A 230,686-nucleotide genomic window follows, 5' to 3' on the forward strand; every position below is an offset into this window, starting at 1 on the left:
TTCTCGCTGATGCCTAACGAGTCGGTTATACTTTTAATCATATCGTTTTTTTCTTTGGCCGATTTACCTTTTACATCGAGTATGCGCTCGAATTTTACAGGCTTATCGTTGAGAGTGCCTTTAAATTTGATGTACATGCTTTCGCCGTCGTCATTTATGCTCGATTTAATATCGCGGTGCTCATAAATTTTAGTTCCACGAGTTTTCGGTGCGTCCGGGGCATCAGGTGCCGAAAAGGCATAAACGGTGCGGTTTGTGGCCGGAGGGGTTGGAGGGGTTGTAGGTGTTGGTTGATGACTGCTTTTAATGCCTAACGAATCTGTAATACGTTTGGTTAGGGCATCTTTTTCGGCAGTGCTCATCCCTTTTACATTGAATTTATTGCTGTAATTAACCGAACGGCCATTAACATCGCCGGATATTTTTACACTCATGGTTTTACCATCGTCGTGTACGCTCTCGCTCAAGCTTTCTTTGCTGCTCTTTTGAGCCATTGCAGTAAGGCAGACTGTTGAAAAAAGAATAGTGATCAGGGTTTTCATAATTTTAAAATGTTAAGAGTAAAACTTTTTACAAGACACCATAAAATGGAGATCGTTGCGGGGAGTGACATTTTTACATCATGATATTTTCCATAACTGTATGCCCATCCAACAAGCGAATAATGCGATGGCTGTAACGGGCATCGTGCTCAGAGTGGGTCACCATAATAATGGTAGTGCCTTGCTCATTTAAATCGGTTAGCAGTTCCATTACCTCATTACCATTGCTGCTATCAAGATTACCGGTAGGCTCATCGGCCAGTATCAATTTGGGTTTGTTTACTACCGCACGTGCAATAGCTACACGCTGCTGCTGGCCGCCCGATAGCTGTTGCGGATAGTGGTTACGGCGATGCATGATCTGCATTTTAGTTAACACCTCTTCTACCCTTGTTTTGCGCTCGGCTGTGCTTACGCCCGTGTATATTAAAGGGAGTTCCACGTTTTCAAAAACCGTGAGCTCATCAATAAGATTAAAGCTCTGAAACACGAAACCAATGTTGTGCTTACGCAAATCGGCACGTTTACGCTCATTAAAATGGGCCACCTCAGTACCATTAAACAGGTAACTTCCGCCATCCGGGTCATCCAACAAACCCAAAATATTTAACAAAGTTGATTTACCACAGCCCGATGGTCCCATAATGGCCACAAACTCGCCCGTATTAATTTCAATGTTAAGCTTGTTAAGCGCAACGGTTTCTACCTCTTCAGTACGGTAAAATTTTTCCAGATTTGTAATTTTTATCATAGATCTCCCCTGTTTTAATTGTGATACCTCCCCAACCCCTCCAAAGGAGGGGCTTTAAAAGCCGATTATTTTTATGTTCTTAATATCTGTTTTATCTAATACCAAACTCTTGTCTTGATTCTTGGTTCTTGACTCTCGCCCCTCTCTATTTTAAAACCAATTCCTGCATATCGCCATAAGTATCGTAGCTGGATGTTACCACCTTGTCACCCGGTTTTAAGCCCTGCATCACTTCATAGTAATCTGGATTTTGGCGACCAAGTTGTATATCAATTTTATAGGCGGTTTTGCCATCTTCGCTCAGTTTAAATATCCAGTTGCCACCGGTTTGCTGGTAAAATCCACCTTTGGGCACCATTACGGCTTGTGTTTCATCGCTCAGGGCAAGGCGTATCTGTAAGCTTTGTCCGCGGCGAATATCTTTAGGCATAGCGCCCACAAACTGCATATCAACCTGGAAACGGCCATTAGCCACCTGCGTAAATACTTTTTTAATTTTCAACTTGTATGTTTTATCACCCAGGGTAAACTCACCGGTTTGGCCGTTAAACACACGGGTAATGTAATGCTCATCAACATCAACCCTAACTTTAAAGCCCGATAATACATCTATTTGGCCCAAACGGCCTCCTTTTTGTTTGCTTTGGCCAATCTCGGCATCCAATGAGGTTAACTGACCATCAACCGGTGCACGTACAATTAAATCGCCTACCTTTTTGCGCATCAGCTCTAAAGTACCTTTCATGTGCGCATATGAGTCTTTTGATTGCTTGGTTTGCTGATTTACCGCGGTTGAGTCCTGATTTAATATTTGCGTGGTTAAGCGTTTGCGGCGTACAGCGTACAAGTAGTCATTTTCCGATTTCTGGTATTCCTGTAAACCTATAGCTTTTTGATCGTACAGTTTTTTGTTAAGTTTATATATACGGTCAGCTTCTTTAAGGCTGCTTTCTACCTCGGCCATTTGGTTCAGTTTACTGATGGTATTTTGACGGGCATTATCATGCGAAATTTGCATTTGGGTAAGCACGTTAAACACGGCAGTTTCTTCATTAGCCAGGCTAAGTTCCAAATCGGTATTGGCCAGTTTTAAAATGGGCTCACCTTTTTTCATGGTGGCACCATCTTCCACAAAAAGCTTTTCAACGCGGCCACCTTCTACGGCATCTAAATATATAGTAGTGATAGGCATCACAATACCGTTTAAAGGTATAATTTCCTGAAACGAGCCTTTACTAACCTCGCTTATAGTAATGCGCTCGGTATCTACATTAAGCTTGCTCTTGCCCGATGTAAAATATATGCTTCCGGCAACCAATGCAACTATGGCGGTTATGCCCGCAATGGTCATCACCCGTTTACTGTTCCACGTTTTTTTCTCAATTATTCTGTCCACGTAAAGTATAATGTTTTACTGATAATATATAAACCTTGTGCCATTATAAAAAACACTGATTTTCAACACATTAAACAATTTGTTAAGCAATTTGCGTACGCTTGTGTTACAACAAGTGTGCGGTTATGATACAATGTAAAAAACATGAACAAATAGAATGGCTTTGATTAACAAATAGTTATATTTTTGGATACTGAATTGCCTATTTTGATGCGTTAACGCACTTTTACAGTGTATGCATTACATTAAAGCTAAATTGGTTAATATTACAAACTTGATCCTTAACATTATTTCCGCTCATGATATTAAAAAAAGCAACAGTATTGGTTGTTGACGATGATACCGACGTGCTAACCGCAGTTAAGCTTTTGCTTAAAACCGAGGTGCATGAAATTATTACCGAAAAGAATCCTGAAAACATAAACTCCATATTAACCCGTAACCAAATTGACTTGGTGCTGCTGGATATGAATTTTAACAGTACCATGAATACCGGTAACGAGGGTATTTACTGGCTGCGTAAAATTAAAGAGTGGAAACCTAATGTTTGCGTAATAATGATCACGGCCTACGGTCATATTGATTTGGCCGTACGCTCGCTTAAAGAAGGTGCTAACGATTTTGTAGTAAAACCATGGCACAACGAACGCCTGATAGAAACCATAACCGACCTGTTAGACAAGCAGGAAGGCCCTAAAAAACCAAAAATAGTAAAAAACAATGCAGGAGGCACCGAGATATTGGGCGAATCGGAAGCCATGCAGGATATATTTTACAAAGTAAATAAGATCGCCCCTACCGATGCTAATATTTTGATTTTGGGCGAAAACGGAACGGGTAAAGACTTGATGGCAAAAGCTATTCACGAGCGTTCGTTACGGGCAAATAAGCCTTTTATTAAGGTTGACGTTGGTGCCCTTACCGATACGCTGTTTGAGAGCGAACTCTTCGGCCATAAAAAAGGTGCCTTTACCGATGCGCGCGAAGATCGCATGGGCCGCTTTGAAGAAGCCGAGGGTGGAACACTGTTTTTAGATGAGATTGGAAATATCTCCCTTCAGCAACAGGCCAAGCTGCTTACCGTACTGCAAAACCGGCAGGTAACCCGTTTGGGAAACAATAAACCGGTAGATATAAATATCCGCCTAATTTGTGCTACCAACGTGCCGTTGCAGGAATTGGCCAACGAAAACAAATTTCGTAAGGATTTGATATATCGCATTAATACCGTTGAAATAACCATGCCTGCACTGCGCCGCCGCATTACCGATGTGCCTGTACTTGCCCGTCATTTTGCTAAAATGTATGCGGCCAAGTATATGAAACCATCGGTTGATTTTAGTGCGCAGGCTATTAATAGATTGCAATCATATAGTTTTCCGGGTAATGTGCGCGAGTTACAGTATACCATTGAGCGCGCCGTAATTATGGCCGATGATACCACCCTGCAACCCGACGACCTTATATTTTCTTCGCTCGAAACGAACATACCGGCAGTTGCCGAATCGGAAGATAATGTGCCTTTGAGCGAAATGGAAAAGAATGCCATTCTACGCGTTATCGAAAAACATAATGGTAATATAACCCGTGCCGCCAAAGAACTCGGGCTAACCCGTACCGCCCTATACCGCCGATTAAATAAGTATGATATTTAAACGCTACGAGTGGCAGCTATTGCTGCGCGTGTTCATCTTGTTTGCCTTTTTATGCGGCGCTGCTTATGCTTTGGCCAATAAGCAATATGTCTATGCCATTGCATCTGCTCCTTTTATAATTTATGTAATTGCGAGCATTTTAAAGCAATATACTAAAGTGCAGCAAGAGGTTCAGGAGTTTGCCGAGGCTGCCCAATACCGCGATTTTTCGCGGCATTACGCTATTCAAAGTGCACCGGCCAACGTACAGGTACTGCGCAAAGGATTTAACGAGATTAATACCACCTTTAAAACCATCAATCGCGAACGCGAGACACAATACCACTACCTGCAAAAAATACTTGAACTGGTGGGTACCGGTATACTATCCTACGAACAAGAAACCGGCGATGTTGGCTGGATCAATGAGTCATTTAAAAACATCATTAATGTTCCGTATTTAAAAAGCATCCATTCGCTCGAAAAACGAAATGATGAACTTTATCAAGAGATCATTCGCCTTAAATCGGGCGGTAGTAAGGTAATCACTATTATTAAAGACCAGCAAAGGGTTAAACTTCAATTAATGGCGAGTGTGCTGCGCAGCGAGGACAAAATATATAAATTGGTTGCTTTTCAAAACGTGAGCGATGCCATGGACGAGTCGGAGTCAAACGCATGGTCGAAGCTTTTGAACGTAATGACGCATGAGATCATGAACTCTGTTGCTCCAATTTCATCACTGGCCGATACGTTGAAAAATCGCCTCAAACGCCCCGATATTGCCAATAGTACCGCCGGCCATGATTTGGAGGATTTGGAACTTGGCATTGATACCATTAAACGCCGCAGCGAAGGCTTGCTCAAATTCACTGAGAGTTATCGCAGTTTAAATAAAATCACCAAGTTAGAGTTGCAAAGTGTGATGGTATATGATTTATTCGAGAACCTGAACACACTGATGTTGCCCACGCTCGACAAAAAGAACATTGAGCTTGATATCATATTGCGCGATTTGGGGATGACCATTGATGTGGACGTTAACCTGCTCGATCAGGTGCTCATCAACCTGCTGGTAAATGCTATTGAAGCCGTAAAAGACCAGGCCGAACCTATGATTTCTCTTTCTGCAGAGATAGTTAATAACAAAGCTGTATTAAAAGTTAGCGATAACGGATTGGGTATGTCTCCAGAGGTAATGGAGAAAATTTTCATCCCGTTTTTTAGCACCCGCAAAACAGGTAGCGGTATAGGTTTGAGCTTGTGTAAGCAAATTATGCTGATGCACAAGGGTAACATTCAGGTACAGAGTACCGAGGGCGTGGGTACGGTGTTTATACTGCAATTCAACTAAAGGTCAAATAAAAATAAGGTAAGGCATTTTGCATTTAATCCCCTACTTTTGGCGCAAAATCACACTAAAACATGAGCGAACAAAATTTCACTACCATAGCCGAAAACATTAAAACCCGCCGCACTATTAAGCCGGGTATGATGAACGGACAGAAGATACCGAACGGACAAGTTGCTGCCTTATTAGAACTTGCAGATTGGGCTCCTACCCACGCATTTACCGAGCCATGGCGCTTTGTAGTTTACGAAGATCCTAAAGTTTTTTGCGCACAACACGCCGAAATTTATAAAGACGGCGCCGGTGAAAACTTTAATCCTGCTACTTATAACAACCTTGCAAACATGGGTGCCAATGTATCGCACGTGGTAATAGCTTACATGCACCGCAGCGAATTATCGAAAATACCTGTTGTTGAAGAAGTTGCCGCAGCATCATGTGCTATTCAAAACATTTTGTTAGGAGCCCATTCCTTAAACATAGGTTCATTTTGGAGCACCGGTGGCGCTACCTTGAAGCCGGGCATGAAAGAGTTTTTAGGCTTGGGAGCAGAGGACCAGGTACTGGGCCTGCTTTACCTCGGTTACAGCGATGCCAAACCAGATGGTGTGCGTAAAACACCGCTTGAAGAGAAAGTTAAATGGGTGCAATAAGCATCCATTTTTACTTTTTAGCATTTTTCTTTGAAAAACCAAAGGTATATCCTATGCCTATATGTGTATTTAGCACATCATCACCTTTTAAAAACATATTTTGATAAGTATCGGCATGAGAGTATATCCCATACTGTATCTCAAACATCAATTTTTTATACCCCGCCCGCAATCCTACAAAAGGCTCGATAGTGCCTGTATTTCCAGGATTGATTCTGTAGTATTCTTCATTTGTGTAAAAGTTGCTTGTTGTAATTAACGAAGTCCTCAATCCGCCATATAAATTAAAACCACGAGAAATAAGGACGTTGAAATAAGGTTGTAAATATATACTCCTGTAGTCAATCTGCGTGGAGTTATAATTTGTTACTTGGCCATCAGTAGTAGTGCTGTTATCTCGGCTTTTCCCCCATTTATAGCCACCAGCAATAGCCCACTGCGTTTTTCGGTGTTTATAAATGTATCCGGCTCCTATTGAAGTTTGATGATGAACATGCCCATTAGTTTCATGTTTTTCCAGATTTGTGCTATATGTAGAACTGATAAAAATCCGATCAGATGCCATGTAAGCACCTTGTGCATTAAACGCCGACATACCCGTTAAAACATTTAAATGTAAATCACCCTTATCCTGTACAGCAGGCACATGATAGGGCGTTGGTACAATTAAAGGCGAACATGCTGAAAAGACGAAAAGTAAGGCAACATTATAAAATGCAAAGGGAAATAGACGGCGTATTCTTTTATTCATGTAATAAGTGCTATCGGCAATAATAAAAAATTATTACTGTTTACTAAGTAGCTTACATGTTATGTTTCTGTTAAAACAAATGATAGACGAATGACGTATAAATGAGTGTGCTATATTTAAATTTGTGATACTAATCACAAGAGAGTAATAAAAAACTTTAACTTAAGCCTGTTGACCTTTTGAACGTATTAAAAACATGATTAAAACAATCAACGGACATATGAAAAGAAAATTCTGGTTAGCAGCTACACTGTTGGTAATACTTAGCGGAGCTATTATTAGTTCGCGCTCGGCTACCGTAAAAAAAGCAAGTGTTGCTATTAAAAAAGAAACTGTAGCTCCGGTTGCGTCTGCTTTTGCAGGTTATGTAACTAATATTTACCAATTGGCCGGTTTAAAAACATCAGGTTTAGATTATGAGGTGTTTGAAAAAGCCCTCACCGGATATTACAATTTAAAGGAGAACAATAAACTGGCTAAAAACAGCCAAATTGTTACCGTGGTTGATTTTAATAAGGCCAGCACTGTAAAACGTATGTGGATTGTAGATTTGGCAAAAAAGCAATTATTGCTGAATACCTGGGTAGCACACGGACAAGGCAGTGGCGAATTGATGGCCACGCAGTTCTCTGATAAAAATGAATCACACCAAAGCAGTCTTGGTTTTTATGTAACTGATGATGTATATTACGGTAAACATGGTCGTTCATTAAAATTAGACGGCATGGACGCCGGCTTTAACAGCAATGCCCGTGCCCGTGCGGTAGTATTGCATGCTGCCGATTACGTATGCGAAAACACAATCAAACAATTAGGCCGTTTAGGTCGTAGCTATGGTTGCCCAGCAGTTTCTCCCGAGGTGTCAAACAAAATTATTGATTTGATAAAGGGCAAAAACATGATCTACATTAATGCTGATGTAAATGGCTACACCTCCAAGTATCTTAACGAAGATTTTCTTACAGAGTTTAATGCTCCCGCAGATAGCTCTGTGAGTTTGACTAAAAATACTCAATAACTGATAAAACATTAATTTATGCCCTTGCAAATCAATTGCAAGGGCTTTTTTACATTTATATTTGTGTGTAAACAGCAATAATGATGTTACATAAGGTATTATTGCTTTTTCGGTATCTAAACTGCTATATTAGCATTTCATGCCGTTGCAATCCCCTATTTATAGTCAAGCCCTCAGCGTTTATTACTTGAGCGAGCAGGCCGTTACCGTAGAGTTTGGCAATGAGATTAGCGATGTGCTTTTACATCGTATCAGTAGCTTTAATGAGCGACTGCAACAAAACCCATTTCCCGGCTTGCAAACCACCGTACCGGCTTATACAACCTTGAGTGTTTTTTATGATGCGCTAACCGTTTTACAAGCAACACATATGCCGGGGAGATCGTGTTTTGAAAAAGTACAACATTACCTTTTGAATTTGGGTGAGAAAAACCTTAGCCAAACATCATCAGAAACTCCTCCTATTAATATTCCCGTATGTTACGGTGATGATTTTGGACCCGATATTGCCGACCTTGCAAGCCAGCATAATCTCACTACGCAGCAAGTAATTAACCTGCATACCCAAGCCATTTACACAGTGTACATGATAGGTTTTGTACCAGGTTTTGCCTATATGGGCGGATTAAATGAGCAACTGGCTACACCACGTAAAGCTACGCCAAGGCAAACAATTCCATTTGGGTCGGTAGGTATAGCGGACAAGCAAACCGGCATTTACCCTTTAGATACTCCTGGAGGATGGCAAATTATTGGCCGTACCCCATTAAAGTTATTTGACGCCACCCGCAGCCAACCATCATTACTAAAAGCAGGAAATTTGGTAAACTTTAAATCGATCTCTCCACAGGAGTTTGACATGTATAGTGCTTAATAATATGCGGATACGAATTACCAAACCAGGCGTATTAAGTACAGTACAAGATATGGGACGCAGGCTACATCTGTCGCAGGCTGTTCCGGTTTCGGGCGCTATGGATACCCTTTCGACTCGAATTGCCAATATTGCGGTAGGTAACGCACATGATGAAGCTGTTATTGAATTTACTTACGCGGCAGCCGAATTTGTGACCGAAACTGATATATTGATCGCATATGCGGGTGATGGGGCTACATTAAAATCGGGCGAAGTAACCATACCAACCGAGCGCCCCGTTTTTATTCCGCAAGGAAGCGTTGTACGTTTAGTAAATAATCCGGCAGGAAGTCGTACTTACTTAGCCATTGCCTGCGGCTGGGATGTGCCCGATGTGATGAGTAGTAAAAGCACATATACAACTGCAGGCATAGGCGGCCATGAAGGCCGCGCATTACAGGCTGGCGATATTTTGCAAAACACTAAAAAATGCTCGCCAACAACTGATGATCTTTTGTTAAAGCTACAGGGTACCGGCATCAATTACCCCAAATGGAATATTACCAGGCAAGCCCTCTTACCTATGGATAAAAAAAGCATCCGTGTTGTACCCGCCAACGAGTTTACCTGGTTTGATGGTTGCTCTATTTACGATTTTCTGTCATCGCCATATACCTTAAATATGCGCAGTAACCGCATGGGTTATCATTTAGATGGTGTGCCCATACAACGGCTTATGCATAAAGAGTTATTGTCAACCGCAGTTACACCGGGTACTATACAAATTACGGGCAGCGGAACACCCGTGCTCCTAATGGCCGATTGCCAAACCACCGGCGGCTACCCTCGAATTGCCCAGGTGGCTGCAGTCGACCTGCCGCTGTGCGGCCAGCTTAAACCCGGCGACATTATAATTTTTAAGGAAACAAGCCGCCAGGAAGCCGAAATGCTGTATATTGAACGGGAAGAGCATTTGCAAAAGCTGGCCTTAGCCGTACGAAGTCATTTTTAAAAAGTATTATCTTATTTAAAGCCATGCAAACTATTGATTTAAACTGCGATATGGGCGAAGCATTTGGTAATTACCCCATGCCTAATGATGAAACCTTAATGGATTATATTACATCGGCCAACATAGCTTGCGGCTATCACGCGGGCGACCCCGAAGTAATGCAGCGAACCGTGAGCATGGCCATTAAAAAAGGTGTTGCCATAGGAGCACATCCCGGCCTGCCCGATTTGCAGGGCTTTGGTCGTCGCGAAATGAAAATTACAGCTAATGAGGCATACCAATTTACCTTGTATCAAATTGGCGCTTTATACGGCTTTGTAAAAGCGGCCGGTGGCAAGCTACATCACGTAAAGGCACATGGGGCATTATACAACATGGCAGCTAAAGATGTGGCTTTAGCGCGGGCAATTGTTCAGGCAGTTCATGATTTTGATCCAACTTTAATTTTATACGGATTGGCCGGCAGCGAAATGATCAAAGCGGCGCAGAAATCAGGCTTAACATCAGCCTCCGAAGTTTTTGCCGACCGTACTTACCAAGATGATGGATCGCTAACTCCACGAAGTCAAAGCAATGCTTTAATTACCAATGAGCAAGATTCTGTAAAACAGGTATTAATAATGGTAAAAGAACAAAAGGTAGTATCGGCCAATAATAAAACTATTGCGCTTAAAGCCGATACCTTGTGCCTGCATGGCGATGGTGCTCATGCGGTAGATTTTGCCAAACTCATTAACCAAAAACTAAAGCAGGAAGGCATCATCCTTAAAGCCCCCGCATCGGCATGAAAAAGGTAAACTGGAGCATACTCATAGGTGCGGCTTTTTTAATGGCAAGTTCGGCCATTGGTCCGGGTTTTTTAACGCAAACCGCCGTTTTTACGCAGGAACTCGGGGCAAGCTTTGGTTTTGTGATATTGCTTTCAGTAGTATTGGATGCCATTGCCCAGCTCAACATATGGCGCATAATAGCCGTGGCCGACCAGCCCGCGCAGAATATTGCCAATAAGGTATTCCCAGGTTTGGGTTATCTCCTATCCTTTTTGGTTTTTTTAGGCGGAATGGCTTTTAATATTGGCAACGTAGCCGGTGCTGGTTTGGGTTTAAATGTATTGCTGGGTGTTAGCGTTGGGCAAGGCGCGGTTATGAGCGCCATAATTGCAATAGGTATATTTATTTACCGCGAAGCCGGTAAAGTGATGGACACCTTTGCCAAATGCATGGGTTTGCTCAAAATATGTCTGGCTTTGTACATAGCCTACAGCAGTAGTCCTCCATTGGCCGAGGCGGTAGTACGCTCGGTAAATCCATCAAAATTTAGCTTTGGCGCTGTTTTAACCATTGTGGGCGGAACGGTTGGCGGCTACATAACCTTTGCCGGTGCGCACCGTTTGCTGGATGCCCGACAAACCGGTATCGATAATCTTCCGGCTATTAATAAGGGTGCATTGAGTGCTATTGGTTTGGCTTCGGTGATGCGTATATTATTGTTTATAGCAGCATTGGGCGTTATAAGTGCGGGCAACAAGTTAGATCCTGCCAATCCGGCGGCATCGGTTTTCCAGTTAGCAAGCGGACAGTTGGGCTATAAAATTTTTGGCCTGGTGATGTGGTCGGCGGGTATATCTTCTGTGGTGGGATCGGCTTATACCTCGGTATCATTCACCAAAAGCTTTCACCCGGTTATACTTAAACTCAATCGCGAAATAATTATAGGCTTCATTGTTATAGCTTGCATCATATTTTTACTAATCGGCAAACCTGTTAACATACTTATAGCGGTGGGTGCCATTAACGGGTTAATATTACCGCTGGCCCTGGGCGTAATGCTTATTGGCGCTTATCGCCACAACATTGTGGCCAACTACAAACAGCCGCTGTGGCTAACTATTTTGGGCATTACTGTTGTAGGCGTAATGACCTGGATGAGCTACGGGGCAATTATACAATTAATAGGATTATAAGAATATTTCAATCATCAATGATGAAAAAATACATTATATCATCAGTTTTATTTATTTTATATACAGCCGCTTATGCACAAAACAGTAACAAGCCTGTAAAGGTTGAACCCGGAGTTTCGCTCCAACTTGCTACTTACCGTGCACAGGTGATAAGCGATATACAATACAAGCTATCTTTTAACGTTACTAATAGCTCAAAGGTTGCAGTTAACGGGATTGAAGATATTGATTTCAACCTTAAAGTTATCGACCAGCCCCTGCAATTAGATTTTAAGCAAACGACCGAAAATCTGCACAAAGTAACAGTTAACGGTAAATTAGCTGTAGTAGACTTTAAAGACGAACACATTGTTATACCTGTTAAATACCTGCATGCCGGTCGAAATATCGCTCATCTCGAATTTACGCCCGCCCCGGCATCATTAAACATCAATACCGAATACCTGTACGCACTCTTTGTGCCCGATCATGCCCGTACCGTCTTCCCCTGTTTTGATCAGCCCGATTTAAAAGGGAAGTTTGAATTGAGTATGAATGTCCCCACCGGATGGAAAGTGTTAAGCAATGGCTTAAAGCGCGATTCGGTTGTGAACAAAATAGGAGTGACGTACAATTTTGCCAATTCGGATAAACTACCTACCTACTTATTCTCTTTCACGGCCGGTGAATATAAATCAGTAAAACAGAAGCTGGGTAAGCGTGAAGCTGAATTTTTGCATCGCGAAACCGATGAGAAGAAAATCAAATTCAGCACCGATTCGATTTTCATCGCCCATCAAAATGCTATTAGCTTTTTAGAAGAATGGACTGGCATCCCCTTCCCGTTTCAAAAAATAGGTTTTGTGGCTATTCCCGATTTTCAGTTTGGAGGCATGGAACATCCCGGCGAGGTACAATACAAGGCATCGAGCTTGTTTTTGGATGAAGGTGCTACTAAAGACCAATTTATTGGTCGCGCTAACCTTATATCGCACGAAACGGCACACATGTGGTTTGGCGATTTGGTAACCATGCGGTGGTTTAACGATGTTTGGATGAAAGAGGTGTTTGCCAACTTTATGGCCGATAAGGTAACCGAAAAAATGATGGGCACCGAAACCTTCAATCTCAAATTTTTGCAAGACCACTACCCTGCCGCCTATGGTGTTGACCGCACCCAGGGCACTAATCCTATACGCCAGCAACTGGATAATTTACAGGAAGCAGGCTCCATGTACGGTAATATTATCTACCACAAAGCGCCCATTATGATGCGCCAACTTGAGCTGCTGATGGGTAAGGAAAACTTTCAGGCCGGCATACGCGAGTATCTTAAAAAGTACGCTTACAGCAATGCCACCTGGCCCGATTTAATTGCCATTCTGAGCAAGCACACCAAATTTAACCTGTATGAGTGGAATAAGGTTTGGGTTAATCAGCCCGGCAGGCCGGTATTTAATTACGCGGTAAAATATAACGGAAGCAAGATAAGCAACCTTACTATTACGCAAACGCCCGAATATGGCGAAAACCGCCTGTGGCCACAGGCATTTGAAATTACTTTGGTTTATTCCAACCACAACCAATTTGTGCAAGTAAATATGAACAATGAGAAAGTGGTGTTAAAACAGGTTGAGGGTATGGAAAAACCATTGTACATCCTGTTTAATACTAATGGCATGGGTTACGGCTTATTCCCTACCGATAAAGAAGCCACGCTTCAATGGTATAATATTGAAAAACCCTTGCAACGGGCATCAACCTATATTGCAGCTTACGAAAATATGTTGGCCGGGCGCTATTTTAAACCCGATGAACTGCTAAACCTATTTAGTAAAGGCTTAACTTTGGAAACCAATGAAATGAACCTGCGGTTGATAAACGGCTACATAAGCAACATTTACTGGAATTTTACCGCGCCAGCCACGCGCTCATCTATAGCTACCAAATTAGAACAAATGTTGTGGGATGCCATGCAACAACAATTTGCTGCTAATAACAAGAAAATAATGTTTAAAACCTACCAGGATATTGCCTTATCGCCTGAGGCAAAAGCCAATATTTACAGCATCTGGCAAAAGCAACAAGCCCCCACAGGCGTAAAACTGGCCGAAGATGATTACACCTCCATGGCATTATCTATTGCACTCAAAAGCGATACGGTAACATCGGTAATTAAGCAACAACAGGCCCGCATTACCAACGCCGACCGCAAAAAGCGTTTAGATTTTTTAATGCCTGCCCTTTCGTTAGATGTAAAGGAGCGTGACGCATTCTTCAACAGCCTGCACGAGCGCAGCAACCGCCAAAAAGAAGCATGGGTAACAACAGGATTGTCTTATTTAAACCATCCTTTAAGACAATCGACATCCATTAAACACCTGCCTGAAAGTTTAAACATGTTGGAGGAAATACAAAAGACCGGCGATATTTTCTTCCCGCAATCATGGTTGGGAAGCATATTTGGCAATTATCAAAGCAAAGATGCTGCACAAATAGTGCGTGACTTTATAAAAGCACATCCAAACTATAATCCAAAACTCAAAGGCAAAATTTTGCAGGCGGCCGATAATGTGTTCAGAGCGGAGAAGCTGGTGAATTAAGTTTTAAACTTTTTACTTAAAAGTTTGAGATGAAAGAGCAATTTAAAACACATCCCATTGCCTCCGCTTGCTTTGTTATTTACTTAACAATTTGGTTATGGATGTTTTACGTTTGTTATAAAGATTATGCGGGTAATGGAGATGGCGAAATATCGGGAATGTCCATATTGGGAACTGTTGTGCTTGCATTTATTCCTTACTTTGCAGCAATGGAACTTTTGGGATATTTGAAAAAGCAATACAAGAAGTTTTATTACCGCGTTGCTTTAATAAGTACAACCCCTATTCCATTAATAATTCTGTGGATAATTGCACTTAAACTAATATTTCAATAATAACAACTATCTAAGCCTTATTTTAATACAGGAGATGTATTTTTAAATTAAAACATCAGTCCTAAAACAATACCAATAATTATTACCACAGGCGCCTTAATCCGTGTAAAATAAAGTAGGCAAAATGCGTCGGCCATAATGAGGTACGACATCCAATCGGTGCCAAAGGGAGCAACCAATAAAATTAGCGCAGTGGCCATAAAACCTACGGCCACTGCATTTATTCCGCTTAGTGAGTTTTTAATGCGGGTTATCTTTTTCAGATCTTCCCAAAAAGGTATAATAAAAAGAATAAGTATTAATCCCGGAAGATTGACACCTATAACCGCCACTATACTACCTACTATTTGGCCTGTAAGCCCATAGCCCTGGTTACCCAAGGTTATTGCGCCTACAAATGAGGTAAACGAAAATGTTGGCCCGGGTATAGCCTGCTGCAATGCATAGCCTGATAAAAACTCAGCATTGGTTAAGTAATGTTTAAGTTCCACAAACTCGGTGTACATGAGCGGAACCAGCACTTGTCCGCCGCCAAAAATCAGGATACCGTTGCGGTAAAAGTTCTCAAACAAGCGTATGGGCAAACTAAAAGGCGATGTGCGGTTAATTAGTGCACCCAATGCCGCAAAAAACAGCAGGATACCTATAAAATATCCCACCTTTTTAGGGTTTACGTTCGAGAATAATTTCACACGGATGGCATCCTCTGTAGGTTGGGTTTCCAAAGCAGATGAAATGATGCCACCCAATAATATCAACAATGGAAACGCATACGGATTTTGTAAGATAAGCGTGGCCACTAATGAGCCTGTAGCCAAATAAGCGCTTACGCGGCTTTTGATGAACTTTTGCGCAAAAGTAACTGCTGCATAAGCCACAATACCCACTGCTACGGGCTTAATAAAATGCAGTACCGAATCTATTTTACCTGTTGAAGCAAATGTTTTATAACTGATAGCCGCCGCACACATGATGGCAGCTGATGGCAAAACCCATATCAGGAAGGAAAGCAGCGCAAGCCGTAGCCCCCCCACCTTCCAGGCCACACCAATTAATGTTTGGGTGGATGATGGTCCGGGTAATATTTGCGACAAGGCGCTCAGCTCCATCAACTCACTCTCGGTAATGTAACCCCGTTTTTCTACAAACTCGCGCAGCAAAATAGCCACATGCGCCTGCGGCCCTCCAAATGTGGTGAAGGTATACACCAGCGTGTCGCGTAAAAAAAGGAGTTGACGGTTTTTCAAGTTTAGTGAGTAGTTAAGTGGTTGATTGGTGAATAGTTGATATAAAGCAGCTATTTTAAAAACCACTTAACTTAATCAACCAACCACCAATCAACTAAAATTAATAATCATCGTCATCATCATATAAACCTGCTGCCTGGTTATAGGCCGATTGCAGCTCTGATAAAGCATGGTTATCACGTTTTTGGCGGGTAATAAGCATTCCCTGCTGGTATATTTTTATGGCATCTTCCTTACGGTCAAGCTGTTCGTACAGCTTACCCAAGTGGTAGTATGTGCCTGTGTAATTAGGATGATTAGCAACCAGTTTTTCGTAATACTCCAGGGCCTTTGCAGTGTCATTAAGTTTGAGGTATTCGGTAGCCAAAGCATATTGTACAAACTCATCGTTGGGTTCGCTCTCTAAAAATTCGAGCAGTTTTTGTAAGCGGTTGGCCTGCATTGTAAACTGTTTGTTTTTTGTGTATTTTTGCGTGAGAAGCGCATTTGATAATGTGCATCTGCTGTGCAAATGTAACGTTTGGCAGCTATTGCATCAACCTTGTATTAGTTATCACGTTTGTTTGAGGTGATTAATTTTTAAACACCTTAAATTCTACAAACTCACACCAATCAGGTTTATTGCTATAAATTATTATATAACACTCAAGTACGGCATAAAAAATGCTATGTAACCGGTAAAGGTTTAGTTGTGATGGGTAATAACATGAAAAAAATTAAGCTCGATATTGTTGGTTTATCTTACAGCCAAACACAATCGGGCGCATATGCTTTGGTTTTAGGAGAAGTAAACGGCCGCCGTCGCCTTCCTATTATCATTGGTAGTTTTGAAGCTCAGGCCATTGCTATTGAAATAGAAAAAATGACACCAAGCCGCCCTCTTACCCATGATCTATTTAAAAGCTTTGCCCAAGCTTATGATATTACCATTCAGGAAGTAATTATTTATAACCTGGTAGATGGTATTTTTTATGCCAAATTGATCTGTTCCGACGGTAAAAAAACTACCGAAATTGATGCCCGCACCTCTGATGCCATTGCCATGGCTGTACGTTTTGAATGCCCTATTTACACCCATGAATTTATCCTCTCAACCGCAGGTATTGTAATTGAAGGTAACGACTTTGTTTACCTGGAAAATTTAAGCGAAACTGCTGAAGAAAAACCAGCATCTACTGCAGTTGTAACCAACTATGCATCATTAAGTACAGACGAGCTAAAAAGTATGCTTAAAGACGCCCTGAATGAAGAAGCCTACGAAAAAGCCGCTAAAGTGCGTGATGAATTAAACAAACGAAAAGCATCTTAAGCAACCTTCTATCTTCACTAACAAACAGCTTATTAATCATGAGGTCGCATGAAATCACCTAATTATCATGCTATTGCACCTTTGTTGCGCAAATACTTTTCCCATATCGCAATATTTCGCTAATTTTCGTTTTTAATTAACTATTGACAATTACCCGTTAAACAAAGGCTCCGTGTATGAATATTAAGTTCCGCTTAATACTAATGAACTTTATGCAATTTTTTATATGGGGAGCATGGCTGCTCACCGTAGGTGCATATTGGTTTCAAAATAAGCAATGGTCGGGTGCACAGTTTGGTGCCATATTTTCTACAATGGGTATTTCGGCCATATTTATGCCGGCTCTAACAGGCATCATCTCCGATCGTTTTGTAAATGCCGAAAAATTGTACGGCATCATGCACATTTTAGGTTCGGTAGCGTTGTTTTGCTTACCCATGGTAACTGATCCATCAACCTTTTTCTGGGTGATGCTTATCAACATGATATTTTATATGCCCACACTGTCGTTATCTATCACAGTAGCATATTCGGCGCTTAAAGGGAGTGACCTTGATGTGGTAAAAGACTATCCCCCTATACGCATCTGGGGAACTATAGGCTTTATTGCTGCTTTGTGGGCCGTTAGCTTAACCCATAACGAAACCTCTTCAAACCAATTTTATATTTCATCGGCGGTAGCTTTGGCTTTGGGTATCTATTCATTTACATTGCCAAAATGCCCCCCACAATTAAGGTTTGGCGAAAAAAGGTCATTAACCGAGCGTTTGGGATTGAATGCCTTTGCACTATTCAAAACGCCCCGTTTCGCCATCTTCTTTGCATTCTCGATGTTATTGGGTGCAGCCTTGCAGCTAACTAATGCCTATGGCGATACTTACCTGCACGATTTTGATAAGATTGCAGCTTATAAAGACACCATAGCGGTAAAATATCCTGCCATCATTATGTCTATTTCGCAAATCTCTGAAACGCTGTTTATTCTGGCTATACCTTTCTTTTTGCGCAAGTTTGGAATAAAGTACGTGATGCTGTTTAGTATGCTGGCCTGGGTACTGCGCTTTGGCTTGTTTGCGTTTGGCAACCCTGCCGATGGCTTGTGGATGATCGTGCTATCATGCATTGTTTATGGAATGGCTTTCGATTTCTTCAACATATCCGGATCGTTGTTTGTAGAAACACAAACCACCCCGGCCATCCGTGGCAGCGCACAAGGTTTGTTTATGATGATGGTTAACGGCTTTGGCGCACTGTTTGGCAGCTTTGCCAGTGGTTTTTTAATAGACCATTACTTTACTCTTGCCGATAAAACTAAAGACTGGCAAAACATATGGCTAACCTTTGCAGCGTATGCGCTGGTTATTGCCATTATATTTCCATTTATTTTCAGATACAAGCACAATGCGGCTTTGGAACATGCTATCAAACACGCTTAAATAATTTAGCTTAAACAAAAGTGGCCTCGGCAAATTTATTGCCGAGGCCACTTTTGTTTACTGTGTTCTTTAGAATATTACAGCGCAAATAAGCGGTAAGCTAAGGTAAGGTTAAACATATTTGGCCTAACATCAACAGTACCGTTGCCGTTACGTAGTTTGTTTATACCAGCTTCGTAACGAAGGTCGAGAGAAACTTTATACACATCTAAACCGGCACCAAATACCCACGCATAATTCTGGTCTTTTACCCTTAAACGACTTGCATTACTAAAGGCATCGCCTACACTTTGATCGTGACTTACGGCAAATGATACCAGCGGACCTGTATTAATGCGGGCACCTACTCCAAACATTCCAAATTTTTTACCTACTAATAAAGGCAAATCAATACTTCTGAATTTAGCTGTATTTACCGACTTCGTTTGCGAATCTTCAACCCTTACTTCTTTTGAATTATAATATAATTCTGGCTGAAAATGTAATCCTCCCATACCAATTCTTGCCCATGCACCTGCAAGGAAACCGGCCCTGTTATCGCTGCTCAGGGTCTTCTCGGTAGAGAAATTAGATAAGTTAACACCTGCTTTTATACCTATATTTACGTTAGGTAACAAAGGGACAGTTTGGGCGCTTGCGGATGCTATTATGCCCAAAGCGCATATGATTAAATAAAGATGTTTTTTCATATTAAGTAGTGTGTAAATATAGCTGTAACAACGTTTGTTAACTTTTGTGCTATATTTTTTTCAACTACTTAATAGTTAGCTTAAAAAGTTAAATTCCCTTGGTAATAAGCTAATATTTTGGTACGTATATAGTAATCATAACGGGCATTAATTAAATTGGTATTTGCCCTGTCGAGGTTGTTTTTAGCTACAATATAATCAACAGAATTAAGCACACCGGCATTGAAACGAATTTCGGCCGTACGAAAAGACTCTTTAAAGGCATCAACCTGTTCGGTATATATCTGGTAACGGTCATAAGCCGAGGTCATGTTAATATAAGCTTGCTCCACATTTTGCTTTAGCTGCACACGGGTGTTTTCCTCAATATAACGAGCCTCCGATAAATCAATTTTAGCTAAAGCAACCCTGTTACGGTTTTGAAAAGCATTGAGGATAGGTATTTGCAAACCAATTCCCACCTGGGTGGAATAGTTGTTCTTAAACTGGTTATAATAGCCCACTTTCTCGCTGCCATAGTTTTGTGTATATCCGTACACAGATTGGTTGCCGGCTGGTGTTTTAATAAACATGCCGGTGTTAACTTCTGTTGAATCAAGAAACACCGATCGCCTTGCCGCACTCGAATAACGTGTACCTACCCCACCAAAAAGTGAAATAGTTGGGTATAACAGTCCTTTAGCGGCCTGCACTTTCTTCTCGGTGCTTTGACGACGCAAAGTTGCGGCTTTTACCAGGGGCAAACTGGCCAATGCCTGGTCGTACACCTGGTTGGCCGATTGGTTAAACTTCCCTGCAGGAAGTTCAGCTGCATTAAGGCGTTGTAAGCTAATACTGCGCGAATAGGGAACATTCATCAGCAATAATAAATTCAGTTTGGAGGCCTCCAAGGCATTCCTGGTATTAATAACCGATAACTGATCGGTTGACTGCTGGCCTTTTACATCGTAATAATCTGAGGGCTTTACGGCTCCATTGCTGTTCATTACCTGTAAGCGTTGTACTTGCTGTTTAGATACCTCTAACTGGTTATTGGCCAATACCAGCAAGTCGGCATTATTAATAGCCTGAAAATAGGTAGTAATTACATTTAATGTAATATCATTTTTAGCCTGCTCAAAATCCATTTTACCGGCCTGGTAGGCTAATGATGTTTGCCGGATGCTGTTCTGAATCGTCATGCCGTTAAAAAGGATGAGGTTTGCATTCGCGCCGTAATCGGCCGAAGTAATTTGCTGATTAAGGTAAGTATTGGTAAATGGGTCAATACTGCGCCCGGTGCTTATTCCATGATTAACATTGCCGCTAAAGGTTGGCAGCAGGTTGGCACGTTGCTGTTGCCAGTAAATACGGCTACGCTCCATGTCCAGTTCACTGCGTTTAACGGTAAGGTTATTTTTAATAGCAATATCAATGCACTGCTGCAGTTTATAAACCGAATCGGCAGTTTGGCAGTAGCTGCTGTTAAGCCCGCCCAATAAAATTATCAGTATATAAAGATAACGCATTACAGTTTTTACAATATTACGGATGAATCAATTTTACCATCAAGCAGGTTGATGATGCGCGAACCGTATTGGGCATTTTTTTCGGAGTGGGTTACCTGTATAATGGTTACATCGTCTTCCTTATTTAGCTTCTGGAACAGTTCCATTATTTCCTCACCTTGTTTTGAGTTGAGATTACCGGTAGGCTCATCGGCCAAAAGCAATTTAGGTTTAGCTATCAGTGCTCGCGCAATACCCACCAGCTGCTGCTGTCCGCCCGATAGTTGCGCCGGGAACAGATCTTTTTTGCCTACAATGTTAAAACGGTCTAAGCTATCGGCCACTAAGGCTTTTCGCTCGGCACTTTTTACATCCTGGTACAATAGCGGGGTTTCAATGTTTTCGTAAACGGTAAGCTCATCAATTAAATGGTAAGCCTGAAATACAAAGCCTATATTTTGTTTATACAATGCCGAACGCTGTTTTTCTTTAAGCTGATGCACAGGCTCGTTCATGAAATAATGATATCCTTCGGATGGCTGATCTAACATGCCGATAATATTCAGCAAAGTTGATTTACCCGAACCTGATGGCCCCATGATCGAAATAAACTCTCCCTGGTCAACATCAAGGTCTACCTTGTTTAGCACATAAGTTTTATTGCCGCCGCTGGTATAGTATTTTGATATTTGTTTAAGTGATAACATCTTAATGTGAATTGACAGTGTGAACAGATAATGATTTATTAGCTGTTAATATAGGGCTTAAACCTCAATTTCGTACCAAAACATTAAAACGCTTATTTTAAAGCAATTAGGCACATTTAGCACAATATTGATGTTCGCTTGTGCAACAAACATTGTTCGGTTGTGATACAGTTTTGTTGGGGAGTTCATGATAATAGTCCATAGTCCATAGTCCATAGTCCATAGTCCATAGTCCATAGTCCATAGTCCATAGTCTGAATTTTTCTTGGGGCTTGTTGTTTATTTGTTTTTTAAATATATTTTTCTTTTCTATGGTCTGTAGACTATAGACCATGGACTAAAAAACTTCCTACCTTTGCCTCATGCTTACCCTTCGCCAACTTTTCCTTGCTAATAATGCCCAAACTACCGATTTTCCTTTATGCCTGGAATTTGAACGAGCCGAAGGCGTGTACATGTATAATGCCGAGGGAAAGGCTTGGATAGACTTGATTTCGGGCATTGGCGTTAGCAATATTGGTCATGGCAACCCTAAAGTTATTGAGGCCATAAAGCAGCAACTGGATAAGTATATGCACCTGATGGTGTATGGCGAATACGTGCAAACCCCACAAGTGCGCTTTGCCGAAAAGTTAACCTCGCTCCTGCCCCAAAACCTGGAATCGGTTTATTTTACCAATTCGGGTGCTGAGGCTATTGAAGGAGCTTTAAAATTAGCTAAGCGTTATACAGGGCGCAGCGGAATGATTTCCTGCTATCATTCATACCATGGCAGTACGCATGGTGCACTTAGTTTAATGGGGAACGAGGAATTTAAACAAGCCTACCGCCCGTTATTACCTGATGTACATTTCATCAGCTTTAATAATACTGATGATTTGGACTATATAACCAAAGAAACTGCATGTGTAATTATTGAAACCGTACAGGGTGAAGCCGGAATACGCGTACCCGATATGGAATATATGCAGTTACTGCGCAAGCGTTGCACCCAAACCGGAACATTGCTTATTTTAGATGAAAATCAAACCGCATTTGGGCGCACCGGTAAGCTGTTTGCTTTTGAACATTTTGGCATTGTAGCCGATATATTGGTTTTAGGTAAGGCTTTAGGCGGAGGTATGCCGTTAGGGGCTTTTATTGCATCAACAGAAATCATGAGCGCCTTAAAAAACAATCCTATTTTAGGGCATATCACTACGTTTGGAGGCCACCCGGTTTGTTGCGCATCGGGCATGGCATCGTTGGAGGTATTATTGAATGAAGACCTTATTAACACGGTACCAGAAAAAGAAGCCCTGTTTAGAAAGCTACTTACCCAACCCGCTATAAAACAGGTGCGTGGCAAAGGACTGATGCTGGCTGCTGAATTTGATAGCTTCGAACTCAATAAGAAAATAATAGATACCTGTATTGAACAAGGCGTAGTTACCGATTGGTTTTTACATTGCAGCAACTCTATGCGTATAGCCCCACCGCTTATTATTACTAAAGAACAGATAGAGCACGCTTGTTCGGTAATTTTGAATGCTGTAAATCAGCATGTTTAAAGCATTTATTTGTATTTTTATAAGTTTGTCAGCTAAGTCGTCGTCACTACCATTTACATCAAAAATTATCAATTTCATAAAAAACAAGCCTTAGTGTACTATCAACACCATTTTTAGGTATTTCTTGGTATAGTTTATGCAATGTTAAGGGTGAAAATAAACGTTTAAAGGGTTTAGCTTAGATACCATAGGTTCTAATATTCAAATTGCCCTTTTTTTTAGTCAGAAGTGTATATTTCTAACTATAAGTTCATTCTCAAATAACATACAACTATCTATCTATAAAAATGAAAATTGCCTACATCTCCACCTATCCACCGCGCGAATGCGGAATAGCTACGTTCAACCAAAACTTAATGCGTGCTATCAGTGCTAATTTTCCCGAACGAAAGTCATTGTCACAGGGTGGTTTTGTTGTAGCTGTAAACGATTCGGAAAATTTACAGGAATACGAATATCCACAAGAGGTAAAATACGTTATACGCCAAAACCATCAAAAAGACTACATACGCGCTGCTAACTACATAAACACCAGCATTGCAGATGTTTGTATTATGGAGCATGAGTTTGGCATATATGGCGGCGAAAGTGGCATATATATACTGCCGTTACTTAATCGTCTTGAGAAACCATTAATATCTATTCTGCACACTGTATTGCGCGAGCCAAGTTATGTTCAGCGCATTATTGTGCGTGAAATTGCCGAGCAGTCTTCAAAAATTATAGTGATGAGCCATCGTGCAGTTGAGTTCCTCACTACCATTTACGAAATCCCTGCAGAGAAAATACAAATTATTGAGCACGGTGTTCCTGATTTGGAAGCCCCTGAAGATAATCCGGTGAATGCTATTAGTGCGTTTAAAAATAAGAAAGTTATGTTAACCTTTGGCTTAATAAGCCGTAACAAAGGTTTAGAGGTAGTGGTTAAAGCATTGCCTAAAATTGTTGCCAAACATCCCGATGTGATGTACGTGGTATTGGGCAACACCCACCCTGGCGTGGTAAAACATTCGGGCGAAGAATATCGCGATTATTTGAAAAGCCTGGCAGCACAACTCAAGGTATCAAACCACCTTACCTTTATAAATAAGTTTGTAGCCGAAGAAGAGCTGATAAACTACCTTACTGCTGCCACAGTTTACGTTACACCTTACCATAACGAAGCGCAAATTACCAGTGGTACATTATCATACGCTGTTGGTGCGGGTGCTGCAGTGGTATCAACCCCATACTGGCATGCCACCGAACTTTTAGCTGATAACCGTGGCCGTTTATTTGATTTTAAAGATGCCGATGCTTTAGCCGATACTGTAAATGGTTTGCTGGATAATGAAGCGGCACTAAATGAAGTAAAACAAAATGCTTATGAATATGGCTTGCACCTGCGTTGGCCGGTAATTGGCGCCGAATATATACGTGTTGCACAGGAATCGGCTAACCGTCATGATTTCAGGGACAAAATTTTGCGTAACAGTATTGTTGATCCGGAAGTTATGCCAGCCTTTAATCTGGCACACATACTGCGTTTAACAGATGATACCGGTATCGTTCAGCATGCTAAATATGGCATTCCTAACCTTAAAGAAGGTTATTGCTTAGATGATAACGCGCGCGCATTAATTATGGCCTTGATGGCATACCAGCGTAACAAAAGTCCCGAGGCTTTAAACCTGTTGCCTATTTACCTGAGCTATATACACTATATGCAAACCGATGATGGCAACTTCCGCAACTTCCTGAGTTTCGACCGCCGTTATTTAGATGAGGTTGGTTCCGAGGATTCATTCGGCCGTACAATCTGGGCATTAGGTCATTTAATTGGCTGCGCAGCTCACAACTCATACCGCGAGTTTGCCATGGAGTTATTCCACCGCTCGTATCCACACTTCCAAAAACTGGAGCATATACGCGGTATGGCTAACACCATCATCGGTATATCATTATACCTCAAAGCTATACCAACTGATGAGGGTATGATAAATGAGTTAATGCGTTTAACCACACCATTGGTAGAGGCTTACAAACGCACCTCAACTCCTGAATGGCAATGGTTTGAAGATGTAATGACATATGATAACGCTATACTTCCTTTAGCATTATTGCATTCATGCGAAATCACAGGTAATGAAGAAGTAAGAAAAATTGCCATGGAATCAATGGGCTTCCTTGATAAACTAACCTTATCAAATGGTTATTTAAGCCCTATTGGTAATGATGGCTGGTATTATCGTGGTGGTACTTTCCCAACATTCGATCAGCAGGCTATTGAAACTATGGCTATGGTATTGATGTACTTCCAGGCTTATGAAACTTTGCGCGAACCGGAGTATATTGAAAAGATGTTCCTCAGCTACAAATGGTTCCTGGGCGAAAACACACTACGTGCACCTCTTTATGATCATGAAACCAAAGGTTGCTGTGATGGCCTGATGCCTACCGGTATTAACCGCAACCAAGGTGCCGAAAGTACTTTAGCCTACATGATATCGCACCTTACCGTACTCAAAGCATTTGAACTTGAGTATGAGTATAACAAATACGGACAGAAGATAGAGGTTTGTTAATGAAGGTTGCCGTACTATCTCCCGTTGCCTGGCGCACACCGCCCAGACATTACGGACCGTGGGAACAAGTAGCATCAAATATTGCCGAAGGTATGGTTAAAAAGGGTGTTGAAGTCACCCTTTTTGCCACCGGCGACTCATTGACTGCCGGAAAACTCGAATCTATTTGTGAAATCGGATATGAAGAAGACCGCTCGCAAGATGCCAAAGTGCTGGAATGCCTACACATCAGTAACCTGATGGAAAATGCAGGTGAGTTTGACCTCATCCATAATAATTTCGATTTCCTGCCCCTTACCTATTCAGGGGTTATAAAAACACCTGTAATAACTACTATCCACGGTTTTTCCTCTCAGCGCATTATTCCCGTTTATAAAAAGTATAACGCTACTTCGCACTACGTTTCTATTAGTAATGCTGACCGCAGTACTGAACTGGAATACCTTGCTACAGTATACAATGGTTTAGATGCTAAAGATTTCACCTTTAATGCCGATGCAGAAGATTATCTTTTATATTTTGGCCGTATACATCATGATAAGGGTACCGCTGAAGCCATAGAGATTGCGAAGAAAAGCGGGCGCAAACTTTTAATTGCAGGTATTATACAAGATGCCAACTATTATCGAGAACGTGTAGAACCGTTTATTGATAACGAGCAGATTGTATATGTTGGCCATGCCGGACCCGAAAAACGACAAGAGCTTTTGAGTAAAGCTTCTACCCTACTTCATCCTATTAACTTTAACGAGCCTTTTGGCATGAGCGTAGCCGAATCAATGCTTTGCGGCACGCCGGTTATTGCTTTCAATAAAGGCTCGATGCCTGAGTTAATCAAACATCAGGAAACCGGTTTTTTGGTCAAAAATATTGATGAGGCGGTTGAAGCTGTTAAGCAGTTAAATACTATAGAGCGTAACACCTGCCGCGAATGGGCATTGGCTCAATTCAGCAGCGAAAAAATGGTTGATGATTACTACAAACTTTATCAGCAGATTTTAGGGCTTTGAAAAGTCTATAAAACAAAAAAGCTTGCCGATTGGCAAGCTTTTTTTATGCGTTGTATTTTCATTCTCCTTCTCGCTTTGCCATTTCGATCATAGGGGAGGATTTTTCAAAGTGATTATCTTATAAATTTAAAAAGCCTTATTCCTATGGTCGAGATGAAATAAGTGTGGATTTCATTTGAGCAATCCTTACACTCCATCTTCTTTTAATCTCTTTAACAATAACGACATATCAACCTCGGCAAACGATGAAGAATAGTCGGATAAGCCGTATGGTAAAATAAGTTTGTTGTTATGTACAATTGAACCACATGAATAAATAACGTTAGGTACATAACCCTCGCGCTCGTCACTGTTTGGAATAAGCAGGGGCTCCTTTAAGCGGCCTATTTCCACAGTAGGGTCGTCTAACTTTAACAAGCTGGCACCTAATACGTATTTACGCATAGGACCCACGCCGTGACTTATAATTAACCAGCCGTCTTCGGTTTCAATGGGTGAACCACAGTTACCTATTTGTACAAACTCCCATGCAAACTTAGGTTTTTGCAATAATTGAGGATTTTCCCATATATTAATCTTGTCAGAGTACATGATGTAGTTATTACATCCGTCTATACGTGACAGCATAGCGTATTTGCCATTAATCTTGCGTGGAAACAATGCCAGGTTTTTGTTTTGCGAACCTGCACCATACAATGGCATAATTCTAAAATTCACAAAATCATTGGTTTGTAACAGCTTAGGCATAATTAAAGAGCCGTCATAAGCGGTGTAGGTAGCGTAGTATGATGAACTGCCATCTTCGTTATAAAATTTAACAAAGCGTGCATCTTCAATTCCTTTGCGTTCGTACTCTGATATAGGGAAGATAACCCGGTCAGATATATCCGTATCCAGCGAAAATACAATCTCGTAATACGAGTCGGCCAGCCAAAGAACTTTATCGTACTCTAAACGGCGCGAATCGTTTTGCTGTAGTTTTTGCGAGTCGAGAATTAAACGGCGAAGGTTAGAATACTCAAAATGATGATCAAGTTTGTCTTCGAGCTCTTTTAATACATCAACGCTAATTTGCGTGGTAACAGCTTTATCAAAAAATAATTTTTTATTGTAAACGGCATTACGCACAATTTCGGCTTCATCAATATAATCGCCGGCAGGCAGTACTGTAATATTGTTGTTTTTATCGAATAAAGCCCTGCGGAACGTAATAGATGATATGTGGCCTTCGCCAACAGCTCTAAAACTCATAATTACCCGGCGTTCGCCTTCTTCCAAATCACTTTGGTCGGGATCGTCAACAATTGATGGGTTAAAAAATGCAGCCGATTCAATAGAATACTCGTGAGTAAAGTATGAGCCAATAAGCAACTTACGATAAACACTTAGCGCATCAAAGTCAATCCCTAATTCGGTAAAAAGGTTTTTGAGTTTTGCGCAATGACGATTAAGTACCCTGGTAATATTACGGTGACGGCGGGAATATTCCTGTAATAACGGAGAAATGAGACCGAATACATCTTCTTCCGGTACATTCATAACCCGCTGTATTACTTCTTTTGAACGTTCGTTACCGTTAAAAAAGAAACGGGCAATAACACGCTTAGAATCGGGGTTTACTTTTACAGCCTTACGCTCGATAGAAAGTCTCATATGAGGGATATAAATTTTGTAATTATCATAGCAATTAAGCCTTTTTCTAAATAAATAAAGGCTTTAATATTTTGCTCTATTTACACAATTTATATTACGTATAGTTTTATGTTTTTTACAATTTTAAAAATGCTGTTTTAAAATAAAACTACGGTTCAATAAAATTTCTAAGTAATTAAATAACTTTATTACGTTTTACAAGATAGGTTTTCAGTAAATGGTTATATCCCTCATTTATATTAGCATCCACAATATCAATTTTGTACTGGGCACATTTAAGTTCCAGTTCATGGCGGTATTCATTTAAGGCGTTACGGTAGCTGTCGCGCACACGGCTGGGGTGTACTTTAACTTCTTCTCCGCTTTCCATATCCACAAAATGATGCGGGCGGTTATCAAACTTAAAATCAATCTCGTGGCAATAATCGCTTACATTAAAAATGATCACCTCGTGCTTATTATACTTGAGGTGCTGAAGTGCTGCAAACAGTGATTGCGATCTTTCGGCATTCATGCTATTTTCCAGCATATCGCTAAAAATAATGATCATGGAGCGCTGGTGCACTTCCTCTGCTATATGATGTATTACGTTTGAGAGGTTAGTTTGAGTATTAACCCGGGGTTGATTATATGCCTTCTCTAATTCGGCAAATAAGTAAAACAAGTGCGTTGAAGTAGAACGTACAGGGCTCAGCCAATCGATCTGGTCTGAAAACAAACCCAGCCCAAAAGCATCGCGTTGCTTTTTAAACAGGTACATGAGCGAAGCTATAGCATATACCGAAAATTGTAACTTGCTTAATCCCTTTTGCGGATAGTTCATAGATGATGAAGTATCAAGCAGTAAATAGCTGCGCAGATTGGTTTCCTCTTCATACTGCTTTACAAACAGCTTATCTGTTTTGGCAAATAGTTTCCAATCGATGTTTTTTACCGATTCGCCATTGTTATATAGCCTGTGCTCAGCAAACTCTACCGAAAAACCATGGAAAGGGCTTTGGTGCAAGCCGGTTATAAAACCTTCAACCACCTGCCGGGCAAGCAACTCAAGGTTGGCTAACTGACGTATTTCCTGATTGGTATTTAACTCGGCCATTGCAACTAAAGTAAATAAAAAAAGCGTTACTGTTTAAGGTAACGCTTTTTTTATATAGTTTATTGGCCGCTGCTTATGCAAGCTGTTTGCCTAATTTTTCGGTTAGTACCGATTTTGGCACAGCACCAATTTGTTTGTCAACAATTTCGCCGTTTTTAAAGAATAATAAGGCAGGGATATTACGGATACCGAATTTCATTGAAATACCGGGGTTATTATCTACGTTAACTTTGCCTACAACTGCCTGGCCGTCATATTCTTTGGCAATTTCCTCTACAACCGGACCTACCATACGACACGGACCACACCATTCTGCCCAAAAGTCAACTAATACCGGTTTATCTGATTTTAATACTAACTCATCAAAGTTAGCATCGGTAATTTCTAAAGCCATGTTTTTAAATGTTTATGTTTTAACAAATATAGAATAATCAAATTGCTTGCCACAAATACCAACTGACAAACTGACAAATAAATTACTTCTTAATTAGTTCATGGATCATAGTCGATAGGTGATAGCAAAAATGGTAATTCAAGGCCTGCTATGAACTATGAACCATCAACCATGAACTAATTCAACTTACGTATCACTCTTGCCGGATTACCCACTGCTAATGAATCATCAGGTATATCTTTAGTTACCACAGCCCCTGCCCCTATTACACAACGGTTGCCAACGGTTACTCCGGGACAGATAATGGCTCCGCCCCCTATCCAGCAATCATGGCCAATGGTTACGGGTTCGGCATTTTCCTGGCTGCGGCGTTGTTCGGCATTAAGCGGATGGGTTGCCGTATATATTTGTACACCGGGAGCACAAAACACGTTACTGCCAATATTTACTGCCATTACGTCGAGCACCACACAGTTTACGTTGAAGTACACATTATCGCCACAGGTTATGTTGTAGCCATAATCGCAGTGAAACGGTGGCTCAATGTATAAGTTAGCCGGTGCGTTGGGTATGAGCTTATCCAGTATAGCTTTAGTTTTATCGCTCGCCACATACTCGGTCACGTTGAGTTGATGTAACAGGCGTTTACAATCGGTACGATCCTTAACCAGTTCAGGATCATTGGCGAGGTAGTATTCGCCGCTGAGCATTTTTTGCTTTTCGGTTTTCATAGGTGAGATAGGTAGTAGCAATTATAAAACTATCCGGGCTTATAAGATTTCTCCTAAAGTCGAAATGACAACAATAGAAGTATTTTTCATCTGCACATCATCAATCTGCACATCCACACATTTTTATGCTTTCTTCTGCTCAATCACTTTAGCCACCAAAAAGTGCTTACCATCCTGCTCGGGTGCGTTGGATAGTGCTTCCTCGTGGGTAATTTCCTGCCTAACCGCATCTTCGCGCAATACATTTACATCGCTGGTCATGTAAATGAGGGGTTCCACATTCTCAGTATCAACCTCGTTTAGCTTGGCCATAAAGTCGAGTATCTTATTCATGTCGCCAACCAATTCGGTGGTTTCCTGCTCGGTAACTTCCAGGCGGGCAAGGTGGGCAACTTTGGCAACGGTATCTTTATCTATTTGCATAGCTTTCAAATTTATGGTTTATTATCGCAAAAACCTCATCGCGCAGGGCATCGGCATCGGCCACGGTGAGGTGTGCGGTCTCAATAGGTTTGTGTACATGTATTTTGCAAAGGCCTGGTCTGCTTCCGCGCTCAAGGCCGGTATCCCACAATACCTCCCAGTTGTTTAACTGCGTAACAGGTATAATAGGCACTTTATGCTCAATAGCCAACCGGAACGGACCGTTCTTAAATTCATGCAATTTAGGCGGAAAATCGTCTGGTATTTTTCCTTCGGGAAAGATCACCAGTGTCATGCCTTGCTGTAAACGTTCGGCGGCCGTTTTAAATGCCCGGAACGACGACATCTTGCTGTTGCGGTTTACGGGTATATCAACCGTTTGGAATGATAAACGGGTAACAAAATTATTCAACAGTTCTTCTTTACCAATAAAGCAATAGTTGTTTTTAACCATAATGCTCATGGCCGAAATATCGAGGTTGGAAGTATGGTTGGGGCATATAATGTAAGCACGGCTCCAGTCTATGGCCTGCTCATATTCAAAGCTGTAAAATATGCCCGATATGGTCGAACTCAATATCCCCCATATTCTCCTGAAAGCATTCATAGTAGGATAACGCTCCGGCTTTTGGGAAAAATAATATAGGAAAGGCCATAATATAATGAAGAAAGCGGCCACGCTGTAACGGTAAAAATAAGCGTGTACTTTCTTCAATAGTATTTTCATCGATGCCAAAAATATAAAAAATCCTTACTTTCGCCCCATTATGGAAACTGTTGTAAGTGGTATTCGTTCAACCGGTAAATTGCATTTAGGTAATTATTATGGTGCTATCCAGAATTTTATCAAAATGCAGCACGAATACAATTGTTACTTTTTTATTGCCGACCTGCACTCGCTCACCACTCACCCCACCCCCGGCGACCTTCATGGTAACGTGAAACAAGTGCTGGTAGAGTATCTGGCAGCAGGCATCGATCCTGAGCAAGCCACCATCTACATACAAAGTGATGTACCCGAAGTAGCCGAACTTTATTTATACTTAAATATGAACGCCTATTTGGGCGAACTGGAACGTGCCACCTCTTTTAAAGATAAGGTACGCGCCAACCCCGATAACGTGAACGCCGGCCTGTTAACCTACCCGGTTTTAATGGCTGCCGACATCATCATTCACAAAGCTACTAAAGTGCCTGTAGGTAAAGACCAGGAACAGCATTTAGAAATGGCCCGCACATTTGGTAACCGTTTTAACCGCTTATATAACAACGAGTATTTCCCGGAGCCTTACGCGTTTAGCTATGGCGATAAACTGGTAAAAATTCCGGGATTGGATGGTAAGGGTAAAATGGGTAAATCGGAAGGCGAAAGCAACGCGGTATACCTGAGCGATAGCCCGGAGGTGATACGCAAAAAAGTAATGAAAGCCGTAACCGATGGCGGCCCTACTGTTGAGAACCAGCAAAAACCTGATGAGATACAGAACTTGTTCGATTTGATGAAAGTAGTATCGACACAAGATACTTACCATCATTTTGACAACCTGTACAACACCATGCAAATGCGTTACGGCGACTTTAAAAAGCAACTGGCCGAGGATATGGTATTGGCAACAGCCCCCATACGCGAAAAAATAAACGATATAGCTAATGATAGCGAATACCTGAGTCGCGTTGCCCGTTTAGGAGCCGACAAAGCCCGCGAAAGCGCCCAAAGAACCATTAAGGAAGTACGCGAAATAATAGGGTTCAGAGGCTTTTAATTTGGGTTCATAGTTGATGGTTCAGGGTTCGTAGTGTATCTTAGCAATAAGAGCTAACTTAAACCTACCTTTTTACTATGAACTATCAACTAATAACTATCAACTAAAATATGCACATTGCAATTGTTGGAAATATAGGCGCAGGCAAGACCACTTTAACCACCTTGCTGGCCAAAAATTACGGTTGGGAACCACAGTTTGAAGCGGTAGATAACAACCCTTACCTGGAAGATTTTTACAAGGACATGAAGCGCTGGAGCTTCAACCTGCAGATCTATTTCCTCAATAGCCGTTTCCGCCAGATTAGTGAGATACAGAATGGCGAGCGCGACGTGATACAAGACCGTACCATTTACGAGGATGCCTACATATTTGCTGAGAACCTGCACGATATGGATTTGATGGATACGCGCGATTACGAGAACTATCAATCTATATTCGAGAACATTACCTCATTCATCAAACCACCCGATCTGTTGGTTTACTTAAAAGCTTCTATACCTAAGTTGGTCAATAACATACATCGCCGCGGTCGGGAGTACGAAATTGGCATTAGGCTTGATTATCTGTCAAAGCTGAACGAGAAGTACGAAAAATGGATAGACAACTATAAACTGGGCAAATTGCTTATTGTAGACATGGACAACCTCGATTTTGCCAACAACACCGAAGACTTAGGCACCATTATAAACCTGATAGAACGCGATATACACGGTCTATTTTAGTTTTGTGTTGTGTGTTGTCAGTTGTTAGATTTTTATTGCAACAGTTACACACAACTCACAACCGACAACACACAACTCAAAAATGAAAATACTCGGCGTTATACCTGCCCGTTATGCTTCTACCCGTTTTCCGGGTAAACCGCTTGTTGATATTACCGGGAAGGTAATGATACGGCGTACCTATGAGCAGTGTGTAAAGTGTTTAAGTTTAGATGAGGTAATTGTAGCCACCGATGATGAGCGCATACTGAACCACATAAACGACTTTGGCGGCAAAGCAGTAATGACCTCGGTTGACCATCAAAGTGGTACCGACCGCTGTGCCGAAGTTGCAGCCAGTTATCCTGAATATGATGTGGTAATTAATATTCAGGGCGATGAACCGTACATTGATCCGGTGCAAATTAGCAAGGTAGCCGCTTGTTTTAATGCGCCTGATACGCAGATAGCAACGCTGATTAAGAAAATTACCAGGGCTGAAGATTTACACAATATCAACTCGCCCAAGGTAATTATCAATAAACTGGCCGAAGCTATCTATTTTTCGCGCGCTGCTATACCCTACATACGCGGACAAGAGCCGGAACAATGGCTACAACACTTTACATATTTTAAACACATCGGCATTTATGGTTTCCGTTCTGAAGTACTGCAGCAGGTAACCAAGCTCCCCATATCACCATTAGAAAAAGCCGAAAGTTTAGAGCAGCTCCGCTGGATAGAAAACGGTTATCGCATTAAAGTTGCCGAGACGGACTTAGAAACCCAGGCCGTTGATACACCCGAGGATTTAAAGAAATTGCCGGTTTAATTTTTCAATAAATTACGCCACCTATCGTTTCGAGGAACGAGAAATTCTTTTAAGGCGACCGACTAATAATACAATAATTTCGGGAGCCCAATAACCAAGTTCGAGATGATATTTTACTAAAATCGCGAAATATTATTCATCCTAACTCCTCGGGTGAAACTGAATAATTGTACTTTTCAGGTAGTCCCTATCCAAATGCGTGTAAATTTCGGTGGTGGTTATACTCTCATGGCCTAACATCTCCTGCACGGCACGCAAATCGGCCCCACCTTCAATTAAATGAGTAGCAAACGAATGCCTGAATGTATGCGGACTGATCTTCTTTTTTAACCCAATACTTTCAGCCAGCTTTTTAATCAGCATAAAAATAAATACGCGTGTAAGCCTGCTTCCCCTGCGGTTAAGAAAAACTAAATCCTCCTCTCCCTTTTTAATGTTCACATGTACCCGGCTAAATTCAAGCCATTGTTTTAAAGCATTGATAGCTGTGCTACTGATAGGTACCAGGCGTTCTTTGTTGCCTTTACCGGTTACTTTAATAAATTCAATATCGAGATACAGGTTTGATATTTTTAGTTCGGTTAGTTCTGACACACGCAGTCCGCAGCTGTACAGCATTTCGAGCATCGCTTTATTGCGTGATCCATCAGGTTTTGACAAGTCGATAGCGGCAATGAGCTTGTTTATTTCATCGTAGCTTAGCGTATCGGGCAGCTTACGCTGTATTTTGGGTGATTCCAGCAGCTCAGACGGGTCGCTCAATATAATATCTTCAATGAGCATATATTTGTAAAACGCTTTAATGCCCGAGAGGATACGTGCTTGAGTTGAAGGTATCATTCCCAGCTCATTCACCCACTGTAAAAAACTTCTCAAATCGTTAAGTACAATAACATCGGGCTTCAGTACTGGCAATAACGTTTCGGCATATTGCTTTAGCTTATCTATATCGCGGGTATATGCCTCAATAGAGTTTTCCGAAAGCGATTTTTCGAGTTTAAGATAGTTCCTGAAACCTTTTATTGCCGACTGCCAATCCACCCTGTTTTACTTTTAACGTTTTTAATATTATGTTTGACCTGCAATGAAAATACAAATCATCAACGGCCCAAATTTAAACCTGCTTGGCGTAAGAGAGAAATCTATTTACGGTGACAGCAGTTTCGAAACTTATTTTGCTACTCTAAAAGAACTTTTTGTGGGTCATGAGCTATATTATTTTCAAAGTAATAAAGAGGGTGAAATTATTGATAAACTCCATGAGGTAGGCTTCGAATTTGACGGCGTAGTACTGAATGCCGGAGCATACACCCACACCTCTATTGCCATTGCCGATGCTATTGCAGCCATTAATACCCCGGTTATTGAAGTGCATATATCTAATGTACACAAACGCGAAGAATTTCGCCATAAATCAATGCTGGCTGCCAGTTGCCGTGGGGTAATTGCCGGTTTTGGCATGGATTCGTACAGGTTAGCGTTAGAAAATATTGTAGCTGGATAACTAATTAATCTTACCATCCGCAACGGTTTATTTACCAGTAAGCTTTTCCAACCACGATTTTACCTGTACATAAATACCGTCTGCTCTATTTTCAACCGGGTAAATACGTACATAATCGTTTTGACCGGGCGCTCCCCTTCCTGTTTTTAAATCATAAGCGTAACGGTGAAATGGGCAAATAAGTCTTCCGTTTTCGCACCAGCCCTGGCTTAAATCAGCTCCGGCATGGGGGCATTTAGCAGCGGTTACAGATAACTCTCCATCAGCATTTACTAAACAAAGTGATTTGCCTCCGGCTGAAATTTTTTTTAAAAATGGTTTTGATAAATCAGATGGCTCGGCAATCTTATACCAGGCCATTATTCAAAATCAATTCTTAAGTTCATTAATGTTGGGTTTTTTATCAGTTCATCCATATTGGTTTGAATAATTACCTGCTTACGGTCGGCCGAAACCATGGCACGTTTATTATCAATTTTTTTAACCGGTTTGGCAAAGTTGATCACAACCTTATAAGGCGTTTCAATTAATAATGATTTAGCCGCGGCAAAGGCCGAACCTGTTTTTTTGAGAAAGTTGTTAAACTTATCTTTATCAATAATGCGGCAAAACTTGCTCGAGGTAACCTGGTATGAATAACACTCCTGCCCGGCTATCAATTGCTGGGCATTAAACATGCTCATACTTGTTTTTTGTTTACTTTGACTGCCGTAGTTAGCCAGTTTAGACATTTGTTGCAAGTAGTACTCCAAATCGGCCGGACTTTCTGCCTGGTGCTTAATGCTCACCTTCATTAAATCACGTTTCAGGTTCATATTAATAGCCAGGTTGCTACTTTGCGCCAGTTTTGCCTCATCGCGGCTCATTTTGTGTTGGGTACTATCGGGCAGGGCGCTATACAGGTTCATTACCGTATCTTTAGTCATGGCAAATTGCGGGGTAGCCGTTATAGAATCAGATAGCAGGTTGTGTAGTATGGAAACGGCCTTGCTCATATCAAAATCGTAAATAACTTCGCATGTGCCGTTTGCTTTAAAGTTATACCGCTCTACAATATCAACGCATGAGGTAAACGTGCAGGCTAAAAAAATAGTGATAATAAGGTAAAGTCTTTTCATATAACTTATTTTCAGGTAATTATAATAAAAATATTTAGTTGTATCAATTTTAAAGCAAAACACGTATTAACCAAAAGTTCATATCAGCTTATCTTAACAAGCCAACTATCGTACAAGTTAACTAAACTGCTTGTTTTATATTCTAAACTTTAAATATTAACCCCAGAAACAAAATCTGTTTATAATACGTAAAAAGTTTATTTTAGTGCTTAATAATACTATGTTTAGAAGGATTAGCATCTTTTGGATTATTATGGTGTTTGTTGTACTCAACACAAGTGCACAATTAAAATATAGCACCACCAATGCAGCTGCTATTACTTATTACAAAAAAGCTGGCGCATTTTTAGATCGCCAGGATAAGGCTAATGCCATCCAGCAGCTACAAAGCGCCCTTGCTGCCGATGAAAACTTTGCCGAGGCGCATGTTCAGTTAGCCGATCTGCAGAAAAGTTTACAACAAAACAAGGACGCCATAACCCACTACCGCAAGGCTCTCGATTTGTCACCCGAATTAAGTCGCAGCATCTATTTAAAATTAGGTGAGTTGGAGGTTAATAACGGCGAATATGATCAAGCTAAAATCCATCTCGAAAAGTATATTACTTACGCTAACCTTACGCCCGAAAACCGCTTTTATGCCCGCAAACTTATTGCCGATGCCGATTTTAGCATTGTGGCCATCAAAAATCCGGTATCATTCAAACCCATTAACCTTGGGCCCGAAATAAACTCTGCTAATGACGAATATATGCCCGTTTCGGCGGCTGATGATAATACACTCATTTTCACCCGTAAAATTCAAAACAATGAAGACTTTTACAAAAGCGTCAGGTTTAATAATCAATGGGGGGCAGCAACTTACCTAAGCAAATTCATCAATACTTCCGAATATAATGAAGGAGCACAGTCGCTTTCGCAAGATGGTAAATACCTGTTTTTTACCGGTTGTAATCGACCTGATGGTATGGGCCGATGCGATATTTATGTAACGCAGCGCAAGGGTGATGACTGGGGCAAACCTTTCAACTTAGGCGCACCGGTAAATAGTTCAGGCTGGGAATCGCAGCCATCTATATCTGCCGATGGACATACGCTGTATTTTGTGAGCAACCGCAAAGGTGGTTATGGTGGTTATGATATTTGGAAGTGCCGCCTAACAGACAAAGGATGGGCCGAACCCGAAAACCTCGGGCCCAACATTAATACACCGTACGATGAACAATCGCCCTACATTCATCCAGATGATAGCACCCTGTATTTTTGCTCTAATGGATGGCCGGGATTGGGTAATAAAGATTTATTTGTAAGTCGCATTAACAAGGCTGGCAAATGGCAAAAGCCCGAAAATTTGGGTTACCCCGTTAACACTTGCGGTGATGAAAACGGCATGAGTATAAGTACCAGTGGAGGGTTTGCTTATTTTGCATCAAACACATTAAACGGCTACGGTGGCTTTGATATTTACATGTTCGAGCTTCCTGAAAAATCGAAGCCACACTCGGTCACATATGTTAAGGGTTCAATTGTTGACGCTACAACCAAGAAGCCAATTGAAGCTAATGTGGAGATAGTGGATTTAGTAACCAACACACCTGTTTACCAAAACACAAGTTCGGCTACGAGTGGCGACTTTTTGGTTCCGCTGGTTACCGGCCGTAATTACGGATTAACCATTATCAAAAACGGTTATTTGTTTGCGTCCGAAAATTTCTCGCTGACCAAGGGTGAAGCCCATAAGCCATTTCATATTGAAGTGCCTTTAAACACCATTGAAATAGGCAGATCGGCCATTCTCAAAAATATATTTTTTGATGTTAACCGCTATGATTTGCGTCCCGAGTCACAATCTGCCTTGCAATACCTGATAGATTTTATGGCCATGAACCCAACAGTGTCTATTGAAATTGCGGGTTACACTGATAATTCTGGAAATGATGCCATGAATCAAATGCTATCGGCTAACCGGGCAAAATCGGTTTACCAGTACTTAATTAATCACGGCGTAAAAACAGATAAGCTGCAGTTTAAAGGTTATGGTAAAAACGATCCGGTTGCGCCAAACACCACCGAAGATGGCAAGGCCAAAAACCGGCGTACGGAATTTAGAATTACGGCTAAGTAGGCTTTAAAGGTTGTAGAAAACCTGGTTGCCAGTTTCAAGGTGCTTCAAATCGGGCTGTTTATCAAATATCCCGAATACCGATGCCCCGCTCCCGCTCATGCAAGCATACAATGCACCTGCATCATATAAAGCTGTTTTTACCTCTCCAATGATTGGGAATGCTTCGAAAATATGTTTCTCAAAATCGTTTTTGATATGGTGCTTCCATTCGGCAACAGGTAGCTTAACCAGTTCTTTTAAAGAGGTGGTAGAAAGTTGAGGTTTGATTCCTCCATAAGCCTGGGCGGTTGACACGTGTGCCGGCGGCATTACCAATGCCAGTTGGTACGCTGATAAATCAAGTTCTGCAGGTTCAAACTCATCGCCCTTATTAAAGGCATATACAGGTTTGTTGTTAATGAAGAATGCACAGTCGGCCCCTAAGCGGCGAGCATAGTCCATCATATCTTCCGCATCAAGGCCCAACTTAAATAGGTCGTTCATCAACCTGATAAAAAATGCCGCGTCACTCGAGCCTCCCCCCAAACCCGCGCCAATAGGTGTGTGCTTATGCAAATGAATACTAACAGCTGGCAAATCCGTAAAATCCTGCTTAAGCAGATGATAGGCTTTAAGGCAAAGATTGCTTTCAGTGCTGCCGGGTATTTCTATGCCTGATGATTGGAACTTGAGTTTATCGCTTTCTACAACTTCAAGCGCATCTTTAATCATCAGCGGATAAAAAATGGTTTCGAGATTGTGATAGCCATCGGGTCGGCGTTCGGTAATGTTAAGTCCGATATTAATTTTGGCGTTGGGGAAAACAATCATAGCAGCGTTAAAAACCTACCCTATTTTTGCACATTAATAGGAAAGCCAAAATAGATTAATTTTATTTGTATCCGCAAGCATTTTTGATGATGTGTAACGCGCTTGCAAACACGCTTATATGAAACAATATCTCGACCTGATGCGCCACGTGCTCGAAAACGGCGCCCAAAAACACGATCGTACCGGAACAGGAACTATCAGTGTTTTTGGTTACCAGATGCGCTTTAACTTAAAGGAAGGCTTTCCGTTGGTGACTACCAAAAAGCTTCACCTCAAGTCGATTATACATGAGCTTATATGGTTTTTAAGCGGCGATACCAACATCAAGTACCTTAAAGATAACGGTGTGCGTATATGGGACGAGTGGGCCGATGCCGATGGTAATTTAGGTCCGGTTTATGGTTACCAGTGGCGCTCATGGCCAACGCCCGATGGCCGCCATATTGACCAGATCAGCCAGGTAATTAATCAACTGAAAAACAACCCGGATTCGCGCCGCATCATGGTTTCGGCCTGGAATGTTGCCGATGTGGATAATATGGCGTTGCCACCCTGCCACAGCTTGTTCCAGTTTTATGTTGAGCCCCCTAACCCCCTAAAGGGGGAACTAAAAGGCAAGTTGTCTTGTCAGTTGTACCAGCGCAGTGCCGATATATTTTTGGGCGTACCTTTCAATATAGCCTCATACGCCCTGCTTACCATGATGATGGCACAGGTATGCGATTTGGACTATGGCGATTTCATCCACACATTTGGCGATGCCCACCTGTACAATAATCACCTGGAGCAAACCCAATTACAATTGAGCCGTGAGCCACGACCGCTGCCTAAAATGAAAATTAACCCCGAGGTTAAGGATATTTTTGGCTTTAAGTTTGAAGATTTTAGCCTGGAAAATTACGAGCCATGGCCGCATATTAAAGGCGCAGTAGCGGTTTAACCCCCCGGCCCCCCTGAAGGGAGAGTTTTAACTTTGCTTAATTACTTTAGACACAAGACAAAATAATCATATCGAAAAGATTTTTGAAGAAGATAAAGAACTTCTTCATAGATTGGCTCACTATGATTCTATCCCATTCATGAATATCAACATCGTAGTAGCCATAGCTGCCAACAACGCCATCGGCAAAAATAATGAGTTGCTTTGGCATCTGCCTAACGACCTTAAACACTTTAAGCAAATGACTACCGGCCACAGTGTTATCATGGGCCGTAAAACTTTCGATTCTGTGGGCAGGCCTTTGCCCAAACGACGCAATATTGTGGTTACGAGGCATCAAATGAGTATTGAAGGGTGCGAAGTAGTACATTCATTGCAAGACGCTTTGGCATTATGCCAGGGTGAGGCGGAAGTTGATATAATTGGCGGTGCAGAAATTTATAAACTGGCTATGCCTGTTGTTAACCGCATACATTTAACCATTGTGCATCAAGCTTTTGAGGCTGATACTTATTTTCCGGAAATAAACATGGAGGAATGGCAGGAAACCAGCCGTGAGGATTATCAGGCTGATGACAAGCATACCTACCCCTACTCCTTCATCACTCTTGAGCGGCGCTAACAGCTATCAACTTTATTTTGTTTTAATTAAACTGTTTCGCTTACGAAATTTTATTAGATTTGCCTCCTTATTTTAAAAAGCTTATAAATTAATTTTACACATAGATTACACCATGCAAGGTAAAGGGGTTATTAAATTTTTTGCCATTATTGTGGCAGTTGTTTGCTTATACCAGCTTTCGTTCACGTGGGTTACCAACAGCGTGGAAGACGACGCGAGAGCTTATGCCAAAGGAAACCTGGACAAAGAAAAAGCTTATCTCGACTCAATAGCGTCGCAACCGGTATATCCGTTATTCGGTCACAATTATCAATACTGTAAAGAACGCGAACTTGCATTAGGTTTGGATCTTAAAGGTGGTATGAACGTAACCATGCAGGTTTCGTTAAGCGAGTTAATCAAATCGTTATCAAGCGATAATAACGATGTAACTTTTAACCAGGCACTGCACAATGCCGATGTTGTGGCTAAAACCAGCCCCGATAACTACATCGACATTTTTATGCGTGAGTATAAAAAGTTAAGCCCTAATGGTAAACTGGCTCCTATTTTTTCAACCCAGTCAAATCAAAGCAACTTAAAGTTTGATGCCAGCAACAGCGATGTTGAAAAATACCTGCGCGATCAATCATCTACAGCAGTTACCCAATCATTCAACATTCTGCGTAACCGTATCGATAAGTTTGGCGTAACCTCTCCTAACATTCAGTTACAGGCAGGCAACCGCATCCAAATCGAGCTTCCGGGTGTTTCTGAAGCCAGCAAAGAGCGTGTGCGTAAACTGTTACAGGGTTCGGCTAAATTGGAGTTCTATGCAACGTTTGATAACTCAGAGGTTTTCCAGCTATTGAGTAACATCAACGGTATATTAGCTGCAAAAAACAAAGGCGCTAAAAAAGATACTGCTGCTGCACCAGTTGCCGCTTCAACCGACTCTGCTAAAAAAGGAGGTTCGTTATTAAGCAAGGTTAAACAAAATGCCGCTAAAGACACTTCGGCATCTGCCCTTAAAAATAAAAACCAACTGGCCGAAACCATGCCATTATTTGCTGTGTTAACACCTGCATTTGGTCAGGGTCCTAACGGCCCACAGGCCTATCCGGGTCCGGTTGTTGGTTATTCGGCAATAAAAGATACTGCTAAAGTTAACAACTACCTTAACAGCGCAGATATACAAGCAGTATTGCCTAAAAACCTGCGTTTACTTTGGGCTGCTAAACCAAATGATTTAGCCGACAAACGTTTATCATTATACGCTATCAAACTTTCGGGTGCCGAAAACGGTCCGGTTTTAAGTGGCGAAGTTATTACCGATGCTAAAGACGATATTGACCAAAGCAACGGTGGCCGTGAAGTGAGCATGGAAATGAACTCGGAAGGTGCTAAAACCTGGAGAAGAGTTACTGCCGAAGCCGCCGGTAACCCAAGTGACGAAAATGATAATCGTTGCATCGCTATCGTACTTGACGATAACGTAGTATCAGCTCCACGTGTAAGTAACGAAATTTCGGGTGGCCGTTCATCAATCAGCGGTAACTTTACCCAGGATGAAACTAAAGATTTGGCCAACGTATTAAAGGCCGGTCGTTTACCTGCTCCGGCACGTATCGTGTCTGAAGACATCGTAGGTCCGTCATTAGGTCAGGAAGCCATTAACGATGGTTTAATGTCATGTGCCGTTGGTTTAGTGATCGTGTTAGTGTTCATGATACTGTACTACAACAGCGCTGGTGCCGTGGCTGATGCTGCTGTATTTGTTAACGTATTCTTTTTGATGGGTGTACTTACAAGTATTGGTGCGGTATTAACGCTGCCGGGTATTGCGGGTATCGTGCTCATCTTAGGTATATCGGTTGATGCCAACGTGTTAATTTACGAACGTGTGCGTGAAGAGCTTGCCTTAGGCAAATCAAAACGTATTGCCATTGCCGATGGTTACAAACATGCTTTATCTTCTATTCTCGATTCGCAGATAAGTAGCTTCTTAACCGGTGTTATCCTGTTCATCTTCGGTTCAGGTCCTATCCAGGGCTTTGCTACCACGTTGATGATCGGTATTATAACTTCGTTGTTCTGTTCGTTACTAATAACACGCGTTATTTTTGAATGGATGTTAGACAAAAACATGGATATTAAGTTCTCTAATCCATGGAGCTCTAAACTGTTCAAAAACGCAAACTTTGCATTCGTTAAAAACCGCTATAAATTCTATGCATTCTCTGCGATCTTCATTTTGGCAGGTATAGTATCAATGGCTACCCGTGGTTTTAGCTACGGTGTAGATTTCCAGGGCGGTCGTAGCTATGTGGTTCGTTTTGAAGAAAACACAAGCACAGAAACTGTACGTGATGCCATTGAAAAAACGTTAGGAGTAGGTAAAGCCGAAGTAAAATCTTTTGGCGGCGAGAAACAAGTTCGTGTTACCACCAACTTTATGCTCGACGAAAACACCACTGCTGCAGATAATAAAGTAGAATCAACCCTGCGCAGCGGTTTATCTCAAATTTCGCCTAAATACACCATTCTTAGCTCACAAAAAGTAGGTCCAACCATTGCCAATGATATTAAAACATCGGCTGTATGGACGGTTATCTTTGCTATTGTTGCCATCTCGGTTTATATCTTGATCCGTTTCCGCAAGTGGCAATATAGCTTGGGAGCTATGGTGGCCACCGCTCACGATGCGCTGCTGGTATTATCGTTCTTCTCACTGTTTAATGGTATTATGCCGTTTTCATTAGATATCGATCAGGCGTTCATTGCAGCTATCCTTACCGTAATTGGTTACTCCATTAATGATACTGTGGTAGTGTTTGACCGTATCCGCGAGTTCCTGAACCATAGCCATGCTAAAACTGATGATACTGCTGTAGTAGTTAACCAGGCAATTAACAGCACTTTGAGCCGTACAATTATTACTGCATTAACCGTAGTGTTTGTGTTAATTGTATTGTTTATCTTTGGTGGCGATGTTATCCGCGGATTCTCGTTTGCCTTATTAGTGGGTGTGTGCTTCGGTACTTACTCGTCTATCTGTGTTGCAACCCCGGTTATGCTCGATTTTGGCAAGAAGCTTAACGCATAAAATTTCAACATAAATTTTTTTCTAAAAGGCTTCAAAGAACATTTGAGGCCTTTTTTGTTATTATAATACAAGAATCACCCTACACACAAACTGTGAATACAAACATGGATTCAAAACAAAACACAAAATTTCCGCTCGTTGTAATTGTTGGCGGCGGATTTGGCGGTGTTGAATTAGCCAGCCGACTTGCAAAAGAACCGGTTGAAATTCTGCTACTTGATAAACATAACTATCATTCATTTCCTCCCCTGCTGTACCAGGTAGCTACCGGAAGCCTGGAGTGTGAATCAATTGCCTTCTCGCTTCGCAAAAACTTTCAGGGACAAAAAAACCTGCGTTTCCGTGTAGCCGAAGTAAACGGTGTGAATACTGCACAAAATACTATTGATACCACCATTGGTGAAATTGCATATGATTACCTTGTAATTGCTACCGGCTCTACCACCAACTTTTTTGGCAACAAGGATATTGAGCAATATGCCATGCCAATGAAAACTATACCCGAGGCACTTAACCTGAGGTATATGTTTTTGCAAAATTTAGAGCAGGCCGTTATTGCTAAAACCAAAGAGGAACGCGACCCTTACCTTACCTTTGTAATGGTGGGTGCCGGACCTACCGGTGTGGAGCTTGCAGGATCGTTTGCCGAATTACGTAACCACGTGCTTTCTAAAGATTATCCTGAACTCAAAAAAGAAGACATGAAAGTTTACCTTGTCGACTTTTTGCCAAGGGTATTAGGTCCTATGTCTGAAGAGGCTTCGGCTAAGGCCAAAGAAGCGCTGTTGGGCATGGGCGTTGAAGTTTTGCTGAATGTAAAAGTACAAAGTTACGATGGTACAGAGCTTAAATTTGAAGACGGACGGGTAATACCAACGCGCAACGTGGTATGGTCGGCAGGTGTTATGGGTATTGTACCTAAAGGCATTGCCAAAGACAATATTGTGCGTGGCAACCGTATTAAAACCGATGAAATTAACCGCGTGGTAGGTACTGATAACGTTTTTGCCATAGGCGACGTTGGCGCTATTATTACCGAAGCTACGCCAAACGGTTACCCTGGTGTGGCACAGGTGGCCATACAACAAGGTAAAAAATTGGCCGAAAATATTGCAAACCTTGTTCAAGGTAAACCTACCGAACCCTTTAAATATAAAGACTTAGGCTCTATGGCTACCATTGGCCGTAACAAAGCGGTAGCCGATTTAGGAAAGATCAAATTAAGCGGGTTCATAGCCTGGTTAATATGGATGTTTATCCACTTAATATCGCTTTTGGGCTTCCGTAATAAAGTGGTAACCTTTATTAACTGGTTAGGCAGCTATATTACTTATAATGGCGGTACACGCTTAATTATCCGTCGTTACGTACGCGAAGCCATACCTGAGGCCGATGAAGCCGTACAGTTGCCTAAAACGGACTGAGCTAAGCTAAAAGGATAAAGGCTCCATTTAGGATGAAAGGTAAAAGGCCAAAGGTGAAGGGTTTGAAAAACGCTTGCCTTTGGCCTTTTGTTTGGGAAATAGACAAAAACCTTTCGCCCTTATCCTTTATCCATTGCCTTATTCAGAATCATCTTGTAATGTTGTATTCCGGCTTCTTCAAACATAGGGCCGGTTTTTTCAAAGCCAAATTTCTCATATAAAGATACGGCCTGAACCTGGGCATGCAGGTATACATAAACGGCATCATCAGGTAAATCATTCAGCACGGCTTGTACCAGTGCCTGCCCCACTCCTTGTCCACGGTATTCTTTTGATACAGCAAACCGCTCTAACTTATAGCCCCTCTCGGTTTTGCGCCAACGTGCGGCTCCAGCCGGTTCACCATTAACTTCGCCTAAAAAGTGGTTCGATTCATCTTCAAATTCCCATTCCAACTCGGGTGGACAGTTTTGTTCATCAACAAACACAACCCGGCGTACGGCAAATACCTTATCGAGGTCAAGCTGCTCAGTTACTTTTCTTACGTTTACTATGGTATTCATGTATTCTTTGTGAAGTGCTTTTTGATCGTTGAGACTTTTCTTCATGATTTAGCTCTGCTGCATCAATAGTATGCGTACATCCTAAATCATCTTCGGTTTTAGCCAATGCAGCCAGGCGCACATAAAAATTATGTATTTGCTCCAGCTCTTTTTCACTTAATTCCTCAATATTCACCATTTGGTTACTGGCACCCTGCATAGCGGCAATTAACTCATTCAGTTTCATATGCACGGCTCTCGAATCTTTATTTTGAGCTTTTTGAATAAGGAACACCATTAAAAATGTAATGATGGTTGTACCGGTATTAATCACCAACTGCCAGGTTTCTGAGTAATTAAAAATGGGGCCGCTGGCTGCCCATACAACAACAACTAAAGCTGCTCCAATAAATGCCGCCGAACTACCGGTGGCTGCGGTAGCCCAATTGGCAAAGCGCTCAAAAATACCACTCTTTTTATCAGCCATGTTTTAAAAAATTTGTGCTTGTAATATGATAAAAAAACGCCGATACCTCGGGGTACCGGCGTTATGTTTAAACACAAAAACTTTGTTACAGTTTGCTGTTTACATCTAAGCAATTTAAATCGGCAAAAGCCTGTGTTAAACGCTTAACAAATTGTTCTTCGCCTTTGCGTAACCAAACGCGCGGGTCGTAATATTTTTTGTTTGGTGAGTCTTCACCTTCAGGGTTGCCAATTTGCGATTGCAGGTAACCTTCTTTTGATTGATAGAAATCTTTAATACCTTCCCAAAATGCCCACTGCATATCGGTATCTATATTCATTTTGATAGCACCGTATGAGATTGCCTCACGAATTTCCTCCTGGCTCGAGCCCGAACCACCGTGGAATACGAAGTTGATCGGCTTCTCAGCAGCAATACCATGTTTTTGTTTCAGGAACTCCTGTGAATTATGCAATATTACTGGCTGTAGTTTTACGTTACCCGGTTTGTACACACCGTGTACGTTACCAAAGGCAGCAGCTACAGTAAAGCGATGGCTAACAGCCGATAAATGCTCATAAGCATAAGCAACTTCTTCAGGCTGGGTATATAAACGTGAGCTGTCTACGTCGCTGTTGTCTACACCATCTTCTTCGCCACCGGTTACACCTAACTCAATTTCAATGGTCATGCCCATTTTAGCCATACGCTCCAGGTACTTGGCCGAAATTTCGATATTTTCTTCGATCGGCTCTTCTGATAGATCGAGCATGTGCGATGAGAATAATGGTTTTCCGGTTTCGGCAAAATGTTTTTCACCGTGCTCTAACAGGCCATCAATCCATGGTAATAATTTTTTGGCAGCATGGTCGGTATGTAAAATAACCGCAACGCCATAATGCTCGGCTAACAAGTGTACGTGTTTAGCGGCTGATACACCACCTAAAATACAAGCCTGTAGTTTAGAGTTATCTAATGATTTACCTGCATAAAACTGCGCACCACCGTTTGACAGCTGAATGATAACCGGAGAGTTTACGGCTTTGGCTGTTTCCATAACTGCGTTTACAGTGTTGGTGCCAATTACGTTTACAGCCGGTAAAGCAAACTGGTGCTTTTTGGCTGCTTCAAACATTTCCTGCACCTGATCGCCGTGCAGTACGCCTTTATAATTTTTTAAATCCATAGTACTTGGTTGGTTTACTGCACGAATGTATAAAATTTATGCGTTGGTGTGATAAATACACTGTTAAATTGATGAAAATTGTTCAATTATTAATCTTCATATAATAAACGTAATTTGGCTTTAACGGTTTAAATAAGATAATTTTTGTTTCTTTGCACCTTTATTATAATCATTGATGGAATTACCAATGGCGTGGTTTAAGAGAGAATCGAAGGGGATCACCACCTCTACCGAAGATAAAAAGGAAGCACCTGACGGCGTTTGGAATAAATGCCCAGACTGTAAACGTCCGCTGCATTACACTGAACAAGTTGAAAACCAATACGTTTGCCATTACTGCGGTTATCACCTGCGTATAGGCTCTAAAGAATATTTTTCGGTACTGTTTGATAATAATGAGTTTACCGAATTGTTTGCAAACCTGCGCTCGGGCGACCCGCTGGAGTTTGTGGATACCAAAAAATACAGTGACCGCCTGAAAGAAACAATGGCCAAAACCGGCTTAAAGGATGCCATTCGCGCCGCTCATGGACTCGTTGACGGTATGCCGCTAATGGTGGCCTGTATGGATTTTAACTTCATAGGCGGCTCAATGGGTTCAGTAGTAGGCGAAAAAATTGCCCGCTCTATTGATTACAGCATTCAAAACAAAGTGCCTTTCCTGATGATCTCAAAATCGGGTGGTGCACGTATGATGGAAGCTGCATTTTCATTGATGCAAATGGCCAAAACATCGGCTAAACTGGCTTTATTGGGCCAGGCTGGGGTACCTTACATCTCCTTGCTTACCGACCCAACCACAGGCGGTGTAACCGCATCATACGCTATGCTGGGCGATATTAATATTGCCGAACCAGGTGCGTTGATAGGCTTTGCCGGTCCGCGGGTTATTAAAGAAACCATTAAGAAAGACCTGCCTAAAGGTTTCCAAACTGCAGAGTTTTTACAAGAACACGGTTTCCTTGACTTTATAGTTGACCGCCGTGAAATGAAAGAGAAACTGGCTTCGTTCCTTAAAATGATGGCTAATTAAGCATATTATATTCATAAAAATGCCCTGTATATCAGGGCATTTTTTGTTGAGTGCTACTCTCCCATTTTTACTTTTGAAAACCGCGAAATTGCGCGATTTTACCCCGGTGTTTCACTGACACAATCCCTGTCAGTAGTTTAATTTTAAAATTGGTTGAGCAATTTGAAGTTGCGTGATTAATATGTGGTAGTTCCCATTAGGCAAACGGGGATTACTGCCCTTTGCCTTTGGCTAAACTTGAAAGAAGTACCGAGTAACCGAACTGAAATTGCACAAACTGGTTTGAAGAATCAACATGATCGGTTGCTACAAAATAGTTAAAGCGGGCAAATAACCGGTTAGCTTTATTTTCAAATGCATTCCAATATAATTCAGCACCCAACTTCCAGAAATTCTTTTTTAAATTTTGGATTTCACCGGCTGCATTTGTAAAATTTGTTTGTGCACTATACTGTTTAATAAACCTTGCATAAAGGTCGGCACCAATATTATCACTTGTTTTAAGATTAGCTCCTGCCTCAAAAAACAGGTTTGGAGTGGTTACCGATACGGTATCAACCTTTTTTGCAAGGTAGCCCATGTTTAAGCCCACTCCTGCATCAAGATATAATGAACTAAGTGATTTTTTTCCTGCCCAACCGCTAATTAAATTTACAGCTACCTCAGCTGAGATATAACTTTTTTGTAGAAGTTTGCTTCTCGAAAATTTAGCCGAATCAGCGTATTTCAATTGGCTGTCAAATTTTGCAGCATTAAAATTCACCTTAACATAGTGCCCCGGAATAAACACTCCGGAATTACGATAATTGTATTTATAAATAATATGCTTAAACCTTGCATCTGTTTGTGCTATGGCATTAGGCTTCCCGCCAAACAAGCCTAACGCATCACTATATAATCGCAAATCCAACACGTTGTTAATTCCTACATTTCTTTTCAACACAATTTCTTTATTTGTTGGAGTAAGCCAGTATAAGCCATCATCTACCGCAAAATTGTTATAAAATTTCCACTGAAAAACATCTTTAATACCTATGTATTCATCGCGGTTTAGAAGCCCTTGCAGCCTGTCATTTTTAGAAAAACGGCGGGACGTAATATCAATAGGAGAATTTGAATTACTAAAACTGTTGTCGGCCGAGTAAACATTAATGTCAATGATGTATCCATCTTTAACTAAAAATGAAATACTATCAACTCTTATCGTAATATTTGATTTAATACCTCCGTAGTTTAAATTAATTTTTTTGTTAGGATCGTACCTTAATGATGCAACCGGCTGATGTTTATCATTATTATCTTTAATATACTCCTCAAATTTGGCACGATAAACAGAATCCTGCGCATTAGTTACACTACAAAATGACGTGATGAAGCATAACAATATCACTAACCTTTGTGAGGTTACACTTATTAAATGTTTCATATGATTATTTATTTATGCTTAATGTAGACCGCTTTTTGGACGTAGTTAGCAGTACCGGGGTAGATTTTACGTTATCGTCATCATTTATAGGGATAAAACCTAAAACATCTGAAAGCTTTAAATTACGTTCGGGATTATTAGAGACTAATAAAATTGGAGAATTGGTGGCATTGAGGTCTTTGAAATCAAATTCCTTATCAACCCAAAAAAGCTCTTTTCCGGTCATTAATATTAAGCGGGTTATTTTGTTCTTTTTAATTACAGCTCTTACACTATCAACACTGGCAAAAACATACTTTGCGTTTTCGTTCTTCAACTTTAATTTTTCAGTAGCACTTAGTTTTGCAAATTGTGGGTTTTCAACCGGTTTACCTTTATCATCATAAACCTTAATGTTTATGTTTTTTAAATCAAGATAACCAAATACATCATCGGCTTTTACTTTATTGGCTGCGTTTACAGAGTCGATAACCTGTTGTTTAAACTCTTTAAGATTTTGTGCTGCTTCCAAGATCTGCTTCTGCAACTCAGAAAGTGTGGGCTTTTTTTCGGCCGGTTTTGTGCTGGTTTGCGCGCATACAATAATGGGCAGTAACAGCAACAGTAAGGTATAGATTTTTTTCATGTGTGTTTGAGATTAAAGTGTTTGGTAACAACTGGTAGAAGTATATATTAAAGTTCGGGGTATATATTAAGCTCTAACATGTGTTATTAACTTATTTACACTTAGTGTTTTAACGGTAATAAGCTTTAATAAACAGCTATTGCCATTTGTTAGTTAAAACTTCGTGGGGTAACTCTCCACTTCCTAAAACTGAAAAAGCCCTGCAAGTAATTTACCTGCAAGACTTTTTTATATCCCTTTTCTTTTCAATTTCACCTCATCTCATCCCTAAAAAATCGCTAAAATAACTGCATTCATTTATAGCAGTTTTATAAAATCTGGTCTTGCTATAGCTGGCTTTTAATTGAGCAAAGTATGTGTTTTGTCTTATGGTACGGCTGTACAGGTTCTCTGCTTTATTGTATCTATCACTATTATCATAACCGTAATAAGCATATGATGGCATTACCATTTGCTTTTGCTGGCACTTGGCAGCCATGAAAGTACATTTAGCTTTAAATTCAGGGTCGCGACTTAATTCGCGCGCTTTCAGGTAATACTTTTCGGCATTAGTGCTTTGTATATAATCGTCGTCGTAATAGTTTTCCTTTTCACGGCCTGCATCGCTTGCAGCCCAACTGTAGCTTATAAAACACCACGAATTGCCATGCATGCCAGTATTATACAGAGCCGTTGCGTACTTGAAATAATCTGCCGCATTAGGCAAAGTTTTCATTCTTTGCTGCAAACGGTTCATAGTCTGGGCAAATTCCAGTTTATTATAACTGCGCGATTTTGGTGTGAGCCATACCTTAGGATAATCGGCCAGGCGGCTTATAAAAGGGTCGCTCCCCTGCCCGGTGTCGTAAAAATTACTTCTTAACGAATCGAGCTTTGTTTTACTCACATTTTTAAAAGCAGTAGCGGCTTTATCATATTCATGGTGGCGCAAGTAAGTAGTACCCAGTAATTCATAAAGTTCATCAGCCGGATGCTTGCGCAAGTTTTGGGTTAGCAATTTTAAATAAGCGTCTTTAGACGGATTGTTGCGCCAACTGATAAGTTTAGCTACCGATGAGGGGTGAAGGCTGTTTTGCCAAAAGCTCAGGGTTACCGGGGCCGTGTACACATCAGTATTTCCAGTACCATCGCCTTTTGATAATGCCACCGCAGCTTTGCTTACTGCACCTTGTTTATAATACGCAGGAGCCAGTATAGTTTGGTAAAAATTCCGTGCCGATGTAGCAAACGGCCGCTGGCTATAATGGCTCCACGAGTACATATTTTCTATGCTTACTTTGACTTTGGCCTCGGCCTCAACCTTTTTATCAAGCCATTGCAAAGATGGTAACAAGGATTGCTCGTTAACCGCATTTAACTGCCGTATGCTTTGAGAAGTAAGTAACAGGTTAATGAGTTGCTTTTGGTCGTTAAGTTTATCACGTAGGTTTACCCCTTTTAAAGCAGCTAAATGGTTCCAACCTGCTTTGGTAGCATTTTGCATCCAGGCTAAATAGGCCGGCACCAGCTTACCAAGGCCGTAATCAGGACTTTTACGATCATTAAATAATTGGCTGCAAAAATTATTGAGCGCAATAATGTGGTTGACTGATGACCGGCGAACGCTATCATAGTTTGAATCGTACCCCCAATAATTGTAAGAATATACCGGGCTGGCAATAGATGTTCGTTGCCTACTTAACTTACGGTCAAGAAAAGTTTCTTCTAACTTGTTAACCTCGCGTGCCAGCAATATGCTAATAACAGGCGATTGGGGTTCGCAACTGTAAATTTCTTTCAGGTACTGTGTGTTATAAACAGGGTCGCCAAATCCTTTAATGCCATATAAAACTGCTCGCTCATGATTGTTTTTGGCTATAGCTAACACTTGCCCAAACGGAGCATGCGTCCAATTGTAGCATCGGTAAGCCTGTATGCGCCGCTCAGGATATTGTTCAAATACACGTGAAAACAAGTATGCCGATTTTACACTGTCTGGTTCGGTACCAGCCTGTTGGGCAAGCGCCCATCCCTTCACATGGCTTTTAGAGTTGTTGTTTTGAATAAATTGGGCGTAAACTTTGCGGGCTGCATCGTGCTCGCCGGCATATCGTAGTAAACGCTGCGCCTGATAGGCGTAACGCAGTTTTAAAAAGCTGCTTTTGGCTGATTTCGCTTCCAAGATAGCCTCATTGCCCAGTCGCGATAATTCAGCAGTATCGCGCGGAGCGGGGTCCCAACTGCTTTCAACCGTTGCATAGGGCTCGGCACGTTTGGCAAAGCGGTAATACGTTAAAGCATCGTTATGTTGCTTTTGATGTAAGGCCAGCAAAAACGTGTTCATCTTCAGGCTGTCGGCCAATTGAGTTTTTCCGGTTAAGTAACCTGCCTGTAGTACAGAATCGGTCTTATCATTAAGCCCGTACATGGCTTCTTCAACGTGAGTAGCTTTTACATTTTTTCCTAAATATTCTGCCCATTCAGCGCTATTAATGGCCTGTTCGTTTGCAGGTTCCTGCTCATCATACAAAAATGCCATGCCGGTGAAATTGAACGGCTTATATTCATCAGTAACCGACAGGTTATTATGAAAAAAGGAAATATAATAATCATACGGGTCAACATCGGGTCCACAGGCTATATTTACGGCAACGTCGGCAAAAAATATAATGATAAAGCTAACGCAATATATCCGCAGTTTCCTGTAATTGCCGGGGCGTGTAGTTTTTAATGATGTTTTCATCCAGGTGGAAATAAATCAGCTTGAGGTTATCATTTTTAAACAAAGGCGAAAGATACCTGGCGAGTGTATTGATGTTGTTTATGCCTGTATCTTCCCACCGTATTTCATCATTTTTAAGCAGGTAAAATTGTGGCAAATTGGCAATAGCCCGGTACCTGTTATCTCCTATAAATATAAACTGATTTTTGTTCTGCAGCTGCGCTAATTTTATAGTTCTTGAAATACCCGCATACTGTTTATTACGAAACACAACTGCCCAGTTAAACAACGGAAAGCCCACATCTAAAGGCAGCGGATATTGGGTAACGTTGTTATGGGCATACTTCTTAAACTCCTCAATATCCAGTATAGAGTTTTGGTTGCCATGTTTACGCAAATTGCCCATGTTATAGCACATGAGCATTGCCTTATTTACCGGCAGTATACCGTTTCTTTTCAAGTTTTTAAGCTGGTGCAGGCGTAATGTGGCCGATAGTGCCTTCCCTTTTAAAGCAGGATGCTCCAATAGCTTATGAAGCAGATAAAAATAGTTATTCTTTGTGGTTACTGTCCAATCGCAGTCTATTTGCAGTTCGGGGTAACTGGTTTTACCCGCTTGTTTTACCTTACCATTTACAAAAGAGGTTATATGTTGCGCCAAGGCATCTAACTCAATTTTAGTTAAATTTCGTAAAGCATCATTAACAATAAAAACCACGGGGATGATTTGAACACTATCGGGCAGTTTAACTTTAAATATGATGGGTGATACAGGTATTAGCCGGCCGCTTACCTTATCAATATCCACATCCATTATACGCGTGTATAGCGCAGAAGCATGCAAACTTTTGATGTAGTTTGTTTCGGTATTGTTGTCCTTATAAACGGTTTTCCAATAATAAAAAGCAGTGTCTATCTTTCTTTCGTGCCGGCACGAGGTAAATACAAATAACAACAGTAATAGCAGGCGGTAATTCATTACGAATTTAAGCTAACTGCATTAGTGAGATCATCCCACCAACCCCCATCAACACAGCCCAGTACCTCATATCAATCCACAAAACTGTGTTTTTGCCACTTTGTATCTTTCCGGTAAGCTGAATTAAGCCGGTGTTAACGTTTTCGCGCTTGTAATCTAAATAGAACAGTATAATAGCCGAGGTAATAAGCGTAGTTCCGGCAACACAATTGTCGTTAATATTTAATGCATTAAAAATTATGAACAATACAAATGCAATTAGCATGGGCAGCACAATTACTAACGCACCTTTACCTTTAAAATGAATAAAATGCCCTAACATGCAGTGGGGTTTATGTTTACCGAAATTAATAAAATAGCTCATAAATCTTACTATCAAATACCTTCAATAGCTTTTATTTAGATTAATTATAAATAATTTGATTATTATAGATTTTTCATGTTACTTCGGCCTTTATTTAGAATGATTAAAAATAACATGAAAAAAATCTTACTTATCTTAATTTTATTCACCTCGCTTACGGCAGTTTATGCCCAGCAAGCGGGCAGCATGAGTGGCGTAGTAACAGCTACCGATGGTAGCCCCGTAGCTTTTGTAAGTATTGTATTAAAAGGAACTTCGCATGGCACCTCAACTAATGATAAGGGCCATTTTCGTATTGGCCGTATTAAGCCGGGTACTTACACGGTAACTGTTGCTGCCATCAATATTGTTTCGCAGGAGAAAGAGGTAAGCATAGCTGCCGGGCAAAATACCATAATAAACTTCAACCTTGATCTTAATACCTCTCAATTGCAAGAAGTTAGGGTAAACGCCCGCACCAACAGCGTAAAGATGGATAACCCTTCACAATCTTTACGTTTGCAAGAGCCCTTGTTACAGGTACCCCAAAACGTGCAGGTTATCTCCAATCAATCACTTCGCGAGCAGCAAATCATCAGCATGAGCGATGGCTTGATACGTAACGTGAGCGGTGCTGTACGCTTAGAGCACTGGGGCGATTTATATACTAATATTACCATGCGTGGTTCGCAGGTTCAGGCTTTTCGTAACGGCTTTAATGTAGTTAGCTCGTACTGGGGGCCGCTAACCGAAGATATGAGCTTTGTTGATCATATTGAGTTTGTAAAAGGTCCGGCAGGTTTCATGCTGTCAAACGGCGATCCAAGCGGCCTGTACAACGTGGTGACCAAGAAGCCAACCGGCCAAACCAAGGGTGAGGTGAGCTTTACCACCGGCAGTTTTAACTTAAACCGTGCCACTTTAGACCTTGATGGCAAACTAAACAAAGATGGCCGCTTACTATACCGTTTAAATGTTTCGGCACAAAACAAGGGCTCGTTTCGCCCAAATGAGTTTAACGACCGTTATGCTATTGCCCCGGTAATTTCGTACCAGGTTGATGACAAAACCAAGGTTACTTTCGAGTACAATTATCAACGTGCAAAAATGTCTGACGTTGGCTCGTACTATCTTTTCAGCAAAAAAGGTTATGCTTCCTTGCCGCAAAATGCTACGCAGCTGCCGTCGGGTTTGCAGCCAACCATAATTAACGATCATAGTTTTACCATTAACTTACAGCACCAATTGAGTAATAACTGGCGCTTAACCGCACAGGCTGCCCGTTACATATATTCGCAAAATGGTACCTCTATGTGGGCCGATACCGTATTTGCTGATGGCCGCTATGTGCGTACCGCCGGCATTTGGGAAGCCGAAAGTAATTTATCATTAGCCCAGGCATTCATTAATGGTAAAGTGGTAACCGGAAGCGTGGTACATAAAATTTTAGGTGGGATTGACATGGCCGACAAAAAATACGTGGCCGATTATGCTCAAACCAAATCGTTAGATACCAAGGCCAATCCATTTAACCCTAACGACCCTGCTCAATTCAGCCTTAATAATCCGGCAAACGGGTACCCAACTTTTGATCGCACTTTGAACCTGGAAGCACGTGCTGCCGCCGGGTTTGGTTTAATAAATTCGCGCTATACCAGTTTATATATACAGGATGAACTGGGCTTTTTTGAAAACAAAATAAGGTTAACCCTTGCCGGCAGATATACCTATGTGCAAAATTCGGATTTTGGAGCTACCGTAAGCGCCAAACACTTTACCCCGCGTGTAGGTTTAAGCGTATCTGTTGATGATCAAACCTCTTTTTACGGTTTGTACGACCAGGCCTTTACGCCGCAGGCTGGTGCCCGTTTAATTAATGGCGGCACTGTAAAACCATTAACCGGCAACAACCTGGAGTTTGGCTTAAAACGTGATTGGGCTGATGGAAAGTGGAACACCACATTTGCAGTATACCGCATACTCAAAAACAACGAAGCCGCTGCCGATGTAAGTAGCACACCACAAAACCCGGTAAGCTTTTTATTGGGTCAAAAACGCGCTCAAGGCTTGGAGTTTGATTTACGCGGCGAAATTTTACCCGGCTTAAACCTCACCGCTAACTATGCCTTAACCGATTCGAAAGTAACCAAGGTTGGCGATGCGCCTTCAACCATTGAGGTTGGTGCCGTAGTACCGGGTTATGCCAAACACGTGGCTAATGCCTGGTTAACTTATAAATTGCAGGGCGGCGTATTAAGAGGTACAGGTATATCGGCAGGTACAACTTACCTGGCCGGCCGCCAAACCGATACCTGGAGTGTAGGCTTGCAACGTTTGCCTGATTATGCCAAACTCGACGGTGGGTTATTTTGGGAAGGCAGCAAAATGCGCATAACCGCAAATGCCTTTAACATTCTAAACAAGTTTACTTACAGTGGTTCGTATTACGCTTATTTGCAAGCCTACTACTGGCAGGCCGATGCCCCACGCAATTATCGCCTTTCAATAGCCTACAGATTTTAATCACACCAAAATAGCTTTTAAAAGCCGCCTTTTTAATAATGAGGCGGCTTTTTAAGTTGTATAAAATACCGTTTACTTTAAAATACTTTTACAAACCGTATGTTTTAACACCTGATAATTTTGGTAGTAAGAAAATGATTTTATTTTTGCTGTTTGTTTACGCTTCTACCTCTTGATGACTGACATTACCCGTTCTACAATTACAGATAGCGCACTTATTGATGTGCTGATACAATCAAATCAGGCTACTGCCATTTATGATAGCGAAGATCTGCATATACGCTTTGTAAATGATGCCATGCTAAATATTTGGGGTAAAGACCGAAGCGTTATTGGTAAAACCTTTGAACAAGCTATTCCCGAAATTATTGGCCAGCCCTTTACTGAATTACTTAAAAACGTATGGTGCACCGGCGAAACCTATATAGCAAAAAGCACTGCTGCACAATTAGTTATTAACGGCCAGCTTACTACTTCTTATTTTGATTTTGAATATAGAGCGATAATAAATACAGAGGGTAAAACCTATTGTTTACTGCACACGGCAACAGATGTTACCCAAAAGCTAAAAGATTGGAACAAAATTCAGGAACGCTTTGAAAACGAGCAGCAGTTAACTGAAGAATTAACGGCAGGTAATGAAGAGCTTCGCTCGCTGAATGAAGAGCTATCGGTTATCACTCAAGAAAACAAAACTGCGTTAGAGCAGTTGGCCATGGCCAAACAAGCTGGTGGCGTAGGTTTATTTGACCTTGATGTACCCAACGATCATTTGGTTTGGGATGAACGTTGTAAGGAGCTATTTGGCGTTTCGGCCAAGCAGTTGGTTACTTACTCATCAGATTTTGTAAACGGACTACATCCAGATGATCGCGAGCAAACCGTGCAAGCGGTAAACAATGCTTTTAATAAAGCGCTTACAGGTGGCCGTTACAACGTAAAATACCGTACTGTTGGTGTTGATGACGGACTTATACGCTGGGTGCATGCCGTTGGGCAGGTACATTTTGATGAGCAGGATAAGCCAAAGCGTTTTATAGGCACTGTTACTGATTTAACTGATGAAATAACAGCACGCATTGAGCTTGAGGAAAGCGAAATCAAATTACAGGATGCTAACGAAGAGCTTTCGGCCATAAACGAAGAGCAGGCATCAATTAACGAAGAGTTACGTGCTACCAACGAAGAATTGGCCGATACCCAGGCACAACTACTCAACTCTAATAGTTTATTATTAGAAAGCCAGAACCGCCTGCGCGACGTGCTTGAACAAGCCCCCGTAGGCATGTGCGTATTGCGCGGCCCCAACCATGTAATTGAAATTGCCAACGAAGCTATATTAAATATATGGGGACGTAAACGTGAGGACATCATTAATAAACCGCACCGCACTGCCCGCCCCGAGTTAGAAGGACAACCTGTATTTGACTGGCTCGATAAGGTGTACAGTACAGGCCAACGGCAGGTTAACCGCGAATTTAAAGTGATGCTGCGGCATGGAGACGGCTTGCGTCAGGCCATCGTAAATTCCGTATACGAGGCATTAAGAGACGCTTCGGGTGCTATTTATGGTGTATTGATAGTTTTGGAAGATATTACCGAGGCGGTTAAGCAGCGCGAAGAGGCGCACCGCATACAGGAAATGTTTAACCTGGCTATTGATGCTGGCGAACTGGGCGCATTTTATTACGACCCGCAGAGCAACCAGTTTACCGGCAATGATATACTGAAGAAATGGTTTGGTGTAGGTACCGATGAATTTATACACCTTGATATTGCCATAAATGTGATTGCCGATGAAGACCGGGAGCGGGTAACAAAGGCTATTACCGATGCATTAAACCCCGAATATGGCGGTGTTTACGATATTGAATATACCATAATAAACCCTGTAACTCAGTTTCCGCGCATAGTTAAGGCAAAGGGTAAAACTACTTTTGATGCAGTAAACAGACCGGTTAGCCTCAATGGTATGCTGCTGGATATTACAGAGCGTAAGCAGGATGAACAACGCAAAAACGACTTTATAGGCATGGTTAGCCATGAGTTGAAAACTCCGTTAACATCAGTGAATGCCTATATACAAATGCTGCAGGGCAGGGCTGTACGTAATGAGGATAGTTTTACCGGCGGCGCATTGGATAAGGTAGCCAACCAGATCAGGAAAATGACGGTAATGATCAATGGATTCCTCAATGTGTCGAGGTTTGAATCGGGCAAAATTCATATTGATAAGCAATGCTTTGATATGGCCTCACTGTTAAAAGACATTGAAGAAGAGTATGTAGCAACCACCAACAGCCATGATATAATTTTTGCTCCTGTGCCTGATGTTGAAGTTGTAGCAGACCGTGATAAAATTGGACAGGTAATTAATAATTTAATTAGCAATGCAATTAAGTACTCGCCGCAAGGCAGTGCAATAAATGTTGATTGTGCAGTAAATAACGGCCAGGTAAAAATATTTGTAAAAGACCAGGGCATGGGTGTTAAGCCCGACGATCAGCAACGATTGTTTGATCGCTATTACCGGGTAAAAGGTGAGCACATGCGTTCAATCAGTGGTTTTGGCATAGGCCTTTACCTTTGTGCCGAAATTGTTACCCGCCATGATGGTAAAATATGGGTTGAAAGTGAATTTGGTAACGGCTCAACATTTTGCTTCAGCATACCAGCAGCAAATTAAAACACAGAAATTTCTTTATTTTTCATAATATCCCCTACCCGCTTATAAAGCAGTTAGTATAGCTTATCATTGGCGGACTGCCAATCAAAATAATTTGTTTTCCTGCATGGATTCGAACCACGATCTTCTGAACCAAAATCAGACGTGCTACCTTTGCACCACAGGAAAATTATTGTAGAATGTAAAGGACTTGAACCTTTAGCCATCACCGTATAAGGGTGCCGCTCTTACAAATTGAGCTAACGTTCCGGTTGATTATCACAGGTTAACTCGAACCAGCCCCCCTGCATATCCGACAGCTGTCGGATAATCTAACCAATTGATATACTACCCTGAAATTCTATTAAAAACAAAAAATCCCCTTAGAGCTAACTAAGAGGATTCTGAATAATGCTATATTTTTTTCAATACATACCCATTCACCTCCGATAGTTCGGTTGCGGTAATTGCATTTGTATTGTTGTTGTTCTCATAGCGCAAGTATACAGCTATTTTTTAAAATCAAGAAATTTTCTTTATTTTTATTATTTCAGATTTTCGGCAAAGAAATCAATGGTGCGTTTCCAGGCCAGTTCGGCGGCGGCTTTATCATACCTTGGTGTGGTATCGTTATGAAAACCGTGGTTGGCACCTTCGTAAATAAAGGCCTGATATTTTTTGTTATTGGCCTTTAAAGCCGCTTCATACGCCGGCCAACCTGCGGTTATGCGTGTATCGAGCGAGGCATAATGCAGCATTAACGGCGCATTTATTTTAGGAACATCCTCAACCGCCGGTTGGCTGCCGTAAAAGGGAACGGCTGCAGCCAAATCAGGCACACGCACGGCCATCATGTTTGAAATACCTCCGCCATAGCAAAAGCCCACTACCCCTACTTTACCATTACAGTCTTTGTGGTTTTTAAGATAAGTATAGGCATCGATGAAATTCTGTTCCATTTCGCCTTTGTCGCGTTTGGATTGCATGATACGGCCTTCATCATCATTACCCGGGTAACCGCCCAGTGGCGTAAGCGCATCGGGTGCCAACGATATAAAACCAGCCAAGGCTGCGCGGCGGCCTACATCTTCTATGTAAGGGTTAAGTCCGCGGTTTTCGTGTACAACTATTACTCCGCCTAATTTCTTTTTAGCATCAGCCGGTTTTGATAGCAGGCCTTTAATGTCTCCTCCACCCTTAGGCGATGGATATTTAATGTATTCTGATTTAAGTCTTGTATCGTCGGGCTTAATTTGCAGCGTGGTTTCATAATTGGGCATAAGGAAACTCATGAGCGACGGCACGGTTAACCCGCCAACGGCGTAGAGCGATAATTTCTGCATAAATCCCCGCCTGTCTAAACGGTTATGCGCATAGTCATCATACAAATCAAATACTTCCTGTTTAATGTCGTTTTTGTCTATCTGGCTCATAATGGTAATTGGCTTTTCTCAAAATTAATTATTTGGTGTATATGGTTTATTTACAGCCGGTAACACTCTCGTTACCTGTACGATTTTGTTTAACACCGTTGATAATATAAAAGCGAGGCTCTTTGCAATACATCTCATCAAAAAATATATTATTGGCAATACCTGTGCTTAATTTTTGCAACAATTTTTTTATAAAATCACTTAGATTAGTACTACCAATTATAAACATTATGAAGTTAATATCCCGCATCCAATTATGGGGTGACAAAAATCATCCTATATGGTTAGATTTATTTCGCATAGCTTTAGGCATAGTACTTATTTGGAAGGGCGTATCATTTGCGCTTAATCTGCATGCCTTTACAGCGTTAATGGCGCAAAGCAGGTTTCCTACGGCATTATCATTAAGCATTATTGCACATGCAATAATTATGCTGCACGTTATTGGCGGTTTCTTTATTGCCATAGGTTCGCACACGCGTATGTTTTGTTTGTTAAACCTGCCTATATTAATTGTAGCAGTTTTATTTGTAAACCTGTCTCAGCACATTTTTAGGCCTTACGCCGAGTTTTGGTTATCATGCGCGGTACTGGCAGGTTTAGCTTGTTTCTTAATTGAAGGCAATGGCAAGCTATCTGTGGAGAATATTAAAAACAATGATACGCAAGCTATTTCTTAAAGGAGTTTTTTAATAAGTGTCCCCTGTAAACGCAAAAAGCACCTACCGTAATGGCAGGTGCTTTTGTTTTTTAACGACTTATATAGTGAGTTAAACTAATTTTACGTTTACCGCGTTAGGACCTTTACGGCCTTCTTCAACTTCAAATGTTACATTGTCATTTTCGCGAACCTGGTCAATAAGACCGGTTGTGTGTACAAATACGTCGCTGCCATTGTCAGCTTGTGTGATGAATCCAAAACCTTTTTCGGTATTGAAAAACTTTACTGTTCCTTCTTTTTGCATTATATTATAATAAGCACGCAAGGTAGGTATAATTATCGGGCTATTAATTATTTAAGCAAAAAACTGCTAATATACAGGCTCACCCACAGTTAATGAGCGTAGTAATCCCCTCACCTCTTTAGGGTTACGTACATAAAACTTAGCTACCGAAGCGCCTGTACCCACCTTTATAGTAACCGAGCTTTCGGGCAATGAACGGAAAAGGTCTTCGTCTGTAAAGTCATCACCCAAGGCCATTATAAAATCATAATCAGTTTGCTGCACTACGCTTAGAGCGGCTTTGCCTTTGTTTATTTCCATGTTTTTAACCTCTACCACCTTATCGCCCGGTAGCAGTTGTAAACCTTTATCAGTGGCTAAAAACTTGAGGGTATTCATCAGTTCGTTGGCCCGCAGCTCTCCCAAACCACGCTGAGCTTTGCGGTAATGCCACACCAGTGAGTAAGTTTTTTCTTCGATGAACGAGCCGGGTGTACGGTCTACAAACTTTTCGAGCACCAACTGAATATCCTTTTTCCACGAAGTTGACAAGCCATTTATTTTGTGCCATTCCATGCTTTGCTGTTTAAACCAGGCACCGTGCTCTGCTACTAAATATATATTACGGTCGGCAAACCAGTTACCCAGATTTTCATGCTTACGGCCACTAATAATTACAACATGATTGTTAGGGTCGGCCGAGAGTTGATCTAACAAAGTATACAGTTCCCGGTCGGGACTGGCCTGGTCTACATTGGGTTTAAAATCAACCAGGGTACCATCATAATCTAAAAATATTATGCGCTTTGAAGTATTGTGATACCTGTTGATGATTGACTGTGCGGTAGATGATTGTACATGACGTGTTTGCATGGAACGCTGCAGTAGCTTTACTTCATTTAAACGTTCCATAAATATTTGCACCCAATGATTTACATTAAATTTAGCTACCAGCTGGCGCATTTGTTTCATGCGGCGCTGCTGCTCCTCTAAAGGCATGTTCAGCGCCTCAATAATAGCATCCTTCACTTGTATAACGTTATTAGGGTTAACCAAAATTGCATCTATCAACTCGCGCGATGCTCCGGCCATTTCGCTCAGCACCAACACACCATCATTATTGGTACGGCTGGCTACATATTCTTTACTTACCAGGTTCATGCCATCGCGCATAGGGTTAACTAAACAAACATCAGCAGCACTGTACAATGCCGATAATGTTTCGATACTCAACGAACGATAATAGTAGCTTACCGGCGTCCAGTCGATGGTGCGGTATTTGGCGTTAATGTTGCCCACCTTTTTATCGATCTGGTCGTGCAGGTGCATGTATTGCGGAACGGTATCTCGCGATGGCACCACCACCATGTATAAGGTTAATTGTCCTACATATTCCGGGTGCTCTTCTAACAATAACTCTAAAGCCTGCAAACGCTGCAAAATACCTTTGCTGTAATCCAACCTGTCGATTGACAAAATCAACCTGTTGTTTTTATAGATCTCGCGTATCTGATCTGCATGTTCAATTACCTCGGGCAAGCGCGTTAAACCGGCATATTTTTGCTCGTCTATACCCATCGGGAATGATTCTACCACGATGGAGCGTTCGCCACAGGTAATAACATTTGATGAAACCGGTGTTGGTAATATACGGCTAACCGAACTCAGGAAGTGGCGCACATCATCAAACGTATGAAAGCCTATCAAATCGGCACCTAACATACCCCGCAATAACTCGGCACGCCAAGGTATAAGCCTGTACATTTCGTGCGATGGAAAAGGTATATGTAAAAAAAAGCCAATAGAAATATCGGGTCGTTGTTTGCGTATAAGCGCGGGCAGCAACAATAATTGGTAATCATGTATCCAAATGGTGTCGCCGGGTTCGCAGTGCTGTAAAATAACATCGGCAAACTTTTGATTTACCGTTTGGTAATAATCCCAGTTTGATGGTTTATAGGTGGTGTAGGTAGATGCATAGTAATGAAATACCGGCCACAATACGTCGTTAGAAAAACCTTCATAAAACTCCAGTACATCTTCCTGTGTAAGATATACCGGTACAAGGCTTAAATCTTTTAGCTTCCCGGCTACTTCATCTTTACGTTCATCGGCAATTACTTGTCCGGGCCAGCCTATCCAAATGTTGTTATCCGTTTTATAAACCGACCCTAACCCCGTAGCAAGCCCGCCTTCGCTGGGCATGAGGTTAAATTCGTTGTTATTTTCCTGTATTTTAACAGGTAAGCGGTTGGCAACAATAATAGTTTTCGGCATAATGTAGAATTAGTTTCGAGAAAATATGTTTTAATAATAAGGCAAAAAACAACCATATTGTTTGCTTTTTTTGCTTTGAGGTTATATAACCTACTATATATGAGTAGGTATAAAAACAAAAAAAGCCGCACCTTGCGGCGCAGCTTTAAAGAAAAATGTAATAGGTATTTCTTAGTTCTTGCTCAGCAATTCAACTGCCGAAGAAGGTGTAATGCGTAGCGTAGCTTGTTTATCGGCTTTGTATAAGGTTAACAAATAAACCTCATCATCAAATGCATTAATAGCAGTTAAACGGGTTAAAGCTGATGAAGGAGTTTCGGCATATTGAAAACGGATCAACTCTTTTACGTGGTAGCCTTCGTACTCGCGTGCAATTTGTTTTTTAGCGTGAGATGGCAATACGTTATAAGTAACAGCTTCGGTATGACCTAAATATTTGCCGTTGGTATCAAAGTAAGCAGCCATTTTTACGTTATCAACAGTGAAGTCTGCTTTTTCAAAACCTTCAGTTACCGTCCAGGTAATATCTTTTGCACTGTAAAACTCAGATTCGAACTGACGGATAACATAAGATGATACTTTGCTTACGTCGTCATTTTTTTTGCCACCATCGGCAGCTATAGCGCTTAAACTTAAAATTGCGAATAATGCGCTTAGTAAGGTTAACTTTTTCATGTTGTTGTAAATATTAATTGTCTTAAATTTTAAATCCGCAACAAATTTACAACACAAATATCATTTTGGTAAATATATTTTAACTTTTATAACAATTTCATAAAATACTATCAAACATTTTATGATTTTAAAATTTAACCGATTTCAATAACCAATTAATTACAATTTGTTAATTTTATAAAACAATTGTAATTATATTGTCAATGGAAATACGTTTCTATTGACAATATTTCAATGCTATAATTCTTTTATCAGTTTCAGAAACAGTTGCAAAGCCTCCTTTTTAGCCTCGGTAAGCGGGTAATCTATTTTATGCATCAAATAGTCGCGTAAATCAAAATCTTCCCGCATTTCCATTTCAGTAAATAGCTCCTCACGGTGGTCAAGTCCATATTGTAATGATTGGTTAAACTCATCAATAAAGCTTTGAGGTATAGGCTTATTGGCTATCCAGGCGGCAAATGTAAATGGGAGGCCGGTAAATTTGCCCCACTCTTCGGCCAAATCATATACATAGGTGTAATTACCGGTTTTGCCAAAGGTGCGATCGCCTATTTGTACAAAGGCAGTGTTGGCATCGGTTAACACACCGTAATCATGAGCATCAACAATCATTTGTGGTTGCAGCTTCCAGTAGTTTTTTAGCAGCACCTTTGCCAGGTTGTTTGATGAGCGCGATTGCGGATCTAACTGCAACACCTTCACCTCCTCAATAGGACAATTGCTAAATATAAAAACCGAATTTACCGCACCTACCGCCCCAATGCAATAGGCAGAAACTAAATGCCACTCAGGTAAATTTAAGGTAGCCGCAACCGGAATCAAGCCAATATCAACCTTATCATCTATGAGTTTTTGAGCGCACTCGGCAGGAATGTCGAGGCTAAGATCAATCTTATTTACAATATCGGTATGCTGAATACCGTAAAGGAAGGGTTTGGTGTTAGTATAACTAACCGCCGATATTCTTATTTTTTCCAAAAGAACAATTAATGAATTTGTAAATGGATGGCGTTGTTAAACTCGGCTATCTCAAACCGGCTGCCATCATAAGTAACCTTGTATAATACCAGGTTTTGGTGTGGAAACTCGTCCATATGAATAAGCGATTTTTCGGTAAGCAGGCACAGCAGCAAACGCATGGCGCGACCGTGCATGCATATCAACACTGTTTTTTCTTCGGGATGGCTCATAATGGTAGCCATCGCCTCTTTTTGTCGGGCCTGTACTTCGTTGGGGCTCTCCCCTTTTTCAAACTTTTCGTCGAGGTTACCGGCAGTCCATTCGCGCATCATATATAAAAATGCAGCTTTGGTTTCGGGTGTACTTGGCGCACCTTCATGTATTCCCCAGGCCAGCTCATCAAGCCCCGAAAGCTTTTGGTAAGGAATGCCCAGATCAATAAACTGCTGTATGCTTTGCTGCGTACGTTTCAACTCAGATATATATATCTTATCAAACGCAATATCTTTATAAGCCTCAAAAAACATGTTGGCCTGTGCGCGGCCATCTGCATTTAAATCGGTATTCATGCCGCGGCCCTGTACTACACCTTGCTTATTTAAATCAGTTTGCCCATGGCGGACAATGTATAACGTTTTTTGAATCATTTATATTAATTGATAACCGGCAGTTTGTAAAACTGTGGCTTAGGTGCATCGGCAAATTCATAGTCCATATAATCGGTAACCACATTATACAGGGTATCGCGCTCAATGGGATGGCGGCCAACGTTTTTGATCAGTTCAACCAACTCTTTAGTGCTCATACCGGGGTGTTGCTCCTCGGCTCCTGCCATTGAGTATATTTTGGTGGTATCGTCAAGCGTACCATCAATATCATCAACCCCAAAGCTTAAGGAGAGCTGTGCCGTGGTACGGCTAATCATGGCCCAGTAAGCCTTAATGTGATCAAAATTATCTAAATAGATACGTGCGATAGCGTAATTACGCAAATCTTCAATTACTGATACTTCTGGCACGTTAGACATTTGATTGTCTTTGTTACGGAACTTGAGCGGAATAAACGTTTGGAAACCACCGGTACGGTCCTGCAACTGGCGCAATTGCTCCATATGATCTACCCGGTGCCAGTACTCCTCAATATGGCCGTACAGCATGGTAGCGTTTGAACGCATGCCCAGCTTGTGCCATTCCTCGTGAATTTGCAGCCATTGGTCGCCGGTACATTTGTCTTTAGCTATCTTATCGCGCACCTCGGGGTGAAACAGTTCGGCACCACCGCCCGGCATCGATTCCAGGCCAGACTCCTTCATGAGGCGCATACCAGTGGCATAATCTACCTTAGCTTTCTTGAAGATGTAATGATATTCGACCGGCGTTAATGCCTTCACGTGCAAATCTGGTCGGTGAGCTTTAATAGCGCTGAAAAGCCCCTGGTAAAAAGCCATATCGTACTGCGGCAATACACCGCCTACAATGTGTACCTCCGTAACCGGCTCGTTGTCGTATTTTTTCACAATGTCGAGCATCTCGTCCATGGTGTACTCCCACCCTTCGCTACGCTCTTTTATTAAGCGCGAGTATGAGCAAAATTTACAATCGTACACGCACAAGTTAGTAGGCTCGATATGGAAGTTACGATTGAAGTATGTTTTATTACCGTGGCGCTTTTCGCGCATGTAGTTGGCCAATATGCCAAGGTAGCTGAGTTCGCCTTTTTCATATAAGGTAACGCCTTCATCAAAAGTAATACGCTCGCGGTTTAATACTTTTTGGGCGATATGTTTCAGATCTTCAGCTAAACGGGCATCATTGAGTAATACCCTTAGTTGTTGTTCAGCATCCATGTATAAATGTTTACACGGCAAATGTACTAATTTGAGCGTTGGGGCGTATCACTTGTTTGTAACAATTGGTTGATTGGTTGATTGGTTGATTCGAACAGGAATTTTAAGAATTGATTGAATTGGCAGAATTACCTACCGGCAAAGCTATACCCGCCAATGTCATTTCGACGAAGGAGAAATCTTTTCGAAGTGACGAGCTAATGATTCATTAAATCCATTAGTAATTTAATCAACAAAACATGGGCGTTGCCTCCGGCCCGGGCTTTATGCTGCAAGTCCTCGTTTCGCTCCGCTGCACTGTGGGCTTTCCGCTGCAATCCCTAACGCAAACTGCGGTCTGAATCAGAATTTTCAGAATTAAATAATTAATAGAATTTAGGATGTGATTGATGCTTTGTTTAATATATTTAAAACTTGCTTATATTTCGAGCACAACAACTCAATGCAAAACCATGCTTAAAAATATCACAATAGCTGCTTGTATAATGATGATCGTTGCTTGTGGTAAAAACAAAAGCGACCAGCCTAAACAATCACCCGATGCTGCAATTGATACTGTGGCAAGTTCACCTGATGTAAAAACCGGCAGTATTTCGGAAATAGACTCGTCGGGCGTATTAATGATTCCATTAACGCTTGATAGTGAAAATGATCGTGATGATAAAATACCGGGTTATAGTAGTAGTGGTGGTTCTACAAATTACTGGAACATTATATTTTATAATAGCCGCAGCCGTGAGCAGCATTTACTTACCGACAAAAAAGTTTTGATTAGTGAGTTTAGCGACGACACCCGATCGACCGATAGACATCTTTTCTTTTCAGTTATTACTGATGATTTTAATGCCGACAAAGTACTCAGCAACGATGATCCCCAGTATTTATTTATAACAGATAAGCAAGGCAATAATTTTATGCAGGTATCGCCCATGGGTTGTGATGTAACACATTGGGAATACATAAAGGCATCCAATAAAATTTTGATGACCGTAATTAAAGATACCACACACGACAAAGATTTCGACGAAAAGGATGAGGTTTCGATATTTGAGTATGAGATCGACAAGTCGGCAACACCAGTTGAAATAGTCTCCGAGAGTCTTAAAAGCCAATTAAAGTCGCTTTATAACAAGGATTGGAAGAAGGTTGAAAAGCAATAAAACCGCCATGCTGAACTTGTTTCAGCATCCCTTTTGCAGGGCTTGCAACCTTGCTTGTGAGATACCAAAATAAATTCGGCATGACGGTTAGTTTATCGTTGGTAGATGAATTATCCTATAAACCCACGCGCTTTTTCCAGCACACGGTCTAACCCACTTACATCTTTACCACCTGCGGTAGCAAAAAACGGCTGACCGCCGCCACCGCCTTGTACTTCTTTGGCCAGCTCGCGTACAATGTTGCCTGCGTTAAGGCCTTTGTCTTTCACCAGGTTTTCGGCAATCATCACGGTAATGTTGGGTTTGCCGTCAATATCGGCCACCAGTACGAGGTACAGATCGGCCACGATATCTTTTAACTGGTAAGCCAGGGCTTTAATGGCTTCGGCGTTGGGCAGGGCTACTTTTTGGGCAATAAAGTTAATACCGTTAATGTTTTCGGCTTTGGCAGTAAGCTCGGTTTTTAGGCCCGATGCTTTTTCGAGTACCGATTTCTCAATTTCCTTTTTCAGGCGGGTATTTTCTTCTAACAGGCTTTCTATGCTTTTGGCAATATCTTTCGGGTTCTTTAACAGCTCTTTTAACTGCTGAACCAGTACCGTTTGCTCATGCACATATTTCTCAACCGCTACACCTGTGATGGCTTCAATACGGCGCACACCGGCAGCTACGGCGCTTTCGGCAGTAATTTTGAAGAAAGCGATTTGCCCGGTAGCTTTTACGTGCGTACCACCACAAAGCTCTTTCGAAAAATCATCATCGAACGTAATTACGCGCACATACTCACCATACTTTTCGCCAAACAGGGCGGTTACGCCGCTGGTAATGGCTTCGGCGTAGGCTACGCTACGCTCCTCTTTAAGGCCGATGTTTTCGCGAATTTTCTCGTTAACGATCAGTTCAATCTGTGCTATCTCATCATCGGTAACTTTGCTGAAATGCGAAAAATCGAAACGCAGGTAATCGGCATTCACTAACGAACCTTTTTGGTTAACGTGGCTACCCAGCACCTGTTTCATGGCCGCATGTAATAAATGCGTGGCCGAGTGGTTGCCCTCAATACTCAAACGGCGCCCGCCATCTACATAAGCGGTCAAAGCATCATCAACAGACTCCGGCAGCACATCGGTAAAATGCACGATCAAGCCGTTCTCTTTCTTGGTATCGGTCACCTTCACAATCTCCCCATCCGGGAAGATCAGATCGCCGGTATCGCCAACCTGACCACCACTTTCGGCATAGAACGGGGTTTTATCCAGCACCAGTTGGTACTGCTCCTTGCCTTTGGCCGTTACCTTGCGGTATTTAACCACGTGGGCAATGGTTTCAATTTCATCGTAACCGGTAAATTCAACGCTGTCGTTGTCTTTTAGGACTATCCAATCGCCGGTATCTATAGCGGTTGCAGCACGTGAGCGGTCTTTTTGTTTTTGAAGTTCTTCATTAAAGGTTTCAATGTTTACTGTCCAGCCCCTTTCACGTGCCATTAATTCAGTTAAATCTAACGGAAAACCGAATGTATCATATAATTCAAATGCCGCCTCACCTTTGATTCTTTTTGGTATTGATTTACCTGTTACTTCATTATATGCATCTTCTAATGCTGCCCTTCCTTCAAAATACTTAATTCCCCTTTCTAATGTTCTTAAGAAAGCAAGCTCCTCCTCCAGAACCACTTTTTGCACAAAATCCTTTTGGCTGTACAACTCATTAAATACGCCCTCAAACTGATTGGCCAATAATGGCACCAGTTGATTTAAGAAAGGTTCTTTGAAACCCAAATATTGATAAGAATAACGTACCGCACGACGCAAAATACGACGAATAACATAACCTGCTTTGTTATTTGAAGGTAACTGACCATCGGCAATGGCAAAACTAATGGCGCGGATATGATCGGCCATCACGCGCATGGCTACGGCTTCGCTCCAAGCAGAACCGCTTTCAGGTGTTGCTTCGGGATGGTAGGTTTTACCACTCTTTTCAGATATAAACTGAATCAACGGCATAAACACATCCGTATCATAATTCGAAGTTTTGCCTTGCAGCACGCGCACCAAACGTTCGAAACCCATACCTGTGTCCACATGCTTATTAGGCAATGGCTGCAACGAGCCGTCTTTTAAACGGTTGAACTGCATAAATACGTTATTCCAGATCTCGATAACGTTCGGGTCGTCATTATTAACTAACTCAGCCCCCGAAACCTTCGCTCTTTCTTCATCGCTCCTTCCGTCAAAGTGTATTTCCGAACATGGTCCGCAGGGACCGGTTTCGCCCATTTCCCAAAAATTATCCTTTTTGTTACCGGGTAAAATATGGTCTTCGGCTACGTATTGTTTCCAAAAGTCGTAGGCTTCCTGGTCTTTGGCCAGGCCTTCTTTTTCGTCGCCCTCAAAATAGGTTACGTACAGGCGGTCTTTGTCCAGTTTGTAAACGCCGGTCAGCAGTTCCCAGCTCCAGTCAATGGCTTCTTTTTTAAAGTAATCGCCAAAGCTCCAGTTGCCCAGCATCTCAAACATGGTGTGGTGGTAGGTATCAACCCCTACTTCTTCCAAATCGTTATGCTTGCCCGATACGCGCAAACAGCGCTGGGTATCGGCCACGCGTGGTGATTTAGGCTCGGCTTCGCCCAAAAAAATGTCTTTAAACTGGTTCATACCCGCGTTGGTGAACATCAGCGTAGGGTCGTTTTTAACCACAATAGGTGCCGATGGTACAATGGTATGTCCTTTAGAAGCAAAGAAATCCAGGAAAGCCTGGCGTATTTGTTGAGCCGTCATGAGTGCAATTATATATAGGTGTGCAAAGATATTATATTACAAGGAAGCGCAAAGTGTTTTGGTTTTAATCATTCAATCATGGCGTTATAGCGAGGTACAAAATCTTTTTTACAAAAGTATTTTGGAGAAGCAAAGTTATTTAGCTTTTCGCTTATCTACCGCTTCTGAGCCGCGGGGGCTCTTTGTTCTTTTTCTTGATAAAAAGAACCAATCCGCCTAAGGCGGACACCTCCGCAATGCTTCGTTTGTCGCACCGGGCCACCGCTGCAAAGCCGGGCAGCACCACGGACTTTTTATCTTTTGCCCTGCTTCGCTCGCGCTTGCCCTATGATTCAGCAAAATCTAAGAGGCCCTTCCCTGACGCACTGGCCATCAGTGCTGCCCGTCTTTCGCCCCGAAGCTGGGAGGTGACGGAAATCATCTGAATCTGAATTTGCAAAATTATTTATAGTAATATTAATAGACATCGTCTTTAGGGGAGCGTGGGGCATTCAGCGCACCCGGCCAGGAGCTGCCTGTGTGGTGGAAGGGTTTGCGATGAATAGGCATTTTGGTTACTTTGGGGCTATGCCAAAGTAACAGCCCGCGCGGCAAATGAGCGCTCGCCGAGCGGCTTAAACACTATTTCTTGCAATAACAGAGATGTCATTAAAAAAAATGCCATCCCTCACTATCGTTCGGAATGACATTTCTATATGGAATTGTAAGCTTAAGCTTCTACAGTCTCTTCAACTTTTTTAGCCTGATGAGGGCGACCGTTTTTGAAAGCTTTGCGCGGAGTTAAGCCTAATAGCTCAAACATAGCCACATCCTCATCAAATGAAGGATTTGGTGTAGTCAACAGTTTTTCGCCTGCGAAGATAGAGCTGGCACCTGCCATAAAGCACAAGGCCTGCTCAACAGTGCTCATTTCGGTACGACCGGCTGATAAACGCACTACGGTGCGCGGCATTACAATGCGGGCAGTGGCAATCATCCGCACCATATCCCAAACCGAAACACGGGGCTGATCGGCTAATGGTGTACCCTCTACCGGAACCAGTGCATTCACAGGTACCGACTCGGGATGTTGAGCCATGTTAGACAATGTTTTAAGCATCGAAATACGATCTTCTACCGTTTCGCCCAAACCTATTATGCCACCACTACACACCGAAATCTTTGCTTTACGCACATTATCGATGGTTTTCAGGCGGTCGTCAAAAGTACGGGTGGTGATAATGCGTTTGTAATCATCTTCGGAAGTATCGAGGTTGTGGTTATAGGCATACAAACCGGCATCGGCCAAACGTTGAGCCTGGCTTTCGGTAAGCATACCCAGGGTACAGCAAACTTCCATATCCAGTTCGTTAACGGCTTGTACCATTTCAATAACCTTGTCAAAGTCGCGATTGTCGCGCACTTCGCGCCAGGCGGCACCCATACATAAGCGTGATGCACCACCGGCTTTTGCTTTTTGGGCAGCGGCAACCACTTCTTCTTTAGGTAATATGGCATGCACGTTCACTCCGGTTTGGTAACGGGCAGCTTGAGGGCAATAAGCGCAATCCTCGGGGCAACCGCCGGTTTTAACCGAAATAAGCGAGCTGATCTGTACTTCGGCGTAATCTTTATTTTCGCGGTGAACGGTTGCTGCGCGATAAATCAGATCGAGCAGCGGGGTATTATATATTTCAGAAATTTCTTCTTTGGTCCAGTCGTGTCTCACTTCAGTCATAAGCGTTTGAAATTTAAAGTGACAAATTTATAATAAAAGCTTTGTTGCCAACCATAGCGGCAATAAAAATCCTATACAATCGGTAAAAGTGGTAATAATTATAGATGATGCCACGGCCGGGTCTATGCCCACACGCTTCAAAAGCATAGGCACGGTAGCCCCGGTAAGGGCGGCCACAATTACGTTGCCCGTCATGGCAAAAAACAAAACGAGACCCAATAGCGGGTTGGCATCATACCAAACAGCAACCATACTTACAATAATGCCATTTACTGCACCATTGGTTAAGCCTACCAAAAACTCTTTGGTTACGGTTACATAAGCTTGCTTATCATTCAAATTACTTAACGATATACGCCTTACCGTTACGGCCAATGCCTGTGTGGCCGCGTTTCCGCCCATGCCCGCAATAATGGTAATATAAGCTTTAATAATAGGTAGTTTATCTAAAGTATCATCATAAGCCCTGATGACTGATGCCGCCAAAAATGCGGTGGCCAGGTTAATTACCAGCCAGGGCAAACGGCTTTTCACCGCATCGCGCCAGCCACCGGCAAGTTCCTCATCTTCTGATACACCCGAAATTTTCAGGATGTCCTCGGTGTTCTCCTCCTCCATTACGTCGATGATGTCATCCACCGTAATGCGGCCCAGTAACTTCATTCCATCGTTTACAACGGGTATACTGGTTATATTATATTGCGATATTAATTTAGCTACCTCTTCCTGATCAAGGTCGGCTTTTACATAAACAAAATCTTTGTTTACCAACTCCTCTACCCTAACCTGCTTTTTGGCCTTTATGAGGTCTTTAATCGAAAGTATGCCAACCAATTCATCATCATCATTAACAGCATAGAGGGTATAAAATTCCTCCATTTCTTCTGATTGGCTGATGATTTCCTCCAACGCCTCATTTTTGGTGTGATTAATGTTTACCTTAATTAATTCGGTATTCATCAACCCGCCGGCCGTGTCTTCGTCGTAACTTAACAGGGCACGAATGTTGGTGGCGTCTTCCTGATCTATATCATCCAGAATTTCCTTTTGATCCTCTTCATCAAGTTGCGAAATTAAGTCGGTAGCATCATCATAATCCAGTTCTTCTACAATTTCCGAACGTTTTTCGGGCGTAAGATTAACCAATAATTCGGCCGGATGATGCTCCTCATCCATTTCTGATATTACACTGGAGGCTTCATCAGTTGGAAGGATATTGATAATGCGTTCGCGCTCTTCAGGTTCGAGCTTCTCGAAAATGATGGCAATCTCCGAGCTATGATACTGTTGCAGAACCTCTTGCAAAGTAGCATCATCGCCCTCAAGCGCTGCCTTTACCCGCAACAGGTCCGACTTATCAATTTCAAAAGATTGCATACATGCCCAAGGTACAAAAAACGGCGCAAAAAGGCATAAAAAAGGGCAATGCAAGTACATGGCCCTCTGCTAAAAATCACTAAAAGAAAAAATATCGTAAAAACGTTAAGCTACTTTTTTAAGCTTATACGAAGTATTGTCATGATTAATGACCAACTCGTTTTGGTCGATAGACTCGATCATGATTTTTCGCTCACCGCTACGATCGTAATTGTGTATAAGTAAGTAATAGGCATCGTTCTCGTTTTTTATTAAACGGAACGGAGATACAATAGTGCCTGCTGGCTGTGTTTCCTTAAAAAACTTAATTTTTAGCAAGTGTTTCACAAAATCGAATTCGAACCTGCTCTCATTTTCGAGATAGATTCCGATTGGTTGCGCGTTCATGATTTTTGTTAGGTTAGATAGATGTAAATGTATTTTTCAAGTTAAACCTAATACTTAGCCTATTTGCAGAAATAATCCGCTAATATTAATGTTTTTTAGCTACTGAAAAGAAATTCAACTCGTGTATTAATAATACCACCCAACTTACCAATTGTTTGATTCACTTTAACTTTTCGTATCGAAATTTCATAAACACAACGATTATCTGATTGCTGTTGAATAATACTTACACCCTCTTCCTTAATAATTTTCATCACCTCGTTCATCTGCAGGTAATCAAACTCGATCTTGTACACATCGCTGATGATTTTTTCGGTAACACCGGCGGCAGCAATTCCCATTTCGGCTGCCGATTTATAAGCGTTGATCAAACCCGGTACACCCAACAATTTGCCACCAAAGTAACGCACCACAACAACTAAAACGTTGGTGACATCTTTTGATAGCAACACATTTAAGATTGGCCGCCCTGCCGTACCCGATGGCTCACCATCATCATTTACCTTAAATATGGAACGGTCGGGACTAAGGCGCATGGCCCAGCAATGGTGATTGGCTTTGGGGTGCAAGACCTTTAAATGGCTAACCAGGGGCTTAATATCTGCCTCGGCCTGTATGGGGTAAACAAACGCAATAAATTTACTCCCACGGTCGGCAAATACGGCTTCGGCCGGTTGTTTAACCGTTAGGTAGGTATCATCAAAAAGCATAAACTAAAACTTTGTAGAGTAAGCAATAAGAAGTATAGCCGCAACTGCAAGCCCTATGCCTACCTTATGCAATATACTCAGCTTTTCTTTAAAAATTAACAGTCCAATAAGTGTACCGCCGGTTATAACACCAATATTCATGGCTGTAAATACGGTTGATGGGTCTTTGGATAAACTTTGATGAGCTTTAAGGTAGAACAGGATATTGCCAAAATTGAATATACCCAATATCCATCCAAAAAAAATATGACGAAACAGAAAACGTTTCTTTTTGAACTTAATTTGGTATAGCGTACCTAAAACCGACACTATAAAAGCCGCCACATAAACCACGAATAATGACGCACTGTAAGGCGCAGTTTTACTTTGGGCCATTTGCTTAAACAAAATATCAATCACGCCAAAGCCTAAAAACACACCCAGCAGGTATAACCAGGTGTTTTTATTGTTATTTGAAACCACATGTTTGGTTTGCCATGGTATAAGGCAAAAAATAGCGGCAAAGCCGGTTACAATACCAATGCTTTTAAACAGGTTCAGTTTATCGCCAAATACTAAAAATGCTGCACTAAGCGATATAAGCAGGGATAAGCGCTGTGCAACATCCGTACGTACTATACCTGCACCTTTAACCGCCTCGGCCATAATGTAAAATACCAATGGTAGCAGTACACCCAGCAACAGGTACAAATTTAAGGGCGGATGTGTAATGCTTTCGGGCTGTGGTTTCAGGAATATCCAGGTAAGCAATGCTGCAATAGAATAATTCCAGGTGATGGCCTGTACTACATTAATTTGGTAACGTCGTGCCATTTTTAACAGTATGGACACGGTTACACTGCAGCATACGCTAAGGAATATATATAACATTGAGGTTTATTGGTTAAAGATAATTTGCAGGCTATCATCACCTACCATAGCATGTTCGGTTTTGTTGCCGAAGCATACCGGGGCTTTAATGCCATCGGCCAGCAAAGTTTTACCGGTAAATATACGGGCTTCGTCCCACAAACCTTCGGTAATAAAACTATTTAGTGTATGGGCGCCGCCTTCAATAATAACCGATTGTATATCCTGCAAATACAACTGGAACATGATGTATTGAGGCACAAAGCGGTCAAAATCTTCCAAAGCAATGTACTTTACTTTGCCTACAAAGTCGGTTTTTATGGCATTGAACACTAACGTTTCAACCGAGTTATCAAATACATGCATATCCTGGCTCAACTCAAGGTTTCTATCGATCACCACTCTTTTAGGAGATTTGCCCGGCCACAGCCTTGTATTCAGTTGCGGATTATCTACGCGGGCGGTGTTTTTGCCCACAAATATAGCATCTTCTTCGGCACGCCATTTATGCACCAGTTTGCGCGATTCGGGGCCGGTTATCCAGTGTTGCGAACCATCCTTTGGCGCAAAATAGCCATTGGCAGTTTGCGCCCATTTGAGTATGATGTAGGGGCGTTGCTTTTGTACCCGGGTAAAAAAGCGTTTGTTTAAATCGCGACACTCCTGTTCGAGTATTCCGGTTATTACTTCAATGCCTGCCTGTTGCAATTTTTCCATGCCTTTACCATCTACCTGTGCAAACGGGTCGCGGCAGCCCACTACTACTTTGGGTATTTGGTTCTTGATAATGAGGTCGGCACATGGCGGGGTTTTGCCGTAGTGCGCACATGGTTCTAATGAAATATAAATTACTGATTGTTTGAGCAATACATCAGCATTGGTAAAGTTTTTAAATATATCATTTATAGCATCTACCTCGGCATGCGCCTTGCCATATTGCTGGTGATACCCCTCGCCTACAATACGGTTGTTATGTACAATTACGGCACCCACCATAGGGTTTGGACTAACATTGCCAGCGCCTAAGGCAGCCAATTGGATGCAGCGCTGCATATAAATTTCATGGGTAGCCATGGTACAAAAGTAGCTTTTATGTTTATTTGTTGCATGAAAACGGTTAAAGATGCTTTTAATGTGATGAAGACTGGCTTAGCAGACATGTACAGCCCTGCCGAAGCTGACGCGATAACTACCTTGTTATTAACAGATTTAACAAAACTAAGCAACGCCCAGCTTAAAGCATATGGCGATACGGAACTGAATGTAGTGCAAAGCGAGCGGCTGCTTACCCAACTCGCCCAACTTAAAACCGGCATGCCTGTACAATACGTTTTGGGCCATACCGAGTTTTACGGACACACTTTTGAAGTCAACCCATCGGTACTGATACCCCGCCCTGAAACTGAAGAACTGGTGGACTGGATCATCAAAACCATAAACCATTCATCCGGCTTAAAAATACTGGATATTGGCACAGGTAGCGGCTGCATTCCGGTTTCTTTAAAGTTAATTGATATTAATAATGAGATTTTTACAATTGATATATCATCTAAAGCTTTACAAACTGCAAAGCACAATGCTGCCATGAATAATGCCGAAATTACCTTTATCGAAACCAATATATTAAACCCTGAACCATCAGTTATTACCCATCAAAAGTACCATGTAATAGTTAGCAATCCGCCGTATGTTACCGGTACCGATAAGCTGCAAATGCACCGTAACGTAACCGACTTTGAGCCACATACCGCCCTGTTTGTTCCGGATGCCGACCCGCTCCTTTTTTATAATGCCATAGCCGATTTTGCGATTGACCATCTTGAAACGGAGGGCTATCTCTTTTTCGAGATCAATGAAAGCTACGGGCAGGAAACGGTTGATATGTTAGCGAGAAAAGATTTTACTAATATTGAACTACGCCAGGACATGGCTGGAAAAGACCGTATGATACGTGCCGTTTGGGTGTAGTGAGGCCTGCTGTAACTTTCTATTCTTTATTCATTTCAAGGCAATGGTAGTTCTTTTGCGCCAGCATATATATGATCCTGTTACAAGTACCAGGGCAAAAATTATGAATGCCCAGTCTTTTAACGGATCGCCCACAACAATAAATGAATACATGGCCCCCATGAGGTCAAAGGTAAACCCGGCATAAGCCCATTCTTTAAGCCGTGGTAAACCTGGCATTAACAAAGCAATTACTCCCAGTATTTTAAATACCGCAAGCAAATGCGTTATTGGCGGCGTAAAGCCTATATGTTTAAGCATGGCATCGCCCTCGGGTGTCGATTTAAAACTCATTACCGCCGAAAACAGCATGAGCGCGCATAACAAACCGGTAAAAATCCAGTAAAAAATAGTGATCGCTTTCATTATGATTATTAGGTTTTTAGTAGGACCCTAAATTACTATACAAACTTTTAATAAGCAACATCCTGTTGCTTTATGTAATCGTAATTCTTGCTTTGCCTTAACTATTCATTATATATTTGAATGCATTCTTTTTCAAACTAACAATTTTAGCATTATGATTATTTGTTTACTTTTGATGTTGTGATGTACGCCATAGTTGATATTGAAACCACCGGAGGCCATGCTAATGCAAATGGCATAACCGAAATTGCCATTTGCATTCATAATGGCCATGAGGTTGTGCAGCGCTACGAAACGCTGGTAAACCCCGGCGTTGATATACCGGTATATATACAGGCGCTTACCGGTATCAGTAATGAAATGGTGCGCACAGCGCGTCCGTTTAAGGATGTAGCTTATGATATATTTAACTTGCTGCATGGCTGCATTTTTGTAGCACATAATGTAAATTTTGACCATTCATTTGTTAAATACCATTTGGCCCAGGCCGGGTATGATTTGCAATGCAACAAGCTTTGCACCGTACGCCTGAGCCGCAAAATATTGCCGGGAATGTCTTCATACAGCCTGGGCAAACTATGTCATCAATTAGGTATAGGTAATGCCGCCCGTCACCGCGCAGCCGGTGATGCCGATGCTACTGCCGAATTGTTTACCTTGTTACTCAACAGCGATGTACACAATCACATCCCCGATGCCCTGAAGCAACGCTCAAAAGAACAGGTGCTCCCCCCTAATTTGCACCGTAAATTTATTGATAAGTTGCCTGCTACACCGGGCGTTTACTACTTTCATGATAATAAAGGCAAAGTAGTGTATGTAGGCAAAGCCGTAAACATAAAAAAGCGTGTTGCCAGTCATTTTGCCGGTAACAACTCCGGGGCGCAACGGCAGGAATTTATGCGGCATATACACCAGATAAGTTTTCAGGAGTGCGGAACGGAGCTGATGGCCCTGCTTACCGAAGCTGTGGAAATAAAACGCCTTTGGCCCAAATTTAACCGCTCACAAAAACAGCTGGAATTTAACTTTGGCTTATACACCTATGAAGACCAACGTGGCTACGTGCGTTTAGTGGTTGATAAGCGGCGTAAGTATTCGTCGCCCGTGCATACGTGCAGTTCATTACTTACCGGGCGCGCTTTGCTTACCCGGCTTATTGATGCTTATGAGCTTTGCCCCAAGTTTTGCATGGTTCAAACCAATGCCGATACCTGTACGGGAACCAATGCCACCCAGTGCGCCTGTAGCGGTAATGAAACTGTGGCCAGCTACAATCAAAAAGTATTAAACGCTATTGAGGGACTTAAACAGGCCTTACCTACTTTTGCTATACGTGATGAAGGCCGTAAAGATGATGAGCACAGCTGCATCCTGATTGAAGAAGGCCGCCTTTATGGTATGGGCTATATTTCACACTATATGGAAGCCAATAACCTGGCACAACTTAAAAATTACCTTACACCTTACCCTTCAAATGATTATATGCGTAACATGGTTATAACTCATGCTGAACAATTTCCGTGGAAGAAGGTAGAGTTGGTGGCTGTATAAATCTTATTGAACCGGGACCACATTTAAACAGTTGATCGAGTCAACTCTGAGTTCGATGCAATTTAATTCAAACTACCAAATATTAACTTCTTAAACACAAAAAGCTTTCCATGCGGTTACATATAGGCATTAACTTATAAATACCTATAAAAACATGGATAGCATTAATCAAAACCAGCCCGAGGATAATTTTAAAAATCTGCAGGGCGAAGAAGCTAAAGCAAAAATTAAAGAACTTGCCGAAAAGGCATCCAGCTGTTTCTTTTGTTCGAACATAAAAACCGGGTTACCATTTTCAACCCGCCCAATGGCCGTACAAAAAATAGACGATGAGGGAAACTTTTGGTTCCTGAGCGCTGATGATAGCCATAAAAATGAAGAATTAAGCCACGACCCGTTCGTGCACCTGTTGTTCCAGGGTTCGGCCCATTCTGATTTTTTGAACATTTACGGTATTGCCGACGTAAGCAAAGACAAGGAGAAGATAAAAGAACTTTGGGAACCCATACTAAAAACCTGGTTTACTGAGGGCGAAGATGACCCACGCATCACTGTTATTAAAGTTGAACCAACCGCAGGTTATTATTGGGACAATAAGCACGGTAACGCTATAGCATTTATTAAGCAAGCCGCCGGTGCTGTAATGGGCAAAACGCTGGATGACTCCATTGAAGGTAAACTTGATATTGATTAATCTTTAAAAGCTCCATAAACAAAAAACAGGCCGAACATAAATTTGGCCTGTTTTTGTTATGATAAGTTTTGGTATACTACGATTTTGTATGGTAGTATATGAGTGTTTTGTTTTTATACAATTTACATATTCACCACTTCAAAAAAATATATCCACCGCTACCCTATACGTATTGCAATGCGCCTCCACAATATCCCTAATGTGAGGCGAATACCCACCGCCCATGCTCACCTGTACGGGTACACCCGCATTTTTGCACTGCTGTAATACAAAACGGTCGCGCTCTTTGCAAGCTTCTTTAGTGAGGGATAGCTTGCCTAATTTATCCGATTCCAGTACATCTACTCCCGAAAGGTAAAAAATGAAATCGGGCTTTTGCTGAGCGATTAATTGCGGAACGGTGCAGTATACTAAGTCCAGAAACTCATCATCGCTAACACCATCAGCCAGCGGTATATCAAGGTCTGATCGTTCTTTGCGGAATGGGAAGTTTTTGTCGCCATGCATGGAGAAGGTGAACACGCGCGGCTCCTGCTCAAATATTTCGGCAGTGCCATTGCCCTGGTGAACATCTAAATCAATAATTAAGATAGATTGAGCTAATCCTTTATTTAATAAATAATTGGCGGCAATAGCCTGGTCATTTAACATACAAAAACCTTCGCCCCAATTGCTGCCGGCATGGTGGGTTCCTCCGGCTACGTTAAAGGCTATGCCGTTCTCAAATGCGTAATGGCAACCGTCTATAGTTCCTTTGGCAATGCGTATTTCTCGCTCTACCAATTGATGAGTAAGGGGGAAACCTATCCGGCGTTGCTCTTTAGGCAGTAGTGATAAATTGCGCAGTTGTTCCCAGTAGACTTTGTCGTGTGTTAACAGTATAGTCTCCTCATTCAATGGTTCGGGCGAAAACAGGCTATCCTCAGTGATAAGCCCCTCGTGCAGTAACTGTTGTGGTATCAGCTCATACTTTAGCATCGGAAACCTGTGCCCTTCGGGCAGTGGATGGGCGTATATAGGGTCGAAAGCGATTTTTAGCATAGGCAATTACTCCAGTATCTCCCCTACGTGTTTCTTAATGTTTAGCGCTATTTTTTCCAGAGGCAAATCATTCTCATCAAAGCCAAACGGATCTTCAATTTCTTCGGCAATCAACTCAATACTGGCCAACACATACAGCACAAAGGCAATAATTGGTATGATATAATAATGCAGCTCAAACGCCCAAGTGAGCGGCAAACTCATGATAAAGAAAAAGATAAACTTTTTAATAAATACGCCATAATTGTAAGGAATAGGCGTGTTTTTAATACGCTCACAAGCACCGCAAATATCAGTGAACGACATCAGTTCGGCATTAATGCTCATCAGTTGCTCAGTGTTGATACTGCCATCATTTAACTTATACCCACGAGCTATCATGGCTGATGCTACCTGGTTAGGCAAATGTTTATCAGGGTTAAATCCCGCTTTTAGAGCGTTCTTGTTTTGTTGATCGCGTAGATGGTCCTTCAGCGTTTCGGCATATAGCGAAATATGTTGATTAAAAAACTGCACATCAGCCGCATTACCCAAGTGCCTGACTTTTATGGCCAGGTTACGGCTGTTGTTTACCAATGCGCCCCAAAGTTTACGCCCTTCCCACCAGCGGTCGTAAGCCGAATTAATGCGGAAGGCCAGCAACAACGACAATACAAAACCTAAAGTGGAATGCACCACGCTGGTTTTATGTATTACACTGCTATCTGGCAGGTGTATGTAATCCAGTAATAGCCAGGTTACGAGTGCCGAATAAATACCCACCCCAAGCATGAGCGGAAAAAGTTTGAGTAGCGTATCGGACTTATGAAAACGGAATAAAAATGTAAACCAGTCTTTGGGGTTATAGGTAATCATGTAAAGTTATAAAGTTTTTGCAGCTTGGGTGAGGTGTAAGGCTGCCGTGTAAACATCGGTAAAGGTATTGTACAACGGTACAGGGCTTAGCCTGATCACATCGGGTTCGCGCCAGTCGCCAATAACGCCCTGGTTTGCCAAATAATCAAAAATAGCTTTACCATTACGCTTGCAAATGATGGATAACTGGCTCCCCCGCTCCTGCTGGTTTACTGGCGTTATGATCTTAAATAACTCATCTCCTGCCTGTTGATTAATTTGATTAATCAAATACTCAAGGTATGCAGTAAGCACCAAAGCCTTTTCACGCAGGGTATTTACACTACCGGCTTGTTCAAAAATGTCAAGTGATGCTTTGTGCGCTGCCATCAGCAAAACAGGACTTGTACTTACCTGCCAGCCCTCGGCACCAACCTCGGGTTTAAAGCCGGGAGCCATTTTAAAACGGGTATCATTACGGTAGCCCCACCAACCTGCAAAACGGTTTAGTTGCGGGTTGTTATGATGCTTTTCATGCACAAAAATGCCGCTTATACCTCCCGGTCCCGAGTTCATATATTTGTACGAACACCAGCAGGCAAAATCAGCATTCCATTTGTGTAATTGCAACGGAACATTGCCGGCAGCATGCGCCAGATCGAACCCTGCAAGAGCACCAACCTCGTGTGCCGTGGCAGCGATATTTTGCATATCAAATAGTTGCCCTGTATAATAATTAATACCGCCAAACAACACCAGCGCAACCTCATTGCCATGGGCCTTGATCATATTTAAAATATCTTCAGTACGCAAGGTACTTTCGCCAACGCGCGGAAAAATCTCAATCACAGCATCCTCAGGGTTAAAACCGTGAAACTTTACCTGGCTTTCAACCGCGTACTGGTCTGATGGGAATGCGCCGCCCTCCATTATAATTTTGTAGCGACCGTTTTTAGGCTGATAAAAGCTTACCATCAGCAAATGCAGGTTAATGGTAAGCGAGTTCATGATCGTTATCTCGGATGAATGCGCCCCAACAATATTGCACAATGCAGGCAGTAATTGCTTGTGATACTCAAGCCACGGGTTATCGCCCTGAAACCATCCCTCAACGGCGAGGCTTTGCCATTCGCCTAATTTTGCGTCAAGATGTTGTTTGGTAGATTTAGGTTGCAAGCCTAACGAGTTACCACACAGGTAAATAATGTCTTTCCCATTATGCTGAGGTATTAAAAACTGATCGCGATAATTGTGCAGGGCATCCTGCTCGTCGAGTTGGTGAGCAAACTCGGCGCTGTTCTGAAATTCCATGGTTCAATTATACAAAAAAGGCAGGTTTAACCTGCCGCTTGTTTTTATAAATCAACTTTCTCGTGTTCGCCGGGTTCAAATTTAGTTCCGGTAATTACCGATTTGATCCACTTAAATGCCAGTCCAACTGCACCTGCGCTGTTGTCCCAGTATTCTGCATCGGTAATATCCACCCGCAGTAATATCAAAGCTGGATCTTCGGCACCATCTTTAAAAAAAGCTTCGATGAACGGGTTCCATAGCTCTTGCTTTTTGGCGGCATCGTCAACCAGATACGCGGTGCCATTTACGCTGATATAAGTATCAGAACTTGCGTTTGCATAGGTTACGTTTACTTTGTTTTCGTAAGAAACCTCGGCCACCTTAGGCGAAAACTCGTTGGTGAAAAACCAAAGGCTGCCTTCTACATCAAGCTGGGCAGTAGCCATGGGGCGGCTATGAAAGCCATCGCCTAAGGCAAAAGTGGTTAACATTGCGGTTTTCGATTTATCGATAAGTCCGCGCAGTTTTTCAATATCTTCCAGTTTTTTCAGATCGTGTTGATAATCCATAGTAGTGTTTTTATAGTTTGATATATTATAAACCCACCAGCTTAATTTTTGATTGAAATATTATCGATTAGGTTTACTCACGTAAACATTGCCCTTTACATAGAACCTGTAAGGTAGCAAAGCATCCTCTTTAGCATATGCTACACCAATGCGCGGAACGGCGGCAATTTCATCATCGGCAAAGATCATACCTCTGTCCTCAATCCACATTGTATCACTCTGAAAACTGATGTTGTTGAGTTTGCGGTTAATCCCCAACGCCTTGCCAACCGAACCCGGGCCAGCGGTAATATTGGGTTTAACCAAGGCCATATTACGGCGATATAGCATAGCATCAATTCCTTGTGTAGGGTTTATTGCCCTAATAAGGACGGCATGAGGTTGCCCTTCAACAGATGTCACCACATTCAGCATTTCGTGGATGCCATAGCAGAGATAAACATAAGCTACACCTCCACGTTCAAACATGGTTTGTGTGCGTGGTGTTAAACGATTTCCATAGGCGTGCGATGCTTTGTCGATAACGCCATTATAAGCTTCCGTTTCTACAATGTATCCACCCGAAACCACACCATCTATACGGGTAAACAAATATTTGCCCAGCAGGTTACGCGCCACTTCAACTACGTTGCTGTTGAGATAAAAATCTTCAGGCAGTTTCATCATTCAGAATAGATAATACGAGTTTGCTTATTTCGGCTGCGCGAGTATAAACCATGTCGTGGCTACCTTTTTCAATAATGTGGGTTGCAGTTACTATTCTGCGGTGCGGAAAGATCAAATCATTATTACCAATGATGTGATGTATTTTTCCGCCGAGCGGCTTGGGTACCCAATGCAGTATGGCATGCATAGCCCAGCGCATAAATACCGGCGATGATTTTTTGATCATATCGACAAACAGGAAACCGGCTTTTCCTTTGGTATCGCCAAACAGTGGTTTGATGATGCTTCCCATAGAGGTATAAAATCCGTGTGGAATGATCTTATAAACCGGTACGTTGCGGAAAAACCGAAAATAAGCTGGGATTTCTTCGGCCGATTTAATACTCGAAACAATGATTACTTTACCCAACGGAATCAATGTACTTATTTCAACGGTCATCACGCCACCTAAGGACACACCTAACACATTGGCCCCGTGAGGAATTTGATATATATCGATCAGCTTTTTGGCATAGGTAGTAATAGTATCAATAGGTTCGGGTTCAATCCAGTCCACATGCACCAGTTCATAGCCAAGTAATTGAAGCTTATCAAACAAGCGCCTGTCGGCCCCCAATCCCGAAATAAGGTAAAGCTTTTGCATTTAGAAGTTAAGAAGCTTTACCAGTTCTTCGAGGTAAATGGCATCAGTTTCGTCAAACTGATCGAGCGATTCACTGTCAACATCCAGCACACCAACCACTTCGCCTTTATGAATGAGCGGAACTACAATTTCCGATTGCGATAGCGAACTACAGGCAATATGCCCCGGAAAAGCCTCCACATCGGACACAATAAGTGTTTTCTTTTGCTCCCAGGCTGTTCCGCATACGCCTTTGCCCATGTTAATACGTGTACAAGCTACCGGTCCCTGAAACGGACCTAAAACTAATTGATCGTTTTTAACCAAATAAAATCCTACCCAAAACCATTTAAACTGCTCTTTGAGGGCAGCGGCCATGTTAGCCAGATTTGCGGTAAGGTCGGGTTCGCCATGCAAAAGGGCTTCTATCTGCGGCAGCAACGACTGGTATTGTGCTGCTTTATCTGTTGATTGGAGAATATTTAAGTCTTCGGCCATGGTGCAAAAGTAAGCAGGCGGGCATCAAATTAAATAAGACAAATATCATATTTAATCATTTATTTCGCATTTCGATGATTGTTAGCCTCACCATAGTACGTTACCGCAAAGCGTTTGTTCCTTTTGCATTGTTTGCAATGGCCATACACCGGTTGCCGTTAATGCTGCAAAAAGGCTGTACATTTTGGAAACTACTGGGCTGCGGCCGTAATGGCACATTCGATCTATCGCCCGACTGGCAGCAATGGGGATTGCTGGCCGTATGGAATACCCGTGCTGATTTTGATAATTTTCAACAGCGTTCCTTAATATCTTTATGGTGGAAAAAACTGGCAACTGAAAGCTGGACCTTATTAGCCGAACCGCTGCAAAGCCACGGTAAATGGGATGGCAAAGAGCCTTTTGGAAGTGCTAATACGAAAGACTATAATGGCCCTGTTGCCGTGCTTACCCGTGCTACTATCAAGCTTAAAAGGTTAAAAAACTTTTGGAGCCACGTTGACCAGGCCGCTGCTCATATGACCACCGCAAAAGGCTACATTACATCGGTTGGTATTGGCGAAGCACCGGTTTACCGGCAGGCCACGTTTTCGGTTTGGGAAAGTTTGGATGATGTTAAAGACTTTGCCTATCGCTCGCGCGAGCATGCCGAGATCATTAAAAAAACGCGCAGCGAGGGCTGGTATAGCGAAGAACTGTTTGCCCGTTTTAAACCCTTAGCCGCCTGGGGCACTTTAAATGGTAACGACCCGCTGCAGGGTAAAATTAAATTTGAATAACACCATGAGAGTAATAGCCGAAATTCCGCACCCCGATTTTAAGGTATCGATATTTAATATGAACCGTAAGTTCATCATCAAAATAGAGCAGGGAGCACTCGAACAAACCTACAAGGTAGCCGATTCGGATTTATTGGATGGCGTAAACAGTGTTTTCGAATTATTGGATGATGCTTTCTATAAAAAAGTGTCGGCACGATTTAATGATATGCGTAAGGATTGGGACGAAACCTATGAAAGGTATAATTAACCACTAAATCTAAATTCCTGTACAAACTTCCATGGGCCGCCGTGGTATTCATATAAGGCTAATCCCAATCCATTAATAGCAAAAGGTTTAAAACCCTGCTCTAATTGCGCTTTGAGTAACATTGCTACATCGGGGGCAACTTTATTTTGTATGGTAATGTGCGGCCATAGCTTTTGTTTATCCTGCGATATGAGCCATTCCAACCAAAGCTGTTGCAAGTAATTGTGCAACTGTTTTAACTGAGGACTTTCTATATTAAAAGCTACACCATTACCGATACTTTTTATGCCGCTAACCTGTAATTGTAGAAATGGCTGGTTAGCTGCGGCCAGTTCAATATCCTTAATAACCTGAACTTCATTAGCCGGGAGATGATGAAACAACGTTAAATGTGCATCCAGATAGTTGCGTTCAGGTGGAAAATGCGCCTTGCGCAGTTTATTAAAATATTGCTGGCTTTCGCCGTCAAGCATCAACGTTAATATTAAAGGCGCATCGTTCATAATATCTTATGTTAACGCTGCATAAGCGCAAGTGTTTACAACTACATTGGCACGCTCATAATTTATTTACAAAAGTTTAACTTTTATATGCACTTTTTACTTGCATAAATAAAATATATTTGAATACTTTGCACAAAATTCTAAAACATAGAACATAATTTAAAAAATGAACATCCAAAGCATATTTAGGCCCCTTACCGTAGCAGTATCTGCCTGGTTTGCCGTTGCTTTGAACGTTACTGTTTTAGTTAATTTTCCGTCACGACGACGATTATTTATTCCTCGGGTTTGAGAAAGCATTTGCTTTTACTACAACCAAACTGGAACCAGTGCGTTCCTTTATTAACCCCTTTAAATTTCACACAGGCAGTAAGCCGATAGTTTAACGTTAGTTCGTTTTATTACTCATGACCTTACAAGATTTTGATATAATTGTTGCAGCTGAAAAGCACGCTGATTACGCTACACAAATTTGCGATGAAATGGCGGCATCGGCCAAGGCTCGCGGTACCGGTATTGCACAGCGTTCGCCTGAGTATGTTGCCAATAAAATGCTCGAAGGAAAGGCCGTAATTGCCTTGCACAAGGATGGCACATGGGCAGGTTTTTGCTACATCGAAACCTGGAGCCATGGCGACTTTGTGGCCAACTCGGGCCTCATTGTTAATCCGGAGTTTAGAAAAGTTGGTTTAGCTAAAGCCGTTAAAATGGCCGTATTCCAGTTATCGCGCGATAAATATCCTCACGCCAAAATATTTGGTTTAACAACGGGCTTGGCCGTAATGAAGATAAATTCTGAACTGGGTTACGAACCTGTTACCTACTCTGAACTTACCCAGGACGAAGACTTTTGGAAAGGATGCCGCAGTTGTGTTAACTACGATATTTTAACTTCGAAAGAGCGCAAAAACTGCATGTGTACCGCCATGCTGTGGGACCCTGAAGACAAGCAAAAACAGTTTGAAGAAAACTTAAAAAAGATAACCCATAAGGCCACCTTATTGGAGCGTATTGAAAATGCGCTTAAAAAGAGCCTTAAGAACATACATTTTTAATACAAAGCATATTACAACCGTATAATGAAGAAAAAAGTAGTTTTAGCCTATAGCGGCGGATTGGACACCTCATTTTGCTGCATCTACTTAACCCGCGATCTGGGTCATGAAGTACACTCGGTAATTGTAAACACCGGTGGTTTTAGCGACGAAGAACTGAAACAGGTTGAAGAGCGTGCCTTTAAAATGGGCGTTACCTCACACCACGTAGTTGACGAAACTACCAACTTTTACAACACTTGTGTACGTTATTTAATATACGGTAATGTATTAAAAAACAACACTTATCCCCTATCGGTTAGCGCCGAGCGTGTTAGCCAGGCTACGGCCATTGCCAACTACGCCAAAGAAATTGGTGCCGAGTACGTAGCACACGGTAGCACCGGTGCAGGTAATGATCAGGTTCGTTTTGATATGATCTTTAATATCCTGGTGCCTAATGTTCAGATTTTAACTCCCATCCGTGATTTAAAATTGAGTCGCGAAGAAGAGATAGAGTACCTGAAAAAGCACGGTGTTGAAATGAACTTTGAAAAAGCAAAGTATTCTATCAACAAAGGTATTTGGGGCACATCAGTTGGCGGTAAAGAGACTTTGACTTCAAATTTGGGTTTACCTGAAGATGCATGGCCTACCCCGGTTACTTCAACCGAAACCAAACACATTGAGCTTGAATTTGTAAAAGGCGAATTGGTTAGCATCGATGGTGCTAAATATGACCATCCGGCTAAAGCTATTCAGGCATTGCAGGCTATTGCCCAGCCTTACGGCATTGGCCGTGATATTCACGTAGGTGATACCATTATTGGTATTAAAGGCCGCGTAGGCTTTGAGGCTGCTGCTCCAATGATTATTATTAAAGCACACAACACGTTAGAAAAGCACGTGTTAACCAAATGGCAGCTTTCATGGAAAGAGCAGCTATCGTCTTTCTATGGCAACTGGTTGCACGAAGGTCAGTTCCACGACCCTATTATGCGTAACATCGAGGCTTTTCTGGATGACACTCAGGCTAATGTAACCGGTAAGGTATTTGTTGAACTTAATCCTTACCGTTTCCAGGTAACAGGCATTGAATCTGCTCACGATTTAATGTCGAACAAATTTGGCAGCTACGGCGAAATGAACAACGCATGGAGCGGTGAAGACGTTAAAGGCTTCTCAAAAATATTTGGCAACCAGGTGATGATTTATCACAAAGTAAACGGCTAAGATGAGAATTAAAAGAATTGATGTTGATGAAATTGGCCTTGTTTCCAATCTGTTCAATCAGTACCGGGTGTTTTATAAACAACCGTCTGACGAAGCTGCATCGTCATCATTTCTTTTACAGCGTTTAAGCAATAACGAGTCGGTAATATTTGTGGCTTTAGATGAAACGGATAAACCGGTAGGCTTTACGCAATTATATCCAAAGTATTCGTCGGCAAGGCTTACCAAGAACTGGATCTTAAACGATCTGTATGTTGCTCAGGATCATCGAAAAAAAGGAATTGGGGAGCAACTGATAAAAACGGCTATGGAATTTGGCAAACAAACCGGGGCAACATTTATTCAGCTCGAAACCCAAAAGGAAAACTACACTGCTCAAAGCCTTTACAAGGCTATTGGCTTTGAACAACAGGTGTTAACCGACGATTTTTTATTATTCAAAATAACCATATAACAATGGCTAACATAAAAGCAGGTATTATTGGGGGTGCAGGTTATACCGGGGGCGAGTTATTGCGCATTCTGATAAATCACCCGCAGGTTGATATTGCCTTTGTACATAGCAACAGCAACGCGGGTAACTATATTTACGAGGTACACACCGATTTATTCGGTGATACAGAGATGCAGTTCAGCGGCGAATTATTACACGATATTGATGTGTTGTTTTTATGCGTTGGTCACGGCGATGCCCGCAAATTTCTGGAAGCTAATCCGTTTCCCGAAAGTGTAAAAATTATTGACCTGAGCCAGGATTTCAGGCTGAAAGATAAATCAACTATTGATTCGCGCCGGTTTGTTTATGGTTTGCCCGAATTGAATCGCGAAGCTATTATACAAGCTAATAACATTGCCAATCCGGGTTGTTTTGCTACTTGTTTACAGTTAGGTTTATTGCCGTTAGCGGCAAGCAATAATCTGAATGCCGAGGTTCATATAACAGCTACTACCGGTTCTACAGGTGCAGGTCAGAGTTTGGCGGCTACGTCGCATTTTACCTGGCGTAATAATAACGCCTCGGTTTACAAAGCGTTTGATCACCAGCATTTAAATGAAATTGGCGAATCGCTGACGCAGTTACAGCCGGCTTTTGATAAGCCGGTTAACTTTATTCCGTACCGGGGCGATTTTACCCGAGGTATCATAGCCTCGATATATTTGGACAGCGAACTAACCGCCGAGGATGCGGTGAAGTTATACAGCGATTATTACGCCGCTCACCCGTTCACCCACGTAACCACACGCAACATCGACCTGAAGCAAATTGTGAATACCAATAAATGCTTCATCCAGGTGCAAAAAAAGGGAAATAAGTTATTCATTATCAGTATTATGGATAATCTGTTGAAGGGCGCATCGGGTCAGGCGGTACAGAATATGAATTTGATTTTTGGGCTGGATGAAACTTTAGGCTTGAAACTTAAAGCGGTAGCTTTTTAAAGTGACTAATTTCTCTCTAAAATTATTAAGTTAAGACACATGGCACATACTTTAGATATTATAGATAAATTATTTAATGATTTAAATGCTCTTCAACCTATAAAATCTGAGGATAAAAACCGTCTTGATAAAAAATTCAGATTAGAATTCAATTACAATTCTAATCATATGGAGGGAAACACCCTTACCTATGGCGAAACGGAACTATTATTAATGTTTGATGATACATTAGGCAATCATCAATTGCGTGAGTATGAAGAAATTAAAGCGCATGATTTAGCATATCATATAATCGAAGACTTAGCCAAAGATACAGAGCGTCCGCTTACTGAACAGATAATAAAAAATTTAAACGAGATCATTTTAGTTCGGCCATATTGGAAAGATGCAATAACGCCTGATGGCCATAATACACGTAGACAAATAAAGGTAGGCTCTTACAAAGAATATCCAAATTCAGTACGGCTTCAAAATGGTGAAATGTTTGAATACGCTTCACCAACTGAAACCCCGGCAAAAATGCAAGAATTGATAGAATGGTACCGTGAAGAAGAATCTGTACTACATCCTATCACTTTAGCATCTATGTTACACTATAAATTTGTATGCATACATCCTTTTGATGATGGAAACGGAAGAATTGCACGGTTATTAATGAACTATGTACTGCTTAAGAATAATTTCCCACCGGTCGTAATTAAATCAGCCGATAAAAACAACTATTTGCGCGCATTACACATTGCCGATTTAGGAGACTATGAAGCCTTGATAACTTATGTTGCTGAAAACGCTATTTGGTCTTTAGAATTATCGATAAAAGCAGCTAAAGGAGAATCATTGGAAGAAACAGGTGATTTTGTTAAAGAAATTGAATTGTTAAAACGCAAAGCATCTTCGCAAAAAACACCCAAATCTCCTTTAGTAATTTATGAAACGTTCAATCAAATTAAAAATAAATTATGGAGATCAGTAAATGGTATTCTACAACATTTCGATGATTTATTTAATGAAGCTAAGAGTATATACAAACTGAATGGATGGAACGAAAACTTTGAGACGAGAACTGTTTCAACATTTAATATTCCTTTTACCAAAGAAGTATCGGATAAACCGAAAGCTTTAAAAATATTCGGGTATGACATTTATTCAGAAGACATTGAAAAACTTGAGTTTGTAAATATCATGTATGGTTTAAGGGGCTCAATTAAACCTGAAAATTTATCGCTAAAATTAGAAGTTAACTTTAACCTCTATGATTATCTATTTAAGATTAAATTAAATGACAAATCTATTTTTGAGTCAAGGAAAATTTATAAAGAAATTTTTCTTGATAATGAAATAAGTGAAATTAATGTTGTTACACAAAAGCACATTTTGGAATTTTTGAAAGAAAAAATGAACTAACCTTACAAGAATGAATTTATTTGATGTTTACCCTATAAACCCTATCAACATTGTTAAAGGTGTTGGCAGCTTGGTTTATGATGATAGAGGAACTGAATATTTAGACTTATATGGCGGTCACGCCGTAATATCAATTGGCCACACCAACCCGCATTATGTAAAGCGTTTGGAAGACCAGTTGCATAAAATTGGTTTTTACTCAAACTCGATAGAAATTCCATTGCAAAAGCAACTGGCCGAAAAATTGGGCCAGGTATCGGGCAAAGATGATTACCAGTTGTTCTTGTGTAACTCAGGTGCCGAAGCTAATGAGAACGCATTAAAACTTGCGTCTTTTTACAACGGTAAAAAGAAAGTCATTGCTTTCCGCAAGGCATTTCATGGTCGTACCTCATTAGCTGTTGCCGCTACCGATAACCCTAAAATTGTTGCCCCGGTAAACGAAACCGACAACGTGATATTTTTACCATGGTGCGATGAAGCGGCTTTAGAGCAGGCATTCGCCCAAAACGAGGTATCGTCGGTTATTATTGAAGGCATACAAGGCGTAGGCGGCATACAGGTGGCTACCGAAAGCTTTTTGCAAAAGATCAGATCGCTTTGTGATGAGCATAACGCTGTGTTTATTGCCGATTCTGTTCAGTGCGGCTATGGTCGTACAGGTAAATTCTACTCACACGACTTTGCCGGAGTTAATGCTGATATTTACAGTATGGCTAAGGGCATGGGTAATGGTTTCCCAATTGGAGCTATCAGCATTTCGCCTAAAATTAAACCAGCTTACGGTATGCTGGGCACTACTTTTGGCGGTAATCATTTGGCTTGTGCTGCTGCATTGGCCGTGTTAGAAGAAATTGAGCAGAACAACCTGATGCAAAACGCTGCCGAGGTAGGCGAATACTTAATTGAGGAGCTGAAAAAGTTTGAACAGGTTAAAGAAGTTCGCGGTCGTGGTTTAATGATAGGTATTGAGTTACCCGAAGAATTAGCCCATGTACGTAAAGAATTACTGAACAAGCATCACATATTTACAGGAGAGGCTAAGCCAAATGTGGTAAGATTATTACCCGCATTAAACTTAACCAAAGCACACGCCGACCAATTTTTAGATGCCTTTGCGCAAACATTAAAAGCAGCAAACGTAACTGCATAACAATAGTATATCACATTATAACATACCTCCTCCCCTTTTGGGGAGGCCGGGAGGGGTTCATGAAACAATTCACATCAGTACACGACGTTACCAACATCAACGCCTTAGTGGCCGAAGCTTTAGAATTGAAGAGCAATCCGTATGCTCATCAGGAGCTGGGTAAAAACAAGACCATTGGTTTGGTTTTTTTGAACCCAAGCTTGCGTACCCGCATGAGTACGCAAAAAGCTGCACTCAATTTAGGCATGAACGCTATGGTGCTCAATATTGATAAAGAAGGATGGGCGCTGGAACTGCAGGATGGCGCTGTGATGAACGGAACCACAGTTGAGCACGTACGCGAAGCCGCCGCCGTTTTAGGGCAGTATGTTGATATTATCGGCGTGCGCTCTTTCCCCGGACTTAAAAACCGCGAAGAGGATTATACCGAGCAGGTGTTTAACAAGTTTGTGGAGTATTGCGGTGTGCCTATCGTGAGCCTGGAATCGGCCACCCGCCACCCGTTGCAAAGCCTGGCCGATTTAATTACCATTACCGAGCTTAAAACGGTTGATCGCCCTAAAGTGGTGTTAACCTGGGCTCCGCATATTAAGCCGCTGCCACAAGCTGTACCCAACTCGTTTGCCGAGTGGATGTGTAAAGCCGATGTTGATTTTGTGATCACTCACCCCGAGGGTTACGAATTAAGCGAAGACTTTACCCAGGGCGCAACCATTACCCATAAACAGGACGAAGCCCTTGCCGGTGCCGATTTTGTTTACGTAAAAAACTGGTCGGCTTATGAGCCTTACGGTGCTGTGACCGGTGTACACCCCGAATGGATGCTGAACAATGAAAAATTGAAGGCAACCAACGATGCCAAAGTGATGCATTGCTTGCCTGTTCGCCGTAACCTCGAGCTATCTGACGAGATATTGGACGGACCTAATTCCATCGTGATACATGAAGCAGGTAACCGTGTTTGGGCAGCCCAAGTGGTGCTAAAACAGTTGCTGCAAACTTTATAATAATGTACACCCCAAAACATTTCGAATTAACCGATGTGGCCGAAGCTGTAGCTTTTATGAAGCAGTATAGCTTTGCCACCTTGATTAATGTAAATGGAAATATACCCGAGGCTACTCACCTGCCCTTTTTAATTAAACAAGAGGGTGAACAAGTGATCCTATCTTCCCATTTGGCCAGGGCCAATCCTCAGGCTGAATACATCGCCAAGGGCACATCACTGATTATTTTTACCGAACCTCATGCTTACATTGCTCCTACTCATTATGAAAAGGAACTGAATGTACCCACCTGGAATTACATAGCTATACATGCCTACGGTGAAGCTAAAATAGTTACCGATGAAGTTGCACAACTAAAGGCGCTCGAAGAGATGATAGCATCATATGATGCTGCTTACCTGCAACAATGGGCTGGTTTGCCAATAGATTACAAACTCAAGTTGTGTAAAGCTATTGTGGTATTTAACATTACAGTAACCGATTTGCAAGGCAAAAAGAAACTCAGTCAAAACCGTAATGATGCTGACCGGGAATCTATCATCAAAGCTTTTAGCCAGAGCAAGGATTTTAATGAGCAGGTTATTGGGGAGTATATGAGGAAAGAAAAGTAAATAACGGAATCAGGATCTGCATAACTCCAAATTCCAGCCGGGAATTTAAGGTTGAGTAATGTGGCACTCTCCCACACCAATCAACTAAAATAAATAATACTAAGGCTAATAATTCAGTGAAAATTCCTTCAGATTTGTACGCAGGCTACATTGTGAACTTTGTTATCTGTTAAAGTGAGAACTGTAGAATAAATCAAAAACCCTGTTTAATATTACTTAAACAGGGTTATGTGCACCTGACGGTACAGAATTCAAACCAATTTGTAAAGGATTTATCAAAATTGTGCGATATTTCGGCTACTTGAGTTGGTGGCGATGAATAAATGCAAACCATTCTTCTTTTCATGATCTGCTATCATTTTGCGATGCCTGACACTTATAATGGGGCACCAATTTATAATTGCTATCTCCAGATTCTATACAAAAACACTGCGTAAAGTATACTTCCGACCAAAAACATGTTAACCATTTCAAAAAGTGTCTCGGGAAAGGTGGGTGACTGGATCACGAAAGCACTGAAAGCTAAAATAATCACGACCAGTAATGCCACACTCATTATCCACTTTCGGGGCAAATTAAAATTGGAAACGTTCATAGCGGCTTCTGGAACGGGTGAATTTAAGGGCTGTGCTGCCTGTAGGTTAACATAGAAACCCAGTTGCCGCCAGGTATACGCTCTTGGCAGCACCTCTCCTTTCTCAATGCGCTGAAGTGAACGCAGGCTGATGCCTGCTAAGGCGGCAAGTTCTTTTTGTGTCAGTGCTTTTTGCAGACGCGCCTCTTTCACAATCCTTGCGGTTTGAATGGGGGTCATTGCAAGTGAATATTTAAGACATTAGGCGACATTGGGACGACTTTTCGATTTTCAGCCTGAGCGATAATAGCAAAGGTAGTAATTTAGCTGCGTCATGAAACAAATGTTATCCAATTATCGAGAGTGGCTGCGTTTAGCCGTTGCTGTGTGTTTAATGGCTGCGGCTTTGATTGGCAGTGGTTTTATAGATGTACCCTATGTACCTGTAGGCCTGCTGCTGGTGGTACTAGTCAACTGGATCATGTTCCGTTCTGAAAAATTTGATTTTTCAGCTTTAGGCTTTGATCTGAACCGGCGTCACCTGCTACTTGTCCCGCTAGGTTTACTGCTTGGGATGCTGGCTTACATGTTGTCCTACTGTTTAGGCGCCTTCATCAGGGGTAATGAGTTGCGGGTTAATACCGTAGTTGAATGGAAGGAGTTCTTTAACCAGTTCTGGCGGGTACTACCAACAGCGGCAGTTCAGGATTTTCTGGTCGTCGGTTATTGCTATCATAAGTTGATCCGGCTAACCAATGTAAAGGTAGCGACAACGGTCGTGGGCTTAGTTTTTGTGGCGATGCACGATGTTTGGGGTGCCAGCATAGCCAATAATCTATTCTATGCTTTAGGTTTGTTTGCAGGGTATCTCATGCTTTCTACAGCGCTTATACGTTCAGGGAGCATCTGGCTGGTAATCGGGTTGCACTGGGGAAATAACTTCACTAATTCGTTTGTGTTTACATTTAAACGCTCACACACTTCCTGGCTCTACCTGAGTGGTCCGATGGAAGTATTTACAAACTGGCAAGGAATCGGGCTTTTGGTCGCTTTTCTGCTCAACTCGGTTAGTGTGATTATGCTGGTGCGGTTCTTCTGGCGCAACCGCCTCCTTTGCTATAGGTATTGAGGCCTTAAGTGTCCATGACAGGAAAAAAAAACACCCATTGTTAGGAAGCTACAATGCTGGATATTCCGATTATTAAAGATCGCTAATGGCTAATATGCATGCGGTACTCGAATCGTTAAAACACTTTAAAACAACAGCTTACATAATTCAAAAATATATCAGTAATATTCTCGAACCAAAAAAAGCCTTCAAAATCAATGACTTTGAAGGCTTTTATCTTTTTTGTGCGGAAGAAGGGACTCGAACCCCCACGCCTCGCGGCGCCAGATCCTAAGTCTGGTGCGGCTACCAATTACGCCACTTCCGCGTTATTGAGGTGCAAATATAGTGTTATAAAGCTAACTCAAAAAATAAAAATCTCATTTAATTAGAGTTGACTGGCTATAAGGCAATTAATTTTCAAATAACACTTAAAATGCATTTTTATCGCCCTTAACAGTGCCATAAAAAGTAAGGAAAATAATCTTTAAATCGAGCAGGAACGACCAATTTTCGAGGTACCATACATCGGCTTCTACACGCTGAAGCATATCTTCAGTTGTTTTTGTTTCGCCACGTAAACCGTTTACCTGAGCCCAACCGGTAATACCAGGTTTTAAAAAGTGGCGAACCATAAACTGATCAATTAGATGCGAATACTCTTCAGTGTGTTTAAGCATATGCGGACGTGGACCTACCACAGTCATATTACCTAACAATACATTGAAAAACTGCGGTAATTCATCAAGATTAGTTTTACGCATGAAAGCACCAATTTTGGTAATACGGGCATCGCCACGAGTGGCTTGTTTTGAGTCAGAATCTTTATTAACCTGCATGCTTCTAAACTTGTAGCAGTTAAACGACTCATTATCGCGGCCCGAACGGCGTTGTACAAAAAATACAGAACCTGGTGATGTTACTTTAATGATGATTGCCAGTATAGGCATTAACCAACTAAATATAAATACAATAACAAATATAGAAAATACGATGTCGAACAGGCGTTTAAAAAACCGGTTCAACATATTCTCCAATGGCTCGGGCCGAATAGAAATTACCGGTATGTGGCCAAAATTTTGCACAAAGGTTGGCTTATGAGTATAATAAAACTCAGGGATGAGCTTAAACCTGATGAGGTTTTTATCGGCATCCATCATAAGGCGTTCAATTTTTTCGGCCTCAGTATTAGGTAGAGTACAAAAAATTTCATCTACCCGGTTATCTTTAACGTATTGAATACACTCGTCTACCCCACCCAAGTACAGGTCGGGCTTAATACCATTTACATTATCCTCAAAAAATCCTAATATTTTATATCCCCTTTCAGGGTTGTGGATAATAAAATTATAAAGGTCATTACCTATACGGCCACCGCCTACAATTACAGCCTGCCTAAAATCGGTAAGCATAGCCCTGTCGCTTCTGCGGATAGCCAAAAAAACCAGCTTCCATATACCAATTAAAAAACCAAATAAAGCCAGGGCATAAAAAAGATATTGCCTGGTTATGGAGTATGCTTTAGTACCTATGATAATAAGTACTGTAAAACAAATAAGACTTACAAAAAGCAAATAAGTTTTAAATACTCCACGGAAGGTTTTAATGGAATCTTTATTAAGTACTTGCTCATAAAACCTGGTAATATTAGCCGATAATAGCCATATTAAATTAAACACCAATACAATGGGAAGGTAATTTTTATTGTTTATCCATATTATATAGGATTTATCAACAATGATGTAAGCCAAAATCATACTCACATTCAAAATCACATAATCAACAGAAAGATTGATGGCTTTTATGAAAGTAGCGTATCTATGGCTCATATAAAAAAATATCCTTGAAAAGTAGCTGTATACTGCCTTAGCAGTTCGCTAAATTAGTACAATATATTATATTTTTTATTGTTGAAAGTTAAACTTTCTTAACTAATTAATAATTAAACTGTTTGTAATTTAAATTATGCAAATCAAACAAGTTATCAGGCTTATTTAAAATCTTAGTAAATTATTTATCAGTTTCTTGAATTAATAATCTGCTTTTTTGAGATCAGAGCTATTTTAATTTTATATAGTATATTACAATTACAGGTAGCTACATTTAATTATTAGTAAATCATCATATATTATTGATACGGGATATATTTAGCAGACTAAATCAATACCTTCGCATATAATATGACCAATGGTAATGTGCATTTCTTGTATCCTGGCTGTTACAGTTGAAGGTATCACAAGGTTTATTGTGCAACATTCATTCATTTGCCCACCATCATTGCCCGAAAAACCTATGGTTATACATCCCATATTATTCCCGCGTTCTAAAGCTTTAATTACATTAGCACTGTTACCACTGGTTGATATACCTATTAATATATCGCCTGTTACTGCAAGCCCTTCAACCTGTCGCTCAAATATGCGGTCAAAACCATAATCATTACCTATTGCTGTTAATGCCGATGTATCGGTAGTTAAGGCTATAGCCGGATACGAACGCCGGTTTTTGACAAACCGGCCGGTAAATTCAGCAGCAATATGTTGTGCATCGGCAGCACTGCCGCCATTGCCAAAAAGCAATACTTTATTGCCGTTTGCTAAACAGTCTAAAATAGCCTGGCAAACCTCGTTTATTTTACCCGAAAGTAGAACTTGAGTTTGTTGAGCCACTCCAATATGCTCATCAAATACCTGCTGTATATTTTGATTCATTAATTTAGTACTTTTCATTAATTTCATTAATGGCAGCTGTTGCACTACCCACTTTTTTCACTACTACAGCAGCAGCAGCATTGGCAAACTCACACGCCTGCTGTAAAGTGTAACCCGATGCCGTGGCTACTCCCAAAGAAGCTAATACCGTATCTCCTGCCCCGGTAACATCAATTACTCCCATAGCTTTTGTTGGAATTACAGTTAGCGTATCGTTATCAAACAGTGCTATGCCATCTTCAGACATGGTTACAATAACACTTTGGCAATTAGTAATCTCTTTAATTTTACGGCACGCCAGTTCGAGGGTCTCAGTATCTTTTATTTTAATGCCTGTTGCAAGCCCAGCTTCTTTTCGGTTAGGCTTTATAAGTGAGGCGCCTTTGTATTTTGCAAAATCGAGGCCTTTGGGGTCAACCAAAACAGACTTTCCTGCATCATTACAAATTTGAATTGCTGAATGTAGTACAGAATCAGTTAAAAGTCCTTTGTTATAGTCTGAAAGTAAAACAACATCATAATTATTTATTCTATCGCTAAGCCTCTCTAAAATCAAATGTTCTACGTCTGCTCCAATCGGTTCGGCAACCTCGCGGTCCATACGTATTAACTGATGATTAATTGCAAGTACTCGTGATTTAATGGTTGTACAACGGTCAGCATCTGCTACCAATCCATCGCCTGCAACATTTGTTTCGTTTAATAAGTTTTTAATGCGGTGTGAGTTCTCATCATTCCCGGTAATTGCAATAATATCGCAATCGCATCCTAAAGCCTTAATGTTTTTGATAACATTACCGGCTCCACCAAGTGTATATGTTTCATGGGTTACTTCAACTACCGGTATAGGGGCCTCTGGCGATATACGATTACAGTTGCCATGTATATAATGGTCAATCATGAGATCGCCAATAACCAATATTTTTACAGAAGTATTTATGTTGTACATTGTTAATTTGAAGCCCATAAAACGGCTTATATTTTTATTACAAACAGCCGCACAAATTACGCGTTTATGTGTGAGCTAAACATGTAAATATAAAATTGGTTTAATTTTTATTTAATGCAACCAAAACAACCATATGTTTAACCTAAAATATAGTTTTAATAATGTTGCTATATTTGCGTTATCTACACTATGAAGAGAAACAGACTTAACTTACTTAAACAGTTATTTATATTCGGCAGTATTGCATTTGGCGCAAACAATGCATTGGCTCAAGCCCAATACCAACCTTACAGCTATCAGTTTTATCAAAAACTTAATGATTCGGTTTATTCTACCAAAAGCAAATTTCACAGTGCTGTAAAACCTTATATCATCAGCGATTCGACACTGTACCCTCGTTACAGAGCTTTAATGGATTATGGTGTTGATACAACAGTACGCCATAGCTGGGTGTATCGTAAATTATTTAATGAGCATTTAATTGATATTAAACATAACGATTATACTTTTTTTGCTGATTATTTACCCGACTTAACTATTGGCCGCGATTTTAGTAACTCGCGCACTACCTGGTTAAATACGCGAGGGTATCAGTTAGGCGGTACTATTGGTAACAAGTTTTACTTTTATTCAAGCGGATATGAGAATCAGGCGGTATTCGCCAATTACTTTGATACTTATGTAAATCAGACCGGAATAGTATCCGGGCAGGCATATGACCGTAAGTATGGCGATAGTCGCACCAAAGACTGGTCATACGTTACAGCATTACTTTCTTACACACCAAATAAATATTTAAACGTTGCAGCTGGGTACGATAAGAACTTCATAGGTGATGGTTATCGTTCTATGTTACTCTCTGATTTCAGCTCGCCCAGTACCTTTTTTAAACTCACAGGCAATTTAGGTAGTGTAAGCTACATGGTGATGTGGAGTTACATGCAAGACCCCAGATCTACAAAACTGAGCTACGAAACGGGCAATCGTAAAAAATGGGGTGTATTTCATTATTTAGACTGGAATATAACCAACCGTTTATCATTAGGTTTTTTTGATTCTGTTATTTGGGGAGATGCGGATGATGCGGGTCACAAGCGCGGTTTCGACTTTACTTATGGCAATCCTATCATATTTTTAAGACCGGTTGAAGCTGATAATGGATCACCCGACAACGCACTAATTGGCTTTAATGGCAAATACGAATTTTCCACACAATTGGTTGCTTATGGGCAATTCGCATTGGATGAATTTGAAGCTAAAAACTTTTTTTCAAACAAAGGAAGCTCACGTAATAAATACGGCTGGCAAATAGGTGCACGTGGAACCGATTTATTTAATGTTAAAAGGCTGAATTATTTAATTGAATATAATGGTGCTAAACCTTATACTTATGCACAAGAAAAAGCTATCAATAATTACGCAAATAATGGCGAAGCTTTAGCACATCCATGGGGAGCCAATTTTAAAGAGATAGTGAGTTTATTAAATTACACCTACAAGCGTTTTGATTTTACAGGTCAGTTGACCTACGGGCATTATGGATTAGACCAAAACAACTTAAACTGGGGTAAAGATCCGTTCCAAAATTATTTAACACCAGCCAGATACACAGGCCCACCTGAGAATTTTGGAACCCGTTTGAGCGCCAGTACTGTAGGAAACTTTATTGGTCAAGGCCTGACCACCAATTTGTATTATGCAGAAGCAAAGGTTGCTTATTTATTAAATCCAAAATATAATTTACGTATTGAACTTGGAGGAACTTTTAGACGGGAAAACAATGATGCTTTTAAAAATAACACAGCAATGTTATCATTTGGGATACGAAGTTCATTTAGAAACTTATATCAAGACCTAACAAGTTACAGGTAAGAAATCAGCGATTATATAGCTAACTTCTTACCTGTTTTATTAATATGCAAATGATATTTCTCGTCAACAAAATGGACTAACTTTTCAATAAAAACTTTTTCATCAAATCGTAATGCATTTTCTCTGATAAAAGCAGGATTGAAGTTTATAATTTCTGATATTTTAACTGCTTCAATTAATGATTCAACGGATTGTTCGTCAAAAAAAACAGCTGTACAATCAGATGATTTGCCATCATACGGAATCATAGTTTCCAAAACACCTCCTTTACCATAAGCAATTACGGGCCTACCTGAAGCATTTGCTTCCAGTGGTGTAATACCATAATCTTCATGCTGAGGAAAAATAAGCGCTTTGCAATTGGCATAAAGTTCGGCTAATTCTGTATTATCAACTCCTGATTTAAAAGTTATATTATCATTGGCCATATCCTTTAACTCATCAATTTTTGTTCCGTTACCAACAATTATAAGTTTGTAATTAAGCTTGTTAAATGCTTGTATTGCCAAGTCAACCTTCTTGTAAAATTCAAGTCTTGATACAACAAGGTAATAGTCTCCTATTTTATCATTTACATGAAAGTTGCGAACTTTTACATCCGGATTTATAATTGAAACATTAGTAGCTTTATAAGAATCCCTGATTCGCTGTGCCGTTTGTACAGTGTTAGCAATAAAGTAATCTCCGCGTTGTGCCGATTTTGAATCAATTTTTCGCAAGGCATTTATAACTCTGTTAAAAACCCATCTGTAAGCTCCTTTTGAATTTAAATATTGCGTATAAGATGTAGGGTTCCATGCCAAACGGAAAGGTGTATGTGTGTACATGATCACCAGAGACTTTGGATCAATTTGTACATATTTAGCACAATGAGTATTAGATATTAACACAACATCGTAATCTTTTATTTTCATGGATTGCATTGCTATTATTCCAAACGGAAAAAATAAAGCATGCATAACTTTAACATTCTTTGCAAAAAATTGAAACTTTGAAGTGTTAATTTTATAATTACGATACTCCGGATATGTACCTTCGGGATCATAAGCTAAAGTATATATATCTGCGTTAGGAAAGGCTTTCAGCATAGTTAGTACTACCTGTTCGGCTCCTCCCTTCCTCATTAGCTCATCATGAATTATGGCAACTTTCATTTTATTATTTGATCATTCTAAATTCATTTAATTAAAGTAAACCTTAGCTTAATGAACATTATTGATGTAAATCAGTTTAACTTAATTTATACTTATTTTGCTATACAACTGTAGGTGTTGAGATGCTATTTCCGACCAATCTACGCTTTTGTTGAAAGCTTCTATATCAGTTTTCTTTGATTTATAAATATTAATATATACTTCTTTATCAGTAGAAGATAAAATGTTTAGCATTTCAGTGGCAGTATTTACTATAACAATACTTTGTTCAATATTTAACGTTGTTTGCAATCCTTTAGTAGAAAACACTAACATGTTATTTTGTAGTGCTGCAAACAACGATCCTCTTCGCGCAGATGCACCATCGGGAAAAGGAAGGTAGCAAATCAAATTTTCACTTAAAACTGCTGACACATCCTTTTCAGCAAGATTCAATTTCCATTCAATTACTGAATGGTCGAACAACGGAAAAATTTTATTATAATAATCATTGAACTGAGTAAGCAGTTGACCCATTATTATGATTTTATAATTTATTTTATGTTCACTAATCATATTTGATAGGTTAGCAATTTCTTCTAAACCTTTCTCTGGCCTTATTTGTCCGAAATATATGATATTAACAACGTTTTTGTCTTCAAGACCTATCTGCTGTTCAAGCTCTATATTAGAGCCTATTGGAATAATTTTAGATTTTTTTCTAACCCAAGGATATAGTTTTTTGTAATATGCAAACTCAAATGGATTCGTAAAAATTAATTTTGACCTGAAAGAGAAGGGCATAAGAGAAAGTTTTCTAATCCAGTGACTTTGACTTACTTCATGTATAGTAACAATAGTAGGATAAATAATACTAAGAATTTGCGGAACCAAACTAAAACCAAAGCCTAATGATGGATATTGAATATGAATTATGTCTGGCCTATTAAAGTTTATTTCTTTGACAATTGCTATAATATTTTTAACCGACCAATCTATATTTGCCAATACCACAATTTCCGTAGATGCATCATTAAAATTATTGACTAATTTATACGAAAAGTCTCCTACCCCGCATTGTTGTGGCGGATAACTTCCCACCAAAACCATCACTTTCATAAATTTTTCCTTTCCGACACATATTCATATACATTATCTGATAAATATGGAGCATGTATATTAAATAACTTGGTTTTATCAACAATGCTCAATCCTAATATTAACCAAAACGTTCCAAAATAAAAAGAGAAGCCAGCTATTTCGCAATTTAACAACAGTAACGATAGTGCTAAAAATGTAGACCTATTAACGAAAAATGCTGTTAAGTTATCTCTTATAACAGCATAAGCTTTAAGATGTTGTTTTAAAATAAAATACAAAGACATTGAAAATAATGAAAAACCTATAATACCGGTATTTGACAAAATTTTAAGAAACAAATCATTTACAGTGATAGCTCCCCAACCTACGCCCAATACAGGATAATGTAAAAAATTATCCCAGCCCGATGTAATGGTTCCCAGCCTTTCGGCAGCCGAATATGATTGAGATTTATTTAGAAACAACTCCTCAAAAAGCTTTGGGAATAATATATACCCCATCACAACGCCACAAATTATAAGTCCTATTTGAAAAATAATTTTAATAGCTTTTACTCTTATTGACTCATGTTTAGAAAGATAAAAAATCACAAACACTAAAGCTAAAGATATTATACCGCTTGAAGAAGTTGTTAAAAATATCGCTAAACATATAAGCAGTAACAATAGTCGATCTTTTAAAGCTGAAAATATATAAGTTTTAGACTCAATACTACTTAATAGGAACGGTACATAAATAACTAATGATTGTGCCAATATCGACGGCTCGGCTGCTATTGAAGTAATTCTGCGCGAACCTGAATCCAAAACTGACTCTCCGCGTGCTATGGCCTCATTTATATTATTATTAAACAATGCTGTGGGATACGGTAGTCCTGTTTTAATACAAATTAACTCAAGCATACCCCACATAACGGCAAAAAAGGTTGAATACCCCATCACCTTGATCAAAAACAAAAAGCCATCTGTGTTTTTTGCATAATTAAATACAGTATAAGCAAATAGCACCCCTAAAAAATAATAAAGTGTTTGAGTTATATTACGTCCAAAAAATACGATAGGTAATGATTCTCCTAATCTTCCTGAAATATTACCATACAAGCTTCCACTTATAATCGTAGGCATGATCAAGGAAAAACAAAGAGCAAGGGAAAATAAGGAGAAATATAAGTGAAATTTTTTTTGATATACAGAAACTTCAAATTTTAGCTTACTATCACTAAAACTCCATTTTATAAAATTTTTAATATAAACCAGAATAAGCAAAAACATGAAAGGTTGGATGGCCGAACCTGTAGTACCACTTCCAACATTAATGACTGCGGTTCCTGTAAATGGCACAAAAAATACCATTAGGCCTATAAGCCATTTAGTAGAAGTAATAAATAGCAAAAGCCCTAAAATTATTATAACAATGCCGGTGGCAGTAACACTCATAGCTTTTAAAAAAAATATGGCCGTATACCCTTGCTCAAATCATATTTTAGCTGGTTGGTACGTTGGCCAATTACTTTTGCAGGTACGCCGGCAACAATTGCAAGTGGTGCTACATCTTTTGTTACAATACTACCACAGGCAACCACTGCACCTTTACCTATTGTGATGCCAGGTAACAATGTTACACGTGTAGAGATCCAAACATGATCTTCAATGGTAACGTCTCCCCCCTTTACACTATGCAAATCATCATTTGGGTCATGTTCCGTAGTCCAAATGTGCGTATCTTGTCCAATATCAACATTGCTCCCAATTTGAATTTTTCCAAACCTTGCATCCAAAATAACATTTTTATTAATAAACGAACTCGCTCCTATACTTAAATTATTACCATCACCCTTAAAATCTATTTTCATACAGAAAAACACATCGTTACCAACATTCCTACAAATCTTTCTTATAAAAAAAGTCCTTAATTTACGTGAAGGTAAATACATTAACCATTCTCTAAATATATACTTCGCAAATCCCGAAATCCAGTTTTTAATTACCATAAATTAATTAAAATAGGTATTTAATGTATCCAAAGCCCTACGCTTTGTACTATACTTTTTTAACTGTTCGGTGCCTTCATTTACAAGTTGTTGAACCAGACTTTTATCAGTTAGCAATAATTGCATATTATGATATAGTTCATCAACATTATTAAATAATAATGCTGCGTTACCTGCAACTTCAGGTAAGCTTGAAGCGTTTCTTACTATAACCGGGCATTTAAATTTCATAGCTTCAAGTGCCGTTAAGCCAAATCCTTCAAAATAACTTGGTAGTACATATAAACTGGCGCATTGGTATAGCTGGTTAAGAGTATTGTCATTTACATACCCCAAAAATACAACCTCGTTTTCATTTAAACCTAATTTTGCAGACAGCGATTTCATTTCTTCTAAATAAGTAGTATCACTTATTCCTGCAAAAACAAGCTGAAAATCAGAAAACTGAACATCGTGTTTTAAAATGCTATATGCCTTTATCAGTTCATCGCATCCTTTACTTGGAAGGATTTTACCAACATTTAAAATATATTTAACGTGGTTTATTGGCACACCATTTAATTCACAGTTTAGATCGATATTTATTGGGGCATCAGTGTTTATCGCCTGATAAATAAGCACTAATTTTTCTTCAGTAATATTATAATGCGTTAGGGCATCATTTTTGGTCTGTGTGGATATCACTATGATCTTATCAGCAACCTTTACTGCCCAATCTCCAAAAATATCTAATAGTTTACTATGTAAACTATTCATTTTATCTCTTATAGTTTTGTGATATAAGTCATGAACAGTAATTACTATTCTCACTTTTGAAACCTTATATAACGGCCCAAAAAAATAAGGGTTATGGTATACATCGAACTTTTTTAGCCAAATATAAATAGGCATAAAAAATGCCGATATGAATATATGCAATGGATAAAAACACCAAATCCGTTTTATTTCATAATTGTTATATCCATATAGAATCTTATGCAAATGATTAACGTTATATCTGTGATCAACTATAACAGTATATTGATTTTTCGAGTCTTTTTTCAAAATAGATTGAATCAGATCAAGAAATGTAACGTCTACTCCGGTATGCCTGTTTCTGAGATATGTACAATCAAACAATATTCTCATTAGTATATTTTCTTGATTTTTTCTCCCAATAAAAAAGCTTGATTTTCTGTTCTCGAATATCTATTTAAAAACTTCATTAATAGAAAGTACTTCTCAGCACCAAGTACCTTAAACAGTAATTTTAATACAATTTGAATTTTGGTTATTTTATTTTCAAAACCAGGCGCATTTTTACTATTTAACTTTTGAGGCTTATTTTTTACAATTAAACCAAATGACTCAAGCATATTGTAAAAACGAGCATCGGAATTAAATGGTGAAGTAAAAATTTTTCCATCTTCAGTAAGGCTACGGTATAAACGCCTGTAAAAATCCTGGATATAAATTCCATTTGAAAAACGGCTATACCCATATTCACTTAGCCTACCTTTTGTAAAATTAAATTGGCTGGTTACTTCTATGTATATTTTGCGCACTAACTCGTAATCCGGATACTTTTCAATAGGCATTTTCCAAAAATCTTTATGAATTAGTGCTAAATCATTGGGATCAAAACCTGCAAAATGTACAAATATGAGATCCTCTTCAAATCCATTTATACGATTACGAACCAAAAAGCGATCATTTTTGCTCACAATCTCTCGTTCAAATAAGTTCCATGGAGCCAAATTGCGACCTATACTTTGAGACACAAGTAACTTTGTGTTAGCATAAACAGACAAAAAATCCCCCCACTTTTGATCAGTATGTAATGCATCTTGAATATCTGCATAACACTGATTTGAAAGGCGGTTCTCCCACCAATTGAGTAATGACAAAGATAAACCAGAATTGTTAAAAGCGACAAAACCAAAATTGTATATTCCAACAAAAAGCGTACCCGTTTCGGGCTGATCGCCGGTATAATTTACTTGAGGTGTTGTATAATGCGGTGTAACAACAATATCAGCGTTATCAAGTTCGTTAAAAATGCCGTCAAGATTGTTAAATACAAAAATATCAGGATCAAAGTAAATAGCTTTTTTAAAACCAAGTTTATCAAAAGCATATTTAAAACACGACGGTTTTACCGCGGTACAAAATTCGGTAACATTATATTTAAACGCCCAATCTTCAATTCCTTCAATGTTTACCAAACTGAGCGGAACAATTTTATAACCTTCATCAGTAGTATATGTGTCTGTTTTTTCAAGCTCGTCTACAACAAAAATATAGAAGTCGATTGGTGTGGTATTATATTTTGATATGGACCAGCCTAAGGTTTGAGCAAGAGGTATATAATTTTTTGCGACTATAGTAAAAACAACATTATTCATATCTTTCAATTATTTGTAAAACCCTATGCTCCCTTAAAACCATCAAAAATGCCGCGGAAAATAGAAGTTATTTTATTCAGTTTATCTTTCTCACCCAATACGATTTTAACCAAACGATACATGATATGTCCTTTCACTAACATTACCTTATACCGGGCGGGAAATATCGAAGGATAAAGCTTCCACATAGTAATATGATTACGAACCAAAAAATAAGTTCTGAAAGCAGAGTAGTTATCAGTTTTAAAACCAAGCCAGGTTTTGTACATTTCACCAACCTGATGTTCAAGATGTACAGATGGGAAAACAATGGTTTTAATGCCACGTGTTTTCAATCTGTAACAGAATTCATAATCAACAGCATCAATAAAAAGTTTTTCATCAAACACTCCAAATTCATCAAATACATGAATTGGAAAAATAGAGCCGGAAGTAATTGTATCGGTAACTTCAATGAAAATATCATTTTCAGGATACAACAATCGGCCCCAATTATTGGGATTAATTCCAAAAACACCAATATCCAGACTACTGTGCAATTTTATTAGTTTTTTGTACTCTGATAAATGACCAGCAATGAAATGGCTGTCCTGATCCATGGTCATTATATGTGTAGCACCCAAATTGCGTAAAATCCTAATCGATTCGTTTAAAGCTCTACCTATACCAACATTTTCCCCTGTGCCTGCAATAACAATTTTATGAACCTGCGCTTTGTCAATTAATGATAAAATCCGTTTATCTAACAAGGAATTTTGCCAAATAATAACGTGATCGACTTCATGTATGTAAGTATTAATGTTTCGAGCAAAATCCTCTTCCTTTGATTTAAAGAATATTACAACAACGCTAACGTTCATACTATATCTTTTTTAATGAATCACTTTTGTGAGTGAATTTTTTCACAAGTAATTTTATTTCCTCCAAAACATTTGATATTGAATATAACTTAATATCAAACAGGTTATAACCTTTGCTTTTGAGATAGAAATGCATTATAAGTGCAATTACAATTTCGGTAAACACCCATGACCATGCTCCACCTTTGTATCCGTAGAATTTAATTACAATCAAATTAAAAACTACGCTAAATATTCCACCAAGTAAAATAATTCTGAAATATGCTTTATCCATTTTAAGATTTACCATTGTTTGTAAACCTAACATTGTGTTAATGTATGATAGTACAGGAACTAATGTTAACACTTTAAATACGTAAACAGCAGGAGCAAACTTTTCTCCGTAAAATGAAATAATTAATATATCGGCTAAAAAGTATATCGCCACAGATCCCAAGATTGTAAAGTATACGATCATGGGTAATACTCTACGCACTTGCTCTATACCTTTGGTAACATTCTTAGAGAATGATTCAGCGATGTAAGGGAAAAAAGCCTGAGATATTGGAAAGGATATCACCATTAAAAATATAAAGATAAACTTCCAGGCTGCTGAAAAATATCCTATATTTTCTTTTGTTTCATATAAACCTAATATAACTATATTGGTGTCTGTGTAAAGATTTGATGAAAGGAGAGTAAAGAAAATCAGTCTATCTATCCACAACAAATTAAGTATTGCTGCTAATTTAACAGGCTGCAATTTTATTTTGTATTTATTTATTACTAATACAAATGAAATTACAGAAATTATTATCTGTGTTACGCTTAGCGCTAATGGCTGTAGTATATAATCAGACTGATGTTTTACAATAATTAGTATGGCTAAAGTATAAATAACTTTAGTACAAAGATTAAATATTGCCACCTTGGTAAGATCCTGCATACCTTGGTAAAACCAGTTGGGCGATAATACATTTGATATAGCTAACAGAAAAGTAAATACTGCAACTCTGTATTCATCGTTTGTTTTTGAAACAAACGTAATACATATAAAAAATATTAGCGCACTACATAAAAACAAAAAAAGTTTAGCATATAATATTTTACTGAAATGTTCATTTCTGCGTTCAATATTGTCTTTATCAACAGCCAAAAATCTCGTGCCGGTATAGTCAAAACCATAGTTTATAAAAAGCAAAAAATAAGCTGTAAATGCTACATAGTAATTAATTGTGCCAAAATTATGCGGTCCTATAATTCTTACAATTATAGGAATTGAAATTAGCGGAAGTAAATAATTAGCAATCTGAACAAGCCCAACTGATAAGATATTTTTGAAAAGATTTTTTGTCTGGTTATGATCTTCAGAGTGCATATTACTTCCTTTTGAATAACCTCTTTAGCAAACTTTCTTCTTCTTCAATACCATAACCATAAGCTTGCTTAAATGATGAGTAGCCAGCTTTCTCATTTTGTACATCATTTACAATAAAATAGATATTTTTCATTCTATTTTCTTTTGATAGCTCATCAGGTATTGCTAATTGCGATTTATATGTAAACCCTTGCCTGATTACATAGAATGTTAAATCAGTATATTTTTCAAAAATCAGGGCATCGGTAACTAACCCAACTGGAGCACAATCAATCATTATATAATCAAACTCCTGTTTCAATTGATTGATCAGCAGTTCGAGTTTTCCTCCCATTAATAGCTCGGCTGGATTTGGCGGAATTGGTCCGGAGGAAATCAGATAACAGTTTTTGTTAAAACTTAATTGCTTTAACATTTTTTTATAATCATTGTTACCCGAAATCGCATAATTAGTAAAGCCATTTTCAATACCCAAACCAACACTTTCTGATAACTTGGGTTTGCGTAAATCCATTTCTAAAAAAACAACTTTCTTATCTGTAAGAGCCAGTGCACTACCTAAATTTAATGATAAGAAAGATTTACCTTCACCACTCATACTTGACGTAAACAAAATCACATTCGACTTTGAATTATCTAATACAAATTGCAAATTAGTTCGAAGGCTACGGAATTGTTCAGAAATAATAGATCTTGAATTGAGGCCTGTTACAAGACTTTGTTTATCACTATTATGGCCTATTTCTCCGAGTATGTTAATAGCAGTGATATTCGTAATGTCATTTTTGCCATTTATTCTAACGTTTAAAAGTTCCTTTACAAATAGATAAAATGAGGGAATTACTATACCTATCACTAAACCAATTATATAAATAATTATTTTTTTAGGTTTATAAGGTAAAAACTCACTTTTGGCAACATCAATAACCCGTGAACTTGACATTGTTGAATTTTTGGTAATTGCCGTTTCCTCGCGTTTTTGCAACAGAAAAAGATACAGTTCTTGCTTAAGATTTTGCTGGCGTGCAAAATCAAGGTAATTACGCTCTTTACTTGGCAGCTGCTTTAACTGGCCGGTAAAGCCTTGATTTTGTTTCTCAATTTGCTTCTTACCTGCGGTTAAGGAGTTTTTATATATTTCAATATTTCTCAGTAAGTTTATCCTAGAGTTATTCAATTGCTGATCAATGTTATTCACAACAGGGTTGTCTTCAGTGTATGACAATAAAGCTCGATCTCTTGAAAGTAAAAGTTCGTTATAAGCATTTATTGCCTGCCCAAAAGATTGATCAACAGGATTTAAAAGTGAGCTTGGAATTACCTTTTTATTCAGAGGGTTATTCAAATATCTTTGCAAATCCTTAATGACGTTCAGCTGCGTTTCCTGCTCTGCTAATTTATTATAGTATTCTCCAGCACTGTTAATTAAAACCTTTGATTGTTCATTGATGTTGGCAATACTATTTTGTGTTTTATACTGTTCAAATTGCTTTTCAATATTATTTAGCTCCCTTGATACCAATGCAATTCGGGAATCAATAAATTGCATTGTACTATCAGCAATTTGTTTTTCATATTGAATATTATTCAAAAGGTACAAATGCATTAATTTACCTAAAATTGCTTCACCTTTAGCTGGGTTAGAATAAGTCATACCCAAGTCAATAGTACTTGCCTGTTTGTCTGATAATACAGCAGAAAATTGTGAAGAAAAAGCATCAATTGCTGCATCAATTGATTCGATGGAAATTAAGTAATCTTTAGAATGTTTTGCACCCGGAATGTAGTTTAACAGAATATCATATTGCTTGAGGCTAAGTGTTTTTCCAAACCTGCCCCTTATATCAACATCATCTGACGTGTTTTTTATATTATATTCTTGTTCATTTAATATCTCCAGGGTATATGTAATAGCCTTTAAGGTATCAGCTTTATAAATAATTTTAGCGTTAAATGGGCATTCTTGATATATTTCACGTTTCTTAAAGCCATCTTTTTGATAAATACGAACATTAAGTTGCATGCTAACAACAGTATTCTGCATCAACGTGCGCGATTTTAAAATTTGGATCTCATTATCAGCGCTACTTTTAACACTAAACAGAGAACCAAGATCGCTACCAATGCCAGCGCCTGCCCCTACCTGCGGACTGTTTTTTTGATCTTTTACCAATATTTTACTCGATACATGCCATTGAGGTGAAACATATCCTGCGTAAAAAAATGCTATTATTAAACAAAATATAGCACTAATACCAAACAGCCACCAATATTGAAAAAGTTTTGCAATGATCAATTTCAAATCGATGACTTCATGTTGATTACCAGAACCAGATATGGCATTAGACTTAGGCGAAGAATACATAGATTTAAAGTTTGTTAGTACTGATTAATATCGCCACTAAAGAAATTAATGCTGCTGTTACAGCTGTTATCACACTCACACTTCGGTTTTGTATTGCATCCGAAGCTACAACCTTTGATTTCACAGGTTCTATATATAAATAATCATTTTGTCGCAAATAGTAGTAAGGCGAATTTAATATGTCACTCTTAGTAATATCTAACCTGATCATTTTACGGCTTCCGTCTTCAAACTGCCTTATAAGAACAATATTTTCACGTTTACCGTAAATTGTTAAATCGCCGGCCAAACCTAAAGCATCTAAAATGTTTACTTTTTCGTTGGATGCCACATAAACACCAGGCTTTGCCACCTCTCCCATTACTGTGATTCGAAAATTTGCAAATCGCAAATTCACCGTAGGATCTCTAAAAAGTTTTGATGCTTTGCCGCGGATTTCTTCGCGGGCCTGTTCAGTAGTAAGGCCGCTTACTTTGATTTTTCCTAAAACAGGCAGTTCAATATTACCACTGTTGTCAACCAAGTATCCGGCAATAGTTTGCGAACCGGTGCTACCGGCTGTTGTTGCCCCTACAGCTGAATTTTGAAGTGTACCGGTTGCAAGTACTTGTGTTGCTGACGGATCAACTGTTTGTATGTTTAATGACAAAATATCATCAGGCTGTATACGAGGTTCTTCGTATTTAAGATTAGCCAAATCAGTAATCTTTTGGCTATCCGGTATATCGGTAAAATATTTTACATTTTTTATTGAGGAACATGATGAAATTATAATAGGAACACATATAACAAAACACCATTTCAATAGTAGGTCGAGCTTTTTCAAATGCACAGTTGTATTTTTCTTAGAACTTAAAATCCACCAAAAGTAAAAATCTTTTTTTTAATCGCTGTTACGGTGAGATAGTATTTACACTCCATTTTACTAAAAATCATTCTTAAAATATCGCTAACTATGCCTAATTAACAAACAATGAAATAATTACGTAAATAATATTATTAAAGACGCCCGTTTACTATTGTATTATTTAGTACGCTTTTGATATCATAAATAACAGTTGTGGCATTTTTCTTCAAATTTTCATAATTAAGCTCTAAAAATTCACGATGTTCCACTGCTAAAATTACAGCATCATATTTACCAATTAAATCTGTTATACTGTTAAATATTTTGAAACCGTATTCTGTTTCAACTTCTACAGGGTTTGCCCATGGGTCATATACCTTGCAATTGGTATCATATTCCTGCAATGTATGTAATATATCAATAACCCTTGTATTACGTACATCGGGGCAGTTTTCTTTAAAAGTGAAACCAAGTATCAGAATATTGGCATGCTTTACAGCAATATTATTCTTGATCATCAATTTAACCACTTCTTGCGCCACGTAAGTTCCCATGCCGTCATTTATGCGCCGGCCTGCCAGTATAATTTCAGGATGATAGCCAACCTCCTGCGCTTTTTGTGCGAGGTAATAAGGGTCAACACCGGTACAGTGCCCCCCTACTAAGCCAGGTTTAAAGTTTAAAAAGTTCCATTTGGTACCGGCAGCTTCAAGCACAGCGCGAGTATCAATGTTAAGAATGTTGAAAATTTTGGCGATTTCATTTACAAATGCAATATTAATGTCGCGCTGCGAATTTTCAATTACCTTACAAGCCTCGGCAACCCTAATACTTGGCGCCTTATGCGTTCCTGCTTTTACAATTGAACGGTATAACTGGTCAACAAACTCAGCCACTTCGGGAGTTGAGCCCGATGTTACCTTTACGATATTGGTGAGCGTGTGTACTTTATCGCCAGGGTTGATACGCTCCGGAGAGTAACCGGCAAAAAAATCTTTATTAAATTTCAATCCAGATACCTGTTCAAGCACAGGCACACAAACCTCTTCAGTTACACCCGGGTACACGGTAGATTCATAAATAACCAAATCTCCGGGCTTTAATACTTTGCCTACGGTTTTGCTTGCTTTTATAATCAAGCTTAAATCGGGGCGATTGTGCTTATCGGTAGGAGTAGGTACAGCTACTATATAAATATTGCAGCTTGACAAATGTGACGGGTTAGAAGAAAAGAATAAGCCTTGTGTACCGGGCTCTGATACGGTTACAGCCAGTAAACGTTCCGTAGGTGTTTCCTGAGTTTTATCAACACTTTTAATAAGATCGGCAATGCGTGCATCAGCATGATCATAACCAACAACCTTAAACTTTGTGGCAAATTCAACAGCTAAAGGTAAGCCTACATAACCTAAGCCTATTACAGCAATCGAAATTTGAGAAGAATTCAGAGAAAGAAAATTTAACAGAAAAGGGGTTTGATTAACCATTGTGTACAGAACGCATAAGTAGATAGATTACAAATATAAATAAACTTGATTTAATCGTTAAGCGAAAAACACAATAGCAATCATTTATTCAATTCTGTAAACATCAAATGTGTAATTATGTTTTTAAAAATGATGAATAAAATATATTTAAAAATGAATGTTTTGATTTACAATCGATTGTTAGATATTATTATATAGATAGTGTATTTTTTACATGAATTTAATTTTTTTTAAGCCTTGTAAATCATACTTTAGCCCAACTAAATTATAAAATGGCCCTATGAAATTAATTGCTGACGGCGGCTCAACTAAAACAAACTGGTGTTTGGTAAATGACGAAGGTAAAAAGGTGTACTTTAATACCGAAGGTTATAACCCCTATTTTGTAAGTACCGAATATATCGTTAAATCGTTAAACGACAACCTTCCGGCCGACCTGGAAAAAGATAAACTTACTGAAGTAAATTATTATGGAGCAGGTTGCTCTACCGATGAGAAGCGTGATATTGTAAAGCAGGCCATGAGCCAGGTGTTTCCTAACGCAATTGTAAATATAGGTCATGATTTATTAGCTGCTGCACGTGCGTTGTTAGGCCGTACCGAGGGCTTTGCTGCCATCTTGGGTACAGGAACCAACACCTGTATATATGATGGTAAGGACGTGGTACATAACATTGATTCGGGCGCATATATATTAGGTGATGAAGGCAGCGGCTGTTATATAGGTAAAAAACTATTAGTTGACTACCTGCGCGGTTATATGCCCGAAGCTGTACGTAAAAACTTCTGGGAAACTTACCACTTAACCCCAGATGATGTGAACGACCGTGTTTACTCACAGCCTTTAGCCAACCGTTTTTGCGCCGGCTTCAGCAAGTTTGTTTACGACAATAATGTACATCTTGAATACTCACGCAACCTGGTTAAAACATCATTCGAAGACTTTTTCCGTAACCTGGTAACCCACTACCCTAACTATAAAAACTATACTTTTAACTGCATAGGTTCGGTTGGTTATAACTTTAGGAATGTACTCGAAGAAGTAGTGTTAGAACATGGGATGAAGATGGGCAACATCATCCGTTCGCCTATAGATAACCTGGTTAAGTTTCATCTCGAAAATCCAGCCTCTTAAAAAAGTTAGAAAGAGAAATCTATAAATAATAAAAGCGCCTCAAATGGGCGCTTTTATTATTTATAGATTATACTATTTCGCAGGTTATTGCATATCTACACCTAACTCATTCTGGAATATTTTGCTGTACTTGCGTCTGTCAAACTTATATAGCTTGGCTGCACGAAAAGATACATTCTTTTGCTTTTCGTCTAATTCTTTGAGGAAACCATAGCTGAGCATCTTTTTTCTGAAATTTCGTTTATCCAGCTTTTTATTCAGTATGGCTTCATAAAGCTGCTGAAGCTGTGTTAGGGTAAACTTCTCGGGCAGCAACTCATATGCAATTGGTTGATAACTTAACCTGCGGCGAAGTTTTGTAAAACCGGTTTTAAAAATTTCAGTATGGTCATAAGCCAATTTAGGCAAATCGTTTACACTGTGCCAAAGAGCCTTCTTAGCAAAATTACCTGGTTTTAGTTCTCGTTGCCCATCTATTCGTATTAAAGCATAATAGGCTACAGTTATAATACGGCCACGCGGGTGACGATTTACAGCGCCAAACGTGTGAAACTGCTCCATGTGTAAATCATGAAGACCGGTTAACTCGAATAAAATACGTTCGGCTGCTTCTTCAATGCCTTCATCGTTTTCTACAAGGTTACCCGGCAGCGCCAGCCAATCTCTAAACGGCTCATCACTCCGTTCAATTAACAGTACTTTTAATTCGCCGGCCTCAAATCCAAATATTACACAGTCTATTGAGAAAGACGATTCAAACTTAACCAGATGTTTTTCCAAGGGCTGATTTAATGTGTTGTGTTTAAATATAATGGTAATTTTTATTCGAAATAAATTTTACCCAGAATTATAACTGTAAATGCAAGTATACATTTTTATATATACTCTTACACAATTTTAACGAAAATTGAGTTAATAAAATGAGATTTAATTTCTCCAAAAAACATTGGTGTAAATTTTACACAATAACCACCATTTTTATAGACTAATAAGCCGCTAAAGTTATTATATTTGCCCGCCCACCAAAGCTATTCAAGTACATGGTTGCAGTTATTTATAGCGGTTCTAATTATGCAGACTGGCGTTTGGCCGATAAAGGCCGTACGGTGGCCTCTTTTAAAACCAGTAGCATAAACCCGTTTTTTAATGACGAAAAGCACATTTTGCAACTACTTAATAAAAATATAAACTTAATACACCACGCCGAAGAAATTAAACGTATACATTTTTTTGGAGCCGGAGTATTAAACCAGCCTTTAAAAGATGCCGTTAGCAATAGCTTTACCTCGTTTTTTAAATTTGCACGCGTAACTATTGATCATGACATGCTGGGTGCAGCCATTGCATGTTGTAAAAACAAACCCGGTATTGTTTGTATATGCGGAAGCGGATCAAACGCAGCTTACTTTGATGGTAAAAAAATAAAAGCCAATAATTTTGGTTTAGGCTATGTACTGGCCGATGAAGGCTCGGGGAACTGGCTGGGCAAACAACTTATTAAAGCTTACCTGAACGAGACACTGCCCGATAACCTGCGTAAAAAATTTGTAAAGCATTATGATGCCGACAGGCGTACACTCCTCGAAAAAGTATATCACCAAAGGCAACCCGCGTTGTACTTAAGCTCATTAGCCGAGTTTTTTATCGAAAACCAAAACGATGCTTACCTGCAAGGCATTTTAATTAAAGGATTTACGTTATTGATTAATACATACGTACTTCCATTAAAAGAACAATATCCTGATGCCGAAATTTACTTTGCAGGCTCGGTAGCCGCAGGTTTTCAAACTTACCTTTTAAAAGCTGCCGATAATGCGGGTATTAATATTTCGCTCATATTAAAAGAACCTATAAACAATTTATTAACCTACTATTCAAGTAAAAATTAAAAACAGATGAAAATAGGAATTAACGGATTCGGCCGTATCGGTCGTTTAGCTTTCAGAGCCGCCATTCAAAGACCAGAAATTGAAATTGTTGGTATCAATGACCTGGTAGAGCCTGATTATATGGCTTACATGTTAAAATATGATTCAACTCACGGCAAATTTGATGGCACTATCGAAGTTGTAAATGGCAATTTGGTTGTAAATGGCCAAACCATCCGTGTAACTGCAGAAAAAGACCCTGCAAACCTGAAATGGAACGAAGTTGGCGCAGAGGTTGTTATTGAGTCAACTGGTTTATTCTTAACCCAGGAAACTGCTCAAAAACACATTGATGCAGGTGCTAAAAAAGTAGTAATGTCGGCCCCGGCAAAAGATGATACCCCTACCTTTGTAATGGGTGTTAACCATAAAGAGCTGAAAGCCGATCAAAATATCGTTTCAAACGCTTCATGTACTACCAACTGTTTAGCGCCTATCGCTAAGATCCTTAACGATAAATTCGGTATCGAAGAAGGTTTGATGAGTACTATTCACGCAGTAACTGCTACTCAAAAAACAGTTGACGGCCCATCGGCTAAAGACTGGAGAGGTGGCCGTGGTGCATACCAAAACATCATCCCTTCATCAACCGGTGCTGCTAAAGCTGTTGGTTTGGTTTTACCTGAGTTGAAAGGTAAATTAACCGGTATGAGTTTCCGTGTACCAGTTGCCGACGTATCGGTAGTTGACTTAACCGTTCGTTTGAAAAACAAAGCTACTTACGAAGAAGTTAAAGCTGCAATGAAAGAAGCTTCTGAAGGTGAACTGAAAGGCATTTTAGGTTACACTGAAGACGAAGTTGTATCTGAAGACTTTAAAGGTGATGCACGTACTTCAATTTTTGATGCTAAAGCTGGTATCGCACTGAATGATAACTTTGTTAAAGTAGTATCATGGTACGACAACGAGTGGGGTTATTCAAACAAAATTATTGATCTTGTTCAAGAGATCGGTAAACTGTAAGCTTTTCCCTTGATAAATAAAAGGCTGCATCTTTAGTTGGATGCAGCCTTTTTTGTTGACTAATTTATTTAAGCCCGGAGTAATAAGTTATGGTTTTTTAACCGTTAAAGCGCTTTCGCCATAGGTAACACCATTTGAGGTGATACCTTGCACAATGATGCGGAACCGGCCTGTTATATCGCTGGTATAAAAAGTCATTTGGGTATCCTTACCTGATTGTATCTTGATTAAGTTACGCCAAAAAATGGTTGATATATATTCCGGCTCCGATGGATGAGCTACCGAATAATCGGAACCATAATACTGCTTGGCCACATAAATTCCTCGTATAGAACTAATTGGTTCTTTATCAGGTAAACAGCCAGGGTAAATATAATCTTTCATACCATTAAAGCGGTACCTTTGTCCAACTATTGGCTGGGTATTATAAAGACTACCTGCATGATTAGGACAGTTTAATATCTGAAAGCTGCACACATAATCGCCACAAGCATTTGCCCCCATCCCCAAAAAAACTCTGTTTTTGTTAGCTACCACTTTTACCTCGGCCAAACGTATAGCTTTTTCTAATCCTTTAATCTGAAAGTTTTCGGTATAAAGCGAAGACAATGCATGCTCATATGTAGGAATAACCAAGTTGCGTGCAACTACTGTATTTATCTGTTTGTATGGGTTAGTAATATTTGCCGCATACTCTTTACCTGTTATCAGCTTTATAAGCTTGTCTTGCGTGGTTATCATCTGTTCGTAGCTCAATGTAAACTTACCCGTGGCATCGGTTTCCATAATTTTAAGGGATGAATCGCGCGCTACAGCAAAACTAAAGGGTTTCTTTAATGGCTTGCCATTCTTGTCAATTATACCTGTAAATTCTACCGGTGTTAAAGGTGCCGGTTTATTGGCCGGGTTTAGGCTTAATAATTCGGGCCAGGTGTATTTACGCCAGCCCTTAATGAGCAACACACTTTCCAAAAATTGTTTATCGCCATTATTATCGGTAAGGTAATGCTCGCGCATAGGGATTGTATTTAACACGTTTTTGAGGTAGAAGTAACTTTCTATATCGTTAGCTTTTTTAAGTTCAATGCGATTATCCTGCACACAGGCTACAGATACCGCTCCCTGAGCTTCAGGCCTATCATCGCTCATTCGTATTTTAAGCGTTGCCTTTTCGCGGGTGTTGTAAATACGCTTATCGGTACTAATAACAAATTTGTCGCGTTTGTTGTGCCGGGCAAAAAACAGGCGCTCGGCAAAAGGCCGGCCCAAGCTATCGGTTAAAGTAATTTCGGCCACACCTTTAGGCAATCCCGTAACATCAACCTTTATACGGCGCGGTGCAAAAGCTTCTACATCCAGCGGAATACAGAAAAATTCCTGATTATAATTATGAACGTGCAAATAAGTGGTGCCGCTGTACGAACTCCTAAGCTGCATGTGCAGCGTATCATTAACTACTGCCTTAAAAATACTGAGCGATAAACCATTGGGCAAGGCAGCGGGCAAATCATATTCGGGATTTTTTTGGTTAATGCCCAGTAGTTTTACCTTGTATTGGTTACCGGGTAATGCCGTAAGCGCAAATATGCCCATGCCGTAACTATCGGTAGTTATGGTATCAATTACTTTATTGTTTTGATATAATAGTCCTTTAGCGCGCATAGGTGTACCACTTTCGTTGGTTACCTCCCACCCTACCCTAACTGGTATATCATTGACCATGTTTCCTCCCTCGGGATAAAATTTTACGCGGGCACGTTCGTTATTCTGTGGCAGGGCAAGGTATAAATACTGGCTGTTCTTTTTGTTTTTCACTTGAACCTTTACCACACTCTTACCCGCCGGAACCGGTATTATGTATTGTCCGGCTCTATCTGTTTTTACCTTGGCCGCAATTATGGCTGTATCGGTACCTGCCAAAGTGTAATTTACATCGGCACCGGCAACCGGCAGGTAATCGTCGCCATTTACAGTTAACATAACGCTGCTGTTTTTACCCTGGCTGTAACTGGTAGTATCGGTTAATGATAGAATAACTTTAAACCCGGTGGTAGCAGTAGTTTTTATAGTAACAGGTTGGGTAAACATAGCCTGCGGGCGGTTGCCCGTTACACGGTTGGTGTACAACATAAAGGTATAATTGCCCGGCGCTATTGAATCGGGCAGGAACATATTGCCAAAACCAAAACCACTGGTCATTACAAATTTATCTTCGAGCACAATCGAATGATCAATATCATTAACCAAGCTTACCAGCAGCGTGTGGTGCTGGTTTAAATTAACGGCATTAAGCAGGTAAGCAGTAAACCATACGTTCTCATTATTAGTGTATACCGTTTTGTCGAAATGGGCAAATAACACAGTTGATGGATTTGCCTTCTGGTACCGTTGAAACTTAAGCTTGATGGTATCTTCGAGCGGTACCTTAATTTGAGCACAAGCTTTATTGGTAAAAAATAGAAACAGAAATACACACCCGGCAAGGTGAATAAAGGATAACGCGCCTTTTAACCCATACTTAAACATAGGTAACTGCTTAACGGTTATAATTGGTTGGTGGGCGGCAATTTAACAAAAAAAGGAACCCTTTTGGGTTCCTTTAAAGTTTTTATGTAAAACAAAGCTTAGTTACCCAGCTCCGACATGAATTTTATACGCATGAGCTGTATTTCTTCGCGGGTGTAATCATTTACACCCAAATCAACCAAGGCATCATCTATTGAGTCAATTTCGGCACTACGGAAATAATCGTACACCTCTTCTTGTTTGTCTTCGTCAATAACTTCGTCAATATAATAATTGAGGTTTAGCTTGGTACCCGAGTTTACTATTGATTCAACCTCACGCAATATTTCTTCGTAGGTTAAGCCTTTTGATGCTGCAATATCTTCCAGATCTAAATGGCGATCAATGTTTTGAATAATGTAAACTTTTAAGGCCGATTTATTAGCAGCGCTTTTAATCACCATATCAACCGGGCGGTCAATATCATTATCCTCTACATATTTTTTAATCAACTCCACAAATGGAGCACCAAACTTGGCAGCCTTACCAGCCCCCACACCCGAAATTTGCTTCAACTCCTCAGTTGATACCGGGTAATGCGTACACATTTCCTCTAATGATGGGTCTTGGAAAATAACGAACGGCGGCAGGCTTTTTTGCTTGGCAATGTTCTTACGCAAATCTTTAAGCATTTGCAGCAATTGGGTGTCTAACGCACCTCCACCGGTTTTTGGACCGTCTTCCAAATCATCATCATCAGTAACCCCCATTGGCTTGTTCAGCACAAAACGAATACTGTATGGATTGTCGATAAAATCATGCCCCTTTTCGGTAAGTTTTAACAAACCGTAGTTATCAATATCTTTCGACAGGAAATTATCTAATAAAGCCTGGCGAAGCAGTGAACACCAAAGGTTTTCTCCATCCTCTTTACCTGAGCCAAACACATCAAGCACATGGTGCTCATAATGATGTACATGCGGATCATCCTTACCCATCAATACTGCGGTAATATGATGATCGTCAAACTTATCGCCCAGTTGTTTAATTAAGCTTAGTGCACGGTGCAGTTGAGATTCGGCATCAAAAAACTGCCGATCGCCGGCGCAATTATCACACATGCAATTACAATTACCTGCATCGTAATCTTCGCCAAAGTAATGCAATATCTGCTTACGGCGGCACACGGCCGATTCGGCATAGTCAATTACCTCTTTAAGTATTTGTGTACCAATTTCGCGTTCCGAAACGGGCTTGTCCTTCATGAATTTCTGCAGCTTATCTACATCTTTTTCAGAGTAGAAGGCTACACATATACCCTCACCGCCATCACGTCCGGCTCTACCGGTTTCCTGGTAATATCCCTCCATGCTTTTAGGTACATCATGGTGTATTACGTAGCGTACATCAGGTTTATCAATACCCATACCAAAGGCAATCGTAGCCACAATCACATCGGCATCTTCCATCAGGAATTTGTCTTGCGTATCGGCACGTACCTTAGCATCTAAACCAGCATGATATGGTAAGGCTTTAACCCCATTAAGCTTTAAAGCCTCTGCAACCTCTTCAACCTTTTTACGGCTCAGGCAGTATACAATGCCCGATTTTCCCTGGTGCTGCTTAATAAACTTGATGATTTCTTTTAGCACATTGCGTTTAGCCCTTACCTCGTAAAACAAATTCGAACGATTGAACGATGATTTGTACACCGTAGCATTGTTCATTTGCAGGTTTTTTTGAATATCGTGCTGTACCTTGGGGGTAGCTGTTGCTGTTAATGCAATGATTGGAATATTCTCGCCTAAATTGGTAATAACCTGGCGTATTTTACGGTATTCGGGGCGAAAATCATGCCCCCATTCTGAAATACAGTGCGCCTCATCAACCGCTACAAATGATAATTGATTCAGACGTAAAAAGTCTATATTATCCTGTTTAGTTAATGATTCGGGGGCTACATACAATAATTTTGTTTTGCCGGCCAGTACATCTTCCTTAACCTTAATTGTTTCGGCTTTGGTTAACGATGAATTTAAAAAGTGGGCAACGCTATCTGAATTACAAAATGCTCTCAGTTGATCAACCTGATTTTTCATCAGGGCTATAAGGGGAGAAATAACAATTGCTGTACCTTCCGTCATTAAAGCCGGAAGTTGATAACACATGGATTTACCGCCGCCGGTTGGCATAATAACAAAAGTGTCATTACCTGCCATGATGTTGGTTATGATCGCCTCTTGCTCACCTTTAAAATTATCGAATCCGAAAAAATTTTGCAGGTTATCAAAAAGAGACTTCTTTGTTTCGATCATTTTATGTTAGAGAAAAAAGATGAAGTATCGCTTAATTATATAATACAAGTAATACAAAATAACAAAAAATTGCACAAGGTCAACTGAACTTTAATAAAATATTAAACTTCTATGATGTTTACGTGTTAATACGTTCGATAATTAATAACTAAATATAACTGTTTTTTATTATTAAACCCGAATATTTTTTACAAATTTGACCGCAGTGTCACAACTTAATCACATTCTGCATCACCATGAATAAAAACTACTATGCCATTATTATGGCCGGTGGTATCGGCAGCCGTTTTTGGCCTATAAGCCGTACCTCACACCCTAAACAATTCATAGACATACTTGGTACCGGAAAGACTTTAATTCAGAATACCTACGAGCGTTTTTTAAAGATTTGTCCTAAAGAGAATATATATGTGGTAACTAATGAGATTTATACCGATTTGGTTAAAACTCAGTTACCCGACATGACCGACTCACAAATACTTACCGAGCCGGTTATGCGCAACACGGCTCCTTGTGTGGCTTACGGTTGCTATAAAATTGAAAGCCTTAACCCGGATGCAGTGATTGTGGTTGCTCCATCAGATCACCTGATATTGAACGAAGCCGGCTTTATCAGCAGCATTGAGAACTCATTAAAAACTGCCGAAGAGCACAAATGCCTCGTAACATTAGGCATAATGCCATCGCGCCCTGATACAGGTTACGGTTACATCCAATACAACGAAGAAGTTATTGATGAGAAATTCCATAAAGTAAAAACCTTTACCGAGAAACCAACCTTGGAGATCGCTAAAACCTTCATCCAAAGCGGCGACTTTTTATGGAATGCAGGCATCTTTATCTGGTCGGCTAAAGCTATTGTGAGCGCGTTTGACAAGTACCTGCCAGATATGCATGAGATTTTTGCAGATGCACGCACTGTATACAACAGCGAAAATGAAAAGCCGCACGTGCATAACGCTTACCAGCGTTGTACCAACATTTCTATTGATTATGGTATTATGGAAAAGGCCGACAATGTATACGTATTACCATCAGAGTTTGGCTGGAGCGATTTAGGCACATGGGCATCGGTTTATCAACTGGTTGAAAAAGACTACGTAGGTAATGCCGTAATACCTGCAGAAAAGGTGATCATGTACGATTCATCAAACTGTATGGTAAACGTGCCTGATGATAAACTGGTAATATTAAAAGGCTTGCATGACTACATCGTAGTAGAATCGAACAACACCCTGCTAATTTGCCCTAAGGAAGACGAGCAAAACGTAAAACAGGTAGTTGCAGATGTGAAGCAGAAGTTTGGAACGAAATATATTTAATGTGCAGATGTGCAAATTTGAAAATGTGCAGATGATAAAATGTCTGCACATTTTTTATGCAATTAATTTGCACATGGGCTACTGCCTCTGCCTCACAGCCTCATAGAGTATCACTCCTGCCGATACCGACACGTTCAATGATTCGATCTCGCCAAACATGGGTATTTTAGCCAGGTGGTCGGATATGCGGATTATATCGTTGCGGATACCATCCTCTTCCGAACCCATTATGATTGCCGTTGGGGCGGTATAGTCGGGCTTATAAATATAATCATTGGTTTTTTCGGTGCAGCAAACCAGTTGCAGACCAGATTCCTGCAAAAATCTCACAGTCTGCACAAAGTTTTCGTGGCGGCAAACCGGTATTTTATACAATGCACCTGCCGAAGTTTTAACTGCATCGGCATTAATTTGTGCCGAACCTTTACCGGGTACAATAATAGCATGTACGCCTGAACATTCGGCCGTGCGGGCTATGGCTCCCATATTACGAACATCAGTTATACTATCCAATACTAAAATAAGCGGCACCTCTCCCTTTTCATAAATTTCGGGAATAATATTTTCTATTTTTTGATAGGTAATTGGTGATACTACTGCTACCGCGCCCTGGTGATTTTTGGGAGTCATGCGGTTTAATTTTTCTACCGGAACAAACTGGGCTGTAAGTTCATATTCAGCAATGGTTTGTTTAAGTTCCTGGTACAATTGCCCGGTTAAACCACGTTGAATATATAATGACTCAATATCTTTGCCTGATACAATAGCTTCGATAATAGCCCTGATGCCAAAAATAAACTGGGCGTTATTGTTGCGCCGCGGTGCGTAGTTATCTGCCATACTGTAAAATAAATAAGGCAGCAAAAGTAATCATAATTATGCTCAAAAAGCGTTCTATTTAAAGGTTGGAGTAATCCGGATAAATATCAATACAAAATAGAATTTAAATAATTGAACACTAAGCAGTAAAAAATTTATTAACAGCTGCGTTGGTAAGTTACTAACAGCAAACCCGGGCTTTTATCTATTTTTGCTCCCCCACGATTTTTGGAGACAGACGCACAATGATATTTGAGAACAGTAACCGGACCAATAACGACCGACGTAATAAAACATTCATTCCCAATAACATAGTTTCGGGCAAATTGCCGCCACAGGCACGCGATTTGGAGGAAGCCGTGTTAGGAGCGCTAATGTTAGAGAAAGACGCTCTATCATCGGTAATTGACGTATTGAAACCGGAGGTGTTTTATGTAGAAGCACACCAAAAAATATTTAACGCTATACGTGTACTGTTTGAGAAAACCTCACCGGTTGATATTTTAACCGTTACCGCCCAGTTGCGTTTGCAGGGCGAACTGGAAATGGTTGGTGGCGCTTTTACTATTACCGAGTTAACTAACCGTGTGGCATCGGCAGCTAACATTGAGTATCACGCACGTATCATCATCCAAAAATATATACAGCGAGAGTTGATTCGTATTTCAACCGAAACGATCAATCTGGCCTATGAGGACACTTCTGACGTACTCGAACTTTTGGACAAGGCCGAAAAAAACCTGTTCGATATAGCTCAAAACAACCTTCGTCGCGATTCGCGTAAGATGGATGACCTGATGCAGGAAACCCTTAAAGAAATTGAAGCCCTTAAAGATAAAACCGATGGTTTAACCGGTGTAGGTACCGGCTTTACCGAATTAGACCGCATGACCTCGGGTTGGCAAAAATCCGACTTGGTTATTATAGCGGCTCGTCCGGCTATGGGTAAAACAGCATTCGTATTAAGCTGTGCACGTAACGCCGCAGTTGATTTTGGCAAGGCGGTTGCGGTTTTCTCGTTAGAGATGTCTTCGGTACAGTTGGTTAATCGTTTAATTTCGGGCGAGGCCGAAATTGAACAGGAAAAAATCCGTAAGGGCAAAATGGAGGAATGGGAATGGCAACAAATTCACTCCAAAATTGGCCGTTTAGAGCAAGCTCCCATTATTATTGATGATACCCCGGGCTTAAATATCTTTGAGTTCAGGGCCAAATGTCGCCGCTTAAAATCGCAGCACGATATTCAAATGATCATTATCGATTACCTCCAGCTGATGACCGGTAAAACTGACGGTAAAGGCGGCGGTAACCGTGAGCAGGAAATTGGTAGTATTTCGCGTTCGTTAAAAATGGTTGCCAAAGAATTACAAGTACCCGTAATTGCACTATCGCAGCTGAGTCGTGCGGTAGAGAGCCGCCCGGGTGGTGCTAAACGCCCCATGCTGTCCGATTTACGTGAATCGGGGTCTATTGAGCAGGATGCCGACATGGTATTGTTCCTCTACCGCCCCGAATATTACGGTTTAGAGTTTGATGAAGATAACAACCCTACCAAAGGTGTTGGTGAGATTATTATAGCCAAACACCGTAACGGTGAAACAGGCACCGTACGCTTAAAGTTTGTGGGTAAATACGTGAAGTTTACCGATTTAGAAACTAACATGGATAACTACATGCCACCAGGCGGTGGTGGAAACGCATTTTCGGGGTTATCGCCATCACAGGGTTTTGATAGTAACCCGGGCAATATCATTATCCGCCCATCACGTATGGATGACATGGATGATGAGGCACCATTTTAAGAATATAATTTTTAATAGAATTGACATTTCGAGTTATAACAAGAGATCTTGTTAAAGCGGATAAGCTTTTATCATAAACAGGATTTCCCTCTGTCGTTCGAAATGCCGGTTTTTATTTTATGCCTAAGTACATAGGCAAACCTATTACTTCAATAATCCAGCGTTATCCTTTAAATTTACCCCGGTAAGCTTTAACCTGAAAGCTTCCTGAACCAAATAAAATATTTTTTGAGCAGCCACCTCAAAAGGCAATCCTTGCGGACGGATGTTTGATACGCAATTTCGCGCTTCATCGGTTAAACCGGGTTTGGGGTTATAAGTAAGGTATGCGCCTATGCTGTCGGCCGCGCTTAGGCCCGGTCGTTCGCCAATGAAGATAATAGAAAATTTTGCGCCCAAATGATGCCCAACGTGATCAGCCAGTGCTACACGGGCTTGCTGCGCAAATATAATGGGCGATAGCTTGTAACCGGCCTCCTTTAAAAGTGGTAAAACCAAATTGAGCAGCGGCACTGCGTTCTCGTTTAAGGCTTCGGCTGAAAGACCATCGGCCAGTATAACGCAAATATCATAATCGCCGGCACTGGCCTGAAGATTTTGTATGGATTGTTCCTGTAATAGCCTACCTAAATCGGGTCGTTGCAGGTATTGCTCGCGCAATTCGGCACAGCTATGTACGTTAATTACAGGAACATGATAAGCCTTTACCGCCTGGCTTAGTCCTTCAACATCCATATGCGAATAAATGGCATCCCGAGCATGGGCATGCGCCAGTTTAAGTTCGAGCGATTGCTTAAGCGGAATACTGTTGCCTGTGCGGCCAAGGGCAATACGGGCCGCAGTGTATTGCTGCAGGTTTTGCCATCTGCGGTTTATGCTTCCTTCTTCGTTTTCCATTACTTTAAAACAAATGTTCCATAAGTTTGCCTATTATTGGATTATGGGTAAGCTGACCATGCTCATCAGTAATTCCCTGCTTCTTCAGCCATTCTTCAAACTCGGGGGCAGGTTTTAAGCCGAGCACCTTTCGTAAATACAAAGCATCATGAAATGAGGTAGACTGGTAATTCAGCATAATATCATCAGAACCCGGTACACCCATTACAAAATTACATCCGGCAACGCCTAAAAGGGTTAACAAGTTATCCATATCGTCCTGGTCGGCTTCGGCATGGTTGGTGTAGCACACATCAACGCCCATGGGCAATCCCATCAATTTTCCACAAAAATGATCTTCGAGAGCGGCGCGGATAATTTGCTTGCCATCATACAAATATTCGGGCCCAATAAAACCTACTACAGTGTTTACCAGCAAAGGTTTATATTTTCGGGCTATGGCATAGGCACGCACTTCGCAGGTTTGCTGGTCAATGCCATGGTGTGCATTGGCTGACAGGCAACTCCCCTGCCCGGTTTCAAAATACATTACATTATTGCCAACCGTTCCCCTGTTTAATGATAATGTAGCTTCATAAGCTTCATCCAATAATGAAAGATCAAATCCGAAACTGGCATTGGCTTGTTGGGTCCCCGCTATGGATTGAAAACACAGGTCGACAGGAGCGCCTTGTTTTATGAGTTCTAAGGTTGTGGTAACATGGCTCAGCACGCACGATTGTGTAGGAATATCAAACTGCTGCCTCACTGTATCAATCAACTCAAGTAATGTTCGAACTGCCGAAGGGCTATCAGTAGCCGGGTTAATACCAATAACTGCATCTCCGCTGCCGTATAACAGGCCATCAATTATAATGGCGGCAATACCCTTTGGGTCGTCGGTTGGATGATTAGGTTGCAGGCGGGTAGAAAAACGCCCTTTCAAACCAATGGTATTGCGAAACCGGGTAATAACCTTGCATTTATGTGCAACGGCAATTAAATCCTGGTTACGCATAAGCTTTGATACTGCGGCAACCATTTCGGGGCTAAGACCTTCCTGTATATTTTGCAGGGTAAGGAAATCAGCTTCATCGGACAGCAACCAATCGCGCAACTGACCAACGGTTAAATGGCTTATGGGTTCAAATGCTGCGGTATCATGCGTATCTATAATCAGGCGGGTTACCTCATCCTCTTCATATGGTACCAAATCTTCGTTTAAAAAGTTTTTAAGCGGAACATCGGCAAGCGCAATCTGGGCGGCAATGCGTTGTTCATAAGTTTCGGCAGCAACACCTGCCAGTGCATCGCCGGTACGGAACGGGGAAGCTTTGGCCAGCAGATCTTTCAGGTTATTAAACCTGTAAATATTATTGCGGATAGTATGCCGGTAAGCCATGGTTGAGTGATTTTATGGTTCGACGATCCTGTCTGCAGGTATTTCATCGTACAGATTTTGCATACGGTGCCTTCCTGTTAAAATAAAGATGAGCAGTGCAAGTATTAACCCAATTAAAAACATGCCGCTTACCAACAAATTATACCAAACTATAGCTACTAAACAAACTACCGATAAAATAAGTGCAATAGCCGGAAACACCGGGTAAAGCGGCGCTTTAAAGGAGCGCGGTAGTTGTGGATGATTACGGCGCAGTATAAACAAACTCAACATACTCATAATATACATTAATACAGCCCCCAATACCGAAAGCACAATAACCTGGCTTGTAGTACCCGTAAACAGCGCCGCAAAGCTAATTATTCCCCCGGCCGCTATAGCCCAATGTGGCGTTTTAAAACGATTATTCAGCTTTGACAAACCATGAGGTAGATAACCACTACGGGCCAAGGCAAAAACCTGCCTTGATGATGCCAGTATGGTACCATGAAACGACGCTACAAGTCCAAACAGCCCGATGCTTGCAAATATTTTGGTTAAGCTGTTTTGTTTGCCCAAAACTACGGCTATAGCTTCGGGCAACGGGTAATCCAAATTGCTTAGCTTGCGCCAGTTGGTAATACCGCCGGTTAATATCATTACACCCAAAGCCAATAAAGCCAGGGTAAGTAGGCCGCTTATATAGCCTTTGGGTATGTTTTTTGCAGGGTCTTTAACTTCCTCGGCTACCATGGCTACGCCTTCAATGGCGAGGTAAAACCATACCGCGTAAGGCAGGGCCGCAAATACGCCCGACCAGCCCGCAGGCATGGGGTTAGTTAAAAAATTATCAACCTTAAAATGCGGACCAATTACCCCCATAAAAAGCAGCAACTCGGCTACGGCCAGTATAGTTATAAATACCGAAAACGTAGCCGACTCCTTAACACCCAGCACATTAATGAGCATAAACACTACATTAAAAAACAAGGCAGATTGTAGTACGGGTAAACCCGGATGTAAAAAGTGCAGATAACTCCCTAATGCAAAGGCTATTGCGGGAGTGGCTAATAAAAAGTCGATAAGGGTAGCATACCCGGCTAATAATCCTCCAAATGGCCCCATGGCCTTGTAGGCATACGCAAATGCCCCGCCTGCATGTGGTATTGATGTAGTAAGCTCGGTATAACTAAACACGAAGGTTACATACATGAGTGTAACTACCAGCGTGGCAATTAAAAAACCCACAGTGCCGGCAACTCCCCAGCCATAATTCCAGCCAAAATACTCGCCGGATATGACCAGTCCTACGGCTATGGCCCAAAGGTGTATGGGCCTGAGTGTACGTTTAAGAGTTTGACTACCTGTATTATCCATAAACTGATTTGCGCCTTTAAGGTAGCAAAAAATCAGTGCAAAGCGGTTTTATAAAAAATACAAGATCAAAATTTTGATGTAAAAATTCAACACTTTGAATATGCTTTTGGGTAAGTACTTGGAAATTATATTATCAACGGGTTTAATTTTTCACAAATGTTATCGATTTAAAGTTAAAGCCACCTTCATCGGCATGAACCTTAATTTTGTTGATGCCCTTATTAAGTTTTACACCTTTCAACTCAACCATATACCAATCTGTATTAAATTGATTGGTACTAATGCTCTCGCCTTGTTTTACATCGGCTAATAATAACGATAGCTTACCTTTACCTGATTCAGATGATACGTTGAACTTTATTGTGTAATTACCTGCGGCTGATACATTGACTATATATTGCAGCCATTCCCCATCTTCAATATTAAAAACATGGTAGCCATTATCATCGGGGCGAATATCTACTCCATCGTTACGGTAACTGTACCCGCGGTTGCCCTGGGTATTAACGCCGGGTGTAAAACGGTAACTGGCCGTATCCTTATCGTAGTAGGCATAGCGTTGCCTGCCTAAATCATAATCAACTGCATTAATGGTTGCATTATCGGTGATGATGTGCTTTTTGAAAGGCGCGGTCGCAGTTGTTTGCACCTGCCTGAACATGGCATCTATAATGTCTTTATGATATATGTTGTTTTCGAGTTTGATGTTATATAAAAACTCGTCAAAAGCAGAAATGGCCTCAGTTTGCGATGGCTTAGGGGCTTTGCCGTTCCAGTAGTCGAGCAGCTTTTGGTAAGATGGTGTAAGTTTAATTTCAAGCGGATTATTTATACCTATCTTTTTTTCCTGCCACCAGCTCCAGCCTATGTTGTTGCTTTCGGCCAACTTAATAGCCTCAGTAAACCAGGTATTCGAGTTCTCGCCCGATTCGCCCAGCCACAGCGGAACTTTATTTGCCTTACTCATGTTCAGGAAACCTTGAATAGCACCGTCGTTATTAAAATTACCATACTTATGAAAACTAAGCACCATGTTATTATCCCACAGCGGAAAAATGCCTTTATAGTTATTGCCAAAACCGTTACCTTCAATAATGATGATATGCTTTTTATCCACCTCGCGAATAGCTTTGGTAATATCTACCATTAATTTTCGGAGCGGGATGTTTTTGGTTTCAGCTGTACCGCGTTTATCATCGGCGTTTTCGAAACCCCAGTTAGGTTCGTTTATAATATCGTAGCCGCCGATGTAAGGTTCGTTGGCATAACGTTGAGCCAGTTTACGCCAAAGGGCAATTGTTTTTTGTTGATTGGCTTCACTGTCCCAAAGTGAAGGCATTGAAGGGTCGCGATCGGCAATGGGCAAATCATTACCTTGGCCACCCGGTGCAGCGTGTAAGTCGAGTATCAAATACATTTTGTTGGCTTTGCACCATTTTAGCAAGCTATCGGTTAAGGCAAAGCCTTTTTCGAGCCAGGTATTTTTGCCGGATACCGGTTCCTTTTCAATGGGTAAGGTATATAAGGCATAGTGCATGGGTAATCTAATGGAGTTAAAGCCCCACGATGCCATTGAATCTATATCTATTCTGCGAGTGTGATTTAAGAGCCATTTATCATAAAACCTATCAGCATACTCTGTTCCAGCTACTTCGGCAATTTTTTGTTTAATACGATATTGCTGCCCAACGTTACTCAGCTTAAACATATAACCCTCCTGCAGCATCCAGCCACCAAGCCCCATGCCCCTGAGTATAATTTTATTGCCTTTACTATCGGTTATGAATTGGCCCTTGGTTTTGAGAAATTCCTGAGCAAATGTTGATGATGTAATAAGTATTAACAGTAGCGCAGTAGAATATCGGATAGCAGTTTTTAATGATGAAAGATGCTTGAAACCTGTTGAAATTTCCGATTTATAATACATGGTTTAGAGAATTGATTCGATCAAAAATATCAAATCTCACAGCAGATTGTCAAGACAAAAACCATACAAATTATTGATAAACAACCAATTGTGAAACAACAAATACGCTTAATGAAATTTAAAACAGAGGACGTAAATTGCCTTTCATGCACCCATTGATAAATTTTGAACAATGGTAGCTAATATTTCAATACGCTTTAATCGCAGAAAATATTTTTATTAAAAATGTCCGCTTAAAATGAGCGTAATTTTATTTGCACTGATTTTCAAAAGCTTGCATTTAAGCATCATTAAAACAGCGTAATTTATTGATTTGTAGTATTATATTTACCATAACCAATTACAACAATTCCCATTTTTTTATGAAAAAGTTACTTTGCATTGCTACAATGCTCTTGGTCGCGGGTATTTGCTATGCAGAAAAATATACAGTAAAATCGGCCGAGGATTTTAAAATAGCCGCTTCCAAGGTTGCTCCCGGAGATGAAATTATTATTGCCGACGGCACCTATACCAACTGGGCAGTTACTATTTCTAAAAATGGGACCGCTGAAAAACCAATTGTTATTAAAGCAGCTAATTTGGAAAGAGCTGTATTTACGGGCGTGGCTACTCAGCCCATGTTTAAAGTTACCGGCAGCTACGTAACGATACGGGCGTTGAATTTTAAAGAGTGTGTTATTGATAAAGCCGAGGGCAAAAACGGCATTCTTATCCAGCTTGATAATACTAAACACTCGGTGATAAGCGATTGTATATTCGAAAAAAACTATGCAAAAGTTCAGTTTATGCAGTTGATTATTATATCGGGCAATGGCGAGCATAACGAGGTAAGCAATTGCAGTTTTACCAGCAATGCCAACGTAATGGACATACAGGTTAGGGTAGCCAAAGAAGATTGCCCGCAGTACACCCTCATCAGGAACAATAAATTCACCAACAAAGACAAAGTGACCTGGAACAACGTTAATGGCGGCGAGTGCGTACAAGTTGGACAAGACCCAGTACTGCTTGGAAAAATTGCAGCTAATACTACTGTACGTAATAACCGTTTTATTAACTGCAATGCCGAACCTGAAGTAGTAAGCAACAAAAGCAGCAGTAACAAATATATAGGTAACTATTTTGAAAACTGCGACGGCGAACTGGTGATGCGCGGCGGCCACGATTGTTTGGTTGACAGCAATGAGTTTAAAGGCGGCTTAGGCGGCGTTCGTGTTTGCGGAACTGGTCACACTATAACACATAATACCATAAGTGATGTAAAAACCGGCATCAGGTTATATTATGGCATGGCATCGGGCAAAAACGAAATTGGCTTTTACATTGCCGCATCAAACTGCACCATAACTAATAACACCATCAACAATGTGCAAACCGGAATTTTGGTGGGCGATAATAAAAATGAAGACTGGGCGGGCAAGTTTGACACCAAACGCTACTCATCACGCGTATTACAAGACATAGCCCCTACTAATAATACTATAAAAGACAATAACTTTAAAAACACCGTTCAAACAGTTGTTTATCAATAATTGCCGATAGTTTCCAATATTTAATTCAACCGAAAGTATATATATTTGAATACAATTATAAACTAACTTTAGTTAAACCGGCCACTCATTATTAAGCATTCTTATTAAATTAAGATACTAAGGCTTTGTTTAACTTTTTTACTGTGCTGATTATATGGTGAAACTTATACGCCTGCTGTGTTACTATAAATTTATAACGGTCGTTACGTTGCTCTTTGCATTGTCATTTACGGCATCGGCCCAAAAGGTAACTTATATTGACAGTACCGTAAAACAGCATAAGTTTACCTTAGCTGAGATTGATTATATCGAAGATATAAACGGCAAACTTACGTTTAATGAGGTATTGAATTCGCCATCAATAAACTCAAAGTTTAAGCCTAACGGCACCTATTTTCCTAACAACAAAAACCGCGAATCAACCTATTGGTACCGTGTAAAAGTACGGTTTGATAAGGAGTCGGCCAACCGCGACGCACTTATTGAGTTTTTCGATCAAACTACCGATGAAGTAACGGCCTACATGCCAACCAAAGGTGGCATTTACAGCGCAGCTAAATCTGGCAATAGAATAAATTTTGCATCCAGGTTATTTCATCATAAAAATTTTGAGTTTCAAATTTCTAATAATACCGCCGGAGATTACACGTATTATTTCAGGCTAAAATCGCGCAACCTGGTCAACGTAATTATTGTTTACCGCACGGTTGATTACTTTGTGCACTATGCGCTTAATGAGTACCTCACTTTTGGCTTGTTTTACGGCATGGTGCTCATTTTTTGCTTTCATAACCTGCTCATGTTTATGGCAGTAAAGCGCAGGCAATACCTATACTATGTATTTTATATTCTAAGCGTTGCAGTTTATGAAATGAGTGTAGATGGCATTGCTTTTCAATACCTGTGGCCTCAAACACCTGCACTAAATGATTATGTTTATGGCGTTTCACTGTACTCGCTCAGCATATTTGCCCTCATATTTACCGAAGAACTGTTGCAGGTAAAACAACGTTCGGGTCGGTTATATAAACTCATTAACTACGTTATAGCTGCACGTACTGTATACTTCCTGTATTGCTTGTTTATAGATAAAAGCCTGTTTGCTTATAAGTTTGTTGAAGTTGTTCCGCTATCTATGGCTTTTGTAGCCGGTATAAATATTTACCGCCGTGGCTTTAAGCCTGCCCGTTTCTTTGTGCTGGCTTATGCGTTTTTATTTGCCGGGTTTATGGTAAAGGCCCTTACTGCTTTGGGTTATGCGCACTTTTTACCTGCATTTGTAAGTTATTACAGTATAGGTTTTTGCTTTGTAATTGAGATGGTGCTCCTCTCCTTTGCCATTGGCGACCAGGTGCGCATTCTGCGTAAAGAGAAAGACGAGGCGCAGGACGAAACCATACGCCAGATGCACATTAACAGCGAGCTTAAAGACTCTATAAACCAGGAACTGGAACACCAGGTAACTGTGCGTACCAAACAGGTTGTCGAAAAATCGCAGGAAATACTTGAGCAATCAAAAGTTATTGAGGCGCAAAACCAGCAACTTACTAATATCAATCAATTATTAGAACACCAGGCGGCCGAAATTACCCGCATGAATGTGTTGCTCGAAAATGACAATATTCAGCTCAAAACCAATATTGATAAAGTTACCAGTGCCCGGGTTCTATCGGCCGAGTTAAACTTTGAGGAGTTTAGTGCAAAGTACCCCGATCAGGAAACCTGCTATAAATTTTTAGCCGAGCTTAAATGGCAAGGCGAATATCAATGCACCCGCTGTAACCATACCTCCTATTGTGCCGGCCGAGTGCCATATAGTCGCCGTTGCACTAAATGCAGCTATGAGGAATCGGCTTTGCACAACACCATTTTTCAAAACAATCGTATTCCTATTAACAAGGCGTTTTATATAGTTTACTTAATCTACAGCAGCAAGGGCACTATTTCATCACATCAGTTATCCGACAAACTTGGCATTCGTCAAAGTACTTGCTGGGCTTACGCCATACGTATTAAAAAAGTAATGCAGGAACAAAAACGTTCACGCAGAAAAGATGCCCCGCAAGGATGGAGCACATTGGTACTGGAAACAGGCACCAAAGCTTAGTATTACCAATTTTGTGGATAATTATTTAAGTGTATAGTTTTATCAATTATAAAGGTTCGATGTACTGGTTTATGTTCAAAATAGCCATAATCTGTACAATAATGGTTTAGGATTGAAGCGTATTATCCTTCTGCATTTATAACTATCAGGCTATTTTCATCACTCAATATCTTTGAATATTATGCCCGTGCAGTATAAATTTACTGCATTAGCTAACCATTAAAGCGATGGATTTATAGTTCAAGCTGTCGCAACTTTCTACTTTATGATGAAAAGAATTCTGATCGCTGTGTTTTTTATAATCACACACACGGCTTACAGCCAGCAAAGCCATCGCCTCAATAATGGCTGGGAATTTTTGCAGCAAGACCTTGGCGGCATTTGGGAAGCCGTGCGCCCGGTTCCTGCGGGCGGTCCTGAGAGTGTGCCTTTATGGCAAAATGTAAGCTTACCCCACTGTTTTAACTCGCGAGATGCCGTTGATCCCGATGTTAACTATTACCAAGGCCCAGGTTGGTACCGTACCAAGCTAACCCTTGATAATCCTTATGCTAACGGACGAACGGTACTGCACTTTGAAGGTGCGGGGCAAAAAACTGATGTTTACATATACACCACCAAGGTAGCCTCGCATTTGGGTGGCTACGATGAGTGGACCGCCGATATTACCGATGCGGTTGAAGCTTTAAAAAAAACAGCGGTCTATCAAAAGCAATTTAAAGGCAAGATCCCGTTATCTATCCGTTGCGATAACTCGCGCGATTTGGAGACTATCCCATCTCAAATGTCGGACTTCAATGTATATGGTGGCCTGTATCGATATGTTAACCTGGTTTATCAGCCTGCGGTATCAATCAATCAGGTATGGATAACGCCGTCGCTGCAAAAAGGCTTAAAATCGGGCAGTATTGATGTAAAAGCAACTTTTACCGGACTCGAAAAAGTTGGTAATGCCAATGGTGAAATCACAATTATAGATGCAAATGGAAAAACTGTAGCTAAAGGAAAATATACTGTACAAAGTCCGGCGTTTCAGGGTAAGTACTCACTGGGCAAATTTCCCATCAAAAATCCACGCTTATGGCACCCTAACGCACCCAACCTTTACACCGTTAAACTTACTGCTACGGCCAACAACCAAACCTTCACCCAAACCGAAAAGATTGGCTTCAGGAGTTTTGAGTTTGAGGAACATGGGCCTTTCTTTTTTAATGGCAAGCGACTGTTATTGCGCGGCACCCATCGCCATGAAGACCACGCAGGCGTGGCCGCTGCCATGACCGAGGAAATGATGCGCCGCGAAATGCAGATGATGAAAGACATGGGCATCAACTTTATCAGACTTGGGCACTATCAGCAATCGCGCATAATATTAAACCTGTGCGATAGCCTTGGAATATTAGCGTGGGAAGAAGAGCCCTGGTGCCGTGGTGGTTTAGGCGGCGAAAAGTACCAGGCTATAGCCCGCCAGATGATGACTAATATGATCGAGCAGCATTACAATCATCCATCGATAGTTTTATGGGGATTAGGTAATGAGAATGATTGGGAAGGCGATTTTGAGGAGTTTGACAAGCAAAAGATCAGGGCGTTTATGAAGGAACAGCATGAACTAACACATAGGCTCGACCCTACCCGCCTGACCTCCATTCGCCGATGCGATTTTTGCAAGGATATACCTGATGTATACTCGCCATCCATATGGGCCGGCTGGTACCGCGATAAGTTCACCGATTATAAACGCATCAGCGAAGAAGAGTTCAACAAAGTGTCGCGATTTTTTCATGCCGAATGGGGTGGCGACAGTCACGCTATGCGTCACGCCGAAAATGCCGACTATCCCTTTATAAGCACTCATACCGATAAGAAGGATACGTTAATAAAGAACGGCGCAAAAAACAGCGATTGGAGCGAAAGCTACATTTGCAACCTGTTCGACTGGCATCTTAAAGAACAGGAGAATATGCCTTGGCTTACAGGTTCGGCCTTTTGGGTATTCAAAGATTTTTCGACACCGTTAAGGCCTGATAATCCTGTGCCCTATGTGAACCAAAAGGGCGTAGTTGAACGTGACCTTACACCTAAAGAATCTTTTTATGTATTCCAGTCATACTGGAGTGATAAGCCGATGGCACACATTTACGGGCACACCTGGCCCGTGCGCTGGGGTAAACCTGGCGAAGAAAAGCTGGTAAAAGTTTACTCCAATTGCAATGAGGCCGAGTTATTTGTAAACGGTAAAAGCCTCGGTACAAAAAAACGCAACAGCCAGAATTTTCCTGCAGCTGGTTTACATTGGCTGGTTGCTTTTAATGCAGGCAGTAATACCATTAAAGTGATCGCTAAAAAAGGAAAAAACTTTGTTAATGATGAAATAACCCAGCAGTACCAAACCCAACAATGGAGCAAACCCGCCAAATTGATTTTAGAACAATTAGATAAAAAAGACGGTATAGTTACCGCCCAAGTGAAACTGCTTGATGCCGATAACATCCCCTGCCTTGATGCCGCCAATTGGATTGAATTTGGACTCACTGGCGATGGAAAGTTATTGGATAACTTGGGCACATCAAATGGCTCGCGTAAAGTGCAGGCTTATAACGGCCGTGCAATTATAAAAGTGGATTTACTGCGGGGTAATAGCATTTTAACTGTGAAGTCGCTCGGCTTGAGTACGGAGTTTTTGAAGTTGAGTGATGGCAAGTAAATCAAAATGCTGCTTGGGGGACGAAAGCAGCCTGGCAATCTAATAGTAAAAAGTCTATCGCACTTAGAAGATGGCCGATCGATTTTAAAAACAACACATCTTAATAAAAAACACTATATACAAGAGAGCCGCTCGATTTGAGCGGCTTTCTTGTTATTTAACATCATCTATCAATTTCTTCCCTTGAGCCAAACGCTGCTGGCGTAACAGGGCTTCGAGGTAATAATAGTCGGCATAACTTATAGGCACATCAATTTCGCTGTTAGCTGGCTTGTGGCCGGTGCTGTGCAGCAATATAAATCCGTGGCTTTCGCCGGGTTTGGCCTGGTAGCTTTTAGTTAAGCTGGCCACAATCTGGTCGGCTGTTTTGCGGTATTCTTTTCCGTTTTTGCTATAAGTGCTCAACTCGTACAATGCCGAAGCCATGAGCGCAGCGGCCGAAGCATCGCGCGGCACATTTGGGATGCCCGGATCATTAAAGTCCCAGTAGGCCACCTTATCTTTTGGTAAATTTGGATTGGTGAAAATGAACTTGGCAATAGCTTCGGCTTGTTTTAAATAAATCGGGTTCTTAGTCTCGCGGTAGCATAGAGTATAACCGTAAAGTCCCCAGCCCTGGCCACGTGCCCAAGCCGATGAATCGGCATAACCCTGGTGAGTAGCCTTGTGTAGTACGGCGCCAGTTTCCGGGTCGTAATCCACCACGTGGTACGAGCTGTAATCGGGCCTGAAATGGTTTTTCATGGTGGTATTGGCGTGAGTTACGGCTATCTTGTAAAACGATGAATCGCCCGAGAGTGTAGTTGCAGCGAACAGCAACTCCAAGTTCATCATGTTATCGATAATTACCGGGTAAGGCCAATCCTTACGATGATCCCATGATTTAATACATCCCACTTTAGGGTTAAAGCGCGTAGACAGCGTTTTAGCGGCCTGAATGATGATGTCTTTATACCGCGCATCATGTGTTAAGCGATAGCCGTTGCCCACGCTGCAGTATACTTTAAAGCCCACATCGTGGGTGCCTTTATCAAACTGCTCGGGTTCAATGTAAGTGGTATACTGATTGGCAACATCGGCCCATTTTTGATTTTTGGTGTACTCATACAAATACCACAGCTCGCCGGGGAAAAAACCGCTAACCCAGTCTTTGGAAGGTATCATTACTAAATTCCCTTTGGCATCCAGCGTACGCGGAACGACCACATTGGGTTTGGTGCTTTTGGTTTTGGCTTCCGGAATTTCTTTCAGCATCACATCGGTTTGCTTTTCGGCAAAGGGCATGGCTTTTTTGTAATCGCTTTGTGCGTAAGCTACAGTTGATAGCAAGCTTAACGCTAAGGGTAAAAGTTTATTCATTGGTTGGTTAATTAAGCCAGATGAGCGGATGGCGCACCGGCAGGTTTCTTATAATTTCTTCATTGGTTGGATTGTGGTCGAGTGTTTTCCAGGTATCGAGCCACTGATTTTGATCGTATGCAGCTGCTCCAAACACAAGCGATGGTTGCGCAACGGGCCAGCTTTCCCAGTGCATCACATCATGCGGGTATGACCATTGGTTTTTGTCTTTTAAGTATGGATACAAAAACTCAATTCCTTTTTTTATTGATTTACCATCTGCTGTTTTATAATCCCATAAGTTATCTTGTGAAGTACTCAGCAACTGGCATATGGTGGTCATGGCATCCAAATTAAAAATGGAATACCCGTAAGGTTTAGTCCGCTTCAGTTCTAACGGAAAACTACCATCTGCTGTCATTTGTGTGGGTAGCAATACTGTTTTGTAGCGTTTAATGCAGGTATCCTGCAGGGCTTTATTGCCGGTAAATTTGGCAAAGCATGCGGTTTGCATTACCCAGCAGGTGCCATGGTTATTTTTGGCATTCATTTCATCCTTGCCATATTGGTGTGTGGTAAGCCAGATAAGATATTGAGCAAACCAGTTTTTGATAGTGCTCAAATCATTTTTGCTGATTACGCCAGCATCTTGCATTGCCTTCATACCTACCACCACTTCCATCAACTGAATGGTATCAATAATTCCTATTCCCCTGCCCGTTGCCACGCCTTTAATAGCCTGCGCATATTGTAGGTTAGGATTCATTAATGTTTCAGGGTTAATAAACCACGCTTTTAAATGCTGTAACGCGTGCGTTGCGTACTGTTTATCATGTGTGATCTTATAAGCCGAAGCCAACGCACCAATAATGCGGCTAAACCTGATCATAGCCAACCTATGCGCCACAAAGTTTTGCGGATTTGTCAATCCATCCTTTTGAGTGTATGGTCCATCGGGATTTTTTTCATCAGGCCACCAATAATCGCCTTCGGAGTAAAAATCGTGCTTCCCTCCTGCACTGCGCGTACAACTTTGAGCGGTTACGGTAATCGGCTGTTGCTGCATAGCCCAAGCGGCTTCTTTTAATATAGATGCTTTTAAGGTTGATACAACCTGTTGCCTAACCTCACTATTGTCTATGCTACGCCAGCTTAATAAAAAGCATGCGGTTAATATGATTATGGCGATGTTGGATTTCACAGGTATGATTAGGCTACTTTACTTTATCGCGTACCTGGTTAAGCACCAATTGCCAATCACTGTAATCGTCGCCGGCAACCTGTGCAATAATTTTACGCACCGATGGGTCGAAATAATCAACCAGCGAGAGTACGATAATGCCGTTCTTTTGCTTGAATGGCGCTCCGGCTATATAACCTTTTTCGCCATTGGCGGCACGGTCGCGGTCGAATTTAACTTTACTGTTGGCAAACTCGCCGTGGGTTTTCTCGCCGATTACAAAGGGTATTAAAAAGTCAACCGACTTTTTAACCGATGAACCTGTTGAAGACTGTTCGGCATAGTAATTCTTCCCTTCGGCACGATTCAATACAATCATGGCTTTTAAGAGCGGTTCTAAGGTATAAATATGGTAATGTAAGGCATCGCGCTCAGCAAAATCAAAGCTTGAGCCATCGGCATACATGTTTTGCCCGATCTGCTTATTCAACTCAAATAACAGTGTGTCCCGATATTTATTTTCGGCATGAATGGTGTATACAGCCTGTGTAATTACCTTAATACGGTGCGAATTCCAGTTATTAACAGCCGTAGATTTGCCGGGTTTTGAATATGGGCTATTAAGTTCGGCAACAGCAATGCTTTCCATCCACCTGTCAATTTCCTGCTGCTGATCTTTCTTAATATCGGCACGGATCAGATCATAACCGGCAAAAAATTCCTCCAATTTGGTTTCATCTATTGGGTCTCCGGTTGCCTGGTTAATTTTTGCCCAGGCCGACAGAAACTCCTGCGCTTTGTTTAGATAGGACTTATCTGCGTTAAGGCGGTAATATAAGGCCAGTGCATAAATTTTAGGCCCATCTTCAACCGCTTTTAAACTGGCCGTTTTAGCCGGATTGCCCTGCAGCAAACCTTGCGATGTTACTTTAAGTATAGGATTAGGCGTTTCGTTTAATGCTTTTTCGGCAATATTTTTATAACCCTCATATTCCTTTTTAACTTTCGCATCAGTTTTAAGAACACTTTTTAAACTTTCAACTTCTGCTGAAGATAAGCTTACATATTGCCCTTTAACACTTGTACTTATACCAAATACAAGTAAGATTATCAGTAAATTTTTCAATACGTTTATATTAATTGGTTTCCAGTTCAAACTTACTTTGCAACATAATATGGTCCGACGAGTTGCCTATCATCAGCTTAAACTCGCCAGGCTCTGCTGTCCAGTTCATCTTTTGATCGTAAAAAGACAACATTTCTTTGTTAACAACAAATTTGACTGTCTTGCTTTCTCCGGGTTTAAGATAAACTTTTTCAAAGCTTTTTAATTCTTTAACCGGGCGTGTAACACTGGCAAAGACATCCTGCAAGTATAACTGTACCACTTCTTCGCCTGCATATTTACCTTCATTTTTCAACAAACAAGTAACTGAAATAGAATCGGTTGATATAACTTTACTCTTATCCAGCTTCAAGTCTGTTAAACTAAATTTGGTATAGCTCAAACCATAGCCAAAAGCATAACGCGGACTGTTCACCATATCAATATATCCTGAGCGATAAACTCCTGCCAAATCCGTTGGTGATGGCCGACCGGTACTTTTGTAATTGTAATATACCGGTATCTGCCCTTCGGATCGAGGGAAAGTCATAGGTAGTTTTCCGGCAGGATTGTAATCGCCAAACAACACATCAGCCATGGCATTTCCGGCCTCGCTGCCAAGCCACCAGCTATGTAAAATGGCATCGGCATTATCAGCTACCCAGTTAAAGATCATTGGCCTGCCCGACATAGTGAGTACCACCACTGGCTTGCCTGCTTGTTTAACTGCTTGTACCAACTCTTCCTGTGCACCGGGGATATGTATGTTAGCCCGGCTTTTGGCTTCGCCGCTCATATCAAACGCCTCTCCTACAGCCATAATTACCACATCGGCTTTTTTGGCAACTTCCACCGCCTCGGCAAAGCCGCTATGCGTACTATCGGTAACGCTATTGCAACCGGCAGCATAAAGCAGTTGGGTATTTTTGCCTAACTTATTCTGCAAACCCTCATACAATGATACCAGATGGTCATTATCCCATTTGACTGACCAAAAGCCCATCATATCTTTTTCCGATTTAGCCAACGGACCAATTACGGCTATCGTTTTCAAGCTTTTTGACAATGGTAATAACTGTTTATCATTCTTCAGTAACACAATGCTGCGCTTGGCCATATCACGAGATTTTGAACGGTTATCGGCTGAATTTAAAACCTTGTTTTCGCGAGCTTCATTGCTGAAACGGTACGGATCGTCAAACAATCCCAATTCAAACTTTTTACGCAGAATTCTTCTTACCGCATCATCTACTAAAGCAATATCTACTTTTCTATCCTGTACCAATTTAGCCAGGCTTGACAGATATACGCGGCCTTCCATATCCATATCACTACCGGCATTAATAGCGTATTGGGCAGCCTCCGCGTTGTTTTTGGCAAACCCATGTGCAATCATTTCACGTATCGAACCCCAATCGCTCACCACAAAGCCTTTAAAACCCCACTTACCTTTCAATATATCTCGTTGCAGATAGCTGTTGCCTGTAGCAGGTATACCGTTTAAATCGTTAAAGGAATTCATGAATGTGGCTGCACCAGCATCAACAGCAGCTTTAAAGGGTGGCAAATAAGTTTCCCATAATGCGCGGTCGCTCATATCAACCGAGTTATAATCACGCCCGCCAATTGCGGCACCGTAAGCTGCAAAGTGTTTTACGCAAGCCATTATCGCATCTAAATCGCCCAACTTATTTCCCTGGAAGCCTTTAACGCGTGCTTTGGCTATCAATGAGCCCAGGTAAGTATCTTCCCCTGCCCCCTCCATTACACGGCCCCAGCGCGGATCGCGACTTATGTCAACCATGGGGGCAAACGTCCAGTGCTGGCCTGCTGCAGCCGACTCAATAGCCGCCACACGCGCCGAAGTTTCAATAGCTTTTAAATCCCAGCTGGCGGCTTCGGCCAGTGGTATGGGGAAGGTAACACGGTAACCATGTATAACATCTAACCCAAAAAGCAGCGGTATTTTCAAGCGAGATTGCATAGCTATCTCCTGTACCATTCGGGTATCTTTTGCACCGCGCACGTTCAGCATCGAGCCTACTTTGCCTTCTTTTATGTCTTTGTATTTGGTACTATTCTCGGTAACAGGGCCGGTGGCAAGCCTATCACCTGTATACTGGTTTAGCTGCCCAACCTTTTCCTCCAGCGTCATTTGTCCTAACAGGCGTTCAACCTTTTCATCAATAGTAATTGCAGCTTTTTTGCTCTGCGCATAAGTCCCAAAACATATACTTAAAAATGAAAAAGTGAGTAGTAATTGTTTCTTCATAAATTTATAGGTATTCATCACATCATGGCTTGCCCATGCAACACCATTTTAAATTGTGTTAAGGTTTATATAATGCTGTAATTGGTATAATTTCTTATCAAAACAGGCCTCTTTGAGTAAAACTGTCTTCATTGGTGCCGTAAACATAACAGCTTTTTTAATTCACCGCAATAGCAAAATCTATACAAAATACTGTAAAACAATTACTTACAATATTTTCAATACGCTTAAATACCAACTAAAAAATTGTATTTAACTGTATTTAAAGCACTATAACAGTCAATTCCATTTTGACTGATACGGTATTTTACCAGCGTATATATTTATTAATTTATATCTCCGTTTTGTTTTTACTACCGCTAATCGTGCATTCCAAGTACACATCTACATCGCTTACACATCTGAGGAATAATTTTCTAATCAAAAAAAGATATTCGTTGTTATGGTGTTGCAAACCTTATAAATACTTTTTACATTCAACCATAATCTACATCTGCCTTACATATGAACCTTCCTTCTCAATCATCACCGTTAAACAAGAAATTCTTGATTATCGGGCTGTGTTTATTCACCATCGCCCTTTCATTGGTCATCATTTTTACCCGCAAGCATAAAAACAAGGTCGACCCGGCTTTTAGCAAGTACATTGAGTCGTACACGGCCGGCGTAATATCGCGGCAAAGTGCTGTTCGAATTAAACTGGCCAGTCAAGTACAAACCAGTCACGCTAAAAACGAACCGCTGAAAGATGGTGTTTTTGAATTTTCGCCTTCGTTGAAGGGTAAGGCTTATTGGGTTGATGCCCAAACCATTGAATTTAAGCCCGATGAAGAAATGAAACCCGACCAGGCTTACGAAGTTGAATTTGCACTGGATCAGGTAGCCGAAGTAAGCGACGACTTAGACGAGTTCAAATTCAGCTTTGAAACCATTAAGCCTGATTTTACGGTAAACTTTGATGGCCTGCAAACAGCCACCAATACTTCGCTTAATAAAATGAAGTTTACCGGCACTGTGCAAACTGCCGATGTGGAGGAGCCAGCAAAAGTTGAAAAGATCATATCAACTCAATACCCAACGGCTACCCAAATAAGCTGGAACCATAACGAAGCTACACGTACGCACGTGTTTACTGTTAATAATATACAGCGCCCGGCTGTAGGCAAAGCCCCGGCGCAATTAGGCATTAAATATGATGGCAACCCCATTAATATTGATGATAAGCAAACTGTCGATATAGAGATACCAGCGGTTGGAGTATTTAAGGTGTTAAACATCAAAGCCGTTCAGGATCAGGATGAGTATGTTCTCATTCAAACCTCCAACCCTATTATGGTTGGGCAGGAATTGAACGGGCTTGCAGGCTTGAGCAACGTGCCCGATCCGGCTTACACCATTGATGGCAGCACAGTTAAAATTTATGCCAACACTCGTCTCAACGGCAATTACACTGCTTTTGCCAACGAAGGCATTGAAGACATAACCCATAAAAAAATAACCCGTGCCTTTACCGCCAATGTATTTTTCGAAAACCGTTTACCATCGGTAACTATACCAGGCAAAGGTGTTATCCTGCCCGATTCTGGTAAGTTAATGATGCCCTTTGAGGCTATTAACCTGAGTGCCGTTGATGTAAGCATCATAAAAATTTACGAGAACAACGTACCGCAATATTTCCAAAATAACGATTTTAATGGTCAGTACCAATTGCGCCAGGTGGGTAAACCGGTGCTGCAAAAAACAATCAGGCTTGATAATGATAAAGGCCTCAACCTGAATAAAAAGAACCGCTTTATGCTGGATGTTGACCACCTGATGCGCACCGAGCCAGGTGCCATTTACAGGGTGATCATCGGTTTCAGGCAGGAATACTCATTGTTCAATTGTAAGGCTGGTAAGGCCGCTGCCAAAGCAAACGATGATGAAGGAGGTTATGAAGGCGAGGAAGAATACAGCGACAATGGGTCGGGTATTGACGAGGATGATGAGTTTTGGACCCGTTACGATAGCTATTACCCCAGCGGTTACCGTTGGGATGAGCGCGAGGATGCGTGCAGCATGTCGTACTACACCAAAGACCGTTGGGCAACCCGCAACATTATAGCCTCAAACATTGGTTTAATAGCCAAGCGGGGTGCTGATAATAGCATGGTTGTGGCCGTTACCAATATTATGGATGCCCAGCCCATGAGCGGCGTAACGCTCGAACTGCTTGATTACCAGAAGCAGGTTATTGCCACGGGTAAAAGTGATGGCGACGGTATGGCAACCATTAGCACCAAACGTAAGCCTTACCTGCTGGTTGCCAAAAATGGCGACGAGCGCGGTTACCTCAAGCTTGACGATGCCAGTTCACTCCCACTTACCCGCTTTAAGGTTGGCGGCGAGCAGGTGCAAAAAGGGTTAAAAGGTTTCATTTATGGCGAACGAGGCGTTTGGCGGCCGGGCGATTCCATTTTTGTATCGTTCATTTTAGAGGATAAGCAGAAGACCTTGCCTAATGATCACCCCGTTGAGTTTGAATTTTACAACCCTAAAGGTCAGCTTTACAGCCGCATTACCCGCACCAAGGCTATGGACGGTTTCTATAGCTTCCATACGGCAACAACAACCAGTGCCCCTACCGGCAACTGGACGGCCAAGGTTAAAGTGGGCGGCGCGGTGTTTGAGAAAAATATAAAGGTTGAAACCATTATGCCTAACAGGTTAAAGCTTAACCTCTCCTTTGGTAATCAGCAGGCTTTAACTAAAGGTAGTGCCACAGGCGGAACCTTGAATGCCAAATGGTTGTTTGGCGGTATTGCTCAAAACCTTAAAGCTAAGGTTGATGCATTTGTATCGGCACAAAAAACGAGCTTTAAAAACCTGGAAGATTATGAGTTTGACGACCCTACCCTTGCCTTTAATACGCAAACGCAAACCGTATTTGATGGCCGCTTAGATGCCGAAGGTAACGCACCAATTAATGCCGATATTAACGTAGAAAATCAGGCTCCGGGCCAGTTAAGGGCAAACTTTTTGGTAAAGGTATTTGAGCCAGGAGGCAATTTTAGTATACAGCAGGTGACCATGCCGTACAATGTTTACAGCGGCTATGTAGGCCTTAAAACACCCGAGGGCAGTGCCATGAACGGTATGCTGGAAACCGATAAAGAGCAAACCCTTGATATTGTTGATGTAAATGCCAACGGCCAGTTATTGCCGGGCACCCGCAATGTTGAGGTAGAATTATATAAAATACAATGGCGCTGGTGGTGGGACGAAACCGGCGACGAGCTGAGTAATTTCACCCAGGACCAGTATAACAAGCTGGTAATTAACGAGCCGGTAACGTTGACCAATGGTCGAGGTAAATTTAAGTTTAAGATAGATAAAGAACGTTGGGGCCGTTACCTCATCCGCGTAAAAGACAAGCAAACCGGGCATTCAACAGGCAAGGTTGTTTACATCGACTGGCCAAACTGGTCGGAACGCCTGCAACAGGAAAACTCTACCGAGGCAGCCATGTTGTCGTTTACTTCGGATAAGCAGAGCTATAAAGTTGGCGAAGAGGCTACGCTTACCATACCAACAGGTGCAGGCGGCAGGGCATTAATTAGTATTGAAAACGGCAGTAAGGTTTTAAAAACCGCCTGGATAAATACCGAAAAGGGCCAAACCCGCTATAAATTCAAGATTGAGCCGGGCATGGCACCTAATATATTCACAACGGTAACGCTGTTGCAAAAACATGCGCAAACGTTAAATGATTTGCCTATACGCATGTATGGTTCAATCGGACTGGATATTGAGGACCCCGAAACCATACTGAAACCGGTAATTACCATGCCGGATAAGATAAGGCCGGAAACGAAGTCTTCAATCACCGTTTCTGAAACATCAGGCAAGGAAATGACCTATACCATTGCTTTGGTTGACGAAGGTTTGCTCGACCTTACCAATTTTAAAACCCCTAACCCGCACAGCGCATTTTACGCCCGCGAAGGCCTGGGTGTTAAAACCTGGGATTTGTTTGATTACGTAATAGGTGCCTTTGGCGGCGGACTGGAGCGCATACTAAGCATTGGTGGCGATGGTAGCGGTGTTGGCAACGGCAAAAACGTTTCGGTTAATCGCTTTAAGCCGGTGGTTAAGTTTATGGGGCCGTTCCATTTGGGTAAAGGCGAAAAGCAAACCAAGCAGTTTACCCTGCCGCAATACATTGGATCGGTACGGGCCATGGTAATTGCCGGGCACGATGGCAGCTATGGCTTTGCCGAGAAACCGGTGGCCGTTAAAAAGCCACTGATGATACTGGCAACCCTGCCGCGTGTGCTTGGACCATCTGAACAAGTACAATTGCCGGTTACCGTATTTGCGATGGAGAACAACATCAAAACGGTGACTGTAAAGGTACAATCGAACGCGTTTAGTAACCCGGCAAGCAGTTACAGCAAAACAGTAACGTTTACCAAAACCGGCGATCAGCTGGTATCGTTCGACCTTAACGTGAAGAACTTTGTAGGTGTAGGCAACGTGCATATAACCGCACAAAGCGGCAGTGAAACCACGGCATTTGATGTGCAGTTGAATGTACGCAATCCTAACCCGCCTATTACCAGCGTAATTGAAATAGAGCTGGCTCCGGGCGAAGTTTGGAACACCTCGTACGCGGCTATTGGCATGGGTGGTACCAACAAGGCCACGCTCGAGGTATCGGCCATACCTGCGCTTAACCTGTCAAAACGGTTAACATACCTTATTCAGTATCCGCATGGCTGTGTGGAGCAAACTACCTCATCGGTATTCCCGCAGTTGTATTTGGGTATGCTGATGGATTTGAACGCGCAGCAAAAGGCCCAGGCTGAAAGAAACATCAAAGCTGGAATTGCCAGATTAAACGGCTTCCAGGTGCAAAGCGGTGGTTTGAGTTACTGGCCCGACGGCGGCGAACCCGATGATTGGGGAACCAACTATGCCGGACACTTTATGCTGGCCGCACCAGGCTAAAGGCTATGCCCTGCCGGTTGGCTTTTTAGAGCAATGGAAAAAATTTCAGAAACGCCGGGCGCAAAACTGGGTACCCGATAGCAGGGAGATGTATTATTATTCGGGCTTGATACAGGCATATCGATTATACCTGCTGGCATTGGCAGGCGCTCCCGAATTGGGTGCCATGAACAGGCTCAAAGAAATTAAGTATTTAAGCCCCGAAGCAAAGTGGCGTTTAGCTGCTGCTTATAAACTGGCTGGCCAGCCCGAGGTAGGTTTACGCATGGTAGCCGGGTTGCCAATTACGGTTAAGCCTTATAATCAAATGGCTTACACTTATGGTTCAGACGTGCGTGATGAAGCCATGATACTGGAAACGCTTACGCTGTTAGGCCAGCGCAAACAGGCATCGCAAGTGGTTTATAACGTGGCTGCCAAGCTATCGCAAGATACCTGGTACAGTACCCAAACCACGGCTTACTCGTTGTTGGCTATTGCTCAATACTGCGGGCAAAACAAAAACGGCAACAAACTTCAATTTGATGTACAGGCAGGCAGTATAAAAAGTGCTGTTAATGCCGATAATTACCTGTGGCAAAGCAGCGTTGCAGCAAACGGCGGTAAAGCGCTTATTAAAAACCGTGGTAAAGGCCGTTTGTACATTCGCTTAATACAACAGGGTCAGCCAGCTTTGGGACAGGAGTTGCCATCGAACATCAACCCCGACATATTGCAGATGCAGGTGAAATACTACACCCTTTCGGGCGCCCCCATCGACCCAACATCACTTAAACAGGGTACCGATTTTGTAGCACAGGTGGTTCTTAAAAATCCGGGACAGCGGGGTAGTTATGCTAATATGGCCTTAACGCAAATCTTTCCATCGGGTTGGGAAATACTGAACACCCGCATGATGAATAATGATGAGGCCTTCAAATCTTCGCCATCTGACTACCGCGACATTCGAGACGACCGGGTGAACACCTATTTTAGCATTGCCCCGCATCAGGAAGTAACCTACTATGTTATGCTCAATGCATCGTACACGGGTAAATACTACCTGCCTGCTACTTATTGTGAGGCTATGTATGATACGGCGATAAACGCGCTGGAAAAAGGCCAATGGGTTGAGGTGGTGAAGTGATCTGAATCAAAATTTTCAGAATTCAGAGAGTTAACAGAATTAAATACAAATAGTAAATAATTCGTCATTACGAGGAACGAAACAATCTCTGCGAATGCTAAGCGAACATACATAGTTCAGAGATTGCTTCGTTCCTCGCAATGACGTTTTGATCATGATTCAAAAGGTCTTTCAAAAATTCAAACGCCCCAAAGTATACATTCCCTCGGCTATCATGCTTATTGCCTTAATAGCCTTTTGGTTCTGTTTACCTAAGCCACTATTCAACAGCCCTACATCGTATGTAATTGATGATGAAAAAGGCGAGCTGTTAGGCGCGGCCATCGCAGCCGACGGGCAATGGCGCTTTCCGTATGATGAGGTGGTGCCTGATAAATTCAAACAATGCATTATCACCTTTGAAGACAAGCGCTTTATGAGCCACCCGGGAGTTGATGCATTAGCGTTTGGCCGTGCCATCAGGCAAAACATAAAGGCCGGGCGGGTTAGTAGCGGCGGCAGTACTATTACCATGCAGGTGATCAGGCTGGCAACGCATCACAAGCGCAACATTGGCAATAAATTGCTGGAGATGTTGATGGCCTTACGTTTAGATCTTACCTATAGTAAAAACGAGATATTGGGTTTGTATGCCAGTAATGCCCCTTTTGGAGGCAACGTAATTGGATTAAATGCAGCATCATGGCGATACTTTGGCCGTAATCCCGATAAACTTTCGTGGGGCGAAATGGCTGCCATGGCCGTGTTGCCTAACTCGCCATCGCTGGTGCATCCGGGTAAAAACCGACAAACTTTACTTAAAAAGCGCAACTTGTTGTTAGATAAGCTTTACGCGCAGCATATTATCGACAAAAGCACAGCCGATTTATCTAAACTTGAACCCATGCCCGATAAGCCTTTACCGTTGCCCCAACAAGCCCCTCACCTGTTGGAACGGTTTAAGGCACAGTATCGGCACAAAGGCGAAACCGGCACACGTATAAAAACCACCTTAAAAGCCGAATTACAGCAGCAGGTGGCCGAAATATTGGAGCGCCATCACAGGGTGTTAAAAGCCAACCAGATCAATAACATTGCAGCGGTGGTACTGGATGTAGAAACCGGCGCAGCTTTGGTTTATGCAGGTAACATTTTCCACCCCGAAGATGCTAGTTTGGAGAGCAGTGTTGATGTGGTGAACGCGCCGCGCAGTCCGGGTAGCACGCTGAAGCCGCTTTTGTACGCATCCATGCTGCATGATGGCTTTATTTTGCCTAACACGCTTATTCCCGATATTCCTACGCAAATTGCCGGTTATCACCCCGAAAACTTTGATTTGGGTTACGATGGCGCCGTGCCGGCATCCCGCGCGCTGGCACGGTCGCTAAACGTGCCCGCCGTAAAAATGCTGCAAAAGTATAAGTACGAACGCTTTTACGAAGTGCTGAAAAAAACCGGCATCACCACCTTGAATCAACCTCCCGATCATTACGGATTATCGCTGATTTTGGGCGGATCGGAAAATACGCTTTGGGAATTGACCGGTGCTTACGCAAGTATGGCAAGGGTACTTAATCATTATAACCAAACCAACCGTTACAGTAGTTTTGATTATCATTCGCCAGTTTATCAATCCTCAACAACAGCTTCCAAGCCCGACGAAAAAAACGGCTTGCTGGATGCGGCATCCATTTATTACACTTTTCAGGCGATGGAAGAAGTGATGCGACCAGGCGAGGAAATGCTTTGGCAACAGTTCACCTCCACCCAGCGCGTAGCCTGGAAAACGGGCACCAGCTTTGGTTTCAGGGATGGATGGGCCATTGGCGTAACGCCCAAATACGTGGTTGGAGTTTGGGTAGGCAATACCACCGGCGAGGGCAGGCCAAACCTTACCGGTATTGGTACGGCAGCGCCGGTACTGTTCGATATTTTCAGGCTGTTGCCGGTTACCCGTAACTGGTTTAAAGAACCCGACCAGTCCATGGTTAAAATTTCGGTATGCAGTGAGAGCGGTTTTCGTGCGGGCGAATACTGTGACCATGCACAGGACATGTGGGTGCCGGTAGGCGGACTAAAATCGCCGGTATGCCCATACCACCGTTTGGTACATTTGGATGCCACAGGAAAATGGCAGGTAACGGCCGATTGCGAATTGCCGGACCGGATAGTACACGCCAAATGGTTTGTGCTACCGCCGTCGATGGAGTATTACTACAAAGCCCGAAACTACCGTTATAAACCACTCCCACCGTTTAGAGATGGTTGTGGTATTTCCGAAAAAACAAACCCTATGGAGGTGATTTACCCTAAGGATGATGCAAAAGTATACATCCCCATTGAGGCTGATGGTACCCGCGGCCGGATGGTTTGCAATGCGGCGCACAGCCAGCCACGGGCAAAAATTTTCTGGCATTTGGATGATCGGTATCTTGGACAAACACAGGACATGCACCAGATGGCCGTTGATGCTTCGGCAGGTAAGCACCTGTTAACCTTGGTTGATGGTGAAGGAAACACGGTAAAAGTGAGGTTTACGGTTTTGGATAAGGAGAAGAAAGAGTAAATAATTCCCTTTCAATTAGCACCTTTTACAGGTGCTACCCTCTCTAAAAAACGTTCTACCGCATAAGTTGACAATTGCCCGCCTGGTCCATTTAAATGATGATCAAACCCATGCGTGGCCCAAGGCAATTTTAGCCAGTAATGAGGAATATGATACTGTTGTAGCTTATCGCTTAATCGCCGGCTATGGTCGTAAGCAACCAAGGGGTCGTTTGCGCCATGAATAATTAGCGTAGGCACAGTTTGAGCGTTTACAAACTCAACCGGCGAGCTGGCTTTATAATTTTGCGGCACCTGCGGGTAATATCCGCCCAAATAATTAGCCATCACCCGGCGCGAATCCATCACCAGCTTGGGAGCAGGCAGCGAGTACCCCCATACCATGTCGGCCGGGCCATAAAAATCGATCACACCTTTTATTCCGGGCTCTTTTAGCGTGTAAGCCGCCAATAAAGCAATTTGTGCTCCGGCCGACCGGCCTACCAAAACAAAGTTGTTGGTGTCGATGCGCAGTTCATCGGCATGCTTTTTTAAGTAAATTAACGCGGCACGCACATCTTCAACAGGTGCCGGATTGTGCCATTTGGGAGCCAACCTATAATTAATACTGGCAACCTGGTAGCCTTTACCAGCCAAAACAGTATTCAGTTCGGGTAATTGCTGGCTATCGCCGCTGCTCCATGAGCCGCCGTGTATTACAATAACGCAAGGGCGTTTAACCTTTGTTTGGGCCGCGTAAAAGTCGAGCGTAAGGCTGATATCGGGATAATTTGCGTAAGTAAATGTTTTATAATTTAATGTAGCATCTTTTTGAAATAGCTTTGAAAATGTGAAGGGCTCTACTCTGTGGTCAGTTTGTAAATTCAACTCTTTTTCGATGTTTGACGGAAGTTGACGGGATATTAAATATGCCCTGATAATTGGTGACATGAACATTCCCAAAGCCAATATACCGGTAAATGTGCCTACTATATTGTATTTCGATTTAATAAGCCCACCGCTTGTTAATATCACCAACGTGGCGGCTATAAAAAGCAAACCGTACTCGCCCACCATAACCGCCAATAACCATAAATAATAGGCAGGCGCACTAATAAGCATAAGCAACGAAGCCAGAAACAGTAAGAATAAAAATATTAAACGAGGCATAAGTTGCTAAAATGGCTAAATTGTTTGATAGTAATAAACAATGCTGTTACAACTTAGCGGCTGTTGAGTAAATTTCTTACATTTCGGTCTGTTAAACCCTGCTCCTGCATGAAAAAGTTATTGTTCGTTTCCCTATTAGGCTTACCGTTCATATCATCGGCACAAAAATTTACCAAGGCCGAAATAGCCCGTTACATTGACCAGGCCAAACAGGTAACCATTATACGCGATAATTGGGGAGTACCGCACATTTACGGTAAAACTGATGCCAACGTTGTTTTTGGCTTGATGTATGCGCAATGCGAGGAGAATTTTAAAGGGATAGAACGCAACTACCTGTACCAGTTAGGCAAACAGGCCGAAGTTGACGGCGAAAGCAACCTGTATACCGATGTGCAGTTGCAACTTATTGCCGATAGTGCCCAAGCTATTAAAGAATACAAAACCAGCGCACCAGCATTTAAAAAACTTATGGATGCCTTTGCCGATGGCATTAACTACTACCTGTATAAACACCCCGAAACCAAACCCCAGGTACTTAAACATTTTGAGCCGTGGTACGCCCTCATGTTTACCGATGGCAGCGTGGCGGCCACTATAACCGGCGGCATTACACTGAACGAAACCCGTAAGTTTTATGGTGATTCTACCGCGGCAAAATATGGTTCGGTACATGCCGACAAACCATTGAGCACTGAAGATCGCGTGTTTGACCGTGAGATAGGCTCAAACGGGTTTGCTATATCGCCTAAAAAATCAGCTTCGGGGTATGCTATGTTGTACATAAACCCGCATGTGCCTTTCTATTTCAGGTCGGAGGTACAATTGGTAAGCGAAGAGGGTTTGAATGCTTACGGTGCGGTAACCTGGGGACAGTTCTTTATTTATCAGGGATTTAACGCGCATTGCGGTTGGATGCACACCAGCAGTAATGCCGACGTAGCCGATGCCTATGCCGAAAAGATTATTAAGAAAGATAATAAATGGTTTTATGAATACGATGACAAACTTAAACCCATTACTCAACGTGAATTAGTCATCAATTGCAAAAAAGGCGACAAAATTGAACCCGTTAAAATAACCGGTTTTTATACCCATCATGGCCCCGTATTGGGTAGCCGCGATGGTAAATGGCTGGCCTTGAAAGCGAATAACCGCTCGTACGATGCCCTGTTAGAATCGTGGTTGATTACCAAGGCTAACACTTACGTCCAATATGTAAAGGCTATGGATATGCTGCAAAATGCCACTAATAATACTGTTTATGCCGATGACCAGGGCAATGCCGTGTTTTGGTATGGCAACTTTATGCCCAAGCGCAATCCTAAATTAGACTGGACTCAACCCGTTGATGGCACTACATCGGCCACCGAATGGAAAGGTCTGCACCCGCTTAGCGAGATAGTACAGGTACGCAATCCGGCTGGTGGGTGGATACAAAATTGCAATGCTACACCATTTGCATCAGCAGGTAAATATAGCCCCGAGGCGGCTAAATACCCTGCTTACATGGCTCCCGATGGGCAAAACTATCGTGGTATAAATGCCGTAAAGCTGTTGGACAACAACGAAAAACTCACCCTCGAGGGCATCATCGCCAAAGGTTACGACCGCTACCTGGCTGCTTTTGATGTGATACTGCCACCGCTGTTTAAAGCTTATGAACAACCGGGCATGGAATATAAAGGCAATATAACCAGCGCTTTAGACCTATTAAAGAAATGGGACCGCCGGGCATCGGTAAACTCTGCGGCTACCACTTTAGGTGTTGAGTACGGCACTTTGTTGTTTGCCATGCTACCCCGCGCGGCATCATCGGAAGCAGGTACGTACCAAACCGAACGGGTTGAAAACCTGCTCAAAACCATAAAACCCGAACAATTTATACAGCTTTTAAACGAAGCCACCGAAAACCTCACCAAGCGTTACGGTACCTGGAATATAGCCTGGGGAGAAGTTAACCGCTACCAGCGCCCTGCCGATGGGGTTAGCTTTGATGATAACCAACCCAGCTTGCCTGCTGCTTCGGTAGCGTCAACTTTCGGGCAGTTGCCATCGTATGTGAGCAGGCCCATGAATAATTCAAAAAAACGCTATGGTTACTCTGGCAACAGTTTTATGGCTGCTGTGGAGTTTGGGCCGAGGGTGCGCGCCAAATCATTAATTACCGGCGGACAATCACTCAACGCCTCATCCAAACACTTTACCGACCAAGCTCAAATGTACCTCGACGGACAGTTTAAAGATGTTTTATTTTACAAAAAAGACGTTTTAAAGCATGCCGAAGCCACTTATCACCCCGGCGAGGAAAAGCAATGATACGCCTCAATTTTTTCTTCTTAAAACCGCGAAATTACACGAAAAGTGCTCATTTTTCCATGATGTTTAATTTACTGTTTCATGAAACGTGTTGAACACTTGTAACGGATTGAACGATGACCCGTCCTGAAAAAAGTTTACACTTTGTGTGGTTAATACTGTTATTGATTTACACTTTAAAGGTACGTACTAAAATAAGTTTACACAACATCCGCATACTGTTGCTTTACCGGGTAGTAATTCTGCCACCTTCGTTTGATCGGCCCTGTCAGCCTGTGGGCTTGTTCAGGTGTCATCATATCCAGGCTACTGTGCGGGCGCAGGGTATTATAGATAATAACAGCCTGCCTGATGCTTTGCCTGGCACTGCTGATATCTGCGTATCTTTCCTGCAATAGTTCCATCTTGAGGATCCCGTTAACCCGTTCTGCAATGGCATTGTCGCGCGGGTTACCACTTTGCGTCATGCTGATAGAGATCCCATTTTGCTTTAATAACTCCGTATATGCCCCGCTGCAGTATTGTATGCCCCGGTCCGAATGATGCACCAGGGGATGGTTTCCTTCCCGTTGCTTCAGTGCCATCTTTAAAGCCTGCAGGCAATTGTCCGTAGAAAGGTCATGGCTCATTGAAAAGCCAATGACCTTTCGGCTGTAAGCATCTGTTACCAGGCTCAGATAGGCAAAGCCTTCCCCCATGCGGATATAGGTAATATCGCTCACCCAAAGCTGGCCCGGACGGTCTATAACCATCTCTTTTACCAGGTCCGGGTACTTCCTGAAGCGGTGGTAGGAAAACGTGGTGCGTGCATGACGGCGCTTCTGCCGCACCAGCAGCCCGCTTTCCCGTAACAACACAAAGAATGCATCACGGCCTATAGCCGGCTGCAGCAGTGAAAACAGCTTCCTCGTCCCTATACGGGGTTGCTCCCTGCGGTAAGCCAGTACCTGCTGGACGAGCTCTTCCTGGCCGAAGCTCCGACGTTCCGTTGCTTTTAAATACTGATAATAAGCTTGTGTGCTGTAACCAAGCAGTCCGCACAGTTCACGCAAGCCACGTGAATGTGCCGTTATACTTACTCCGACCGCCTGATGCCAGACTTTTTTCTGATGTTAGTGCCCAGCTCCTGATCTGCTATATCGATGATATTGTTCAACAGTTCGTTCCTTAAACGCTCCTTGCGCAGCAGCTCTCTGAGCTGTGCTACATCATCAGGCATGGACGTGTCCTGCTCTTCCTGGGTTTTTTTAATGGGGTGCTCTTTTTTCACAATTCGATGGATAGTAGCCGCAGAGGTACTATACTTTTTGGCTAAGCTACGAAAACTTAGCCCGTGCGTGATCCGGTCATGAAGGATCTTCGCTATCTGGCTCTTGTTCATGGTTACACTTTCTGTTTTTATTGTGTAAACCTTAGCCAGGACAAGTCACGAGTTCAACACCTTGAACACTGACAAGATGTGCAATTACCCAAGTTAAAAACCGGATTTAAAAATTGTGTAAAAAGCACATACTTCAACTTAAAGAAACAAAACAATTTGGAATATTATAAATAATATTACTAAGTTTAGTAACCAATTATTTACCGCTTATGTTACCGGGCAAAGTTCATTTGCTTTGCCTATGGTAACATCATTGGTCGCATTTATAATTTATATTATCAGGCTTATTTCAGGTATGCTGCAAGAGATTAATAATTATATCATAAACTTCGGCAAGCTGATTGACAATAGTTACTCGGGAATAACGCTGTTGAATAATAAACATAAGGTTATATACCGCAGCCCCTCGGCCGAGCGTATAACGGGTTGGGAAATATCCTCGCTGAGCAACCATTCCATAGATTACTTTGTACATGATGAGGATAAGCCCTTCATTAATAATCTTTTACATTATCTAAGCCATACTCCAGGTGCATCACAGCAATGCACATTCCGTTTAAAGCATGCGGGTGGGCATTATATATGGTTGGAGTGCACATTAACCAATATGCTTAACGAGCATGAGGTAAATGCCATCGTCTGCAATTTTATTGATGTTACAGAGAAAAAAGCTGCAGAGGAACTTTTAAAGAAAACCCTCCATGAATTATCAGCTTACAAAAAAGCGCTCGATGAGTCGTCCATCGTAGCCATAACCGACCAAAAGGGTATTATCAAGCACGTAAATCAAAACTTTTGCAACATATCCAAATACCCGGTGCAGGAATTACTCGGTCAGGACCACCGCATTATTAACTCCGGGTATCATGACAAGGCCTATATTAAAAACTTGTGGACTACCATTGCCAACGGTAACATTTGGAAAGGTGAATTGCGAAACAAGGCTAAAGACGGCTCCATATACTGGGTTGATACCAGCATAGTGCCGTTTTTAAACGCCGAAGGAAAACCTTACCAGTATGTAGCAATCCGCTCAGACATTACCCAGCGTAAGCTCAACGAAATAAAACTGAAGCACACTTCCGAAAGTTTGATCCATTTGCTCGAAACCATATCCGACGGGTATATCAGTCTTGATAAAAACCTTTGCTACACCTACGCCAACCAGCAAATAGGCCAAATACTGAATATTAACCCTGCTGACCTTATAGGAAAATGTATATGGAATGTGTTTCCGCAGGCTGTGAATTCAGACACCTATCATTCTATTAACAAGGCGCTTACTCAAAACGTGGAGGTAATTCATGAGGATTATTACGCACCTTTAAACCTATGGCACGAAAACCGCATATACCCTACCCCTGATGGCCTTTCGATATTTGTGCGCGATATTACCCAACGTAAAAAAGAAGAGCAGCACCTCAAGCTCCTCGAATCGGTGGTTACCAATACGTCCGACTCGGTTTTAATTACCTCAGCCGAGCCCTTGAAAGAACCCGGTCCGCAAATTATTTATATAAACGAGGCCTTTACCAAAATGACCGGCTACACTGCTGATGAAGTGATCGGCCGGTCGCCACGGTTTTTACAGGGGGCCAAAACCAGTCCTGATGAGACATTACGCATAGCCAATGCCATGCAAAAAGGCATCCCGGTAAATGCTACTTTACTTAATTACAAAAAAAACGGCGAAGAATTCTGGAATAGCTTTACCATTAGTCCGGTTAGTAATCAACAAGGGCAGATAACCCATTTTATTGCCATTGAGCGTGAGGTAACCCAATGGAAAAATAAGGAGCTGCAAAAAAATCTGCTGGCCGATATTAGCATGGCTTTTAACAAAGCTCAAAGCTTACCTCAAACACTGAATGCCATTTTACAAAAACTGGCAAACTTTGGCAACCTGTGGATGGCCGAAGCCTGGCTGGTAAGCGCCGATAAATCAAAAATAAATCTCGAAGCCAGTTATGCTGCCAATAACGCAGCCCATGAATTTTATAAGTACCACAACAATTTTAATAGCTTTAACAAAGATGAAGGATTACCGGGAAAAACCTGGCAGGCCCAACGCATACTGCACTGGCAGGAACTCGCTACCCACCCCGATTTTTTGCGCCGCGAAGCCGCTTTACAAACCGGTTTAAATATGGCTTACGGCGTTCCGCTGGTGACAGGTAATGATGTTATTGGCGTACTGGTTTTAGGGTTAAACCACGATAAGAGCCTTAATGCAGCTTATATGGGCTTTTTTGAAAAATTCGGCAGCCATTTATGCTTTGAAATTAAACGCAAGCAATTAGAAAATGAGCTAAACCAGATATTTAATTCGGCACCTGATGTAATTTGTATTATAGGGGCCAATCGCTCTTTTAAAACTGCTAACCCGGCTATGTGTACATTGTTGGAGTACAGCTACGATGAGATAATATCTAAACGGGTTGATGATCTTATTCATTCGGATGATTTAGAGCCAAGCAAAGCGCGTATACAGCACTTAATAAACAGCACCGATCTAACCTTATCTTATGAAAACCGGTATATCACCCGATCGGGTAAAATTAAATGGCTGTTATGGACGGCAACCAACAGTACCGAAAAAGACCGTATATTTTGCGTAGCCAAAGATATTACCGATAAAAAACAACTGGAAATTAACCGCATGCTGGCCAATAAGGCCGTTAATGATGCCTTAGAAGAAAAGCGTACTATTTTAGAAAGTATTGGCGACGGCTTTTTTGCACTCGACCGTAATTGGACCGTTACCTACTGGAATAAGATGGCAACCAAAGGCTTAGGAATGGACAAGGAGGCAGTAATAGGTAAAAACCTTTGGGATGCTTTCCCGGCGGCCAGGGGAACGAAATCATGGGACATGTATCATGAAGTAATGGCAACCGGCCGTGCCGTGCATTTTGAAGATTATTATTTACCGCTTGATGCCTGGTATGAGGTGAGTGCCTACCCCTCGACCGATGGTATTTCGGTTTACTTTAAAAACGTAACCGAGCGGGTTAATTACGTTAAAGCCATCGAAGCCAAAAACAAAAAGCTTACCGAAATATCATGGATGCAATCGCACGTTATAAGGGCCCCCCTATCGCGCATTATGGGTTTAGTGCAACTGGTACAATCAGTTGGGTTTAAAGACGAAGAAAGTGGTGAAATACTCAACTACCTTATCGAATCGGCCCATGAGCTGGATAATGTAATTAAAAATATTACCGATAAAACGCAGACGGATGAGTGATAATACTTGTTCTTTCCATACAATTTGCACATTAGAACACCCCCCATTCTTAACACTTTCTAATAACCTGTAAATTAGCTATTTACATCACTATTCTCAGGACAGAGCAGGATAGTTAATTTATGGTTAAATAATATTTTCGTTTACCAATTATAGAGTAAGCCGAAAATCTCAAGAGTAGGCAACAACACACCAACCAACTAAAAACCAATGAAAAAATTCTTTTCATTCAGGGCTTTGTTCCTGAAAGTGACGGCTATTGCCGTAATTGTAGCTATTGCAAGCTGTAAAAAAACCGACAAAGCCGAAACCAAGGACTCTCCTACTGAAACTGAAACCGCCAAACAAGTTGCGGCATCGCCCTACCCTAACGAGGTGCGGCAATCGGGCAGTAACTACATCTGGCGCATTAATAATGCCGATGTGGGCACCACTAACAGCCTGGCAACTGCCATTAATAACTGTATTGGTACCGGCAACCGCGAAGTACACGTAATTGTAGGCGGCACCTTATCATCGCAAATTAACCTGCAGCCCGGTTTAACCCTGTATTGCCATAACGTAATCTTTAATAAAAACCACACCGGGTACGGCTTTTTCAGAGACGGATCGGGCGGGATAAAGATTTACGATATGACGCTGAATAACAATACCAATATGGGTATACGCACCAGCCGGGCAAGCGATATTTACATACAAAATGTGAAGATATACGGCGGTAGCATAGGCATCCGTATTGACAGCCACCCAAGCCGCCCCTACGAGGAAGGACGCTGGGTTTACAATGTGCACATACAGGATTGTCGCTTTGAAAACGGCAGCAGTCATGGTTTAGAAACCTACTCCGTTGACGGCTTTAAAGCCTACGGCATAGTGGCCCGCAACATGGGCGAATGCGGCGTACTGCTCAACCAAACCAAAAACGGCACCATAGGCACCGTAACCGCCTACCGTTGCAGCTATGGTGGTGGATATGCAGGTTTACGCTATGCCAACAACTGCAGCAACATTACCGCCTCCATGCTCAACGCCGACCAATGCGGCCGCGGTTACTTTGTGCTTACCGGAAGCAACAACTGCCGCCTGAACAACTGCCGAATTACCGGCGCCACCAACATAGGCATCTGGTTAGAAAACGTAGTAAACTGCGCCGTAATAGCCGGCTGCAACAACAGCGGCACCGCCGTAACCGGTTCGGGCAGCTATGCTAATGTGAGCAATACTTGTAATTAAGATTTGATTTGATAATTGGTATAAAAGGAGGCGGTGTGAACTGTCTCCTTTTATTTTATGCTGCTTTTTGATGAAACTATATTTTGCGCTTGGGGGTGCACCAGCTTGGGGCTGAGTTTTGCCAATTTTTTATACATGGAAGTATTCGTTTGGATGTGGACCATTAACCATTCCTATTTCTTTATAAGGACACATAGGATCATCCATAGCTGCATTAAATAAAGCTTTATTGGGATGGTTTAATGTATTTCTTAAAGCATTTAGAATCAACTCAGTACTTTCGATAGCATAATTATAGTTAGCCGCACTAACCATCAACCAACCGTAAATTGGAATATCAATAGCAAATTTGTCGGGATCTAAGTTTTTTAAGAAGCTATCAACCAACGCTTTCAATTGATCAGGAGGCAAACTTATGCTATTATAGGAGGCTCTTAGTTTGTTCAAAATAAATACCTCTTTTGAAACCTGCGTAGGAAATTTGGAAACTAAGATGTGTAAAATAACACTATGCGGGTTATTTTTATAAATATCTAATAAGGCTGGGTAATAGCTTTCGTTAATGAATATTGTTTTTAAACGCTCCCCTACATTTGGAATTTCAGCAGGATTTTTTTTTATAAATTCAAGCAGGTATTTCAGTTCCTCCTCTTGAAGCCTTTTGTAAACATCGCTGATGCTGCTGTTAATATCTTCTTGAATTTTCCTAACATCTGCAAGGGCGTTATTTACATCGATTTCTGCCTGATTAATAGTTCCGCGAATTAAGGTAATATTGGTTAAAGCCTCATTAGCCTGCCGATTCGCTCGAGCTGCACGATTGCCAATAAAACCTACAACAATGGAAGCTATTGTTGCAATAATACTAATAACAATTGTTGAGACAGTCATACTATTAGATGCTGCGGAGGTTATAGCAGAGCTGCTCGCCAATTGATTGGCTACTGAAGCATTGGCCGAAACGTATAAATTACGGTGTGCGTTTAACTCGTATTCCAAAACATCAAAACGCTTCTGCAAAGTTTTCAGGCTATCAGAAGCTGTTGGCTTCTTAGCAAAACAGCTCAGGGAAAAGAAGGCTGACAAAAGTAATAAGGCAATTTTTTTCATAGCTAATTATACACTTTCTTTTAATAATTTGAAATACATAGCCAATATAAACGCCTTACAAAAACATCAATCCAATAAACTGTAGCAAAGCTTACAAAATACAAGCCTTCAGCATTATGAAATTTATAGTTACGGCTCATATGCTATAAATTTACAACATTGTATAATGTAAATCATAGCTTGAAGACCACAAGCGGGACGCTTGCGGTAGCGAAAAATTAAAAATCAATCTAAAAATTCTTAATAATAACACTTCGAACTCAAAAAAGTATACGACAAGCTGATTTGGAAAAACATGTAGGTATCATGCTTGCGGGTGTCGCCGCGTTGAGTGCCGGGGTCGCCAAGGTAGATGCCGTTGCGCTCGCCTGAGCGGTCGCTGAGGGCGCGTGCTATCGGGTCGGTAAAGGAGACTTTGTTGGCATAAAGGCCGCTTACATCGTCGAGGCGGTCGGTGTAGGCGGTGCGGTAGCCAACTTCGCCGGTTACGCTGAGTTTGCCCAGCAGGTTGTACTTTACACCTGCGCCAAAGGGTACGGCCAGGGTGCTGCCTTTGTAGGGTATGCGTTGTCCTTCGGTGCGCAGGGGGCGCAGTTCGTAGGTTTGTCCGTTATAGTTAGCCTGCGGGTTATAGCTGGTACTGGCAATGCCTAAAAAAATGTAAGGGGTAAAACTGTTATAGCCTGCGCCGGGCAGGTATTCCATAAAATTAAGTTCGCCAATGAGGGCAACTTCGGTAAGGGGTGTAATGAAACTGAGGTTGCGGTCGCGTTGTTGCTTAAAGCGCGAAGTACTGTCGGCAGCACCAATTTCGGCCTTGGTAATGCTAAAACGGGCAGCCGCATAGCCGCTGAAATTGTAGCGGGTAAACAAACCTGCCGCCACGCCGCTAACGTTTAAGGGGTTGCGTTGGTTAAGGTCGCCCTGATAGCCCGAGCCGCCTGCCAATACGCCAAATTCCCATTTTTGTGCGTAAGTACCTGTGGCAATACACAATAATAAAAGTATGGCTAATAAACGCGGCATTATGGCAAATTTAATAATTACGGGCATCTAATCCCCATAATAATTTATTGCGCAGGGTAGAAAGGTAGCTCTCGTTATTAAGGCGTATCAAATTAAGCCTGAAACCGGCCTTGCGTATATCAAACTTCATGCTCGATTCAATTACCGCCGTGCGCGAATCGCACGAGATGAGGTAATTGGCGCTGCGGGTTTGCACCTCAAAGGTAAGCGTACAGGTATCGGGCAGTACAATGGGCCTTACGTTCAAATTATGCGGCGATACGGGAGTAACCACAATGGTATCGGTTTGCGGATAAATGATAGGTCCGCCGCAGCTTAACGAGTAAGCTGTAGAACCCGTTGAGGTAGAAATGATGATACCATCGCCCCAATAAGTGTTCAAAAACTCCCCATCCAAATAAGCATGCATGGTAATCATGGCCGAATCATCGCGCTTATGGATGGTGATATCGTTAAGCGCAAAATTATCCTTTCCAAACACCTCGGCATCTGATTGAATGCAGATCAGCTCGCGACTATCCAAAGTGAATTCCTCGTTTACCACGGCATGTATGGCGGCGGCAATATCATCTTTATTTACACTGGCCAAAAAGCCCAGGCGGCCAAAGTTGATACCAATAACGGGTATGCCGCTGTCGCGAATGAGCGTTACCATGTCGAGCATGGTACCGTCGCCGCCCAAGGTTAAAAACACATCTATAAAGCCCTTCAGCTCGCAGGTATTATCTAAAACCGGGTACGATTGTAGGTTAAGCTGATCTTGCAGGGTGTTTAATAGTTGGGAGTGAATATACACCTCAACCTCGTGCTGGGCAAGCACATCAAACACCTGCTGTATATAGGGTATAACCGTGTCGTTAAACTGACGGCCGTAAACTGCTATTCTCATGTGGTTTACATGTTGAGGTAATTCATGAACGATTCGTACCGGTTCAATGAATCATCATCATCGTCGTTGTGATTAAAGGTGGCTTTAACATCGTAGCCATAACGCAAAAATGCGGCATTTATGGAAGATATGTCGGTTTTATTCAGTTTAAGCGTTACCTCCATGCGAGTTGAATCGGGAAAAGTACGAACGTACGAACTCAATATCTGTGCATTGTCCGATTCCACTATCTGCGCCATTTGCGACATGGAGTTTCCGCGGTTACTTATCTCCAACACAATAATACTTCCCGGTTGGGCAACGGCAGTTATCTCACCAAAATAGGCGTTCATGGCGTACTGGTTTATTACACCATCATACGTTTTATTAGGACCAAGCACGGGTACCATAGTAAGGTTTTGCTCGTAAAACAAGCGTACTACATCGTACACGTGCTGGTCTTCAAACACAAAGGTATTAACATGCAATTGCGGCAAAGCGCTTACCGGCAGGGTGTGGTCGGGCTCGGTAATATCGGCCTCGGCCAGCAGGCCAATAAACAATTGCTCGTTTACAACAGGCAGGTGCCTTACCTTAAACTCGGCCATACGGTCAATGGCAAGTTGTAAGCTGTCGGTTGGTGTAACCGGCGGAATGGTGTTGGCAGCTAACTCTATTGCAAGCATATGTTAAGCTTTTGGTTTTATATCGTCTAAATGCTCTTTCAGCAGTACGTTAAACTCGTCCGGGCGTTCCATCATGGGCGCGTGGCCGCATTTATCAATCCAGTACAGCTTTGAATTGGGCAGCAGCTGGTTAAATTCAACAGCTACCTCGGGCGGGGTAATTTTATCATCGCGCCCCCAAATTAAACCTACCGGTATGGTAATTTTATTCAGTTCCTTAGCCATGTTATGCCTGATGGCCGATTTAGCCATAGCGAGCAAGCGTATTACCTTCGAGCGGTCGTTTACGAGGATGAAAACCTCATCAACCAGGTCTTTGGTAGCAGTGGCCGGATCGTAAAAGGTATACTCTACCTTTTCTTTTACAAATTCATAGTTCTCACGGCGCGGAAACGAGCCTCCAAAGGCATTCTCGTACAAACCCGAACTACCGGTTAACACCAGCGATTTTACACGCTCGGGGTGCAATACACAATATATTAATCCTGCATGGCCACCCAAAGAGTTACCAACCAGCACAAAATCATTTAAATCCATGTGCTTTACAAAACGGTGCACGTGCTTGGTAAGCGTTTTTACACCGGTGGTTAGCAGTGGTAAATCAAATATAGGCAATATAGGAATTATTACCCGGTACTCATCTTTAAACCCGTCAATAACACCTTCCCAATTGCTTAAACCGCCCATTAAACCGTGCAACAGCAATAACACAGGCCCCTGGCCTTCATCAATATATATAAATCCTTTTTCTTCTTTTAGCACGTATTTCATAAAACGGGGCAGTAAATGCTATAATAGTTATACAGATGACTTTAAACCAATTTTACAAACGGTTTAAATCATCCTTCATTTGGTTATAAAGTTAGTTTTATTTTGAACAGAGCTTCAATACTAAACAAATTAAATTATGCTAGCAATTGTTTTACCACTTCTGATATTGTTTTGCCATCGGCTTTACCGGCAAGTTCTTTATTGGCAGCGCCCATAACCTTACCCATATCTTTAACCGAGGTAGCGCCTACCCTATCTATCAGATCTTTCAAAAATGCCTCTACTTCTTCCCTACTCATTTGTTTAGGCAGATAGGCTTCTATCACTTCCATTTCTTCCTTTTCAACCTGGTACAAATCAGGGCGGTTTTGAGCCTGGTAAATATCGGCCGATTCTTTGCGTTGCTTTACCAGCTTTTGCAACACTTTAATTTCGGTTTCTTCGCTCACTTCTTCTGATGCGCCTTTCTCGGTTTTAGCCAGTAATAAAGCCGATTTAATAGCGCGTAAGCCACGCAGTTTAGCTTCGTTTTTAGCTAACATGGCTTGTTTAATATCCTGGTTTATGGTGGTTTCGAGTGACATTGTTGTTATGTTGATTGGTTGATTAAGTTGGATTAGTTGACTGGTTGGGCAGTGGGAATAGTTGATTAGTTAATTATTCGTCTTTATAAAACAACTCAACCAATCAACTACTAAAACACTCACTAACCACGATATATCATGCTCCCCGTTGCTTGCGCGGTTGGCATAAGCACGAGGTCGTTTATGTTGACGTGTGCAGGGCGCGATGCTACGTACCAAATGGTTTCGGCAACGTCTTCGGCGGTTAATGGTGTAAAACCTTCGTATACTTTTTTGGCGCGATCCTTATCCCCTTTAAAGCGCACTTCCGAAAACTCGGTTTCAACTGCACCGGGATGGATGGCTGTTACTTTGATGCCGTGTTGCAGCAGATCGATACGCATGCCTTTGCTCAACGCATCAACGGCCGATTTAGTGGCACAATACACATTGCCGTTCGGGTACACCTCTTTACCTGCAATAGAGCCCAGGTTAATGATGTGGCCTTTTTTGTTATTTATCATCCAGTTGGCTACCAGTTTGCTTACATACAACAAGCCCTTAATGTTGGTATCAATCATGGTGTCCCAATCATCATAGCTACCGTTTTGTAAGGGGTCGAGGCCCTGGCTCAAACCGGCGTTGTTTACCAGTATGTCTACCTGTTTTAAATCATCGGGCAGGATATCTAAATGGTGCAGTACCTGCTCTCGGTTACGAATATCGAAAGCGGCAACCGCAATACGCACATTGTAAGTGCTGTTGAGTTGCTGCGCCAGCGCGTCGAGGCGTTCCTGGCGACGGCCGGTCAAGATCAGATCAAACCCTTCGCGGGCAAATAAATGGGCACAGGCCTCGCCAATGCCGGCGGTGGCTCCTGTTATTAATGCAATTTTAGCCATAGGTATTAAACTACAGCGGCGAAATTATGTTTTTTAGTCCGAACACCCTAAACCGCCACCAAATATTTACAGCCATGTGTTACAATATCACAAAAAACGCAAAAGCCGGAAACCATGATCTTCATCACCGCTGCGGCTTAATTTGAAAACATATAACTGCCGACTTTTAAATCATTTTATCCACTCACTACTCTCCATTCACCACTCACTACCCTACTGTATAAAGCTGCCATCGCCACGGCGTTTTAACTGACGACCATTTCGTGACGGAATACCACTCCATTTTTGCAGGTTGGTGCGTACACTAAACATAAAATAACGGCTCAAGGCATTGCTCAGCGTGTTGGTTACAGAGTTATCGGTAGTAACCTGCCCCACAAAGTTATTTTGCTTTAAAATATCGAACACCTGTAAGCGTAACGTAAGCGTACGACGGGCAAAAAACTGTTTTTCGATATTGGCATTTATTACCAATGGGTTACGGGTTAAATTATTAGGAATGCCACTTATGAAGTTTTTACTGGCCTCGTATCCAAACTGCAGGGTTTGGTCTTTCATAAAAAAGAAACGGCCTTCTATACCCAATGAAAGGGTACGCCTATCAGTATTTGATGATGGGTTGGATGCAAAAAATGTACGTGTAATATCATAAGCAATAAACGGATTGGTTTCGATGTAATCGTTAGGATTAATGCGTGGGCCAAAACGCTCATTTAAACGCCATACATCACGTATATTTTGCAAACTGTTTAGCATTGATATAGTACGCGAGAAACCGGCACTGCCATTTAATGACAAATTGTATTTACGATCAGCTAATTGCTTTTGCAGATTGTAATTACCCATTACGCTGTAACTGCCGTCGAGATTTAAATAACGGGTTTCGTTTTTAAAAGTATTATTCACATCGGGGATGCGCACGTTATTGGTTACAATTTGGTTTTTAATGATGCTTGTAACCACATTAGCCGAAATATTGAATCTTGAATTGGCCAGGTAATTATTATATCGGGTAGTAACACTGTGATTAAATGCGGGCTTTAAATCAGGGTTACCTACAACAGGGTTTTGCGGATTGGTTAAATCGCGTACGGGCTGTATCTGATTAAAGCTTGGCTCTTGTGGGTTACCATTGTAAAACATCGCAAACTGGTGCTGCCTCGACCACTGGTACTGAAAACGAACAATAGGTATGAGGTTAAAATAGCTACGGTCGGTTGTAATATTACCCAAGCTAACCCTTGTACCCTGCAGGTTATAAGGTACAGCCGTTAAACCTAACGAAAAGTTATATTTTGAGTTATTCACCCGGTAATTTAAAGCCAGGCGGGTTTCGGTAAACGAGTAATTATAAAGATTGGTAAGCGAATCGATAATCATGCGCGAATCATTGGCCAGTATGTTACTGGTATATGCCTGGTTATCGTACCCACGATAATTCACCTGTGCGTTAAACTCTAATTGTGACGATGAAGTTTGCGTGGTGCTCAATGGCTCAACATAAGTGAAGCTGCTGCGCAAATTTTTAGTAAGGTTATCGCGCTCAATGTATCGGTGTATGAGTGAATCCTGAGGCGGTTTAGTAGTACCATCAAAGTAATAAATGATATTATTATTTTGCTCGTTATCTACTTGGTTACGCGCTGTATTGTAATTTACCTGTAACGAAAGGTTACGGCGTGGTTTTTTAAATATGTGCTGATATAAAACCAAACCACCAAAGTTAGGGTTCGAGTTGAAGCTGTTATTATTGCCCAACCTGTCCTGATGCCTTAACCCGGTTTCAAAACGAGAGGATTGACTAAGATTATCAGTGTTACTGATATTAATATTTGGAGTAATTTGCAGATAGTTGGCGCTATCAATTTGATACTCTAATTTAAAGTTAAAGCTATGAGTTCGATTATTGTTGCGACTATCGCCATTAGCGGCAAAAAATATAGTACTATCTCCCCTGTTTTGAGCCAGATTATTAAAAAATTGCTGTCCGCTGCTGTTTGTAAGGCTATGCATGTTACGCACATTATAGCTGTAACTACCGTTCAGTTGTGTTTTTTTACCAATCTGGTCGTTAAAGCTGATGGTTGGTGCTACTGTAGTAGTTGTACCACCACTGCCACCGCCACTATTGCCCCCATTATTACCGCCACCGGCACTACCACCATTCATACCTGTCGATGCTACACCATTAACAGTATTTTTAAAATCGCCTATAAAATTTATAACCTGATTACCGTTAATGCGCATTAATCGGGCATTAGCCTCGTAACGTTCATCATTACCGGCACCGGCAGAAAGCCTTACTGTATTACCTATTGAGCGGTCGGCACGGGTGGTAATATTCAGCACCTTTTCGGGGTCGCCGTCTTTAACGCCGGTACGAGCGGCCTGGTCTCCGTAATCATCCACTACCTGAATTTTCTCTACAATGTCGGCCGGTAAGTTTTGTATAGCCTGTGCTAAATTGCCGCCCGAGTAAAGTTTACCGTTTAACTTTGCCTTGGTAACCGTTTGGCCCTGGTGGGTTAACGAACCATCGCTGCCAACTTCCATGCCTTCCATTTTTTTCAGCATTTCGTCAACCGTGGCATTGGGGCGTACTTTATAATCGCTGGCGCGATATTCAACAGTATCGGTTTTATAGGTTATACTTGGCCCCTTTACTTCAACTGCTGCCAATTGGTTTGATTGTACGCCGAGCACAAATGGATCAAGCACCAGTCGGGCTACCACATCATTATTTAGCATACGTTTTACCACAGGCTTGTAACCAATACTGGTAATGCTGATAACAAACGTAGCCGATTTTATATTTTTAAATACGAATATACCATCGGCATTAGTAGTAGTAACTGCGCTGTCGGTAGCGGTTTTAAGTTTTACGGTTGCACCAATGATGGTATTATCAGTACTATCTTTTACAATACCACTTACCTCACGCACGGGCAATGGCGGACGCGCAGGTGCATTATTATTTCCGCCTGGCCTGTTAATGCCACCCGGCCTGCCGCCACCGCCCTGGGCAAATACGCTGCCTCCTATGGCAATAAATAACAGGATGGATAAAAGTATTTTCATGTATAAGGTTAAAGGTTTGAGTAATGTTTGTGTGTTGAAAGGGATTATGTTTAAGGCTTAGCCAGCTTGTATTTACCCCAAAAATCGGTTGGCACGGTCATATCCATCATGCCGCCGCCATCGCTTATGGTTATAGCCCCAATTGCCATGCCGCCACCATTTCCCCCGCCGTTTCCGCCGCCATTGCCACCACCCTGACGACCACCATTTCCCTGAACACGCATTTGCCCGAATTGAATGCCATTAAGTTTAAGATTGTAGGCGAGTTCTGTTGGTTTATCGGTGCTTAATTCAAGCAAGCCAAGTGGTATAGCCAGTTCATAAAACAAATCCCCCTTGGTATTAAAGGTAATTCCGGTTTTCAAACCATAGGTGTTATAAATAGATACCAGCGTATCCGTAATATCTTTTACGCCTATTACACTTAATTCTTTAGCAGCAGCTACGCTTTGTTTACGACCAGCAACCAAGGCAATGGTATCAACCGAATTATTACCACCACGGCCCCCTCCCATGCGCATGCCACGCATACCACCCCCACGGCCTGCCATAGGGTATTCAATCACCACGGCATCCTTTTCTTTCTTTTTACCTTCTTTGTTAATGGTAAGTGTTAATCCGCCGGCCAGCAGTTTATTAATATTTTGATTATCGGTACAGGTAATGGCCAGATATAGATTATTGGCATCATTGGCCAATGTATAGTATAATGTGGTTGATTTATTATACCCGGGTAGCGTACCCCACTCCGTTATCTTACCATCAATTTTAACAGCTGCAGGGGCCTTAATACCCTGCGATATATCAGTATGTTGAGCGGAAGAGTTTAAGATAGTGCCTACGCAAAGCACAGATGTGTACAATAACTTATATAAGGTTTGATTTAGTTGCATAGTGTTTGTTTAAAAGTTGAACCGATGGGTTAGACCACCGTTACGAGCATTGGTTTATAATGGGATGCAGCTAATTAGTAAAAGTTGCATATTTATAACTACAAATTTAGTACAGCCAGCAAAACTATTACAAAGTGTTAAGTAATAAATTCAATACAATATACTACTGCACAATTATGTTACATAATCATATTATGCCAAGCACATTTCAATACTTATGATTTATTAATAACTGCAGAGGTTAAACTATATTTGTCAGCCGTTGTCAAATTATAGTAATTTATCTGCTTTACACTGTGAAATATTTTTTAACCCTATTTATACTTTGCTTTACCTTTTATAGCCGTGCACAGGAAATTGTGAAACGCGACCGTAAGCTTACTTCGCAGGTTACTGAACAATACAATGTACTTAAGAGTGACTATTCTGTTTTTCAAGGACAGTATGCTGCTTACCTAAAAAAAACACTCATTGCGGCGGGTAATTATTCCAACAATAAAAAAACCGGAACTTGGACCTTTTTTAATAAGCAAGGAAAACTTTGCCAGCGTTATAATTACGATAATCAAACTTTAGTATTTGAAGCACCTCCTGATAGCACCACCCGATTTGTTTACATAGTAGACGATTCGCTGAAAAATAACCCTCGTTTTACGCGGCCTGTACGAATAGGTGGCTCCTATTATGGTTATTTGAATTACATTAATCTGGTGCGTTTACCTAAGGATTACTGGAATTTAAGCAATCAAACATCAGTAGTGAGTATGGAAATTTTGGTGAGCCCATTTGGCCGGTTAGCCGAGTTTAAAATTCGCATAAGGCCAATCGTGCCCGACTTTTATGTTGAGGATGCCCTATTAAATTTGAATATTAAATTATTAGATGACGACGACAAGTTTTTTGTACCTGCCACGCTAAATGGTGAGCAAGTAGCCGTGCGGGTGGTTATTCCCTGCCGGTTTGTTGGAGCCGACAAAATAGAGATGCTATAAAATAAAACGAGCCGCTTAAGTTAAGCGGCTCGTTTTATTTTATTCGTGACCGTGATGGCCGTCTGCTCCGTGAGCGTGGCCATGTGCCAACTCCTCGGGATTAGCCGGGCGCACGTTGATAATTTCGCCTTTAAAATGCAGAGCCTGACCAGCCATTGGGTGGTTTAAGTCAACAATAACCGAATCTTCGGCAATTGATACTACCTGGCCCTGGAAACGGTTGCCCTGGTTATCTTGCAAAGGCAATATCGAACCTATTTCAGGCAATTCGGCACCTTCGCCTTCAAACATTTCTTTAGGTAAGTTGGCTACTGCCTCATCATTATATTCACCGTAAGCGTCTTCGGCGCTTAGTTTAAAGTCAAAGCTATCACCGGTAGACAATGTGCTCAAATGCTCTTCAAAACGAGGCAACATCTGGCCTGCGCCATATAAAAAGGTTAATGGTTGCTCCTGGGTTGCACTTTCAACCAAGCCTTCTTGTCCGTCTTCCTGGTTAACATACAGATCGTAAGTTAACGATACGACGTGTTGTGATTCAATCTTCATTGGATATTGTTTTTTTAATTAAAAGCTACGAAAGCCATATTTGTTTTACAGCTTCAGCTGCCGACAGGGCCGGTAATCCGCAGGTTTTGTCTTTACAAACAAAAATACGGGTATCGTCTCCTGTTCTATTTTGCAGTAAAGGTAAGTTTTCCACGTTACCGCCCAACATTATTTTATCGGGAATGTAAAACTGTTCCATTTCGGCACGCATATCGTCGGCATCGTTTCCGGTTATGGCTACCTCATATAAACCGCCTATCTCTTCCAACAGCAACAAACACCAGTTAGCATACGCCGAACCGTATTTTTCCATAAATGGCATTACATTACGCAGCAACTGCGCCGAAACCTCTTCATAACGGCTCACTTCGAATAGCATACCCAAGCGTTTTAAGTTACGCGCCATTACCGAATTTGATGAAGAGATCACACCATCCATAATTTCGCTTTTGCGGGCAATCAGTTGTTCATCATCGGCAGCGGTGTAAAAAAACATACCGTCGGCCTCGTTATAATAATACTGTATGGCAGTATCGGCAAGGCTACGCGCCAGTTCCAGCCATTTAAAATCAAAGGTTACCTCGTACAGGGCCAGGTAAGCCTCAATTACATTGGCATAGTCATCTAAAAAAGCTACCGGCTTTTCCCCTAATGCGTCTTTTTTATAAATGCGGGTTAAGCGGCCATCGGTATTAATGAGGTTTTGATGTATGAATGCGGCATTGTTTAATGCTAACTGCAAATGAGCATCCTTATCAAATACGCGGTAGGCTTCGCACAGGCCTTTCAACATTAATCCGTTCCACGAGGCCAGTATTTTATTATCCAATCCCGGGCGAATGCGCGTGCCGCGGGCTTCAAACATTTTTGCTTTTGCTGCCGCAATGAATGCTTGCAGCTCTTCGGTACTTAAGCCCAGCGTTTTGGCCAGTATGGCATCCTGCTCTTTGCGGTAAAAAACGTTGGTGTGCTCTTCTTCCCAGTTGCCATCTTCAACTACGTGGTAGTAGATACAAAACAGATCGGCATCATCGCCGAGTACCTCTTCAACTTCGGCTTTGGTAAAGGTGTAAAACTTGCCCTCTACCCCTTCGCTATCGGCATCAAGCGCCGAGTAAAAGCCATATTCGTGCGAGGTTAGTTCGCGCTGAACAAAGGTTATGGTTTCTTCTACAACCTCTTTGTACAAGTCGTTATTGCTCCAGGCATAGGCTTCGGCATACAAACCAATCAGTTGGGCATTATCATACAGCATTTTTTCAAAGTGAGGCACATGCCAGCGGCCATCAACCGAGTAACGCGCAAAGCCGCCGCCAATGTGGTCGTATATACCACCAAACGCCATTTTATGCAGCGTAAGTTTTACTAATTGTGCCAGGCTATCATCCTTAACATGGTGCGCGTAACGCATTAAAAACAACCAGTTATTAGGCATCGGAAATTTGGGTGCCCGGCCAGAACCGCCCTCAGTAGTATCGAGGTATTTTTTCCAGTTGGTAAGGATGGCTTGCAAATTGCTCAGCTCGTACTCGGGCTGCTCGGTTATCAGGTTTACGCTTTCATACTGCTGTATGCCTTCGGTTAGGCGCACGGCGTACTCAATGGCTTCGTCGGGTCGGTTGTAATAAAAATCGGCCAGGCTCATGAGTATATTCATCCAGTCGTGCTTTTGGTAATAAGTGCCGCCGTATATGGGGCGCTGATCGGGCAGACAAATACAGTTGAGCGGCCAGCCGCCACGGTTGGTCATGAGTTGTACAGCGCTCATATATATCTGGTCAACATCGGGGCGCTCCTCCCTATCAACCTTAATACATACAAAATGCTCGTTCATAAGGGCAGCCACCTCAGCGTCTTCAAAACTTTCGTGCTCCATTACGTGGCACCAGTGGCAGGCCGAGTAGCCAATACTCACTAATATCAGCTTGTTTTCATCTTTAGCGCGTTGCAGGGCTTCGGTACCCCAGGGGTACCAGTCTACCGGGTTATTGGCATGTTGCAGTAAATATGGGGATGCTGAATTGGCAAGACGATTCATGTTAATTTCGGGTTTCGGATGTTCGATTTCGGATTTAAACCAGCGGGCGAAGCTAAAGGTTTTAAGCGAACTTTAAATTGAATGAAACCCTGATACAGAATAGTTCAATTTTATTCTGGCTTGTAAAACCGTTTATATCGCGCATCAATTTCAATTTTTGTCCAGCCTGTAGTTGTGTAAACTTTCCTTGTAGTGGTAGTATGAATAATATCTCCCGGCAATATGCTCACGCTCGATGGTATTGGGTATTTGTCGGCATTATAATTTGCAGGCTCTTCCAAATACATTAAGTTTAATTGGTCGTTAAACTTAACTCGTGCAATACACGGCTGATTGGCATAGCCTGGAATTATTTGCGGATCAGAAACAGTAGGTATTTCATTATAAGGAAACTGCTGTATTTGCCAAAACTGATCAAATATGATGTTATCACTCTCGTTAGGGAAATGAAGTATCAGATTTGAATTTCTCAGATTTTCAACCTCATTCAGCAAATCATCTGATTTTTTCCCATCGAAGTTTAAGTCAACTGCCACATCACTAATAGCCGACAGTAATGCGTAAGAGCCTTCAAATCTATTTTTAAGTTCAATTTTCTTACGATCATTTTTTTGAGCATCCTTTTTGCATCCTAATGTTGTAAGCAACAATGCACAAAGCGCAATATATTTTAATTTAAAATTCATGTGATAGATTAACTATCTTGCAAAGTAGCTATTTTTACATTAATTACTTAATAGTTAACTTCTAAAAACGTTAATAATAGCTAAATTATCCACAATTACATACCCCAACCCTTTTACATTTTCACCTTTCAACCCAAAGTTCTAATTTCGCAGTTCAATAGAAAAGAGGAACAGATTTTGGATTACTTACAGGGATTAAATCCGCAGCAGAGGGCTGCCGCCGAGCAAATAAACGGTCCGGTAATGATTATTGCCGGTGCGGGTTCGGGCAAAACGCGTGTAGTTACTTACCGCGTGGCTCACCTCATACACACCGGGGTAGATCCGTTTAACATACTGGTACTTACCTTTACCAACAAGGCCGCCAAAGAAATGCGCGAGCGTATAACTAAAGTGGTTGGCGGCGAGGCTAAAAACATTTGGATGGGCACCTTCCACTCGGTGTTTGCCAAAATATTACGGGTAGAGGCCACTAAAATTGGCTATCCCAGCAACTTTACCATTTACGATACCGACGACAGCAAGAGCGTACTAAGGGCGGTTTTAAAAGAGCTGAACCTCGACGATAAGCTGTACGCGCCTAACTATGTGTACGGACGTATATCGGCCGCTAAAAACAACCTGGTATCGTGGCAGGAATATCAAAATAACGACCAGATACAGGCCGACGATTTTTCGAACGGGCGTGGCCATTTGGGCAAAGTTTACGAAATGTATGCCCAACGCTGCTTTAAAAGCGGCGCTATGGACTTTGACGATTTGCTGTTTCAAACCAACCGCCTGTTAAAAGAACACACCGACGTATTGTATAAATACCAAAACAAGTTTAAGTACTTAATGGTGGATGAGTATCAGGATACCAATTTTTCGCAGTACCTGATCGTAAAAAAACTGGCCGCCATTAACGAAAACCTTTGTGTGGTGGGCGATGATGCGCAAAGTATATATGCTTTCCGTGGGGCTAACATTCAAAACATCCTCAATTTTGAGAAGGATTACCCAGACTTGAAAGTATTTAAGCTGGAGCAAAACTACCGCTCAACCCAAAATATTGTTAATGTTGCCAACAGCATTATCTCTAATAACAAAGAGCAGCTTAAAAAGAATGTTTTTTCGGAGAAAGACCACGGCGATAAAATAAAGGTTATACGTGCTTACAGCGACAATGAGGAAGGCAAAACCATTGCCGAAGCCATTATGCAAGACCGCAGTACCAAGGGCATGAAATGGAACGATTTTGCCATTTTATACCGCACCAATGCCCAGTCGCGATCTATGGAGGAAGGTTTGCGAAAGCTAAACATTCCGTACAAAATTTATGGCGGCCTGTCCTTTTATCAGCGTAAAGAAATTAAGGATCTGATAGCTTATTTCAGGCTAACCTTTAATCCTAACGATGAGGAAGCACTTAAACGTGTAATTAACTACCCCAAACGCGCCATTGGCGATACCACGGTTGACCGTATTATCCTCGCTGCCGGCCAAAATAATATCACTCCGTGGGAAGTGGTGAAAGATCCGGCACGTTACATCGATGGCCGTAGTTCGGCTTCGGTAGGAACCTTTTCCACACTTATACAAAGTTTCCAGGTGGTGGCGCAAAGCATGAGCGCTTATGATGCTGCATTGCATATTGCACAGCATTCGGGCTTGTTAAAGGATTTGTACGAAGATAAATCGGTAGAAGGACTGAACCGTTACGAGAACATCCAGGAGTTACTGAACGGTATCAAAGAGTTTTCGGAACGTGAAGATATTGAAGATCGTGGCCTCGATGTATTTATGCAGGACGTTGCCTTGTTAACTAACGACGATAAGGACAAGAATCCGAATGCCGAAACTGTTTCATTAATGACCATTCACGCATCAAAAGGCCTGGAATTTCCGCAGGTTTATGTGGTGGGTTTGGAGGAGAACCTGTTCCCCTCGCAAATGTCGCTCAACTCGCGCACCGATCTGGAAGAAGAACGCCGTTTGTTTTATGTAGCCGTTACCCGTGCCGAAAGTAAGCTGACTATCAGCTATGCTACCTCGCGCTTTAAGTTCGGTACGTTAATTAACTGCGAGCCGAGCCGCTTTTTAGATGAAATTGATGCCCAGTACCTTGAGTTAGACTTTAAGGCCAAGCAACAAACCGGCAACCCATTTTTTGACGATGACCGCAAAGCCTGGAACCGCAATGCCGACACGTTTTCAAAACCTAAGGCTCCGGTATCACCTACACCTGCTAAAGTTAAAACTACATCGTTACTGGCTAAGGCCCATGTACCATCGGCAGGTTTTGCACCATCTGACACCTCAAACCTGCAGGTAGGTATGGAAGTGGAGCACGAACGTTTTGGCTACGGCAAGGTATTAACCCTTGAAGGAAACAAGCCAGACATCAAAGCCACTATTTTTTTTAAAGAGATTGGCAATAAACAGCTCCTGCTAAAGTTTGCTAAACTGCGAATTGTGACCAACTAACTATTAATTACAATTTACTTTTTAAGGCTATTGCAATGCAATAGCCTTATTTGTGAACTGATTTTTTCATTAATCTTTAATATTAGCTTAAAAGGATATTATATTTCCATATATGAAAATTTGCAAACTTGCGCAATTATTAAACTTTAACAATAAGGCATTGTTATGCAAATATTACCCCAATATGTGCAATATATTATTTCGTAATTCCCCAACTATGGGGAAATAATTCAACATCATTAACTATTAGGCACTTATACAGTCGTTTTTGGTATCAAAATAATACATTTTAATTGTTGGCATATGCTTTGAACATTTAACTATAAATACACCCTTTCCCCTGATGGTGTTTAAACGAGTTTTATGAGCCCAATAATTAACAACAAAGCGGTAAATTCAGTTGGAAACAACATCCGCACCCTACGTCATCAACGTGGCTGGAGCCAGGAAGACGTAGCCAACCGATTAGGTATATCAATACCAGCCTTCTCAAAAATTGAAACCGGTATTACCGATGTAAATCTTTCGCGCCTTGAGCAAATTGCTAACATTTATGAAATTAGTGTTGTACAACTTTTAGGTTTAGGTTTAACTGAAACCGAAAAGCAGTACTCGAGCATGACTGCCGCTCAGAAAAAACTTACAGACCGTGAAGCAGAAATTGCCGACCTGCAGCGCAAAGTGATTGAATTGTACGAAGAATTGCACAATAAAAAATCATTCGCTGTATAATTAGGTGTGCGTTAATACTTACACTATTTAAATTTTGTAAGTATCTATGACAACATATTAATTCCATTACCGTATAAGTTGATTAAACGTGAGTTAAATACGTTTACTTAAAATCAATTAATACGGTATTTTTATTTTTATTCATTCTAAACACGTTTTTGGAGTAATAATTGCAAGATAGCATTTGACTAACACACAAATCCTATGACTAATTATTTGTTGTCCACATCTGCAAATCCCAGTCAAAAATTGGGTACCATACATGATCCGGATACAAAGCTTAAGGTATCAGTGATCGACCTTTCGAAATCAGGTTTTGAAGCCAGCAAAGGTGAGGTTAGTTATTTTGTTACCGATGGCACAACGCAACTTGCTTTTGAAACACAAGGCTATGGGAAGCAGCAAAAAGTAATGGTTTTGCAAATGATAGCATGGTATTGCTTGTATTTAGGATTACTGGAAGCGCAGATACACAGCACACTACCGTTATTAAACGCAAGTTGATTATTCAACAAAGATTATTAATTATTTCCATTGATTACATTCCTGCACGTTCGGGATTATGCAGCATATCGCTCATATCGATAATCTTGTCGTCAATTTCAGAAACGCATTTAATCATCATTTGAATACATTCTTCCTGGCTTACCAAGCCTTCCTGTTCCAAATTCATCAGCCCTTTTAACGTTGCAATTGGTCCGCGTACCTGATGCGATAAATGGGATGAATAATCTGACAGTTTCCGGTTTTTAAGTTGAAGATCTTTGGTACGCTCATCTATAATCTCTTCGAGATGATGATTTATACGGTCGAGATTATCTTTTTGGATTGAAATTTCGGCGTTAAGTTCTGTAAGCTTTTTGTTAGTTTCTGCCTTACGTTTAACATTGCTTGTTAATAATACAATTACCACAATAAGTAAAGCGGCCAATACAATAGTACCAATTGCAACACTACGCTCATATTTCTGCCTGTCGGTTATACGCTCATTTTCACGCCTCAACTGTTCCTGCCTGTATTTAGCCTGAAATAGTGTTAATGCTGCAGAATTTCGGGAACTATATTCAATACTATCCTGCTTGTATATGGCCTGCAAATGAGTCAATGCGCTTTCATAATTCTTTTGCTTAAATTCCAACAGGTACGAGTTAGTTTCAAAATTTTTGAGCAGTTTTTGACTTTTACTTGAAACAGCATAGGCCTTTCCTTCCTGAAGGCATTGACGCGCCTTGCTATAATCACCTTCAGCTATGTAAATTTCCCCTAAGGAGAGATTTATTTGCGCCACTGGCGAGTTTAAATCTAAACCCTTAGCAAGTGTGAGCGCGGCAAACAAATACTCCTTGGCCTTTGCTGTATTACCTATAGACGTATATACTACGCCCAAATTTTGCATGGCAGTAACTTTCAACTCATCTATTCCCAGCTTTTCACTTATTTTATAGCCTTGCATGTAGTTATTTAAGGCTTTATTATAATTAGCTTGTAACTGGTAAACGTTACCCAAATTCAGATATATTGATGCGAGGATGTTTAAATTATCAAGCTTACTTGACTGATAAAGATTACGCGCCTCGTGTAAATATTCAAGGCACTTATCATAATCAACATACTGATATAACGTACTAATATTTAAATAAATACGAACTTCACCTACAGTATCTTTTACCTTCTGATAATTTGCTAAAGCTTCAAAATAATTTTCAATGGCTTTTTCGCTGTTACCTAAGTAATGTTCACCTAAACCTTTTATACGGTAAGCGGCAGCTACACCTCTTGTAAAGTTTATCTTTTTAGCCAACCGCAGGGCCCTGTCGGCATACTTAACTGTTTGCGTAGGATCAGTGAGTCTTACATCAAAACCCCGTGCAATATCATTTAATACCTCACTTGTATCACGCTTCTCAACCAATAAATTAGCTTTTGCGGTTGCTGAGCAAATAAGTGTTATTAGTATTAAACAAGTTAAAAGTTTTCTCATTTCAGGTATATTACGATAACTCGCACCAAATGTTATAAATATAACAAGATTGAATATAATTAATCATGCGAGAAAAAAATTTAATTTTTTTTTTGAATGATTAAAAACTTGTTTACATTTGCAGTGTTACTTTATATAAGCAACATAAATAACTACAAAACAAAATATTATGAAAAAGATTTTATTGATCGCAGCATTATTCGTTTCTACCGGAATTATCTCTTCTTGCACTAAAGAAAAAGAAGTAGCACCAACCAGCGTAGCTAAAAAAGTAGCCGATACCGGAGACGATGAGGAGATTGGTGGTGGTGGTTTAGGTACTGGCGACGGTGGTGTTGAGCGTCCTCCTGTAAAAAAACCATAATCAGGTTTAAATCAACTTTTTCAACTTATAATTTTACTTAAAACATGAAACGGCTATTTATTCTAAGCGCTTTGGTGGGAACCCTGGGGATTAACATCGCTTCGGCCAAATCAATAAACCATGCTAAACCAACGGCTGGGGCAAATACAACAGTTGCAGCCTTAAAGTTAGCCGAAGCCAAAGCGGCATTGAGTAAAACCAATACGAAAAAATTCAAAGGCACTTTAGGCTCGGCCGATGGCGGTATTTAATTTGCTTAATAGAATTTATGTTTCATTATAATTAGAGTAAATGAGTTGAGGTAAACTTGGTATTTACACTTGATATAGTTCTTTTAAAGTTAAACGTTGTTTAACTATTGTGCAACAAATGTTTATAAATTCTTATTATTACATTTATTGTAAATATTAAGCTATTGTTACGGAGTATGCAAATACCTCCTGCTTAAACACATAAGCTATATTTCAGCTAATTTAAACAGACATACTAACGGTTGCAATGTTAACTTTGCCTGTTAATAAATCATATATTTGCCTCGTTATTTAAAAATGAGACCAGTATATGCAAGTTATAAGACAGTATATTGATAACAATAAGCAGCGTTTGCTCGATGAGCTTTTTGATTTGCTACGTTTTCCGTCGGTTAGTGCCGACCCGAAATACAAGGCAGATGTTTTAAAAACGGCTGACTATACAGCAACCAAACTGCGCGAAGCAGGTGCCGATAATGTGGAAGTTTGTCAAACTGCGGGCTACCCCATTGTTTACGGCGAAAAAATTATTGATAGTTCAAAGCCTACGGTTTTGGTTTACGGACATTATGATGTTCAACCACCAGATCCGCTTGAATTATGGGAAACACCACCGTTTGAACCAACCGTTCGCGATGGTAAAATATATGCCCGTGGAGCTTGTGACGATAAAGGCCAATTTTACATGCACGTAAAGGCTTTTGAACTCATGATGCAAACCAACACCCTGCCCTGCAACATCAAGTTTATGATTGAGGGCGAGGAAGAAGTTGGCTCGAACAACCTGGGCATATTTGTTAAAGAAAATAAGGAGCGGTTAAAGGCCGATGTAGTGCTGATTTCAGATACATCGATGCTAAGTATGGAAACCCCTTCGCTGGAGACTGGCCTTCGCGGCCTTTCGTACCTCGAAGTTGAAGTAACCGGACCTAACCGCGATTTGCATTCGGGTGTTTATGGCGGCGCAGTAGCAAACCCTGCTACTATACTGGCCAAAATAATAGCCTCGTTGCATGATGAAAATAATCATATTACCATCCCGGGGTTTTATGATGACGTTATGGAGTTGACCGACGCCGAAAAAGAGGCACTAAATTCAGCTCCATATAACGAAGAAGAATACAAAAAAGACCTGGGCATTGCCGAAGTATGGGGCGAAAAAGGTTACAGCACTTTCGAGCGTACCGGCACACGCCCTACATTAGAGGTTAATGGAATTTGGAGCGGCTACATAGGCGAGGGCGCCAAAACCGTTTTGCCATCAAAGGCCAACGCCAAAATATCAATGAGGTTGGTACCTAACCAAGGTTCGGATAAAATCACCCAACTGTTTACCGAACATTTTACCCGTATTGCACCATCCTACGTAAAAGTAAAGGTTACCCCTCATCATGGTGGCGAACCTGTAGTAACTCCTACCGATAGCGTGGCTTACCAAGCAGCACAAAAAGCTATTACCGAAGCCTTCGGTATAGAGCCTATTCCAACCCGCGGCGGCGGCAGTATACCAATCGTAGCTTTGTTTGAAGCCGAACTGGGTATAAAAACCGTACTTATGGGCTTTGGCCTCGATAGCGATGCACTGCATTCTCCAAACGAAAAATACGACATATACAACTACTACAAGGGTATTGAAACAATTCCTCTGTTTTATAAGCATTTTGCTCATTTGAGTGAATAAGTAAATATCAGTGTATATTCATAACAAACAAGCCGTTCATTTTTTGAACGGCTTGTTTGTTTTAATGGCTTTCCTGAAATTTCCTTGTAAATTGCTGCCCTTATGATGCAATGGGAAAAACTTATTTCAGCCAAACGCTGGGGTGTTGAAAATAATGACATAGGGGATACCGATAAAGCCCGGTCTCAGTTTCAACGAGATTATGACCGCCTGATATTTTCATCGCCTTTTCGCCGTTTGCAAAATAAAACGCAGGTTTTTCCGCTTCCGGGAAGTGTGTTTGTGCATAACCGCCTTACCCATAGCTTAGAGGTAGCCAGCGTTGGTCGTTCATTAGGTTCAATTTTTTATAACAATTTTAAAAAGCAGGAACCCGATTTAGATAATCGTTTGCCGCTCATAAGCGAGGTTGGCAATATGGTTGCAGCTGCATGTTTAGCACATGATATGGGCAACCCGGCATTTGGCCACTCGGGCGAATCGGCCTTGTCAAGATATTTTACCGATGGTGATGGCAATGCCTACCGCTCACAGCTCAGCGATGAGCAATGGCACGATTTTACGCATTTTGAAGGTAACGCCAATGCGCTACGCATACTCACCCATCCATTCAGCGGTAAAGGCAACGGAGCTTTTGCACTTACTTATACCACTTTAGCGTCCATAGTAAAATACCCGTGCGATGCTATTGCCGGGCATATTAAAGGCAATATCCATCAAAAAAAATATGGATTTTTCCAATCAGAGCAGGCAACATTTCAAAATATTGCCAACGAATTGGGAATGATAAAAGTTCATGATCATCCTCTCATTTATAAGCGCCATCCGCTGGTTTACCTGGTTGAGGCGGCCGATGATATTTGCTACAATATCATAGATCTGGAGGATGCCCACCGACTTAAAATACTTTCATACGATAAGATATATGAGCTTTTGATGCCGCTTTGCAACAGCAGCCGCATGGCAACATGGCTTGAGCAGGAGTTTGAAGACGAAGATGCCAAAGTGAGTATTATGCGCGCCAAGGCTATCAATAACCTCATTACCACGTGTTCGCAAATATTCATAGATAATCAGGCCAATATTCTGAGCGGTACATTTAATCACGGACTTACCGATGCACTTCCCGAACCATTTGCTACCCCGTGGAGAGCCATCAGCAAAATATCAGTTGAGAAAATTTACAATTACCAATCAGTTGTGCAAATTGAAGTGGCAGGTTATAAAGTAATGGGTGGTTTATTGGAAGAGTTTATCCCCGCGGTTATACACAACAATACCCACTACCATCAAAAACTGGTAAAACTAATCCCCAAACAATTCATCAGTAAAAACACCGATCTATATTCGAAGATCCAAAGTGTACTGGACTTTGTTTCGGGCATGACTGATTTATATGCTGTAGAATTATATAGAAATATCAAGGGTATATCTTTTCCGGCTATACATTAATCCTAACCTAAATAAAAAAAGCCTCTCCAAACGGAAAGGCTTTCAAATATCAGGAAGTAATTAGTATCAATTATAAACTTTAACCATAAATACATAGTTCTTCAGCTTTTCAATTTGCTGGGTGCGGCTAAGGTTAGCCAATGTATTTTTGTTACCTTTTAACGATATTACATTTTGCGTTGAATCGGTAGATACATTACGGGCAGCTTTAAATATGTAAGATGATCTTACGGCAAATGCAGCGCTCTCCGTTTTAGTTTGTTTACCGCTAATAATACCAATCACATTGCCTTTAGCATCAAGTAACGGGCCGCCACTAATACCCTCATAAACCGGTACCGATACCTGGTAGGCCGATGTATCGCCACCTAAACCGGTTGCCGAACTGATGTACCCTTTAGCATAATAAAAATCGTCGCGTGGGTAGCCTAAGGTGATAATATCTTCGCCCACATCCGTTTTGCTACGTTTAAAGCTGTATGGCAGTTTCCCTAAACCGCCAAATTCCTTATCATCAATTTTTATAATGGCTAAATCATGCACAGGCTCGGTATAAACCAACTTGGCATGGTACGACTCTCCTACTGCATTTTGCACATACAATGAATCTGCATTTTTCACCACATGGAAAGCTGTTACAATATAACCACTCTGTGTTAACGCAAAGCCCGACCCGCCAAACGTGCCCGGATTAGTTACTCTATGGCCTGGTTTAAGCGTATTTAACAACGCCTGGTTAGTACGCTGCGCATTAGCTACCGAACGTTCAACCCTGTCAATTTTACGGCTTAGGGCAGTATAATTTGTGGAAACAACAGTTTTATTAAAGCTACCGGTAAAATACAAAGTGCTTAAAACAGCAAACACAGCAATTGATGCTGCTACCGATATTTTAGAATGATGGTTACGCCACATACGCACAACCCAGGCTGGGTGTACAGTAAGTTCATCAACCAGCGTATGCACGTCAATTTCCTGGTGAATAGCGTTCAGACGCTTCTCCAGTTCAACACGTTCACCGTATTGTTTTATTAAACCGGTAAAGTGGGCATGGTCGGTAATACGGCTGTCAATAGCAGCATTTTCGCGGCGCAACGCTTCAAAACGCTCTCTTTCCTCTTCGGTTAGTTCACCGTTAAGGTAGCGTTCTATCAATTCCGTTAGTTGTAACTCACTCATCGTTATGCTCTTTCTTAATTTTGCTGAAAAAATAGCTTTTTCAGTCTTTGCAAACACTTGTACTTTTGAGTTTTGGCATTATCGGCGTTGGTGTAACCAAAGCGCTCGCAAATGTCCTGCATGCTCATATTATTAATGTAATAATCTTCAATAATTGTTTTACAGGGTTCGCCCAGTAAATTTAATGCGCCTTCCATTTTTTTAAACTGCAAATCGCGTTCCGAGTGTGTGTCGGTATCGTCTTCTGCCGGCAGGTATTCTTCAAAATCTTTTATGTCTCCACCGTAACGGCTCATTTGGCTTAACCTTTTAAGCCATAGCTTACGGCATACCGAGTATAAAAAAGTTTTGAGCTTACTGCTTAGTTCAAAATTTCCGCTTTTTACTTTATTATAAAGAACAATGATGGCTTCCTGGTATATATCCTTAGCATCATCGGCATTACCGTTGTTGTTAATGATCAATTGCAGCACCATCGGAAAATAAGCCACATACACACGTTTTAATATGTTTTCGGAATTGTTTAGTATCCCGAATACTACCTCGCTATCTGTTGGGGCCGAATTATTCAATGCTTTACTCACTTGTTAATACAATATTTGCGAAAATGTAACCCATCCTCGACATAAAAAAATTTTTATTAAATAGATCAACCGTATAATTTACACCTGCATGGTTATGTATTTATTTGCAAAGGTTACATTTCAAAATTTAATGTAAGTTTTAAAATTTAATATCTAAGCTTAAAAGCCTCTTTAAACAACGGGGTAAAACCATATAAATATATAAAACTGTAATTAACCCCAATTTATAAGTGCCACAACTTGGAGATAAGGACTATCATCAATTTGTTTAATATTTAAAAAAATTCAAATTTAAAAAATCGTATGCCTTTACATTGGGTACATCCTGTAAAGGTCCTCTCACTTTGCTATGCTTAGTGCGGTCACTACACTTATACTATTATGGCCAACAGCAATAGCCTCTCCTCCTCTTTAAACAATTTCTTTCCATTGATTAATTATTTTAACCTAAACACAACTTTTAATACCTAATTATCAGCAACTTAAGACTATTTTAAAATTATTTTCAATATAGCGGGTTACCTTTTGCAGGTTACCGGTATTAAAGAGAAACTATTAATCACTTATTAAAAGAAATTAAAAATGAAAAACGCATTTAAATTTGGCTTTTTTGCTTTAGCTATCTCTGTATCTATGGTTGCTTGTAAAGGTTCTGGTTCAGCTTCTTCTGCTGATTCTGATACTACTGCAGCTGCTGCTGACACTACTGTTAGCGTTGACACTACTGTTAAAGCTGATTCAACTGGTGCTGCTGATACTACTGTTAAAGTTGACACTACTGTAAAAAAATAATTTCGCCTGAAAACGAAATATAAGCCTCGGGTTATACCGGGGCTTTTTTTATTTCATATTGTTAGGTTACCTTTTTGAGTTAAAAGTATTAAGAGAAACTAATCACTTAATTAAAAAAGAAATTAACATGAAAAACGCATTTAAATTTGGCTTCTTAGCTTTAGCTATCTCTGTATCAATGGTTGCTTGCAAAGGTTCTGGTTCAGGTAGCAAAACTGATTCTGATTCAACTGCAACTGCCGACACTACTGTCAGCGTTGACACTACAGTTAAAGCTGATTCAACTGGTGCTGTTGATACTACTATCAAAACTGATACTACGATCAAACACTAATTTTTGCCAAATAGCGAAATATAAAAAAGCTCTGGTTTTGTGCCAGGGCTTTTTTTATTCCTGATTTTTAATGGTATCGACATAACAATGCCGTATTAATACACACATAGTATGATGTATATTAATACGGCATGTAATTAATATCGGTAAATTATTTCTTTGCAGTATCTGCCTTAGCAGTATCAGCCGCTGCCGCAGGTGTTGCCGGCGCTGCAGGGGCTGCCATAGTTTTACGTGCACTTGGCGTACCTTTTGGTATGGTTGTTCCTCCTGATGCGGTATAGTCAAGTAAGGTAGCGCCACCAATACTGGTTTCAGTTCTTGAAGTATCTCTGTTTGATGGCACATCGTGGTTATTGATAACCGAATCGGCACCGGCAGAGCCAGCTGCGCCGCTGCTGCATGATTGGAAAGCCGAAACGCTGCCGGCAAGCATCAAAAGTAAAATAGCTTTTTTCATTAATATGCTAATTGATGATATGTTAACAGCCCTAAAAGCCGTTTGTTGTTATATTGCGCCAATATACGAATAAGCGTGTTTACGCCGGGAATAATTTAAAAATCAGTAAAAAAGGTCGTGCCCGTTTATACCAGGCACGACCATTTTATTTAGATTAAAAGAAAAATTCTACATTTCGGCTCTTGCTGCATCACGCAGGGCTTTTACCTGATCGTGCGCGGCTTTAAGCCTTAGTTCCTGCTCACTTAAAATATCAATTATGTAAGCTGGTAAATTTTCATCTTCTAAAGCCGAACGATAAGCCTTTTGGGTAGCATCTTCGCCAAACTCACATTCTTCCAAAACAGCTTTAGGATCATTTCCTGTAAAAAAAGCTTTTACATTGATCCATGCTCGATGAATATCGCCACCGCTTGATGTTGTATTTTCAATATCTTTGCCATAGGTCTGTATCTCTGTAGCTAAAGCCAATTTATATTGGTGGCTATCAGCAATAAAGCTGGTAAATAATTTTCTCAAATCACCGTCTTCGGCAGGAGTTTCTTTAATAGCTCGTTCATAACCTGCAATTCTGTCGTTATGAATTTTCACCAGGTCGTTCAATATCTCTACGGTTTGCGCTGTGTATTCCATTGTATAGTGTTTTAGTTTGTTAATTAACGGGCAATACAGCTATTTGTTTAGCTATATATGCTGATGATGAGAAAGTTATTCGCTTTTACCTCTGAATGAAGACACCAACCACCATATAAGGCCAATAACCAATATAACTCCAATAATACCAACATAAGCACCTGCTTTAAAAATACCTACAATGGCATCACAACTGCTCAAACTGAGCACCATGGCAACCAGTGCCAATAAACTTATTTTTTTCATATTAATACGTTTTAAATAGATAGATGCTTTATAAATAAAAAACCTGCAAAAATTGTTTTTGCAGGTTGATATATTATATGTGCTCAATTTATGTAAGATTAGTTAATTTACTTTTCAGGGTCTTCAAAATCAATTGTTTAGGCTTATTCTGCTGGCTTTCCAACAACTTTATTACTGCAGATGATACAACTCCACCCGTAAAATAATAAAGCACAGCCATTAATTGCGTTTTTACCGATTTGTTGCTATGCTGAAGATTCAGTCCCAATGGTTTTGGTAAAAAAACAGCCCCAAGCCCACCTGCCAGCCCCAATGCCGGGCCTTTTAGCCATGTTTTATCTTTGCCTAAGCCAGCCAAACTGTAATAAAGGGTGTTACTCGCAATATCGCCACCCAGGGTAAGGTAGTACAACTTTCCTTTTTCGGGTTGTTCGATGCCAAGCTTATCCAGTACATTTTTAATTGATTCCATGCCCAGCAAATCCATGCGTGGTGCTTCCTCATCTTTCCTTTTTAAAACCTGGTGCAAAACGGTAATGGCGCAAGCCCCGGCCAAACCTCCAATTAAAGCATTGAGTACTTTCATACAAATAATGTTTATTACTAAATGCTTAAAACACATAATTTGTTTATTAAGGGCTTTAAATTTTTAATATTGCAGGCGCATTAATTGCTTATACAATGTCTATCCTATCTGTACAAAATATAACAGTAAAAAGTCTTCAGCATACCTTGCTGAACAATCTATCACTGGTTGTAGAGCAAGGCCAGCACTGGATTTTAGTTGGAGCCAGCGGCTCGGGCAAAACAGTTTTGCTGAATACCCTGGCAGGCTTAATTAAACCCCTATCTGGCGCAATTGAGCTTGATGGTATAAGCAGCAAGCGCATTACACTGGTTACCTCCAAGCATCATTTTACTGATAAAACTAATACCAGTACAAATATGTACTACCAGCAACGATATAACTCGTCCGACTCGGACAATGCGCTAACTGTTGCCCAATTTTTGCAGAGTAAACAGCCGGAAAATGCTGAAAACAACCCGTGGACTATTGCCAAAGCGGTTACACTATTAAAGCTGGAATCATTACTTCACAAAGAAGTTATCAAACTATCTAACGGCGAAACCAAACGCATGCGCCTGGCCTCGGCCCTGCTTACCCATCCTCAAATCTTATTGCTTGACGACCCGCTATCTGGCCTCGACCACCAAACCCAGCATGATTTTGATGGTATATTACAAGAAATTATTGCAACAGGTATAACCATTATCATGTCGGGCAGCGGGTATGAAATTCCCTCGCCTGTTACCCACGTGGCTGTTTTGCAGCAGGGTACCATCACCAAAACATTAGCAGTTAAAGCTTATGAGCCCGAAAACGAACTACCAACTCAAAGCATAAACCGCGAAGCTTTAGAAACTTTAACTATCGGATACCCCGCATCGTCCTTTGAGTATATTGTTAAAATGAGCAACGTTGGCGTTAAGTATGATGAGCACGTTATACTCAACAACATCAACTGGCAGGTTAAACCCGGCGAACATTGGGCTTTATTTGGGCATAACGGTGCTGGTAAATCTACCTTACTGAGCTTAATTAACGGTGATAACCCTCAAGCTTACGCTAACAACATTGTACTCTTCGATAAAAAGCGTGGCACGGGTGAAAGCATTTGGGATATTAAACGCAAAACCGGCTTCTTATCTCCCGAGTTGTACCAGTATTTCCCTACCGATCAATCGGCCCTGCAAGTAATCGAATCTGGCTATTACGATACACAAGGCTTATTCAGGCCAAGCAATGTAGCCAGACAAGCCAAAGCTATGGAATGGCTTAAAGCGTTGGGTATTGACCAGTATGCCCGTCAACTAATCAAGCATATACCCGCCAGTGCACAACGCCTGTGCCTGCTGGCACGCGCATTAATTAAAGCCCCCGACCTGCTCATATTAGATGAACCATGCCAAGGGCTCGACAAACAGCAACGCCAGCATTTCAACCAGCTTATTGATGTTATAATGGCTAATACCGGCTGTGCACTCATTTATGTAACGCATTATGCCAATGAGTTACCCTCGTGCATTGATAAAGTGCTGGCTTTAAAAAATGGTGAAGTTGTGAGCATGGATGAGGTATAAGAATCCCATCACTATTATATCATATTAAGGCAAGAGTATAGCAACAATTGGCTTTATGGTAAATACAGGTTATCTTTGTACATGAATACTGCCGATTTGTTGCAACGCGCACTTCAGTTTGATTTTTTAAGCATTGAAGAAGGCGTTTATCTGTATCACAACGCAACCACCCCTGAATTGATGTATGTGGCGAACGAGCTTCGTAAAATTCAGGTTCCGCATGGTAAGGTTACCTGGCAAATTGACCGTAATGTAAACACTACTAACGTTTGTATAGCCAACTGTAAATTCTGTAACTTCTTTCGTCGTCCTGGTCATGAGGATAGCTATATTACCGATATTGAAACCTATAAAGTAAAAATCGAGGAAACGTTTCGCTTAGGAGGCGATCAGCTTTTACTGCAAGGTGGGCACCACCCCGATTTAGGTTTAGCGTTTTATACCGATCTTTTCAAACAACTAAAAGAACTCTACCCTACCCTAAAACTGCACTCTTTAGGTCCGCCCGAAATTGCGCACGTTTCAAAATTAGAAGGCATGAGCCATATTGATGTGCTTAGCGCCATGAAAGCCGCCGGTCTTGACTCACTGCCCGGTGCCGGTGCCGAGATACTTAACGACCGTGTTCGCCGACTGATTTCGAAAGGTAAGTGCGGTGGTAAAGAATGGCTGGATGTAATGCGTGCTGCCCATAAAATCAATCTGCCTACGTCAGCAACTATGATGTTTGGCCACGTGGAAACCATAGAAGAACGCTTTGAGCATCTGGTATGGATACGCGAGGTACAGTCTGAAAAACCTGAAGGCCATTATGGATTTACGGCATTTATACCTTGGCCTTTTCAGGATGATGGGACCTTATTGCGTAAAGTGCGTGGTATAACCAACAATGTAACCGGCGACGAATATTTACGCATGATTGCCTTGAGCCGCATTATGCTGCCTAACGTTAAAAACATACAGGCATCATGGCTAACCGTAGGTAAGCAGGTAGCCCAGCTATGTTTACATGCGGGCGCTAACGATTTTGGCTCTATCATGATCGAAGAAAACGTGGTATCGGCAGCTGGTGCCCCCCACCGCTTTACAGCACAAGGAATACAAAACTCAATTAAAGAAGCTGGTTTTGAGCCTCAACTACGTAACCAACGTTACGAGTGGCGCGAAATGCCAGAGCAGTTAGAAGAGCAGGTGATCAATTATTAATTGGCTATCTCAAAAGATCAATAAAAATAAAAGCAGCCCCAACCGAGGCTGCTTTTTTAACATAAGAACTTCAAAAAAATTACTTAACAAAGTTTAATAAGATGTTAAGCGCATCGGCAGTGGTCAATGGCTCATCAAATGCTTCGGTAGCAGCTTTTGAACCGGCAATGCCTGATAATTCGACACCAGCCTGGGCGGTAATTGCTTCATTAGCATAAATTGGATTGGTAGCTGCAGTTGCTTGTGATGTTACCGTAATACCACTGGCGGTAGTACCGTCGCCAGTTACCCATGAGCGGAAATTGGCCGGGGCACCCGCACGAGTTGCACGTAAACGACGTATATAAGCCGCGTGGCGAGCCTCAACCGAGTGAATATTTAATGCTGCAGTAAGCTCAACCTGGCGACCTTTTAAAAATCCAGCCTGGCCTTTGTAAGCACGAACGCCGGTATCTTCAAAGGCTTGTGATACAGCAAGGAAAATATCATAGTTACTAAATACGGCACTGAATGGGCCTGCCCCTGGAACCGTTCCCTTTGCATTGCCCGAAAAATCGTAGCTGGTAGAAAAAGTACCTACCGGTAAAGCAGTTGTTGTACGTGCTTTATTAGCAGCCGATTCGTTAGCCGAAGTTAATACGTTTCTCAGGAAAGTTACGTGATTATTCTCATCGGCCTGAATTAACTTGATTGCAGCTAAATCATTAGCGGGTATTAACAAAGTACCTGCGGTTGCACGGGCAACGGCGGTATTATAAAAAGTGGCTTCTATCAGCTCAGCAGTTAAAGCAAAGTTCAACACATCGGCAACCGAAGGTGTTGTAGTTTGCCCGTAAGCTTTTTTAAATAACGTGCCAAAAGCAAATGGTAAAGCGGCTACGGCCACTTTTGAACCAAAGCTTGTAATATTTTTTATAGCAGCGCGGCGCGGACTTATTCTGTCGGCAAATTCCGGATCGGCTGTCTGTATATCGTCTATGAGATTTAAAATATCCATGGTATTTTCTTGATAAGGTTAATATTAAGAGCCTAAACCTGTTGCGCTAAGGGTATAACCGGTAGCTATGAATGAATTGGCCAAAGGTAAAACCTGTGCCGGAGTCATTGATTTTTCTAAACCGTTTGACAAATCAACAACTGTTGAATCGGCAAAATTTAAACCCAGTAAATTGCGGATCAATGCAGCATGACGAGCCTCAACCGATACAATTTTACCTGCCAAAGTCAGGTAATTTACATCTTGAATAAGGTAACCAGCACCATTATAAGCAGCTACACCCAAATCTTCAAAAGTTTTGGCAGCACCTAATACCGCAGCCCTGTTTGAAAAATTGATGCTGGCAAAATTAGGTACCAACGCAGGAATAGCGTTGGTAGCCAATGCTTTTTTAAAAAACTCACGGTGTATAACCTCATGATCTCTAACCTCGGTTAGCAAGCCCAGTTCTTCTGAACTTATACCAGCATATGGAGTAGCTACTACCTGCGTGTAAAAAGCTGCTTCAAGTTGCTCTAAGGCGTACGCATAATTTAATACAGCAATATCTCCGGTTCCTAAATTATAATATTGTGTGCTGCTGGTGTCAATGTCTTCGTCCAATTTACTGCAAGCAGTAGTTGTTAAAACACCTGCCATTACTGCGCTTGCTCCGGCAAACCTCAGGAAGGAACGCCGCGCCATAGCTTGGCCCTCAAGAAAGTTTTCTTGTGTTGTTGTTTTCATAAGTAAGAAACTTGGTTAATTATTAGATTAGTTATATTGACAACTACGTCAAAAAATACACTTTGGTTTTAATGCAGGCAGTATATTTCTCACAACCCCACTGTTTTACATATATTTGAGTGATGCAACTGGAACAAAATATAGAGGCTTTGATATTTGCCTCTGAGCAAGGCATACGTATTGAGGAGATTATATATTGCCTGCAAGCCTCGCTAAATGCCGAAGTTGAAGAAGCTGATATAACGGCAGCCATACAGGCTATCAAACAAAAATACGAGGCCGATGCGCTGGCTATTGAACTGGTGAAAATTAATAACGGCTACCAGTTTTTAACCAAAAAAGCATATCACCAGATTATAAGTCAATTGCAGTTGCAACGTTCTAAAAAGAAACTGAGCCAGGCCGCGCTCGAAACTTTAGCCATTATAGCTTACAAGCAGCCGGTAACTAAATTAGAGATTGAGCAAATAAGGGGTGTAAACTGCGATTATTCGGTACAAAAACTTTTAGAAAAAGAGCTCATCAGCATTACGGGTAAGGCCGATACCGTAGGCAAACCCTTGTTATATGGCACCAGCAACCTTTTTGCCGATTATATGGGAATTCACAGTATAAACGAGCTTCCGTCATTAGCCGAGTTGAGTAATTCTACCAATACCATTGGTAATGAGCAGGAATAAATTTTTTGCAGGCTTTTGCTCAAATCGTTTTTTAATTATTTTTGGACTACAAACTATTGCAAAACGCTATATTTAAATATCGTTAAGGAACAGAATCACTAACAAAATAACATTCACCATGCAAACGCCCACACTTACTGCCGGCAAACGCGTTTCCCCTAAAAACGACTTTGCCAAAAAATCTGCCGAAGAGCCAGACGAGCAAGAAGAAATTAATGACACCAATGATTTTGATGATGACTTTGAAGATGATTCATTAGATGACCTGGATTATGATGAGGTTGATACTTTTGACGACGAAGAAGACGACGACGAAGATTTTTAATACGATCATCCTTAAAATCAAAATATTAACCAGCATCCGGTTTACTACCGGGTGCTTTTTTGTTATATGCCCTATCTTTGTTAAATGACTGTTACCCAAGTTGCCGGCAAGCGTACCCAACAGGCGTTTTTAGATACCGCTCGTATTATTTACCAAAACGACACTAATTTTATTTGTCCACTTGATGATGATATTGAAGCCGTATTCGACACTAAAAAAAATCCCTTTTTTGGCTTTGGAAAAGCCATACGCTGGATATTGACGGATGGCGATGGAAAACTTATTGGGCGGGTTGCAGCCTTCATTAACGAAAAAAAGGCATACAACTACGAACAGCCCACCGGCGGCATGGGCTTTTTTGAGTGTATTGATGATGAAAAAGCGGCATTCTTACTGTTTGATACCGCCAAAGCATGGCTGCAGCAAAACGGTATGCAGGCCATGGACGGCCCTATTAATTTTGGTGAAAACGATATGTTTTGGGGATTACTCATCGAGGGTTTTGTGCCGCAATCATACGGTATGAATTATAATCCGCCTTACTACAAAAAGTTTTTTGATGCCTACGGCTTTAAAACCCAGTACGAGCAAATTACCAATCACATTAGTGCTCATAAACCATTTCCCGATAGGTTTACCAAAATTGCCAATTGGGTGGCACAAAAACCCGGCTACAGGTTCGAGCATTTAAAGGCATCGGAAATTGAGAAGTTTGCGGCCGACTTTATGGAAATATACAATGATGCCTGGAAAGACTTTGAAAACTTTGTACCCATTAAGCGCGAAACTATTTTAGAAACATTCCGCAAAATGAAGATGATCATGGACGAGAACCTCATCTGGTTTTCGTACGTTGACGATGAGCCTGCCGCCTTTGTGGTAGTATTGCCCGATGCCAACCAAATGATCAAGGGTTTTAACGGCAAACTTACCCTGCTCAATAAGCTGCGTTTTGTATACAACAAGTGGAAAGGCGTAAGCCGCATGCGGGCCATTGTAATGGGCACCAAAACCAAGTTTCAAAAACACGGGCTTGAATCAGTTATGTTTATCAAACTAAAAGAATATGTACTACCCCTAAAGCAATACGACGAAATGGAACTCTCATGGGTGGGTGATTTTAATGACAAGATGATAGCCTTGCACGAAGCCATGGGTGGTGTTTTAGGCAAAAAACACGCTACTATGCGGTATATTTTTTAGTACCCATTTATGAATATTGAAAGGTTAATAGATGTTATTAAACAACAAGCTGAAATGTTCATGCTTGAAATTGGAGCATTTTATCCTTTTGCTACGGCAATTAATTCAAATAATGAAATTGTTCCTATTGGCGCTTATATAGAAGATAAAAACGACACCCCTGCATCTCAAGACATCATAAATCTACTTGAGAAAGGTATTTTTCATGAGATTAACAACGGCTATTACAGGATTGCAGCTATTGTAGTTGATATAACTATTACAAAAAAAACAGTTAATTATGATGCTATGCAAATTCGTTTCTACGAAAAGAACAATGCCTATAAAAAGCATTTTATCTATGTAATTAATAGTAATAATGTGATGTTTACCGAAGTACAGGAGTCGTTGTAAGTTACCTAAATTTACTATAATACAGTTTAAATCTGCTTTCAAAAAACTCAAAACTACCATAGCATTGGGACAGAACATCATAAGAGCTTTTGCCGTTATTAAGCATGTTGAGTATTTGCTTAATTAATTGCGGATTGGTTTTAATTATGTAATAAACAATGGCATAAGCTATGCTGTATTGCGCCGTTGCCTGGTCTTTTAAGTTCCAGGCAGCATTATTTGCAGGACTTAAAAACTGAGTAAGATTTAGCGTATTATCATTAACAAAACCTCCTACCTGCATAATCCTTCCTTTTTGCGGGTCAACATACACCCGGCCTTTTTCATCGAGGTACAATGATTCAAAGAAAGTAGAGAGACCCTCGTTTATCCATTTGGGTACACCGTAATAATTGTGGTAATGCATAAACAAGTGGCTTGCCTCATGCACAATTACATTCTGGTAATCATCGCCTTTATAAACATAGCATTCGCGTAATGCCCGAATAAAAGCCGGTTTTAGTAACGAGTGCATGCATCCCATCCCATACTTTTAAAAATTCGCTGCGGCTTTTGTAAAGGTTTATTACAACAGGAAGACTATCAGGAATGATCTTATCAAACAGGCCATTGTAAACAAAAGCCTCATACCTTACCAGTTTGGTAAGCGCAAGTGTATCTTCGGCAGCAAGTTTAAACCCATAGCATTTAATAACCAGTTTTTGCGCCTTGGCAGGAATTATAAAAAAGAGGCATAAAAAAACAGCCGGTAAAAATCTAATCAATTTTTTACCGGCTGATGCAACTTTAAGCTGTTGCTTTGCTTTGTCTAAGCTCTTCAAACAGCTCTATAACTTTTTTCTGGAGGTCAATAACTTCGGTTTCCCTATCCATCAGCTTCTTGTTAACGTTTTCAAGTTCGTTCAGGTACTTCTGCTCGTACTCGGCATCGTTAAAAGTAAGTAATTGCACTACTGACATTTCAAACAAATTAGCAATTTGCTCTAACCTTGACAGGTTGATGTCGGTTATACCCGTTTCAATTTTAGAAAATGCAGGTATGGAAATGTCGAGCCTTTTGGCTACATCTTCCTGACTCCATCCTTTTTGATGTCTTAACAATCTAATTTTTTTGCCCAGTGTTTTCATTTTTTAGTGTTAGGGGATGAGGGTTTCTCAATAGTTAATAAAGTTACAATAAAAATTTATATATTAAAAATCAATTATTTATTTAAAAATTTAGTAGATAATTCATTCAAATTAATTCCGCCAAAATTGCCAGAACTCATTAATAAAAGGTTTTTACCTGTTAAATCCTGTTGCTCCAGATAAGCGGCCAAATCCTGCTGTTGGTCAAAAAACAGCAGATCGGTGTTATCAAAAGCCGCCTTAACTACCTCGGCATCATAAGGTTCCATCTTTTTTTGTACAAACGTTTGTGCATCAATAAAAACAATGGCTTTGTCGGCCTCGTCCATACAACCGGCATACTCGCTCAAAAACTCTTTGTTTAGGCTGCTAAACGTGTGCAGTTCCATACAGGCTATTAACTCCCTGAACGGAAACTGCGTTTTAACCGCATTAATAGTAGCTTTTAACTTTGATGGAGAATGCGCAAAATCTTTATATATATTGGTTACTTCGTTTTTGCCCAACAGCTCCAGGCGGCGGGCGGCGCCTTTAAAAGTAACCATGCTGCTATAAAAACCATCGGCAGCAATTCCCAACGCTGCACATACAGAGCGGGCTGCCTCCATGTTTAGCAGGTTATGCTCACCAAAAACCTGTAAAGGATATTTCTTTTCGCCAATGTTTACCGATGTAATTCCGTTCACTACTTCATACTCCGGTAAATTGTAAGCTGTTTTAGTAACCGGCGATTGGTTATCTTCAACTAACTTTTTGAGCACATCATCGTTGCCAGCATAAAATACCGAGCCTTGCGGCTGAATGGTTTGTATAAATATTTCGAATTGGTGGATATAGTTTTCAAATGTAGGAAACACGTTGATGTGATCCCAGGCAATGCCGCTTATAATACCAATATTGGCCTTATATAAATGAAACTTAGGTCTGCGATCAATAGGTGATGACAGGTATTCGTCTCCTTCTATTACAATAAGCGGCGCATCGCTCAATTGTACCATGGTATCAAAACCTTCCAGCTGTGCCCCTACCAGGTAATCAAACTGCTTACCAGCGGCCTGCAGGGCATGCAGTATCATAGAAGTAATGGTGGTTTTACCATGGCTGCCACCAATTACCACACGTAATTTATCTTTAGATTGTTCGTAAACATACTCCGGGTACGAGTATATTTTGATGCCTTTTTGCTGCGCGGCTAATAATTCGGGGTTATCAACACGGGCATGCATACCTAAAATTACAGCATCAATATCATTGGTGATTTTTTCAGGATACCAACCGTTTTGTTCAGGCAATATTCCCTGTTTAGCCAAACGAGAAATGGAAGGCTCGAACAACACATCGTCTGATCCTGTAACTTCAAAACCCTTTTTATGTAAAGCAATAGCCAGGTTGTGCATTGCGCTGCCACCAATGGCTATAAAATGTACCTTCATGTAAAATGATAGCTTTTAATAAGCCGTTGCAAATAAAATCAAAAACTTCTAACAGAGCAAGTAATTTATTATGACGTTAATAAGTATAACCTTTATTAACACCTTATTTTTAAATTTTGACATATATAATGCCAATGTCATGGTTTATTTAATGTTGTTACGGGAATAAACAAAACATTACATTTGTACTGTAATAAATAAAATTACAGTATGACAGGGCGCTTTCAGATTGCGGTACATATATTTACGTTGCTACATGCGGCCGGAGACGAATATATATCATCAGATTATATTGCCGGCAGCGTAAATATTAACCCGGTACTCATACGTAAGGAATTAAGTTATTTACGCAATTTAGGGTTGATAGCCAGTAAGGAGGGAAAAAGCGGCGGATATACCTTGGGTAAAAGCGCGGGAACCATTACTATGGCCGATATTTATGAAGCAGTAATGGTCAATCCGGTTTTGGGTAAGGCTCGTAACCAGCCTAACCCTAAATGCCCCATTGGCCAACAAATTAGCAGTCACCTTAAAAATATGGATGCCGAACTTACCCGTGTGATCACAGAAAAGCTACGCAGGCAAACATTAGCTGAATTTTACAAACAATTTAACACTTAATATTTTTTAACGTAAACTGTAACATTTTAAATTACATTAATTATGAAAATTGCAATTATAGGCGCAACAGGTTTTGTTGGCCCCAAAGTAGTAGCAGAAGCATTAAACCGTGGATATGAGGTTACGGCATTTGCCCGCCAACCCGAAAAGCTCGAAATAGAAAACAGTAAGCTTACCAAACAAGCGGTTGATATTTATGATACCGATATACTGGCAAACCTGTTGGTTTGCCATGATGCGGTAATTAGTACCTTTAATGCTGGCTGGACCAACCCTAACCTGTACAACGACTTTTTGAACGGCTCACGTTCCATACAAGCGGCAGTTAAAAAAGCAGGCATAAAACGCTATTTAGTTGTAGGAGGAGCCGGAAGCTTACATACTGAACCCGGTGTACAACTGATAGACACTCCTCACTTCCCGGCTGAATACAAAGCAGGTGCCACCGCAGCCCGCGACTATTTAACCGAACTACGTACCGAGCAAGACCTGGACTGGACTTTTTTGAGCCCTGCAATTTTCCTGCACTCGGGCAAACGTACCGGTGTTTTCCGTTTAGGTACTGAGCAACCCGTATTTAATGCAGAAGGTAAAAGCGAAATTTCGGCAGAAGATTTGGCCGTTGCTTTGGTTGATGAAGTAAAAAAGAACGAATTCGTAAAAGCGAGGTTTACTTTGGGATATTAATCCTTTTCATATCATTGTAAACAATAATTGGCAATCTTGTTTCATATCAAAATGTGAGAAGATTGCCAATTAGCTATTGCTGCTCTTGATGGTGATAGAACGACACCAAACAAGCACTTAAAACAATAATCTTATTTACTTTACTCCTTTACAAACTTTGCCGCTACCCAATGATTACCGCTAACTTTATGGCTTTCATATTTTAAGCCAACCTTAGCGGCTTCTTCTTTTATAATAGCCAGATCCGGGGTTTCGTAAAAACCACTGAAGTAAATATGACCGCCGTCTTTAAGCACCTCGGCGTAACGGCCCATTTGGTCAATGAGGATGTTGCGATTAATATTGGCTAATATAAGGTCAAATTCTTCGTCGGGTATTTCTTCTTTTGAACCGCAAAGCACATGCATACCTTTAATGTGATTAAGCACTGCATTTTCGATAGTGCTTTTGTAGCATAGCATATCATAATCGATAGCTGTGAGGCTGCCTGCACCCAGCATACCTGCCAGTATAGCCAATATACCTGTACCGCAACCCATATCCAGCACCTTTAAGCCTTCAACTGGGTTTTCGAGCATGGTTTCCATCATGAGGCAGGTTGTGTCATGATGACCGGTACCAAAAGCCATTTTAGGATCGATAACTATTTCATACGGAAACTCGGGTTTTGCCTCGTGAAAAGTAGCGCGTACCCTAATTTTATCACCCAGTTCAATAGGCTTAAAATTGCTTTCCCAAACCTCGTTCCAATTGCGCTGTGGTATTAGGTTAACCTCGTACGAAAAACTAACCATATCGCTGTAAAACTCCAATCGCTCGTCAACCTCTGCCTTATCAAAGTTTTCAGACGGTATGTAAGCCTTAAACCCAAAATCCGTTTCCTCAAAGGTATCAAAACCCAAACTTGCCAATTCATCAATCAGCAAATCCTTGTGATGTTCTTCGGCATCTAAAATGGTAAATAACAGCTCGTAATAATTCATAATTGGTTGTGGTGAATGGTGAATAGATAGTAGTGAGTGGTGAGTAAAACAGGCTAACTTTTGGCAACCATTCAACTACTCACCATTCACTACTCACTAACTTAATTAAACACTTTCACGATGTCCAAAAAGTCGCGCGACTTTAATGATGCACCGCCTATAAGGCCGCCGTCAATATCCGGTTGGGCAAACAGTTCTGGTGCATTTTTAGGGTTAGCGCTTCCGCCATATAAAATGGTGGTATCATCGGCCACTTCTTGTCCGTATTTAGCGGCAAGTTCGGCACGTATGAAAGCGTGGATTTCCTGTGCCTGGTCTGAGGTTGCGGTTTTACCGGTACCAATAGCCCAAACAGGTTCGTAGGCAAGAACAACCTGGCCAAATTGTTCGGCACTAAGGTGATACAGGCCTTCTTGCAGCTGGGTTTTAATTACGTCGAAGTATTGATTTGCTTCGCGCTCATCCAAAGTTTCGCCTATGCAAAAAATTGGTTTTAAGCCGTTAGCTAATACAGTATCAGTTTTTTTAGCCAGTAACTCGTTGTTTTCGCCAAAATACTGGCGGCGTTCTGAGTGACCTAAAATTACATAAGCTGCACCGGTAGATTTAATCATTTTGGCCGATGTTTCGCCGGTAAAAGCACCCGACTCATTTTGATGAGCATTTTGTGCGCCAATGGCAATTTTATCATAACCTTTGGCTAATTGTGCCAGGCTATGCAAGTGGATGAACGGCGAGCAAACTACGGCTTGCTGCTGGCCGGTAATTTCATCTTTCACCATGTTTACAATTTCCGAAAAAAGCGCTAAGCCCTCATTGTAATCCATGTTCATTTTCCAGTTGCCGGCAACTATTTTTTTTCTCATGATGTTAAAATTTCCTGTATGGTTGGGTTAAATTAAATATGTCTTGCAGTAATTGTTTTTCAGTCTCGTCAAGCTTACGGTCGCGGCGGGCATATACACGCTCAATGGTTTCAAACATTTTATCGGGTCTGTAAACCTCCAACCCGCTCGAACCTCCCCATGAAAAATCAGGTACAAAATTATCCGGGTATCCTCCACCAAAAACATTGGCGCTTACCCCCACTACAGTACCTGTATTGAACATGGTGTTAATACCACATTTAGCATGATCGGCCATTATAAGTCCGCAAAACTGCAAACCTGTTTTGCGGTAACCATCTAACAAATAATCCCATAATTTTACCTCGCTATAGTTATTTTTCAGGTTCGAATTATTAGTATCGGCACCAAAGTTACACCACTCACCCACTACCGAATTGCCTAAATATCCTTCGTGCCCCTTCGAAGAATTACCCCAAAGTACCGAGTTGTTGATCTCGCCACCTACGCGGCAATACGGACCAATAGTAGTTGCACCATAAATTTTAGCGCCCATCTTTACCTGCGAATTATTACACAGCGCAAATGCACCACGTATGTTCACACCTTCCCAAACTTCGCTGTTTTGGCCAATGTAAATGGGGCCGTTTTTAGTATTTAAGTTAGAACATTCTGCAACAGCTCCTTCTTCAGCAAATAAATCTTCACCAATAATAGTATTGGTAGAGCTGATAGTAGCACTGCTACGCCCCTTGGTAATCAATTGAAAATCGCGGCGCAGTTCAATATCGTTTTTCCTAAAAATATCTTCGGGGTGGCGTACACTTATTAAGGCACGTTCATGCTGATGTACACGGTCAAACTTTTGCCCGGGGTTAAACCTCAGGGCATCGCTTTCGCCAAGGCGTACGGCAATGAGCATATCGCGGTAATAAAGCGAATCGCCTGTTTGAAGTTTATCTATGCTTTCCAGCAAATACTCATCGGGGCAAACCGATCCGTTAATGAAAATATTATCGGCAGCTATCTCAATGGCAAACATACCATGCAGATAAGGCTGGGTATGGTACGAATAAGTAGTTTTAAGATGCCTGGCCCATTTTTCGGCAATGGTGAGTATGCCTATGCGCAAACTGGCCACCGGCCGGGTAAAGGTTAATGGCCTTAAGCTGAAGTGGGCATTATCGTCGAACAGAATTAAAGGCATAGGCCAAAAATAAAAAAGTCTCCCGATGTATCAGGAGACTTTTGAATATTTATCGCAGAGTTGATTACTTTTTAGCGTAACGGGTACGGAATTTATCGATACGTCCCGCAGTATCAACCAGTTTCATTTTACCGGTATAGAACGGGTGTGAAGTGTGCGAAATCTCTAATTTCACTAATGGATACTCATTGCCGTCTTCCCATTTAATGGTCTCACGGGTATCAATGCATGATTTAGTGATAAAAGAATATTCGTTAGACATATCTTTGAAAACCACTAATCTATAGTTTGATGGATGCAGGTCTTTTTTCATCTTGTTTTACTTTCCTTTCAAAAGAGGTGCAAATATAGCAATTCAATATTAATATTAAAACAGCAGTTCAATTTATTTTCAACAATTTTCATAAGCTTCGCTTTAGTTTAAAATCCTATGCCCATTCGCCTCCGTATGCAGTATTCATTATCAAATAATAAATCAAACAATGAGTACTCCTTCCTTTCTAACTGATAAAAACCGACAGGTGCAGTGTAAGGTATAAATTGCCCTGCTTTTCTGTTTAGTAAAAAAGTATGTTTTGCAAATTTATAATCAGACAACATTAGCAATACTGCTTCATAAATAAAATTAACCATTACTTCATCAGGGTCCTGGGTTTTGTCTGCTGCCGAAAGCAAATTCACCAATACCGGATGTGCCAGTTGGTGTAAATCTTTATTGGCTATAATGCTTTCTTCATGGTAAATAGTAAAGTATGGGCAAAGCAATGAAATTTTTATTTTAATATAATGCGCCACTGCACGTTCTGGCTGCTGTTCGCAGTTCAGCATAATTGTAATAGCAATTGAAGGAAATTTTCGGTTCCGTTCAATTTTCACATGGAGGTTAGGAAAATTTTGTTCTATAGCCTGGCGAAGTTGATCAGCTTCATAATATGCCTTATCTATAAATAACTTATTTTCAAGCAATTCATTTATAAGTTTATAATCATCCAGTTCGTAATCGCCGGAATAATAATGCTCAATTACGCTTTTGAGCTCTTCATAATTGTGATTAATAATCATGTATGTTATATTATTAAAATTCAGGTTTATTTTACAGTCTGCAAAATAAACTTACATCATAACATCAAAGTATATTTTATTACTAATGGAGATTATTTAACAGCTCTTTCGAAAATAATTTTAAGCAACAAAAAAAGTTTATAAACTTTAACGGCAAAACGGCGCAATTTGCGTCCGTTGTATTAGCTGACGTTTATATTTTGCATGTTAAATTTCTGGAAAAAGTTAATTGGCGACGAAGCAATCTATCCGCTCGAAGTAAGAATTTTTCATGCGGTTTGCCTTGCACTCATGGTGAGCATTGCCATTAATGTGCCCATTGCCCTTTACATGCATATACCGCAACTGGCTGTATTATTAACCATGGTGGTTGGCTTTGCCGGTTTTTTGTACTATATCTCCCGAATAAAAGGCTTATATAAATATTGTGTAATTATATTTCAAGTATTTGTAAATATATCACTGGTTGTTAACTACTATTATAACTCGGGTATTGGTGGGCCTACCTATACTATCTTCTTGCTTGCATTTTTAGTAACCGTAGCCACCACACCACCAAAGCAATATGCAATATGGCTAACTGTTAATGTATTCCTTATTTTATCATTAATTACTTTAGAATACCGGCAACCCGGCTTTATCAAAATAACCTATCCCAATAAAGAGAGCGCGTACCTGGACATGGTAGTATCATACGTTATTATTGCAGGTTTTGCTTTTTTAGTTACAGGTTTTATACGCAAGGGTTATAACCGCCAGCGCGAGGAATTGATGGCCAAATCAAGAGCTTTGGAAGAAGCCAATACCACAAAGAATAAGCTATTATCGGTTTTGGGGCACGATTTAAAAGAACCGTTGGCTGCTTTACAATTTTACCTGCAGATACTTGCCGAAGGTGATTTGGATGAAACCGAACGTAAAGAAATTAAAAGCCAGTTGCTGGCCATGACGCGCAGCGCATCAGTTATGCTAAGTAATGTGCTCACATGGTCTAAAGGGCAAATGCAGCATCTCAACCCCAATCTGGAAAACTTAAACGTAAAAGAGACCCTCGCACATGTGATTGAGCTGGCAGCCAACATCAGCCGCGAAAAACAACTTACTTTTGAGGTAGACATTCCGGACTATGCGTGCATTCAGGCCGATAGCCACATGCTCGAACTTATTGTACGTAACCTGTTGATGAATTCCATAAAGTTCACCCCGGCAAATGGTATAATACATTTATCGGCAAAGCACATTGGGGATCAGTGCATCATACATGTTAAAGACACCGGGGTGGGTATACCTCCGCATATCCAGCAACAAGTTTTTTCGTTGGATATTAAACCCCACTCGGGTACCCGGCAGGAAAAAGGCTCAGGACTTGGACTTGTGTTATGCCACGAATTTACTGCGGCGCAGGGTGGCAGCATCACTTTTAATAGTGCTCCCACCACTGGTACAACATTTTATTTATCGTTGCCGGCAGCAGTATTAAATGAGGATTTAGCACCGGCCATAACCCACGAAACGGTTATCAAAACAGAGCCTTACAATTTTTAACATTACTTTTCAGGCAAATTTACCCGCTTATTACTTACATTTGCATCGCTTTTGGTTTCCGCAGCACCGCTCTACGGAATTAAAAGGGAATCTGGTGCAAATCCAGAACTGTCCCGCAGCTGTAAGTTCTAATATAAACTGAGGTCCATTCTTTAGTCACTGTGCGCCACCGCGCATGGGAAGACGGGCCAAGGGGAACAAGTCAGAATACCTGCCTCGAGCATTTATAATTCATAGCTTTCGTGGATTGAAGCTGGATGGAGATACTTTTCGTGATTTTCATTTGTAGTGTACAATTTTCGGTATGCTGTGGGTATTAACTCACAACACACATGGAATTAACCGGGCTTTACGCGCATTGGCGTACAGGCTTTGCTGTAATTTTTAAATATATTGCCGCCATTTTGGTTGCAATGGCTTGTTGCTGCCTTACAATTAAGGCTCAAGACACAGCCAAAGTACACCAACTCAGAGAGGTACAAGTTTCGCAGCGCCTTAACACTTTACCGGCCTCTTCGCCTACCCCGTCACAAATACTCAAAGGTGCTGCTTTAGAGCGTCTGAACAGCCTTAGTGTTGCCGATGCTATACGCTATTTCTCTGGAGCACAATTGAAAGATTACGGCGGTGTGGGCGGTTTAAAAACTGTGGATATACGCAGTTTAGGCAGTAGCCAAACAGCCGTGTTTTACGACGGCATACAATTGGGCAACGCGCAAAACGGGCAGGTTGATCTGAGCAAGTTATCTATGGATAATATTGGTGGTATTGAATTGTACAATGCTCAAAAAAGCACCATTTTTCAACCTGCCCGCGGATTGGCATCCGGCAGCTCAATTTATTTAAACACCAGGGAACCCACTTTTCTACCTGGAAAAAGTAATTTACTTAAAGCCAGTTTCAGGGGCGGATCAATGGGGTTGATCAATCCATCGGCACTATGGCAGCACCAAATAAGCAACAGCGTTTATAGCTCGGTAAGTACCGAATATACCCGCTCAAACGGCCGCTATAAATTCAGGTATACCAATGGGGTTTATGACACTACCGCCATACGCAACAATGGAGATATAGATGCGTTACGGGTGGAAGCCGGCTTAAATGGCCGGTTGGCAGATAGTTCATCATGGTCGGTTAAAGCCTATTTGTATAATTCCGAACGCGGCTTGCCGGGAGCAATTATTGAAAACCGGTTCGATTATAACCAGCGCGAGTGGGACCGCAACATCTTCGTTCAATCGCGTTATGAGATGCGTGGCAAGGTTTACAGCCTGATGCTGAATGCCAAATACGCCAATGATTATATGCGTTACCTCAACCCCGATATTGTTACCACGGAGGGTTTTTCTAACAGTCGTTATCATCAACATGAGGTTTATATTTCGGCGGCTAATCGGTTAAAAATCAACTCATTTTGGAGTGTAGTGCTATCTGCCGATTATCAGCGCAACACCATGCAGTCTAACATTTTCAGGTTTAGCTATCCTACACGTAACCTGCTGCTTAGCGCGTTAGCAACTCAACTTAAATGGAGCCGGTTAAATGTACAGGCCAACATACTGGGCACCTTTGTTAAAGAGAGTACCGAACTTTATCAATCGGCCAATAACCGCACCAAATATACACCTGCTGTTATGGGGTCGTGGCAACCATTTGCAAGCCCCGATTTTCATGTGCGGGGGTTTTACAAGAGTATTTATCGCTTGCCTACTTTCAACGAGTTGTATTACACCTTTGTAGGCCAGGCTAACCTGCGTCCTGAATATAGCCGACAATTGGATGCCGGGATCACATACCAACGGTTTTTAACTGGTAAACTACTCAGGCACATCAGCATACAAACTGATGCTTATTATAACCGCGTTAACGATAAAATTATAGCCGTACCCAGCCTTAACCTGCAACGCTGGCGTATGGAAAACGTTAGCCGGGTTAACATTAAGGGGCTGGAAACCAATATACAATCAGGCTGGTATTTTAACCAAAAAGTTTTGCTTAATGCCGGAGTAAGTTACACCTATCAGCAGGCTATTGATGCTACCGATGGTTCGCTCAAAAATCAGCAAATTCCTTATGTGCCTGTTCATAGCGGATCGGTGCTTGCGGGTATACAGTGGCAAAAGTTTGCCTTTAATTACAGCTTTATTTATACGGGCGACCGGTACAATCAAAAAGCCAATATACCTGAAAATTATGTACAACCCTGGTACACGCATGATGTATCGGCTTCGTGGAATACGCCGTGGCAGCAACACCAGCTTAAACTGGGTATCGATATAAATAACCTGTTTAACCAATACTACGATGTAATTACCAACTTCCCTATGCCGGGGCATTACTATCGTTTTAAACTAAGTTTTACCATTTAAAGCCTGACATGAAGAACTTAACATACCACTATATCCTGTTTGCTGGTGCATTATTTACCCTGCTGGTTTCATCATGCCGTAAAGATGCAAAGCCTGACGAGGAGCAAACGCAAACTATTTTTACACCTACCCCAACAAGCACGGTTAAAGGTTTTTACCTGCTTAATGAGGGCAATTTAAACATGAACAAGGCTTCGCTGGATTTTGTGGATTACACCACCGGCATTTACCGTAAAAACATTTACAGTACCGCTAACCCCGAAGTTGGCCGTGGATTAGGCGATGTGGGTAATGATATTGCAATATATGGTTCTAAACTGTACGTGGTGGTTAACAACTCTAACAAAGTTGAGGTACTTAATGCTAAAACCGGCAAACGCATTAGCCAAATTAACCTGGTTAACTGCCGTTACATAACCTTCCACAACAATAAAGCTTACGTAAGCACTTATATGAGTGCTGTGGGTGCAACCAACGCCGCCAATGGCATAGTGGCTCAAATTGACACCACTACCCTACTCATTGAACGCCAGGTAACCGTTGGCCGCCAGCCCGAAGAGATGGCTTTGGTAGGCAATAAACTCTATGTAGCTAATTCGGGGGGCTATAGTCCGGCTAATTATGAGCGTACAATATCGGTTATTGATTTAACCACGTTTACCGAAACCAAACGCATTGATGTTGCCATTAACCTGGGCTCACTAAAAGCCGACCAGTACGGCGATCTGTATGTGATTTCACAAGGCGACTACCTGAGCATTCAGCCTAAATTATTGGTTATTGATACGCAAACCGAACGTGTTAAAGCAACCTTCGATATACCTGTACGAACTATTCATATAGATGCCGACCGCCTGTATGCCATTAGTACCAACGGACAAAAGTTTGCTTACAACATAATCAACATACAAAACGAAACCCTGCTAAATCAAAGCTACATAACAGATGGTACCGACAGTCAAATTACGCAGCCTTATGGCCTTACAGTAAATCCTGTTACCAAAGAGGTTTTGTTAACCGACGCCAGGGATTACGTTACCCAGGGCACCCTGTATTGTTTTGGCACCGATGGCCGCAAAAAATGGAGCGTAACTACCGGAGATATACCCGCACACTTTGCATTTACATTTTAACATATATACATTAATTCCAACTTAAAAAATGAAAACAAACTTACTACGCAGCTCAAAACTTAGCTGGCTTATACTTACAAGCCTTGTTGTACTGGCATCATGCTCAAAAGACGATGAACTACCAACCGATGCAGATATTGAAAGCACTACGGGTATTTACGTGCTCAGCGAAGGCTCATTTGGTGCAGGTAACGGCGATATTGCCTACTACAATATAAAAACCGGCACGGCCGAAAAAAACTATTACAAAAAAGTAAATGGCACCGATTTAGGCGAGACACCTAACGATTTACAACGCTATGGCAGCAAAATGTACTGTGTTGTAAGTGGCATTGATGGCCAGCCTAAATCATTTGTTGATATAATGAATATCAACACCGGTAAAACTATTAAACGTATATCATTCAATTCGGGTAATAATGGCTATTTACCACGTTATGTTGCTTTTTATCAGGGTAAGGCTTATGTATCGCGCTATGATGGCAAAATAAGCCGTGTCGATACCGCAAGCCTTAATATTGATGCAGAACTTGACCTTAAAGCTAATTACCTGGAAGGTGTGGCAGTAGCTAATGGCAAACTTTACGTAGCCAATTCAGATTATAAGCTTTCGGGGGTGAATAAGGTTTCGGTTGTCAATCTGAACTCATTTACAAAAACTACGGATATTACAGTAGCTCAAAACCCAACTAAAATATCGGCAGCTGCCAATGGTAATGTATATGTTATTTGCCAAGGTAATTATACCAATATACCAGCTGAAATAAACTTGATCAACAGTGTTACCGATACTAAAACATCATTAAATACTATAAAAGGCGTTGATTACGGTACATCGTTAAGTATTGCTGGCAATGGCGGGTTTATTGCCCTTACCAACACATCAACTTTTGCATCTGAAGTTAAATCGTTTAGTGCTGTTACATCAACCGTGGGCAACAACTTAATCACTGATGGCACAAACGTAGGTTTGCTATATGGCTTAACTTTCGACAATTTTAGTGGTGGGGCTGTGGTGACTGATGCTGTAAGCTACACCAGCACCTCGGGTAAAGCTTATTTTTATAATTACATGGGCAAAAGGCTGCTAAGTTTTGACACTGCGGTTAATCCTAAATCGGCCGTATTTGTGTATTCGTACAAAAAATAACATTCACCTAAATAACAATGAAAACTACTACTTCTATATATGCAAAAGTATTGCTGCTGGCTTTGGCCGGCAGCGTACTTGTTTTAAACTCGTGTACAAAAGATAATGAAGCCGAAATACACGACCCTGAGCCTATTGCACCTACACGCCCGGTAACCGGGCAAAGCAGTGCTTATGTTACGCAATTGTTTAGCTATAACCCGGCACCAGGACAATTTATAAATGACCCTATAGGCACTGCCGACGGTGCCAAAACTATATTAAATGGCAAAACAGGCTTGGTAACTTTAGGAGCATATGGAGGGAATATTGTGTTAGGCTTTGACCATACAGTGGTTAACCAGGATGGCAAGGAAGATTTAATTGTTTACGGCAATGCAGGAAACGGAACCGCTGAACCGGGCGTTGTTTGGGTAATGCAAGACACAAATGGTAATGGCCAACCTGACGATACCTGGTTTGAACTAACTGGTAGCGCTCAAAATCAACCAGGCTATACAAGGGCTTACTCGGTTACTTACACCCGCCCTAACCCTGCCACTGCCGATGTGCCATGGACAGACAGTAAAGGTAATTCAGGTGTAGTTAAAACCAATATTTACCATAAACAGGCCTATTACCCAACCTGGATAACAGCAAACTCTTATACCGTTACCGGTACGCTGTTACCATCAACTAATATTAATACCACCAATCCTTCTTTTATTACCAGCAACTCGTTTGCATTTGGCTATGCTGATAACACTCTTAATGGCGATAAACTTGATATAGCCAACGCCATTGATGATAAAGGCAATAAAGTAGCCTTAAAAGGAATTGACTTTGTGAAAATTCAAACCGGCATTCAATTCAACTTGGGCTGGCTGGGCGAATTATCAACCGAGGTTAAGGGTGTGGCTGATATTAGCTTAGAGAAGTAGATATAAGCAATCAAAAAATCGTGTCGTCGCGAGGAGCGATAGCGACGTGGCAATCTCATCTTGCTTAATTTTGCATGGGGAGATTGCCACGCTACGCTCGCAATGACATTGGTTACAAACTTTTACTCTTCCAAAACCGATAAAAAGTTACCGGCAGGATCTTTAAACCATGCTATTTTAGGGCCGCCCCCTTGAAAAATACCTTTCTTATCGGTTTTAAAATTTGGCTCGTCGTAAACTTTAAATTTTACTCCGCGTGCTGTTAAATCATCAACAGCCTTATTAATTTCTTGAACCGGAAAGTTAAGAATGGTAAACGTTGCCGGCGAATGGTTTGGCTTAGTGTAGATAAGTATTTCACCTCCACCCTCAATATGTAAGCGCAGGGTTCCGGGCATATCAAGTTCTTCTACCTCAAGCCCTAATACTTCCCCGTAAAATTCCTTAGCCTTTTGGGTATCATCAACCGAAAACCCACTGAATGCTTTGGTGTGCTTAAACATGATTACTCCTTTTTTTAAGTACAGTTTTAATTCAAACTTGAACGGTCGCCAAATATGGCCTTATCTATTGAAAAACGACCAGCCCCTCCAGCCAGAATTAACAGTGCAGTACACAAATAGTTAGCAGCTAACTCATAAGATTTTCCGCCGGTAGGGCTAACAAACGGGTCGCCTCCCATAACTGCATGCACGTAAACAGCTACCAACATGGTAATAGCAATTCCAATGGCGGCCAAACGGGTAAACAAGCCCAGCACCAGGGCTATACCACCAACAAATTCTGATATTGCTGCTAATGCTTGAAATAACGGCGGTATGAATGAATCGGGCCCCATCCAGCCCATAGGGGTTTGTATTTTGCCCCATCCGTGAATAATAAAAGCAATACCGAACAACAGCCTTAACAATAATATAGCTATATCAACGCTTAAGGGTAAATTGTACGGTGCAAAAAATCTTTTCATGAACTTCTAATAAGTTGACTTTAATTACTCCTTAACATATTGTTAAGTTTAAATGTTTCAACATCATATGTATCTTAACCAAAACCAAGCTTATTTGTCAAATTTACCCTTAAGATTTTTAAGACCTGTATCCAGATCATTGCCGATCATCTCCTCTATATTCATAAATAAACGCATCAAATTAGTAGGATATGGCATGCTGCTGGCAATACTCCATTTCACGGTTGTGGTGCTATTGCCATTGTCTTGGGTTTTCATAATTGCCTCAGCACGGCCTTCAAATGGCTTTATAAAATGCAAATCGTAATTAATTTGCTTATCGGGCACAATGCTTAAAATTTTTTGTTCACCCTGCCCCACATCCTTAACGTCGCTCTCCCATGCCGATACAAAGCCCGGAGTGGCATCGGTACCGCTGTAAGTTTTCTTCATATTTGGATCCATAGATGCCCACTTACTGTATTCATCCTGATTTTTCAAATATTTTATGTAATCAAAGATTTCGGTAACCGGCTTATTAATCGTTATCTGCCTCTCTACTGTATAATCTTTAGGAACAAAAATTGCCACTACCAACAATGATGCAATAAGGCCAATAATGCCTATTAGAATTTTCTTAATCATGATTTCAGGAATTAAAAAGGTTAATATCTATGTAAAGATAAACGCATTCATCACAAAATCAATGACATGTATAAAGCAATTATATAAAATCGATATTATCATGCACGACGATAAAAGTTTATTTTAATGGTTCTACATCATAATAATAAATCTCACTACTGCTTTTCCTAAAACATTTACAGAAATAGATACCTTTACCTTTGATAAGCTTATAGCCATGATTAACTATTTTGAATTTTACGATATACCCGAGTCATTTAATTTGGATGAAGCAGCCTTAAAAAAGAAGTTTTATGCCCTAAGCAAACAATACCATCCCGACTTTTATGCCGGTGAAGATGAAGCTAAACAACAAGAGATACTCGAAATATCAACCATCAATAACAAAGCCTACCAAACGCTCAGCAACCCGGCCAAACGCCTCGAATATATTTTAAAGCAGCACGATTTAGTGAGTGAAGGTGCTAAACCACAGCTCCCATCCGACTTTTTAATGGAGATGATGGACCTTAACGAGCGCCTGATGGAAGCAGATGATGCCGAAAAACTTGCAGAAATCCGAGCAGAGACACTGGTCGTTGAAGATGATTTAAACACTCAGTTACAAGCGCTCACTACTGATTATGAATCACTTAATGACACAGCTAAAAATGACCGCTTAAATCACATTGCAGATATTTATTTTAGACAAAAATATTTGTTGCGAATTAAGGATAGTTTGAATACATTTGCATCCCGCTTCTGAGAGGAAGTTCTGGACAGGCCCAGATGGCGGAATCGGTAGACGCGCTGGTCTCAAACACCTGTGGCCGCAAGGCCGTGCCGGTTCGACCCCGGCTCTGGGTACTTATCGGACTGAAGTCTGATTTTGCAAAGGGTTGCTCTAAAAGAGCAACCCTTTCTCTTTAAATAATCATTTTTTAGGGATCAAGCAAAAAACTTGTGGGAGAGTAAAAAAGTTTATTTTTTTGTGTGACAATAAATATTTACAGACTTGTCCGCAGCATACGAAACACTTGTCCGCCTGATCTTACCTGAAGGCATCTTAGAATACTTTGAACTTACCGATGTCCGCTCGTCCGAGACTGGGCAATTGAATATCCATTTGGAAGAAAAGAATGTGCCGCCTTTGGGGTATGAAAAATCGCAACTGGAATCAAAAGGGTTCTTACCCGAAACGGCTATCCAGGATTTTCCAATTCGTGGACATAAGGTAGCACTTTGTATTAAAAGACGCAGATGGGAAGTAAAAGCAAGCGGTGAAGTTATCACAAGAGACTGGGATTTAGTAAGAAAAGGAGCACGAATGACAACAGAATTCGGCACTTTTTTAAAAGGTATATTTGGATAATAACCCCATCAGTTGCCATTTATTAGGCCGTTTGTATTCCGTTGATGGTAAACAGTTACAACAGCAATACAAAGATCACCTGAGCGACTTTCACGGCTGGGAGCAGAAAGATCATGCAGATGAATGGATGCTGTTCGAAGATAATATAGGCCCCTCGCTGAGTATAGATGAAACAGCATTAAGCAATGGCGAGCTGTATACCATCATCACTAATAAGGAAGCCAAAGGCGGTAAACGGGCTATCGTAGCGATGCTCAAAGGCACACAGGCCGAACAGATCGCGGCGGTATTGGAACGTATCCCTGCCCGTAAGCGTAACCAGGTAAAGGAGGTAACAATGGACATGGCCTCAAACATGATCAAAGCCATCCGCCGGTGCTTTAGTAATGCCAGCCGGGTGATCGACCGTTTCCATGTGCAGAAACTGGCTTATGATGCCGTGCAGGAGGCAAGTATCAAATACCGCTGGGAAGCGCTGGAGAGCAGGAAAACCAAGCGGTAGAAGCTGCTAAAAAGAACAAACAAAGCTATCAGCCGGAAGTATTCACCAATGGTGATACGTTGAAGCAATTACTGGCACGTAGCCGCTACCTGTTATTCAAACATCCATCCAAATGGACAGCATCACAAAAACAAAGGGCAGACCTGGTCTTTCCCCGCTACCCGGAGTTATATAAAGCGTACAACCTATCCATCCGCTTAGGACAGGTCTTTACCATCTGCAAGAACAAGCAGCAGGCATTTAAGCGGTTAGCGATCTGGTATAATGATGTAGAAAGCGCGGGTATTGATGCTTTTAAAACCGTGGCCAGATCAGTTCAAACTCATTATGAATCTATCCTGAACTTCTTTGATAACCGCAGCACAAACGCATCGGCCGAATCATTCAACGCCAAGATCAAAGCTTTCAGGGCCACTTCAAGAGGCGTTAGAGACACTACTTTCTTCCTGTTCAGACTCGCTAATATCTATGCCTGAAAATGTACCCCCCCCAATAATTCGGACTGATCCATACAATGTTAAATTTATAATAGGGCATCTAATCATAATAAGATCAAACCCATCACCGTAGCATGCAGGTTTATACACAAATGTATAGGTATAATACTATGAGAGAAAGGGTATTAAACGCAAAAAACCCCGCTACGAGTGAACGTACGGGGTTGATTGATAAGGTTTGGCGCCGACCTACTCTCCCACATTTTACTGCAGTACCATCGGCTCTGGCGGGCTTAACTTCTCTGTTCGGAATGGGAAGAGGTGGACACCGCCGATATAGGCACCTGAATATTTTTAGTTAGTGGTTGATTGAGTTGATTTGTTGATTGAGTTATTAGTCAGTGTATATAGTTTTTTAACTACTCACTTACTCAACCATTCAACTACTCACCATAACTTGACATATTATTGAAAGAAGCAACTGTTTTTTCCTGAAAAGAACTTTACAGTACTATTTTGTTTTTTGAGTTCGGTGATGTGACCGGAAAGATCACACCACCTTATCTGTTTGCGAAGAAAGCGTCGGGCAATTAGTATTACTCGGCTATGATGTCACCACCTTTACACCTGTAACCTATCAACGTAGTAGTCTACTACGACCCTCAAGGGAAGTCTCATCTTGTGGCTAGTTTCGCACTTAGATGCTTTCAGCGCTTATCTATTCCGAACGTAGCTACTCTGCAGTACAGCTGGCGCCATAACAGATTCACTAGAGGTTCGTCCAACCCGGTCCTCTCGTACTAAGGTCAGCCCCACTCAAACTTCCAACGCCCACAACAGATAGGGACCGAACTGTCTCGCGACGTTCTGAACCCAGCTCGCGTGCCACTTTAATCGGCGAACAGCCGAACCCTTGGGACCTTCTCCAGCCCCAGGATGTGACGAGCCGACATCGAGGTGCCAAACCTCCCCGTCGATATGAGCTCTTGGGGGAGATCAGCCTGTTATCCCCAGCGTACCTTTTATCCTTTGAGCGATGGCCCTTCCATGCAGAACCACCGGATCACTATATCCGTCTTTCGACCCTGCTCGGCTTGTCTGCCTCACAGTCAAGCAAGCTTATGCTATTGCACTCCACGTACGGTTACCAAGCGTACTGAGCTTACCTTTGAAAGCCTCCGTTACCTTTTTGGAGGCGACCACCCCAGTCAAACTACCCGCCAAACAATGTCCTCCATTGTATAGAGTTAGACACCAAATACAGAAAGGGTGGTATTTCAACGTTGACTAACATACTCCTAGCGAAGCATGATCACAGTCTCCCACCTATCCTACACATCCTGTAGCCGATATCAATGTTAAGTTGTAGTGAAGGTGCATGGGGTCTTTCCGTCCCGTTGCGGGTAACCGGCGTCTTCACCGATACCACAATTTCACCGAGCTCATGGCTGAGACAGCGCCCAGATCGTTACACCATTCGTGCAGGTCGGAACTTACCCGACAAGGAATTTCGCTACCTTAGGACCGTTATAGTTACGGCCGCCGTTTACCGGGGCTTCGATTCAATGCTTCGCCTTGCGACTAACATCCCCTCTTAACCTTCCGGCACCGGGCAGGTGTCAGGCCATATACGTCATCTTTCGATTTTGCATAGCCATGTGTTTTTGTTAAACAGTCGCCTGGGCCTTTTCACTGCGGCTCCCATTGCTGAGAGCGCCCCTTCTCCCGAAGTTACAGGGCCATTTTGCCGAGTTCCTTAGCCATGAATCACTCGAGCACCTTAGGATTCTCTCCTCGACTACCTGTGTCGGTTTACGGTACGGGTTTTTATAACCTGAAGCTTAGCAGGTTTTCTTGGAAGTCTGATTACCATCACTATCACGCCACCCGAAGGCTTTGTGTACTATCAGCGTTCAGCAAATCTGGCGTACTTAACTACCAAACCTATACCTACGGCCTTTAACGTCCTATTCCGTCAGGACGCGGATGTGTCACTACTCCGTCACTGCATCGCAGTTATAAAAAGTACTGGAATATTAACCAGTTGTCCATCGGAATCTCCACTCGGATTATCCTTAGGCCCCGACTAACCCTGATCCGATTAGCGTTGATCAGGAAACCTTAGTCTTTCGGTGGGCGGGTTTCTCTCCCGCCTTATCGTTACTTATGCCTACATTTGCTTTTCTATCCTCTCCACATGCACTTGTCGTGTCATGCTTCGCCGATGATAGAATGCTCCCCTACCAGTATATACAATGTATATAATCCATAGCTTCGGTATACTGTTTAATGCCCGTTTATTATCCATGCCCGGCCGCTCGACTAGTGAGCTGTTACGCACTCTTTAAATGAATGGCTGCTTCCAAGCCAACATCCTAGCTGTCTGTGCAGCCGGACCTCGTTAGTTCAACTTAACAGTAATTTAGGGACCTTAGCTGATGGTCTGGGTTCTTTCCCTCTCGGCCCTGGACCTTAGCACCCAGAGCCTCACTGCAGCGTATATTATAAAGCATTCGGAGTTTGTCTGGATTTGGTAGGATTTGACTCCCCCGCACCCAATCAGTAGCTCTACCTCTTTATAACTTTACCGCCACGCTGTTCCTAAAAACATTTCGGGGAGTACGAGCTATTTCCCAGTTTGATTAGCCTTTCACCCCTACCCACAAATCATCCGGAAACTTTTCAACGTTTATCGGTTCGGTCCTCCAGTACCTGTTACGGCACCTTCAACCTGTCCATGGGTAGATCACAAGGTTTCGCGTCTACCTCCTCTGACTGCACGCCCTATTCAGACTCGCTTTCGCTTCGGCTTCGTGTCTTAAACACTTAACCTTGCCAGAGAAGAGTAACTCGTAGGCTCATTATGCAAAAGGCACGCCGTCACAGATCAAGTCTGCTCCGACCGCTTGTAAGTACACGGTTTCAGGTTCTATTTCACTCCCCTGTTCGGGGTTCTTTTCACCTTTCCCTCACGGTACTGGTTCACTATCGGTCTCTCAGTAGTATTTAGCCTTACCGGATGGTGCCGGCAGATTCCTACAGGGCGTCTCCGACCCCGCAGTACTCAGGAACTCACTAGGTTATTATTCCTTACGCGTACGCAACTCTCATGCTCTATGGTAGGCCTTCCCATGCCTTTCCGCTTCAGTTTAATATACCACATCGTGGTCCTACAACCCCTGGTTTGCCGTAACAAATCAGGTTTGGGCTGTTTCCCTTTCGCTCGCCACTACTCAGGAAATCACTATTGTTTTCTCTTCCTCTGTTTACTTAGATGTTTCAGTTCAACAGGTTCGCGCATTTGCAGTTATCCTTCAGATAACTAGGTTTCCCCATTCGGAAATCTCCGGATTAATTCATATTTGCTAATCCCCGGAGCTTATCGCAGCTTATCACGTCCTTCATCGCCTCTGAGAGCCAAGGCATCCCCCGTGTACCCTTTCTTACTTTCTTCTACCTGTATCGCTTTTGCTCGATACGGTATGTTTTATTTAGTTCAAGTTATTTCAGAGTCAGGAGTCAAGAGTCAGGAATCAAGACAATTGCTTGTCTGTATTCTTGAGTCTTTATTCTGTACTCTTCGTAACTGTCCTTCACTGTTGTTTTTTCAGTTTTTCAATTACTTCTTCCAATATGTCAAAGAACGTTTTGCTTTTAGTACTTAGTAGTGAGTACTTAGTATCAAGACCGGAGTCTTTTTACTTTATACTTGCTACTTACTACTCGTAAGCATCGTGGAGAATAACGGATTCGAACCGTTGACCCCCTGCGTGCAAGGCAGGTGCTCTAGCCAGCTGAGCTAATTCCCCTTTTAAAAAAGTGAGTAGTTGATTTGTTGATTATGTGAGTAGTTCTTTCTTTTCAAACTACTTAACCAATAAACCATTTAACTATTCAACCCCGCAGCTGTGCTGCGCATAGGTAGTCCCGAGCAGATTTGAACTGCTGACCCCTACATTATCAGTGTAGTGCTCTAACCAAACTGAGCTACGAGACTATGGTTTGATGTTAGCCACTTTTCTGATATGGCTTCCTTTTTAAAGGGTTTCTCTTTTTTCTTCTTCTTTAATTTCTTAAGAAATACATGTACGTAGCAGGACTTTCTGTCTTTCCAATTGTTCCTTCAAGGCCACTTTCAGAATACTGCTCCAGAAAGGAGGTATTCCAGCCGCACCTTCCGGTACGGCTACCTTGTTACGACTTAGCCCCAGTTACCGGTTTTACCCTAGGACGCTCCTTGCGGTTACATACTTCAGGTACCCCCAGCTTCCATGGCTTGACGGGCGGTGTGTACAAGGCCCGGGAACGTATTCACCGCGTCATTGCTGATACGCGATTACTAGCGAATCCAACTTCACGGGGTCGAGTTGCAGACCCCGATCCGAACTGTGAATGGCTTTTAGAGATTGGCATCCTGTTGCCAGGTAGCAGCCCTCTGTACCATCCATTGTAGCACGTGTGTAGCCCCGGACGTAAGGGCCATGATGACTTGACGTCGTCCCCTCCTTCCTCTCTACTTGCGTAGGCAGTCTGTTTAGAGTCCCCACCTTGACGTGCTGGCAACTAAACATAGGGGTTGCGCTCGTTGCGGGACTTAACCCAACACCTCACGGCACGAGCTGACGACAGCCATGCAGCACCTAGTTTCGTGTCCCGAAGGACTGATTCGTCTCTGAATCATTCACTAACTTTCAAGCCCGGGTAAGGTTCCTCGCGTATCATCGAATTAAACCACATGCTCCTCCGCTTGTGCGGGCCCCCGTCAATTCCTTTGAGTTTCACCCTTGCGGGCGTACTCCCCAGGTGGAATACTTAACGCTTTCGCTTAGACGCTGACCGTATATCGCCAACATCGAGTATTCATCGTTTAGGGCGTGGACTACCAGGGTATCTAATCCTGTTTGATCCCCACGCTTTCGTGCCTCAGTGTCAATCACAATTTAGTGAGCTGCCTTCGCAATCGGTGTTCTGTGACATATCTATGCATTTCACCGCTACTTGTCACATTCCGCCCACTTCATCTGTATTCAAGCCCATCAGTATCAAAGGCACTGCGATAGTTAAGCTACCGTCTTTCACCCCTGACTTAATAGGCCACCTACGCACCCTTTAAACCCAATAAATCCGGATAACGCTTGGATCCTCCGTATTACCGCGGCTGCTGGCACGGAGTTAGCCGATCCTTATTCTTACCGTACATTCAGCTTTGTTCACGAACAAAGGTTTATTCCGGTACAAAAGCAGTTTACAACCCGTAGGGCCGTCTTCCTGCACGCGGCATGGCTGGTTCAGGCTTGCGCCCATTGACCAATATTCCTTACTGCTGCCTCCCGTAGGAGTCTGGTCCGTGTCTCAGTACCAGTGTGGGGGGCCATCCTCTCAGATCCCCTAGACATCGTCGCCTTGGTGGGCCGTTACCCCGCCAACTAGCTAATGTCCCGCATGCCCATCTTTATCCTATAAATATTTGATGACAGCTCAATGCTGAGTCGTCATGTTATGCGGTGTTAATCTCTCTTTCGAGAGGCTATCCCCCAGATAAAGGTAGGTTACATACGTGTTACGCACCCGTGCGCCACTCTCATGAGAAGCAAGCTCCTCAATCCCGTCCGACTTGCATGTATTAGGCCTGCCGCTAGCGTTCATCCTGAGCCAGGATCAAACTCTCCATTGTAAAATGTTTTGTTTGTATCCAGACCCTACTTTACTTAAAAATAGAAATCTGATTATTTGTATATCTTTATACAGTATTCAGTAGCTATATTTGAAGGTTTCTTTTTTTGACAGAGCAGATAATTACTTATCTCTCCCGCTACGTTACATGTTACTTCTTAAAAGAACTTTGTCGTCTCACCATCCCGGTTCGACTTTATATCTGACACCATTGCGGTGTTTCGAAATCTTTGTTTGTTCGCCCTAAGGCTGTTTCAATCTTAGTTAACAATTGCTGTTAACTTTTTCTTTTTTCCCGCTCTTCTTTTCAGCCTTTCAGCTTCGTTCCGTTTGGGAGTGCAAAGGTAGATATTCTTTTTACTTTTCCAAAAAAAAGTTTTCTTTTTTTTGGCGGCCTTTTCTTTCGAAAATAACCTTTTAAAATACCCCTGTGCCGCTTTTCAATTCTTTTCCCTTTCGTTGCGATTGGGAGTGCAAAGGTAGAAAAGGTTTTCATTTCTGCAAAATAAATCTGAAATTTATTTTGAGCCGCTTTTCTTTCTGTTTTCCTGGTGTTTATTACTAAACCTCCCCTCAAACCCCTTGCCTTTCAAATAACGCCCCGCTTTCTTTCTTGCGGGTTGCAAAGGTAACTATTTATTCTATTCACTAAAACTTTATTCATGGTATTTTGTATCACAATCCCTAATGCCCTACGCGTCAAGATGATAAAATGGTTTGAGGTGGTAAACTTTATTTATGCCCTGTAAAATACCCCACAATTAAGGCAACTAAAATTAATGCCCACCATAGGTATTGGCGCATTCTTAAAGACTCAATGCTCTTTTTTAGATTAATAATTTCGGTTTGCTGTTCAAGCTTTTGATTTTGCAACTTCATATTATGTTGTTGCAACTTGGCTTGGGTACCTCCTACCTGTAAAGGCTTTTGTTGTTCAAGCTGGTAACGACGCGTAAATCCACCTTCTTTTAAAAACTTTTCGCCTTTAGGCTTTAGTATAAGTCTGTCGGGTAGTTCATATATACCATGTGCGCCTGCAACTACAACCAACTCTTCCCGCAATAAGGCACTCACCATGGCAAAGGCCGATGCTTCATCGTAATCAAACAACTGTAGTATCTGTTCGCGGGTCAAATTATCCGGAACGCCAAAAGCCTCGAGCATAACGTCGAGCATTTCGCATTCATATTCATTAAGATCGGTCATTTAACTGCAAATCTAAAAAATCTATGTAATTCAGTCAATCATGGGCATGCCTTACAATTTACAACAATTTTTATTAGGTTTACTTTAGCTAAACCTCTTATCAACTCAAAGTTATCCAATTTGAATACTATTACCTTTATAGATACTGAAGTTGCCGAACAAACCGGAAGGGTTTACGACTATGGTGGTATTAAAGATAAAGGTAATATCCTTCATAGCGCTTCGGCACATGAATTTACCTCGTTTATATCCGAAACTCAATATATCTGCGGCCATAACATTTTAAATCATGATGTAAAATTCATTAGCGGCTTACTTAGCCAGGCAGGTGTGCAGCTGGAAAATATTATCGATACCCTTTACTTATCGCCACTCTTATTTCCCGCTAAACCTTATCACTCGTTGATTAAAGATGATAAGCTGAATTATGACGAGCCTAACAACCCACTTAATGATGCCATAAAAGCTAAAGACCTGTTTTATGATGAAATGGCAGTTTTTACACAATTACCCGAAGATTTAAAACAGATATACTACCTCTTATTAAAAGGGCAGAAAGAGTTTAGCGCATTTTTTAGATATTTAAACTATACAGTTACCATTGAAAATATTGCAATTGCGATTATTAAGTATTTTAAAAATGATGTATGTAATGAGGCTAATATCGAACAATTAATTGCCGCACACCCTGTAGAACTTGCGTATTGTTTAGCGCTTATTAAAAGTGAAAACCGCAGCTCGATAACCCCACGCTGGGTATTAATTAATTACCCAGATGTAGAGCGCCTGATGTTTATATTGAGAAACAAACCATGTATAGCTGGTTGTAATTATTGTAACCAGGCATTGGATGCGCATTTAGCGCTCAAGCGTTTTTTTGGATTTGATACATACAGACAGTATGCAGGTGAGCCTTTGCAGCTAAAAGCAGTAGAAGCTGCCATACATAACCAATCCTTTTTAGCGGTGTTTCCTACCGGCGGAGGTAAATCTATAACATTCCAGGTGCCGGCTTTAATGAGCGGCGACAGAACACGCGGACTTACCGTAGTTATATCGCCCTTGCAATCACTCATGAAAGACCAAGTGGATAACCTTGAAAAGGTAGGAATAACTGCTGCGGTAACTATAAATGGTTTGCTCGATCCTATTGAACGGGCTAAATCTTTTGAACGTGTAGAGGATGGTTCGGCTTGTATGTTGTATATATCGCCCGAGTCGTTGCGATCGAAAAGCATCGAACGCTTGCTGTTAGGCCGAAAAATTGCACGTTTTGTAATTGATGAAGCGCATTGCTTTTCATCATGGGGCCAGGATTTCAGAGTTGACTACCTATACATAGGAGACTTTCTTAAAAACATCCAGGAAAAGAAAAACCTCGCTGAACCGATACCCATATCCTGTTTCACGGCAACGGCCAAACCTAAGGTAATAGAAGACATATGTGTTTATTTTGAAGAAAAGCTGAATTTACAACTCCGCCGGTTTACCACTTCGGCATCGCGCACTAATCTTCATTATAAAGTTCTACCCAAAAACGATGATGACGAAAAATATGCAACTGTTAGAGATTTGGTTACCGATTATAATTGCCCAGCTATTATATATGTATCGAGGACTAAAAGAGCGGTTACACTGGCCGACCGTTTAATTGCCGATGGGCTTAACGCCCGAGCCTATCATGGCAAAATGGCGGCTAACGATAAAACGGCTAATCAAAACGCTTTTCTTTCGGGCGAGGTGCAAATCATGGTTGCCACATCGGCTTTTGGAATGGGTGTAGATAAGAAGGACGTAGGTGTGGTGATACATCACGATATATCAGATTCTTTAGAAAATTATGTGCAGGAAGCAGGTCGGGCCGGGCGCGATGAACAAATTGAGGCCGACTGCTATGTGCTTTATAACGAAGAAGACCTGAGTAAGCATTTTATATTACTTAACCAAACCCGGCTTTCCATTAAAGAAATACAGCAGATATGGAAAGCCATTAAAAATATTACCCGGTTGCGCGCAACGGTATCAAACTCGGCATTGGAAATTGCGCGCCAAGCTGGGTGGGACGATAGCGTGGCCGAAATTGAAACCCGTGTTATTACTGCCATAGCTGCACTGGAGGATGCAGGCTATTTAAAACGCGGTCAAAATTCACCAAGGGTGTTTGCCAACAGTATCCTGTCGCCAAGTGCACAAGACGCCATTACTAAAATAAACGCTTCTGCACTATTTACAGAGAAGGAAAAAGAAAAAGCCATTCGCATTATCAAAAAGCTATTTTCGAGCAAGAGCCGTAAACGGGCATCCGAAGAAACTGCCGAATCGAGGGTGGATTACATTAGCGACCATCTGGGTATTGTAAAAGACGAGGTGATCAGGATGATAAATCTCATGCGTGAAGAAAGTATTTTGGCTGATGCCAAAGACCTTACCGCATTTATTAAACAGGGCGACAACATAAAAAACTCGCTCGGCATTGTTGAAAAATTTAGCAAAATAGAAAGGAGTCTGCTGCCTTACTTTAACGATACAGCCAAAACATTTAATGCTAAAGAACTTAACGAATGTTTGGAAAATGAAGGTTGCATAGGAGCTGATACCAGCAAAATAAAAACACTCACCAACTTTTGGGCTATTAAAAACTGGATTAAAAAACGAAACCTTCCACTTTCTAAATATCACTTTAATGCCTGTACAATTGCTCCTGTATCAACCATAAAAGATAGAATGACTAAGCGGCACGAGTTAGCCGGATTTATAGTGGATTATTTATATCGTAAAACAGAGAATTCAAAAACAGATGCCAACGCTAAAAACGAAGTTTTGGTTGAGTTTTCGGTTCATGAACTCAAGGAGGGTTACGAGCAATTGGGAGACGGTATGTTTAAGCGGGTTACCAATATTGATGAGGTTGAAGACTCCTTATTTTACTTGTCACGGATTGAGGCCATCAAAATTGAAGGCGGATTTTTAGTAGTATATAACAGGCTCACTGTTGAGCGACTGGAACAAGACAATAAGATACGTTATAAAACCGAGGATTATGAAAAGCTGAAACAGTACTATGAAAGCAAGATACAGCAAATTCATATTGTAGGTGCATATGCCCAAAAGATGCTTGACGATTACCGCGAGGCACTACAGTTTGTAGAAGATTACTTTCAACTAAATTACCCGTCGTTTTTAAACAGGTACTTTAAAGGAGACCGCAAAAAGGAGATTAAGCTCAATATCACACCAACAAAATTCAAACAGCTTTTTGGCGAGTTATCCCCTACCCAACTTAATATTATTAAAAACCA

200 protein-coding genes, 5 tRNA genes, 3 rRNA genes and 1 riboswitch (2 of these 209 running past the window's edge) are annotated in these 230,686 nt (G+C 41.3%); of the genes, 87 read left to right on the forward strand and 121 right to left on the reverse strand.

The features are described 5' to 3' along the window. From QE417_RS03615 to QE417_RS03625, 3 genes are all read right to left on the reverse strand, one after another. Nucleotides 1–542, reverse strand: partial view of a hypothetical protein gene (locus QE417_RS03615; RefSeq protein WP_311947568.1) — the 5' portion only. It extends 25 nt beyond the left edge of the window; the window shows 542 of its 567 coding nt (coding positions 1–542); it begins with the start codon at nt 540–542; its stop codon lies off the left edge, out of view. 73 nt (nt 543–615) lie between these two features. After that, entirely contained in the window at nt 616–1,293 is a 678-nt protein-coding gene (locus tag QE417_RS03620) for an ABC transporter ATP-binding protein (protein WP_311947569.1), read from the reverse strand. A 145-nt stretch (nt 1,294–1,438) separates the two neighbouring features. Next, nucleotides 1,439–2,689, reverse strand: coding sequence for an efflux RND transporter periplasmic adaptor subunit (locus QE417_RS03625; protein ID WP_311947570.1), 1,251 nt, complete (start codon nt 2,687–2,689; stop codon nt 1,439–1,441). Nucleotides 2,690–2,988: 299 nt separating this feature from the next. Here QE417_RS03625 and QE417_RS03630 point away from each other — a divergent pair, with 299 nt between their 5' ends. The 3 genes from QE417_RS03630 (at nt 2,989) to QE417_RS03640 (ending at nt 6,327) form a co-directional block, all read left to right on the forward strand. Then, the gene (locus QE417_RS03630) at nt 2,989–4,344 is read left to right on the forward strand and encodes a sigma-54-dependent transcriptional regulator (protein ID WP_311947571.1); all 1,356 of its coding nucleotides are present in this window, start codon (nt 2,989–2,991) and stop codon (nt 4,342–4,344) included. Further along, nucleotides 4,334–5,677 carry a sensor histidine kinase gene (locus tag QE417_RS03635; RefSeq protein ID WP_311947572.1) on the forward strand — a complete coding sequence of 448 codons (1,344 nt, stop codon included), beginning with the start codon at nt 4,334–4,336 and terminating at the stop codon, nt 5,675–5,677. Before QE417_RS03630 ends, QE417_RS03635 begins: the two co-directional genes overlap by 11 nt. Before the next feature lie 71 nt (nt 5,678–5,748). Next, on the forward strand, nt 5,749–6,327 hold the full coding sequence (locus tag QE417_RS03640) for a nitroreductase family protein (RefSeq protein WP_311947573.1): 579 nt from the start codon (nt 5,749–5,751) through the stop codon (nt 6,325–6,327). Nucleotides 6,328–6,337: 10 nt separating this feature from the next. Here QE417_RS03640 and QE417_RS03645 read toward each other — a convergent pair whose 3' ends face one another. Further along, nucleotides 6,338–7,078 (reverse strand): hypothetical protein, encoded by a 741-nt coding sequence (locus tag QE417_RS03645; RefSeq protein ID WP_311947574.1) that lies wholly within the window; start codon nt 7,076–7,078, stop codon nt 6,338–6,340. A 220-nt stretch (nt 7,079–7,298) separates the two neighbouring features. Between QE417_RS03645 and QE417_RS03650 the strand changes: the two genes are divergently transcribed. From QE417_RS03650 to QE417_RS03680, 7 genes are all read left to right on the forward strand, one after another. Beyond that, nucleotides 7,299–8,096, forward strand: coding sequence for a murein L,D-transpeptidase catalytic domain family protein (locus QE417_RS03650; RefSeq protein WP_311947576.1), 798 nt, complete (start codon nt 7,299–7,301; stop codon nt 8,094–8,096). 139 nt (nt 8,097–8,235) lie between these two features. Beyond that, on the forward strand, nt 8,236–8,970 hold the full coding sequence (gene pxpB, locus QE417_RS03655) for a 5-oxoprolinase subunit PxpB (protein ID WP_311947577.1): 735 nt from the start codon (nt 8,236–8,238) through the stop codon (nt 8,968–8,970). 4 nt (nt 8,971–8,974) lie between these two features. After that, complete coding sequence (locus QE417_RS03660) at nt 8,975–9,964, forward strand: 5-oxoprolinase subunit C family protein (protein ID WP_311947578.1); 990 nt, start codon at nt 8,975–8,977, stop codon at nt 9,962–9,964. 23 nt (nt 9,965–9,987) lie between these two features. Further along, nucleotides 9,988–10,752, forward strand: a complete 765-nt coding sequence (locus QE417_RS03665) for a LamB/YcsF family protein (protein WP_311947579.1) — start codon at nt 9,988–9,990, stop codon at nt 10,750–10,752. Then, nucleotides 10,749–11,927: an NRAMP family divalent metal transporter gene (locus tag QE417_RS03670; RefSeq protein WP_311947580.1), complete on the forward strand. Its 1,179-nt coding sequence runs from the start codon at nt 10,749–10,751 to the stop codon at nt 11,925–11,927. The genes QE417_RS03665 and QE417_RS03670 overlap by 4 nt, the downstream gene beginning before the upstream one ends. 17 nt (nt 11,928–11,944) lie before the next feature. Next, nucleotides 11,945–14,509 carry a M1 family metallopeptidase gene (locus QE417_RS03675; RefSeq protein WP_311947581.1) on the forward strand — a complete coding sequence of 855 codons (2,565 nt, stop codon included), beginning with the start codon at nt 11,945–11,947 and terminating at the stop codon, nt 14,507–14,509. 29 nt (nt 14,510–14,538) lie between these two features. Then, nucleotides 14,539–14,844: a hypothetical protein gene (locus tag QE417_RS03680; RefSeq protein WP_311947582.1), complete on the forward strand. Its 306-nt coding sequence runs from the start codon at nt 14,539–14,541 to the stop codon at nt 14,842–14,844. 47 nt (nt 14,845–14,891) lie between these two features. Here QE417_RS03680 and chrA read toward each other — a convergent pair whose 3' ends face one another. Together chrA and QE417_RS03690 are read right to left on the reverse strand one after the other, a co-directional pair. After that, complete coding sequence (chrA, locus tag QE417_RS03685; RefSeq protein WP_311947583.1) at nt 14,892–16,091, reverse strand: chromate efflux transporter; 1,200 nt, start codon at nt 16,089–16,091, stop codon at nt 14,892–14,894. Between the two features lie 100 nt (nt 16,092–16,191). Continuing rightward, on the reverse strand, nt 16,192–16,533 hold the full coding sequence (locus QE417_RS03690) for a tetratricopeptide repeat protein (protein WP_311947585.1): 342 nt from the start codon (nt 16,531–16,533) through the stop codon (nt 16,192–16,194). A 264-nt stretch (nt 16,534–16,797) separates the two neighbouring features. On the opposite strand from QE417_RS03690, the gene QE417_RS03695 reads away from it, so the two are divergent. Further along, nucleotides 16,798–17,400, forward strand: a complete 603-nt coding sequence (locus QE417_RS03695; RefSeq protein WP_311947587.1) for a bifunctional nuclease family protein — start codon at nt 16,798–16,800, stop codon at nt 17,398–17,400. Nucleotides 17,401–17,576: 176 nt separating this feature from the next. Continuing rightward, nucleotides 17,577–18,836 (forward strand): nucleoside permease, encoded by a 1,260-nt coding sequence (locus QE417_RS03700; protein ID WP_311947588.1) that lies wholly within the window; start codon nt 17,577–17,579, stop codon nt 18,834–18,836. Nucleotides 18,837–18,913: 77 nt separating this feature from the next. On the opposite strand, the gene QE417_RS03705 is transcribed toward QE417_RS03700, so the two are convergent. The 3 genes from QE417_RS03705 to QE417_RS03715 form a co-directional block, all read right to left on the reverse strand. After that, nucleotides 18,914–19,525: a porin family protein gene (locus tag QE417_RS03705; RefSeq protein WP_311947590.1), complete on the reverse strand. Its 612-nt coding sequence runs from the start codon at nt 19,523–19,525 to the stop codon at nt 18,914–18,916. Between the two features lie 80 nt (nt 19,526–19,605). Continuing rightward, on the reverse strand, nt 19,606–21,033 hold the full coding sequence (locus tag QE417_RS03710; RefSeq protein ID WP_311947591.1) for a TolC family protein: 1,428 nt from the start codon (nt 21,031–21,033) through the stop codon (nt 19,606–19,608). An 8-nt stretch (nt 21,034–21,041) separates the two neighbouring features. Continuing rightward, nucleotides 21,042–21,719: an ABC transporter ATP-binding protein gene (locus tag QE417_RS03715; RefSeq protein WP_311947592.1), complete on the reverse strand. Its 678-nt coding sequence runs from the start codon at nt 21,717–21,719 to the stop codon at nt 21,042–21,044. A 362-nt stretch (nt 21,720–22,081) separates the two neighbouring features. On the opposite strand from QE417_RS03715, the gene QE417_RS03720 reads away from it, so the two are divergent. The 3 genes from QE417_RS03720 to QE417_RS03730 all read left to right on the forward strand — a co-directional run bounded on the left by QE417_RS03720 (nt 22,082) and on the right by QE417_RS03730 (nt 26,843). Then, nucleotides 22,082–23,269: an aspartate aminotransferase family protein gene (locus tag QE417_RS03720; RefSeq protein ID WP_311947593.1), complete on the forward strand. Its 1,188-nt coding sequence runs from the start codon at nt 22,082–22,084 to the stop codon at nt 23,267–23,269. Nucleotides 23,270–23,556: 287 nt separating this feature from the next. Next, nucleotides 23,557–25,833, forward strand: a complete 2,277-nt coding sequence (locus QE417_RS03725; RefSeq protein ID WP_311947594.1) for a glycosyltransferase family 4 protein — start codon at nt 23,557–23,559, stop codon at nt 25,831–25,833. Then, nucleotides 25,833–26,843 (forward strand): glycosyltransferase family 4 protein, encoded by a 1,011-nt coding sequence (locus QE417_RS03730; RefSeq protein WP_311947595.1) that lies wholly within the window; start codon nt 25,833–25,835, stop codon nt 26,841–26,843. Before QE417_RS03725 ends, QE417_RS03730 begins: the two co-directional genes overlap by 1 nt. Nucleotides 26,844–27,029: 186 nt before the next feature. On the opposite strand, the gene QE417_RS03735 is transcribed toward QE417_RS03730, so the two are convergent. From QE417_RS03735 to QE417_RS03760, 6 genes are all read right to left on the reverse strand, one after another. Beyond that, nucleotides 27,030–28,496: a glycoside hydrolase family 130 protein gene (locus QE417_RS03735; protein WP_311947596.1), complete on the reverse strand. Its 1,467-nt coding sequence runs from the start codon at nt 28,494–28,496 to the stop codon at nt 27,030–27,032. Between the two features lie 175 nt (nt 28,497–28,671). Continuing rightward, a complete protein-coding gene (locus tag QE417_RS03740; protein ID WP_311947597.1) occupies nt 28,672–29,592 on the reverse strand; it encodes a DUF58 domain-containing protein in 921 nt (306 codons plus the stop codon). 73 nt (nt 29,593–29,665) lie between these two features. Next, nucleotides 29,666–29,986 (reverse strand): thioredoxin, encoded by a 321-nt coding sequence (trxA, locus tag QE417_RS03745; RefSeq protein WP_157541890.1) that lies wholly within the window; start codon nt 29,984–29,986, stop codon nt 29,666–29,668. A 176-nt stretch (nt 29,987–30,162) separates the two neighbouring features. After that, entirely contained in the window at nt 30,163–30,717 is a 555-nt protein-coding gene (locus QE417_RS03750; RefSeq protein WP_311947599.1) for a sugar O-acetyltransferase, read from the reverse strand. A gap of 123 nt (nt 30,718–30,840) precedes the next feature. After that, nucleotides 30,841–31,140, reverse strand: coding sequence for an Asp-tRNA(Asn)/Glu-tRNA(Gln) amidotransferase subunit GatC (gatC, locus tag QE417_RS03755; protein ID WP_311947600.1), 300 nt, complete (start codon nt 31,138–31,140; stop codon nt 30,841–30,843). Next, nucleotides 31,127–31,867 (reverse strand): lysophospholipid acyltransferase family protein, encoded by a 741-nt coding sequence (locus QE417_RS03760; RefSeq protein WP_311947602.1) that lies wholly within the window; start codon nt 31,865–31,867, stop codon nt 31,127–31,129. The genes gatC and QE417_RS03760 overlap by 14 nt, the downstream gene beginning before the upstream one ends. Nucleotides 31,868–31,907: 40 nt before the next feature. Here QE417_RS03760 and trpS point away from each other — a divergent pair, with 40 nt between their 5' ends. From trpS to kdsB, 3 genes are all read left to right on the forward strand, one after another. Continuing rightward, complete coding sequence (gene trpS, locus QE417_RS03765; protein ID WP_311947603.1) at nt 31,908–32,903, forward strand: tryptophan--tRNA ligase; 996 nt, start codon at nt 31,908–31,910, stop codon at nt 32,901–32,903. A 110-nt stretch (nt 32,904–33,013) separates the two neighbouring features. Then, the gene (locus QE417_RS03770; RefSeq protein ID WP_311947604.1) at nt 33,014–33,628 is read left to right on the forward strand and encodes a deoxynucleoside kinase; all 615 of its coding nucleotides are present in this window, start codon (nt 33,014–33,016) and stop codon (nt 33,626–33,628) included. A gap of 82 nt (nt 33,629–33,710) precedes the next feature. Further along, a complete protein-coding gene (gene kdsB, locus QE417_RS03775) occupies nt 33,711–34,439 on the forward strand; it encodes a 3-deoxy-manno-octulosonate cytidylyltransferase (protein WP_311947605.1) in 729 nt (242 codons plus the stop codon). Nucleotides 34,440–34,580: 141 nt separating this feature from the next. Here the strand turns inward: kdsB and xerD are convergent, their stop codons facing one another. Next, on the reverse strand, nt 34,581–35,480 hold the full coding sequence (gene xerD, locus QE417_RS03780) for a site-specific tyrosine recombinase XerD (RefSeq protein WP_311947606.1): 900 nt from the start codon (nt 35,478–35,480) through the stop codon (nt 34,581–34,583). 43 nt (nt 35,481–35,523) lie between these two features. Between xerD and aroQ the strand changes: the two genes are divergently transcribed. Further along, nucleotides 35,524–35,943: a type II 3-dehydroquinate dehydratase gene (gene aroQ, locus QE417_RS03785; protein ID WP_311947607.1), complete on the forward strand. Its 420-nt coding sequence runs from the start codon at nt 35,524–35,526 to the stop codon at nt 35,941–35,943. 27 nt (nt 35,944–35,970) lie between these two features. Here the strand turns inward: aroQ and QE417_RS03790 are convergent, their stop codons facing one another. After that, nucleotides 35,971–36,303 carry a Rieske (2Fe-2S) protein gene (locus tag QE417_RS03790; RefSeq protein WP_311947608.1) on the reverse strand — a complete coding sequence of 111 codons (333 nt, stop codon included), beginning with the start codon at nt 36,301–36,303 and terminating at the stop codon, nt 35,971–35,973. Next, nucleotides 36,303–37,061, reverse strand: a complete 759-nt coding sequence (locus QE417_RS03795) for a hypothetical protein (RefSeq protein WP_311947610.1) — start codon at nt 37,059–37,061, stop codon at nt 36,303–36,305. Before QE417_RS03795 ends, QE417_RS03790 begins: the two co-directional genes overlap by 1 nt. Nucleotides 37,062–37,281: 220 nt before the next feature. On the opposite strand from QE417_RS03795, the gene QE417_RS03800 reads away from it, so the two are divergent. After that, entirely contained in the window at nt 37,282–39,186 is a 1,905-nt protein-coding gene (locus QE417_RS03800; RefSeq protein ID WP_311947611.1) for an OmpA family protein, read from the forward strand. Nucleotides 39,187–39,189: 3 nt separating this feature from the next. On the opposite strand, the gene ispE is transcribed toward QE417_RS03800, so the two are convergent. Then, the gene (gene ispE, locus QE417_RS03805; RefSeq protein WP_311947612.1) at nt 39,190–39,996 is read right to left on the reverse strand and encodes a 4-(cytidine 5'-diphospho)-2-C-methyl-D-erythritol kinase; all 807 of its coding nucleotides are present in this window, start codon (nt 39,994–39,996) and stop codon (nt 39,190–39,192) included. A 118-nt stretch (nt 39,997–40,114) separates the two neighbouring features. Between ispE and QE417_RS03810 the strand changes: the two genes are divergently transcribed. The 4 genes from QE417_RS03810 (at nt 40,115) to QE417_RS03825 (ending at nt 46,067) form a co-directional block, all read left to right on the forward strand. Next, nucleotides 40,115–40,936, forward strand: coding sequence for a thymidylate synthase (locus tag QE417_RS03810; protein WP_311947613.1), 822 nt, complete (start codon nt 40,115–40,117; stop codon nt 40,934–40,936). Nucleotides 40,937–41,075: 139 nt separating this feature from the next. Next, nucleotides 41,076–41,558, forward strand: a complete 483-nt coding sequence (locus QE417_RS03815) for a dihydrofolate reductase (RefSeq protein ID WP_311947614.1) — start codon at nt 41,076–41,078, stop codon at nt 41,556–41,558. A gap of 112 nt (nt 41,559–41,670) precedes the next feature. Beyond that, complete coding sequence (gene secDF / locus QE417_RS03820; protein ID WP_311947615.1) at nt 41,671–44,643, forward strand: protein translocase subunit SecDF; 2,973 nt, start codon at nt 41,671–41,673, stop codon at nt 44,641–44,643. A gap of 104 nt (nt 44,644–44,747) precedes the next feature. Further along, entirely contained in the window at nt 44,748–46,067 is a 1,320-nt protein-coding gene (locus QE417_RS03825; protein ID WP_311947616.1) for an NAD(P)/FAD-dependent oxidoreductase, read from the forward strand. A gap of 119 nt (nt 46,068–46,186) precedes the next feature. Here QE417_RS03825 and QE417_RS03830 read toward each other — a convergent pair whose 3' ends face one another. From QE417_RS03830 to fbaA, 3 genes are all read right to left on the reverse strand, one after another. Next, complete coding sequence (locus QE417_RS03830) at nt 46,187–46,630, reverse strand: GNAT family N-acetyltransferase (protein WP_311947617.1); 444 nt, start codon at nt 46,628–46,630, stop codon at nt 46,187–46,189. Next, nucleotides 46,596–47,096: a low affinity iron permease family protein gene (locus QE417_RS03835; RefSeq protein WP_311947618.1), complete on the reverse strand. Its 501-nt coding sequence runs from the start codon at nt 47,094–47,096 to the stop codon at nt 46,596–46,598. The genes QE417_RS03830 and QE417_RS03835 overlap by 35 nt, the downstream gene beginning before the upstream one ends. Before the next feature lie 85 nt (nt 47,097–47,181). After that, entirely contained in the window at nt 47,182–48,261 is a 1,080-nt protein-coding gene (gene fbaA, locus QE417_RS03840; protein WP_311947619.1) for a class II fructose-bisphosphate aldolase, read from the reverse strand. 187 nt (nt 48,262–48,448) lie between these two features. Between fbaA and accD the strand changes: the two genes are divergently transcribed. Further along, nucleotides 48,449–49,294: an acetyl-CoA carboxylase, carboxyltransferase subunit beta gene (gene accD, locus QE417_RS03845; protein ID WP_311954580.1), complete on the forward strand. Its 846-nt coding sequence runs from the start codon at nt 48,449–48,451 to the stop codon at nt 49,292–49,294. Nucleotides 49,295–49,505: 211 nt separating this feature from the next. Here accD and QE417_RS03850 read toward each other — a convergent pair whose 3' ends face one another. The 5 genes from QE417_RS03850 to QE417_RS03870 form a co-directional block, all read right to left on the reverse strand. Then, complete coding sequence (locus QE417_RS03850; protein ID WP_311947620.1) at nt 49,506–50,720, reverse strand: hypothetical protein; 1,215 nt, start codon at nt 50,718–50,720, stop codon at nt 49,506–49,508. A 4-nt stretch (nt 50,721–50,724) separates the two neighbouring features. After that, the gene (locus QE417_RS03855) at nt 50,725–51,345 is read right to left on the reverse strand and encodes a hypothetical protein (protein WP_311947621.1); all 621 of its coding nucleotides are present in this window, start codon (nt 51,343–51,345) and stop codon (nt 50,725–50,727) included. Between the two features lie 256 nt (nt 51,346–51,601). Further along, nucleotides 51,602–54,067 carry a hypothetical protein gene (locus QE417_RS03860; protein ID WP_311947622.1) on the reverse strand — a complete coding sequence of 822 codons (2,466 nt, stop codon included), beginning with the start codon at nt 54,065–54,067 and terminating at the stop codon, nt 51,602–51,604. Beyond that, entirely contained in the window at nt 54,003–55,025 is a 1,023-nt protein-coding gene (locus tag QE417_RS03865; protein ID WP_311947623.1) for a hypothetical protein, read from the reverse strand. The genes QE417_RS03860 and QE417_RS03865 overlap by 65 nt, the downstream gene beginning before the upstream one ends. A 7-nt stretch (nt 55,026–55,032) precedes the next feature. After that, nucleotides 55,033–55,347 (reverse strand): hypothetical protein, encoded by a 315-nt coding sequence (locus QE417_RS03870; RefSeq protein WP_311947625.1) that lies wholly within the window; start codon nt 55,345–55,347, stop codon nt 55,033–55,035. A gap of 156 nt (nt 55,348–55,503) precedes the next feature. Here QE417_RS03870 and QE417_RS03875 point away from each other — a divergent pair, with 156 nt between their 5' ends. Beyond that, complete coding sequence (locus QE417_RS03875) at nt 55,504–57,891, forward strand: TonB-dependent receptor (RefSeq protein WP_311947627.1); 2,388 nt, start codon at nt 55,504–55,506, stop codon at nt 57,889–57,891. A 175-nt stretch (nt 57,892–58,066) separates the two neighbouring features. Beyond that, the gene (locus tag QE417_RS03880; RefSeq protein WP_311947628.1) at nt 58,067–60,577 is read left to right on the forward strand and encodes a PAS domain-containing protein; all 2,511 of its coding nucleotides are present in this window, start codon (nt 58,067–58,069) and stop codon (nt 60,575–60,577) included. A 175-nt stretch (nt 60,578–60,752) separates the two neighbouring features. Here QE417_RS03880 and QE417_RS03885 read toward each other — a convergent pair. Next, nucleotides 60,753–60,826 (reverse strand) — tRNA-Ile (locus tag QE417_RS03885). Nucleotides 60,827–61,101: 275 nt separating this feature from the next. Next, a complete protein-coding gene (locus QE417_RS03890; protein WP_311947629.1) occupies nt 61,102–61,989 on the reverse strand; it encodes a dienelactone hydrolase family protein in 888 nt (295 codons plus the stop codon). Between the two features lie 230 nt (nt 61,990–62,219). On the opposite strand from QE417_RS03890, the gene QE417_RS03895 reads away from it, so the two are divergent. After that, on the forward strand, nt 62,220–62,669 hold the full coding sequence (locus QE417_RS03895) for a DoxX family protein (RefSeq protein ID WP_311947630.1): 450 nt from the start codon (nt 62,220–62,222) through the stop codon (nt 62,667–62,669). Nucleotides 62,670–62,759: 90 nt separating this feature from the next. On the opposite strand, the gene QE417_RS03900 is transcribed toward QE417_RS03895, so the two are convergent. From QE417_RS03900 to mqnE, 6 genes are all read right to left on the reverse strand, one after another. Then, entirely contained in the window at nt 62,760–62,954 is a 195-nt protein-coding gene (locus QE417_RS03900) for a cold-shock protein (protein ID WP_311947632.1), read from the reverse strand. A 66-nt stretch (nt 62,955–63,020) separates the two neighbouring features. Further along, nucleotides 63,021–65,210: a bifunctional alpha,alpha-trehalose-phosphate synthase (UDP-forming)/trehalose-phosphatase gene (locus QE417_RS03905; protein WP_311947633.1), complete on the reverse strand. Its 2,190-nt coding sequence runs from the start codon at nt 65,208–65,210 to the stop codon at nt 63,021–63,023. A gap of 171 nt (nt 65,211–65,381) precedes the next feature. Next, nucleotides 65,382–65,885 carry a hypothetical protein gene (locus QE417_RS03910; protein ID WP_311947634.1) on the reverse strand — a complete coding sequence of 168 codons (504 nt, stop codon included), beginning with the start codon at nt 65,883–65,885 and terminating at the stop codon, nt 65,382–65,384. A 237-nt stretch (nt 65,886–66,122) separates the two neighbouring features. After that, on the reverse strand, nt 66,123–66,866 hold the full coding sequence (locus tag QE417_RS03915) for a menaquinone biosynthetic enzyme MqnA/MqnD family protein (protein ID WP_311947636.1): 744 nt from the start codon (nt 66,864–66,866) through the stop codon (nt 66,123–66,125). A gap of 8 nt (nt 66,867–66,874) precedes the next feature. Continuing rightward, the gene (locus QE417_RS03920; protein ID WP_311947638.1) at nt 66,875–67,495 is read right to left on the reverse strand and encodes a histidine phosphatase family protein; all 621 of its coding nucleotides are present in this window, start codon (nt 67,493–67,495) and stop codon (nt 66,875–66,877) included. Nucleotides 67,496–67,500: 5 nt separating this feature from the next. After that, the gene (gene mqnE, locus QE417_RS03925; protein WP_311947639.1) at nt 67,501–68,694 is read right to left on the reverse strand and encodes an aminofutalosine synthase MqnE; all 1,194 of its coding nucleotides are present in this window, start codon (nt 68,692–68,694) and stop codon (nt 67,501–67,503) included. 452 nt (nt 68,695–69,146) lie between these two features. On the opposite strand from mqnE, the gene QE417_RS03930 reads away from it, so the two are divergent. Further along, nucleotides 69,147–69,854 (forward strand): hypothetical protein, encoded by a 708-nt coding sequence (locus QE417_RS03930; RefSeq protein WP_311947641.1) that lies wholly within the window; start codon nt 69,147–69,149, stop codon nt 69,852–69,854. Between the two features lie 110 nt (nt 69,855–69,964). Here QE417_RS03930 and alaS read toward each other — a convergent pair whose 3' ends face one another. The 7 genes from alaS to ribD all read right to left on the reverse strand — a co-directional run bounded on the left by alaS (nt 69,965) and on the right by ribD (nt 78,751). Then, nucleotides 69,965–72,637 (reverse strand): alanine--tRNA ligase, encoded by a 2,673-nt coding sequence (gene alaS, locus QE417_RS03935; RefSeq protein ID WP_311947642.1) that lies wholly within the window; start codon nt 72,635–72,637, stop codon nt 69,965–69,967. Between the two features lie 709 nt (nt 72,638–73,346). Next, entirely contained in the window at nt 73,347–74,354 is a 1,008-nt protein-coding gene (bioB, locus tag QE417_RS03940) for a biotin synthase BioB (protein WP_311947643.1), read from the reverse strand. Between the two features lie 27 nt (nt 74,355–74,381). After that, nucleotides 74,382–75,731 carry a magnesium transporter gene (mgtE, locus tag QE417_RS03945; RefSeq protein WP_311947644.1) on the reverse strand — a complete coding sequence of 450 codons (1,350 nt, stop codon included), beginning with the start codon at nt 75,729–75,731 and terminating at the stop codon, nt 74,382–74,384. A gap of 105 nt (nt 75,732–75,836) precedes the next feature. Beyond that, nucleotides 75,837–76,118: a hypothetical protein gene (locus tag QE417_RS03950; protein ID WP_311947645.1), complete on the reverse strand. Its 282-nt coding sequence runs from the start codon at nt 76,116–76,118 to the stop codon at nt 75,837–75,839. A gap of 95 nt (nt 76,119–76,213) precedes the next feature. Next, the gene (locus QE417_RS03955; protein ID WP_311947647.1) at nt 76,214–76,828 is read right to left on the reverse strand and encodes an IMPACT family protein; all 615 of its coding nucleotides are present in this window, start codon (nt 76,826–76,828) and stop codon (nt 76,214–76,216) included. 3 nt (nt 76,829–76,831) lie between these two features. Further along, a complete protein-coding gene (locus tag QE417_RS03960) occupies nt 76,832–77,698 on the reverse strand; it encodes an EamA family transporter (protein WP_311947648.1) in 867 nt (288 codons plus the stop codon). Between the two features lie 6 nt (nt 77,699–77,704). Beyond that, nucleotides 77,705–78,751 carry a bifunctional diaminohydroxyphosphoribosylaminopyrimidine deaminase/5-amino-6-(5-phosphoribosylamino)uracil reductase RibD gene (ribD, locus tag QE417_RS03965; RefSeq protein ID WP_311947650.1) on the reverse strand — a complete coding sequence of 349 codons (1,047 nt, stop codon included), beginning with the start codon at nt 78,749–78,751 and terminating at the stop codon, nt 77,705–77,707. Nucleotides 78,752–78,784: 33 nt separating this feature from the next. Here ribD and prmC point away from each other — a divergent pair, with 33 nt between their 5' ends. Further along, nucleotides 78,785–79,645, forward strand: coding sequence for a peptide chain release factor N(5)-glutamine methyltransferase (prmC, locus tag QE417_RS03970; protein WP_311947652.1), 861 nt, complete (start codon nt 78,785–78,787; stop codon nt 79,643–79,645). A 30-nt stretch (nt 79,646–79,675) separates the two neighbouring features. On the opposite strand, the gene QE417_RS03975 is transcribed toward prmC, so the two are convergent. Continuing rightward, nucleotides 79,676–80,050: a DoxX family protein gene (locus QE417_RS03975; RefSeq protein ID WP_311947653.1), complete on the reverse strand. Its 375-nt coding sequence runs from the start codon at nt 80,048–80,050 to the stop codon at nt 79,676–79,678. A gap of 183 nt (nt 80,051–80,233) precedes the next feature. On the opposite strand from QE417_RS03975, the gene QE417_RS03980 reads away from it, so the two are divergent. Next, on the forward strand, nt 80,234–81,604 hold the full coding sequence (locus QE417_RS03980; protein ID WP_311954582.1) for an exonuclease domain-containing protein: 1,371 nt from the start codon (nt 80,234–80,236) through the stop codon (nt 81,602–81,604). A gap of 154 nt (nt 81,605–81,758) precedes the next feature. Then, nucleotides 81,759–82,298 (forward strand): pyridoxamine 5'-phosphate oxidase family protein, encoded by a 540-nt coding sequence (locus QE417_RS03985; RefSeq protein WP_311947654.1) that lies wholly within the window; start codon nt 81,759–81,761, stop codon nt 82,296–82,298. Between the two features lie 138 nt (nt 82,299–82,436). On the opposite strand, the gene QE417_RS03990 is transcribed toward QE417_RS03985, so the two are convergent. Genes QE417_RS03990 through QE417_RS04020 form a run of 7 tightly spaced genes read right to left on the reverse strand, consistent with a single transcriptional unit; the run spans nt 82,437 to nt 87,821 of the window. Further along, nucleotides 82,437–83,339: a histone deacetylase family protein gene (locus tag QE417_RS03990; protein WP_311947655.1), complete on the reverse strand. Its 903-nt coding sequence runs from the start codon at nt 83,337–83,339 to the stop codon at nt 82,437–82,439. 6 nt (nt 83,340–83,345) lie between these two features. Further along, entirely contained in the window at nt 83,346–84,194 is an 849-nt protein-coding gene (locus QE417_RS03995; RefSeq protein ID WP_311947656.1) for a bestrophin family protein, read from the reverse strand. A 6-nt stretch (nt 84,195–84,200) separates the two neighbouring features. Beyond that, nucleotides 84,201–85,484, reverse strand: a complete 1,284-nt coding sequence (kynU, locus tag QE417_RS04000; protein ID WP_311947657.1) for a kynureninase — start codon at nt 85,482–85,484, stop codon at nt 84,201–84,203. Nucleotides 85,485–85,528: 44 nt separating this feature from the next. Beyond that, the gene (locus QE417_RS04005) at nt 85,529–86,035 is read right to left on the reverse strand and encodes a pyridoxamine 5'-phosphate oxidase family protein (RefSeq protein WP_311947658.1); all 507 of its coding nucleotides are present in this window, start codon (nt 86,033–86,035) and stop codon (nt 85,529–85,531) included. A gap of 60 nt (nt 86,036–86,095) precedes the next feature. Further along, entirely contained in the window at nt 86,096–86,701 is a 606-nt protein-coding gene (locus QE417_RS04010) for a DNA-3-methyladenine glycosylase (RefSeq protein ID WP_311947659.1), read from the reverse strand. Further along, nucleotides 86,685–87,344 carry an alpha/beta hydrolase gene (locus tag QE417_RS04015; protein WP_311947661.1) on the reverse strand — a complete coding sequence of 220 codons (660 nt, stop codon included), beginning with the start codon at nt 87,342–87,344 and terminating at the stop codon, nt 86,685–86,687. Before QE417_RS04015 ends, QE417_RS04010 begins: the two co-directional genes overlap by 17 nt. Next, a complete protein-coding gene (locus tag QE417_RS04020) occupies nt 87,345–87,821 on the reverse strand; it encodes a GAF domain-containing protein (protein WP_311947662.1) in 477 nt (158 codons plus the stop codon). Nucleotides 87,822–87,895: 74 nt separating this feature from the next. Here QE417_RS04020 and QE417_RS04025 point away from each other — a divergent pair, with 74 nt between their 5' ends. Next, nucleotides 87,896–88,600: a DUF3291 domain-containing protein gene (locus QE417_RS04025; protein ID WP_311947664.1), complete on the forward strand. Its 705-nt coding sequence runs from the start codon at nt 87,896–87,898 to the stop codon at nt 88,598–88,600. A 4-nt stretch (nt 88,601–88,604) separates the two neighbouring features. Next, entirely contained in the window at nt 88,605–88,850 is a 246-nt protein-coding gene (locus QE417_RS04030) for a hypothetical protein (RefSeq protein ID WP_311947666.1), read from the forward strand. On the opposite strand, the gene QE417_RS04035 is transcribed toward QE417_RS04030, so the two are convergent. Then, nucleotides 88,847–89,353, reverse strand: a complete 507-nt coding sequence (locus tag QE417_RS04035; protein WP_311947667.1) for a 2'-5' RNA ligase family protein — start codon at nt 89,351–89,353, stop codon at nt 88,847–88,849. The genes QE417_RS04030 and QE417_RS04035 overlap by 4 nt on opposite strands. A 407-nt stretch (nt 89,354–89,760) precedes the next feature. Between QE417_RS04035 and QE417_RS04040 the strand changes: the two genes are divergently transcribed. The 8 genes from QE417_RS04040 to QE417_RS04075 are packed head-to-tail and all read left to right on the forward strand — an operon-like array spanning nt 89,761 to nt 97,235. Then, nucleotides 89,761–90,408 (forward strand): GNAT family N-acetyltransferase, encoded by a 648-nt coding sequence (locus QE417_RS04040; protein ID WP_311947668.1) that lies wholly within the window; start codon nt 89,761–89,763, stop codon nt 90,406–90,408. 24 nt (nt 90,409–90,432) lie between these two features. Beyond that, a complete protein-coding gene (gene argG, locus QE417_RS04045) occupies nt 90,433–91,620 on the forward strand; it encodes an argininosuccinate synthase (protein ID WP_311947669.1) in 1,188 nt (395 codons plus the stop codon). Between the two features lies 1 nt (nt 91,621). Then, the gene (locus QE417_RS04050) at nt 91,622–92,074 is read left to right on the forward strand and encodes a GNAT family N-acetyltransferase (protein ID WP_311947670.1); all 453 of its coding nucleotides are present in this window, start codon (nt 91,622–91,624) and stop codon (nt 92,072–92,074) included. A 2-nt stretch (nt 92,075–92,076) separates the two neighbouring features. Next, nucleotides 92,077–93,060 (forward strand): N-acetyl-gamma-glutamyl-phosphate reductase, encoded by a 984-nt coding sequence (argC, locus tag QE417_RS04055; protein ID WP_311947672.1) that lies wholly within the window; start codon nt 92,077–92,079, stop codon nt 93,058–93,060. Nucleotides 93,061–93,099: 39 nt separating this feature from the next. After that, nucleotides 93,100–94,464, forward strand: coding sequence for a Fic family protein (locus tag QE417_RS04060; protein ID WP_311947674.1), 1,365 nt, complete (start codon nt 93,100–93,102; stop codon nt 94,462–94,464). 10 nt (nt 94,465–94,474) lie between these two features. After that, nucleotides 94,475–95,617, forward strand: a complete 1,143-nt coding sequence (locus QE417_RS04065; protein WP_311947675.1) for an aspartate aminotransferase family protein — start codon at nt 94,475–94,477, stop codon at nt 95,615–95,617. 59 nt (nt 95,618–95,676) lie between these two features. Next, nucleotides 95,677–96,624 (forward strand): N-acetylornithine carbamoyltransferase, encoded by a 948-nt coding sequence (locus tag QE417_RS04070; RefSeq protein ID WP_311947677.1) that lies wholly within the window; start codon nt 95,677–95,679, stop codon nt 96,622–96,624. 2 nt (nt 96,625–96,626) lie between these two features. After that, nucleotides 96,627–97,235, forward strand: coding sequence for an FMN-binding negative transcriptional regulator (locus QE417_RS04075; RefSeq protein WP_311947679.1), 609 nt, complete (start codon nt 96,627–96,629; stop codon nt 97,233–97,235). 403 nt (nt 97,236–97,638) lie between these two features. Here the strand turns inward: QE417_RS04075 and QE417_RS04080 are convergent, their stop codons facing one another. Beyond that, complete coding sequence (locus QE417_RS04080) at nt 97,639–98,049, reverse strand: helix-turn-helix domain-containing protein (RefSeq protein WP_311947682.1); 411 nt, start codon at nt 98,047–98,049, stop codon at nt 97,639–97,641. Nucleotides 98,050–98,143: 94 nt separating this feature from the next. Between QE417_RS04080 and QE417_RS04085 the strand changes: the two genes are divergently transcribed. Continuing rightward, nucleotides 98,144–98,938 carry a CPBP family intramembrane glutamic endopeptidase gene (locus QE417_RS04085; protein WP_311947684.1) on the forward strand — a complete coding sequence of 265 codons (795 nt, stop codon included), beginning with the start codon at nt 98,144–98,146 and terminating at the stop codon, nt 98,936–98,938. A 225-nt stretch (nt 98,939–99,163) separates the two neighbouring features. Here QE417_RS04085 and QE417_RS04090 read toward each other — a convergent pair. From QE417_RS04090 to rfaE1, 4 genes are all read right to left on the reverse strand, one after another. Then, nucleotides 99,164–99,245: transfer RNA gene (locus QE417_RS04090), tRNA-Leu, on the reverse strand. Between the two features lie 103 nt (nt 99,246–99,348). Further along, on the reverse strand, nt 99,349–100,746 hold the full coding sequence (locus QE417_RS04095) for an undecaprenyl-phosphate glucose phosphotransferase (RefSeq protein WP_311947685.1): 1,398 nt from the start codon (nt 100,744–100,746) through the stop codon (nt 99,349–99,351). A gap of 318 nt (nt 100,747–101,064) precedes the next feature. Further along, entirely contained in the window at nt 101,065–101,646 is a 582-nt protein-coding gene (locus tag QE417_RS04100) for a D-sedoheptulose 7-phosphate isomerase (RefSeq protein ID WP_311947688.1), read from the reverse strand. Next, complete coding sequence (gene rfaE1 / locus QE417_RS04105) at nt 101,633–102,595, reverse strand: D-glycero-beta-D-manno-heptose-7-phosphate kinase (RefSeq protein ID WP_311947690.1); 963 nt, start codon at nt 102,593–102,595, stop codon at nt 101,633–101,635. The genes QE417_RS04100 and rfaE1 overlap by 14 nt, the downstream gene beginning before the upstream one ends. A 171-nt stretch (nt 102,596–102,766) precedes the next feature. On the opposite strand from rfaE1, the gene QE417_RS04110 reads away from it, so the two are divergent. Then, nucleotides 102,767–104,449 carry a gliding motility protein RemB gene (locus QE417_RS04110; RefSeq protein WP_311947692.1) on the forward strand — a complete coding sequence of 561 codons (1,683 nt, stop codon included), beginning with the start codon at nt 102,767–102,769 and terminating at the stop codon, nt 104,447–104,449. 11 nt (nt 104,450–104,460) lie between these two features. Here the strand turns inward: QE417_RS04110 and QE417_RS04115 are convergent, their stop codons facing one another. The 11 genes from QE417_RS04115 to QE417_RS04165 form a co-directional block, all read right to left on the reverse strand. Beyond that, on the reverse strand, nt 104,461–105,603 hold the full coding sequence (locus QE417_RS04115; protein WP_311947694.1) for a glycosyltransferase: 1,143 nt from the start codon (nt 105,601–105,603) through the stop codon (nt 104,461–104,463). An 81-nt stretch (nt 105,604–105,684) separates the two neighbouring features. Then, complete coding sequence (locus tag QE417_RS04120; protein WP_311947695.1) at nt 105,685–106,701, reverse strand: hypothetical protein; 1,017 nt, start codon at nt 106,699–106,701, stop codon at nt 105,685–105,687. Continuing rightward, complete coding sequence (locus QE417_RS04125) at nt 106,698–108,119, reverse strand: O-antigen ligase family protein (protein WP_311947697.1); 1,422 nt, start codon at nt 108,117–108,119, stop codon at nt 106,698–106,700. The genes QE417_RS04120 and QE417_RS04125 overlap by 4 nt, the downstream gene beginning before the upstream one ends. 5 nt (nt 108,120–108,124) lie before the next feature. After that, nucleotides 108,125–108,673, reverse strand: coding sequence for an acyltransferase (locus tag QE417_RS04130; protein WP_311947699.1), 549 nt, complete (start codon nt 108,671–108,673; stop codon nt 108,125–108,127). A 3-nt stretch (nt 108,674–108,676) separates the two neighbouring features. Then, on the reverse strand, nt 108,677–109,801 hold the full coding sequence (locus QE417_RS04135; RefSeq protein WP_311947701.1) for a glycosyltransferase family 4 protein: 1,125 nt from the start codon (nt 109,799–109,801) through the stop codon (nt 108,677–108,679). Next, nucleotides 109,801–111,057 carry a hypothetical protein gene (locus QE417_RS04140; RefSeq protein ID WP_311947703.1) on the reverse strand — a complete coding sequence of 419 codons (1,257 nt, stop codon included), beginning with the start codon at nt 111,055–111,057 and terminating at the stop codon, nt 109,801–109,803. The genes QE417_RS04135 and QE417_RS04140 overlap by 1 nt, the downstream gene beginning before the upstream one ends. A 23-nt stretch (nt 111,058–111,080) precedes the next feature. Further along, nucleotides 111,081–111,917: a hypothetical protein gene (locus QE417_RS04145; RefSeq protein WP_311947705.1), complete on the reverse strand. Its 837-nt coding sequence runs from the start codon at nt 111,915–111,917 to the stop codon at nt 111,081–111,083. A gap of 1 nt (nt 111,918) precedes the next feature. After that, complete coding sequence (locus tag QE417_RS04150) at nt 111,919–113,274, reverse strand: flippase (protein ID WP_311947707.1); 1,356 nt, start codon at nt 113,272–113,274, stop codon at nt 111,919–111,921. Nucleotide 113,275: 1 nt separating this feature from the next. Further along, complete coding sequence (locus tag QE417_RS04155) at nt 113,276–115,639, reverse strand: GumC family protein (protein ID WP_311947708.1); 2,364 nt, start codon at nt 115,637–115,639, stop codon at nt 113,276–113,278. Between the two features lie 4 nt (nt 115,640–115,643). Then, on the reverse strand, nt 115,644–116,465 hold the full coding sequence (locus QE417_RS04160; RefSeq protein ID WP_311947709.1) for a polysaccharide biosynthesis/export family protein: 822 nt from the start codon (nt 116,463–116,465) through the stop codon (nt 115,644–115,646). Between the two features lie 173 nt (nt 116,466–116,638). Beyond that, the gene (locus QE417_RS04165; RefSeq protein ID WP_311947711.1) at nt 116,639–117,973 is read right to left on the reverse strand and encodes a nucleotide sugar dehydrogenase; all 1,335 of its coding nucleotides are present in this window, start codon (nt 117,971–117,973) and stop codon (nt 116,639–116,641) included. Nucleotides 117,974–118,253: 280 nt separating this feature from the next. Between QE417_RS04165 and QE417_RS04170 the strand changes: the two genes are divergently transcribed. Continuing rightward, on the forward strand, nt 118,254–119,108 hold the full coding sequence (locus tag QE417_RS04170) for an N-acetylglucosamine kinase (RefSeq protein ID WP_311947713.1): 855 nt from the start codon (nt 118,254–118,256) through the stop codon (nt 119,106–119,108). Between the two features lie 84 nt (nt 119,109–119,192). On the opposite strand, the gene QE417_RS04175 is transcribed toward QE417_RS04170, so the two are convergent. Beyond that, complete coding sequence (locus QE417_RS04175; RefSeq protein ID WP_311947715.1) at nt 119,193–119,888, reverse strand: NUDIX hydrolase; 696 nt, start codon at nt 119,886–119,888, stop codon at nt 119,193–119,195. Between the two features lie 260 nt (nt 119,889–120,148). Here QE417_RS04175 and QE417_RS04180 point away from each other — a divergent pair, with 260 nt between their 5' ends. Continuing rightward, the gene (locus tag QE417_RS04180) at nt 120,149–120,997 is read left to right on the forward strand and encodes a hypothetical protein (protein WP_311947717.1); all 849 of its coding nucleotides are present in this window, start codon (nt 120,149–120,151) and stop codon (nt 120,995–120,997) included. Between the two features lie 6 nt (nt 120,998–121,003). After that, the gene (gene gap, locus QE417_RS04185) at nt 121,004–121,999 is read left to right on the forward strand and encodes a type I glyceraldehyde-3-phosphate dehydrogenase (RefSeq protein WP_311947718.1); all 996 of its coding nucleotides are present in this window, start codon (nt 121,004–121,006) and stop codon (nt 121,997–121,999) included. Between the two features lie 87 nt (nt 122,000–122,086). Here gap and QE417_RS04190 read toward each other — a convergent pair whose 3' ends face one another. Together QE417_RS04190 and recQ are read right to left on the reverse strand one after the other, a co-directional pair. After that, nucleotides 122,087–124,525 (reverse strand): hypothetical protein, encoded by a 2,439-nt coding sequence (locus QE417_RS04190; RefSeq protein WP_311947720.1) that lies wholly within the window; start codon nt 124,523–124,525, stop codon nt 122,087–122,089. 98 nt (nt 124,526–124,623) lie between these two features. Next, the gene (gene recQ, locus QE417_RS04195; protein ID WP_311954584.1) at nt 124,624–126,816 is read right to left on the reverse strand and encodes a DNA helicase RecQ; all 2,193 of its coding nucleotides are present in this window, start codon (nt 126,814–126,816) and stop codon (nt 124,624–124,626) included. A gap of 239 nt (nt 126,817–127,055) precedes the next feature. On the opposite strand from recQ, the gene QE417_RS04200 reads away from it, so the two are divergent. Next, on the forward strand, nt 127,056–128,141 hold the full coding sequence (locus QE417_RS04200) for a mannose-1-phosphate guanylyltransferase (RefSeq protein WP_311947722.1): 1,086 nt from the start codon (nt 127,056–127,058) through the stop codon (nt 128,139–128,141). Between the two features lie 78 nt (nt 128,142–128,219). On the opposite strand, the gene rlmB is transcribed toward QE417_RS04200, so the two are convergent. After that, complete coding sequence (rlmB, locus tag QE417_RS04205) at nt 128,220–128,981, reverse strand: 23S rRNA (guanosine(2251)-2'-O)-methyltransferase RlmB (protein WP_311947724.1); 762 nt, start codon at nt 128,979–128,981, stop codon at nt 128,220–128,222. A 224-nt stretch (nt 128,982–129,205) separates the two neighbouring features. Here rlmB and dnaB point away from each other — a divergent pair, with 224 nt between their 5' ends. Then, nucleotides 129,206–130,762, forward strand: a complete 1,557-nt coding sequence (gene dnaB, locus QE417_RS04210; RefSeq protein ID WP_311947726.1) for a replicative DNA helicase — start codon at nt 129,206–129,208, stop codon at nt 130,760–130,762. 144 nt (nt 130,763–130,906) lie between these two features. Here dnaB and eutC read toward each other — a convergent pair whose 3' ends face one another. From eutC to QE417_RS04230, 4 genes are all read right to left on the reverse strand, one after another. Next, a complete protein-coding gene (eutC, locus tag QE417_RS04215; RefSeq protein WP_311947729.1) occupies nt 130,907–131,659 on the reverse strand; it encodes an ethanolamine ammonia-lyase subunit EutC in 753 nt (250 codons plus the stop codon). A gap of 4 nt (nt 131,660–131,663) precedes the next feature. Then, complete coding sequence (locus tag QE417_RS04220; RefSeq protein ID WP_311947731.1) at nt 131,664–133,040, reverse strand: ethanolamine ammonia-lyase subunit EutB; 1,377 nt, start codon at nt 133,038–133,040, stop codon at nt 131,664–131,666. Nucleotides 133,041–133,052: 12 nt separating this feature from the next. Beyond that, on the reverse strand, nt 133,053–134,396 hold the full coding sequence (gene eat, locus QE417_RS04225) for an ethanolamine permease (RefSeq protein ID WP_311947733.1): 1,344 nt from the start codon (nt 134,394–134,396) through the stop codon (nt 133,053–133,055). A gap of 142 nt (nt 134,397–134,538) precedes the next feature. Next, nucleotides 134,539–136,323 carry a cellulase family glycosylhydrolase gene (locus QE417_RS04230; RefSeq protein ID WP_311947735.1) on the reverse strand — a complete coding sequence of 595 codons (1,785 nt, stop codon included), beginning with the start codon at nt 136,321–136,323 and terminating at the stop codon, nt 134,539–134,541. A 362-nt stretch (nt 136,324–136,685) separates the two neighbouring features. Here QE417_RS04230 and QE417_RS04235 point away from each other — a divergent pair, with 362 nt between their 5' ends. From QE417_RS04235 to QE417_RS04245, 3 genes are all read left to right on the forward strand, one after another. Next, nucleotides 136,686–137,858 carry a chondroitinase-B domain-containing protein gene (locus QE417_RS04235; protein ID WP_311947736.1) on the forward strand — a complete coding sequence of 391 codons (1,173 nt, stop codon included), beginning with the start codon at nt 136,686–136,688 and terminating at the stop codon, nt 137,856–137,858. A gap of 154 nt (nt 137,859–138,012) precedes the next feature. Next, nucleotides 138,013–139,965, forward strand: coding sequence for a 7TM diverse intracellular signaling domain-containing protein (locus QE417_RS04240; RefSeq protein ID WP_311947738.1), 1,953 nt, complete (start codon nt 138,013–138,015; stop codon nt 139,963–139,965). Nucleotides 139,966–140,233: 268 nt separating this feature from the next. Next, complete coding sequence (locus tag QE417_RS04245) at nt 140,234–142,672, forward strand: glycoside hydrolase family 2 TIM barrel-domain containing protein (protein ID WP_311954586.1); 2,439 nt, start codon at nt 140,234–140,236, stop codon at nt 142,670–142,672. Nucleotides 142,673–142,825: 153 nt separating this feature from the next. On the opposite strand, the gene QE417_RS04250 is transcribed toward QE417_RS04245, so the two are convergent. Genes QE417_RS04250 through bglX form a run of 4 tightly spaced genes read right to left on the reverse strand, consistent with a single transcriptional unit; the run spans nt 142,826 to nt 148,567 of the window. Beyond that, nucleotides 142,826–144,031: a glycoside hydrolase family 88 protein gene (locus tag QE417_RS04250; protein WP_311947739.1), complete on the reverse strand. Its 1,206-nt coding sequence runs from the start codon at nt 144,029–144,031 to the stop codon at nt 142,826–142,828. Nucleotides 144,032–144,038: 7 nt separating this feature from the next. After that, complete coding sequence (locus tag QE417_RS04255) at nt 144,039–145,211, reverse strand: alginate lyase family protein (protein WP_311947740.1); 1,173 nt, start codon at nt 145,209–145,211, stop codon at nt 144,039–144,041. Between the two features lie 13 nt (nt 145,212–145,224). Beyond that, complete coding sequence (locus QE417_RS04260; protein WP_311947741.1) at nt 145,225–146,316, reverse strand: alginate lyase family protein; 1,092 nt, start codon at nt 146,314–146,316, stop codon at nt 145,225–145,227. A gap of 10 nt (nt 146,317–146,326) precedes the next feature. Next, on the reverse strand, nt 146,327–148,567 hold the full coding sequence (bglX, locus tag QE417_RS04265) for a beta-glucosidase BglX (RefSeq protein WP_311947742.1): 2,241 nt from the start codon (nt 148,565–148,567) through the stop codon (nt 146,327–146,329). 504 nt (nt 148,568–149,071) lie between these two features. On the opposite strand from bglX, the gene QE417_RS04270 reads away from it, so the two are divergent. The 3 genes from QE417_RS04270 to pbpC all read left to right on the forward strand — a co-directional run bounded on the left by QE417_RS04270 (nt 149,072) and on the right by pbpC (nt 157,227). Next, nucleotides 149,072–153,556, forward strand: coding sequence for an alpha-2-macroglobulin family protein (locus tag QE417_RS04270; protein ID WP_311947744.1), 4,485 nt, complete (start codon nt 149,072–149,074; stop codon nt 153,554–153,556). Further along, the gene (locus tag QE417_RS04275; RefSeq protein ID WP_311947746.1) at nt 153,522–154,682 is read left to right on the forward strand and encodes an alpha-2-macroglobulin family protein; all 1,161 of its coding nucleotides are present in this window, start codon (nt 153,522–153,524) and stop codon (nt 154,680–154,682) included. Before QE417_RS04270 ends, QE417_RS04275 begins: the two co-directional genes overlap by 35 nt. Before the next feature lie 154 nt (nt 154,683–154,836). After that, complete coding sequence (pbpC, locus tag QE417_RS04280) at nt 154,837–157,227, forward strand: penicillin-binding protein 1C (protein WP_311947748.1); 2,391 nt, start codon at nt 154,837–154,839, stop codon at nt 157,225–157,227. Between the two features lie 11 nt (nt 157,228–157,238). On the opposite strand, the gene QE417_RS04285 is transcribed toward pbpC, so the two are convergent. Next, nucleotides 157,239–158,375, reverse strand: coding sequence for an alpha/beta hydrolase (locus tag QE417_RS04285; RefSeq protein WP_311947750.1), 1,137 nt, complete (start codon nt 158,373–158,375; stop codon nt 157,239–157,241). A gap of 108 nt (nt 158,376–158,483) precedes the next feature. On the opposite strand from QE417_RS04285, the gene QE417_RS04290 reads away from it, so the two are divergent. Continuing rightward, complete coding sequence (locus tag QE417_RS04290) at nt 158,484–160,694, forward strand: penicillin acylase family protein (protein ID WP_311947752.1); 2,211 nt, start codon at nt 158,484–158,486, stop codon at nt 160,692–160,694. Nucleotides 160,695–160,894: 200 nt separating this feature from the next. Here the strand turns inward: QE417_RS04290 and QE417_RS04295 are convergent, their stop codons facing one another. Both QE417_RS04295 and QE417_RS04300 read right to left on the reverse strand, forming a co-directional pair. Next, entirely contained in the window at nt 160,895–161,767 is an 873-nt protein-coding gene (locus QE417_RS04295; protein ID WP_311954588.1) for an IS3 family transposase, read from the reverse strand. A 2-nt stretch (nt 161,768–161,769) separates the two neighbouring features. Next, on the reverse strand, nt 161,770–162,075 hold the full coding sequence (locus QE417_RS04300; protein ID WP_311947754.1) for a hypothetical protein: 306 nt from the start codon (nt 162,073–162,075) through the stop codon (nt 161,770–161,772). Between the two features lie 295 nt (nt 162,076–162,370). Here QE417_RS04300 and QE417_RS04305 point away from each other — a divergent pair, with 295 nt between their 5' ends. Beyond that, nucleotides 162,371–165,322, forward strand: a complete 2,952-nt coding sequence (locus QE417_RS04305; protein WP_311947755.1) for a PAS domain S-box protein — start codon at nt 162,371–162,373, stop codon at nt 165,320–165,322. A gap of 210 nt (nt 165,323–165,532) precedes the next feature. Beyond that, a complete protein-coding gene (locus QE417_RS04310; protein ID WP_311947756.1) occupies nt 165,533–166,555 on the forward strand; it encodes a right-handed parallel beta-helix repeat-containing protein in 1,023 nt (340 codons plus the stop codon). A 129-nt stretch (nt 166,556–166,684) separates the two neighbouring features. On the opposite strand, the gene QE417_RS04315 is transcribed toward QE417_RS04310, so the two are convergent. The 9 genes from QE417_RS04315 to QE417_RS04355 form a co-directional block, all read right to left on the reverse strand. Next, nucleotides 166,685–167,665 (reverse strand): hypothetical protein, encoded by a 981-nt coding sequence (locus tag QE417_RS04315; RefSeq protein ID WP_311947757.1) that lies wholly within the window; start codon nt 167,663–167,665, stop codon nt 166,685–166,687. Nucleotides 167,666–167,905: 240 nt separating this feature from the next. After that, entirely contained in the window at nt 167,906–168,691 is a 786-nt protein-coding gene (gene porG / locus QE417_RS04320) for a type IX secretion system protein PorG (protein ID WP_311947758.1), read from the reverse strand. A 10-nt stretch (nt 168,692–168,701) separates the two neighbouring features. Further along, nucleotides 168,702–169,580 (reverse strand): NAD kinase, encoded by an 879-nt coding sequence (locus QE417_RS04325; protein WP_311947759.1) that lies wholly within the window; start codon nt 169,578–169,580, stop codon nt 168,702–168,704. Between the two features lie 5 nt (nt 169,581–169,585). Then, a complete protein-coding gene (locus tag QE417_RS04330) occupies nt 169,586–170,245 on the reverse strand; it encodes a CBS domain-containing protein (protein ID WP_311947761.1) in 660 nt (219 codons plus the stop codon). A 3-nt stretch (nt 170,246–170,248) separates the two neighbouring features. Continuing rightward, a complete protein-coding gene (locus tag QE417_RS04335; protein ID WP_311947762.1) occupies nt 170,249–171,016 on the reverse strand; it encodes an alpha/beta fold hydrolase in 768 nt (255 codons plus the stop codon). 134 nt (nt 171,017–171,150) lie between these two features. Continuing rightward, nucleotides 171,151–171,600 carry a GatB/YqeY domain-containing protein gene (locus QE417_RS04340; protein ID WP_311947763.1) on the reverse strand — a complete coding sequence of 150 codons (450 nt, stop codon included), beginning with the start codon at nt 171,598–171,600 and terminating at the stop codon, nt 171,151–171,153. A 122-nt stretch (nt 171,601–171,722) separates the two neighbouring features. Beyond that, nucleotides 171,723–172,481 (reverse strand): SDR family oxidoreductase, encoded by a 759-nt coding sequence (locus tag QE417_RS04345; protein ID WP_311947764.1) that lies wholly within the window; start codon nt 172,479–172,481, stop codon nt 171,723–171,725. Between the two features lie 213 nt (nt 172,482–172,694). Next, a complete protein-coding gene (locus tag QE417_RS04350; RefSeq protein WP_311947766.1) occupies nt 172,695–175,559 on the reverse strand; it encodes a TonB-dependent receptor in 2,865 nt (954 codons plus the stop codon). Between the two features lie 50 nt (nt 175,560–175,609). Beyond that, a complete protein-coding gene (locus QE417_RS04355; protein ID WP_311947767.1) occupies nt 175,610–176,452 on the reverse strand; it encodes a hypothetical protein in 843 nt (280 codons plus the stop codon). Nucleotides 176,453–176,748: 296 nt separating this feature from the next. On the opposite strand from QE417_RS04355, the gene QE417_RS04360 reads away from it, so the two are divergent. Beyond that, the gene (locus QE417_RS04360; RefSeq protein WP_311947768.1) at nt 176,749–177,444 is read left to right on the forward strand and encodes a hypothetical protein; all 696 of its coding nucleotides are present in this window, start codon (nt 176,749–176,751) and stop codon (nt 177,442–177,444) included. Between the two features lie 39 nt (nt 177,445–177,483). Here the strand turns inward: QE417_RS04360 and QE417_RS04365 are convergent, their stop codons facing one another. From QE417_RS04365 to QE417_RS04375, 3 genes are all read right to left on the reverse strand, one after another. Then, the gene (locus QE417_RS04365) at nt 177,484–177,993 is read right to left on the reverse strand and encodes an FKBP-type peptidyl-prolyl cis-trans isomerase (RefSeq protein WP_311947769.1); all 510 of its coding nucleotides are present in this window, start codon (nt 177,991–177,993) and stop codon (nt 177,484–177,486) included. A gap of 25 nt (nt 177,994–178,018) precedes the next feature. Then, nucleotides 178,019–180,031: a thioredoxin domain-containing protein gene (locus QE417_RS04370; protein WP_311947770.1), complete on the reverse strand. Its 2,013-nt coding sequence runs from the start codon at nt 180,029–180,031 to the stop codon at nt 178,019–178,021. Nucleotides 180,032–180,141: 110 nt separating this feature from the next. Then, a complete protein-coding gene (locus tag QE417_RS04375) occupies nt 180,142–180,717 on the reverse strand; it encodes a hypothetical protein (protein WP_311947771.1) in 576 nt (191 codons plus the stop codon). A 177-nt stretch (nt 180,718–180,894) separates the two neighbouring features. On the opposite strand from QE417_RS04375, the gene QE417_RS04380 reads away from it, so the two are divergent. The 3 genes from QE417_RS04380 (at nt 180,895) to QE417_RS04390 (ending at nt 184,419) form a co-directional block, all read left to right on the forward strand. Next, nucleotides 180,895–183,183, forward strand: a complete 2,289-nt coding sequence (locus QE417_RS04380; protein WP_311947772.1) for an ATP-dependent helicase — start codon at nt 180,895–180,897, stop codon at nt 183,181–183,183. Nucleotides 183,184–183,546: 363 nt separating this feature from the next. Beyond that, a complete protein-coding gene (locus QE417_RS04385) occupies nt 183,547–183,915 on the forward strand; it encodes a helix-turn-helix domain-containing protein (RefSeq protein WP_311947773.1) in 369 nt (122 codons plus the stop codon). A 204-nt stretch (nt 183,916–184,119) separates the two neighbouring features. After that, on the forward strand, nt 184,120–184,419 hold the full coding sequence (locus QE417_RS04390; RefSeq protein WP_311947774.1) for a hypothetical protein: 300 nt from the start codon (nt 184,120–184,122) through the stop codon (nt 184,417–184,419). Nucleotides 184,420–184,453: 34 nt separating this feature from the next. Here QE417_RS04390 and QE417_RS04395 read toward each other — a convergent pair whose 3' ends face one another. Then, nucleotides 184,454–185,896 carry a tetratricopeptide repeat protein gene (locus QE417_RS04395; RefSeq protein WP_311947776.1) on the reverse strand — a complete coding sequence of 481 codons (1,443 nt, stop codon included), beginning with the start codon at nt 185,894–185,896 and terminating at the stop codon, nt 184,454–184,456. Between the two features lie 169 nt (nt 185,897–186,065). On the opposite strand from QE417_RS04395, the gene QE417_RS04400 reads away from it, so the two are divergent. The 4 genes from QE417_RS04400 to QE417_RS04415 all read left to right on the forward strand — a co-directional run bounded on the left by QE417_RS04400 (nt 186,066) and on the right by QE417_RS04415 (nt 189,644). Beyond that, nucleotides 186,066–186,260: a hypothetical protein gene (locus QE417_RS04400; RefSeq protein ID WP_311947777.1), complete on the forward strand. Its 195-nt coding sequence runs from the start codon at nt 186,066–186,068 to the stop codon at nt 186,258–186,260. Between the two features lie 44 nt (nt 186,261–186,304). Beyond that, nucleotides 186,305–186,511, forward strand: a complete 207-nt coding sequence (locus tag QE417_RS04405; RefSeq protein WP_311947778.1) for a hypothetical protein — start codon at nt 186,305–186,307, stop codon at nt 186,509–186,511. A gap of 310 nt (nt 186,512–186,821) precedes the next feature. Next, nucleotides 186,822–188,192: a dipeptidase gene (locus QE417_RS04410; RefSeq protein ID WP_311947781.1), complete on the forward strand. Its 1,371-nt coding sequence runs from the start codon at nt 186,822–186,824 to the stop codon at nt 188,190–188,192. Between the two features lie 105 nt (nt 188,193–188,297). Continuing rightward, on the forward strand, nt 188,298–189,644 hold the full coding sequence (locus QE417_RS04415; protein ID WP_311954591.1) for a deoxyguanosinetriphosphate triphosphohydrolase: 1,347 nt from the start codon (nt 188,298–188,300) through the stop codon (nt 189,642–189,644). Nucleotides 189,645–189,710: 66 nt separating this feature from the next. Here the strand turns inward: QE417_RS04415 and QE417_RS04420 are convergent, their stop codons facing one another. Both QE417_RS04420 and QE417_RS04425 read right to left on the reverse strand, forming a co-directional pair. Beyond that, nucleotides 189,711–190,823 (reverse strand): trypsin-like peptidase domain-containing protein, encoded by a 1,113-nt coding sequence (locus QE417_RS04420; protein WP_311947783.1) that lies wholly within the window; start codon nt 190,821–190,823, stop codon nt 189,711–189,713. A gap of 14 nt (nt 190,824–190,837) precedes the next feature. Continuing rightward, nucleotides 190,838–191,407 (reverse strand): RNA polymerase sigma factor, encoded by a 570-nt coding sequence (locus tag QE417_RS04425; RefSeq protein WP_311947785.1) that lies wholly within the window; start codon nt 191,405–191,407, stop codon nt 190,838–190,840. 582 nt (nt 191,408–191,989) lie between these two features. Between QE417_RS04425 and QE417_RS04430 the strand changes: the two genes are divergently transcribed. Both QE417_RS04430 and QE417_RS04435 read left to right on the forward strand, forming a co-directional pair. Beyond that, complete coding sequence (locus QE417_RS04430) at nt 191,990–192,199, forward strand: hypothetical protein (RefSeq protein WP_311947786.1); 210 nt, start codon at nt 191,990–191,992, stop codon at nt 192,197–192,199. Nucleotides 192,200–192,326: 127 nt separating this feature from the next. Continuing rightward, nucleotides 192,327–192,533: a hypothetical protein gene (locus QE417_RS04435; protein ID WP_311947787.1), complete on the forward strand. Its 207-nt coding sequence runs from the start codon at nt 192,327–192,329 to the stop codon at nt 192,531–192,533. Nucleotides 192,534–192,684: 151 nt separating this feature from the next. Here QE417_RS04435 and QE417_RS04440 read toward each other — a convergent pair whose 3' ends face one another. From QE417_RS04440 to QE417_RS04455, 4 genes are all read right to left on the reverse strand, one after another. After that, a complete protein-coding gene (locus tag QE417_RS04440) occupies nt 192,685–192,993 on the reverse strand; it encodes a hypothetical protein (RefSeq protein WP_311947788.1) in 309 nt (102 codons plus the stop codon). Nucleotides 192,994–193,161: 168 nt separating this feature from the next. Then, entirely contained in the window at nt 193,162–193,626 is a 465-nt protein-coding gene (locus QE417_RS04445) for a PA2169 family four-helix-bundle protein (RefSeq protein ID WP_311947789.1), read from the reverse strand. Nucleotides 193,627–193,701: 75 nt separating this feature from the next. Beyond that, complete coding sequence (locus QE417_RS04450; protein WP_311947790.1) at nt 193,702–193,872, reverse strand: hypothetical protein; 171 nt, start codon at nt 193,870–193,872, stop codon at nt 193,702–193,704. Between the two features lie 88 nt (nt 193,873–193,960). Further along, nucleotides 193,961–194,458 carry a hypothetical protein gene (locus QE417_RS04455; RefSeq protein WP_311947791.1) on the reverse strand — a complete coding sequence of 166 codons (498 nt, stop codon included), beginning with the start codon at nt 194,456–194,458 and terminating at the stop codon, nt 193,961–193,963. 95 nt (nt 194,459–194,553) lie between these two features. Between QE417_RS04455 and QE417_RS04460 the strand changes: the two genes are divergently transcribed. Then, nucleotides 194,554–196,014, forward strand: a complete 1,461-nt coding sequence (locus QE417_RS04460; RefSeq protein WP_311947792.1) for an ATP-binding cassette domain-containing protein — start codon at nt 194,554–194,556, stop codon at nt 196,012–196,014. 81 nt (nt 196,015–196,095) lie between these two features. Continuing rightward, entirely contained in the window at nt 196,096–197,220 is a 1,125-nt protein-coding gene (gene mqnC / locus QE417_RS04465) for a cyclic dehypoxanthinyl futalosine synthase (RefSeq protein ID WP_311947793.1), read from the forward strand. A gap of 79 nt (nt 197,221–197,299) precedes the next feature. Here mqnC and QE417_RS04470 read toward each other — a convergent pair whose 3' ends face one another. Further along, nucleotides 197,300–198,217, reverse strand: coding sequence for a ferritin-like domain-containing protein (locus QE417_RS04470; protein ID WP_311947794.1), 918 nt, complete (start codon nt 198,215–198,217; stop codon nt 197,300–197,302). Between the two features lie 24 nt (nt 198,218–198,241). Further along, nucleotides 198,242–198,943, reverse strand: a complete 702-nt coding sequence (locus QE417_RS04475; protein WP_311947796.1) for a ferritin-like domain-containing protein — start codon at nt 198,941–198,943, stop codon at nt 198,242–198,244. A gap of 122 nt (nt 198,944–199,065) precedes the next feature. Between QE417_RS04475 and scpB the strand changes: the two genes are divergently transcribed. From scpB to QE417_RS04495, 4 genes are all read left to right on the forward strand, one after another. Next, nucleotides 199,066–199,623, forward strand: coding sequence for an SMC-Scp complex subunit ScpB (gene scpB, locus QE417_RS04480; RefSeq protein ID WP_311947798.1), 558 nt, complete (start codon nt 199,066–199,068; stop codon nt 199,621–199,623). 118 nt (nt 199,624–199,741) lie between these two features. Next, entirely contained in the window at nt 199,742–199,948 is a 207-nt protein-coding gene (locus QE417_RS04485) for a hypothetical protein (RefSeq protein ID WP_311947799.1), read from the forward strand. A gap of 84 nt (nt 199,949–200,032) precedes the next feature. Further along, complete coding sequence (locus tag QE417_RS04490; RefSeq protein ID WP_311947801.1) at nt 200,033–201,151, forward strand: GNAT family N-acetyltransferase; 1,119 nt, start codon at nt 200,033–200,035, stop codon at nt 201,149–201,151. Between the two features lie 9 nt (nt 201,152–201,160). After that, nucleotides 201,161–201,544, forward strand: coding sequence for a hypothetical protein (locus QE417_RS04495; RefSeq protein ID WP_311947802.1), 384 nt, complete (start codon nt 201,161–201,163; stop codon nt 201,542–201,544). A 1-nt stretch (nt 201,545) separates the two neighbouring features. Here the strand turns inward: QE417_RS04495 and QE417_RS04500 are convergent, their stop codons facing one another. The 4 genes from QE417_RS04500 to QE417_RS04515 form a co-directional block, all read right to left on the reverse strand. Next, on the reverse strand, nt 201,546–202,067 hold the full coding sequence (locus tag QE417_RS04500; protein ID WP_311947803.1) for a DUF1570 domain-containing protein: 522 nt from the start codon (nt 202,065–202,067) through the stop codon (nt 201,546–201,548). Beyond that, a complete protein-coding gene (locus QE417_RS04505) occupies nt 202,000–202,365 on the reverse strand; it encodes a hypothetical protein (protein WP_311947804.1) in 366 nt (121 codons plus the stop codon). The genes QE417_RS04500 and QE417_RS04505 overlap by 68 nt, the downstream gene beginning before the upstream one ends. Beyond that, nucleotides 202,331–202,672, reverse strand: a complete 342-nt coding sequence (locus QE417_RS04510; protein ID WP_157539324.1) for a helix-turn-helix domain-containing protein — start codon at nt 202,670–202,672, stop codon at nt 202,331–202,333. Before QE417_RS04510 ends, QE417_RS04505 begins: the two co-directional genes overlap by 35 nt. A 74-nt stretch (nt 202,673–202,746) precedes the next feature. Continuing rightward, nucleotides 202,747–204,105 carry a UDP-N-acetylmuramate--L-alanine ligase gene (locus QE417_RS04515; RefSeq protein WP_311947805.1) on the reverse strand — a complete coding sequence of 453 codons (1,359 nt, stop codon included), beginning with the start codon at nt 204,103–204,105 and terminating at the stop codon, nt 202,747–202,749. Nucleotides 204,106–204,315: 210 nt separating this feature from the next. Between QE417_RS04515 and QE417_RS04520 the strand changes: the two genes are divergently transcribed. Together QE417_RS04520 and QE417_RS04525 are read left to right on the forward strand one after the other, a co-directional pair. Continuing rightward, complete coding sequence (locus QE417_RS04520; protein ID WP_311947806.1) at nt 204,316–204,726, forward strand: Rrf2 family transcriptional regulator; 411 nt, start codon at nt 204,316–204,318, stop codon at nt 204,724–204,726. 42 nt (nt 204,727–204,768) lie between these two features. Further along, nucleotides 204,769–205,413: an NAD(P)-dependent oxidoreductase gene (locus QE417_RS04525; RefSeq protein WP_311947807.1), complete on the forward strand. Its 645-nt coding sequence runs from the start codon at nt 204,769–204,771 to the stop codon at nt 205,411–205,413. Nucleotides 205,414–205,553: 140 nt separating this feature from the next. On the opposite strand, the gene prmA is transcribed toward QE417_RS04525, so the two are convergent. From prmA to QE417_RS04550, 5 genes are all read right to left on the reverse strand, one after another. Beyond that, nucleotides 205,554–206,396: a 50S ribosomal protein L11 methyltransferase gene (gene prmA / locus QE417_RS04530; protein ID WP_311947808.1), complete on the reverse strand. Its 843-nt coding sequence runs from the start codon at nt 206,394–206,396 to the stop codon at nt 205,554–205,556. 101 nt (nt 206,397–206,497) lie between these two features. Then, on the reverse strand, nt 206,498–207,262 hold the full coding sequence (gene tpiA / locus QE417_RS04535) for a triose-phosphate isomerase (protein WP_311947809.1): 765 nt from the start codon (nt 207,260–207,262) through the stop codon (nt 206,498–206,500). A 4-nt stretch (nt 207,263–207,266) separates the two neighbouring features. Continuing rightward, a complete protein-coding gene (locus QE417_RS04540; protein WP_311947810.1) occupies nt 207,267–208,448 on the reverse strand; it encodes a putative sugar nucleotidyl transferase in 1,182 nt (393 codons plus the stop codon). Between the two features lie 64 nt (nt 208,449–208,512). Further along, nucleotides 208,513–208,761: a type B 50S ribosomal protein L31 gene (locus QE417_RS04545; protein WP_311947811.1), complete on the reverse strand. Its 249-nt coding sequence runs from the start codon at nt 208,759–208,761 to the stop codon at nt 208,513–208,515. Between the two features lie 107 nt (nt 208,762–208,868). Continuing rightward, entirely contained in the window at nt 208,869–209,510 is a 642-nt protein-coding gene (locus QE417_RS04550; RefSeq protein ID WP_311947812.1) for a hypothetical protein, read from the reverse strand. A 204-nt stretch (nt 209,511–209,714) separates the two neighbouring features. Between QE417_RS04550 and QE417_RS04555 the strand changes: the two genes are divergently transcribed. The 5 genes from QE417_RS04555 to QE417_RS04575 all read left to right on the forward strand — a co-directional run bounded on the left by QE417_RS04555 (nt 209,715) and on the right by QE417_RS04575 (nt 216,627). Further along, on the forward strand, nt 209,715–211,055 hold the full coding sequence (locus tag QE417_RS04555; RefSeq protein ID WP_311947813.1) for a sensor histidine kinase: 1,341 nt from the start codon (nt 209,715–209,717) through the stop codon (nt 211,053–211,055). 35 nt (nt 211,056–211,090) lie between these two features. Next, a riboswitch (cobalamin riboswitch) is annotated at nt 211,091–211,288 on the forward strand. 99 nt (nt 211,289–211,387) lie between these two features. Further along, complete coding sequence (locus tag QE417_RS04560; RefSeq protein ID WP_311947814.1) at nt 211,388–213,424, forward strand: TonB-dependent receptor plug domain-containing protein; 2,037 nt, start codon at nt 211,388–211,390, stop codon at nt 213,422–213,424. Between the two features lie 8 nt (nt 213,425–213,432). Continuing rightward, nucleotides 213,433–214,557 carry a YncE family protein gene (locus QE417_RS04565; protein WP_311947815.1) on the forward strand — a complete coding sequence of 375 codons (1,125 nt, stop codon included), beginning with the start codon at nt 213,433–213,435 and terminating at the stop codon, nt 214,555–214,557. Nucleotides 214,558–214,585: 28 nt separating this feature from the next. Next, entirely contained in the window at nt 214,586–215,707 is a 1,122-nt protein-coding gene (locus QE417_RS04570) for a YncE family protein (protein WP_311947816.1), read from the forward strand. 17 nt (nt 215,708–215,724) lie between these two features. Continuing rightward, nucleotides 215,725–216,627 (forward strand): cell surface protein, encoded by a 903-nt coding sequence (locus QE417_RS04575; protein ID WP_311947817.1) that lies wholly within the window; start codon nt 215,725–215,727, stop codon nt 216,625–216,627. Nucleotides 216,628–216,749: 122 nt separating this feature from the next. Here the strand turns inward: QE417_RS04575 and QE417_RS04580 are convergent, their stop codons facing one another. From QE417_RS04580 to QE417_RS04590, 3 genes are all read right to left on the reverse strand, one after another. Next, entirely contained in the window at nt 216,750–217,130 is a 381-nt protein-coding gene (locus QE417_RS04580) for a VOC family protein (protein ID WP_311947818.1), read from the reverse strand. A gap of 26 nt (nt 217,131–217,156) precedes the next feature. Continuing rightward, complete coding sequence (locus QE417_RS04585) at nt 217,157–217,594, reverse strand: DoxX family protein (RefSeq protein WP_311947819.1); 438 nt, start codon at nt 217,592–217,594, stop codon at nt 217,157–217,159. A 90-nt stretch (nt 217,595–217,684) separates the two neighbouring features. After that, nucleotides 217,685–218,218, reverse strand: coding sequence for an SRPBCC family protein (locus QE417_RS04590; protein ID WP_311947820.1), 534 nt, complete (start codon nt 218,216–218,218; stop codon nt 217,685–217,687). A 217-nt stretch (nt 218,219–218,435) separates the two neighbouring features. On the opposite strand from QE417_RS04590, the gene hscB reads away from it, so the two are divergent. The 5 genes from hscB to QE417_RS04615 all read left to right on the forward strand — a co-directional run bounded on the left by hscB (nt 218,436) and on the right by QE417_RS04615 (nt 220,547). Further along, nucleotides 218,436–218,963 carry a Fe-S protein assembly co-chaperone HscB gene (gene hscB / locus QE417_RS04595; RefSeq protein ID WP_311947821.1) on the forward strand — a complete coding sequence of 176 codons (528 nt, stop codon included), beginning with the start codon at nt 218,436–218,438 and terminating at the stop codon, nt 218,961–218,963. 17 nt (nt 218,964–218,980) lie between these two features. Then, nucleotides 218,981–219,064: transfer RNA gene (locus QE417_RS04600), tRNA-Leu, on the forward strand. Nucleotides 219,065–219,212: 148 nt separating this feature from the next. Next, nucleotides 219,213–219,569 (forward strand): ISAon1 family transposase N-terminal region protein, encoded by a 357-nt coding sequence (locus tag QE417_RS04605; protein ID WP_311947822.1) that lies wholly within the window; start codon nt 219,213–219,215, stop codon nt 219,567–219,569. Next, a complete protein-coding gene (locus tag QE417_RS04610) occupies nt 219,562–220,071 on the forward strand; it encodes an ISAon1 family transposase (protein ID WP_311947823.1) in 510 nt (169 codons plus the stop codon). The genes QE417_RS04605 and QE417_RS04610 overlap by 8 nt, the downstream gene beginning before the upstream one ends. Next, nucleotides 220,035–220,547: an ISAon1 family transposase gene (locus QE417_RS04615; protein ID WP_311954593.1), complete on the forward strand. Its 513-nt coding sequence runs from the start codon at nt 220,035–220,037 to the stop codon at nt 220,545–220,547. The genes QE417_RS04610 and QE417_RS04615 overlap by 37 nt, the downstream gene beginning before the upstream one ends. 197 nt (nt 220,548–220,744) lie before the next feature. On the opposite strand, the gene rrf is transcribed toward QE417_RS04615, so the two are convergent. The 6 genes from rrf to QE417_RS04645 all read right to left on the reverse strand — a co-directional run bounded on the left by rrf (nt 220,745) and on the right by QE417_RS04645 (nt 227,387). Further along, nucleotides 220,745–220,856: ribosomal RNA gene (rrf, locus tag QE417_RS04620) — 5S ribosomal RNA — on the reverse strand. A 222-nt stretch (nt 220,857–221,078) separates the two neighbouring features. Next, nucleotides 221,079–223,962 (reverse strand): 23S ribosomal RNA (locus QE417_RS04625). Nucleotides 223,963–224,243: 281 nt separating this feature from the next. After that, nucleotides 224,244–224,317, reverse strand: a tRNA-Ala gene (locus tag QE417_RS04630). A 113-nt stretch (nt 224,318–224,430) separates the two neighbouring features. Further along, nucleotides 224,431–224,505: transfer RNA gene (locus QE417_RS04635), tRNA-Ile, on the reverse strand. A gap of 155 nt (nt 224,506–224,660) precedes the next feature. Beyond that, a 16S ribosomal RNA gene (locus QE417_RS04640) occupies nt 224,661–226,182 on the reverse strand. Together the 16S, 23S and 5S rRNA genes with 2 tRNA genes alongside form the textbook arrangement of a ribosomal RNA operon. Nucleotides 226,183–226,913: 731 nt before the next feature. Then, on the reverse strand, nt 226,914–227,387 hold the full coding sequence (locus tag QE417_RS04645; RefSeq protein WP_311947824.1) for a hypothetical protein: 474 nt from the start codon (nt 227,385–227,387) through the stop codon (nt 226,914–226,916). A gap of 120 nt (nt 227,388–227,507) precedes the next feature. Between QE417_RS04645 and QE417_RS04650 the strand changes: the two genes are divergently transcribed. Then, a protein-coding gene (locus tag QE417_RS04650; protein ID WP_311947825.1) for a RecQ family ATP-dependent DNA helicase crosses the window boundary here: on the forward strand, nt 227,508–230,686 show its 5' portion. 1,624 nt of this gene lie beyond the right edge of the window; the window shows 3,179 of its 4,803 coding nt (coding positions 1–3,179); its start codon is at nt 227,508–227,510; its stop codon lies off the right edge, out of view.

It is taken from the genome of Mucilaginibacter terrae (genome assembly GCF_031951985.1).
In the GTDB taxonomy this organism is placed as follows: domain Bacteria; phylum Bacteroidota; class Bacteroidia; order Sphingobacteriales; family Sphingobacteriaceae; genus Mucilaginibacter; species Mucilaginibacter terrae_A.

Excerpts from the sequence above, each read along its gene's own strand:
- QE417_RS03710 (WP_311947591.1), bottom strand. The coding sequence starts at position 21,033 with ATGCGTTATCTTTATATACTGATAATTTTATTGGGCGGGCTTAACAGC.
- QE417_RS04070 (WP_311947677.1), top strand. The coding sequence starts at position 95,677 with ATGAAACAATTCACATCAGTACACGACGTTACCAACATCAACGCCTTA.
- QE417_RS04290 (WP_311947752.1), top strand. The coding sequence starts at position 158,484 with ATGAAAAAGTTATTGTTCGTTTCCCTATTAGGCTTACCGTTCATATCA.
- accD (WP_311954580.1), top strand. The coding sequence starts at position 48,449 with ATGGCGTGGTTTAAGAGAGAATCGAAGGGGATCACCACCTCTACCGAA.
- gatC (WP_311947600.1), bottom strand. The coding sequence starts at position 31,140 with ATGCAAATAGATAAAGATACCGTTGCCAAAGTTGCCCACCTTGCCCGC.
- pxpB (WP_311947577.1), top strand. The coding sequence starts at position 8,236 with ATGCCGTTGCAATCCCCTATTTATAGTCAAGCCCTCAGCGTTTATTAC.
- QE417_RS04020 (WP_311947662.1), bottom strand. The coding sequence starts at position 87,821 with ATGGCCGAAGACTTAAATATTCTCCAATCAACAGATAAAGCAGCACAA.
- QE417_RS03715 (WP_311947592.1), bottom strand. The coding sequence starts at position 21,719 with ATGTTATCACTTAAACAAATATCAAAATACTATACCAGCGGCGGCAAT.
- QE417_RS04110 (WP_311947692.1), top strand. The coding sequence starts at position 102,767 with ATGAAGAGAAACAGACTTAACTTACTTAAACAGTTATTTATATTCGGC.
- QE417_RS04345 (WP_311947764.1), bottom strand. The coding sequence starts at position 172,481 with ATGGCTAAAATTGCATTAATAACAGGAGCCACCGCCGGCATTGGCGAG.
- QE417_RS04445 (WP_311947789.1), bottom strand. The coding sequence starts at position 193,626 with ATGGAATACACAGCGCAAACCGTAGAGATATTGAACGACCTGGTGAAA.
- QE417_RS04555 (WP_311947813.1), top strand. The coding sequence starts at position 209,715 with ATGTTAAATTTCTGGAAAAAGTTAATTGGCGACGAAGCAATCTATCCG.
- QE417_RS03920 (WP_311947638.1), bottom strand. The coding sequence starts at position 67,495 with ATGATTCAAAAAACGTTATACATTGTCCGCCATGGGCAAACTGATTTA.
- QE417_RS03760 (WP_311947602.1), bottom strand. The coding sequence starts at position 31,867 with ATGAAAATACTATTGAAGAAAGTACACGCTTATTTTTACCGTTACAGC.
- QE417_RS03700 (WP_311947588.1), top strand. The coding sequence starts at position 17,577 with ATGAATATTAAGTTCCGCTTAATACTAATGAACTTTATGCAATTTTTT.
- QE417_RS03955 (WP_311947647.1), bottom strand. The coding sequence starts at position 76,828 with ATGCTTTTTGATGATACCTACCTAACGGTTAAACAACCGGCCGAAGCC.
- eutC (WP_311947729.1), bottom strand. The coding sequence starts at position 131,659 with ATGGAAAACGAAGAAGGAAGCATAAACCGCAGATGGCAAAACCTGCAG.
- QE417_RS04125 (WP_311947697.1), bottom strand. The coding sequence starts at position 108,119 with ATGAGTGTTACTGCCACCGGCATTGTTATAATAATTTTAGGGCTTTTG.
- dnaB (WP_311947726.1), top strand. The coding sequence starts at position 129,206 with ATGATATTTGAGAACAGTAACCGGACCAATAACGACCGACGTAATAAA.
- secDF (WP_311947615.1), top strand. The coding sequence starts at position 41,671 with ATGCAAGGTAAAGGGGTTATTAAATTTTTTGCCATTATTGTGGCAGTT.
- QE417_RS03875 (WP_311947627.1), top strand. The coding sequence starts at position 55,504 with ATGAAAAAAATCTTACTTATCTTAATTTTATTCACCTCGCTTACGGCA.
- QE417_RS03990 (WP_311947655.1), bottom strand. The coding sequence starts at position 83,339 with ATGCTAAAAATCGCTTTCGACCCTATATACGCCCATCCACTGCCCGAA.
- QE417_RS04085 (WP_311947684.1), top strand. The coding sequence starts at position 98,144 with ATGAAACAAATGTTATCCAATTATCGAGAGTGGCTGCGTTTAGCCGTT.
- QE417_RS04450 (WP_311947790.1), bottom strand. The coding sequence starts at position 193,872 with ATGAAAAAAATAAGTTTATTGGCACTGGTTGCCATGGTGCTCAGTTTG.
- QE417_RS03695 (WP_311947587.1), top strand. The coding sequence starts at position 16,798 with ATGAAAAAAATTAAGCTCGATATTGTTGGTTTATCTTACAGCCAAACA.
- QE417_RS04275 (WP_311947746.1), top strand. The coding sequence starts at position 153,522 with ATGCCGGACACTTTATGCTGGCCGCACCAGGCTAAAGGCTATGCCCTG.
- QE417_RS04025 (WP_311947664.1), top strand. The coding sequence starts at position 87,896 with ATGATTGTTAGCCTCACCATAGTACGTTACCGCAAAGCGTTTGTTCCT.
- QE417_RS04395 (WP_311947776.1), bottom strand. The coding sequence starts at position 185,896 with ATGAGAAAACTTTTAACTTGTTTAATACTAATAACACTTATTTGCTCA.
- QE417_RS03855 (WP_311947621.1), bottom strand. The coding sequence starts at position 51,345 with ATGAAAAAAATCTATACCTTACTGTTGCTGTTACTGCCCATTATTGTA.
- porG (WP_311947758.1), bottom strand. The coding sequence starts at position 168,691 with ATGCCGCGTTTATTAGCCATACTTTTATTATTGTGTATTGCCACAGGT.
- QE417_RS04495 (WP_311947802.1), top strand. The coding sequence starts at position 201,161 with ATGAATATTGAAAGGTTAATAGATGTTATTAAACAACAAGCTGAAATG.
- QE417_RS04440 (WP_311947788.1), bottom strand. The coding sequence starts at position 192,993 with ATGAAAAAAGCTATTTTACTTTTGATGCTTGCCGGCAGCGTTTCGGCT.
- QE417_RS04405 (WP_311947778.1), top strand. The coding sequence starts at position 186,305 with ATGAAACGGCTATTTATTCTAAGCGCTTTGGTGGGAACCCTGGGGATT.
- QE417_RS03980 (WP_311954582.1), top strand. The coding sequence starts at position 80,234 with ATGTACGCCATAGTTGATATTGAAACCACCGGAGGCCATGCTAATGCA.
- QE417_RS04570 (WP_311947816.1), top strand. The coding sequence starts at position 214,586 with ATGAAAACAAACTTACTACGCAGCTCAAAACTTAGCTGGCTTATACTT.
- QE417_RS04200 (WP_311947722.1), top strand. The coding sequence starts at position 127,056 with ATGAATAAAAACTACTATGCCATTATTATGGCCGGTGGTATCGGCAGC.
- QE417_RS04460 (WP_311947792.1), top strand. The coding sequence starts at position 194,554 with ATGTCTATCCTATCTGTACAAAATATAACAGTAAAAAGTCTTCAGCAT.
- QE417_RS03890 (WP_311947629.1), bottom strand. The coding sequence starts at position 61,989 with ATGAGCCAGATAGACAAAAACGACATTAAACAGGAAGTATTTGATTTG.
- QE417_RS03810 (WP_311947613.1), top strand. The coding sequence starts at position 40,115 with ATGAAACAATATCTCGACCTGATGCGCCACGTGCTCGAAAACGGCGCC.
- QE417_RS04350 (WP_311947766.1), bottom strand. The coding sequence starts at position 175,559 with ATGAAAATACTTTTATCCATCCTGTTATTTATTGCCATAGGAGGCAGC.
- QE417_RS03960 (WP_311947648.1), bottom strand. The coding sequence starts at position 77,698 with ATGTTATATATATTCCTTAGCGTATGCTGCAGTGTAACCGTGTCCATA.
- QE417_RS03650 (WP_311947576.1), top strand. The coding sequence starts at position 7,299 with ATGAAAAGAAAATTCTGGTTAGCAGCTACACTGTTGGTAATACTTAGC.
- QE417_RS04590 (WP_311947820.1), bottom strand. The coding sequence starts at position 218,218 with ATGATTAAGAAAATTCTAATAGGCATTATTGGCCTTATTGCATCATTG.
- QE417_RS03930 (WP_311947641.1), top strand. The coding sequence starts at position 69,147 with ATGCTTAAAAATATCACAATAGCTGCTTGTATAATGATGATCGTTGCT.
- QE417_RS04325 (WP_311947759.1), bottom strand. The coding sequence starts at position 169,580 with ATGAGAATAGCAGTTTACGGCCGTCAGTTTAACGACACGGTTATACCC.
- QE417_RS04065 (WP_311947675.1), top strand. The coding sequence starts at position 94,475 with ATGAATTTATTTGATGTTTACCCTATAAACCCTATCAACATTGTTAAA.
- QE417_RS03880 (WP_311947628.1), top strand. The coding sequence starts at position 58,067 with ATGACTGACATTACCCGTTCTACAATTACAGATAGCGCACTTATTGAT.
- QE417_RS03800 (WP_311947611.1), top strand. The coding sequence starts at position 37,282 with ATGTTTAGAAGGATTAGCATCTTTTGGATTATTATGGTGTTTGTTGTA.
- QE417_RS03900 (WP_311947632.1), bottom strand. The coding sequence starts at position 62,954 with ATGCAAAAAGAAGGAACAGTAAAGTTTTTCAATACCGAAAAAGGTTTT.
- kdsB (WP_311947605.1), top strand. The coding sequence starts at position 33,711 with ATGAAAATACTCGGCGTTATACCTGCCCGTTATGCTTCTACCCGTTTT.
- mqnE (WP_311947639.1), bottom strand. The coding sequence starts at position 68,694 with ATGGATGCTGAACAACAACTAAGGGTATTACTCAATGATGCCCGTTTA.
- QE417_RS04375 (WP_311947771.1), bottom strand. The coding sequence starts at position 180,717 with ATGAATTTTAAATTAAAATATATTGCGCTTTGTGCATTGTTGCTTACA.
- QE417_RS04120 (WP_311947695.1), bottom strand. The coding sequence starts at position 106,701 with ATGAAAGTGATGGTTTTGGTGGGAAGTTATCCGCCACAACAATGCGGG.
- QE417_RS04035 (WP_311947667.1), bottom strand. The coding sequence starts at position 89,353 with ATGAACGATGCGCCTTTAATATTAACGTTGATGCTTGACGGCGAAAGC.
- QE417_RS04435 (WP_311947787.1), top strand. The coding sequence starts at position 192,327 with ATGAAAAACGCATTTAAATTTGGCTTCTTAGCTTTAGCTATCTCTGTA.
- QE417_RS03910 (WP_311947634.1), bottom strand. The coding sequence starts at position 65,885 with ATGAAAAAGTTAACCTTACTAAGCGCATTATTCGCAATTTTAAGTTTA.
- QE417_RS04515 (WP_311947805.1), bottom strand. The coding sequence starts at position 204,105 with ATGAAGGTACATTTTATAGCCATTGGTGGCAGCGCAATGCACAACCTG.
- QE417_RS03730 (WP_311947595.1), top strand. The coding sequence starts at position 25,833 with ATGAAGGTTGCCGTACTATCTCCCGTTGCCTGGCGCACACCGCCCAGA.
- QE417_RS04475 (WP_311947796.1), bottom strand. The coding sequence starts at position 198,943 with ATGAAAACAACAACACAAGAAAACTTTCTTGAGGGCCAAGCTATGGCG.
- ribD (WP_311947650.1), bottom strand. The coding sequence starts at position 78,751 with ATGGCTACCCATGAAATTTATATGCAGCGCTGCATCCAATTGGCTGCC.
- bioB (WP_311947643.1), bottom strand. The coding sequence starts at position 74,354 with ATGACTGAAGTGAGACACGACTGGACCAAAGAAGAAATTTCTGAAATA.
- QE417_RS03865 (WP_311947623.1), bottom strand. The coding sequence starts at position 55,025 with ATGAATTACCGCCTGCTATTACTGTTGTTATTTGTATTTACCTCGTGC.
- fbaA (WP_311947619.1), bottom strand. The coding sequence starts at position 48,261 with ATGGATTTAAAAAATTATAAAGGCGTACTGCACGGCGATCAGGTGCAG.
- QE417_RS03790 (WP_311947608.1), bottom strand. The coding sequence starts at position 36,303 with ATGGCCTGGTATAAGATTGCCGAGCCATCTGATTTATCAAAACCATTT.
- QE417_RS03720 (WP_311947593.1), top strand. The coding sequence starts at position 22,082 with ATGCTTACCCTTCGCCAACTTTTCCTTGCTAATAATGCCCAAACTACC.
- QE417_RS04150 (WP_311947707.1), bottom strand. The coding sequence starts at position 113,274 with ATGCACTCTGAAGATCATAACCAGACAAAAAATCTTTTCAAAAATATC.
- QE417_RS04430 (WP_311947786.1), top strand. The coding sequence starts at position 191,990 with ATGAAAAACGCATTTAAATTTGGCTTTTTTGCTTTAGCTATCTCTGTA.
- QE417_RS04470 (WP_311947794.1), bottom strand. The coding sequence starts at position 198,217 with ATGGATATTTTAAATCTCATAGACGATATACAGACAGCCGATCCGGAA.
- QE417_RS04245 (WP_311954586.1), top strand. The coding sequence starts at position 140,234 with ATGAAAAGAATTCTGATCGCTGTGTTTTTTATAATCACACACACGGCT.
- gap (WP_311947718.1), top strand. The coding sequence starts at position 121,004 with ATGAAAATAGGAATTAACGGATTCGGCCGTATCGGTCGTTTAGCTTTC.
- QE417_RS04585 (WP_311947819.1), bottom strand. The coding sequence starts at position 217,594 with ATGAAAAGATTTTTTGCACCGTACAATTTACCCTTAAGCGTTGATATA.
- QE417_RS03645 (WP_311947574.1), bottom strand. The coding sequence starts at position 7,078 with ATGAATAAAAGAATACGCCGTCTATTTCCCTTTGCATTTTATAATGTT.
- QE417_RS04485 (WP_311947799.1), top strand. The coding sequence starts at position 199,742 with ATGCAAACGCCCACACTTACTGCCGGCAAACGCGTTTCCCCTAAAAAC.
- QE417_RS04230 (WP_311947735.1), bottom strand. The coding sequence starts at position 136,323 with ATGTATTATAAATCGGAAATTTCAACAGGTTTCAAGCATCTTTCATCA.
- QE417_RS03870 (WP_311947625.1), bottom strand. The coding sequence starts at position 55,347 with ATGTTAGGGCATTTTATTCATTTTAAAGGTAAAGGTGCGTTAGTAATT.
- QE417_RS04080 (WP_311947682.1), bottom strand. The coding sequence starts at position 98,049 with ATGACCCCCATTCAAACCGCAAGGATTGTGAAAGAGGCGCGTCTGCAA.
- QE417_RS04040 (WP_311947668.1), top strand. The coding sequence starts at position 89,761 with ATGACCTTACAAGATTTTGATATAATTGTTGCAGCTGAAAAGCACGCT.
- QE417_RS04305 (WP_311947755.1), top strand. The coding sequence starts at position 162,371 with ATGCTGCAAGAGATTAATAATTATATCATAAACTTCGGCAAGCTGATT.
- argC (WP_311947672.1), top strand. The coding sequence starts at position 92,077 with ATGGCTAACATAAAAGCAGGTATTATTGGGGGTGCAGGTTATACCGGG.
- QE417_RS03675 (WP_311947581.1), top strand. The coding sequence starts at position 11,945 with ATGATGAAAAAATACATTATATCATCAGTTTTATTTATTTTATATACA.
- QE417_RS03620 (WP_311947569.1), bottom strand. The coding sequence starts at position 1,293 with ATGATAAAAATTACAAATCTGGAAAAATTTTACCGTACTGAAGAGGTA.
- QE417_RS04310 (WP_311947756.1), top strand. The coding sequence starts at position 165,533 with ATGAAAAAATTCTTTTCATTCAGGGCTTTGTTCCTGAAAGTGACGGCT.
- QE417_RS04420 (WP_311947783.1), bottom strand. The coding sequence starts at position 190,823 with ATGAGTGAGTTACAACTAACGGAATTGATAGAACGCTACCTTAACGGT.
- ispE (WP_311947612.1), bottom strand. The coding sequence starts at position 39,996 with ATGATTGTTTTCCCCAACGCCAAAATTAATATCGGACTTAACATTACC.
- QE417_RS04545 (WP_311947811.1), bottom strand. The coding sequence starts at position 208,761 with ATGAAAAAAGACCTGCATCCATCAAACTATAGATTAGTGGTTTTCAAA.
- QE417_RS04520 (WP_311947806.1), top strand. The coding sequence starts at position 204,316 with ATGACAGGGCGCTTTCAGATTGCGGTACATATATTTACGTTGCTACAT.
- QE417_RS04315 (WP_311947757.1), bottom strand. The coding sequence starts at position 167,665 with ATGAAAAAAATTGCCTTATTACTTTTGTCAGCCTTCTTTTCCCTGAGC.
- QE417_RS03630 (WP_311947571.1), top strand. The coding sequence starts at position 2,989 with ATGATATTAAAAAAAGCAACAGTATTGGTTGTTGACGATGATACCGAC.
- QE417_RS04220 (WP_311947731.1), bottom strand. The coding sequence starts at position 133,040 with ATGGCTTACCGGCATACTATCCGCAATAATATTTACAGGTTTAATAAC.
- QE417_RS03670 (WP_311947580.1), top strand. The coding sequence starts at position 10,749 with ATGAAAAAGGTAAACTGGAGCATACTCATAGGTGCGGCTTTTTTAATG.
- QE417_RS04455 (WP_311947791.1), bottom strand. The coding sequence starts at position 194,458 with ATGAAAGTACTCAATGCTTTAATTGGAGGTTTGGCCGGGGCTTGCGCC.
- QE417_RS04540 (WP_311947810.1), bottom strand. The coding sequence starts at position 208,448 with ATGCCTTTAATTCTGTTCGACGATAATGCCCACTTCAGCTTAAGGCCA.
- QE417_RS03835 (WP_311947618.1), bottom strand. The coding sequence starts at position 47,096 with ATGGCTGATAAAAAGAGTGGTATTTTTGAGCGCTTTGCCAATTGGGCT.
- QE417_RS04170 (WP_311947713.1), top strand. The coding sequence starts at position 118,254 with ATGAAATTAATTGCTGACGGCGGCTCAACTAAAACAAACTGGTGTTTG.
- QE417_RS04165 (WP_311947711.1), bottom strand. The coding sequence starts at position 117,973 with ATGGTTAATCAAACCCCTTTTCTGTTAAATTTTCTTTCTCTGAATTCT.
- QE417_RS04130 (WP_311947699.1), bottom strand. The coding sequence starts at position 108,673 with ATGGTAATTAAAAACTGGATTTCGGGATTTGCGAAGTATATATTTAGA.
- rfaE1 (WP_311947690.1), bottom strand. The coding sequence starts at position 102,595 with ATGGGCTTCAAATTAACAATGTACAACATAAATACTTCTGTAAAAATA.
- QE417_RS04370 (WP_311947770.1), bottom strand. The coding sequence starts at position 180,031 with ATGAATCGTCTTGCCAATTCAGCATCCCCATATTTACTGCAACATGCC.
- QE417_RS04580 (WP_311947818.1), bottom strand. The coding sequence starts at position 217,130 with ATGTTTAAGCACACCAAAGCATTCAGTGGGTTTTCGGTTGATGATACC.
- argG (WP_311947669.1), top strand. The coding sequence starts at position 90,433 with ATGAAGAAAAAAGTAGTTTTAGCCTATAGCGGCGGATTGGACACCTCA.
- QE417_RS04300 (WP_311947754.1), bottom strand. The coding sequence starts at position 162,075 with ATGAACAAGAGCCAGATAGCGAAGATCCTTCATGACCGGATCACGCAC.
- QE417_RS03815 (WP_311947614.1), top strand. The coding sequence starts at position 41,076 with ATGAATATCAACATCGTAGTAGCCATAGCTGCCAACAACGCCATCGGC.
- QE417_RS04340 (WP_311947763.1), bottom strand. The coding sequence starts at position 171,600 with ATGTCACTCGAAACCACCATAAACCAGGATATTAAACAAGCCATGTTA.
- QE417_RS03660 (WP_311947578.1), top strand. The coding sequence starts at position 8,975 with ATGCGGATACGAATTACCAAACCAGGCGTATTAAGTACAGTACAAGAT.
- prmC (WP_311947652.1), top strand. The coding sequence starts at position 78,785 with ATGAAAACGGTTAAAGATGCTTTTAATGTGATGAAGACTGGCTTAGCA.
- QE417_RS03635 (WP_311947572.1), top strand. The coding sequence starts at position 4,334 with ATGATATTTAAACGCTACGAGTGGCAGCTATTGCTGCGCGTGTTCATC.
- QE417_RS04330 (WP_311947761.1), bottom strand. The coding sequence starts at position 170,245 with ATGCTTGCAATAGAGTTAGCTGCCAACACCATTCCGCCGGTTACACCA.
- QE417_RS03750 (WP_311947599.1), bottom strand. The coding sequence starts at position 30,717 with ATGAAAACCGAAAAGCAAAAAATGCTCAGCGGCGAATACTACCTCGCC.
- QE417_RS04005 (WP_311947658.1), bottom strand. The coding sequence starts at position 86,035 with ATGGATTATCAACACGATCTGAAAAAACTGGAAGATATTGAAAAACTG.
- QE417_RS03795 (WP_311947610.1), bottom strand. The coding sequence starts at position 37,061 with ATGAAAAGACTTTACCTTATTATCACTATTTTTTTAGCCTGCACGTTT.
- QE417_RS03665 (WP_311947579.1), top strand. The coding sequence starts at position 9,988 with ATGCAAACTATTGATTTAAACTGCGATATGGGCGAAGCATTTGGTAAT.
- QE417_RS04550 (WP_311947812.1), bottom strand. The coding sequence starts at position 209,510 with ATGATTATTAATCACAATTATGAAGAGCTCAAAAGCGTAATTGAGCAT.
- QE417_RS04050 (WP_311947670.1), top strand. The coding sequence starts at position 91,622 with ATGAGAATTAAAAGAATTGATGTTGATGAAATTGGCCTTGTTTCCAAT.
- QE417_RS04135 (WP_311947701.1), bottom strand. The coding sequence starts at position 109,801 with ATGAGAATATTGTTTGATTGTACATATCTCAGAAACAGGCATACCGGA.
- QE417_RS03640 (WP_311947573.1), top strand. The coding sequence starts at position 5,749 with ATGAGCGAACAAAATTTCACTACCATAGCCGAAAACATTAAAACCCGC.
- QE417_RS04250 (WP_311947739.1), bottom strand. The coding sequence starts at position 144,031 with ATGAATAAACTTTTACCCTTAGCGTTAAGCTTGCTATCAACTGTAGCT.
- QE417_RS04180 (WP_311947717.1), top strand. The coding sequence starts at position 120,149 with ATGGTTGCAGTTATTTATAGCGGTTCTAATTATGCAGACTGGCGTTTG.
- QE417_RS03860 (WP_311947622.1), bottom strand. The coding sequence starts at position 54,067 with ATGAAAACATCATTAAAAACTACACGCCCCGGCAATTACAGGAAACTG.
- QE417_RS03905 (WP_311947633.1), bottom strand. The coding sequence starts at position 65,210 with ATGCCGAAAACTATTATTGTTGCCAACCGCTTACCTGTTAAAATACAG.
- QE417_RS04560 (WP_311947814.1), top strand. The coding sequence starts at position 211,388 with ATGGAATTAACCGGGCTTTACGCGCATTGGCGTACAGGCTTTGCTGTA.
- prmA (WP_311947808.1), bottom strand. The coding sequence starts at position 206,396 with ATGAATTATTACGAGCTGTTATTTACCATTTTAGATGCCGAAGAACAT.
- QE417_RS03740 (WP_311947597.1), bottom strand. The coding sequence starts at position 29,592 with ATGGCCGAGTTAAATACCAATCAGGAAATACGTCAGTTAGCCAACCTT.
- QE417_RS04575 (WP_311947817.1), top strand. The coding sequence starts at position 215,725 with ATGAAAACTACTACTTCTATATATGCAAAAGTATTGCTGCTGGCTTTG.
- QE417_RS03895 (WP_311947630.1), top strand. The coding sequence starts at position 62,220 with ATGAAGTTAATATCCCGCATCCAATTATGGGGTGACAAAAATCATCCT.
- QE417_RS04400 (WP_311947777.1), top strand. The coding sequence starts at position 186,066 with ATGAAAAAGATTTTATTGATCGCAGCATTATTCGTTTCTACCGGAATT.
- alaS (WP_311947642.1), bottom strand. The coding sequence starts at position 72,637 with ATGACGGCTCAACAAATACGCCAGGCTTTCCTGGATTTCTTTGCTTCT.
- QE417_RS04490 (WP_311947801.1), top strand. The coding sequence starts at position 200,033 with ATGACTGTTACCCAAGTTGCCGGCAAGCGTACCCAACAGGCGTTTTTA.
- tpiA (WP_311947809.1), bottom strand. The coding sequence starts at position 207,262 with ATGAGAAAAAAAATAGTTGCCGGCAACTGGAAAATGAACATGGATTAC.
- scpB (WP_311947798.1), top strand. The coding sequence starts at position 199,066 with ATGCAACTGGAACAAAATATAGAGGCTTTGATATTTGCCTCTGAGCAA.
- QE417_RS03995 (WP_311947656.1), bottom strand. The coding sequence starts at position 84,194 with ATGATTACCTATAACCCCAAAGACTGGTTTACATTTTTATTCCGTTTT.
- QE417_RS03850 (WP_311947620.1), bottom strand. The coding sequence starts at position 50,720 with ATGAAACATTTAATAAGTGTAACCTCACAAAGGTTAGTGATATTGTTA.
- QE417_RS04525 (WP_311947807.1), top strand. The coding sequence starts at position 204,769 with ATGAAAATTGCAATTATAGGCGCAACAGGTTTTGTTGGCCCCAAAGTA.
- QE417_RS04240 (WP_311947738.1), top strand. The coding sequence starts at position 138,013 with ATGGTGAAACTTATACGCCTGCTGTGTTACTATAAATTTATAACGGTC.
- QE417_RS03680 (WP_311947582.1), top strand. The coding sequence starts at position 14,539 with ATGAAAGAGCAATTTAAAACACATCCCATTGCCTCCGCTTGCTTTGTT.
- QE417_RS03950 (WP_311947645.1), bottom strand. The coding sequence starts at position 76,118 with ATGAACGCGCAACCAATCGGAATCTATCTCGAAAATGAGAGCAGGTTC.
- QE417_RS03975 (WP_311947653.1), bottom strand. The coding sequence starts at position 80,050 with ATGAAAGCGATCACTATTTTTTACTGGATTTTTACCGGTTTGTTATGC.
- QE417_RS03770 (WP_311947604.1), top strand. The coding sequence starts at position 33,014 with ATGCACATTGCAATTGTTGGAAATATAGGCGCAGGCAAGACCACTTTA.
- QE417_RS04510 (WP_157539324.1), bottom strand. The coding sequence starts at position 202,672 with ATGAAAACACTGGGCAAAAAAATTAGATTGTTAAGACATCAAAAAGGA.
- QE417_RS03735 (WP_311947596.1), bottom strand. The coding sequence starts at position 28,496 with ATGAGACTTTCTATCGAGCGTAAGGCTGTAAAAGTAAACCCCGATTCT.
- QE417_RS04155 (WP_311947708.1), bottom strand. The coding sequence starts at position 115,639 with ATGTATTCTTCGCCTAAGTCTAATGCCATATCTGGTTCTGGTAATCAA.
- trpS (WP_311947603.1), top strand. The coding sequence starts at position 31,908 with ATGGAAACTGTTGTAAGTGGTATTCGTTCAACCGGTAAATTGCATTTA.
- QE417_RS04060 (WP_311947674.1), top strand. The coding sequence starts at position 93,100 with ATGGCACATACTTTAGATATTATAGATAAATTATTTAATGATTTAAAT.
- QE417_RS04270 (WP_311947744.1), top strand. The coding sequence starts at position 149,072 with ATGAACCTTCCTTCTCAATCATCACCGTTAAACAAGAAATTCTTGATT.
- rlmB (WP_311947724.1), bottom strand. The coding sequence starts at position 128,981 with ATGGCAGATAACTACGCACCGCGGCGCAACAATAACGCCCAGTTTATT.
- QE417_RS04100 (WP_311947688.1), bottom strand. The coding sequence starts at position 101,646 with ATGAAAAGTACTAAATTAATGAATCAAAATATACAGCAGGTATTTGAT.
- QE417_RS04115 (WP_311947694.1), bottom strand. The coding sequence starts at position 105,603 with ATGAAAGTTGCCATAATTCATGATGAGCTAATGAGGAAGGGAGGAGCC.
- QE417_RS04410 (WP_311947781.1), top strand. The coding sequence starts at position 186,822 with ATGCAAGTTATAAGACAGTATATTGATAACAATAAGCAGCGTTTGCTC.
- QE417_RS03690 (WP_311947585.1), bottom strand. The coding sequence starts at position 16,533 with ATGCAGGCCAACCGCTTACAAAAACTGCTCGAATTTTTAGAGAGCGAA.
- eat (WP_311947733.1), bottom strand. The coding sequence starts at position 134,396 with ATGGATAATACAGGTAGTCAAACTCTTAAACGTACACTCAGGCCCATA.
- QE417_RS04235 (WP_311947736.1), top strand. The coding sequence starts at position 136,686 with ATGAAAAAGTTACTTTGCATTGCTACAATGCTCTTGGTCGCGGGTATT.
- QE417_RS04335 (WP_311947762.1), bottom strand. The coding sequence starts at position 171,016 with ATGAAATACGTGCTAAAAGAAGAAAAAGGATTTATATATATTGATGAA.
- mgtE (WP_311947644.1), bottom strand. The coding sequence starts at position 75,731 with ATGCAATCTTTTGAAATTGATAAGTCGGACCTGTTGCGGGTAAAGGCA.
- kynU (WP_311947657.1), bottom strand. The coding sequence starts at position 85,484 with ATGGAATTTCAGAACAGCGCCGAGTTTGCTCACCAACTCGACGAGCAG.
- bglX (WP_311947742.1), bottom strand. The coding sequence starts at position 148,567 with ATGAAGAAACAATTACTACTCACTTTTTCATTTTTAAGTATATGTTTT.
- QE417_RS03705 (WP_311947590.1), bottom strand. The coding sequence starts at position 19,525 with ATGAAAAAACATCTTTATTTAATCATATGCGCTTTGGGCATAATAGCA.
- QE417_RS04010 (WP_311947659.1), bottom strand. The coding sequence starts at position 86,701 with ATGATGAAACTGCCTGAAGATTTTTATCTCAACAGCAACGTAGTTGAA.
- QE417_RS04140 (WP_311947703.1), bottom strand. The coding sequence starts at position 111,057 with ATGAATAATGTTGTTTTTACTATAGTCGCAAAAAATTATATACCTCTT.
- QE417_RS04415 (WP_311954591.1), top strand. The coding sequence starts at position 188,298 with ATGCAATGGGAAAAACTTATTTCAGCCAAACGCTGGGGTGTTGAAAAT.
- QE417_RS04390 (WP_311947774.1), top strand. The coding sequence starts at position 184,120 with ATGACTAATTATTTGTTGTCCACATCTGCAAATCCCAGTCAAAAATTG.
- QE417_RS04015 (WP_311947661.1), bottom strand. The coding sequence starts at position 87,344 with ATGCAAAAGCTTTACCTTATTTCGGGATTGGGGGCCGACAGGCGCTTG.
- mqnC (WP_311947793.1), top strand. The coding sequence starts at position 196,096 with ATGAATACTGCCGATTTGTTGCAACGCGCACTTCAGTTTGATTTTTTA.
- QE417_RS03830 (WP_311947617.1), bottom strand. The coding sequence starts at position 46,630 with ATGAATACCATAGTAAACGTAAGAAAAGTAACTGAGCAGCTTGACCTC.
- QE417_RS04355 (WP_311947767.1), bottom strand. The coding sequence starts at position 176,452 with ATGCAACTAAATCAAACCTTATATAAGTTATTGTACACATCTGTGCTT.
- hscB (WP_311947821.1), top strand. The coding sequence starts at position 218,436 with ATGATTAACTATTTTGAATTTTACGATATACCCGAGTCATTTAATTTG.
- QE417_RS04190 (WP_311947720.1), bottom strand. The coding sequence starts at position 124,525 with ATGTTTAAGTATGGGTTAAAAGGCGCGTTATCCTTTATTCACCTTGCC.
- pbpC (WP_311947748.1), top strand. The coding sequence starts at position 154,837 with ATGATTCAAAAGGTCTTTCAAAAATTCAAACGCCCCAAAGTATACATT.
- QE417_RS04075 (WP_311947679.1), top strand. The coding sequence starts at position 96,627 with ATGTACACCCCAAAACATTTCGAATTAACCGATGTGGCCGAAGCTGTA.
- QE417_RS04285 (WP_311947750.1), bottom strand. The coding sequence starts at position 158,375 with ATGCCTCGTTTAATATTTTTATTCTTACTGTTTCTGGCTTCGTTGCTT.
- QE417_RS04145 (WP_311947705.1), bottom strand. The coding sequence starts at position 111,917 with ATGAACGTTAGCGTTGTTGTAATATTCTTTAAATCAAAGGAAGAGGAT.
- QE417_RS04095 (WP_311947685.1), bottom strand. The coding sequence starts at position 100,746 with ATGAGCCATAGATACGCTACTTTCATAAAAGCCATCAATCTTTCTGTT.
- QE417_RS04385 (WP_311947773.1), top strand. The coding sequence starts at position 183,547 with ATGAGCCCAATAATTAACAACAAAGCGGTAAATTCAGTTGGAAACAAC.
- QE417_RS04500 (WP_311947803.1), bottom strand. The coding sequence starts at position 202,067 with ATGGGATGCATGCACTCGTTACTAAAACCGGCTTTTATTCGGGCATTA.
- QE417_RS03825 (WP_311947616.1), top strand. The coding sequence starts at position 44,748 with ATGGATTCAAAACAAAACACAAAATTTCCGCTCGTTGTAATTGTTGGC.
- QE417_RS04365 (WP_311947769.1), bottom strand. The coding sequence starts at position 177,993 with ATGAAGATTGAATCACAACACGTCGTATCGTTAACTTACGATCTGTAT.
- aroQ (WP_311947607.1), top strand. The coding sequence starts at position 35,524 with ATGAAAATACAAATCATCAACGGCCCAAATTTAAACCTGCTTGGCGTA.
- QE417_RS03725 (WP_311947594.1), top strand. The coding sequence starts at position 23,557 with ATGAAAATTGCCTACATCTCCACCTATCCACCGCGCGAATGCGGAATA.
- QE417_RS04565 (WP_311947815.1), top strand. The coding sequence starts at position 213,433 with ATGAAGAACTTAACATACCACTATATCCTGTTTGCTGGTGCATTATTT.
- QE417_RS03985 (WP_311947654.1), top strand. The coding sequence starts at position 81,759 with ATGGATAGCATTAATCAAAACCAGCCCGAGGATAATTTTAAAAATCTG.
- QE417_RS04645 (WP_311947824.1), bottom strand. The coding sequence starts at position 227,387 with ATGACCGATCTTAATGAATATGAATGCGAAATGCTCGACGTTATGCTC.
- QE417_RS04030 (WP_311947666.1), top strand. The coding sequence starts at position 88,605 with ATGAGAGTAATAGCCGAAATTCCGCACCCCGATTTTAAGGTATCGATA.
- trxA (WP_157541890.1), bottom strand. The coding sequence starts at position 29,986 with ATGGCTTTAGAAATTACCGATGCTAACTTTGATGAGTTAGTATTAAAA.